This window comes from Streptomyces argenteolus, from assembly GCF_042902585.1.
Lineage (GTDB): Bacteria > Actinomycetota > Actinomycetes > Streptomycetales > Streptomycetaceae > Streptomyces > Streptomyces argenteolus.
Genome location: NZ_JBIBEG010000001.1, coordinates 1 through 184089 on the forward strand (window position 1 = coordinate 1; position 184089 = coordinate 184089).

Sequence of the window (184089 nt, forward strand, 5' to 3'; positions counted from 1 at the left end):
GTCCTGAGCCAGGATCAAACTCTCCGTGAATGTTTTCCCGTAATCGGGATCACAACACGAGAGCGGAACGACCAGGTCGGAATATGACCGGTCGTCCACAGCGTCCTCGCTGTTGTTGCCTACCCGACCCGAAGGCCGTGCAGGACTTTTCAAAGGAACCACCAACCTGCGATGCAGGCCGGGGTATCAACATATCTGGCGTTGACTTTTGGCACGCTGTTGAGTTCTCAAGGAACGGACGCTTCCTTCGGTCCCGTTTCACCGGGGCCCTCCGGGCGCTTCCCTTCGTTCTTGCGTTTCCGACTCTATCAGACTCTTTCGTGTCCGATTCCCGGTCGAAGCGGGTTACTGCTTGTTTCGCTTTCCAGTTCTTCGCTTTCGCGTTTCCCTTTCCGGCGAGTCCGACTTTACCAGACTCATTTCCGTTCCGTTTCCGGTCCGAATTCGATTCCAGCGGCCTGCGGAATGGCCTTTGCCTTTCGGCGGACTCGACTTTATCAGAGATTCTGAGTCGGATTTTCCGGCCCTCCAGAGGAGCTCCCGGCGCACACGTGCGCGGGCTGCTTCCCGTTCAGGCGGAAACGTAAACGTACTGGAGCGGGGCTCCCCGATGCAAATCGGGGAGCCCCGCTCCAGGTCGGCGGCCTCAGGCCGCCGTCGACGGACCGTCCCGTCAGACCTCGACGACCACCGGAAGGATCATCGGGCGCCGGCGGTAGGTGTCCGACACCCACTTGCCCACGGTCCTGCGGACAAGCTGCTGGAGCTGGTGCGGCTCCATCACCCCGTCCTGGGCCGACTTGTTGAGGGCCTCCTCGACCTTGGGCACCACGGCGGTGAACGCACCGTCGTCGATGCCGGAGCCCCTGGCCTGGATGTGGGGCCCGCCCACGATCTTGCCGGAGGAGCTGTCGACCACGATGAAGACCGAGATGATGCCCTCGTCCCCGAGGATCCGGCGGTCCTTGAGCGAGGTCTCGGTGACGTCGCCGACCGAGAGGCCGTCGACGTACACGTAGCCCGCCTGGACCTTGCCGACGATCTTGGCCTTGCCGTCGACGAGGTCGACGACGACGCCGTCCTCGGCGATGACGATGTGGTCCTTCGGCACGCCGGTCAGCGCGCCGAGCTCGGCGTTGGCCCGGAGATGGCGCCATTCACCGTGCACCGGCATCAGGTTCTTCGGCTTGCAGATGTTGTAGAAGTACAGCAGCTCGCCGGCCGAGGCGTGGCCCGAGACGTGGACCTTGGCGTTGCCCTTGTGGACCACGTTGGCACCCCAGCGGGTCAGGCCGTTGATCACGCGGTAGACCGCGTTCTCGTTGCCCGGGATCAGCGAGGACGCCAGGATCACCGTGTCGCCCGGGACGATCCGGATCTGGTGGTCCCGGTTGGCCATACGCGAGAGTGCCGCCATCGGCTCGCCCTGCGAGCCCGTGCACACCAGCACCACCTCGTCGTCGGGCAGGTCGTCCAGCGTCTTGACGTCGACGACCAGGCCCGCGGGGACCTTCAGATAGCCCAGGTCACGGGCGATACCCATGTTGCGGACCATGGAGCGGCCGACGAAGGCGACCCTGCGGCCGTACTCGTGGGCGGCGTCCAGGATCTGCTGGATGCGGTGGACGTGGCTGGCGAAGCTGGCCACGATGATGCGCTTCTGGGCGTTCGCGAACACTGTGCGCAGGACGTTGGAGATGTCCCGCTCCGGCGGGACGAATCCCGGGACCTCGGCGTTCGTCGAGTCGGAGAGAAGGAGGTCGATGCCCTCCTCGCTCAGCCTGGCGAAGGCGTGCAGGTCGGTGAGACGGCCGTCCAGCGGGAGCTGGTCCATCTTGAAGTCACCGGTCGCGACGGCCAGGCCCGCGGGAGTCCGGATGGCCACGGCGAGCGCGTCCGGGATGGAGTGGTTGACCGCGATGAACTCGCAGTCGAAGACGCCGATGCGCTCGCGCTGCCCCTCGGCCACCTCGAGGGTGTAGGGGCGGATCCGGTGCTCCTGGAGCTTGGCCTCGATGAGCGCGAGGGTCAGCTTGGAGCCGATCAGCGGGATGTCCGGCTTCAGGCGGAGCAGGTACGGGACGCCACCGATGTGATCCTCGTGGCCGTGCGTGAGGACGATGCCCTCGATGTCGTCCAGGCGGTCCCGGATCGTGGTGAAGTCCGGCAGGATCAGGTCGATGCCGGGCTGCTCCTCCTCGGGGAAGAGCACACCGCAGTCGACGATGAGCAGACGGCCGCCGTACTCGAAGACCGTCATGTTGCGGCCGATCTCGCCCAGGCCGCCCAGCGGGGTGACCCGCAGGCCGCCCTTCGGGAGCTTCGGCGGGGTACCGAGTTCAGGATGCGGATGACTCAAAAGACTCTCCTCACCACGCACGCCACGTACCGCTGAGGGCACGTGGCGCGCATGTCATTCGTGCACTTGCTGTTGTCAGGTGGTGTTTCCGTCGCGAGGGTTCCTCGCTTATTCAGTTGTGAAGTCCGTGGTCAGAGCTGTACCCCACCGGCGGCCAGATCCATCGTGAGCTGGGCCGTCTCCTGGGTGGTGAGTTCCACCAGAGGGAGGCGCAGCGGTCCGGCGGGCAGTCCCTGGAGGGTGAGCGCGGCCTTGGTGGTGATCACGCCCTGGGTGCGGAACATCCCGGTGAAGACGGGAAGCAGCTTCTGGTGGATCTCGGTGGCCTTCTGCACGTCCCCGTCGAGATGCGCCTCGACGAGTGCGCGCAGCTCCGGGGTCACGACGTGGCCGACGACGGAGACGAATCCCACCGCGCCGACCGAGAGCAGCGGCAGGTTGAGCATGTCGTCGCCGGAGTACCAGGCGAGTCCGGACTGGGCGATGGCCCAGCTGGAGCGGCCCAGGTCACCCTTGGCGTCCTTGTTGGCGACGATCCTCGGGTGCTCGGCGAGGCGTACGAGCGTCTCCGTGTCGATCGGCACACCGCTGCGGCCGGGGATGTCGTACAGCATCACCGGCAGGCCGGTGGAGTCGGCGATGGCCCCGAAGTGCCGGAGGAGACCCTCCTGCGGCGGCTTGTTGTAGTACGGCGTGACGGCGAGGAGGCCGTGGGCACCGGTGCGCTCGGCGGTGCGGGCCAGCTCGATGCTGTGCCGGGTGTCGTTGGTGCCGACGCCGGCGATGACGTGCGCCCGGTCTCCGACGGCTTCGAGCACGGCCCGTACGAGCTGGTCTTTCTCCGCGTCGCTGGTGGTCGGGGACTCGCCCGTGGTGCCGTTGACGACCAGGCCGTCGTTGCCTGCGTCCACCAGATGGGTGGCGAGCCGCTGGGCGCCGTCGAGGTCGAGAGCGCCGTCCGCCGTGAAGGGCGTGACCATAGCGGTGAGGACCCGCCCGAAGGGGGTCTGCGGAGTGGAGATCGGAGCCATGGGTAACACGCTACTCGTTGCTCGGAGCGCCGTGCCCCCTCGGGGGGACGAGGAAGAGGAGCCCGGCACTGCCTGCTCGGGGGTTCAAGCAGTGCCGGGTCCGTTTGATCAGCCTAGATGAACTTCACGAAACGCCGCAATACGGACACCGCCTACGGGGCGACCCGTCCGTTTTTGTTGAAGGCGGCATGAGTGAGCGGCATCAGCGTCTGCCAGTGCTGTTCCATCTGCTCGCCGACCATCTCGATCTCGCGCTGCGGGAAGGACGGGACCTTGGCCAGCTCGTGCTGGGTGCGCAGGCCGAGGAAGTGCATCAGCGAGCGGGCATTGCAGGTGGCGTACATCGTGGAGAACAGGCCGACGGGGAGCACCGCGCGGGCGACCTCGCGGGCGACCCCGGCGGCGAGCATCTCCTGGTAGGCGTCGTACGCCTGCCGGTAGGAGTCCTCCATGGCACGGCTGGTGAGCGCGTGCTGCTCCGGGGTGCCCTCGACGAACTCGTACTTGCCGGGACGGCCCTGCTGGATGAGCTTGCGGGACTCCCCCGGAACGTAGAAGACCGGCTCGAGCTCCCTGTAGCGGCCCGATTCCTCGTTGTAGGACCAGCCCACGCGGTGCCGCATGAACTCGCGGAACACGAAGATCGGGGCGCTGATGAAGAAGGTCATGGAGTTGTGCTCGAACGGGCTGCCGTGCCGGTCCCGCATCAGATAGTTGATGAGGCCCTTCGAGCGCTCGGGGTCCTTCGTGACCTCTTCCAGGGACTGCTCGCCGGCGGTGGACACACGAGCGGCGAAGAGCACGTCGGAGTCGGCGGCGGCTGATTTCACCAGGTCAACGGTGACATCGCTGCGGAAGTGGGCCTTTGTGGGCTCGGGGGTGTCGGTCACCGGCGGGGGTCCTTCCAATGGCGTCGCTCGGGCGGCGTCCACTCTACGGGCCCCGGGAGCAGCCTCCGTCAGCGGGAATTCCTGCATGTGTTCGGCGATTCGGGGCACCGATCAGGGTTCCCGTACGTCTGACTCGACAGCAGCACCCGTCACACAGTTCAAGGAGATCTTCCTCATGTTCCGCCGGCGTGAATCCGTCCCGTTCTCGTTCGTTGCCGAGGCCGACCGGTTCCGCAGTAATGTCACTCCGCCTCCCCGCCGCCGCGCCAGCCGCTCGCAGCTGGCCGCTCGCTCCCTCGTAGGGCTGACGCTGGTGGCCGGCTTCGCCGGTTCGCTGCTCCTCGGGCTGCCCGCCCTGGACGCCGACCGGACCCCGGCGCACAGCCAGACCTCCGAGGCCTCCCGGCACCGCTGACCCGTACGGGCCCCCTGGGGTGGTAGGCCGCAGGGCTGCTCGGTAGCCTCACCGGGCACAGCAATCGAGCGTGCTTGTGAGTGAGGATCAGTCGTGCCCCTGCCCTTTCTGACGGCCGACCGCGCATTCGACGCGAACGCGGAGGACAGCGCGCTGCCGTTCGACGACCACGACAGCTGGCGGCGGCCCTACCGCCCCGGCCCGTGGCGGGTCGCGGCGGCGGCCACCCTGCTGCTGCTCGCGTCGTTCGTGCTGCTCGCGGCCGTGATCATCTCGGTCGCGGGATCACTGTCCGGTGCGGGCGTGTGTTTCGCGCTCGCCGGTGCGGTGATCGTCGGCGCGCTGCGCCTGCTGCGGGTGGGCGCCTGGGTGAGCCGTCACGGTGTCCGCCGGGTGGGCTTCTTCCGTACGACCACCGTCCGGTGGCCGGACGCGGTGGCGGTCCGCACGGTGCAGCAGCCGGTGAAGTGGCTCGGGTTCCCGCGCACCGTCCAGGGTCAGGCGCTGGTCGTCGTACGCCGCGGCGGCGAGCCGCTGGCGCCGCTGGTGACGGATCACAACGCCGACTTCCTGGCCCGGTCCGAGGCCTTCGAGCGTGCCACCGACACGATCGAGGCCTGGGGGGACGAGTACCGCACCGGCTGACACCCCGGGCGGTCCAGCACCTCACAAGCCGGTACGGCGCCCGCTCAGGCGCGTACCGGCTTGTTCGCGTGCAGGGCGATGGCGCGCTGCATCGCCTTACGGGCGCGCGGGGTGTCCCTGGCGTCCTGGTAGGCGACCGCCAGCCGGAACCAGCTGCGCCAGTCGTCCGGGCTGTCCTCGGTCTCCTCCCGGCGCCGTGCGAACACGGCGTCGGCGGAGTCACGGTCGATGCGCCCGGAGGGGGTGCGCACCAGTTCGTCCACGGGCAGACCGCCCTCGGCGTCCAGTTCGGCGGCGAGTGCGTTGGCCCTGCGGACGAACTGGGTGTTCTTCCAGAGGAACCAGACGCCGATCACCGGCAGGATCAGCACCGCCACCCCGAAGGTGACCGTGAGCAGGGTGCCGTGCCGGATGAGGAGGACACCGCGGCTGCCGGCCAGGACGAAGTAGAAGACCAGGACGGCGGCGGTGACGACGTAGGTGAGCTTTGCGCGCATGGGGTGGGCCAGTCAGTTCAGGTCGAGGAAGTGTTCCAGGCCGAAGGTGAGGCCGGGAGTGGTCACCACGCGGCGGGTACCGAGCAGGATGCCCGGCATGAAGCTGCTGTGGTGGAGCGAGTCGTGGCGCAGGGTGAGGGTCTCGCCCTCGCCGCCCAGCAGGACCTCCTGGTGGGCCAGGAGGCCGCGGAGCCGGACCGAGTGGACCGGTACCCCGTCGACGTCGGCGCCGCGCGCCCCGTCGAGCGCTGTGGCCGTGGCGTCGGGCTGAGGCGCCGATCCGGCCTTCCGACGGGCCGCGGCGATCAGCTGGGCGGTGCGGGTGGCCGTTCCGGAGGGGGCGTCGGCCTTGTTCGGGTGGTGGAGCTCGATGACCTCCACCGACTCGAAGTAGCGGGCGGCCTGCTCCGCGAACCTCATCGTGAGGACGGCGCCGATGGAGAAGTTCGGCGCGATGAGCACACCGGTCTCCGGGGAGCCGGAGAGCCAGGTGTTCAGCTGCGCGAGCCGTTCGTCGGTCCAGCCGGTGGTGCCGACGACCGCGTGGATGCCGTGCCGTACGCAGAAGTCGAGGTTGCCCATCACCGACGAGGGGGTGGTCAGCTCGACGACTGCCTGGGCGCCGCTCTCCGTGAGGGTCTCCAGCTCGTCGCCACGGCCCAGTGCGGCGACCAGCTCCATGTCGTCGGCGGCCTCCACGGCTCGTACCGCTTCGGAACCGATGCGTCCGTTGGCGCCGAGAACGGCCACGCGCAGCTTGCTCATGTGCTCTTTCCTTACGGGGTGGTTAGGAGACCGCTTCCTGGAGGCGGTTCGCCTGCTTGTCCTTCAGCGGGCCGATGACCGAGAGCGAGGGCCGCTGTTCGAGGACGTCGGCCGCCACCGCGCGGACCTCGTCGGGGGTCACCGCCGCGATCTTCGCCAGCATGTCATCCACGGACATCTGTTCGCCCCAGCAGAGCTCGCTCTTGCCGATGCGGTTCATGAGCGCGCCCGTGTCCTCCAGGCCGAGGACGGTGGAGCCGGCGAGCTGGCCGACGGCGCGGCTGATCTCCTCGTCGCCGAGACCGTCGCTCGCCACGCGGTCGAGCTCGTCGCGGCAGATCTTGAGCACGTCGTGCACCTGGCTGGGCCGGCAGCCCGCGTACACGCCGAAGAGCCCGCAGTCGGCGAAGCCCGAGGTGTACGAGTACACGCTGTAGGCGAGGCCCCGCTTCTCCCGTACCTCCTGGAAGAGGCGCGAGCTCATGCCGCCGCCCAGCGCGGTGTTCAGGACGCCGAGGGCCCAGCGGCGCTCGTCGGTCCTGGCCAGGCCGGGCATGCCGAGGACGACGTGCGCCTGCTCGGTCTTGCGGTTCAGCAGCTCGACCTTGCCGGCCGTGCGCAGGGTGCGTGAGCCCTCGCGGGGCGCCGTGGGCACGGCGTCGGTGCGGCTCAGGGCGCCCGCACGCTCGAAGGCGCGGCGGACCTGGCGTACGACCGTGGCGTGGTCGACGTTGCCCGCAGCGGCGACGACCAGGCGCGTGGGGTCGTAGTGCTTCTTGTAGAAGCGGGCGATCTGGCCGCGGTCCAGCGCGTTGATCGTGTCGACGGTGCCGAGCACCGGGCGGCCCAGCGGGGTGTCACCGAGCATGGTGTGCGCGAACAGGTCGTGCACGCAGTCGCCCGGGTCGTCCTCCGTCATGGCGATCTCCTCGAGGATGACGCCGCGCTCGGCGTCCACGTCCTCGGGGGCGATCAGGGAGCCGGTCAGCATGTCGCAGACGACGTCGATGGCCAGCGGGAGGTCGGTGTCCAGGACCCGCGCGTAGTAGCAGGTGTACTCCTTCGCCGTGAAGGCGTTCATCTCGCCGCCGACCGCGTCGATCGCGGACGAGATGTCCAGGGCGCTGCGCTTGGCCGTGCCCTTGAAGAGGAGGTGTTCGAGGTAGTGCGTCGCGCCGTTCAGGGTGGGCGTCTCGTCGCGCGAGCCGACGTTGGCCCAGATCCCGAAGGTGGCGGAGCGGACGGAGGGCAGCGTCTCGGTGACGATCCGCAGGCCGCCCGGAAGGGTGGTGCGGCGGACGGTGCCGATGCCGTTGCTGCCCTTGAGAAGGGTTTGGGTACGGGCGACGGCCCGCCCCTCCGAGGAGGTGCGGGCCGCCGTCACGGAACTGCGGGACGTCACTTGTCGGTGTCGTCCTTCTTCTCGTCCTCTTCGCCCTCGATGACGGGGATGAGGGAGAGCTTGCCGCGGGAGTCGATCTCGGCGATCTCGACCTGCACCTTGGCGCCGACGCCGAGCACGTCCTCGACGTTCTCCACGCGCTTGCCACCGGCGAGCTTGCGGATCTGCGAGATGTGCAGCAGACCGTCCTTGCCGGGCATCAGGGAGACGAAGGCACCGAAGGTGGTGGTCTTGACGACCGTACCCAGGTAGCGCTCGCCGACCTCCGGCATGGTCGGGTTGGCGATGGCGTTGATCGTGGCGCGGGCGGCCTCGGCCTGCGAACCCTGCTGGGCACCGATGTAGATGGTGCCGTCGTCCTCGATCGTGATGTCGGCGCCGGTGTCCTCCTGGATCTGGTTGATCATCTTGCCCTTGGGGCCGATGACCTCACCGATCTTGTCCACCGGGATCTTGACGGTGATGATCCGCGGGGCGTTCGGGGACATCTCGTCCGGGACGTCGATGGCCTCGTTCATGACGTCCAGGATGTGCAGACGCGCGTCACGGGCCTGCTTCAGCGCGGCGGCCAGGACCGAGGCGGGGATGCCGTCGAGCTTGGTGTCGAGCTGGAGCGCGGTCACGAACTGCTTCGTGCCGGCGACCTTGAAGTCCATGTCGCCGAAGGCGTCCTCCGCACCGAGGATGTCGGTGAGGGCGACGTAGTGCGTCTTGCCGTCGATCTCCTGCGAGATCAGGCCCATGGCGATACCGGCGACGGCGGCCTTGAGGGGCACACCGGCGTTCAGCAGCGACATGGTGGAGGCGCAGACCGAGCCCATGGACGTCGAGCCGTTGGAGCCCAGCGCCTCGGAGACCTGGCGGATCGCGTAGGGGAACTCCTCGCGCGACGGCAGCACCGGCACGATGGCGCGCTCGGCGAGCGCGCCGTGGCCGATCTCGCGGCGCTTGGGCGAGCCCACGCGGCCGGTCTCACCGACGGAGTACGGCGGGAAGTTGTAGTTGTGCATGTAGCGCTTGCGGGTCACCGGGGAGAGGGTGTCCAGCTGCTGCTCCATGCGGAGCATGTTGAGGGTGGTGACGCCCAGGATCTGGGTCTCGCCACGCTCGAACAGCGCCGAGCCGTGCACACGCGGGATGGCCTCGACCTCGGCGGCGAGCGTACGGATGTCCGTGACGCCGCGGCCGTCGATGCGGACCTTGTCCTTGATGACGCGCTCGCGGACCAGCTTCTTGGTCAGCGCGCGGTAGGCACCCGAGATCTCCTTCTCGCGGCCCTCGAAGGCCGGGAGGAGCTTCTCGCCCGCGATCTCCTTGATGCGGTCCAGCTCCGCCTCGCGCTCCTGCTTGCCGGCGATGGTGAGCGCCTTGGCGAGCTCGGTGCTGACGGCCTTGGTGAGGGCCTCCAGGACGTCGTCCTGGTAGTCGAGGAAGACCGGGAACTCACCGGTGGGCTTGGCGGCCTTGGCGGCGAGGTCGGACTGGGCCTTGCAGAGCGCCTTGATGAAGGGCTTCGCGGCTTCCAGACCGGCGGCGACGACCTCTTCGGTCGGGGCCTCGGCGCCGTCCTTGACGAGCTGGATGGTCTTCTCGGTGGCCTCGGCCTCGACCATCATGATCGCGACGTCGCCGTCCTCGAGGACGCGACCGGCGACGACCATGTCGAAGACGGCGTCCTCGAGCTCGGTGTGCGTCGGGAACGCGACCCACTGGCCCTTGATCAGGGCGACACGGGTGCCGCCGATCGGGCCGGAGAAGGGCAGGCCGGCCAGCTGCGTGGAGCAGGAGGCGGCGTTGATCGCGACCACGTCGTACAGGTGGTCGGGGTTGAGCGCCATGATCGTCTCGACGATCTGGATCTCGTTGCGCAGGCCCTTCTTGAAGGAGGGGCGCAGCGGCCGGTCGATCAGGCGGCAGGTGAGGATCGCGTCCTCGGAGGGCCGGCCCTCACGGCGGAAGAAGGAGCCGGGGATCTTGCCTGCGGCGTACTGCCGCTCCTCGACGTCCACCGTGAGGGGGAAGAAGTCGAGGTTGTCCTTGGGCCGCTTGGAAGCGGTGGTGGCCGACAGCACCATGGTGTCGTCGTCCAGGTACGCGACGGCGGAGCCTGCGGCCTGCTTGGCCAGGCGGCCCGTCTCGAAGCGGATGGTGCGGGTGCCGAAGGTTCCGTTGTCGATAACGGCCTCGGCGTAGTGGGTCTCGTTCTCCACTAGTGATTTCTCCATACTCGTCGTCTTTCGTCCTGCCGCCCGTGTGGCGGAGGACGGTGCGGAGAAGCGCACCGTGTGTGCGGGCCGGTCTTCGATCGAAGCTCCCGGGCGTTGCCCCGGGGGCCACTACCGAGGACCGGCGGCGGCCGTAGGGCGCCTCTCCTCGTTCTGTTGTCGTGCGTCCAGGTTACTGAGCCGGACCCGGGTCACGCACGTACAGCAAAGGGAGCGGCCCCCTGGAACTGGGGTACCGCTCCCTCTCACAGCGTCCTTACTTGGCGCCGCCGGCCGCACCGCGGCGGATGCCGAGGCGGTCGACGAGCGCACGGAAGCGCTGGATGTCCTTCTTGGCAAGGTACTGCAGGAGGCGGCGACGCTGGCCGACCAGGATCAGCAGACCACGACGGGAGTGGTGGTCGTGCTTGTGCGTCTTGAGGTGCTCCGTCAGGTCCGAGATCCGGCGGGAGAGCATGGCGACCTGGACCTCGGGGGATCCGGTGTCACCCTCCTTCTGGGCGAACTCGGACATGATCTGCTTCTTCGTAGCGGCGTCGAGCGGCACGCGTACTCCTCTTGGTCTTCGATGCGCCCACGAGTGCCCCTGGTCTTGATCTCAGGGGAGCTTCCGTGACTCGGAGGCGAAGGTCCGATGAGCGCAGCCCCCAGGAAAACCCCGGAGGCGCGTACACAAACGGCCACCAGTCAGAGTACCAGTCGCCGGGGGCGGCTCCGACGGGCGTCAGCTGGTCATGGCCCTGGCGCGGGTGAAGACGTCGAGGACGGCGAGGCAGAGCGGGACCAGGGAGAGCAGCAGCGCGCTCTCCGTGAGGTCGAGGAGCCGGCCCCAGAAGGGGGAGAGACCCTTGCGCGGGATGACGAGGCCGATCGCGGTGAGGAGGGCGGCGCCCGCGGCGACCGCGGCGGAGAGCCAGATCGTACGGATGTCCAGGGAGCCCCGGTCCCCGTAGCGCACCAGGTCGTACAGCAGGTCGGTGGGCGGATTGAGCGAGAGGCCCAGGACCAGGAGGGCCACGGCGCCGATTCCCGCCACCAGGACGCAGGCGACCTGGGAGGTGTAACGGAAGAGGCGGGCGCGCAGCAGCATGGCCAGTCCGGCGGTCAGCGCGAGCACCTGACCCCAGATGCTGTCGGAGAAGCCGAGCACCGCGGCGGATCCGACGACGACCGCGGAGCAGCCGCCGACGAGGCCGAGGAGCATCTCGTGGCCGCGGCGGGCCTGGGCGGCGATGCGGTCGGCGTCCACCGGCTCGCCGTCGGCGGTGGGCGCGGAGCCCGGCTCGGTGAAGGAGTCGTCGTAGCCGGCGGGGGCGGTGCGCGGGGAGGCGTAGCCGATGGGCAGCCGGGCGAAGCGGGCGGAGAGGCCGGGCAGGAAGGCGACCAGGCCGAGGGCGACCGGTGCGCAGACGGCGGCGGTCTCGGTGGCGGTGGCCTCGGTGAGGATGGCGGCGAAGGTGGCGAGGGTGCCGACGGTGGCCAGGAAGGTCGCCGCGACGAAGGGGGCGTCACCGCTGGGGGTGAGGGCGACCAGGATGACGGAGGCGAGGAGGACCGCCACGCAGCCGAGCAGGAACTGGAGCCGCCCGGGGCCCTGGCCGGCGTCCGGGCCGATGATGCCGGAGCCCGCGATGAGGACGAGGGGCAGCGCGCCGAGGCCGAGGGCGACCGCCGTGGCACGGTCGGCGTAGACCCGGGCGCGCACTCCGGCGAAGGCGGTCAGGAGCAGGCCCGCGGAGCCGGCGACGATGCCGGGCAGGCTGTGCATGTCGTGGCGTACGGGGTCGGCGAACCAGAGCACGAAGCCGAGCAGGACGAGCAGCAGGACACCGCCCACCAGGCCCGCGCCGCGCAGGAGTTCGTCGCTCCACAGGTGGCGGTCGCGGGTGACGGCGGAGGCGACCGCGTCCGACACGTCGTCGAAGACGGCGGGCGGCAGCGACTGGGCGAAGGGCCGCAGGCTGAGGATTTCGCCGTCGAGCACCTGCTGGGCGGAGAGGGTGCGGGCGCCGTCCAGGACCGTGCCGTCACGGCGTACGAGGTGATAGCCGGTGGGTGCGCCGGCGGCCTGGGTCTGGCCCGTGAGACGCAGGATCTCGGGGTAGACGTCGGCGACGGCGATGTCTTCCGGGAGGGCGACGTCGATCCGGCTGTCAGGTGCCACGACGGTGACGCGGCAGAAGCCCGTCGCTGCGGTCGTACTCACGTGTCTGGTCCCCCTGATTCGCGGTTGCGCACAGTGCGGCGCCACCCTACCGGGAGGGGGGAAGGTGATCTGCACGTAGGATCACGGTCGCGCGGATCCAAGTCCGCAGCAACGCAGCCACGGGGGCGTCGGTGCGGACCGGCCGGCCTTCCGCCCGTCCGTATTGAGGGATTGATGTTCCGGTGAGCCAGATCGTCGTGAAACGACCTCCGCGGTCTCTGCCGCCGGAAGTGCCCTCTGACGAGTTGACTTTGGAGGCTCCTCCCGAACTGCCGCGCGGGCAGCAGGAGGGCATGCTGATGCAGATCCTGCCGGTGCTCGGCATGGGGTCGTCGGTGGTCTTCTTCTTCTCTCCGCAGGCGCCTCCGTTCATGCGGATCATGGGCGTCCTGATGCTGGTCTCGACGGTCGCGATGGTCGTCGCGCAGATCGTCCGGCACCGTCGCGGTACGCAAGGGCAAATGGGCGATGTCCGACGTGACTACCTGAAGTACCTCGCGCAGACCCGCCGGACGGTCCGCCGTACGGCCCGTGCCCAGCGCGACGTGCAGCTCTATCTGCACCCGGCGCCGGAGCAGTTGTGGTCGGTGGTGGCCGAGGGCAGCCGCGTCTGGGAGCGGCGCGTCGGTGACAAGGACTTCGCGCAGGTGCGGTTGGGGCTCGGGGCGCAGCAGCTGTCGACTCCGCTGATCGCGCCGGACACGGCTCCGGTGGACGAGCTGGAGCCGATGTGCGCGGGGGCGATGCAGCAGTTCCTGGCGGTGCACGGGTCGCTGGACGGGCTGCCGATGGCCGTCTCGATGCGGGCGTTCTACCACGTGACGGTCTCGGGCCGCCCGGAGTCCGCGCAGTCCACGGCGCGTTCCCTGGTGGCGCAGCTGGTGGCGCTGCACTCCCCGGAGGACCTGATGGTCGCCGTCGTGGCGGCGCCGCACGCGGTGGCGCGCTGGGACTGGACGAAGTGGCTGCCGCACACGCAGGTGCCGGGCCAGGTCGACGGTGCCGGAACGAAGCGGTTGTTCGGTGACGACCTGGGCGAGCTGGAGACGCTGCTGGCGAGCCGGCTGGAGGGCCGGCCCCGGTTCGGCCGTGAGAGCCAGCCGGTGCTGGACCAGCCGCACGTCGTCGTGGTCCTGGACGGCGGGATGGTGCCGCCGGACTCGCTGTTCGCGGCGGCCGAGGGCCTCCAGGGCGTGACGATCGTCGAGGTGGTCTCCGGCGAGCTGGACGAGCTGCGCGGCGGGCTCTCCGTGGTGGTGCGGCCGGGGCTGCTGCGGCTGGAGTCCGGTGGCGGCCTCGCGTACGAGGGTGTGCCGGACGTGATGTCGCCGGAGGCGGCCGAGGCCCTGGCCCGGCAGCTGGCGCCGCTGCGCATGGGCGGCGGGGACGACGACGAACCGCTGCTGGCCAACCTGGACTTCACGGACCTGCTCTCGCTGGGGGACGCGGCCTCGGTCGACGTGGCGCGCACCTGGCGGCCCCGGTCGGTCTCGGAGCGGCTGCGGGTGCCGATCGGTGTCGGCGAGGACGGCCAGCCGGTGATGCTGGACCTGAAGGAGGCCGCCCAGGAGGGCATGGGCCCGCACGGCCTGTGCGTGGGTGCGACGGGTTCCGGGAAGTCGGAGCTGCTGCGGACGCTGGTGCTCGGTCTCGCGGTCACGCACTCCTCGGAGACGCTGAACTTCGTGCTCGCCGACTTCAAGGGCGGTGCCACGTTCGCGGGGATGTCGCACATGCCGCACGTGGCGGCGGTCATCACCAACCTCGCCGACGACCTGACGCTGGTCGACCGCATGGGCGACGCGATCCGCGGTGAACTCCAGCGCAGGCAGGAGCTGCTGCGCTCGGCGGGCAACTACGCCAACATCCACGACTACGAGAAGGCCCGGGCGGCGGGCGCGGCGCTGGAGCCGCTGGCCTCGCTCGTGCTGGTGATCGACGAGTTCTCGGAACTCCTGACCGCCAAGCCGGACTTCATCGAGATGTTCATCCAGATCGGCCGCATCGGCCGTTCGCTGGGTGTGCACCTGCTGCTGGCGTCGCAGCGCCTGGAGGAGGGCAAGCTGCGCGGCCTGGACACGTACCTCTCGTACCGGATCGGTCTGCGGACCTTCTCGGCGGCCGAGTCGCGGACGGCGCTGGGCGTGCCGGACGCGTATCACCTGCCCTCGGTGCCGGGCTCGGGGTATCTGAAGTTCGGTACGGACGAGATGACCCGCTTCAAGGCGGCGTACGTGTCGGGGACGTACCGGACGGGCGGCCCCGACCTGCCGGTGGGGCAGCTGCCGATCGAGCGGCGGCCCGTGGTGTTCAGCGCGGCCCCGGTGCCGGTCGTGTACGCGGCGCCGGACCCGGCCCATCTGGCGGCCCGCGCCTCGGCGGAGGACGACGCGCTCGCCGACACGGTGCTCGACGTGATCGTGCGGCGCCTGGAGGGGCAGGGTGTGCCCGCCCACCAGGTGTGGCTGCCGCCGCTGGACCAGGCGCCGACGCTGGACCAGTTGCTGCCGGGGCTCGCGCCGACCGCGGACCGCGGGTTCACGGCGACGGAGTACACCAGGCCCGGTGGGCTCACGGTTCCGCTCGGCCTGATCGACAAGCCCTTCGAGCAGCGGCGCGAGGTGCTGTACCGGGACTTCTCCGGCGCGGCCGGGCACATGCTGGTCGTCGGGGGCCCGCAGTCCGGCAAGTCGACGCTGATCCGGACGCTCATCTCCTCCTTCGCCCTCACCCACACCCCGCACGAGGTGCAGTTCTACGGGCTGGACTTCGGTGGTGGCGGTCTCGTCTCGCTGGCGGACCTGCCGCACGTCGGCGGGATGGCCTCGCGCCTGGACCCCGAGCGGGTGCGCCGGACGGTCGCGGAGGTCGGTGGCGTGCTCAACCGGCGCGAGGAGTTCTTCCGCGCCCACTCCATCGACTCCATCGCCACCTACCGGCGCAAGCGCGCGCAGGGCGAGCTGCCCGGCGAGGCGTGGGGCGACGTGTTCCTGGTCGTCGACGGCTGGGGCGGCTTCCGCGGTGAGTACGAGGGGCTGGAGCAGGTCGTCACGGAGATCGCCGCGCGCGGTCTCGGCTACGGCGTGCACGTCGTGATCACCGCGGCCCGTTACATGGAGGTGCGGGCGGCCCTCAAGGACCAGATCCTCGGGCGGCTCGAACTGCGTCTCGGTGACGTCATGGACTCCGAGTTCGACCGCAAGGTCGCGGCGAACGTCCCCGCGGGGGTGCCCGGCCGCGGCCAGGTCCCGCAGAAGCTGCACTTCATGGGTGCTCTGCCGCGCATCGACTCGGTCAGCAGCGGTACGGACCTCTCCGACGGCACCGCGGCGTTCGTCGCGGCGGTGAAGTCGAACTGGGCGGGTCCGGTGGCTCCTTCCGTACGGCTGCTGCCGCGCAAGCTCCCCGCGGACCAGCTGCCCAAGGGCTTCGAGTTCCCCGAGCGCGGCATCGCGATCGGTATCGACGAGACGTCCCTGGAGCCGGTGTTCGTCGACTTCGAGACGGATCCGTTCTTCCTGGTCTTCGGTGAGAGCGAGTCCGGGAAGACCAACCTGCTGCGGCTGATCGCCAAGCAGATCGGGGAGCGCTACTCCCCCGACGAGGCGAAGATCGTCGTCGGTGACTACCGTCGCGCGCTGCTGGGCGCGCTGCCCGAGTCCCATCTGCTGGAGTACGCGCCGATGGCCAGCGCCATGCAGATGCACATGGAGGCGCTCGCCGGCGTGTTCGCGCGCCGGCAGCCGCCGACCGATGTGACGCCGCAGCAGCTACGGGACCGCAGCTGGTGGTCGGGGCCGCAGATCTTCATCATCGTGGACGACTACGACCTGGTCGCGACCAACGCGGGCAATCCGCTGGCGCCGCTCGCGGAGTACCTGCCGTTCGCCCGGGACACCGGCGTTCGGTTCATCATCGCGCGGAACTCGGCGGGCGCCTCGCGTGCGATGTACGAGGGCTTCATGCAGCGCATCAAGGAGCTGGGCGCGCAGGGTGTGGTGCTGGCGGGCGATCCGTCCGAGGGCGATCTGATCGGGTCGGTGCGGGGCCACGCGATGCCTCCGGGGCGCGGGTACTTCGCGTCGCGCCGGCGCGGGACCCCGCTGGTGCAGACGGGACGGCTGCCGGAACAGCACTGAGCGGCGCACGTCCGCCGGACCTCGCCGAAGGGCTTCCGCGCATGCCGCGCGGGGGCCCTTCTCCGCGTGAGGGCGCGCCGCCGTCCGGCTCGGGGCACGGCCTCGGCGCGGGGCGCCGTCCGGCAGGGTGCACCGCCCGCCGCACGACCGCCGCGGCCGGGGCGGGGCTGCCGGGTGGGGGCGTGCCCCGGTGCGGGATCGTTCCCTTACCACGTGGGCCGCTCCCCCGGGGCTTCCGCATCATGTTCCCGTCGCCCGGGCAGGTGATCCGGGGATAATCGGCGCGCGGATCACACATGGATCGACCGGCGAGGAACGCACTCCGCCGCGGAAGAGGGAAGGCGTCTGATGGGTACGCAGCAGGAGAAGGACGAGCTGTACGCACTCGACATCTCGGGGGTGGAGTGGCTGAGCGCCCCGGGCACCGAGGAGGCGGAGGAGCGGGTGGAGATCGCCCACCTGCCGGGCGGCGCCGTCGCGATGCGGTCCTCCCTGGACCCGGAGACGGTGCTGCGCTACACGGAGGCGGAGTGGCGGGCCTTCGTCCTGGGCGCGCGGGACGGCGAGTTCGACCTCACGTAGGCCCCGGCGCGTACGGGTGACCCCCGAGCGGGCCCAGAGCGCGGAAGAGGGGCACGGCCCGGTGGGCGTGCCCCTCTTCCGTGCGTGACGGGGCCGGTGAGGGCCCGGCGGTCAGTACGCCTCGGTGAACAGGCGCGAGGCCTTCACGTCGGTGGAACGGTAGCTGTCCTTGCCGTTCTCGATGATCTTCGCGACGTGCTCGAGCCGGTCCTTCATGTGGTCGGCCTTACCCTTGTACTGCTTCTGGAGACTGACGTACCCGGCGTGGGCGTCACCGTCCCAGGTGTCGGTGACGACCTTGAGGGCGGCATCCATCTCTTCGAGGTCCTTGATGATGTTGCGCGACACCGTGCGGATGCGGTTCGCCATCTCCTGGACGCTCTCGTACCTGACCTTGGTGTTCGGATCTGCTCCGGCCATCTGTCTGCTCCTGGTGTTCGGCGTGCGACGTGTACGGATGAGGGGGCGACGCCCGGGCTCAGAGGTTGTTGAGCCCGGAGGTGTTGCCCGAGGAGGCGGACTCCTTGACGGCGTTGAAGGCCGCGCGGACCTCGTCGTCGTTGGCGTTGCTGAGGTTCTTGGTCTGGCTCACACCGTTGAGGAGCACACCCAGCAGGCGGCGGATGTCGTCGTGGTCCTCGTTGATCACGATCTGTGCGGATGTGAATCCGCCGGCACCGACACCGGTCCATCCCGCACTGACCGTCGCCAGGATGTCGGCCAGTTCACGGGACTGCCTGGACACCGCCTGGGAGGTCTCGATGATCTTGTTCTTCGCCTGGACGATCGGATCGTCGCCAAGCCCGAAACCGGAACCGGTGTTGCTCATCCGGAGGTCCTATCTCTCAGTTCCCGGGCCTGTCCGCGGGCCGCGGACAGGCTTGTTGCTGCACGGGGTCCCGGAAGCCGCCGGCGGTGTTCGCACACCCCGGAATCGGACTTTGCCACTTCTCGTTCCCCCGTCACACACGTGAAGTCTGCTACCACCCTAGTCACTTCGTCATCTCTCCCCAACTGCGCTTCACCGGGAGAGATCCAGCTCACCGGATGGCCTCCCGGCGCACACCGCGCCGTCTCCGGACATCACGGGCGACCGTCGCCGTACCGGCCACGACGCAGACCAGGACGGCCGCCAGGGCCAGGGCGTAGGTCGCGTAGCGCTCGCTGCGCTCCTGCGCCGTCTCGGACATCGCGAGGTGGGCCGGCCGGGGCGCGGGCGCCTTGGCCGGAGCGGGGTCGGGGCGGGGGGCGGCGAGCGGGGCGTCGTCCTTGTCACCGGCCAGCGCGCGCACGGGGTCGACCACCCCCCAGCCGACGAAGTCGTCGTGGCCCCGGATGGAACGCTCGGCGGTCTGCTCGATCCGGGCGACGATCTCGGCGGGGCTCCACGTGGGGTACTTCGCCACCAGGAGGGCGGCCACGCCCGCCACGTAGGGCGCGGAGAAGCTGGTGCCGTTGTCGGTGCACTGGCCGTCGCCAGGGACCGTGGAGACGATGTCGACGCCCGGGGCGGCGACTCCGACGAAGTCACCTGCCTGCGAGAAGGGGGCGCGTTCGTTGTTCCGGTCGGACGAGGCGACGGCGAGTACGCCGGGGAAGGCGGCGGGGTACGTCTGCTTCCGCTTGCCGTCCATGCCGTCGTTGCCCGCCGAGGCGACGACGACGATGTCCTCCGCGAGCGCCCTGGCGACGGCCCTGCCCAGCGCCGAGTCTCCGGACAGCGGTTTCGTGGTGTCCTGCGAGATGTTGATGACCTTGGCGCCCTCGGCGATCGCGTGGTCGATCGCGGTGGCCATCGTGGTGTCCTTGCCGCTGTTCTTCTCGTCGTTCTGGCGGATCGGGATGATCGTCGCCTCGGGGGCGATACCCACGAACCCGGTCCCCTTGCGCGGGCGGGCGGCGATGATGCCGGCGACCTTGGTGCCGTGGCCGACCTCGTCCGTGGTGCCGTCGCGGCTGCCCCCCTCGAGGAGGTTGCGTCCGGCGGACACGTCGACGGCGTCGGCGAGCTGCGGGTTGGCGTTGTCCACGCCGGTGTCGATGACCGCGACCCGTACGCCCTTGCCCTTGGTGTCCTGCCACAGCTCGTCGAGCAGGACGCGCTGCAGCGACCAGGGCCGGCCCTCGAACTGCTCCTTCATCGGGAAGGTGCATTCGCCGCTGCCGTCCAGGACCGTCCCGGTCCCCCGCCCCGGTCCCTCGGCGGCGTACGCGGTGTGCGGCGCCACCAGTGCGGCCAGTGCGGCGGTGGCCGCCGTCAGAGCGGCCGTCTTCCGGTGCAACATCTGTTCCTCTCCCCCGGTCCCGCGTGCGTGACGATGCCGGTACGGCTACGAGCCCTGGGGCTGGCGTGCGCTGTTGGTGTCGAGCCTGGGGCCCTTGGACAGGAACTCGGACCAGGCGATGGGCACGAGCGAGGGGGTGACCTTCTCGTAGCCCAGCCGGATCTGCGCCTGACTGGCCTCGGGCCTGCCGTCCTCGGCCTGCGGGCCGCTGCCGATGTCGGAGCGCTCGGCGTCGCTGTCGCCGTTCGCCTGGACCGCGTAGCGCAGCCCGGTGTCGGTCACCAGGAAGAGTGAGCCGTCGGGCTTGGTCTGCTCACCCCTGACCTGGGTGTAGAGCAGTCCGCTGCCGGGGGTGACATAGGTGCTGGTGCCGCCGGCGTTGATGGTGGCGGGGTAGGCGGCGCCGGCCCAGGTGCTCAGCGTCGTACGTCCCTTGTCGTCGACCTTGCGCAGCACGCTGCACACGGTGTCCCGACTGGCGTCACCGCCGGCCGAGTTGACCTGTTCGGCCTTGTGCGCGGGCCAGCGGGCGGCCTGGCCCTCGAAGGTCCGGCTGTCCGGCACGAAGTCCTGGAGGCCGACGGCGCGGGCCTCGCTGTCGAGGTTCAGGGGCGCGGTCTGGGGGGAGTTGATCAGCAGCCAGGCGGTGAATTCGGAGACCGGCTGGACCTTGCCGTCGAGGACGACGTAGTGCGTCGTGCCCTCGCCGGTCCTGGTCCGCAGCACCATGCCGACCTTGTTCTCCTCGGCGGAGAGCTGGCCCTGGATGTGCGCGGGCGCCCCGACCGTGCCCGGGATCCGCGGGAAGACGAGCGGGCTGCCCTCGTGGAGGGTGTCCAGCCAGTCGTCGGTGACGGCCTGCGGCTGCCTGCTGCCGACGAGGGCGTTGGTCAGGTGGCCGTCGTCGGTCGCCTTCTCGTCGATGCGGTAGCGGGTGCCGCTCGCGTCGACCAGATAGCGTGCCTGGTCCTGGCCCTGGACGTAGAGCACCTGGCCGCCGGTGAGCCGGCCGGCGCCCTCGGTCAGCTTGTCGTCACGTCCGGCGAAGACGAAGGCGGCCTTCTGTACGGTGTTGCCCTTGCCCCCGGGCTGTTCGCAGACAGCCCAGCGCTTGGCCGTGCCCGCGTCCTTGGCCTCGGGCAGCCGGTCGGGGGCGTACGGAATGCCGAGGATCGGGCCCCGCGGGGGCTTGCCGGCGTCCAGGATGTCGTCGCCGACCTGGATGACGCCGAACTGCTGCGGGGTGAGCAGCAGCCGGGCGGACGCGAGGTTGAGCACGGGGTGGAGCAGGGACTTCTTCTGCTTGCCCTCGCCGGTCTCCAGGACGACGTAACGGGTGGTCGACTTCTTGCCGACGATGACCTTGGTACCGGGCTTGTCCCAGTCCTTGGGCGCGGTGGGCTTGAACATCCCCCAGGCGCCGAATCCCGCGACGATCAGAGCGCCGACGACGAGGCTCGGGACGACGGCGCGCAGGGGGCGTGGGGCGCCCTCCTCGGTACCGGTGGGCGAGGGTTGGAGGAATGCGGCCACCGTGCGCTTCTTCGCAAAGGTGTACGCGTTGAGCTCGTCCCGCCGTGATGCCATGAGTGTGTCTGTCTCCCGTGTCTCCCCGCGCGGCCCAGGAGCGTACGCATCCCCGTCCCCTGTGCCGGACCCGGTACCGGACCCTGGTGCCGGACCGGCCCCTACTATGCCTGCTGATCCCGTGTACCGGTGGGGCGGGTAGGGTGATCCAGCCGCCGAAGCCCCGGCGGGAGCGGGGCGGTCGGGTTGAGTTGGGCCTTATGAACGGGGGAATGCCGGAATGATGGCTTCCGCGACGCGGACACGTCCGGCCGGGAACGCACAGCCCTCCAGGAGCTCCGGAACGGGCCGCCCGGGGTCTTCCCGCCGCGGTTCCGGCAGGCCTCCGAGCGGCCCCCAGGGCCCCGGCGGCGCTGCGGCTCCTCGACTGAACGGACGTGCCGGACAGATCGGTTCGTTCCGATTGCAACAGCTCGTACTGATCGAAATCGCGGCGGCGCTGCTCGTGACGGCCTGGGTGATCGAGCCGCTGCTGCTCCTGCCCGCGGGCGTCGTCGCGGCGGTGCTGGTGCTGCTCGCCGTCGTCCGCCGCCACCGCCGCTCGCTGCCGGAGTGGCTGGCCACCGTCGTCGCGCTGCGCGCCCGTGCCCGCCGGGCGGCGACGCTGACGGTGCCGGCGGGTACGGAGCCCGGTCTGGCGCCCGCCGTGGAGTGCGAACCCGCCCTGCGTACGTACTCCTTCAGCGACCGCGACCGGCGCCCGGTCGGGATGATCGGCGACGGGACGTACCTCTCCACCGTCGTCCAGGTCGAGTCGGACGCGACGGCCCTGCGGCCGGACCGTTCGGCACGGCCGCTGCCGCTGGCCCTCGTGCGGGAGGTGCTGGAGGTCGACGGCATCCGGCTGGAGTCGGCGCAGATCGTCCAGCACACCCAGCCGGCTCCGGCTCCGCATCTGCCGAAGCAGTCGGTGGCCGCGCGCAACTACGCGCCGCTGCAGGCCCAGACGGGTTCCCCGGCGGTGCGCATCACCTGGATCGCGCTGAAGCTGGACCCGGAACTCTGCCCGGAGGCGGTGGAGGCACGCGGTGGCGGGCTCACCGGTGCGCAGAAGTGCGCGGTGCGTGCCGCCGACCAGCTGGCCAGCCGGCTGACCGGGGCAGGTTTCCGCGCGACCGTGCTGACGGAGCAGGAACTGACCTCGGCGATCGCCACGTCGGCGTGCGTCAGCCCGCTGGCCATGGCGCAGGCCAGCCGGTCGGAGACGCCGGGCCGCCGCACCGAGGAGACCTCGCGCACCTGGCGCTGCGACGACCGGTGGCACACCAGCTACTGGGTGAGCCGCTGGCCGCACCTCGGCGGCGGTGGCGCCTCGATGCCCCAGCTGGTGGCGCTGCTCACCTCCATCCCGGCGCTGGCGACGACCTTCAGCCTGACGCTGGGCCACGGCGACCGCTCCGCGGTCTCGGTCACCGGTCATGTCCGTATCACCGGGCGCAGCGACGAGGAGCTCCTCGCGGCCCGTCATGAACTCGAGCGCACCGCACGGGGCGTGAAGGCGTCGCTGGTCCGGCTGGACCGCGAACAGCTGCCCGGTGTGCTCGCCACGCTGCCGCTCGGGGGTACCCGCTGATGTCCGCCACCACGAGCGCCCGTGCCCGGCTCGGCTTCGGTCTGATCGGCCCCCGCCGCGGCCGGCACACGGTCTCCTTCGAGGAGCTGTCCACCCTTGCCGTGCCCGTCGGGGACGACGGGACCGTGATCGGCGTGGACGCCGAGGGCCGCCCCGCGGTGCTGGGTGTCAACAGGCCGACGCCGTACGAGATCACGCTGATCGGCGGGCTGTGGACCGCGCAGGTCCTGGCCCTGCGGGCGGCGGCCACGGGCGCGCGGATCGCCGTGGAGACGGGACGCGCGCAGGCCTGGACGGCGCTCGCGCAGGCCGCGGGCGGGGGGCAGCCGTGCATCTCGCTGCACGACGTGGGGCGGGTGCCGCCGCAGGGCGCGTCGGCCGGGTCCCCCGTCGTCGTGGTGCGCGACTGCGGTATGCGTCCCCCGCGCGGGCGGGTGGTGGCGGGTCCCTGGCAGTCCGTGGTCACCCTGCTGCCGTACCTGAGCCCGGTGGCGCCCCGGCTGATGGAGAAGTCGGCGCTCGTGGGCGTGCAGCGGGTCTCCCCCGACGAGGCGGCACAGATCGGCCGGATCATGAATCTGCCGGCCGCCGAGACCCACGCGCTGTCCACCCTGGCCGACGGGGTCACCCTGTGGTGTACGGGCCGGGACCGGCAGTTCGTGATGACCCAGGCGACCGACGCCGAGTCCGGACTGCTGGGCAGCGCACGGCGGATGGACTGACCGGGACCGCGGGTCCCGGTCCCCGGCCGTCGCGAACGGCCCACTCCGTGCGGGCAGATGTGCGCTTTTCGACCGCTTCGGCCCGCCCTGTCATCCACACTTGGTTCACTTGTGGCGGGACGTGACCTACTGGACAGTTCTTCCCGTGCGATACGGCCTGCCGTTGGGTGCCCCATGGCGATTAGGGTGGGTGGGGCGCGGCAGAGGAACCTGCGGGCAGGCACTGCGCGTCGCAAGGGGGAGAGCCGGGCGGATCGGACCACGGGAACGGTCGCCCCCACCCCCCACGGCACAAGGGTGCTCGACCACACCAGGAGGCAAAGTGAACGGCGATCGGGACGAGATCCGCGGGGGATGGAACACGCCCGTCGACGAGTCGTCCGACGCGGAGCCCGCCGAGATGACGGGTGAGTTCACCATCGACTACACCCCTCCCGCCTGGTACACCCAGAACGCGTCCGGGGACTCGTCGGGCGGTGCGGGCTCGCACCTGGCGCCTCCGCCGCCGCAGGGGGCGCCTCTGTCCGTACCGGGGCTTCCGGCCCCCGGCGGATTCGACGGCTGGCCGCCGGCGGTGCCGTCCGGCACGGCGAACCAGGGTGCGGCGCCCACGGGTACGGCGCCTGCGGGTGCCTCGGCCTCGGGTGCGGCTCAGGAACCGTCCGCGTCCTCGCCCGGCCCCTCCCCCACGCCTGCCTCCGACCCGGTGCCCTCGGCTTCCCCGGCCACTCCCGGCCCCGGGACGCCTGGCGCCTCCGGCCCGTTCGGTGGCGGCGACGTGGAGAGCGGGGCCACCATGCGCTTCTCCCCCGCGGCGCTGAAGCGGGAGATCGCCGAGCGCGAGGCAGCGGCCGAGGCCGAGGCCGCGGTGTCCGCCCCGGGCACCGCGGCCGGACCCGCACCCGCCGTCTCCGCCGAGGACGAGGACGAGGACGCGGCCCCGTCCGCCGCCCCCGCGGGCGAGGAGGAGTCCGGGGGTTCCGAGGAGCCCGGGGCGAGCGGCAAGGCCGGCGCCCTCGCTCCCGCGACGGACCCGGGCGAGGACACCGCCCCGGCCCAGGAGGACGGCGAACCGGCCCCCGAAGCCGAGCCCGCCGAAGCCCCCGTGGACGCCGTGCTCCAGGACGCGGTGCCCCAGGACACCCCGCCGGCCGCCGAGGGCGGGACGGCTCCCGCCGACGCGCCGCTGTCCCCCGCCGCCCCGCAGGACCCGGCGCCCGGCGCCACGCCGGCCCCGTGGTCGCCCGCACCCGCGCAGGGTGCCCTTCCGCCGCTTCCGCCCGCCTTCCAGCCGGCCGCGCCGCAGCCGGGTACGCCGCAGCCCGCGTCCCAGTGGCCCGCACAGACGTCGCAGCCCACGCCGCCGCCCCCGCCCGCGCAGACGCCGCCGGCACAGCCCGGGGCGTCCGCGCCGCAGGGCGGTCACGGCTTCCCGCAGACGCCTGCGCCCGGTGGCGACCCGCAGGGAGGGTACGGCTTCCCGCAGGCGGCCCCGGCCCCCGCTCAGGCCGCACCGCAGCCGCCCGCGCAGGCACCCCTGCCGGCGCGGCCCGACCTGCCCGCGCCGCAGGGTGGTTACGGCTTCCCCCAGCAGCCGCAGCAGCCGTTCCCCGTCCCGAACGCGCCCCAGCTGCCCGCTGCCGCGCCGCCGCAGGGGGGGTACGGCTTCCCGGCCCCGCAGGCCGCCCCGCAGCCGCAGTTCCCGGCTCAGGGCGCCCCGCTCCCGCCGCAGTTCCCGCAGCAGCAGGCCCAGCCCACACCGAACCTGCCCGCCCCGCAGCAGCCTCAGCCGCATCACCAGCAGCAGCCCGAGGCGTACCGGCCTCAGCCGGCCGCGCCCCAGGCGCCGCCCGTCGACCCGCGTACCGGCGCCGCCTGGCCCACCCCGGTCACACACGACCAGCGCGAGCGTTCCGTGCCGGGTGCGCCGCTCGGGTACACCGCCGCCGTGGAGCTCTCGTCGGACCGGCTGGTCCGGGGCAAGCAGAAGGCCAAGAGCAGCCGTGGCCCCTCCGGCGCCTCCCGCTTCAAGCTGGGCGGCAAGAAGGAGGAGATGGAGCGCCTGCGGAAGCTGGACCTGATCCGCACGCCGGTGCTCTCCTGCTACCGGATCGCCGTCATCAGCCTCAAGGGGGGCGTCGGCAAGACCACGACGACGACCGCGCTCGGCGCCACCCTCGCCACCGAGCGGCAGGACAAGATCCTCGCCATCGACGCCAACCCGGACGCCGGTACGCTCGGCCGCCGCGTGCGCCGCGAGACCGGGGCCACCATCCGCGACCTGGTGCAGGCGATCCCGTACCTCAACTCGTACATGGACATCCGCCGCTTCACCTCGCAGGCGCCCTCCGGTCTGGAGATCATCGCCAACGACGTGGACCCCGCGGTCTCCACGACCTTCAACGACGAGGACTACCGCAGGGCGATCGACGTGCTGGGCAAGCAGTACCCGATCATCCTCACCGACTCGGGTACGGGTCTGCTCTACAGCGCGATGCGCGGTGTGCTCGACCTCGCCGACCAGCTGATCATCATCTCGACGCCGTCCGTCGACGGTGCCTCCAGCGCGTCCACCACGCTGGACTGGCTGTCCGCGCACGGCTACGCCGACCTGGTGCAGCGCTCTCTGACGGTCATCTCCGGCGTCCGGGAGACCGGGAAGATGATCAAGGTCGACGACATCGTGCAGCACTTCGAGACGCGCTGCCGGGGCGTGGTCGTCGTACCGTTCGACGAGCACCTGTCGGCGGGCGCCGAGGTCGACCTCGACATGATGCGCCCGAAGACCCGCGAGGCCTACTTCAACCTCTCCGCGCTCGTCGCCGAGGACTTCCAGCGGGCCCAGCAGCAGCAGGGCCTGTGGACGTCGGACGGCAGCAGCCCTCCGCCGCAGTACGCCCCGCCGATGCCGGGCGGGCAGACGCCGGGTCAGCAGGTGCCCGGCCAGGGGCAGTACGCGCCGCATCCGCAGCCCGGTCAGCCGTACCCCGCACAGCCGCAGCAGCCGTACCCTCCGCAGCAGCCGTACGGGGGACAGCAGCCCTACCCGGGGCAGCAGCCTCCCCAGCAGCCCGCGTCACCCCAGCAGCCGTACCCGCCGCACCCCGGCCAGGGCTTGCAGCACAACGGCTGGCAGCAGACGCCGCCCGCCCAGGCGCAGCCAGGAGCGCATCCCGCCGGGCCGCCTCCCGCGCCCGCGCACCACGATGGCCAGGCACATCAGCCAGGGCAGTCCGATCTGCACGGCCCCGTTCCGCCCGCGGGGTGGCAGCAGCACCCTCCGCAGCCGCCGTCGGCGCCTCAGCAGTAAGGCAGTAGAGGTCTAAACCAATGAGGGCTCGCACCGTCCACCCGGTGCGGGCCCTCATCGCATTCCCGCAGACCACACGCGGTTTCGCCGACCGTTGACGCGACTCGACCGCCGCTGATAGACCTTCGCTTCACCAGCTGGCGAACCAGAGATCTGCCCGCCTTCACCGTGCGAGTCATGACGCGAGGTCTACGTCCATGGTCACAAGTTTCCCTCCACGCTCCTCCCGCCCACACGGCCGCCTGCGCATCCTTCTCGCCTCCGGGGCCGCCGCCTTCGCGCTGGCCGCCGGTTCGGTCGTCCCCGGAAATCCGCTCGCCCCCGCCCCGCAGGAAGCACAGGCCGACGAGGGCGGTTCGACCCTCACGGTCGCGGTCGCGCAGAGCGTCGACTCCCTGAGCCCGTTCCTCGCGCAGCGGCTCGTCTCCACGAGCATCCACCGGCTGATGTATGACTACCTCACCAACTACGACGCCAAGGACAGCCACACGATCCCGGGTCTGGCCACCGCCTGGGAGGCCTCGCCGGACAAGCTGACCTGGACGTACACCATCCGGGACGACTCGAAGTGGTCGGACGGCGAGAAGGCCACCGCCGAGGACGCGGCCTGGACGTTCAACACGATGATGACCGACGAGGGCGCCGGCACCTCCAACGGCAGCTTCGTGGCCAACTTCAAGAAGGTGACCGCTCCCAGCCCGGACAAGCTGGTCATAGAGCTGAAGCAGCCCCAGGCCACGATGACCGCGCTGGACGTGCCCATCGTCCCCAAGCACGTGTGGGAGAAGGTCGGCGACTTCTCGAAGTTCAACAACGACACGAAGTTCCCGATCGTCGGCAACGGGCCGTTCATCCTGACGGACTACAAGGTCGACAGCTATGTGAAGCTCAAGGCCAACAAGGACTTCTGGCGGGGTGCGCCCAAGTTCGACGAGCTCGTCTTCCGGTACTACAAGGACCAGGACGCAGCCGTCGCCGCCCTCCGAAAGGGTGAAGTTTCCTTCGTCGCCGGCAGCCCCAGCCTGACCCCCGCTCAGGCGGACGCGCTGAAGAGCGCCGAGAACATCAAGGTGAACGACGCCCCCGGCCGCCGCTTCTACGCACTGGCCACCAACCCGGGCGCGCAGACCAAGGACGGCAAGAAGTTCGGCGACGGCCACACGGCGCTGCTGGACCAGAAGGTCCGTCAGGCGCTCTTCATGGCCGTGGACCGCACGACCATCATCGACAAGGTCTTCCAGGGCCACGCCATAGAGGGCGAGGGCTACATCCCGCCGCGCTACGACTCCTACTTCTGGAAGCCGACGGCGGAGCAGAAGCTCGCCCACGACCCGGCGAAGGCCGGCGCCCTCCTCGACGAGGCGGGGTACAAGAAGAACAGCGCCGGCAAGCGGACGGGCAAGGACGGCAAGCCGCTCGACTTCCGCATCCTGTGCCACGCCACCGACCCGAACGACAAGGCGATCGGCAAGTACCTCCAGGAGTGGTGGGGCGACCTCGGTGTCGGTCTGAAGGTCGACTGCCGCGACAACGTCTCCGACCCCTGGTACGCCGGTGAGTACGACCTCGCCTTCGACGGGTGGTCGGTGAACCCCGACCCCGACTTCGTGATGTCGATCCACACCTGCGCCGCACTGCCGGCCAAGGCGAAGGAGACGGCGCAGACCGACAACTTCATCTGCGACAAGCAGTACGACGAGCTCTACGCGAAGCAGCTGGCGGAGTACGACCCCGCCAAACGGGCCGATCTCGTCAAGCAGATGGAGTCGCGGCTGTACGACCTGGGATACATGAACGTCATGGCGTACCCGAATGCCGTCGAGGCCTACCGCACCGACCAGATCAAGTCCATCACGACCATGCCCTCGGACGGAGGCAACATCTACGGCCAGGACGGTTACTGGAGCTGGTGGTCGGCGGTCCCCGCGGCCGGCGCGTCGGGCGACTCGTCCGACGGCGGCAGCTCGACCGGGGTCCTCGTGGGTGTCGGGATCGCCGTAGTCGTCCTCGCCGGTGGCGGGCTGCTGTTCGCCATGCGTCGTCGTTCCACCGCGGAAGACCGTGAATAGTCCATGAGCACAGAAAGCACTCCCGCGCTCCTGAAGGGCGCGGCGGGCGTGGACAGCGCAGAGACCGACGGCCCGGCTCCGGCCGGGCCGTCGGCCCGCGGTCCCCGCGCCCGCGGCACGACCGCCTACCTCCGCTACGCGGCGGGCAAGCTGGCCGGCGCGGCCGTCTCGCTGTTCGCCGTGCTCGTCACCAGCTTCTTCCTCTTCCGTCTGATCCCCGGCGACCCGGTCAAGCAGATGACCGGGGGCCGGCAGGTGTCGTCCGAACAGATCGCCGCGATGCGCAAGGAATTCGGCCTGGACCTGCCGCTCTGGCAGCAGTTCACCGAGTACTGCGGCAAGGCCCTGACCGGGGACTTCGGCACCTCGTACCAGTTCCGCGCCCCCGTCATGGACAAGATCACCGAGGCGCTGCCCGCGACCCTGCTGCTGACCGGCACCGCCTTCGTGATCTACACGGTCATCGGTATCTGGCTGGGCGCCAGGTCCGCCTGGCGCAACGGCTCGGCCGGTGACCGCTTCCACACGGCCTTCGCCCTGACCCTGTACTCGGTGCCGTCCTTCTGGCTCGGCCTGCTCCTGATCATCACCCTGTCCGTCGGCATCGGGCCGATCCCCGGCCTCTTCCCGACGGGCGGCATGGAGTCCGGCAGCGAGAGCGGCTTCGCGTACGTCGTCGACGTGGCCCATCACCTGGTGCTGCCGGTCGTCACCCTCGTCGCCGTGGAGTACGCGCGCACGCTGCTGGTGATGCGCTCCTCGCTGCTGGACGAGATGGGCAGCGACTACCTGACGACGGCCCGCGCCAAGGGCCTGCGCGACGACCTCGTGCGCCGCAGGCACGCGGTGCCCAACGCCATGCTGCCGACCGTGACCCTGCTCTTCGTCAACCTGGGCAACACGGTCGCGGGCGCCATCCTCGTGGAGACGGTCTTCTCCTGGCCCGGGCTGGGTGGCCTCTTCTACCAGGCTCTGAGCGTGCCCGACCTGCCTCTCGTGCAGGCCCTGTTCTTCATCTTCGCCGCCGCGGTGATCCTGATGAACACGCTCGCCGACGTGATCTATCCGCTCCTCGATCCCCGGGTGGGCCGATGACAGCCACGACCGACTCCGCGCGGGCCCTCAGCCCCCGCGCGCTCACCTGGACCCGCCGGCGCCAGGCGGCGGCCCGGTTCTGGCAGCAGTACCGCGCCCACCGGGCCGGGCTGGCGGGCCTCACCGTGCTCGTCCTGATCGGCCTGGTCGCACTGGCCGCCCCGGTGCTGGTGGGCGCGGACTCGCAGAGCGTCACCGAGGCACCGGGCGGCCCGCTGGAGGCGCCGAGCGCCGCGTTCCCGCTCGGCACCGACCAGTTCGGCCGCAGCCTGCTCGCCCTACTGGTGTGGGGGACGCGGGTCTCGCTGACGGTCGGCCTGCTCGCCGCGTTCCTCTCGGTGGCGATCGGGACCCTGGTGGGCATCACGGCCGGCCACTTCAAGGGCTGGTACGGCAACGTCGTCATGCGGATCACCGACTGGTTCCTGGTGATGCCGACGCTGGTGCTCGCCATCGCGCTGGCGACCGTGCTCTCGCGGTCCCTCTGGACGACGGTCCTCGCCATCGGCGTGACGACCTGGCCGACGACCGCGCGGCTGGTGCGTGCCCAGACGCTGTCCGTGGAGTCCCGTCCGTACATCGAGCGCTCCCGGGCCCTCGGCGGCGGGCACCGCCACATCATGTCCCGCCATGTGCTGCCCAACGTCATGCCGCTGGTGCTCGCCCAGACCACGCTGGTGATCTCCACCGCCATCCTCACCGAGGCGACCCTCGCCTTCCTCGGGCTCGGCGACCCCACGGTCGTCTCCTGGGGCGGGCTGCTCCAGGACGCCCGTGAGGCCGGGGCGGTCAGCTCCGGAGACTGGTGGTACCTCGCTCCGCCCGGACTCGCCATCGCGGTGGTCGCGCTCGCGTTCACGCTGTGCGGCCGGACGATCGAGACCGTGCTCAACCCCAAGCTGGGGGTGTCCCGTTGACCGCTGTGAAGACCGAGAGCGTCGAGAGGCCGGAGACCGGCCGGCCACTGCTCGACGTACGCAATCTGCATGTCACCTACGGCTCCGGGGCCTCGGCCGTGCCCGCCGTCCGCGGTGTGGACCTACGGGTCGACGCCGGCCAGAAGCTCGGCATCGCCGGGGAGTCGGGCTGCGGGAAGTCGACCCTGGCGCTCGCGCTGCTGCGGCTGCTGCCCGCGTCCGCGACGCTGAGCGGGGAGATCCTGCTGGACGGCGAGGACGTCCTCACCATGAAGTGGGGCCGGCTGCGGGCGGTGCGCTGGGCGGGGGCGTCGATCGTCTTCCAGGGCGCGATGCACTCGCTGAACGCCGTGCACCGGATCGGGGACCAGATCGCGGAACCGATCCTGCTGCACGGCAGGGCCGGCCCCGCCGCGGCGCGCACCCGCGCCGGTGAGCTGCTGGAGCAGGTGGGACTACCGGCCGCCCGCGCGGACGCCTATCCGCACGAGCTCTCCGGTGGCCAGCGGCAGCGCGTGATGATCGCCATGGCGCTGGCCTGCGACCCCCGTCTGATCATCGCCGACGAACCGACGACCGCGCTGGACGTGATGATCCAGGCGCAGATCCTGCGGCTGATCGAGAAGCTCGTGGCCGACCAGGACCTCGGCCTGATCATGATCAGTCATGACCTCGCGGTGCTCTCCGACACCTGCGACCGGCTCGCGGTGATGTACGCCGGCCGGATCGTCGAGGAGGGGCCCGCGAAACAGGTCCACGAGAGCGCCAGGCACCCGTACGGCAGCGCCCTGTCGGCCGCCTTCCCGCGCATCGGCGACCTCGCGTCGCGGCACGCGCCACGCGGCCTCCCGGGCGACCCGCCGGACCCGTCGGCGCTGCCGTCCGGCTGCGCTTTCCATCCGCGCTGTCCGGCGGCGCTGGACATCTGCGCCACCGAGGACCAGGAGCTGCGGGTCGCGGGCCCGTCCCGGCGGGCCGCTTGCGTCCTGGTGGAGCCGGGCGCCGCCACGTCGACCGGCCCGTTCGGCGGCGCCGAGGAAGCGAGGAGCACCTCATGACCACCACTCCCCCCGCGCCCCTGCTCAGCGCCCAGTCCCTGGAGGTCGCCTTCCCCGGGCGGCGCGGGGCGGCGACGGCACGGGCGGTCGACGGGGTCGACCTCGACATCCGTCCCGGCGAGATCGTCGCCCTGGTCGGCGAGTCGGGCTGCGGCAAGACGACGCTGGCCCGTTCTCTGCTGGGCCTGGTGCCGCCGACCGCGGGGCGGGTCACCTTCGGCGGTGAGCCCCTCGACTACGGGGGCCGGGCGCTCAAGGCGTACCGCAAGCGGGTGCAGCTGGTCCTCCAGGATCCGAGCGGCTCCCTCAACCCGCGCCACACGGTGTACGACGCCGTGGCCGAGGGCCTGCGCATCCACGGGTACGCGGGCGACGAGCGGGCGGCCGTGACCCAGGCGCTGTCCCGGGCCGGGCTGCGGCCTCCGGAGCGGTTTTTCCTGCGCCATCCGCACGAGCTGTCCGGTGGTCAGCGCCAGCGCGTGGTGATCGCGGGCGCGCTGGTCCTGGAACCGGAGCTCATCGTCGCGGACGAGCCCGTGGCCTCGCTGGACGCGTCCGTGCGGGGCGAGATCCTCGCGCTGCTGCTGCGGCTGCGCGACGAGCTCGGCCTGTCGGCGCTGGTGGTGACGCACGACCTGGGGCTTGCCTGGAACATCGCGGACCGGGTCGCGGTGATGTATCTCGGGCGGATCGTGGAGACGGGTGACGTCGAGCAGATCCTCACGGCTCCCCGGCACCCCTACACCCAGGCCCTGCTGTCCGTGCTGCCGGAGGCGGACGGCGAGCCGGTGATCCTGAAGGGCGAACCGCCGGACCCGTCGAAGGTGCCGTCCGGCTGCCGCTTCCACGCCCGCTGCCAGATCCTGGCGTCGGGCGAGGCGGAGCGCGCGGGCGTCGCGGACGCGTGCCGCGGCACCGACCTGCCGGTGCTGGACGGGGGCGGGCTGCCCCAGGTCGCGTGCCACTGGGCGGCGGCCACCATGCAGGCGCCCGCAGCGGGCTAGGCCTCCCGGGTGTGGTGGATCGTGCCGGTGAGTTCGGTCAGGGGCCGCCCGGTGCCGCCCCAGTGGCGCTGGACGATCTCGGCCGCGATGGAGACCGCCGTCTCCTCCGGCGTCCGGGCCCCGAGGTCGAGACCGACCGGGGAGGCGAGGCGCGCGAGGGACGCCTCGTCCACCCCGGCCTCGCGCAGCCGGGCCGTCCGGTCGGCGTGGGTGCGCCGGCTGCCCATCACCCCGATGTACGCCGCGGGGGTGCGCAGGGCCGCGACGAGCAGGGGGACGTCGAACTTCGGGTCGTGCGTCAGGACGCACACCACCGTGCGGGTGTCCACCTCGGTCGACTCCAGATAGGTGTGCGGCCAGGCGCAGACCACCTCGTCGGCCGTGGGGAAGCGCTCCCGGGTCGCGAAGGCCGGCCGGGCGTCGCAGACGGTCACCCGGTAGCCGAGGAAGGACCCGATCCTCGCGGTGGCGGCGGCGTGGTCGATCGCTCCGAAGACCAGCATGCGGGGCGCGGGGGCGTACGTCTGGACGAAGACGGTAACGTCCTGCATCCGGCGCTCGCCGTGCGGGCCGTAGCCGGCGCTCTCCGTGGCGCCCTGCGCGAGCAGCCCGCGCGCGTCGTCGGTGACGGCCGCGTCCAGGCCCCCGTCCCGCAGCGAACCGGTGGTGCGGCCGGGCAGGACCAGCAGCCGCGCCCCCTGCGGCGCCGCTCCGGAGACCACCGTGGCGAGCGCGGCGGGTCTCCCGTCGGCGATCACCCCGGCGAGCTCCCGCAGCAGATCCCGGTCGGCCGGGGCGGTGTACGGCTGCACCAGGACGTCGATGGTGCCGCCGCAGGTCAGCCCGGCGCCGAAGGCCTCGTCGTCGCTGATGCCGTACGTCCGCAGCAGCGGGCGGCCCGTGGTGAGGGTCTCGGTGGCGGCCTCGTGGACGTCGCTCTCCACGCACCCGCCGGAGACGCTGCCCGCCACCTGCCCGGTCGCGGTCACCGCCATCACCGCGCCGGGCGCGCGCGGCGCGCTGCCCCGTACCGCGACGACCGTGGCCAGGGCGAAGGGCGTACCGGTGGTGTCCCAGTCGCGCAGTTCCCTCAGCAGTTCACGCACGCGGACGTCCTTCCGGCAGCGTCGGCTCCTACCCCCGACGATGCCCCTGTGTCCGCCCGCGCACCACAGGAAGGCGTCAGCGGCGCTCGTAGGCCGCGATCAGCTCGCTGGAACGCTTCACGTCGGCGGCCATCGCCACGAGCAGGTCGTCGATCGAGGCGAACTTCAGCATGCCGCGTACGTAGGCGAGGAAGTCCACCGCCACGTGCAGCCCGTACAGGTCGAGGCCGACGCGGTCGATCGCGTACGCCTCGACGGTCCGGTCCTTGCCGTCGAACTGCGGGTTCGTCCCGACGGAGATCGCGGCGGGCATCGCCTCGCCCTCGACGGTCAGCCAGCCCGCGTAGACGCCGTCGGCGGGGATCGCGGTGTGCGGCAGTGTCTCCACGTTCGCGGTGGGGAAGCCGAGCTCACGGCCGCGCTGCGCACCGCGCACCACGACACCCTCCACGCGGTGGGGGCGGCCCAGGATCTCCGCGGCGCCCTCGACGTCGCCCTCGGCGATGAGGCGGCGGGTGAGCGTGGAGGAGAAGGGCTCGCCGCCGCCCGCGTCGCCGCTGACGAAGAGGTCGATGACCTCGACCTCGTAGTCGTACGTCGCGCCGAGTTCGGCGAGGAAGGCGACGTTGCCCGCCGCGCGGTGCCCGAAGCGGAAGTTGGGGCCCTCGATGACCAGCCGGGCGTGCAGCTTGTCGACGAGGACCTTCACGATGAAGTCGGCGGGCGAGAGCTGCGAGAACGCGGCGGTGAAGGGCAGGATCAGCACCGCGTCCACCCCCAGCTCCGCCATCAGCTCGGCGCGCCGCTGGTGCGGGGCGAGCAGCGGCGGGTGCGTGCCCGGGCGCACGACCTCGCTGGGGTGCGGGTCGAAGGTGACGACGACGGAGGGCACGCCGAGCTCGCGCGCCCGCTCCACGGCCCGGCCGATGATCAGCTGGTGCCCGCGGTGCACCCCGTCGTAGGAGCCGATGGTGACGACGCTGCGTCCCCAGCCCTCGGGGATGTCCTCCAAGCCACGCCAGCACTGCACTGTGACCGCTCCTCGCCCGAACCTGTGTACGTGTGTATGTCCATTACGCAGGTCTAAGACTGCCATGCTCACGTCCCGCGGCCTGCATCGGCACCGGCATCCCCGGCCGCGCCCCTTCCATGGCCTCCATCGTGCGCCGGGCCGCGGCCCCCACCACGGCGGCCCACTCCTGCGGGGCGTCGGACAGCCACCGGGTGACGAGGGCCGCGAATCCGGGGACCTCCCGGGCGAGTTCCACCAGGACGCGGTCGAAGCGCCCCGCCCCCTCGGGTGTGCGGACGAGCAGCATGCCGGTGCGGTGCACCAGCGCTCGCGTCCGGGCCTCCGGGCGGCGTGCCGAGCCGGCCGCCGCGGCCCGCAGGAGGGCTTCGAGGACCTCGGGATCCTTGCCGGTCTCCTGCTCGAACTCCAGCAGCACCTCCAGCAGCTCGGCCCGCAGGGGCCGGGAGGCGGCGCTCCCCTGGGCGGCGAGCACCCGGGCCAGTGCGGCGCGCACGGGCGGCGGGGCGGGGCGGTCCCGCAGCAGCCCGGTCACCAGGGGCAGCAGCAGTGCGCGGGCGGCCGGGCTGTGCTCGAGCCGGAGCTCCACGTAGGCCGCGGCCCGCGCCCCGCCGCCTCCGGGACGGCTGTCGATGTACCGGCGCACGAGACCGGGAGCGTGCAGTGCCAGGGCCGGGGTGTCCAGGGAGGCCAGCTCCCGCAGCACCTCGTCGGCGGCCTCCCCCGGCAGCGACAGACGGGCACGGAGCGCGGCGAGCACGGGTTCGGGGTGCTCGGGGAGCACGTCGGTCAGCAGAGACAGCGGCAGCTTCGGGTCCCCGGCGGCGAAGACGCGCAGGGCCTGCGGCAGATGGCGGCCCCCGGTGCCTGGATCGCGTACGAGGACGGTGAGCGCCTGGGCGTGCAGCGCGGTGTCCTCCGGGCGGCCGATGAGGGTGAGCGCCGCGTCGCGCAGCAGCGCGCGGTCGGCGTCGGCGAGGGTGAGGGCGGACACGAGAGTGGCCTGGGTGGCTGCCGCCGCACGCCGCTCCGGGCGCTCCTCGTCGCGCGCCCACCGGTCGATCGCACGGCAGAGCGCGCTCGGCTCGTCCTCCGCGAGAGCGGTGAGGAGCTCGGCGGCACGCGGATGGCCGGTGTCGGCGAGGGCCTCGACGAGGTCGTCGAGAGCGAGGTCCCGGCGGGCGTACAGGAGCGCCTGGGCCGCGGAGGCCACGATGAGCCGTATCGGCACGCCCTCCTGGGAGGGGAGAGGGCTCTCGTCGGTGAACCAGCCGCAGAGCAGCGCCTGCACGGTCCTCGGGTGGGCGGCCAGGCGCCGCGACACGGCGTCCAGGTAGCGCTCGCCGCCCTCCGCTCGCCGGGCTCCGTCGGCGGGCAGGAGCCGGCGCAGGAGGTCGATCCGGTCCTCCTCGGGCAGCTGGACGCGGCGCCAGAACCAGGGACCGAACTCGGCGTAGGGGCCGAGCGCGGCAGGCCCGTCCGGGGACAGGGACCGCCGGGCGATCCGCCCGCTGAGCACCCGCAGCACCCCGATGCACGGCCGGGCGTCGGGCACCTTGAGCAGACTCTCCCGGAGCAGGTGGGCGGCCCACCACGCGGCGTCGCGGTGCCGGGCCGAGGTGCTCGCGCCGGCCCCCAGGCGGTCCATCGCCTCGATCAGGTCCGCCATGCGGTGGGCCAGCGCGGCGGGCCCCTGCCTGCGCCCCAGCAGGAGCATGGCCTGGATCACCGGCCCGATGCGGTGACGCGGCACGGGAAGGTTGCGGGGTTCGTGGCCCGGGTCCGCCTCGGCGGGTTCCGGTGCGGCCTCGTCGGCGTGCCAGCGGTGGACCAGGGAGTGCAGCGCGGCGTCCAGGTCCAGATGGGCGCCCTGCACCCAGTCGCCCAGCTCCTCGTGGGCGAAGCGGTAGCCGCCGCCCGCCGGCACCAGCAGGCCTTCGGTGAGGACGGCGGAGGCCCAGCCCGTGCGCCACGGGAAGATCTCCTCGAACGCCTCGCGGTCCAGCTCCCCCTGGCCCGGCCCGAGGCAGCGCCTGGCCGCCTCGTGGACCTGGCCCGCCACCTTCGCCGCGAGTCTGCTGATCGCCTTGCCGCGGAGGCGGGGCTCGGCCTGGGCTCCGATCCGCACGGCGATCCGGACGCAGCTGAGGTCCAGATGCGCGGCGAAGACCTCCTCGGTCCCTGGGCGCCCGGGCACGTCCGGGGGGAGAGCCTCCCGGACCTCGGCGAGCAGACGCAGGGTGAGGGGGTGCCGGTCGTGGCCCGGAGCGAGCGTGCCGGGCGGGATGCCGTATCCCTCCATGACCCGCGCGGCCTGGTCCGCGGTGAGTTCACCGAGCCGGACGGCGGGCGGCAGCCCTCCGGCGGGCCGCTCGGGGTGGTGCAGGGCGTCCGGCGGGTAGAGCGCGCCCGCGGTCTCCCAGTGCTCGGGGCGGCAGGCCACCACCATCCGCGCCCCGTGGTCCCCGAGCCACGCGGCCGTCGCCCGCGTCCAGCCGGCGAGCCGGTGGGCCAGCAGGGGCGGCATCTCCTCCGGTCCGTCCACGACGACGAGCAGCGGGCTTCCGGACCGCGCGGCGAGACGCGCCACGCGTTCCGGAGTGGCCGCCGCCATGTCGCCCCGGGCCCCGGCGGCGTTGAGGATCCTCCCGGAGCGCTGCAGCGCCCGGGTCATCGCGTCGGCGACCGACGTGTCCTCGGCCAGCAGGTCGGCGCCGCGCAGCCAGAGGGTGAGGGCGGGGACGGGGCCGCGCGCCCGGCGGGCGGCCAGGGCGGCCAGTTCGGTGGTACGGCCGGTACCCGGGGCGCCGACCAGTCCGAGCACCGGCCCCGTACCGGCCTCGAAGGCGGTGAACTCGGCCCGCACGCGGGGCCGTTCGACGGCCTCGGCGCCACGGGGGAGACCGTCGGCCTGACCGAGCGAGGTGGCGGTCAGCTGGAGCGCTCCCGCGAGGTTGAGGTCGCAGCCGTAGCCCGGTACGCCGTTCCCGTTGCGCCGGAGCACCTCCGCCAGCGGACCGGGGGCGTCCTCGACGGCCAGTGGCACCGCGAGCCCGGCGGCCTCGTGTCCGGCGCGCAGCGCCGTGGAGAGCACCCCCAGGACCGCCCCGGTGCGCGGGTCCGTGACCGGCCCGCCGATCGCCGCCCCGCCGGACCGCAGCGCGTCCCGCCCGTCGGTTCCCAGAGCGAGTTCGAGGGCGTCGCTCACCGGGTGGTCGCGTCCCCCCTCGGTGTAGGTCGCCGGAATCGCGCCGAGCACCCGTGCCTCACGCCAGCCGTGGGCGGCGATCCGCACGTAGGTGCCCGTCTCGATCCGCTCGCGTACGGCGATGGGCAGCGGTTCCACGGCGAGGGCCCCGGGCCCGCCGGTGCGCAGCAGGGCGAGGCCGAGAGCGGGCAGAGGGGTGATGTCGCCGGGAGCGAGGGAGCAGCTGCGTCCATCGGGGGCGTGCAGCGTCAGGGGGACGGAGCGCGCCACGGCCTGGTGGGTGGTGACGACCGTGCCCCGGTCGTCCGCGACGAAGCCGGTCCCCCGTGGCCGGCCGGCCTGATCACAGATTCTCACCAGTTTCGACCGGTCCCCGCTGCCCATGGTCCGACGGTAGATCCCAGGTGATCGACACGAGAAACCGAGGGGGTGAAAGCGCCCCCCTCACACCCCTCGGTCACTCCGAGCGCCCGTCCGTTGGGGTGAATCGGCGGGTTCGTCTGGACAGAGATGTGCGCGGGGAGGGGATCGTGGAGCGGGCTCCCGGGGGGAAGGGCCCGCTCCACGGCGGGGCGAATCCCGTGGAGCGTTTCGCCGGCGGTTCAGGCGAAGACGGCGAGGCTCCTGGCCTTGCCCTTCTGCTCCTCGACGAGCACCAGGAAGGTGCCGTCCGGCCCGAAGACACCGACCGGCCCCGGCGGATAGGACGGCATGTCCACCCGTACGCCGTTGAGCAGCAGCTTGGCGCGCTTCTCGTCCACGTCCCAGCGGGGGAAGGCCGAAGCCGCCGCCTCGGCGACCGGCATCACGGTGAGCTCCTGCTGATGCTGGTCGAGGGTGCGCGCCGCGTCGAGGCCGTACGGGCCGACGCGGGTGCGCCGCAGCGCGGTCAGGTGACCGCCGACGCCGAGTCCGGCGCCGAGGTCGCGGGCCAGGGCCCGGATGTAGGTGCCCGAGGAGCACACGACCGAGACGACCAGGTCGACGACCGGGGTGCCGTCCTCCGCGACGTCCTCGCGGACGTCGTAGACGCGGAAGGACGAGATGGTCACCGGGCGGGCCGGGATCTCGAACTCCTCGCCGCCGCGCACCCGCGCGTAGGACCGCTTGCCGTCGATCTTGATCGCGCTGACCTTGGACGGCACCTGCATGATCGCGCCGGTCAGCGCGGCCACCCCCGCGTCTATGCCTTCACGGGTGACTCCCGAGGCGTCGGTGGACGAGGTGATCTCGCCCTCGGCGTCGTCGGTGACGGTGTCCTGGCCGAGCCTGATCGTCCCCAGGTACTCCTTCTCGGTGAGCGCGAGATGGCCGAGCAGCTTGGTGGCCCGCTCGACGCCGAGTACGAGCACGCCGGTCGCCATGGGGTCCAGCGTGCCGGCGTGGCCCACCCGCCGGGTGCGGGCGATGCCCCGCATCTTGGCCACGACGTCGTGCGAGGTGAAGCCGGACGGCTTGTCGACGATGACCAGGCCGTCCGGCGTCCTGTCCTGCTTGTTCTGCGTCATGCGGAAGGCGAGTCCCCGTCGTTCTCGTCGTTCTCGTCCTCCGGCTTGCGGTACGGGTCCGCGTCACCGGCGTACGTGGCACCGGAGGACGCCTCCCGGACCTTGGCGTCCGAGGCACGTGCCCGGTCGAGGAGGTCCTCGATCGCCCTGGCGTTGTCCGGCAGGGCGTCGGCCACGAAGGCCAGGGTCGGGGTGAACTTCGTCCCCGCCGCGGCACCGACCGCCGAGCGCAGGATGCCCTTGGCGCTCTCCAGGCCCGCGGCGGCGCTGGCCCGCTCCTCGTCGTCGCCGTAGACCGTGTAGAAGACCGTGGCCTCCCGCAGGTCGCCGGTGACCCGGGTGTCCGTGATGGTCACGTGCGTGCCCAGACGCGGGTCCTTGATACCGCGCTGCAGTTTCTCGGCGACCACCACCTGGATGAGGTCCGCCAGCTTCTTTGCCCGCGCGTTGTCGGCCACTGGTCCGTCTCCTTCTTAAGCCTTGCTCAATCGTCTTCGTCGCTGTGCAGCCGCCGCCGTACGGACAGCAGCTCCACCTCCGGCCGGCCCGCGATCATGCGTTCGCACCGGTCGAGTACGTCTGTGAGGTGTCCGGTGTCCCCGGAGACCACGGCAAGGCCGATCCGGGCCCTGCGGTACAGCTCCTGGTCGCCCGTCTCCGCGACGCTCACCGCGAACTTGCGGTGGAGCTCGGCGACGATCGGGCGGACGACGGAGCGTTTCTCCTTCAGCGACCGTACGTCGCCGAGGAGCAGATCGAAGGACAGAGTCCCCACATACATGTGTGTCCGGATGTCCCGCCGGTTCGGGTTCACGCCCCGCCATCGCTTGGCAGGGACACCAGAACCGTACACGGAACGGCCGGGGCCGATCGACGGAAATACGACCCGTCGACCGGCCCCGACTGTGCAGGAGAGCCCGGGGGTCTCCCCCCGGGAATCCCCGTTGATCAGCCTCGCGGCTTCTCGCGCATCTCGTACGTCGCGATGACGTCGTCGATCTTGATGTCGTTGAAGTTCCCGAGGTTGATACCACCCTCGAAGCCTTCGCGGATCTCGGTGACGTCGTCCTTGAAGCGGCGCAGACCGGAGATGTTGAGGTTCTCCGCGATGACCTTGCCATCGCGCAGCAGGCGCGCCTTGGTGTTGCGCTTGACCTCGCCGGAGCGGACCAGGACACCGGCGATGTTGCCCAGCTTGGACGAGCGGAAGATCTCGCGGATCTCCGCCGTGCCGAGCTCGACCTCTTCGTATTCCGGCTTGAGCATGCCCTTGAGGGCCGCCTCGATCTCCTCGATCGCCTGGTAGATGACCGAGTAGTACCGGACGTCCACGCCTTCGCGCTCGGCCATCTGCTCGGCACGCCCTGCGGCGCGCACGTTGAAGCCGATCACGATGGCGTCGGAGCCGGTCGCCAGGTTGATGTCCGACTCGGTGACCGCACCCACACCGCGGTGCAGGACCCGGATGTCCACCTCTTCGCCGACGTCGAGCTGGAGCAGCGAGGACTCGAGAGCCTCCACCGAACCGGACGCGTCGCCCTTGATGATGAGGTTGAGTTCCTGCACCAGACCGGCCTTGAGCGCCTCGTCCAGGTTCTCCAGGGAGAACCGGACGCCCTTGCGGGCGAAGTTGGCGTTGCGCTCACGGGCGGCACGCTTCTCGGCGATCTGACGGGCCGTACGGTCCTCGTCGACCACCAGGAAGTTGTCGCCGGCACCCGGGACGTTCGTGAGACCCAGGACCAGGACGGGGGTCGAGGGACCCGCTTCCTGGACGTTGTTGCCGTTGTCGTCGAGCATCGCCCGGACACGGCCGTACGCGTCGCCGACGACCATCGTGTCGCCGATGCGCAGCGTTCCGCGCTGGACGAGGACGGTCGAGACGGCACCGCGACCGCGGTCGAGGTGGGACTCGATCGCAATACCCTGCGCGTCCTGCTCCGGGTTGGCCCGCAGGTCGAGCGAGGCGTCGGCGGTGAGGACGACGGCCTCCAGCAGCGCCTCGATGTTGAGGCCCTGCTTGGCGGAGATGTCGACGAACATCGTGTCGCCGCCGTACTCCTCGGCCACCAGACCGAACTCGGTGAGCTGACCGCGCACCTTGGTCGGGTCGGCACCCTCGACGTCGATCTTGTTGACCGCGACCACGATCGGCACCTCGGCCGCCTTGGCGTGGTTCAGCGCCTCGATCGTCTGGGGCATCACACCGTCGTTCGCCGCCACCACGAGGATCGCGATGTCGGTGGACTTCGCACCACGTGCACGCATGGCGGTGAACGCCTCGTGACCCGGGGTGTCGATGAAGGTGATGCGGCGGTCCTCGCCGTTGACCTCGGAGGAGACCTGGTACGCACCGATGTGCTGCGTGATACCGCCGGCCTCGCCCGCGACGACGTTCGTCTTGCGGATCGCGTCCAGCAGCCGGGTCTTACCGTGGTCGACGTGACCCATGACGGTCACGACCGGCGGACGGGAGACCAGGGCCTCTTCGCCGCCCTCGTCCTCGCCGAACTCGATGTCGAAGGACTCGAGCAGCTCGCGGTCCTCCTCCTCCGGGCTGACGATCTCCAGGACGTAGTTCATCTCCTCGGCGAGGAGCTTCAGCGTCTCGTCGGAGACCGACTGCGTGGCGGTGACCATCTCGCCGAGGTTCATCATCACGGCGACGAGCGACGCCGGGTTGGCGTTGATCTTCTCCGCGAAGTCGGTCAGGGACGCACCGCGCGACAGCCGGACAGCCTGCCCGTTGCCGCGAGGCAGCATGACGCCGCCCACCGACGGGGCCTGCATGGCCTCGTACTCCTGGCGCCTCTGACGCTTCGACTTGCGACCGCGACGCGCGGGACCACCGGGACGGCCGAACGCACCCTGCGTGCCACCACGGGCACCCGGGCCGCCGGGACGTCCACCGAAGCCGGGACGACCGCCGAAGCCGCCGCCACCACCGGGACGGCCTGCGCCGCCACCGCCGCCGGGACCACCGGGACGGCCGGCGAAGCCGCCGCCGCCACCACCGGGACCGGCCGGACGGCCCGCGAAGCCACCGCCGCCGGGACGACCGCCGCCGCCGCCGGGACGACCGCCGCCGGCCGGACCACGGCCACCGCCGGGGCCACCACCGGGACGCGGACCCGCAGCGGGACGCTGCGGCATCATGCCGGGGTTCGGGCGGTTACCCGAGGGGGCACCACCCGGACGGGGAGCCTGCGGACGGGGCATGCCGCCCGGGGACGGGCGTGCGCCACCCTGGCCCTGGGGGCGCGGGGCGCCACCGGGACCACCCTGCGGGCGCGGGGCGCCGGGGCGCTCCTGACCGCCGCCGGGGCGCGGGGCACCGCCGGGACGGGGCGCCTGGGGGCGCGCCATGCCGGTGGAGCCGCCGGAGGTGAAGGGGTTGTTGCCCGGACGGGGACCGGCCGGACGTGCGCCGCCGGGGCGGGGTGCGCCCTGGCCCGCGGGACGTGCGGGACGCTCCGCGCCACGCTCGCCACCACGGCCGCCGTCGCGCTGGCCACCGTCACGGCCGCCGTCGCGCTGACCGCCGGCCGGAGCCGGACGGGCGGGACGGGGGCCCGGGGTGGCACCCGAGGGACGCGGGGCCTGCTGGGGGGCGGCCGGCTGCTGAGCCGGAGCCGGAGCGGAGAACTCCGCGGCGGGCACCGGGGTGACCGGGGCCGGCTTCGGCGCGGGCCGGGGGCCCGGACGGGGTCCGCCCGACTGTGCGGCCGGCGCGGAGGGCGCCGCGGGGGCGCTGCTCGCCGGGGCCTCGGCCGCGGCCGGCTTGGGGGCCGGTGCGCCGGGCTTCGGGGCAGCAGGACGTGCCGCGGCGGCCGGAGACGGCGCCGCGGGCTTTGCGGGGGCGGCCTTACGAGGCGCGCCAGGCTTGGCAGCGGACTTGCCGGCGTTGCCGCCGGGCCCCTGCAGTGCGTCAGTCAATTTGCGTACAACCGGCGCCTCGATCGTCGAGGACGCCGAACGGACGAATTCACCGAGTTCTTGGAGCTTGGCCATGACGACCTTGCTCTCCACGCCGAACTCCTTGGCGAGTTCGTATACCCGGACCTTAGCCACTTCGCTCCTTTTAGGTCCGGGTTACCGCCGGACCGTCGCTACTTCATGGGCGTACTCATCGCGTACTCATCGAGTGCTCATCGCAATCTCGACCTACTTCCAACTCGCGAGGTACCTGACCGCACGGGGACCCGTGCCGTTCACTTTCTTACGGTGTCACCCGTTCGACGAACCGCTGCAGTGCAGTGGGATCGAACGGCCCCTTGGCCTTGAAGGCCCGGGGGAATGCCCGGCGGCGAACCGCCAGGTCGAGACATACAGAGGCGGGGTGTACGTACGCACCCCGGCCGGGCAGCGTACCGCGTGGATCAGGGACAACCTCTCCCTCGTCCACCACGATGCGCAGCAGCTCGCTCTTGGCCGCTCGCTCCCGGCATCCCACACAGGTTCGCTCGGGGCAAGCGCGGGCGTGCGTCCGGCCAGACACGGCTAAGTCTACCTCCCCGCACCGACCTCACCCCTTTGGGGCAAAAATCGAACGGATGTTGTCGTGATCTCAGCGACATGACGCCTCGATCTATTCCCTTCGTACCCCTGCCGTGGCCGCCTGAGCGGCACCGGCAGGGGCCCCGGATCAGCCGCGCTCGGACCGCTCCCGGGCACGCTCGGCGCGCTCCCGGTCTGCGATGTCGCGCTCGGCCTCGGTCTCGGTGTCGGGACGGATGTCGATGCGCCAGCCGGTGAGCCGCGCGGCCAGACGGGCGTTCTGCCCCTCCTTGCCGATCGCCAGCGACAGCTGGTAGTCGGGCACGGTCACCCGTGCGGAGCGCGTCCCGAGGTCCACGACCTCAACCTTGCTCACCCGTGCGGGTGACAGCGCGTTGGCGACCATCTCGGCCGGGTCGTCCGACCAGTCCACGATGTCGATCTTCTCACCGTGCAGCTCGGCCATCACGTTCCGCACCCGGCTGCCCATCGGGCCGATGCAGGCGCCCTTGGGGTTGAGCCCGGCACGGGTGGAGCGCACGGCGATCTTGGTGCGGTGACCGGCCTCGCGGGCGATGGCCTCGATGACGACCGAGCCGTCGGCGATCTCCGGCACCTCGAGAGCGAAGAGCTTCTTGACGAGGTTGGGGTGGGTGCGCGAGAGCGTCACGGACGGGCCGCGCACGCCCTTGGCGACCCGCACGACGTACGTGCGCAGCCGCAGGCCGTGGGTGTACTCCTCGCCCGGCACCTGCTCCTGCACGGGCAGGATCGCTTCCAGCTTGCCGATGTCGACCAGGACGTTCTTCGGGTCCTTGCCCTGCTGCACCAGGCCGGTGACGACGTCACCCTCGTGGCCGGCGTACTCGCCGAACGTCCGGTCGTCCTCGGCGTCGCGCAGCCGCTGCAGGATGACCTGCTTGGCGGTGGTGGCGGCGATACGGCCGAAGCCGGACGGGGTGTCGTCGAACTCCTTGGGCTCCTGGCCCTCCTCGAGGTCGGCCGGGTCCTCCTTCGCCCACACCGTGACGTGGCCGTTGTCGTCCAGCTCGACGCGCGCCCGGCGGTGGCTGCCCTCGGTGCGGTGGTACGCGATGAGGAGGGCCGACTCGATCGCCCCGACGAGCACGTCGAAGGGGATCTCCTTGTCCTGCGCCAAGCCCTTCAGAAGCTTCACATCGATGTCCACGGCTACGCCTCCTCTTCCTTCTTGTCCTTGCGGTTGAATTCGATCTCCACACGAGCCTTGGCGATCTCGTTGAAGGCGACACGGCGCGCGGTGGGCTTGCGGCCCTTCACGCCCGGCACTTCGAGATCGAGCCCCTCGTCGTCCACCCCGAGGATGCGGGCCACCAGCTCGCCGCCCTCACCCAGGGTGAGTCTGGCCAGCCGGCCGGTGGCGCGTACGTAGTGGCGGTGCTCGGTCAACGGGCGGTCCGCGCCCGGAGAGCTCACTTCGAGGACGTATTCGCCCTCGCCCATGGCGTCGGTCTCGTCCAGCGTCTCGGAGATCGCGCGGCTGAGCTCCGCGCAGGTGTCGAGCTCCACGCCGTCCTCGGAATCCACGATGACTCTCAGCACCCGCCGCCGGCCCGCCCGGGACACCTCGATCTCCTCGAGATCCAGTTCCTTGGCGCTGACGAGCGGCTCCAGCAGCCCGCGCAGCCTGTCGCTCTGGGTGGTGCTCATCCGGGTGACTCCTCGGCCGCGTGTGCTGTTGTGGGGATCGTCGTGTGTCAGGTCAAAGGGTATCCGGTCCGCAGGGGTGTTGCCGTCCGCCTCCCGCCCTGCCGCGGGTACGCTCGCCTTCGGTGATCACTTCAGGTCAGAAACTGTCAAAAACCAGGCTGAAGGAGACAAGTGCGCCGCACGGGGACGACGCGCAGGAGTGCGCTCACCGCTACGGGAGCATTCGGCCTGGGCGCGGTGCTCGCGGGCTGCGGGAGCGACGGAGGGGCGACCGCACGGCGTGACGCCACGGGTCCGGGCGCCCGGACCGTCTCGCTCCGGGAGGACACGGCGCTGAAGGCGGCGCAGGCCCGCGCCGGCGCCTCGCTCCTCGCGCACTACGACCGGGTGGTGGCCGCACACCCGATGACGGAGGCCGGGCTCGCGCCGCTGCGGGCCGCCGTGCAGGAACACATGGCGGCACTCGGCGGACGGCCCGGGACGGCCGGCTCGCCCTCCCCCGCTTCCTCGGCCCCCGCCACCGACGCGCGGACCGCCCTGAAAGAGCTGGCGGCCGAGGAGCGCCGGGTGGCCGACGTCCGCGCCGCGGCCCTGCTGGAGGCGGGCCCGGAGCTGGCCAGGCTGCTGGCCTCCGTCGCCGCGGCCGGTGCGGCCCACGCGTATCTGCTCACCGAACTGGCCAAGGAGATTCCGGCATGACGGGCAGGACACGGGCGGTCCGCGGCGACGCCACCGCGGAGGCGCTCCGGGCCGCGCAGGCGGCGCTCGCCGCCGAGCACGCCGCGGTGTACGGGTACGGCACGCTGGGCGGCCGGCTGGAAGGCGGCCGCCGCCGTGACGCGACGGCCGCCGGCGACGCCCACCGGGCCAGGCGCGACGCGCTCGCCCGGACGGTGCGCGACCTGGGCGGGACGCCGGTGGCGGCCCGCGCCGCGTACGCTCTGCCCTTCGCCGTGCGGGACCCGGCGACCGCCCTGCGGCTCGCCGCCGTGCTGGAGGACCGGGTCGCGGGAGTGTACTCGGACCTCGTACGGGCCTCCTGGGGGCCGTTGCGGCAGGATGCGGCGGTCGCGCTGCGGGAGGCCGCGGTGCGGGCGGCCCGCTGGCGTGGCACCGGCGTAGCCTTTCCTGGGCTCGCCGAGAAGGCCGCCCCACCGGACAACACGGCGGAGGCCGGCGCCACGGGTGTCACGCACTGAGGAAGCTGTGAAAGGGAACAAGGCACGTATGGGTTTCGAACCGCCGCAGCGTCTGGTGCGAGCGCTCGGCGAGACGTGCGGGGAGACGGCCGCCGCCGAATGGCTCGAGCAGCTCCCCGCACGCACCGACGACGCGCTGTCCGCAGCGGGCCAGCAGGTCCTGCCCGACCGGGTGGTCGCCCCTGGTGGCCGGAGCAGTCTCGTCCTCCTGGTGCACCGCGCGGACGGCACCCCCGCGGTGCTGAAGATCGCCGCCCCGGGCTCCGCGCCCGAGCTGGAGCGGGCGGCCCTGGCGCACTGGAAGGGCTGGGGCGCGGTCGAGCTCCTGGCCACGCCGGACGCGCGGGTTCCGGCTGACGCGCTGCTCCTGGAGCGGCTGCACCACGAGGTGTCGCTGCGCTCGCTCCCGGAGGCGAAGGCCCTCCTGGAGGCGGCGGGCACGGTGCGGCGGCTGTGGGTCGAGCCCCCGCCCGGGCACGCCTTCGAGACCGTCCAGGAGCGCACCGGCCGGCAGGTGGAGCCGATGAGGGCCGCCGCCGTACGGGACCCCGCGCTCGCGCCGCTCGTCTCGGCGGCTCTCGCCGCCCGGGAGGAACTGGTCGCCGATGTGCCCGAACTCTTCCTGCTGCACGGCAACTTCCGCCAGAGCAAGGTCCTGTCGGGCGAGCGCGCCCCGTGGCTGACGGTCGGTCCGGAGCCGCTGACCGGCGAGCGCGCCTACGACCTGGCGCGGCTGGTGCGTGACCGGGTCGAGGACCTGATCGCGTCACCCGGCGGGGCCGCGACGGCCCGCCGCCGGATCAAGAAGCTCGCCGAATCGCTGGAGGTGGACCAGGCGCGGCTGCGCGGCTGGACGCTGTTCCGGGCCGTCGAGTCCGGCACGCGCGCGCTGACGGTGGGGCGCAGGCAGGACGGCGAACTGTCCCTGGAGTTCGCGGGCTGGCTGTAGCCACCACGGCACACGCAGAGGGCCCCCGCGCGGTGGCGGTTTCTAGGAGTCGTCGCAACACGTGGTCGTGTTGATCAGGCCGCGAGCAGTTTATGCAGTCGCTCGGCTGGGGTTTCCCAGCCGAGCGTTTTGCGTGGGCGGCCGTTGAGCTCGGCGGCGACAGCGGTCAGGTGCGCACAGCCGTGGGCGGACAGGTCGGTGCCCTTGGGGAAGTACTGCCGAAGCAGGCCGTTGGTGTTCTCGTTCGAGCCGCGCTGCCAGGGGCTGGCCGGGTCGCAGAAGTAGACGGGGACGTCGGTGGTGAGGGTGAAGGAGCCGTGGGCGGCCATTTCGGAGCCTTGGTCCCAGGTCAGGGACCGCATCAGGTGGGAGGGGAGCGTCTGGACGGTTTCGACCAGAGCGTCGCGGACGTGTTCGGCAGTGCGGCCTTCGGGCAGGTGCACCAGCATCACGTAGCGGGTGGCGCGCTCGACGAGGGTGCCGATGGCGGAGTTGCCGTCCTTGCCGATGATCAGGTCGCCCTCCCAGTGGCCGGGCAGGGCCCGGTCTTCGGCCTCTGCCGGACGCTCGCTGATCATCACCATCGGGGTGGCGAACCGCGGCTGACGGCAGGCAGTCTGGCGGTGAGGCTTGCGGCGCGTGCGGCCGGTGCGTAGGGCCTTGGCAAGCTCACGGCGCAACTCGCCCCGGCCCTGGACGTAGAGGGCCTGGTAGATCGTCTCGTGGGCCACGGGCATCTCCGGCCGGTCGGGAAACTGGGACCGCAGAGCCTGGCAGATCTGCTCGGGGCTCCACCGTAGGTCCAGGTGACGCTGGATGAAGTCCCTCAGCGCGGGGCTGTGGCCGATCTTCCCCGGCTTGGGGCGGGGTCGGCGGGCATCGGCGCGGGCCTGGGCGGCGTGGGGCCGGTACTGGCCGCTGACCGGGTGCCGGTTGCGGCGGATCTCGCGGCTGATGGTGGAGGGACTGCGGCCCAGCTCCGCGGCGATAGCGCGGACGCCGGCCTTCTCCCGTAGCCGGTCGGCGATGTGGATGCGGTCAGCCTCGCCCAGGTAGCGGGACGGGCCCGACGAAGGCGGCGCCTCCTGGTAGATCGGAGGCGCCGCCTTCTCGCGGCCTTTGTAAGCGTGGCGGCCGTTGCGCCATTTCTTGCCGGTCCGTACGTCGATACCGACGATCCGGCAGGCTTCCTTGCTGCTGTAGCCCTGCTGCATGAGCTGGAAGTATGCCGCCCGCTCACGGGTCAGTTTCTTCCGTCCCTGCGGCTTCCGGTCCTTCCGGATCTCGAAGTCCATCGCACCCCTTCAGCTGGGGTGTTGCGACGACCACTGGAACCCAAGGGTGCGCGGGGGCCCTCTGCGTGCGTACCGGCCGGGTCAGCCCTGGTCGGTCAGGCGGGCGATCGCCTCGTCGACGGTGAGCTCCTCGCGCTCGCCCGTACGGCGGTCCTTGAGCTCCAGGACGCCCTCGGCCGAGCGGCGGCCCGCGACGAGGATCTTCGGGACGCCGATGAGCTCGGAGTCGGTGAACTTCACGCCGGGCGAGACGCCCGCGCGGTCGTCGACCAGGACGCGCAGGCCCGCCGCACCGAGCTTCTCGGAGACGTCGAGGGCCAGTTCGGTCTGGAGCGCCTTGCCCGCCGCGACGACGTGCACATCGGCCGGGGCGATCTCGCGGGGCCAGCACAGGCCCTTGTCGTCGGCGGTCTGCTCGGCGAGGGCGGCCACCGCGCGGGAGACGCCGATGCCGTACGACCCCATCGTGACGCGGACGGGCTTGCCCTGCTGACCGAGGACGTCCAGGGAGAAGATGTCGGCGTACTTGCGGCCGAGCTGGAAGATGTGGCCGATCTCGATGGCGCGGTCCACCTGGAGGCCGGTGCCGCACTTGGGGCAGGGGTCGCCCGCCTCGACGACGACGACGTCGAGGTGCTCGTCGACCTCGAAGTCGCGGCCCACGACGACGTTCTTCGCGTGCTTGCCCTCCTTGTTGGCACCCGTGATCCAGGAGGTGCCGGCGGCGACGCGGGGGTCGGCGATGTAGCGGACCTTCTCCAGGCCCTGCGGGCCGACGTAGCCGCGTACGAGGTCGGGGCGGCCCACGAAGTCCTCCGCGGTGACGAGTTCGACGACCGCCGGGGCGAGGTGCTCCCCGAGCTTGCCGAGGTCGACCTCACGGTCGCCGGGCACGCCGACCGCCACGATCTCGCCGTCGACCTTGACCAGGAGGTTCTTCAGGGTGGCGGAGGCCGGGACGCCGAGGTGGGCGGCGAGGGACTCGATGGTGGGGGTGTCGGGGGTGTCCAGCTCCTCGACGGGGCCGGTCGCCGAGGCGTCGGCCACGGCCGTGACGGTGAAGGTGACGGCCTCGGTGTTCGCGGCGTAGTCGCAGTTCGGGCAGTCGACGAAGGTGTCCTCGCCGGCGGGCGCGGGCGCGAGGAACTCCTCGGAGGCGGAGCCGCCCATGGCACCGGAGACGGCGGAGACGATGCGGTGGTCGAGGCCGAGGCGCTCGAAGATCCGGATGTACGCGGCACGGTGCAGCTGGTAGGCCTCGGCCAGGCCCTCGTCGGTGGTGTCGAAGGAGTACGAGTCCTTCATCTGGAACTCGCGGCCGCGCAGCACACCGGCGCGGGGGCGGGCCTCGTCGCGGTACTTGGTCTGGATCTGGTAGAGGATCACGGGCAGGTCCTTGTAGGACGAGCACATGTCCTTGACGACCTGGGTGAAGATCTCCTCGTGGGTCGGGCCCAGGAGGTAGTCGCCGCCCTTGCGGTCCTTGAGCCGGAACAGCAGGTCGCCGTACTCGTCGTACCGGCCGCTCGCCTCGTACGCCTCCTTGGGCAGCAGCGCGGGGAGCAGGACCTCCTGGCCGCCGATGGCGTCCATCTCCTCGCGGACGACGCGGGTGATGTTCTCCAGGACCTTCTTGCCGAGCGGCAGCCAGGACCAGATGCCGGCCGCGGTGCGGCGTACGTATCCGGCGCGGACGAGGAGCTTGTGGTTGAGCGTCTCGGCGTCCGCCGGGTCGTCGCGCAGTGTCTTGATCATCAATCGGGACATGCGCTGGACCTGGGCCATGATGAACTCCTGCTCGCAAGGGTGGTGAGCCCGAGGTTAGCCGGGGGGCCCGCGCGGGCGGAAATCGATTGCCAGGACCGGCCGGCGCGCAGGGGGTCCGGGCGCTCTCAGCCGCGGCGCAGCGGGAGAGGCGCGCCCATGACCGCGTACGGCCTGGGAGCACTGGGGAACAGCACCTGGCGGGCCAGGTCGCGGTAGCCGAGGGCGCGGTAGAGACCCCGGGCGGGGCTCTCGGTGTCGATCGCGGAGAGGATGGAGCGCGGCTGGCCGACGGCGTCCGTGATGGTGGTGATGAGGCTGCGGCCGATGCCGCGCTGCTGGAACTCCGGGTGGACGTGGAGCTCGGTGATGACGAACGAGTCGTCGAGCCAGTCGTCGGACCCGGTGGCGCGCAGATAGGGCTCGACGACGGTGGACCACCAGTGCGTGCGGCTGTTCGGCAGCCCGTAGACGAATCCGACGAGCCGCCCGTCGGCCGTGGTGGCTCCGAGGGCGCGGGCCTGCGGATGGTCGAGGTGGCGCAGGACGATGTGGCGGCGTACGTCGATCTCGTCCTGGCTCAGGCCGAAGGCACGTGCCTGCACGGCGAGTGCCTCGTCGACGCGGGCGGCGAGGTCGAGCGGTCCGACCACGATGTCGGGGGCCCCGGAGCCCTGGGGGGACGCGGGCGTTGCGGCTGCCATGCGGGAACCCTACTGGCCGCGCCGCCGGGTCAGAACAGCACGCTCATGAACGCGCCCGTCTCACGGAAGCCGACGCTGCTGTAGGCCCTGCGCGCGGGGGTGTTGTAGTCGTTGACGTAGAGGCTGACGACGGGTGCCACGTCGTGGAGCGCGTAGCGCAGGACGGCCGCCATGCCCGCCTTGGAGAGTCCGCGGCCCCGGGCCTCGGGGGCGACCCAGACGCCCTGGATCTGGCAGGCACGGGGGGTGGCCGCGCCGATCTCTGCCTTGAAGAGGACCTTGCCGTTCTCGATGCGGGCGAAGGAGCGGCCGGTGCTGATGAGTTCGGCGACCCGCGCCTGGTAGAGCAGCCCGCCGTCACCGGCCAGCGGGGAGACGCCGACCTCCTCGGTGAACATCGACACGCAGGCGGGCATGAGGACGTCCATCTCGTCCTTGCGGACCCTGCGCACGAGCGGGTCGGGCGCCACGTCGGCGGAGGGGGCGTCGGTGACCATGAGCGGCTGGTTGGGCCTGACCTCGCGGGCGGGACCCCAGCTGGGTTCGAGCAGACGCCACAGCTGGGATGTGGGGCCCACCGGCCCGACGATCGAGGAGCAGCGCCGGCCGGCCCGCCGGGCGCGGTCGGCAAAGGCCCTGACGGCCTCGGGGGTGGCGCAGATGGGCACCAGGTTGGCGCCGGAGTAGCAGAGCGAACGCAGCCTGCCGTCGGCGTACCATCCCCACATCTCGCCGCCGAGACGCCAGGGATCGAGTCCGGCGACCTGCACGCGGGAGGTCACGAACGCGTTGTCCACGGGTTCGCTCTCGAGGATGGCGAGCGCGGCGGGGAGCTCGCCGGGGTCGAGGACCCGGGTAGTGGTCTGCGTCAACACTGGGGCCTCACCGAACGGTCTACTGGTTTCCGCACTGTAACCGAGAAGGCTGTGAGGTGCCCCCCGCGGAGGGGACGGCGTATGCGGGCGGACACGGCCGCACCCCGCAGGACGGGGCCTGCGGGGCACGGGAGCCGGAGTGCTAGCCGGCGATGGAGATCTTGGGCTCGCCCGAGGGGATGCCGTCCTTCTCCATCTGTTCCGCGATCTTCATGGCTTCCTCGATGAGGGTCTCCACGATCTTCGATTCCGGGACGGTCTTGATGACCTCGCCCTTCACGAAGATCTGGCCCTTGCCGTTGCCCGACGCCACACCCAGGTCCGCCTCACGCGCCTCACCCGGACCGTTCACCACACAACCCATCACCGCGACCCGCAGCGGGACCTCGAGCCCGTCCAGACCCGCACTCACCTGGTCCGCGAGCTTGTACACATCCACCTGCGCACGCCCGCACGACGGACACGACACGATCTCCAGACGCCGCTGCTTCAGATTCAGCGCCTCCAGGATCTGCAGCCCGACCTTGACCTCCTCCGCCGGAGGAGCCGACAGCGACACCCGGATCGTGTCCCCGATCCCCTCCGACAGCAGCGCACCGAACGCCACCGCCGACTTGATCGTCCCCTGGAACGCCGGACCCGCCTCCGTCACACCCAGATGCAGCGGATAGTCACTGCGCGCCGCCAGCAGACGATAGGCGTTCACCATCACGACCGGATCGTTGTGCTTCACCGAGATCTTGATGTCCCGGAAACCGTGCTCCTCGAACAGCGACGCCTCCCACAGCGCCGACTCCACCAGAGCCTCCGGCGTCGCCTTCCCGTACTTCCTCAGCAACCGCGCGTCCAGCGACCCCGCGTTCACACCGATCCGGATCGGCGTACCCGCGTCACCCGCCGCCTTCGCGATCTCCTTGACCTTGTCGTCGAACTGCTTGATGTTGCCCGGATTCACCCGGACCGCCGCACACCCCGCGTCGATCGCCGCGAAGACGTACTTCGGCTGGAAGTGGATGTCCGCGATCACCGGGATCTGCGACTTCCTCGCGATCGTCGCCAGCGCGTCCGCGTCGTCCTGCGTCGGGCACGCCACCCGCACGATCTGGCAACCCGACGCCGTCAGCTCCGCGATCTGCTGCAACGTCGCACCGACGTCCGACGTACGCGTCGTCGTCATCGACTGCACCGACACCGGTGCGTCCCCACCGACCGCCACCGACCCGACCTGGATCTGACGGCTGACCCGTCGGTCGGCGAGCTTGGTCGGAACGTCCGGCATTCCGAGAGAAATCGCAGTCATGCGCTGAGCATCCCCAAGGTGTGGATCAGTGGTGATCGAGGTCCCGAGACGGCGGGCTCCGGACTTCGAGGTTACGGCACCGCGGGAGGACGGGAAGCATCCCGTCGGCGAGCCCGTGCCGCGGGAGGGCCCGCCGGGGCCCGTCCGGTGTCAGGTGATCTTGACGGGGTTCACGATATCGGCGACGAGCACCAGCAGCGTGAAGCAGATGAAGATTCCTGCCACCACGTAGGCGACGGGCATGAGCTTCGCCACGTCGAACGGTCCCGGGTCGGGGCGCCTGAAGACCCGGGCCACGTTGCGGCGCAGGGATTCCCACAGCGCTCCGGCGATGTGCCCGCCGTCCAGCGGGAGCAGCGGGAGCATGTTGAAGAGGAACAGCGAGAGGTTGAATCCGGCCAGCAGGAACAGCATCATCGCGATCTGGTTCTGCGCCGGGACGTCGAGGTTCATCACCTCGCCGCCGATCCGTGCCGCGCCGACCACACCGACCGGTGAGTCGTCGGCACGCTCGCCGTCGCCGAACGCCGCGTCCCACAGGTCGGGGATCTTGGACGGCAGGGCGATGATCGAGTCCACGCCGTTCTCGATCATGTCGCCCATGCGGGCGACCGACTCGCCGAAGGAGAGCGGAAGGATCTCCGTCTTCGCCGCGAAGCCGAGGTAGCCGGCGCTGACGTACTGGTCGGGGATGATCTCGCCGTCCGCGTCCTTCTTGGCGACGGCGTTCTTCTTCAGCACGGCGTTCAGGGTCTGTTCCTGGCCGTCACGCTGCACGGTGATGGTGGCGGGGCCGATGGTCTCGCGGATCTTCTCGGAGAGCGTGGCCCAGTCGTCGATCTTCCGGCCGTTGAAGGCGACGATCGTGTCGCCCTCCTCCAGCCCCGCCGCCTTCGCGGGGGAGACCGGGTCGGAGGCCTTGCAGGTGTCGCGGTTCTCGCTCTGCGCGATGACGCACTGCTGGACGCCCGCGACCTCGGTGGTCTGCGTCTGGAAGCCGAACGACATCGCCACGCCCATGAAGATCGCGACGGCGAGGACGAGGTTCATGAACGGCCCGGCGAACATCACGATCACGCGCTTCCAGGGCTTGCGCGTGTAGAAGAGGCGTGTCTCGTCGCCCGGCTGGAGCTCCTCGAAGGCGGCCGACCTGGCGTCCTCGATCATGCCGCGCCAGGGCGAGGTGGAGCGCGCCTCGAGCCGGCCGTCGGGGCCCGGGGGGAACATCCCGATCATGCGGATGTAGCCGCCCGCGGGGATGGCCTTGATGCCGTACTCGGTGTCCCCCTTCCTGCGCGACCAGATCGTCGGGCCGAAGCCGACCATGTACTGCGGCACCCGGATGCCGAACAGCTTGGCCGTCGACAGGTGGCCCAGTTCGTGCCACGCGATCGAGAACAGCAGACCCACGGCGAAGATGGCGATCCCCAGGATCGTCATCAGGATCGTCGTCGTACTCATACGTGCGCCTCCGCTGTCGCTTCCGCCGAGAGCTCCCGGGCCCTGGACCGCGCCCAGGTCTCCGCTTCGAGGACGTCCGCGACCGTCAGTGAAGTTCCCGTGGCGGGGGTGCCGTGTTCGGCCACCACCGCTGTGACCGTATCCATGATTCCGTTGAACGGCAGGCGTCCCGCCAGGAAGGCGTCGACGCACTCCTCGTTGGCGGCGTTGAACACGGCGGGGGCCGTGCCGCCCAGGGTGCCCACGTGCCGGGCGAGCCCGACGGAGGGGAAGGCCTCGGTGTCGAGCGGGAAGAACTCCCAGCTGGAGGCCTTCGTCCAGTCGAAGGCGGGCGCGGCGTCCGGGACGCGCTCGGGCCAGCCGAGACCGATGGCGATGGGGCCCCGCATGTCCGGCGGAGTGGCCTGGGCGAGGGTCGAGCCGTCGGTGAACTCCACCATCGAGTGAACGTACGACTGGGGGTGGACCACGACCTCGATCCGGTCGAACGGGATGTCGTACAGGAGGTGCGCCTCGATGACCTCCAGGCCCTTGTTGACCAGGGTCGCGGAGTTGACCGTGATGACGGGACCCATGGCCCAGGTCGGGTGCGCGAGGGCCTGTTCACGCGTGACGCCGGCCAGCTCGCTCCGCGTCCTTCCCCGGAACGGCCCGCCGGACGCGGTCACGACGAGCTTGCGGACGTCGGCGCGCTTCCCGGCGGCCAGCGCCTGGAAGAGCGCGGCGTGCTCGGAGTCGACCGGGATGATCTGGCCGGGAGCGGCGAGCTCCTTCACCAGCGGTCCGCCGACGATCAGCGACTCCTTGTTGGCCAGCGCGAGGGTACGGCCCGCCTTGAGCGCGGCGAGCGTGGGCGCGAGGCCGATCGACCCGGTGATCCCGTTGAGCACGGTGTGGCAGTCGCTCGCGGCGAGCTCCGTGGCCGCGTCGGGCCCGGCCAGGATCTCCGGGAGGGTCTCGCCCGCCCCGTAGGCCTCCCCGAGCGCCTCGCGCAGCGCGGGGGCCTTGCCGGCGTCGGCGACCGCGACCGTACGCACCCGCAGCTGCCGCGCCTGCTGGGCGAGGAGCCCGACCCTGCCCCCGGCGGCGGAGAGGGCCGTGACCCGGAAGCGGCCGGGGTTGCGCAGGACCAGGTCGATGGCCTGGGTTCCGATGGAGCCGGTGGAGCCGAGGATCACCAGATCCCGGCGGCCGTCCGCCGCGTCGAAGACAAGGTGCGGATCGGCGAGGGGTGCGGGGCTGTCGCTCATGGCCCCCATTGTTGCCGCATCCGCTGTGTGCGCCGACAGTGCGCCCCGGTCGGCGCGTGCCTCAGGCCTGCCCGGCACGGAATTTCTTCCACTGGGCGGCCGTGACGGCCTCCGGGATCCCGCCGATGTCAGTGGTGCCGAGGATCTCGCCCCGGAAGGCGAGGGTGGTCGAGCCGGACCGTACGACGGTGAGGTACTCGTAGAGCTTCAGCTTCCCCTTCACGTCGAGGACGGTGAAGCGGTAGGCCTGCGCCTCGTCGGCCTCGCGGGCGAAGGCGGGCAGGGTGGCGGGTTCGACCTTCTCGTACGTGGCGCGCGCGATCGCCCGCTCCTCGGTCAGCCCTCCGGCGCACTCCCGGCCCGCCGCGCCGAGCGACTTCATGACCTGCGCCGCCTCGTCGTCGCCGTACGAGCGCAGGGTCACGTCGACGGTGACCCCGAGCATCTCCTCGGGCTTGTCGACCTTGCGCTGCACCTGGGCGGTGGGCTCGTGACCGCTGACGTCACCGGCGAGGCTGACGAGCGGCTGGCAGACGGCCGGGGTGGCGGTGTAGGCGTCGCCGAGCGGTCCGTCCAGGGTGTAGTCGGAGGCGGTGAACTCGCCGACGCGCTCCCCGTCGGCGAAGGCGACCGCGCTGAGCTGCGCCTCGGTGAGCCCGCCGGCCGGGGCCGGCGTGGCGGCCGGACGCGAGGCGGCGCTCCTCCCCGGCTTGCCGCCGCCGTCGGCCCGTTCCCCGCCCGACCCGCCACCGCATCCGGTGAGGACCGCGAGGGCCAGCGCCACGCACCCCGCCGCCGCGCGGCCTCGCCGACTGCCCGCCCCGTGCACCCCGAACATCCCTGCCCCTGTCTCCCGTTGACCCGCCGGGCCCGTGTCCCGCGCGCGGCCGAGGCTCGATTGTGCGGCATCCGGGATCAGGAAGACGACCAGGGCTGCGAGCCGCCGGGCACGATGTGCGGGACACGGCCCGGCCGCGGGAGCCGTTTCCGCTCCGGCAGGGCCTGCCCGCGGCCTACTGCGCTCCGGCGCTCCTCGCCACGAACTCCGCGAACTCCTCGTGGAACCGGGGGAACGTCTTGCGCACGCAGCCCGGGTCGTCGTAGCTCATGCCGGGTGCGAGCAGTCCGGCGACCGCGAACGACATCACGATGCGGTGGTCGCCGTGGGTGGCGATCTCAGTGGGACGCGGGGTGCCGGGGTGGATCTCGATCCAGTCGGGTCCGGTGTGCACGGTGATCCCCATGGCGCGGAGGTTCTGCGCGCAGGCCTCCAGCCGGTCGCACTCCTTCACCCGGGTGTTGGCGACGTCCTCGATGCGCACGGGCGAGGTGGCGTACGGCGCGATGGCGGCGAGGGTGGGCATCGTGTCGGAGATGTCCCGCATGTTGACCGTCAGCCCGGAGAGCGGGCCGCCGGCGCCCACGGTCGTGGAGTCCGCGGTCATGCGCACGTCCGCGCCCATCCGGCGCAGCACGTCGGTGAAGCGCAGGTCGCCCTGGAGGGCGCCGGTGCCGAGGCCGGGGACGGTGACCTCACGGCCGGTGAGCGCCGCCGCGGCGAAGAAGTAGCTCGCGGTGGACGCGTCGGGCTCGACGGCGTACGTGGTGGCGCGGTACCCGCCGGGCGGCACCGTGAAGGTGTTCCCCGCCCGGACGACGTCGACGCCGAAGCTGCGCATCATCGCGAGGGTGATCTCGATGTACGGCGCCGAGACGAGCTCCGTCACCTCGATCCGGAGACCCTCGGCGGTGAGCGGGCCGAGCATCAGCAGGGCGGTGAGGTACTGGGACGACTCCCCCGCGTCGAGGGTCAGTTCGCCGCCCTTGACGCCCGACGCCTCGATGGTGAGGGGGTGGTGGCCCTCGGCCCCCTCGTGGCGCAGGTCGACGCCGAGGGTGCGGAGTGCCTCGGTGAGCGGGGCGAGCGGGCGGCGGCGCATCTGCGCGGAGGCGTCGAAGCGGTAGGTGCCGGTGGCCGCGGCGGCGGCGAGCGTCGGCAGGAAGCGCGCGGTGGTGGCGCCGTCACGGCAGTGGACCTCGGCGTCCGGGACGGCGGGGCCCGAGGGGCGCCCGTCGATGTGCCAGCGGTCCGGCTCGCGCCGCACCCCGTACCCGAGGCGGGTCAGGCCCTCGGTGAACCCCTCGGTGTCGTCCGAGTGCAGGGGCCGCAGGAGGGTGGTGGTGCCGTTCGCCGCCGCGGCCAGGAACAGGGCGCGGGCGGTGACGGACTTCGAGCCGGGGACATGGGTGACGGTCACGGGCGTCCATTTTGCCCTGCGCCCGGCATGCCCGCGGGACGCGTCCAGGCAGTGGACGCGTCCCGCGGGGTGCCGGCTTCAGCGGACGGGGCGATGCACGTTCTCCCCGGTGGCCGGGCCGGGGGTGGCGTCGGCGATCCAGGGGCCGTCGCCGCTGGGGTCGATGACGCCCTCCTCCAGCCAGGTGTAGGTGCCGGCCAGGACACCGGTCACGACGCGCTTGTCGATCTCGTCGGTGTTGGACCAGAGCCGGCCGAAGAGCTCCTCGACCCGGATCCGGGACTGCCGGCAGAACACGTCGGCGAGCTGGTACGCCTCGCGGCCGTGGTCCCCGTCGACCCGCAGGTGCTCGGCCCGTACGCAGGCGGCGCTCATCGCGAAGAGTTCGGCGCCGATGTCGACGATCCGGCCGAGGAAGCCCTGCTTGGTCTCCATGCGGCCCTGCCAGCGGGACATCGCGTAGAAGGTGGAGCGGGCCAGCTTGCGGGCCGAGCGCTCGACGTACCGCAGGTGGGCAGAGAGGTCGGGGTGCCCCGGAACACGGAACTCGGCGTAGGAGTGGGGCAGCTGGCCCGGTCCGCTGACCAGCTTGGGGAGCCAGCGGGCGTAGAAGCCGGCCGCGTTGGCGCCCGCCTTCGCCTTGTCGGAGAGCGGCTTGTCGGGGTCGATGATGTCGCCGGCGACCTTGAGGTGGGCGTCGACGGCCTCGCGGGCGATCAGCAGGTGCATGATCTCCGTGGAGCCCTCGAAGATCCGGTTGATCCGCATGTCGCGGAGCATCTGCTCGGCCGGCACGGCGCGTTCGCCGCGGGCGGCGAGCGAGGCGGCCGTCTCGAAGCCGCGCCCGCCCCGGATCTGGACCAGTTCGTCGGAGATCAGCCAGCCCATCTCGGAGCCGTACAGCTTGGCGAGGGCGGCCTCGATGCGGATGTCGTTGCGGCTCTCGTCGGCCATCTGCGAGGAGAGGTCCACGACCGCTTCGAGCGCGAAGGTCGTCGCGGCGATGAAGGAGATCTTCGCGCCGACCGCCTCGTGCCGGGCGACCGCCCTGCCCCACTGCTCGCGGACCGCCGACCATTCGCGGGCGATCTTCAGCGACCACTTGCCCACGCCGACGCACATGGCGGGCAGCGAGAGCCGCCCGGTGTTGAGCGTGGTGAGGGCGATCTTGAGGCCGGCGCCCTCGGGGCCGATCCGGTTGGCCGCCGGGACGCGCACCTGGTGGAAGCGGGTCACGCCGTTCTCGATGCCGCGCAGGCCCATGAAGGCGTTGCGGTGCTCCACGGTGATGCCCGGGGAGTCCGCCTCGACGACGAAGGCGGTGATACCGCCCTTGTGGCCGTCGGACTCGGGGACCCGCGCCATCACGACGAGGAGGTCCGCGACGACACCGTTGGTCGTCCAGAGCTTCACACCGTCCAGGACGTAGTCGTCGCCGTCGGGCACGGCCGCCGTCGCGAGCCTGGCCGGGTCGGAGCCGACGTCCGGTTCGGTGAGGAGGAAGGCCGAGATGTCCGTGCGCGCCAGGCGCGGAAGGAAGGCGTCCTTCTGCTCCTGCGTGCCGAACATCTTCAGCGGCTGCGGTACGCCGATGGACTGGTGGGCGGAGAGCAGCGCGCCGATCGAGGGGCTCGCCGAACCGGCCAGCGCCAGCGCCTTGTTGTAGTACACCTGGGTCAGCCCCAGGCCGCCGTACTTGGTCTCGATCTTCATGCCGAGGGCGCCGAGCTCCTTGAGGCCGTTGACGACCTCGTCGGGAATCCTGGCCTCGCGCTCGATGAGGGCGCCGTCGACCTCGGTCTCGCAGAACTGGCGCAGCCGGGCGAGGAAGGCCTCACCGCGCCGCACGTCGTCGGGGGCCGGCTGGGGATGGGGATGGATCAGGTCCAGCCGGAAGCGGCCGAGGAAGAGTTCCTTGGCGAAGCTCGGCTTGCGCCAGTCCTGTTCACGGGCGGCCTCGGCCACCTGCCGCGCTTCGCGCTCGGTGACTTTGGGGGCCTGGGGAATGTCGGATGGGGCGGACATGAGGAGCTCACCTCGCCGCGAGTCGGGATGTTGGTGGGGCTGTACGCGTGCCGATCGGTACCTCTCGTCCGTATCTACCCGATCTGCGCAACCCCCACCACCTCTGCGACGGGCCCGGGGCGGTGCGGGGAGGCGGCCTGGAGCCCCGGGCCGTGGCCCCGCCGATCCCCCGGGGGGCGGCGGGAACCGCTGCGCCGGTCGGGCGACCTCGGGACGGGTGCCCGGCGGGTGCCCGCGGTGGGCCGGGCGCCCTCCCCCGCATGCCCGCCGGCGGCCCCCGGTGCGGCGGTCGGCCGCACCGGGGGCGTGGGCACCTGCCCGGAAGCGCCCTCAGTCGAAGACGTAGGTGGTGCCGAGCACCGCCGCGTGTTCCAGCACGTCCTCCAGGGGGTCGTCGATCTGCCCGGTCTGGATGAGACCCACACGGGGCGCGTTGTGCGAATGGGTGTGCGTCTCGTCGGCGTGGGCCGCCCCGGCGGACAGCCCGAGGGCCATCAGGGCGGTACCGCACGCGGCGGAGCCTCGGAGCAGTGACGGCGTCCGGTATGACTTCACGCTGTGACCTCGTCTTCTTCTCATCGGATGTGTCCACCCGCTGTTCGCCTCAACAGCGGAACGGGCCCCAGGTCACGCAAGATCATCCGTCGGGGGCAGGAACACCGCGCTCGCGTGCCAGCCCCCTGTCCGGCGCGGGCGGGCGCGCACGCCGCGGGTCCTCGCCGCTTCCGCGTACGGGGCGGTGCCGGGGCGGCAGGTCACAGAGCCGCGGTGTACTGGACGACGGTGTCCTCGCAGGGGCCCTCGGCGAACACCTTCAAGGCCTCCATCGCCGTGTCGTCGGCGGTGAGCTGCCAGCGGAGTTTCGTCGCCACCCACTCGGCGACATACCGGCAGTGGGCCTCCGGCGCCGGCGGGAGCCAGTCCGCCGGGCCCTGGTCCGCCCTCTGCCGGATCGTGCGAGCCGTCACCGCCGTCAGCGACGCGGCGGCCCCCTGGTCGTTCGCGTACGCCGCACGGCGGGCGGCGGTCCACGTGGACGCGCCGGAGCCCCAGGACTCCGCGAGGGGCACCGTGTGGGTCACGTCCACGGCGGCGGGGCCGGTCACCTTCTGGCCGTCGTAGTACGAGACCCACGTGCCGCCGGTCAGCGTGCATCCGGCCCCCACGGCGGGGGCTTCGGCCGCCTCGGCGAGCAGCACCTCGTTCCGGGTGTCGCAGCCGTCGCCGGGTAGCTCGCCCGACGTCCAGTGCTCGAAGGCGGACGGCGTGTAGCCGGTGCGGTTCTCGTCGACGACCTTCACCAGGCCTACGGCGTCGGCGAGTGTGGTCACGACGGCGGGCCGCGGCCCCTGCGGGGCGGGGGCGGCCTGCGCCGGGGTGCCTGCGACGAGCGGGGCCAGGGCGAGGGCGAGGGCGCAGCCGCGCGGAAGGTTCTTGATCATCCTGGCGTTCTACCGGGCCCGTGGCCCCTGAAGGGCAACCGGCCGTCGCCCCTTCACCCGCCCGGACGCGGACGTTCACCGCAGGAACGATTCGTGGGAGCGCCCGGCGGGGGCCGCGCGGGGTGCCGCGCCCCCGGCGGCTCCCCTCCGTCCGGCGGGAGAGCGGGTGCCCGCAGACCGGTGCGGGAGGGCGTTGCCCGCAGACCGGTTCGGGAGGGACGGAACGGAACCGGCCGGAGCCCCCGCACAGCGGGCTCCGGCCGGTTCCTCGCGCGCCGCGGACTACAGGGCCAGGCCCGTGAGGACCAGCACCCGCTCGTAGGTGTAGTCGTCCATGGCGTAGCGCACGCCCTCGCGGCCCACGCCGGACTGCTTGGCACCGCCGTACGGCATCTGGTCGGCGCGGTAGGAGGGCACGTCACCGATGACGACACCGCCGACCTCCAGGGCCCGGTGGGCGCGGAAGGCCGTCTGCAGGTCGTGGGTGAACACGCCTGCCTGCAGGCCGTACTTGGAGGCGTTGACGGCGGCGAAGGCCTCGGCCTCGCCCCGCGTCTTCTGGACGTACAGGACCGGGCCGAAGATCTCCTCGCAGGCGAGCGTCGTGGTGTCCGGGAGGTCGGTGAGGACCGTCGGGGCGTACGTGGCGCCGTCGCGCTTTCCGCCGGTCAGCAGCGTGGCGCCCGCGGTGACGGCCTCGTCGACCCAGGACTCGACGCGGCGGGCGGCGTCCTCGCTGACCAGCGGGCCGACGTCGGTGGCCGCGTCGGAGGGGTCACCGGTGACCAGGGCCTCGACGGCGGCGACGATCTTCGGGACGAGCCGGTCGTAGACGGAGGCGTCGGCGATGACGCGCTGCACGGAAATGCAGGACTGGCCGCCCTGGTAGTTGGAGAAGGTCGCGATGCGGGTCGCGGCCCAGTCCAGGTCCTCCTCGGACGAGTAGTCGCCGAGCACGACGGCCGCGCCGTTCCCGCCGAGTTCCAGGGTGCAGTGCTTGCGCGGCACCGACTCCATGATCGAGTAGCCGACCGGCCCGGAGCCGGTGAAGGAGATCACGGGCAGCCGCTCGTCCTTGACCAGGGCGGGCATCTTGTCGTTGGGCACGGTCAGGACGGACCAGGAGCCGGCCGGGAGGTCGGTCTCGGCCAGCAGCTCGCCCAGGATCAGGGAGGAGATCGGCGTGGCGGGGGCCGGCTTGAGGATGATCGGGGCGCCGACGGCGATGGCCGGCGCGACCTTGTGGGCGCTCAGGTTGAGCGGGAAGTTGAAGGGCGCGATGCCGAGGACGGGGCCGCGCGGGAAGCGCCGGGTCAGACCGAGGCGACCGGTGCCGCCGGCGTCGGTGTCCAGCCGCTGGGCGTCGCCGCCGTTGAAGCGGCGGGCCTCCTCGGCCGCGAAGCGGAAGACGGAGACGGCACGGCCCACCTCGCCGCGGGCCCACTTGATCGGCTTGCCGTTCTCGGCGGAGATCAGCTGGGCGATCTCCTCGGTGCGCTCGCTCAGACGCCGTACGACATGGTCGAGGGCGGCGGCCCGGACGTGCGCCGGGGTCGCCGCGAACTCCTCGCGCACGGCGTACGCCGCGGCGACGGCCTCCTCGACCTGGGCGTCGGTCGGCACCGAGACGGTGCCGACGAGCCGGCCGTCGTAGGAGTTGGTGACGTCGAAGCTGTCCTCGCCGGTGGCCTGGCGGCCGGCCAGCCAGAAGGCGTGGGTGGAGGTCATGGCGGTACCGGCCCTTCGGGGGTGGTGAACGACGATCGCCGGGAGCCACGCGGGCACCCGTCGGCCCCACCGTAGGGCGACCTGGCACGGATGAGGCTTGTCCGCCGTGGAGTGGAGGCGGGAGGCGATGCGCCGGTTTGTCGTAGCTGGGCAGGAGCGGGCGCAGGGGCCGCCATGCCACGGCCGGGGAGGGCCTGGGCGGTGAGGACGGGGCCGGGTAGAACGGCTCCGGTGAGTCCCCGTCGGTGAGGACCGGGCCCGGTGAGCGCCGGGCCGGCGTGCCCACAGCCGACGGGGCACCGGATGCCGGACGGCGACGACGCGGGCCCCGGCCACCGGGAAGGGCCCCCCGGAGCACCCGGGGGGCGCGCGGGCCCGTCCCTGACCGGGGCGCGACGCCGGGCCCGCCCCGCAGCCTGCGGCCCTACGGCGTACCCGAGGAGGCGGCCGTGGCCTTGAGGGCGAGCCACAGCTCCATCCGGACGTCCGGGTCGTCCAGCGAGCGGCCCAGGATCTCCTCCACCCGGCGCATCCGGTAGCGGAGGGTGTGGCGGTGCACGCCCAGGTCCGCCGCGGCGGCGTCCCACTGGCCGTGCCGGGAGAGCCAGGCGCGCAGGGAGGCCGCGAGGTCACCCCGTCCCTTGGCGTCGTGCTCCCGCAGGGGCCGCAGCATCCCGTCGGCGAAGGCCCGGACGGCGTCGTCGCCCAGGAGCGGCAGGACGGAGCCCGCCGCCAGTTCCTCGTGCTCCACCAGGACCCTGCCCCGGCGGCGGGCGACGGAGAGTGCCTGCTCGGCCTGTTTGTACGCCGCCGACACGGCGATCGGGCCGGCCGGGGCGGACAGGCCGACGACCACCTCACCCTCCTCGGCCGCGGGCTCCCGCACGGCACGGTCGTCCTCGGCCCGGGCCGCGTGGGCGGCGCAGGCCGCGACCGCGGCGCCGCCGTCCGCGGCCAGGACCACGAGGCGTTCGCCCTCGGGCACCATCAGCAGCGTCTCGCCGGAACGGGAGGCCGCCGCCTCCATCGCCTCCGCCAGCGGCTCGGTCCCCGTGGTGGCGGGCCCCTCGGCGATCAGGAGCCTGAAGGGGGCGTCGAGCAGGCCGCCGTAGAGGTCCCCCGCGACGGCCCGGGCGTGGTCGGGCTGCCCCGCCAGCAGCATCCGCAGGACCGCCGCGCCGAGGCGCTGCTCCGCACCCTGGAGCGCCCTGGAACGGGCGGTGGTCAGGGTGAGCAGGGCGATCGCCGAGTGCACGGCGTAGCGCTCGGCCGTGCCCAGCGCCGCCCCCGTGCCGACGGCCAGCGCGCCGCGGGCCCGGTGGCCGGTGCCGAGGGACTGGAGCTCGACCCGGTCGTCGCCGTCGCTGTCGCCGACGACGGCGCTGGCCGGCGCGGGGCGCTCCCGCAGGCGCTCCACGTCGGGCGTCAGCCGGGCCGCGCGGCGGGCCGCCCAGTCGGGGGCCGCGGCCACGACGGCCCCCGAGGCGTCGTACAGCGCCGCCCAGCCGTCGATGTGCGCGGCGAGGCGGGTGAGGAGCGCCGCGGGCCCGTCGCCGGCGACCGCGGCGCGGGTCAGTTCCCGCTGTGCCTCGAAGCCGGCCGTGACGGAGCGGTACTGCTCGGCGGCGATCGACGCCGAGACCGCCTTGCTGATCGCGAGGAAGGGGGTGCGCCGCGGCACCTCCAGCAGCGGCAGGCCCGCCTCCTCGGCGGCGTCCACCAGTGCGGGCGGGATGTCCTCGTAGGTGACGCCGACGCCGAACCCGATCCCGGCGACCCCCGCTCCGGCCAGCCGCTGCACGTAACGGCGCATCGTGGCGGGGTCCTGGGCGTCCAGGTTGGTCGCGGTGACGAGGAGCAGCTCGCCGCCGTCCATGTACGGCACCGGGTCGGCGAGCTCGCTCGCGTGGGCCCAGCGCACCGGCGTGCCGAGCCGGTCGGCCCCCGCCCGGACGGTGAGCTTGAGCGCCGGGTGCTGGACGAGCGAGGCGAGTGTGAGGGGCATGGGACCGCCGGACCTCTGGGAGTCGGTTGCGCCGCCCCGTACGAACGGCTCGAATGCGCCGCCCCTGCGGACGGCCCGTGTGCACCGCGGCGTACGGGTGACGACATTGCGCCACCCCGTACAGACGGTCGGGGCCAATTCTGCCAGGGCGGCAGGGTCCGCGTAACCTCGCCGTTCAGCCTCCCAGGTCGACCAGGAGCGGGGCCGCGTGCTCGCCGTCGACGTTCGTGAGCGACAGGACGGCGTGTCCGGCCGGCAGCTGGTACGCCAGCTCGGAGGCGGACCAGCGCTCCCGCTCGACCCGCCGCACGGTGACGGCGTCCCTGGTCACGGCCTTGCCGGTGACCAGCTTGCGCAGGCCGTGCAGGGCGCGGGTGAACGGCTGGTCGGCGAAGACCGCGTGCTGGGCGACCTCGCGGGTCTCCACCCACTCCTTGCCCCACACCTCGGCGAAGCGCTTGCCGTCCCAGGTGGTGACCCCGCTGAAGACCATGCAGCAGCCGACCGCGCCGAGCAGCGCGGTGTGCAGTCCCTCGGGGACGTCGTCGACGGTACGCAGCGCCAGGACCGCCCCCGCGTTGACCGAGCGCAGCCGCCTGATGTTCCGGACGGTCTCGGCGGTGACCGTGTGCGTGGCGTCGTCCAGGACCAGGCAGACGAAGAGCGACCGGTCGGCGCGTGCGGCGGCGATCGCCGTGAACTGGGCGAGGACCAGCCGCGCGAGCAGCCGCGACGCCTCCGCGTGCCCCCGCTCGGGAAGGTCGATCCTGACCCGCAGCGGCAGGTGCTCGAGGGAGCGCAGCGAGAAGGGCCTGGCCTCGTCGCCCGTGGCGAAGAACGGTGCGAACGCAGGCCGGTCCAGCAGCGCGATCCGGTCGGCGAGCACGGGGCCGGGGTCTCCGGCGCCTCCCTGCTGCCTGCTGCGGGCCTCCAGCTCCCGCAGCATCGTCCGGTGGCCGCCCGCCGCGAGCGCCTCCCGCAGGACGTCCGTCGCGGCCAGGTCGCCGTCCAGGAGCTCCCGGAGCGCGGGCACCCCGGGGAAGTGCCCGTGGACGGCACGGTAGGGGCCGAGGAGCTGGGCGAGCACGGTGGCCGCGCGCCTGCTGTCCATCTGCGCCACGTCGCCGACGAGCCCTTCCGCGAGCACCCCCGCGGCCTCGTCGGGGTCGGTCGTGCCTCCGTAGAGGTCGAAGTCGTGCACGGAGGCGGGGTCGCCGATCCGCACCACGACGTCGAAGGCGTCGTCCGGGCCGAGCTCGCCTCCGCCGCTGCCCACCGCGAGCACGGCGGCCCGGCCGGCGAGTGCCTGGAGGGACAGGGACTCGACGACGGGGCGGACGAGCCGGGCCGACTTGCCCGCGCCGGGGGGCCCGACCGCCAGCAGGGAGGTGCCGAGCAGCGCGGGCTCCAGGGCGATGCCCGAGCCGCGACGGGGATAGGGGTTGTGCGGGTGCTCCGCGACGCTGCCGATCCGGACCTGGCCGGTGAGCAGGTCGTGGCGGGCGGTGCGGCGCGGCAGGTCACGGGCGCCCGAGGGGTGCAGGGCGGCGGCGCCGCCGGTGCGCAGCACGGCCTCGGTGAGTGCTTCGAGGCGCTCGGGGTGCGCCCGGCCCACGCTCCAGGCATGGCGCACGCGCGCGACGTCGACGTCGTTCATCCGGCCGGTGCGCACCTCCGCGGCCAGGGTCTCGGCGGCGTCCGTCCGCCCGGCGGCGCGCAGCTCCGGCCACTCTGCCGGTGACGGGGCGTCGGGGGGTGCGGCGGGGTCACGGGGTGGCTCGGCGGTGGCCTTCCCGCCCCGCCCAACGATCAGTGCGCGCCAGCCGCCGAGGCGGGCGAAGGGCCAGAGCACGCCGACGGCGATCAGGGCGTAGATCACGTTGACCACGGTCTGGCTCTGGTAGATCTCCCCTCCGGCGACCGTGGCGACGAGGATGAGCACGGGCCGGACCAGCGGCACCGCGTCCTTCCACACGAGGAGTTCGGCGAGGCCAGCTGCGGCGGCCGTCGCCAGCGCGAGGAAGGGCTGTCCCCGGCCCGCCACATGCCGGCGGAAGATCTCGGACCAATTGCCCAGGCGCCCGCAGCCGTAGACGAGGAGCCCGAAGAGGACGGCTTCGTAGACGGTGAGCGCGTCGGCGCCCTCGATCGTCCGGGGGCCGCCGAAGGTGCCGGCGTACCACCAGTCGGCGGGGGTGAAGAGCTTCAGCGGTACGAGCCGGTAGGGGATGTATCCGTTGCGCCAGAGGGACCACAGCAGCAGACCGCTGAGTACGGAGATGAGCACACCGACCAGCAGCGAGCGGTCGGACACCCCCTCGGGCTTCTCGGGCGGGCGCGGGGTGTGCCCGAAGCGCCACACGCCCGGTTCGCGCACGGGGCGGGGGGTGCGCAGCCATTCCTCGACGCTCGCGTCGGCGGAGGGGCGCCGGGGCTGCGGCGCGTAGGAGGGAGGCGGCGGTACCGCAGGCGGTGGCCCCGCGTGGGCGGGAGCGGCCGGCCCCCCGGGCGGTGGCCCGGCGGGGCGGGGCACCCGGTCCGCGCCCGTGCCGCGTGCGTCGTACGTGCCTTCGGTGTCCATGAACCGCCGCCCCCTGACCAGCCAGGTCCCGCCGTTTGCACGGCCAATCTAGTGCCCGGGCACCGGGAGTTCAGCCATGCGGCCGGATGACCCGGCGCGGGCGGTGCCCGGGGGGTCCACCCGGGCATCTGTCCGTCGCGGACAAGGACACGTGCTCACCACTCCCGATCGGAGCATGACCGGCGCCCTCGGCCACCCCTAGCCTGCAGAAACAGAAGCGTCCGAAACACCCCCAGGAGCCCCGCATGCCCGACCTCCCGCAGGAGCGCCGCCTCCTCACCGCCATCCCCGGCCCGAAGTCGGCCGAGCTGCAGGCCCGCCGTGTCGCGGCGGTGGCCGCGGGTGTGGGTTCCACCCTGCCGGTCTTCACCGCCCGTGCCGGCGGCGGGATCATCGAGGACGTGGACGGCAACCGGCTGATCGACTTCGGTTCCGGCATCGCCGTGACGTCGGTGGGCGCCTCCGCCGAAGCGGTCGTACGCCGCACGTCGGCGCAGCTCGCCGACTTCACCCACACCTGTTTCATGGTCACGCCGTACGAGGGCTACGTGGAGGTCTGCGAGCAGCTCGCCGAGCTCACGCCGGGCGACCACGCGAAGAAGTCGGCGCTGTTCAACTCGGGCGCCGAGGCCGTCGAGAACGCCGTGAAGATCGCCCGCGCGTACACGAAGCGCACCGCGGTCGTCGTGTTCGATCACGGTTACCACGGCCGGACGAACCTGACGATGGCGCTGACGGCCAAGAACATGCCGTACAAGCAGGGCTTCGGTCCGTTCGCGCCCGAGGTCTACCGGGTGCCGGTCGCGTACGGCTACCGCTGGCCGACCGGTGCCGAGAACGCCGGGGCCGAGGCCTCCGCGCAGGCCATCGACGAGATCACCAAGCAGATCGGCGCCGACAACGTCGCCGCGATCATCATCGAGCCGGTCCTCGGCGAGGGCGGCTTCATCGAGCCGGCCAAGGGCTTCCTCCCGGCCGTGGCGCAGTTCGCGAAGGACAACGGGATCGTCTTCGTCGCGGACGAGATCCAGTCCGGTTTCTGCCGGACCGGCCAGTGGTTCGCCTGCGAGGACGAGGGCATCGTGCCCGATCTGATCACCACGGCCAAGGGCATCGCCGGCGGCCTCCCGCTCTCGGCGGTGACCGGCCGCGCGGAGATCATGGACGCCGCCCACGCCGGCGGCCTCGGCGGCACGTACGGCGGCAACCCGGTGGCCTGCGCGGGTGCGCTCGGCGCCATCGAGACGATGCGCGAGCTGGACCTGAACGGCAAGGCCAAGCGCATCGAGGAGGTCATGAAGGGCCGCCTCTCCGAGATGCGGGCGAAGCTGCCGAACGGCGACATCATCGGCGACATCCGCGGCCGGGGCGCCATGATCGCGATCGAGCTGGTGAAGTCCGGCACGAAGGACCCGGACGCCGCCGCCGCCGGCGCGCTGGCCAAGGCCTGCCACGCGGAGGGGCTGCTGGTGCTCACCTGCGGCACCTACGGCAACGTGCTGCGCTTCCTGCCGCCGCTCGTCATCGGGGAGGACCTGCTGAACGAGGGCCTGGACGTCCTCGAGCAGGCGTTCGCCCGTCTCTGATCCGTTCGTACCACCCGGGTGCCGGCGAGCCGCTTCGGGCGGCGGGGGCGGCACCCGGGTCGGAGCGTGTGAAGAAGGTGTGCGGGGGCGATGGCGGGATACCGTTGCCACTTCCGGTGCCCGCTTCCTCTGACGTACGGTTTTTCCAGATGAGAGAAACACCCCGCCCGCAGGGGACTGCGGGTGAATCCGGGCCGGGGCTCCCCCAGCGCCGTCCCGGACGTGCCATCGCGCACACCGCTGGAGCCTCGTGCTCCGGGACTCCTCACCGATCGGATGGCCGCCCGCCCCACACCCCCCGGGGCGCGCGGCAAACCGATCCGACCGGCCACCTCGGAACAATCCCCCCTGTTCCCCGGTGGCCGGTTCTTCTCGTCTCCACGGCCGTGACGCTGCTGGCCCTCTTCGCCCTGATCACCTGGCAGGTGCTGGCCGACGGCCCGCTGCTGGGCCCCGACGAGCGGCTCGGCCTGGACCTGGCGGGGCGCGGCCCCGCCCGGCTCGCGGACCTCTTCGCGGACCTCGGCAACATGCAGGTCGCGGTGCCGGTGCTGGCGTGCGCGGTCGTCCACGCCTGGTTCCGCGGCGCCCGGCGCGCGGCGCTGTACGCCGTACTGGCCATGGCGGCCGTTCCTGCGCTCGTCGTCCCGCTCAAGCTGTGGACGGACCGTCAGGGTCCGCTGACCGAGGCGACGGGCTACTTCCCTTCGGGGCACACGACGACGGCGATGGTGGCGTACGGGGCCGCGGCCCTGCTGCTGGTCCCGTACGTGCGGCGGACATGGGTGACGCTCGTCGCCGCCGTCCTGCTGACGGCGGCGACGAGCGCCGGTCTGGTGCTGCGCGGCTACCACTGGCCGCTGGACGTGGTGGCCGGCTGGTGCCTCAGCGGGGTGCTGCTGCTCGCCCTGCGCGCGGGCACGCGGAGCGGTCAGCCTCCGAAGTAGGCGTCGAAGTTCTTCGAGAACTCCCAGTTGTTGAAGCGGTCCCAGTTGATGGACCAGGTCATCAGCCCGCGGAGCCCGCTCCACGTGCCGTGCGTCCGGTAGGTGCCGCAGTCCGTCTTCTTCGTCAGGCAGTTCAGCGCCTTGGTGACCTCGGCGGGCGAGGTGTGGCCGTTGCCCGCCTGGGTGGACGCCGGGAGACCGAAGGCGACCTGCTCGGGGCGCAGGGCCGGGAAGACCTTGGTCTGGTCACCCGCGACGGGGAAGCCGGTGAGCAGCATGTCGGTCATGGCGATGTGGAAGTCGGCCCCGCCCATGGAGTGGTACTGGTTGTCCAGTCCCATGATCGAGCCCGAGTTGTAGTCCTGGACGTGCAGCAGGGTGAGGTCGTCGCGCAGGGCGTGGATGACCGGCAGGTAGGCGCCGGCGCGCGGGTCCTGGCCGCCCCAGGGGCCGGAGCCGTAGTACTGGTAGCCGAGCTGGACGAAGAAGGTCTCGGGGGCCATGGTGAGGACGAAGTCCTCGCCGTACTTGGCCTTGAGGGACTTCACCGCGGAGATCAGGTTGACGATGACGGGGGTCGTCGGGCTGCGGAAGTCGGTGTCGCCCGTGGCGAGCGAGAGCGAGTGGCCCTCGAAGTCGATGTCGAGGCCGTCCAGTCCGTAGGTGTCGATGATCTTCGACACGGACGAGACGAAGGCGTCGCGTGCCGCGGTGGAGGCGAGCTGCACCTGCCCGTTCTGGCCGCCGATGGAGATCAGCACCTTCTTCCCCGCGGCCTGCTTGGCCTTGATGGCCGCCTTGAACTCCGCCTCCGTCTCCACTCCCGGGCACTCGGCCACGGGGCAGAGCGAGAAGCGGATGTCGCCCGAGGTGACGGAGGTCGGCTCGCCGAAGGCGAGGTTGATGACGTCCCACGAGTCGGGCACGTCGGCCATGCGGGTGTAGCCGGAGCCGTTGGCGAAGCTGGAGTGGAGGTAACCGACGAGCGCGTGGGCCGGAAGGCCCGCGTCGCCCCCTCCCCCGCCGCCCGCGGTCGTGCCGGCGCTCACGGCCGGGGACTTCGGTGACTCGCCGGCCGCGTTGACCGCCGTGACCTGGAAGCTGTACGTGGAGGACGCGGCGAGTCCCGTCACGGTCGCCGAGGTGCCGGTGGTGTCGAGGACCTTGGTGCCGTCGCGGTAGACCCGGTAGCCCGTCGCTCCGGCGGACGCCGTCCAGGAGAGCGGGACGGAGGACGCGGTGGACGTGCCCGCCCGCAGCCCCGTCGGAGCGGCGGGGACGGTGACCGGGTCGCCCCCGGGCCCGGTCAGGGTGAGGTCGTCGGCGTAGTAGGCGGGGGTGCCGTACCAGCCGTGGGTGTAGACGGTCACCGAGGTGGTCGAGGGGCCGGTCCTGAACGTGGTGCCGAGCTGCTGGTACGCCCCCGCGGACTGCGTCCAGGTGGAGACGTCGGTGGTTCCGGTGCCGGACGCCCCCAGATAGACGTAACTCCCCTGCACCCAGGCGCGAAGCGTGTACGAGGAGTCGGGCTTCACCGTCACCGTCTGGGAGCAGCGCGCGTTGTCGCTGCCGGCCGGGGTCGCCTTCAGCGCGGACGTCCCGCCGTGCACGGGCGTGCTGACGGTCGCCCCGCTGCCGCCCGAGCAGGACCAGCCGTCCAGCCCGGCCTCGAAGCCACCGTTGCGCGCGAGATCGGCGTCGGCCGCACCGGCGGCCGGCGCCGAAGCGGCCAGACCGCCCGCGGCGAGCAGCACCGCCGAGAAGGCGGCCAGAAGTCCGGAGAAGCGGATGGGTGGTCCGGTGCGTTCCACAACAGCCTCCGTGCAGGGGGGAATTGAGCGGTCCGCGCACAACATGGTCCAGACCAATCCACTTGTCAAGACCTCTGGCGGTGCCTCAGTCCTCTCCGCCCCGCGCCCCACGGGCGGCGACGGCCTCGTGCAGGGCGAGTTCGAGGAGCACCGGATCGGTGAGCGTGCCCGAGCCGTCGGGCAGGATCAGCCACCGCACCCCGCCCACCGTGCTGCCGGGCCTGGGAACGACGATCCACGCCCCCTCACCGACACCGCGGATTCCTGTCCCGACCCAGCGGGCGGCCGTCCCCGGCGGCACGAAGAAGCCCATGCGGTGATCTCCGAAGTCCGCCAGGACCGGGCCCGGCCGGTCGATGAGACGGGTGAGCACGTCGAGCGTCGGATAACCCAGCTCCCCCGGGACGACGAGCACGTCCCAGCGCTTCCCGGCGGGAAGGAGCGCCATCCCCTGAGGGTCGCGCTCCCACTCCCTCCGGCAGGCACCCGGATGCGGTGCCACCGATGCGAGCCATGCGACCGCGGCTGTCGCCCCCGTGCCGGCCATGAACGTCCTCCTTCTCCCCGTGGGCACCGGCAGGGTCCTGCCGGTGCGTGCACGGGGAGAGAGAGGGCCGGGCCCGGATCATGACGCGGGTTCGGGCACCGATCCGTGGTGAGCTGGGTCACTCCCGCCGGGCCACCCAGTTCAGCTGTCGAAACCGAGCCCCAGCCGGTCCATGGTGCGCAGCCACAGGTTGCGGTGCCCGCCGTGGCTGTCGGCGCCGGCGAGGGACCGCTTGGTGAGCTCGATGCCGGCCCAGGCGAAGGGTTCGGGCGGGAAGGGCATCGGCTTCGAGCGGACCATCCGCAGCGCGGTCCGCTCCGTCTCACGGCCGGACAGGAGGTCGAGCATCACGTCCGCGCCGAAGCGCGTCGCACCGACCCCCAGTCCGGTGTATCCGGCGGCGTAGGCGACCCGCCCGCGATGGGCCGTGCCGAAGAACGCGGAGAAGCGCGAGCAGGTGTCGATGGCGCCGCCCCAGGCATGGGTGAAGCGCACCCCGGACAGCTGCGGGAAACACTCGAAGAACTGTCCGGCGAGCTTCAGGAAGGTCTCGGGCCGCTGGTCCAGGGAGGGGTCCAGCCGCCCGCCGTACGGATAGATCGCGTCGTAGCCGCCCCACAGGATCCGGTTGTCGGCGGAGAGCCGGAAGTAGTGGAACTGGTTGGCACTGTCCCCCAGCCCCTGCCGCCCGCGCCAGCCCACAGAGGCGAGCTGACCGGCGCTGAGCGGCTCCGTCATCAGGGCGTAGTCGTAGACCGGGACCGTGTACGGGCGCACCCTCCTGACCAGCGAGGGGAAGATGTTCGTGCCGAGGGCGACGTCCCGGGCGAAGACCCTGCCGTACGGGGTGCGGACCGCCATGCCGGCTCCCGACCGGGCGACTTCGAGGCCCCGGGTGTTCTCGTGGATCCGTACGCCGAGGGCGAGGCAGGCCTTCTTCAGGCCCCAGGCGAGCTTCGCCGGATGCAGCATGGCGACGCCGCGCCGGTCGAGCAGACCGCCGAGGAACGAGGGCGAGTCGACCTCCGCGCGCACCTGGTCCCGGTCCAGGAACTCCAGTCCGCCGAAGCCCAGCTCCTCGGTCCTGCGGTGCCATTCCCGCAGCTCCTCGAGCTGGTGAGGGGCCGTGGCCACGTCGATCTCGCCGGTCCGCTCGAATTCGCAGTCGAGGGCGTACCGGCCGACGGCGGCCTCGATGGCGTCGAGGTTCCGCGCGCCCAGCTCCTCCAGTTTCCCGATCTCCTCGGGCCAGCGCTCCAGGCCGTTGGCCAGGCCGTGTGTCAGGGACGCGGCGCAGAATCCGCCGTTGCGGCCCGAGGCGGCCCAGCCCACCTCGTGGCCCTCGATGAGGACGACGTCGCGTCCGGGGTCGCGTTCCTTGGCGAGCAGGGCGGTCCACAGTCCGCTGTAGCCGCCGCCGACGACCAGCAGATCGCACCGCGCGTCCCCGGTCAGTGCGGGGAGGGCCTCGGGCCTTCCCGGGTCGTCGAGCCAGTAGGACAGGGGACGTGCGTCGGAGAGTGAGTGTGCGGCAGTACGCATGGCATCCGGGGCCATGGTTTCCAACTCCTTCGGGTTCTACTTTCCCGCATGGCTCTTCCGCCGGTTCGCGATGAGCTGTCCGGCGAGGACCACCGAAACGGCGATGACGAACATGGCCGTGCCGATGACGTTGATCTGCACGGGCGTTCCGCGCTGGGCCGATCCCCAGACGTACATGGGGAAGGTCACGGTGGAGCCCGCGTTGAAGTTGGTGATGATGAAGTCGTCGAAGGAGAGCGCGAAGGCGAGCAGCGCTCCCGCGGCGATTCCGGGTGCGGCGATCGGGAGGGTCACCCGCAGGAAGGTCTGCACGGGTCCCGCGTAGAGATCGCGGGCCGCCTCCTCCAGACGCGGGTCCATCGACATCACACGCGCCTTGACGGCGGTCACCACGAAGCTGAGGCAGAACATGATGTGGGCGATCAGGACGGTCCAGAAGCCGAGTTGCGCCCCCATGTTGAGGAAGAGCGTCAGCAGCGAGGCGGCCATGACGACTTCGGGCATGGCCATCGGCAGGAAGATCAGCGAGTTGATCGCGCCACGCGCCCTGAAGCGGTAGCGGACCAGCGCGAAGGCGATCATCGTGCCGAGCACGGTGGCGCCGGCGGTCGCCCAGAAGGCGATCCGCAGGGAGAGCGAGAGAGAGCCGCAGAGGTCCGCGGCGCCGCAGGGGTCCTTCCAGGCGTCGAGGGAGAACTCCTGCCAGGCGTAGTTGAAACGCCCGTTGGGCCGGTTGAAGGAGAAGACCATGACGACGGCGTTCGGAAGGATCATGTAGGCGAGCGTCAGCAGCCCCGCGATCACGACCAGCTTCCGGCGGATGAGACGGAGTACGGGCATCAGACCAGGTCCTCCGTCCCGGAGCGGCGGATGTAGACGGTGACCACGAGCAGGACGACCGCCATGAGGATGAACGAGAGTGCGGCGGCCGTCGGGTAGTCCAGGACCCGCAGGAACTGGGTCTGGATGACGCTGCCCACCATCTTGGTGTCGGTGGAGCCGAGGAGCTCCGCGTTGACGTAGTCGCCGCTGGCCGGGATGAACGTCAGCAGGGTGCCGGAGACGACCCCGGGCATGGAGAGCGGCAGCGTCACCTTGCGGAAGGTGGTGGCGGGCGTGGCGTAGAGGTCGCCCGCGGCCTCGTGCAGCCGTCCGTCGATCCGCTCCAGCGAGGTGTAGAGCGGCAGGATCATGAAGGGCAGGAAGTTGTACGTCAGCCCGCAGACGACGGCCATCGGGGTGGCCAGCACCCGGTTGTTCTCGGTCCAGCCGAGCCAGCCGGTGACGTCCAGCACGTGCAGGCTGTTCAGCACCTCCACGACCGCGCCGCCGTCCGCGAGGATCGTCTTCCAGGCCAGCGTCCGGATGAGGAAGCTGGTGAAGAAGGGGGCGACGACCAGCACGAGCACGAGGTTGCGCCACCGCCCGGCCTTGAAGGCGATCAGGTAGGCGAGCGGGTAGCCGAGCAGCAGGCACAGGATCGTGGCGGTGCCGGCGTACAGCAGCGACCTGATGAACTGGGGGTAGTAGTCGGCGAGCGCGTCCCAGTACGTCCGGACGTGCCAGGTGACCTCGAAGCCCTTCTCCAGGGATCCGGTCTGCACGGAGGTGGAGGCCTGGTAGACCATCGGCAGCGCGAAGAAGACGAGCAGCCACAGGATGCCGGGAAGCAGCAGCCAGTAGGGGACGAGCCGTCTGCGGGTGGACGGCCGCCGGACCTCGGCCTGTGCGGGGGGCGCGGGTGGCGCCTCGGTGACACTCACGCCGCGTCCTCCAGGCTCTCCGCGCCGGCGCTGATGTCCTGGGCCGCGTCGAGACCGAAGGTGTGCTCGGGGTTCCAGTGCAGGACGACCTCGGCACCGGGGACGAGCCGGCTGTCACGTTCGACGTTCTGCTCGTAGACCTGGAGCGCCGTGCCGGCCGGGCTCTCGACGACGTACTGCGTGGAGACGCCGATGAAGCTGGAGTCGGTGATGCGGCCCGTGACGCGGTTGCGGCCGTCGGGTATCGCGGCCGCGTCCCCGGCGTGGGCGAGGGAGATCTTCTCGGGCCGTACGCCGACGAGCAGTTTTCCGCCGGCGGACGCCGGGGAGGTACACCTGCCGCCGGGCAGCCGGAGCGTGCCGCCGCCGGCCGAGACGACGACGTCGGTGCCGCTGGAGACGATCTCGCCCTCGATGAGGTTGGAGGTGCCGAGGAAGTTCGCCACGAAGGTGGTGCGCGGGTTCTCGTACAGCTCCGCGGGGGCTCCGAGCTGCTCGACCCGGCCTCCGTTCATCACCGCGACGGTGTCGGCCATGGTCATGGCCTCCTCCTGGTCGTGGGTGACGTGGATGAACGTGATGCCGACCTCGGTCTGGATGCGCTTGAGTTCGAGCTGCATCTGACGGCGCAGCTTGAGGTCGAGCGCGCCGAGGGGCTCGTCGAGGAGGAGCACCTGGGGGTGGTTGATGAGCGCGCGGGCCACGGCGACGCGCTGCTGCTGGCCGCCGGAGAGCCGGTGGGGTTTGCGGTGGGCGAAGTCACCGAGCTGGACGAGTTCCAGCATCTCCCCGACCTGCTTCTTGACGGACTTGATGCCGCGCCGGCGCAGGCCGAAGGCGATGTTCTCGGAGACGTCGAGGTGCGGGAAGAGCGCGTAGCTCTGGAAGACGGTGTTGACGGGCCGTTTGTACGGAGGCAGGTCCGTGATGTCCCGGCCGCCGAGCGAGACCGTGCCGGTGGTGGCGTCCTCCAGGCCCGCGATCATCCGGAGCGTGGTGGTCTTGCCGCATCCGGACGCGCCGAGCAGCGCGAAGAAGGAGCCCTCGGGGACGGTCAGGTCGAGGGGGTGCACGGCGGTGAAGGAGCCGTAGGTCTTGCTGATCCCGGTGAGACGGACGTCGCCGCCCTCTGTCTGCTGCTGTGTCATGGGTCGCGGTCCCGGTGGTGTCGGAGGAGATCGGGCGGGGGACGGGGCGGTCAGGCGCCGATGAGCTTGGCGAACTTCTCCTCGTACGCCGTCTCTTCCTCGGAGCTGAGGGAGCGGAAGGCCCGCGACTTCGCGGCCATCGCCTTGTCGGGGAGGATCAGCGTGTTGGAGGCCATGGACTCGTCGATCTTCGCGAGTTCGCCGGCGACCCCGTCCACCGGGCAGACGTAGTTGATGTACGCGGCGAGCTGGGCGGCGACCGGGAGCTCGTAGTAGTAGTCCATGAGCTTCTCGGCGTTGGTCTTGTGCCGTGCCTTGGCCGGGATCAGCATGTTGTCGCTGGAGGTGATGTAACCGGCGGCGGGGATGGTGAACTTGATGGCCGGGTTGTCCGCCTGCAGCTGGATGATGTCGCCCGCCCAGGCCACGCAGGCCGCGATGTCGCCCTTGCTGAGGTCCGCGGTGTAGTCGTTGCCGGTGAAGCGGCGTATCTGCTTCGTGTCCACGCCCTTCTGCATCCGGCCGATGGCCGCGTCGAAGTCGGCGTCGTCGAACGAACCGGGGTCCTTGCCCATGTCCAGGAGCGTCATGCCGACCGAGTCGCGCATCTCGGAGAGGAAGGAGACCTTGCCCTTGAGCTTGGGGTCGTCGAGCAGCTGGGTGATGGAGTCGACCTTCCGGCCGCCGGTCGCCTTCTCGTTGTAGGCGATGACGGTCGGGATGCCGGTCCAGGGATAGGAGTAGGCGCGCCCCGGGTCCCAGTCGGGCGTGCGGAACTGGGCGGAGAGATGGGCGAAGGCGTGCGGCAGGTTGGCGTGGTCGAGCTTCTGGGCCCAGCCGAGCCGGATGATGCGCGCGGCCAGCCAGTCCGTCACGATGATCAGGTCGCGGCCGGTGTCCTGGCCCGCGGCGAGCTGCGGCTTGATCTTCCCGAAGAACTCGACGTTGTCGTTGATGTCCTCGGTGTACTTGACCTTGATGCCGGTGCGTTTCGTGAACGCCTCCAGGGTCGGACGGCTCTTCTCGTCCTCACCGACGTCCATGTACTCGGTCCAGTTGGAGAAGTTGACCTGCTTCTCCGCCGCCGAGTGGTCGTCGGACTCCGCGGCGTCCCCGTCCCGTTTCGCGGGCGGGATGCCGCACGCGCTCAGCGCCCCGAGGCCGCCGAGTGTGAGGGCGCCCATGCCTGACGCACGGAGGAGGGAACGGCGGGTGAGGGCGCCCCTGCCGTTGTCGAGGCTGCGCCTCATGGCGGCCAGCTGGGGCGCGGAGAGGCGCTCGGGCTCGTACTGTTCCATACGCGTGGGCCCTTCCGGGTGGGTGGGGCCGCCGTGCGGCGGCCGCTGCTATCGGTCCCCGAAAACGGTGCGGTGCCAGTCCTTCCGGGCCACCGCGGTGTTGTCGTACATGACGTGCTTGACCTGCGTGTACTCCTCGAAGGAGTACGACGACATGTCCTTGCCGAAGCCGCTGGCCCGGTAACCGCCGTGCGGCATCTCGCTGATGATCGGGATGTGGTCGTTGATCCACACGCAGCCCGCCCTGAGCTCACGGGTCGCGCGGTTGGCCCGGTACAGGCCGGTGCTCCAGGCGGAGGCGGCCAGTCCGTACGGGGTGTCGTTGGCGAGGCGGATTCCCTCGTCGTCGGTGTCGAAGGGCAGCACGACCAGGACGGGCCCGAAGATCTCCGCGCTGACGATCTCGCTGTCCTGGGCGGCGTCCGTGATCAGGGTCGGCCGGTAGTAGGCCCCCTCGGACAGCGCGCCGCCGGGAGCCTCTCCGCCGGTGACGACGGTGGCGTGGGCGCGGGCACGTTCGACGAAGCCGGCGACGCGGTCGCGCTGCTGGTGGCTGATCAGCGGGCCCAGGTCGGTCGACGGGTCGAAGGGGTCCCCCAGCCGCACGCCCTCCATCAGGGCGGCGACCCCGCTCACGAACGCGTCGTACAGGGGGCGCTGCACATAGGCGCGGGTGGCGGCCGTGCAGTCCTGGCCCGTGTTGATGAGCGAGGCGGCGACCGCTCCCTGGACGGCGGCGTCGAGATCCGCGTCCTCGAAGACGAGGAAGGGTGCCTTGCCGCCGAGTTCCAGGTGCAGGCGCTTGACGGTGGAGGTGGCGAGCTCGGCGACGCGCCTGCCGACGGCGGTGGATCCGGTGAAGGAGACCATCACGACGTCGGGGTGGCTCACGAGGTGCTCGCCCGCGTCCCGCCCCGCGCCGGAGACGATGTTGATCACCCCGTCGGGGAGGCCGGCCTCGGTGGCCGCCTGCGCGAACATCAGGGAGGTCAGCGGCGTGATCTCGGAGGGTTTCAGCACGATGGTGTTGCCCGCGGCGACGGCCGGCAGGATCTTCCAGGCGGCCATCTGGAGCGGGTAGTTCCAGGGTGCGACGGAGCCGATGACCCCGAGGGCCTCACGGCGTACGTAGGAGGTGTGGTCGCCGCTGTACTCGGCGGCCGACTTCCCTTCGAGGTGGCGTGCGGCGCCCGCGAAGAACGAGGTGTTGTCGACCGTGCCCGGGACGTCGAACTCGGTGGAGAGCTTGAGCGGCTTGCCGCACTGCACCGACTCGGCGTACGCGAACGCGCCTGCCTGCCGGTCGAGTACGGCGGCGAAGCGGTGCAGCGCCTGCGACCGTTCGCCGGGGGTGAGCCCCGACCAGCCGGGGAACGCCTCGCGTGCGGCGGCGACGGCGGCGTCCACGTCCTCGGTGCCGGCCAGTTCGTAGCGCAGGACCGTCCCGCCCGTCGCGGGGTTCACCACCTCCTGGTGGCGCCCCGACGTGCCCGGGCGCAGCCGGCCGCCGATGTACTGCGCGCCCGCCGCGAAGCGCTCCCGTATCTCGAAGCCGTTGTCCATGACGCTCTCCTCCGCCGCCCTGTGACCAGGGGCGGCGTAGCTTCTTGTCGAATTGAGTGCCGATCCTGACAGAGGCGCCCTCTACCAACAAGTGATTCCGTTGTTTCCTTTTGGTTACGCGACGGAATCTGTCGACGATGTGTCTCGTGTACACGGAAATCCCTGTACCGGCTGTCAGTGGCGGATGCCAGACTCGGCTGCCATGGGACAGGACTCTGTGGAACGGGACTGTGGGGAACGGGACGCTCTCGTAGCGCGGGTGGCCCGCGGGGAGCGGGTGAAGTACCTGCCGTTCTGGGGCCATCGGGCCCGCGCGGACGGCGAGCTGGGGAAGAGCTGCCTCAGCCAGTGGTGGCCGTCGCCCTTCACCGTCGACGCGGTCACCTACGCGACCGCGGAGCACTGGATGATGGCCGGCAAGGCCCGCCTCTTCGGGGACCCGGAGGCGGAGGCCCGGGCGGTGGCGGCGCGCAGCCCCGCGGAGGCGAAGAAGGCCGGGCGGCTGGTCAGGGGGTTCGACGGCGCCACGTGGGAGCGCGAGCGGTTCGCCCTGGTCGTCGCGGGCAGCGTCCACAAGTTCGGCCAGGACCCGGCCCTGCGCGCCTACCTGCTGGGCACCGGGGAGCGGGTGCTCGTGGAGGCCAGCCCGCTGGACCGGATATGGGGCATCGGGCTCGCCGAGGACGATCCGCGTGCCCTGGAGCCCGCCTCCTGGCGAGGGCTGAATCTGCTGGGCTTCGCCCTCATGGAGGCGCGAGCACTGCTGCGCGAGGGGTGACACGGCCCGCGGCCGGGCCGGGGACGGGCGTCCCCGGCCCGGCCGCACCCGCCGGTCCGCCGTGCGTCAGCGGGAGGAACCGACGACCAGCGACGTGGCGTAGGGGTCGTCGTAGTCGTACTCGCTGCCGGACTCGTCGTTGGCGATGGCCCAGATCATGAACCCGAGGAAGACCGCGCTCACGACGATCGCGATCGAGCCCAGGATGATCCCGGCGAGCGCCATCCCGCCGTTGGTCGCCTCGCCCCGCTTGGCACGGCCGCGGCCGATGACGCCGAAGATCAGGGCGAGGATGCCCAGGATGATGCCGAGCCCCCACATGCAGAAGCCGGCCACGGCGATGATGCCGAGCACCAGCGCCGCGACGCCCAGCCCGTTCGAGGGCGCCGGTCCCCAGGCGGGCTGGGCCGCGTAGCCGGGGTACCCGGGGTAGCCGTACGCGGCGGACGGCGGCGCGGGAGTGGGGTAGGCGTACGCCGCGGAGGGCGGGGCCGCGGGGTCCGGGTAGCCGTACTGACCGGGCTGCCCCGGTCCGTTCGGCGCCGTCGGAGGGGCCGGCATACCGGGGTGCGGCATGCCGGGCTGCGGGGCCGGGCCGAAGTTTCCGGCCGGTCCGGGTATGTGCCCGCCCCCCGCGTCCGGGCCGGGCATGGATGTGACCGTCGGCTGGTTGTGCACGGCGGGCGGTCCGGCGTCGGCGGGCTGCTTGCCCAGCTCGACCCGGCTGTCCGGCGGTGCCCACGGATCGCGCGGCACGCCCTCGCCACCGGGCTGCGATGTGTTGTCTGACATGGGCCTCCCCCATCGTGGTCCCGCCATGCTACGGCCCGGCATCGGGCCGCAGCCCCCCGCCTACGATGATCGGTGCAGCCGGTCCGCCCGGCCCAGAACAGAGATCCGGGAGAATCCGATGAACGATCTGCACCCCTTCATCGCGGGGCTGCCCAAGGCCGAGCTCCACGTCCACCACGTGGGATCCGCCTCCCCGCGCATCGTGGCCGAACTAGCCGCCCACCACCCCGACTCCAAGGTCCCCACCGACCCCGAGGCCCTGTCGGACTTCTTCACCTTCACCGACTTCGGGCACTTCATCGACGTCTACCTCTCGGTGGTCGACCTGATCCGCACCCCCGAGGACGTGCGGCTGCTGACCTTCGAGGTCGCGCGGGACATGGCCCGGCAGAACATCCGGTACGCGGAGCTGACCGTCACCCCGTTCAGCTCGACCCGCAGGGGGATCCCGGAGCAGGGCTTCATGGAGGCCATCGAGGACGCCCGCAGGGCGGCCGAGACCGAACTCGGCGTCGTGCTGCGCTGGTGCTTCGACATCCCCGGCGAGGCGGGCCTGGAGGCCGCCGAGGAGACGACCCGGCTCGCCGTGGACCTGCGGCCCGAGGGGCTGGTCTCCTTCGGTCTCGGCGGACCCGAGGTGGGCGTGGACCGCCCGCAGTTCAAGCCGTACTTCGACCGGGCGATCGCCGAGGGCCTGCACTCCGTCCCGCACGCCGGGGAGACCACGGGGCCGCAGACCGTCTGGGACGCGCTCACCTCCCTGCGCGCCGAGCGCATCGGGCACGGCACCAGCTCCACGCAGGACCCGAAGCTGCTGGCCCATCTCACCGAGCACCGCATCGCCCTGGAGGTCTGCCCGACGTCGAACATCGCCACCCGCGCGGTCGCCGACCTGGACCGGCACCCGATCAAGGAGATGGTCGACGCGGGTGTCCTCGTCACCGTCAACAGCGACGACCCGCCGATGTTCGGCACCGACCTCAACAACGAGTACGCCGTGGCGGCCCGGCTGCTCGGCCTGGACGAGATCGGCCTCGCGGCTCTGGCGAAGAACGCGGTGGAGGCGTCGTACCTCGACCCGGCCGGAAAGAGGACGCTGGCCGGCGAGATCGACACGTACACGACGAACTGGCTGAGCGGCCCCGGCCGGTGAGCCCGCGCGGTCACAATGGCCCCATGATCACCGACGTCACCGCCGTGGCCCACCGTGGCGATCCCTACCGCGCCCGCGAGAACACGCTCCCCTCGATCAGGTCCGCCGTCGCACGGGGGGCGGACGCGGTCGAGATCGACGTCCGCGTCACCCGTGACAAGGTGCCCGTCCTGCTGCACGACCGGACCCTGGAACGCCTGTGGGGCCATGACGTGCCCGTCGACCGCCTCGGCCACCGGGAGGTCGTGGAGAGGACCGGCGGAGGGGTTCCGGCCCTGCGTGAGGCCCTGTCCGCGGCCGGCGACCGGCGGATCATGATCGATCTGCCCGGCGCCACCGAGGCGGGGGTGCGGGAGGTCGTCGCCGTGGTGCGGGAGTGCGGGGCGGCCGACCGCGTCTACTACTGCGCGAACACCGAGGCGATGCTGCGGGTGCGCGCCGCGGACCCCTCGGCGGAGATCGCGCTGACCTGGACGACGCTCGCTCCACCGCGTGCCGTCCTGCTCGACGCGGTGCGCCCCCGCTGGCTCAACTACCGCTTCGGGCTGCTGAGCCGGGAGCTGACCGCCCGCATCCACTCCGACGGGCTGCTGGTCTCCGCCTGGACGGCCGACACCCGTCGCACGATGCGCCGGCTGCTGGCGTACGGCGTCGACTCGATCACCACCAACAGGATCGAGGCACTCCGGACGGAACTCGCCAAGTCGCCCTCCTCCGGAGCTTCTTGATCGGTCCGGCATCATGGGCGGTCCGTACCGTCCGTGATCCCAGGAGCTGACGTGCCCGAGCCAGGCCCCCGCACCGCACCCGCCCGTGTCCGCGTCGACATCGCCCACAACGCCCGGGTGTGGAACTACTGGCTGGGCGGCGAGGACCACTACCCCGTGGACCGTGCGGTCGGCGACCGGGTCACCGGCATGTACCCGAGCATCGGCGAAGTGGCCCGCGCGGACCGGGCGTTCCTGGGCCGGGTCGTGCGCCATCTGGCCGGTGACGCGGGCACAGGCCAGTTCCTGGACATCGGCACCGGGCTGCCGAGCGCGGACAACACCCACGAGGTCGCCCAGCACACCGCGCCCGACGCGCGCGTCGTGTACGTCGACAACGACCCGATCGTGCTGGCGCACGCGCGCTCCCTGCTCAGCAGCTCCCCCGAGGGCGCCACCGAGTACATCGAAGCGGACGCCCGGGATCCGCAGCGGATCCTGCGGGCCGCCGAGGGCACCCTGGACCTGCGGCGGCCGGTCGCGGTGATGATGCTCGGCATCCTCAACTTCGTGCTGGACACGGACGAGGCACGGACCATCGTGCGGACACTGATGGACGCGCTGCCCTCCGGCAGCCACCTGGTGCTCACGCACCCCACGCTGGAGCTGGGCGGCGAGGGCAACGAGGCGGCGATGCGCTTCTGGAACGAGAACGCCACCCCGCCGATCACCGCGCGCACCCGGACGGAGTTCGCCTCGTTCCTGGACGGCCTGACCCTCCTGGAGCCGGGCATCGTGTCCTGCTCCCGCTGGCGGGCGGGCGCCACCGCGCGGACCCCCGAGGTCGCCCAGTTCGGCGCGGTGGGCCGGAAACCCTGAGGCGGGGAGCCCGGCCGCCGGGGACGCCGTCCCGGCCGGGGCACTCCCCGGGGCGCAGCTCGCGGGTACGGCCGGGCGGGGCCCGAGGCCGGTCGCGGCGTCCGCCCCGCACCGACGCCGGTGGAGGTGTGCACCTCACCGGGCCCGGGCGCCTCGCGCGGGCACGTACCGAAGGGCTGCGTACCCTGGTTCAGCGCGGGGCCGGGGACGACTCCACCGCGGTCGCCGCCTCCAGCCGCTTGATCATGCGGCGTACGACGAGCAGCGGGATGACGCCGAAGACCCCGAAGGACATGTCGATGACGGTCCACCAGAACGGGATGTCCCTGATCTGACCGCAGATCAGGGCGAGCGGGATGATCCCGGCGCAGGCGATCATGCCGAACTCGATCACCCAGATGTTGCGGACCGGGTCGCGGTAGGGGCCGTAGAAGGCGACGGCGATGACGAGGTGGGCGAAGGCCAGCCAGTCGGTGCCGTACAGGACGAAGGGATGGTCCGCGTCGGCCTCGTCCAGACCGGTCCGTACCCGGCCGATCCATTCGGTCAGGGCCGGGAGGTGCTCGGGGGCGGGTGAGGCCGGGGCGTTCAGCAGGTCCTCGGCCCAGCGGAGTTCGGTGACCAGGGGGAAGGCGGTGAGCCCGCTGAGCACCAGACAGACGATGAAGACGACCAACCACACGCGTATGCGCCGCAAGAGGGCTCGCTCGTTCATGGCCGCAGAGTACGCCCGGCATGAACACGTTCAAAAACTGGGTCCCCGCAGCGCGTCCGAGGGCGCCCCGGTGCGCGGATCACCTGGGAGCGAACCCGATTCCCGGGCACCGGAGGCGGGCCTAGGTACGCGAAACGGCCCCGGGCGGGCCCGGGGCCGTCGTGACGCTCTCGTGCGGATCAGTCGTCCAGGGACGTCATGACGTGCTTGATCCGGGTGTAGTCCTCGAAGCCGTACGCGGAGAGGTCCTTGCCGTAGCCGGACTTCTTGAACCCGCCGTGCGGCATCTCGGCGACGAGCGGGATGTGGGTGTTGATCCACACGCAGCCGAAGTCGAGCTTCTTGGACATCCGCATCGCGCGCGCGTGGTCCTTGGTCCATACCGAGGAGGCCAGGGCGTACTCCACGCCGTTGGCGTACTCCACGGCCTGGGCCTCGTCGCTGAAGGACTGCACGGTGATGACGGGCCCGAAGACCTCGTGCTGGATGATCTCGTCCTCCTGACGGAGGCCGGAGACGACGGTCGGGGCGTAGAAGTAGCCCTTCTCGCCGACCCGGTGGCCGCCCGCCTCGACCTTGGCGTGCGCGGGGAGCCGCTCGATGAAGCCCGAGACCTGCGCCAGCTGGTTGGCGTTGTTCAGCGGGCCGTAGAGCACGTCCTCGTCGTCCGGCAGACCGGTCTTCGTGTCGGCCGCCGCCTTGGCGAGCGCGGTGACGAACTCGTCGTGGATGGACTCGTGGACCATGACGCGGGTCGCGGCCGTACAGTCCTGGCCGGCGTTGAAGTACCCCGCTACGGAGATGCCCTCGACGGCCTTCGCGATGTCGGTGTCCTCGAACACGACGACGGGCGCCTTGCCGCCGAGCTCCAGGTGGACCCGCTTGACGTCCTTGGCCGCGGACTCGGCGACCTGCATGCCGGCCCGCACGGAGCCGGTGATGGAGGCCATCGCCGGGGTCGGGTGCTCGACCATCGCGCGGCCGGTCTCCCGGTCGCCGCAGACCACGTTGAAGACACCGGCGGGCAGGATCTGCCCGATGATCTCGGCGATCAGCACCGTCGACGCGGGGGTCGTGTCGGACGGCTTGATGACCACGGTGTTGCCCGCGGCGAGCGCCGGGGCGAACTTCCACACGGCCATCATCATCGGGTAGTTCCACGGCGCGACCTGGGCGCAGACGCCCACCGGCTCGCGGCGGACGATGGAGGTGAGGCCCTCCATGTACTCGCCGGCCGAACGGCCTTCGAGCAGCCGTGCGGCTCCGGCGAAGAAGCGGATCTGGTCCACCATCGGCGGGATCTCTTCGGTGCGGGTGAGCTCCAGCGGCTTGCCGGTGTTCTCCGACTCGGCGGCGACGAGGTCCTCCGCCCGCTCCTCGAAGGCGTCCGCGATCTTCAGCAGCGCCTTCTGGCGTTCGGCGGGCGTCACGTCGCGCCAGGCGGGAAAGGCCGCGGCGGCGGCCTGCATGGCGGCGTCGACGTCGGCCTGCCCGGAGAGCGGCGAGGTCGCGTAGACCTCTTCGGTCACCGGGTTGACCACGTCGATGGTCCGCCCGTCCGCGGCGTCCCGGAACTCTCCGTTGATGTAGTTGCGCAGACGGCGCACCTCGGTGGTCACAACCACCCCTCCTGTCGGCTGTCCGATGGGTGAGATGTCCAGCCTAGACGGTCGGGCGACGCTTTCGACATACCCAACCGCCGAGAACTTCGGATTCAGTGAGTTTGAGCGACTCAAACAACGAATTTCATCGATTCGGGCTTGCCAGACAGACGACTCGCAGTGCACAGTGGCTGCGTGGCCAGTCGCAGCGCAGACTCCAGGACCGGGAACGGATCGGCACCAGCGGTCGATGCCGTGTCCCTCGCAATCATCGAGCAGCTCCAGGAGGACGGGCGCAGGCCGTACGCCGCGATCGGCAAGGCCGTGGGCCTGTCCGAGGCGGCCGTGCGCCAGCGCGTCCAGAAGCTGCTGGACCAGGGCGTGATGCAGATCGTCGCCGTCACGGACCCGCTCACCGTGGGGCTGCGGCGTCAGGCGATGGTCGGGATCAACGTCGAGGGCGACCTCGACCCGGTGGCCGAGGCCCTGTCGGCCATGGCCGAGTGCGAGTACGTGGTGATGACCGCGGGCTCCTTCGACCTCATGGTGGAGATCGTCTGCGAGGACGACGACCACCTGCTGGAGACGATCAACAAACGCATCCGGGCCATTCCCGGCGTGCGCTCCACCGAGAGCTTCGTCTACCTCAAGCTCAAGAAGCAGACCTACATGTGGGGAACCCGATAGCCGTGAGCAAGGACCTCAGCCGAACCGCGTACGACCACCTGTGGATGCACTTCACCCGCATGTCGGACTACGAGAACGCGCCCGTTCCCACCATCGTGCGTGGCGAGGGCACCTACATCTACGACGACAAGGGCAAGCGTTACCTCGACGGCCTCTCCGGCCTGTTCGTGGTCAACGCCGGGCACGGCCGTCACGAGCTCGCCGAGACGGCGTACAAGCAGGGACAGGAGCTCGCCTTCTTCCCCGTGTGGTCCTACGCCCACCCCAAGGCCGTGGAACTGGCCGAGCGGCTCGCGGACTACGCCCCGGGCGACCTCAACAAGGTCTTCTTCACCACGGGCGGCGGTGAGGCCGTCGAGACGGCCTGGAAGCTGGCCAAGCAGTACTTCAAGCTCAAGGGCAAGCCGACCAAGTACAAGGTCATCTCGCGCGCGGTGGCCTACCACGGCACCCCCCAGGGCGCCCTGTCGATCACCGGACTGCCCGCGCTCAAGGCGCCTTTCGAGCCGCTGGTCCCCGGTGCCCACAAGGTGCCGAACACCAACATCTACCGCGCGCCCCTGTTCGGCGACGACCCCGAGGCCTTCGGCCGCTGGGCCGCCGACCAGATCGAGCAGGAGATCCTGTTCGAGGGCCCGGACACCGTCGCCGCCGTCTTCCTGGAGCCCGTGCAGAACGCCGGTGGCTGCTTCCCGCCGCCGCCCGGGTACTTCCAGCGCGTGCGCGAGATCTGCGATCAGTACGACGTGCTGCTCGTCTCCGACGAGGTCATCTGCGCCTTCGGCCGCCTCGGCACGATGTTCGCCTGCGACAAGTTCGGCTACGTGCCGGACATGATCACCTGCGCCAAGGGCATGACGTCGGGCTACTCCCCGATCGGCGCCTGCATCGTCTCGGACCGCATCGCCGAGCCGTTCTACCAGGGCGGCAACACCTTCCTGCACGGCTACACCTTCGGCGGGCACCCGGTCTCCGCCGCGGTCGGCCTCGCCAACCTCGACATCTTCGAGCGCGAGGGCCTCAACCAGCACGTGCTGGACAACGAGAACGCCTTCCTGACGACGCTCCAGAAGCTGCACGACCTGCCGATAGTCGGCGACGTCCGCGGCAACGGGTTCTTCTACGGCATCGAGCTGGTGAAGGACAAGGCCACCAAGGAGACCTTCACCGACGAGGAGACCGAGCGCGTCCTGTACGGCTTCCTCTCCAAGGCGCTGTACGAGAACGGCCTCTACTGCCGGGCCGACGACCGTGGCGACCCGGTCGTGCAGCTCGCCCCGCCGCTGATCTCCGACCAGTCGACCTTCGACGAGATCGAGGGCATCCTGCGGAGCGTGCTGACGGAGGCCTGGACCAAGCTCTGACCGGCCCACCGGCCTGCCGCCACCGATACACGCGGCAGTCATCTCATACGGACCACGCGGCCCGGATGCACCCGTTCGAGTGAGAAGGGGGGCATCCGGGCCGCGTACTGTCCCGACACCCCGGTCCGGCTGCCTAGCGTGCCGAGTGACCGATCGGCCTTTTTCTCGTTGTATTCGTTCCCCCGTACGGGGGACAGGAGATCTGATCCGAACCGAGGTGTACGCCATGGTGGCCCCGCCCGACAACGACGTGATCTGGGCACGTTCCCTGCACCACTCCCACAACGGCTCCCCGGGGCTCAACGGCGTCTCGCTCGGCGTCCGGGACGGCGAGGTCCTCGCCGTGACCGGCCCCCGGGGGAGCGGGAAGACGACGCTCCTGCACTGCCTCTCCGGCCAGCTGGTGCCCGAGCAGGGCGAGGTCTGGTTCAACAGCGTGCCCGTGCACACCATGGGCCCCCGCCTGCGCGAACAGCTGCGCCGCGACAGGTTCGGCTGGATCGCCGCCGAACCGCAGCTCGTGCCGGAGCTCAACACCTGGGAGAACGCCGCACTGCCGCTGCTGCTCCGGGGGGTCTCGCACCGGGCGGCGAAGAAGGCCGCCACCGAGTGGCTGGAGCGGCTGGACATCGGCCCGCTCGCCCGGAAGAGGCCACACGCCCTCCTCCAGTCGCAACGGCAGCGGATCTCGGTGGCCCGCGCGCTGGCCGCCTCACCGTCCGTGATCTTCGCCGACGAGCCGACCGCCTCACTGCACAGCACCGAGCGCGCCCAGCTCCTGCGCACCCTGACCACGGCCGCGCGCTCCCACGGCATCACGGTCGTGATCGCCACCCACGACCCGGAAGTCGCCTCCCTCGCGGACCGTGTGATCTCGCTCCTGGACGGCCGCCGCGTCACCACCGTCTCCCTGCCCGCCGCGTCCGATACGGAAGGCCGCTCGGCGTGCTCGCTCTCCGTCTGACCCGCGGCTCGCACCCCCTGGTCCTGGTGCGGCGGCTGCTCCTCGCCGCCGCGTCCGCGGGGGTCGGCTTCCTGCTGCTGTGCACTCTGGGGTACGCGTCGGCCCACCCGGCGCACTCCTCCGGTTCCGTGCTGAGGCTGCTCTGGTGCGTCGTTCCGCTGGCCGCGACCGTGCAGTTCGCGGTCGCGGTCGCGCGCACGGATCCGAGCACCCGCCCCCGGCCCGGCCCCTTCGCCGCCGGGCTCGGCCCTCACCGGCTCGCCGTGCTCGCGGCGATCTCGACCGCGGTGTCCACCACACTCGGCTCGGCGGTGGCGCTGCTGTTCTTCCTCCATCTGCGCGGCGATCTGACCGGGCTCCCGTTCGACGGCGGCGCGGCGGAGTTCCTCGGGGCGGGCACCCCGCTGCCCCTCGGCGCCGCACTCACCCTGCTGGCCCTGGTGCCGCTGGCCGCGTCGGCCGCCGGCGGGCTCGCGCTGCGCTCCAGGCCCGTCGCCCCGTCCGAGGCCCAGGAGGCCGAGGACGACCTCAGGCCCGCCCCGGCGCCGACGGGACTGCCCTGGGGAGTCGCGCTGGCCGCGGCCGGTCTCGCGGTCGAGGCCTACACCAGCCGCGGCTCGGGGGGCAATCCCTTCCCGCTGCCCGGGCGGCTGGACTCCACCCCGGCGGCCGTGCTCGTGGGCTGGGTCCTCACCGCGATCGGGCTGGCCATGGCGGGCCCCGGCCTCACCCATCTGTGCGGCCGGCTGCTCCAGGCGGTGCGCCCGGGAGCCGTACGGCTGCTCGCGGGCAGGGCCCTGATGGACGAGGCGTCCAGGATCGGCCGCCCGCTCGGCATCGTCTGCGCGGTGCTGTCCGGGGTGATCGCCGCGTCGGTGCTCTACACCGGCGAGCCACGCCCCTTCGGTCCGCTCACCGCGCTCGGCGCCGTGCTGGTCCTCGGCTGCACCACGGCGACGCTGCTCACCTCCGCGCTGGAGGCGAGGCAGGCACGGGTACGCACCGCCAGGACGCTGCTGCGGCTGGGCGCTCCGGCCTCCGCCCTCCGGTCGGCCGCCGCACTGCGCGCGGTGGTGCTTCTGCTCGTCTTCGCCCCGCTGACCTGGGCGATCGCCTGGCTGGCGGCGCTCCCTCTGACGGAGTGACACCTGGCGCCGGGGCCGGTCCGTAGCATGGCGGTGTGGAGAATCCGGACGAGAACACCTACGCACCCGGCGCCGAGATAGAGACCCTCGCCGCATTCGACCTGGCCGTCGCGGCGGGAAGCCTGGCCGGCCATCGTGTCCAGTCCGTCGACCTGACGGACCGGACACGGGCCCTGCTCACGACCGGGACGCGGGGCGCCGTCTTCCTCGGCTGCCGGATGGAGCCCCGCGCCGACGCGAAGATACGCGCGGACGGGGCCTTCGTCTTCCCGCCGGTGCCCGGCCTGCCCTTCGACCCGTACCGCGGGCTGCTCTACAGCCCGGACGCTCTGTACGAGGGCCTGGCGGAGGGGGGTTACGCGGCGACGCCGGACGCTCGGGCCTACGGCTGGTTCCAGCTGACCAAGGCGAACGGCGACGTCTTCGCGTCGATGCTGCGGGCGCTGCACGACGACGCGGTGTCGGACGCGCTGGACGAACACCTCACCGGGGCGCGGGTGGTGGGGGTGATGGGCGGCCACGCGATGGCCCGGGGCACCGGGGAGTACCGAGGCGCGGCCGTGCTCGGCAGGGAACTGGCCCGCAGCGGCCTGACGGTCGCCACGGGCGGCGGCCCCGGCGCGATGGAGGCCGCCAACCTGGGCGCGTACTCGGCTCCGCACTCCGACGCGATGCTGCTGAAGGCCTGCGAACTCCTCGCCACCGTGCCCTCGTTCAGCCCGTCGGTCACCGACTGGGCGACGGCCGCCTTCGACGTGCGGGAACGCTGGCCTGAGGGCGGGTCCTCGGTCGCGATCCCCACCTGGTTCTACGGTCACGAGCCGCCGAACGCCTTCGCGGACCACATCGCCAAGTACTTCGCGAACGCCGTGCGCGAGGACGGTCTGCTCGCCCGCTCGACCGCGGGCGTGATCTTCCTGCCCGGTGCTGCCGGGACCGTCCAGGAGATCTTCGACAACGCGACGCCGAACTACTACGAGTCGCGTTCCGCGCCCACCCCGATGGTGCTGGTGAACCGCGCGCACTGGACCGAGAAGCTCCCCGCCTGGCCGCTGCTGCGGGCGCTGGCGGCGGACCGGGCGATGGAGTCGCGTATCGCGCTCGTCGACACGGTGGAGGAGGCGGCGGGGGCGCTCGCCCGGCTGACGGGCTGACCGGGCGGGCGCTCAGCGCGAGGCGAGCAGGGTGTCGAGGGCGTCGAAGAACGCCTCCCAGCCGTCCTCGGCCGCCGCGTACTGCTCGGGTGTGAGATGTCCGCCGCGCTGGCGGAAGACCATCTCGGTGGACGTGCGGCTCTGCTCGGTGAGGGTGACCGTGACGGTTTCGCCCTCGATGTCCCCGGGCGCGCTTGCGTCCTTCAGCGTGAAGACGAGCCGTTCGGGGGCTGACACCTCACGGTAGACGCCGTGGAAGGGCATCTCCACGCCCGGCATCACGATGACGAGGCTCCACGCGCCGCCCGGCGTGACGTCCATGGAGACCCGGTCGAGCGGCACGTCCGCGTCGCCCCCGTACCAGGCGGCGAAGTCCGCAGGTTCCGTCCAGGCGGCGAAGACCCGGTCCCTCGGCGCCGCGACGACGCGGGTGATGTCGATGCCCTCGCGGGATGAACCAGCCATGTCCCTGTTCCTCTCCGGCGCCCCCGTCCAGAGGACCAGGCTCCGGCGAGGGCCGCCACCCGGGCCGGTTCAGGCGGGGGGCAGGACCACCGTCTCCGCCGGGTCGAAGGTCACGCCCACGACCGCGCCCTCGTCGGGGGTGTCGCGCAGGGCGCACTCCGCCTCCAGGGGCGGCCCGTCCCCGGGCCGCAGGGTGACGGCAACATGGTGGCCGCGGAAGGTGCGGACGCCCACCGTGCAGCGCAGTCCGTCCTTCGGGTCGCCGAGCCGCACACCGCCCGGCCGCACGAGCAGCTCACGCTCCCCCTGCGGAGAGCCTTCGGGGACGGGCACCTTGCCCCAGGGGGTGTCGGCGGCCGTGCCCGTGACCGTCGCCTGCACCACGTTGTCGAAGCCGAGGAAGCGGGCGACGAACGCCGACGCGGGGCGCTGCCAGACCTCCAGGGGGGTTCCCGCCTGCGCGATGCGGCCGTCTCTCATCACCACGACCCGGTCGGCGAGCGCGAAGGCCTCGCCCTGGTCGTGGGTGACGGCGAGCACCGTGGTGCCCAGCCGGCCGAACAGGGCGCGCAGTTCGACGACGAGCCGTTCCCGCAGACTCCGGTCCAGCTGGCCGAGCGGTTCGTCCAGCATCAGCAGCTTCGGGCGGGGCGCCAGCGCGCGTGCGAGGGCCACCCGCTGCTGTTCACCACCGGACAGGGCGGCGACGGCCCGCCGGCCCGCCCCGGGCAGGCCCACGAGGTCGAGGAGCTGGTCCGCCCTGCGGTCGCGCTCGGCGCGGGAGACTCCGTGCATCCGCAGGCCGAAGGCGACGTTCGCGCCGACGTCGCGGTGCGGGAACAACTGGTGGTCCTGGAACATCAGCCCGAGCCCGCGCCGGTGCACGGGCAGCGGGGCCTGGTCGGCACCGTCGAGGAGGACCCGCCCGCCGTCCAGGTGCTGGAGCCCTGCGACGGCCCGCAGCAGGGTCGACTTGCCGCTGCCGCTCGGCCCCAGGACACAGACGATCTCGTGGTCCGCGACCTCCAGGTCGACCGCGTCCAGGGCGGTCCGCCCGCCGAACCGGACCGTGGCCGACTCCACTGCCAGCATCGTCAGAACTCCCCGGATCGGTCGGTGCGGATACGTTCGAGCAGGAGCAGCGACACCGCGCAGACGAGCATCAGAATCGTGCTGAGGGCCATCGCCTGCCCGTAGTTGAGCTCTCCGGAGCGCCCGAGCAGCCTGGCGACCGCGACCGGGAGCGTCGGATTGTCGGGGCGGGCGATGAACACGGTCGCGCCGAACTCCCCGAGTGACACGGCGAAGGCGAAGCCGGCCGCCACCAGGAGCGCGCGGCGCATCAGCGGCAGGTCGACCTCCCGCCAGGCCCGCAGCGGCGACGCGCCGAGCACCGCGGCGGCCTCCCGCAGCCGCTCGTCCACCGCGCGCAGGACGGGCAGCATGGTCCGGACGACGAAGGGGACGCCCACGAGGGCCTGGGCGAGCGGGACCAGGATCCACGACGTCCGCAGGTCGAACGGCGGCTCGTCGAGCGTGATCAGGAAGCCGAAGCCGACGGTGACCGCCGAGACGCCGAGCGGGAGCATCAGCAGCGCGTCGAAGCCCCGCACGAGCCGGCCCGCGCGCCGGGTGAGGGCCGCCGCGGCGAGGCCGCCGATCAGGAGGGCGATGAGCGTCGCGACCAGGGCGTAGCGCAGGGAGTTACCGATGGCGTCGATCGGCGGCACCAGGAAGGTGGAACCGCCCGCGTCGGCGGACCCCAGTGCGCGGTAGTAGCCGAACCCGTAGCCACCGGAGGTGTCCAGGGAGCGTTCGACGAGCACGCCGAGCGGCAGCACGACCAGGAGCAGCACGGTCAGCAGCACGCCGCCCAGCAGCGCCCGCTGCCCGGCGCCCCGCGGCGGCCGGGAGGTCTGGGCGGGGTCGACGAGCCTCAGCGCCGTCTCCCTGCGCCGCACGGTCCAGGCGTGCACGGCGAGGATCGCGGCGACCGCGGCGAACTGCACCAGCGTCAGGACGGCGGCGGTCGGCAGGTCGAGCAGCTGCGCGGTCTGCCGGTAGATCTCCACCTCCAGCGTGGAGTACGCCGGACCGCCGAGGATCTGGACGACTCCGAAGGAGGTGAACGTGAACAGGAAGACCATCACCGCCGCGCCGGCCACGGCGGGGGCCAGCGCGGGCAGCGTCACCCGCCGCCAGGCGGCGAACCGCCCGGCGCCGAGCACCCGGGCCGCTTCCTCCTGCCGGGGGTCGAGCTGCGACCACAGGCCGCCGACGGTGCGTACGACGACGGCGTAGTTGAAGAACACGTGGGCGAGCAGGATCGCCCACACCGTCGTGTCGAGCCGGACGCCCCAGAGTTCGTCGAGGAACCCGCCGCGCCCCAGCAGGGCGAGGAACGCCGTGCCGACGACGACCGTCGGCAGGACGAACGGCACGGTGACCACGGCCCGCAGCAGCTGTTTTCCGGGGAAGTCGAGACGGGCGAAGACATAGGCGCCCGGCAGGGCGATCAGCAGCGTGAGCAGAGTGGAGGCGAGCGCCTGCCAGGTGGTGAACCGGAGGACGTCCAGGATGTCCGGCCGGCTCAGCACCGTGCCGATCCGGCCGAACTGCCAGACGCCGTCCGCCCTGAGCCCCCGGCCGACGATCGCGACGACCGGGTAGGCGAAGAACAGCGCGAAGAACGCGACGGGCAGGGCCATCAGCCCGAGCCGCACCGCGTTCCCCCCGCGCGGGGGCCGCGCGACTACTTCACGACGAGCGAGGACCACGACTGGACCCACTGCTCACGGTTCTTGGCGATCTTCTCGGGTGCCACGGTCGCCGGCTCGTCGACCGTCGCACCGAACTTCGTGAAGAGCTCCGGCAGCTTCGCGTCCTTCACCACCGGGTTCACGAACATGGTGAGAGGCATGTCCTCCTGGAACCGCTTGCTGATCAGGAAGTCCAGCAGCGCCTTGCCGCCCGCCTCGTTCTTCGCACCGTCCAGCAGTCCGGCGAACTCGATCTGGCGGAAGCAGGTGGCGGTGGCGACACCGGTCGGGGCCTCGGTGGGCTGCGGGTCGGCGTACAGCACCTCGACGGGCGGGCTGGAGGCGTACGAGACGACCAGGGGGCGGTCCGCCTTCGCCTTCTTGCCGCCGGCCGAGCCGGAGAACTCCTCGTTGTACGCCTGCTCCCAGCCGTCGACGACCTTGACGCCGTTGCTCTTCAGCTTCTTCCAGTAGTCCTGGTAGCCGTTCTCCCCGTAGGTGGCGACGGTGCCGAGGAGGAACCCGAGGCCGGGCGAGGAGGTCGCGGCGTTCTCGGTGACGAGAAGGTTCTTGTACTCCGGGTCGAGGAGGTCGTCGAAGGAGTTCGGCGGGTCGAGCTTCTTGTCGGCGAAGTACTTCTTGTCGTAGTTCACGCAGATGTCGCCGGTGTCGACGGGCGTGACCCGGTGCTCGTCCGCGTCGAGCTGTGCGGACTCCGCGACGCGGTCGAGGCCCTTCGCCTCGTACGGCGTGAACAGGCCGTGGTCCAGGGCGCGGGAGAGCAGCGTGTTGTCGGCACCGAAGAACACGTCGCCCCGGGGGGATCCCTTGGTCAGGATCTCCTGGTTGAGCGCGGCTCCGGCGTCACCGCTCTTGAGGACCTTGACCGTGTAGCCGGTCTCCTTCGTGAACGCCTTAAGGACGGCGTCCGAGGCGTTGAACGAGTCGTGGCTGACCAGGGTGACGGTCTTGGAGCCCTTCGACCCCGTGCCGCCGGCCTCGTCGTCGGCGCCGCAGCCCGCGAGCACGCCGACGCCGAGCGCGGCGGCCAGCGCCGTCGCGGCGTACTTCGTGGTGGTGTTCATGTGATTCCTCCTGGAAGTGACCAGGAAGAGACGCGGCCCCACCCGCTCGGTGAGCGGGCAGGGCGCAACAGCTTGAGTAAGGTCCGAACTTCCTACCCGGAATGACCCGGGCGAGGTTCAGAGGGTCTGCGGCCTGCCTGTTCTCGGTGCCGCACTCTCAGCGCTGTGGCGCTCCCCTGTCGGAATATGAAGTTGATTTCCGGACCAGGCTACACCGGCCGGATCACGCCGTACCGACCGCCCGGCGGGGGACGGTGGCCCCGCCGGGGACCGCCCTCAGCGCTCCGAGGCCGCCAGCTGGCCGCAGGCCCCGTCGATCTCCTGGCCGCGGGTGTCCCGGACGGTGACCGGGACTCCGTGGCGGGCGATGGCCTCGACGAACGCCTTCTCGTCCTCGGGACGCGAGGCGGTCCACTTGGACCCCGGGGTCGGGTTCAGCGGGATGAGGTTGACGTGCACCCGCTTGCCCTTGAGCAGCCGTCCCAGCAGGTCTCCCCGCCACGCCTGGTCGTTGATGTCGCGGATCAGCGCGTACTCGATGGAGATGCGGCGGCCCGACTTCTCCGCGTACTCCCACGCCGCGTCCAGGACCTCCCGGACCTTCCAGCGGGTGTTCACGGGGACCAGGGTGTCGCGCAGCTCGTCGTCCGGGGCGTGCAGCGAGACCGCGAGGCGGCACTTGAAGCCCTCGTCGGCGAAGCGGAGCATGGCCGGAACGAGGCCGACGGTGGAGACCGTGATCCCGCGCTGCGAGAGCCCCAGCCCGTCGGGCTCCGGGTCCGTCAGCCGGCGGATCGCCCCGACGACGCGCTTGTAGTTGGCCAGTGGCTCGCCCATGCCCATGAAGACGATGTTGGACAGCCGCGCGGGCCCGCCCGGGACCTCGCCGTCACGCAGCGCGCGCATGCCGTCCACGATCTGGTGCACGATCTCGGCGGTCGAGAGGTTGCGGTCGAGACCCGCCTGTCCGGTGGCGCAGAACGGGCAGTTCATGCCGCAGCCCGCCTGGGACGAGATGCACATGGTCACCCGGTCCGGATAGCGCATGAGCACGGACTCGACGAGCGTGCCGTCGTGCAGCTTCCAGAGCGTCTTACGGGTGGTGTCGTCGTCGCAGCTGATGTGGCGCACGACCGACATCAGGTCCGGGAACATCGCCTCGGCGAGCTTGTCCCGTGACGCGGCGGGGATGTTGGTCCACTCGGCCGGGTCATGGGCGTACCGCGTGAAGTAGTGCTGCGACAGCTGCTTGGCGCGGAAGGGCTTCTCGCCGGTCGCGGCGACTGCTTCCTTGCGCTCGTCGGGCGTGAGGTCGGCGAGGTGCCGCGGGGGCTTCTTGGCTCCGCGGGGCGCGACGAAAGTGAGTTCTCCGGGCTTAGGCATGGTTCCTCCAGTGTTACAGACACGCCGAGGTCATCGGGACCGCCGTCGGCCCGGAAGGGGGCGGAGGACCGACGTGCCCGGCCCCCACCGGACGCCGTTGCCGACGTGGGCGGCCCTTCGACGGCCGGGGCGGTCCGGGGGGTGCCGCGGGGAACAGTGACCGATCGCACGGCGGGGGTGCGCGCCCGGCCGGGCATCGGCTCAACGGCCCGGACGCCGTAGAAGCCCTCTAGAATCGAATACGTGTCCGAAAACATGTCCCGCCTGGATCGCCTGCGCATCGTGCGCGAGTGGCAGGCGTACCAGCTCGGCCGAACCGATCGGACCATCGCGGAGCTGGAGCAGCGCGAGGCCGCGGCGGCCCGGGCCGCACGCACCCTGCCACCGCCGGAGCCCTCCTGGAAGCTGTCGGTGCTGCGCGCGGGCGCCGGGGCCAGGCCCGACGCCGTGCACACGGGCGACTGCGGCATGGGTGGCGGGAGCACGCGGCCGATGACACGTGAGCAGGCCTTGCGCGCACTGACCGAGGACGGCATCCCGGCCTGCCCGTACTGCCGGCCCGACCGGGACCTCGGAGTGCTGTGACCGCGGGCGTGCGGAGGTCCTCCCCCGTCTGCGCGGGACGCCCACCGATCGCGGTGCGCGCGGAGCCGATGAGTTTCCCGGCGCACTCAGGTCATCACCTGGAGGCTACGCACGACACACCGAGAGCGTGGTGGGCCGGCCGGGCGGCGTCGGCGCACCGGAGGACGTCCCTGAACCGGCCGCGTAGGGAGCGACATGGCGGACACCGAACCGACGGTCCTGCTGGGCCCCTTTTCGTCCCCGGGCGCGCGAGCCACGCCGTGGGCGTCGGCGTCGGCCGTCCTGGCCGAGGCGGAGGTGTTCTGGCTGTCCACGGTGCGCCCGGACGGGCGACCGCATGTGACGCCGTTGCTGGCGGCCTGGAGTCTGGGCGGCATGTGCTTCACCACAGGAGCGCAGGAGCGCAAGGCGCGCAATCTTGAGCGCAATCCCCACTGTGTGCTGACGACCGGGACACATGCTCTGACCGGTACGGACGTCGTCGTCGAGGGTGCCGCCGCCACCGTGGACGGGCGCGCCGAGCGTGCGGAGGCCGCCGCTGACCTCGAGCGGAAGTACGGTGCCCGTCTGACCAGCCCCGAGGGTGCCTGGTTCGGGCTGGGCGCGGCCGTCGTCGCCGGCGACGTCCGGCTCTACCGCATCGAGCCCGCCGTCGGGTTCGCTTTCGGCAAGCTGCCGGTGGCCAGCCAGACCCGCTACACCTGGCCGGACCGGTGACGCTCATGTCCTCACTGCAGCGGAGGATCCAGGATGTGCTCGACGAGCGCGCCGAGACGGGAGCCGAGACCGGCCTGCAGGTCGCCGTCCACCACCGCGGGGCTCTCGTCGCGGACGCCGTCGCCGGTCTCGCCGACGGCCGGAGCGGACGCCGGGTGACCTCGCGCACCCTCTTCTTCAGCTTCTCCGCCGGCAAGGTCATGACGTCCCTGATCGCTCACCTGCTGGTCAGGAACGGGGCGGTCGGATACGACACACCCCTGACCGACCTGTGGCCGGAGTTCGGTGCCCATGGCAAGGAGACCGCGACTCTCCGGCACGTGCTGACCCACTCGGCCGGGATCCCGGCCATGCCACGATGCATCGGTCCCGCCGATCTCACCGAGCGGCCGCGTGTCTGCGGGGCGATCGCCGGGGCCGAGCCGCGGTGGCGGCCCGGGACGAAGACCGGATACCACGCGTTCACCTACGGTTTCCTGGTCGGCGAAGTCGCACGCCGGGCCACCGGAAAACCGATGCGCACGCTTCTGCGCGAGTGGGTCACGAACCCCCTGGGCCTGGAGGGTGATCTCTTTTTCGGCGTGCCGCCGGCCGATCTGGCCCGGTTGGCCCATCTGGAGGACGCGATGCCGCCAGCGGCCGGGGCGCCCCCGGACGATGCCGTTCTCGCGCCCTGGGAGATGCGGCCGAGCGCGGCCATGGGAAACAGCCACGCGATCCTGCTGGCGGACATCCCGTCGGTGGGCACCTTCACCGCGAGGGGAGCCGCCGCCATGAACGCGGCGGTGCTCGACGGCCGGCTCATCGGCCCGGGCCGGCTCCGGGAGCTGACGACGGTGGCTTTCGAGGGAACCGACCAGGTCTTCGGCAACCACGCGCGGCTGTCCCTGGGCTATCCACTGGGGCGCGTCGGCGCCCGGCAGGGCGAAGCGTCCGCCACGTTCGGCTGGACCGGCGGGGGCGGCAGTTACGTCTGTGCCGACCCGGCCACCGGCGTCTCCTTCGCGATGACCAAGACCCGTCTCACCCCCGGCTTCGACACCGCGCAGCGCCTCGCGGACGTCACCGCGGCCCGCTTCGCCCCGGGCGCCTGACTCCCGGCATGCGCGGCGGGCCCCCTGCCGGCCGGTGACCTACGCGCAGGCACCGGACGCGCCGCGGTCAGGGCTCCCGCACGGGCGGGGTCCGTGGCGGGCGGGTGTACGCCCCTCGCGGGACGGGGGCACGGAAAGCCCTACGGGAGCCGGACGACCGCCGTACCGCCCTCCAGGTCCACCGTGGTGCGGTGGGGAGGCGCGCCGTCCTCCTCGTCGTCCCGCATCAGCAGGGCCGACTGCCGCTCCTTGAGCTCGTTCTGCTTGCCGGGCGAGAAGCTCGCGTGCAGCTGCTCGAAGCCGGTCGCCGAGATCTGCCCCTGCCGCACGCTGTTACGCCACGGCAGGACGCCCGCGCGGCCCGCCCGCAGCAGAAGCTGATCGACGAAGGCCAGGAGCGTCAGGACGACGACCAGTCCGGGCAGGGTCATGAAGACGGCGAATCCCATGCTCCGTAGTGTGCGCCGCGGCACTCCGCCCGTGAACGCCGGTGGGGCCGTCGCTCCCGGCGACGGCCCCACACGCGATGCTCCCGGCGGTCTCAGCCGGCCCCGACGAACAGCACCAGCAGCAGCCACACCACGGGCGCGCTCGGCAACAGCGAGTCGAGCCGGTCCATGATGCCGCCGTGGCCCGGCAGCAGGGTGCCCATGTCCTTGATCCCCAGGTCCCGCTTGATCATGGACTCGCCCAGGTCACCCAGGGTCGCGCTGGCTGCGACCGCGAGACCCATCAGCAGCCCCTGCCACCAGCTGCCGCCGTCGATCAGGAACTCCATGCACAGGGCGCCGGCCACCATCGCGAAGCCGACCGCCCCGAAGAGGCCTTCCCGGGTCTTCCCCGGGCTGATGCGCGGCGCCAGCTTGTGCGTCCCGAAGCGCCAGCCGACGGCGTACGCGCCGGTGTCGCTGACCACCGTCAGCAGCAGGAAGGTCAGTACCCGCCACGGACCGTCGTCCGCGGTGAGCATCATGCTCACGAAGGTGGCCAGGAAGGGGACGTAGAAGACGGCGAAGACACCGGCCGTGACGTCCTTGAGGTAGCCCTCGGGAGGCTCCGTCATGCGCCACACGAACACGGCGAGGGCCGTGAGGGCCATGGCGACCCAGGCGCCCTCGGCCTCCCGCACGTAACCGGCGACCACCATCGCGGCGCCGCCGACGGCGAGCGGCACCAGGGGGGCGTTGATGCCCTTGCGCTCCTTGAGGCGCGAGGTGAGCTCCCAGAGCCCCACCACCACGGCCAGCGCGACCACACCGACGAAGACGGCCTTCACGACGAAGAGGGAGCCGGCGACGAGCGCACCGAGGCCCAGTCCCACCCCTATGGCCGCACGCAGGTCACGCCCCGCACGCTTCTTGGGCGGCGTGGGGGGCGGCGGCGGGGTGGACATGGGCTCCTGCGGCTTCTCGTCACGGAACAGGGGACCGCTGACGCGCGCGGCGTCCCGGTTCCGGTCGTCGCGGTCGTCAGCGTCTCTACCTGCGTCGGGAACGTCCGGCACGATGGGCATGGGCCGAGTCTGCTGGGCGCCGTGCACATCGTGAGCGGGACCCGCCGGAGCGGCCCCCATCTCGGGCGCGCCCCAGTAACCGGCTCCCTGCGGGGCGCCCCAGGTGGAGTCGTTCATCAGACTTCGAGCAGCTCGGCTTCCTTGTGCTTGAGCAGCTCGTCCACCTGCGCGACGTACTTCGCGGTGGTGTCGTCGAGCTCCTTCTCCGCGCGGCGGACCTCGTCCTCGCCGGACTCCTTGTCCTTGACGAGCTTGTCGAGCGACTCCTTGGCCTTGCGGCGGATGGAGCGGATCGAGATCTTGGAGTCCTCGGCCTTGGTCTTGGCGACCTTGATGTACTCCTTGCGGCGGTCCTGCGTGAGCTCGGGGAACGTCACACGGATGATGTTGCCGTCGTTGCTCGGGTTGACGCCGAGGTCGGAGTCACGGATCGCCTGCTCGATGTTGCGCAGCGCGGTCTTGTCGAACGGCGTCACCACGGCCATCCGCGGCTCGGGGACCGAGAACGAGGCCAGCTGGTTGATCGGGGTCAGGGCGCCGTAGTAGTCGGCGACGATCTTGTTGAACATCGCCGGGTGCGCACGGCCGGTACGGATGGCCGCGAAGTCTTCTTTCGCGACCACGACGGCCTTCTCCATCTTCTCCTCGGCCTCGAGGAGGATTTCTTCGATCACCACGTGCTCCTGCGTGTCTTGAGCGGGCCCGGCGTCGTCGGGCCCTGCGGATCCTGCGTCGCGTCCTCACCTGCACGGTGTCCGACCGGCAGGCCCTTGTCCATCTTCTGGGCTGTCAGGCCCGGGTGCTCTCGTCGCTCACCAGCGTGCCGATCTTCTCACCCTTGACCGCACGGGCGATATTGCCCTCCGTGGTCAGCTCGAAGACGAGGATGGGGAGCTGGTTGTCGCGGCACAGAGTGATGGCGGTGGCGTCGGCGACCTTGAGGTCGCGGGCGATCACCTCGCCGTACCCCAGGGCGTCGAACTTCACCGCGTCCGGGTTGGTCTTGGGGTCGGAGTCGTAGACCCCGTCCACCCCGTTCTTCCCCATCAGCAGCGCCTGCGCGTCGATCTCCAGGGCACGCTGGGCGGCGGTCGTGTCGGTGGAGAAGTACGGCATCCCCATGCCGGCGCCGAAGATCACGACGCGCCCCTTCTCCAGGTGCCGCACGGCGCGGAGCGGGATGTACGGCTCGGCGACCTGGCCCATGGTGATGGCGGTCTGGACGCGTGAGTCGATGCCTTCCTTCTCCAGGAAGTCCTGCAGCGCCAGGCAGTTCATGACCGTGCCGAGCATGCCCATGTAGTCGGACCGCGCCCGGTCCATGCCGCGCTGCTGGAGCTCGGCGCCACGGAAGAAGTTGCCGCCGCCGATGACGATCGCGATCTCCGCGCCGTCGCGCACGACCGCGGCGATCTCGCGGGCGATGGCGTGCACGACGTCGGGGTCGACACCGAGGCCTCCGCCACCGGCAAAGGCCTCGCCGGACAGCTTCAGCATGAAGCGCCCGGAAATCTTGCCGTCGTCGCGCTTGTGGTCACCGTGTGTGGCGTCCGCGCCCTTGTTCATGGAGATTCTCCTCGTGCACATACGAAGAAGGCCATTGCCGGTGGGTCTGTCGTCCCTGAGCGGCAATGGCCTCCTCGTCAGATCTGCGGTCGTCCGGCTGGGTGCGGCCGACGACTGCACCAGACCCTATCGGGGTCCACCGTTGTTCGCGGACGGACTCAGATGCCGACCTTGATACGCGTGAAGCGCTTCAGGCTGACACCGGCCTCGTCCAGGACCTTCTGAACGGACTTCTTGTTGTCCAGCGCGTACGGCTGGCCGAGGAGGGTGGCCTCCTTGAAGAAGCCGTTGACGCGACCCTCGACGATCTTCGGGAGCGCGGCCTCGGGCTTGCCCTCGGCGCGCGTGGTCTCCTCGGCGACGCGGCGCTCGGCCTCGACGACCTCGGCGGGGACGTCCTCGCGGGACAGGTACTTCGGGGCGAAGGCGGCGATGTGCTGCGCGAGGCCCTTGGCCAGCTCGGCGTCGGCCTTGTCCAGCTCGACCATGACACCGATCTGCGGCGGCAGGTCGGGCATCGTGCGGTGCATGTACACGGAGACGTAGGCACCCGTGAACTGCGCGAAGCGGTCCAGGACGATCTTCTCGCCGAGGTTGGCGTTGGCCTCGTCCACGTACGCCTGGACGGTCTTGCCGGGCTCGATCTCCGAGGCGAGCAGCGCCTCGATGTCGGCCGGGGAGGTCGCGGCGACGTGCGCGGCCAGCGCGTTGGCGACGGCCTGGAACTTGTCACCCTTGGCGACGAAGTCCGTCTCGCACTTCAGCTCGACCAGCACGCCGGACGTCTTGTCCTCGGAGACGAGGGAGACGACGGCGCCGTTCTCGGCCGAACGGCCCTCGCGCTTGGCGACGCCCTTCTGGCCCTTGATGCGGAGCGCCTCGACCGCGCCGTCGACGTTGCCGTCGGCCTCGTCGAGCGCCTTCTTGCAGTCCATCATGCCGGCGCCGGTGAGCTCGCGGAGCTTCTTGACGTCAGCGGCGGTGTAGTTCGCCATGAGTCTGTTTCTCTCTCGAAGTCTGAAAGATCTACGGGTGAACGGCGGGGGCGGTGCCTGTGCACCGGCCCCCGCCGTCATTCAGCCGTGACTGACGGGTGTCAGGCCTGCTCGTCCGTGGCCGGGGCCTCGGCGGCGGGGGTCTCGGCCTGCTCCGAAGCCTGCTCGGCAGCGGCGGCGGCCGGCTCGGCGTCGGCGGCCTTCTCGGTCTCGGCGGAGGACTGAACCTCGGCGTCGTCCTTCTTCTCGCCCGCGAGCAGGTCGCGCTCCCACTCGGCGAGGGGCTCGCCGGCGGCCTTCTCGCCCGGCTTCGAGTCACCGGTGGCGGCACCGGAGCGGGCGATGAGGCCCTCGGCGACGGCGTCGGCGATCACGCGGGTGAGCAGGGTGACGGAGCGGATCGCGTCGTCGTTGCCCGGGATCTTGTAGTCGACCTCGTCGGGGTCGCAGTTGGTGTCGAGGATCGCGACGACCGGGATGTGGAGCTTGCGCGCCTCACCGACGGCGATGTGCTCCTTCTTGGTGTCGACGATCCAGACGGCGCTCGGCACCTTCTGCATCTCGCGGATACCACCGAGGGTCTTCTCCAGCTTGGCCTTCTCGCGCGAGAGGACCAGGAGCTCCTTCTTGGTGAGGCCGGAGGCGGCCACGTCCTCGAAGTCGATGAGCTCGAGCTCCTTCAGACGCTGAAGGCGCTTGTAGACGGTGGAGAAGTTGGTGAGCATGCCACCGAGCCAGCGCTGGTTGACGTACGGCATGCCGACGCGCGTCGCCTGCTCGGCGATGGCCTCCTGGGCCTGCTTCTTCGTACCCACGAACATGATGGAGCCGCCGTGGGCGACGGTCTCCTTGACGAACTCGTAGGCGCGGTCGATGTACGACAGCGACTGGAGCAGGTCGATGATGTAGATGCCGTTGCGCTCGGTGAAGATGAAGCGCTTCATCTTCGGGTTCCAGCGACGGGTCTGGTGACCGAAGTGGACGCCGCTTTCCAGCAGCTCCCGCATCGTGACGACGGCCATGGCCGTACTCCTTGAGGTACTCGGTTGTCGCGACCGCAGGATTGCTGTCGCGCCTGACGCCCCGACGCGCCGTGCCACGAGGGACCGAGAGGCGCGGCCACCGTCCGCAGAGAGGGAGGTGGAGGGGCGTGCGAAGTCGACCCGGTGACCCGGATCGCCAGAAGAAGTGTACGGGACCCGCCGGGTGCCGGGTGACGGCGATGTCCACAAGCGGCCGGCTGTCCACAGATCCGGGCCATGATCCCCGCGGAACGGGCGGCCGGGAGATCGTGACGCCATGCCCCGCACACCTGGAACACGGCCGTCCCGGCCCCGCCTCCCCCGCGTCGCCCCGCCGCCGCCACCACCCGCGCGTGCCGTGGCCGCCGCACTGCTGACGGTGCTGCTCACCGTGGCCGCGGGGCGCTCCGCCGCCCTGACCGCGTCCCACGGTCCGGGCGCCGGGGACACCACCCAGGAGGCCACGTCGTGGAGTACCGGCCCGTGGGTCAGACCGGAACACCCCACCGGCCGCATCACGCCCCACGAGCCCAGCACCACCTCACCGGGATTAGCGGCCCGCAGCCCCGATCCGGGGGCCACGCCACCGACCACTGCCTCGGGGGGCACCGCCGGGAGCGCCGGTCCCGGGGTAACGCACCGGGATGCCGATCCGGGGCCCGCCGCCCGGGCCGAGTCCCCGGCTGCCCGGGATGGGCGCGTCTGGCCGCTCGCGGGCAGGCCCCTGGTCGTGCGGGGCTGGGAGCCGCCCGCGGGTCCGTACGGGCCGGGTCACCGCGGCGTGGACCTCGCCGCCCCGCCGGGCACCCCGGTACGCGCCGCCGCCCCGGGCCGGGTCGCCTTCGCGGGGCAGGTGGCGGGGCGCGGGGTGGTCTCCGTCGACGTGGCAGGGAGCGGGGTGCCGCCGCTGCGCTTCACGTACGAGCCGGTGCGGGCGCGGGTCGCCAGGGGCGAGGACGTGGCCGCGGGGCAGCTGGTGGGAGTGGCCGGCCCGGAGCCGTCCCACTGTGCCTCGGGCTGTCTGCACTGGGGGCTGCGCCGGGGAGGTGTCTATCTGGACCCGCTGTCGATGCTTCCGCCGTCACTGCTGCGGCGGGGCCCTTCACGGCTGCTGCCCGTCCTGGGGGTACCACTGCCGGAGGCGGGAAAGCCTCCCGCTCAGCCGCGCACGCCGCGCAGGACCATGGCCACGGCCGTGTCGGCCACGATGCCGGGCTCCTCCGCCGCGCCCAGCTCGATCCTGCGGACGGCGGCATCCACGGAGCCCTGCAGCAGCATGGCGGCGAGCCTCGGCTCGGTGTGGCCCAGGTCGGCGAGCGCCTCGACGATCATGGCGATGAGCCCGCCGTGCGCGGCGCGGATCTTCTCGCGCGCGCCCGCGTCGAGCTCGCTCGCGGAGATGGCCACGACGGCCCGGTGCCGCCGGTCCCCGACGAGGTCGAGCTGCCGGCGTACGTAGGCCTCGATCTTGGCTTCGGGGGTGGCGGCGCGCTCCATGGCGTTCTCGACCTCGGCGGCCCAGACGGGGAAGTCGACGGCGCAGAGTTCCTCGACCACGGCGGCGCGGGAGCGGAAGTACTCGTAGACGGAGGACCTGGCTAGGCCGGTGCGCTCGGCGAGGGCGGGGAAGGTCAGCGCCTCCGTACCGCCCTCGGACAGCAGGGAGCGCGCGGCGTCCAGGAGGGCGCCGCGCTGCATGGTCCGGTGCTCGGCCACGGAGGCCGCTCGAATCCTGGGCACCCCTCCACTCTACGGCGGGGTGCGTGCGCGGGAGGGTGCGCGTCCGTCACCGGATGGCCGAAGCGGCTCCGGCTCAGCGGCCGGCGTCGGCCAGCTTCGCGCGGAGCTGGAGCACCGACTTGGTGTGGATCTGGCTGACCCGGCTCTCGGTGACCCCGAGGACGTTGCCGATCTCGGCCAGCGTGAGGCCCTCGTAGTAGTACAGGGTGACCACGGTCTTCTCCCGCTCGGGGAGCGTGTTGATGGCGCGGGCCAGCAACCGTCTGAGCTCGCGGTCCTCGGCGACCTCGACCGGGTCGTCCGCAGCGGTGTCCTCCAGGGTGTCCATCAGGCTGAGCCGGTCGCCGCCCTCGCCTCCCACGTGCAGCAGCTCCTCCAAGGCCACCACATTGGCGAGCGACAACTGGCTGAAAACCGCGTGCAGTTCCTCCAGGGCGATACCCATCTCCGCCGCGACCTCGGCCTCCGAGGGGGTGCGTCGCAGCTGCGCCTCGAGCGTGGCGTAGGCACGCTCGACGTTGCGCGCCTTCTGCCGCACGGACCTGGGAATCCAGTCCAGGGCCCGGAGTTCGTCGATCATCGCGCCGCGGATCCGGGTGATCGCGTACGTCTCGAACTTGATGGCGCGTTCGATGTCGAACTTCTCGATGGCGTCGATCAGCCCGAAGACCCCGGAGGACACGAAGTCCGCCTGCTCCACATTGGACGGCAGGCCGACGCTGACCCGCCCGGCCACGTACTTCACCAGGGGCGAGTAGTGCAGGATCAGCTGCTCCCGCAGGCGCTCGTCGCCGGTGGTCTTGTACGAACGCCACAACTCGTCGAGCGAGGAGGGGGCGGGAGGGCGCACAGTGCCACGCGCAGCCGGTGGTACTGCCGCGCGGTCAGACCCGGAGGTGTGCTGGGGCATGTGGTGCCTTGAGCCGTTCTGCCGTGACGTGCTGGGGACGTGTCCGTGGGGCGGATTCCTTGTGAGCGTAGCGTGACTGAGGTGTTGCGGTGCGCGCAGGACAAGGGAACCGTGCGGTGCGATTGCGTTCCATTTCCCCCGCCGCCGGGCACAGCCCGACGGCGGGACCGTCACCGCGCGCACCGGCCCTACGGGCCTGAAGAGGTACTGCCTAGGTCAACGGCATCACCTTTTCACCCGAATGCTCCGGGTCAAGTAACGCCTCGCCGCGTGCCGCCATTGCATGTCGGTCCAGACGTCAACTTCCATCCGCCGCCATGGCGTTCGACGAACCCCAGTGAGTGAAGTTCGTACAGACGCCCGAGTGCCTCGTCCGTCGACGTCCCGGCGCTCCGGGCGATGTCGCGGCCGTCCGTGACGCCCGTGGCCGGCAGGGCGTCCAGGACCCGCGCGGCGACGGCGTCGAGGAGATCCCTGGACAGGACGGGACCCCTTCTGACCGGGGCGAGGTCACCGATCTCCCCCACCAGTTCGACGATTTCGGCGGCGTCGGTGACGAGGACGCTCTCACCGCGCAGGAGTTCATGGACCCCCGACGACAGACCGCTGGTCGCGGGGCCCGGCACGCCCATCGTGAAGCGGCCCAGGCGCTGCGCGTTCCTCGCGGTGACCAGCGAACCGCTGCGGTACTCCGCCTCGACGACCACGGTTCCCCTGGTCAGCGCGGCGATCACCCTGTTGCGGAGGATGAATCTGCTGCGGGTCGGATGGCCGGAGGGCGGCAGTTCCCCCATGATCAGGCCCTGTTCCGCGATACGCCCGATGAGCTCGGCGTGTCCGCGCGGGTAGGCCACGTCCACCCCGCAGGCCAGTACGGCCATGGTCGCCCCGCCCGCGGCGAGCGCTCCCCGGTGGGCGGCGCCGTCCACGCCGAACGCCGCACCGGAGACGACCACCCAGCCCAGCTCGGCCAGCCCCGCGCCGAGGGTCGCCGCCATGTGCGCCCCGTAGGGCGTGCAGGCCCGGGCGCCGACGACGGCCACGGAGCGCAGCGCCCACAGGCGCAGGTCGCATCCACCCCGCACCCAGAGCCCGATGGGACGCGCGTCCCCCAGGTCGTCGAGCTGGCTCGGCCACTCCCGGTCGCCCGGGCAGACGAAGCGTCCTCCGATCGCGGCCACGTCCGCGAGGTCCTTGCGGGGATCGACGTCGGACGCCCGTAAGCGGTAGCCCCCGAGCCGGGTCTCCGTCATCCCCGCGAGCGCCTGCGCCGATCCGTCCGTGGCGGTGAGGCGCCGTATCAGCTCGACGGCCCCGACCTCGCGGAGCCAGCGCCCGCCCCGCTCGTCCCCGGGCTCGAAGACCCGGGTCAGGGCGGCGCGCGCCAGCCGCTCCCGCTCGCCGGTGGCCGAAGGGCCGGTCACGACGCACCGGCCCGCATCGGCACCCCGCGCTGGATACCGGTGCGCAGTTCCAGGGCCACCGCGATGTCCGAGGCGTCCGGGCGGTCGGCGCCCCTCAGGTCGGCGACGGTCCAGGCCACCCGCAGGACGCGGTCCAGCCCACGGGCCGTGAGGATGCCGCGCTCCATGTCCCGCTCGGCGGCCATGAGCGCACCGGGCGCCGCGACCAGCCTCGTGCGCAGCTCGTGGCCCGGCACCTCGCTGTTCGTCGCCCACGGAGTGCCCGCGAGCCTCGCCCCGGCTCGCTCCCTGGCTTCCGCCACCCGGGCGGCGACGACGGCGGAGGACTCCCCCCGCCCGCCGCTCCCCATCAGGTCCGCCCTGCCGACCGGCTCGACCTCGACGCGCAGATCGACGCGGTCGAGCAGCGGGCCCGACAGCCGTGACTGGTAGCGGCGCACCAGGGACGGCGGGCACTCGCAGCCCGCGCCCGCCAGCGTGTGCCTGCCACAGGGACAGGGATTCGCGGCCAGGACCATCAGGAAGCGAGCGGGCAGCCGCACGACCCCCGCCGCGCGCGCGACCACGACGTGTCCGGATTCCAGGGGCTGACGCAGCGCGTCGAGGGCCCGCCCGGAGAACTCGGGCGCCTCGTCGAGGAAGAGCACCCCCCGGTGTGCCAGGGACACCGCGCCCGGCCTCGGCAGGCCGTTCCCCCCGCCCACGAGCGACTGCATCGTCGCCGAGTGGTGCGGTGCGCAGTACGGCGCCCTGGCGATCAGCGGCTCGCCGGGCGGGAGGATGCCCGCGACCGAGTGCACGGCGGTCACTTCGAGGGATTCCTGCCGGGTCAGCGGCGGCAGGATCGCCGTGAGCCGCTCGGCCAGCATCGTCTTCCCGGCGCCGGGCGGCCCGGACAGCAGGAGGTGGTGCCCGCCCGCCGCGGCCACCTCCAGGGCCTTGCGCGCCCGGCCCTGGCCCGCGACGTCCGCCAGATCGGGAGGATGCGACGCGCCTCCGGCCGTGTGCGGGGCCAGGCCGGTGCCGATGCCCGCTCCCGGCACCATCAGGCCGCTCAGCATCGTGTCGGGCCGGCCGCGGTCGGCGGCGGGCTCGTCGGGCACGGGTTCGTCGCCGAGCACGGCGATCAGCTGGCGCAGGCTCCGCACGCCCAGGACGGAGACGCCCGGGACCAGGGCGGCCTCCCCCGCCGTCTGCTCGGGCACGACGACCTGGCGGTACCCCGCCTCCGCCGCCGCGAGCACGGCGGGCAGCACCCCGCGCACCGGGCGCACCCGGCCGTCCAGTCCGAGCTCGCCGATCATCACCACGTCGGCGATGGCCGCGGGGTCGATCCGCTCCGCGGCACCGAGCACGGCGCACGCCACGGCGAGGTCGAAGCCCGAGCCGCCCTTGGGCACGGACGCGGGCGACAGGCCCACGGTGAGTTTCTTCTGCGGCCACTCGGCACCGGAGTTGACGACCGCCGCCCTCACCCGGTCCCGGCTCTCCACCAGGCTCTTGTCCGGGAGGCCGACGAGCGCGAACGCCGCGACGCCCGGTTCCAGATCGGCCTGGACCTCCACCACCACACCCTCGACGCCGACCAGCGCCACCGAACACGCCCGCGCGAACCCCATCAGGCCACGCCCCGCACGTGTTCGGCGACCGGAGCGCCCCGCCTCGGCAGGATCACACCCACCAGATCGATCCGGACCCCGCCCGGCGGAGGACCGCCGTGCCGGGAGAGCCAGATCTCCGCGAGCCTGCGCAGACGGTCCGCCTTGGCCGGTGTGACCGCCTCCATCGGATGCTCGAAGAAGCCCGCCCTGCGGGCCTTCACCTCACAGACGACCACCGCGTCGCCGTCCTTGGCGACAATGTCGATCTCTCCGGCGCGACAGCGCCAGTTGCGCTCCAGGACGGTCATTCCGGCCTCGGTCAGCAGCCGCGCCGCAAGATCCTCGCCGTACCGCCCGAGTGCCCCCCGTGCGTTCATGTCGGCACCACCTCCGGCGCCAACTCTGACCCCGTCCGCCGGAACGTGTGGATCTTGGTGGACAACTCCGGCGATGTGAATATCCCGGCCACTCGTACGAGTGAGAAGTCGCGGATACGAGGGAGCCGGGAGACGGGTCGTGCTCGGGGGGACCAGTGGCGCACCGGAACACGGGTGGCGCGCCCGGAAACGGATGGCGGGCCACGAGACAGGTGGCGGACCGGTAGCAGGCGACAAACCCGTAAGCGGGCGGCGAACCCGAAAGCGGGCGGTGCGCCGGAACACGGCCGGTGAACCGGAAGGCAAGGGCAGGCCGGAGCCGTACCCCACGACCGCCGGAGCCGTACCCCACGACCGGAAGACGGGTGGTGGGGCTCCACCTCATGGAGCGAGGGAGCCGGAGACAAGCAGCGACCAGGGAGACCGATGGTCGACCGGGTCGCGGCGAGCCCTCGTACGGGGCCCCTGGATCAGCCCCCGGGCAGTTCGAGGTCGCTCTTGTTGAGCTCCTCGATGTTCACGTCCTTGAATGTCAGTACGCGGACCTGCTTGACGAAGCGTGCGGGCCTGTACATGTCCCAGACCCAGGCGTCCGCCATGGAAACCTCGAAAAAGACCTCACCCTGGACCGAGTGCACCTGCATCTCGTAATCGTTGGTGAGGTAGAAGCGCCGTTCGGTCTCGATCACATATTTGAACAGACCGACGACATCGCGGTACTCCCGGTAGAGCTTCAGCTCCATCTCGGTCTCGTACTTCTCGAGGTCCTCGGCGCTCATGGCATGTTCCCCTTCAGCCGTGCGTCCCCCTATTGTGCGTCAGCCCTGCGCGACCCTGGCCGATTACACGATTTCGGGGGCGAGAACGAGCGGAACAAGCGGGGGACCCTCGTCGAGCAGCGTGCGCAGCAGCCCGGCGAGCTTGGTCGGATACACCGTCTCACGCGTGGCGAGAAGTTCGGCGGACGTCCACCACCTCAGACCGGCGACGCTGCGAAGCTCCAGCTCGGTCATGCCTTTCCGGTCCGTGGCGGTCTGCGACGTGCGCGCGAGGAAATACCACTCGTCCTGGTCCCAGCGACGGCCGTCGAAGGGGAAGGAGCAGGTCCTCGTCCACAGCAGCGGGCCGAGGGAGACGTCCCTGATTCCCGTCTCCTCCGCCAGCTCGCGCAGCGCCGCCTCTTCCCTGGTCTCGTCGCCCTCCAGACCACCGCCCGGGGTGAACCACCAGGTCTCGGCCGGATCGCCGGGCTCGAAGCCGTGCAGCAGAAGGATCCGGTCGTCGGGGTCCAGCAGCACCACGCGGGCGACCTTGCGCGTCTCAGTGAGCACCGGTGGACACCCCCTGCCGTCCGGGCCGGCGGGCGGACCGCCGGGCCGCGAGCGTGCCGTAGGCCGCTCCTCCCAGTATGAGGACCGCGCCCACCACGAGGCCGGTGAGCTGGAGCCGCAGCGGGCCGCTGGACGACACCCCGCCGGGCAGTGCGGCGAAGGCGCGGGGCCTCTCGATCATGCCGTTCAAGGGCCATGCCACCGCGTCCACCCGTGCCTGGACGGCACTGCGCGGCACCGAACCCTGCCCCGGGTCCTGCAGATGGACGCGGGAGTCCATGGAGGTGTTGCGCTCGTCCCCGAGGAGGAAGAGCTGCCCCTCGGGCACCTCGGCCGTGAAGTTCTGGGGGGAGGCGGGGGCCTTCGCGTCGGGGCCGCCAAGCGAGGAGGCGCCTTCCGCACGCAGATACGCTTCGTCGACGGGCTCGCCGTCGACGGTGAGCCGGCCGTCCTTGTCGCAGCAGGCCACCTTGTCACCGCCCACGCCGACCACGCGCTTGACCATGGGCACATCACCCCAGGTCGAGTCGGTGAAGACGACCACGTCACCCCGGCGCACCTCGTCGCCGGCTATCCGCTCGGCGAGCACCCGGTCCCCCGCGTTCACCGTCGGGCTCATCGACTCGGTCGGCACGGTGTACGGCTTGTACACCACCGCTCCCCAGGCGAAGCCGCCGAGGAAGAGCACACAGCCGACGGCCACGGCCAGGTTCGACACCACAGTGCCGAGCCGGCCGCGGCCGTCATCCGTACGTCCTGTTCCACTCATCCCAGCGCTCCCCCATCGGAGATCGACAATCGCTGATCCGAGTCGGCACCCTACCCGGCGGTACGCCCGTGGGTCAGCCTGCGGCGACGCCAGAACACGAGGGGCAGCGCCCCGGCTACACCGAGTGCTCCGGGCACTGCGGCAGCGGCGGCAGCGTTCAGGCCGGGCTGGTCGAACGTGCTCGGCACCGGCAGGGTCGCCCAGCGGTTGACGGGCCAGGCGATGACGACGGCGCGTCCGACGACCTCGTCCGTGGACACCGTGCCCTGACCGGGCAGCTCCTGGTGGTAACGCGAGTCCAGGGAGTTCTGGCGGTGGTCGCCCATCACCCAGATCCTGCCCTCGGGCACATGGATCGGCCCGAACGGCTCGTCGTCGCAGGCGCTGTTGCCCTCGAAGATGAAGGACTTGTCGTCCAGGGCCTTGCCGTTGACCGTGACCGGCCCGTTCTTCTTGCACTCGACGGTGTCACCGCCGACCGCGATGACCCGCTTGATCAGGTCCTTCTCCTCGGCCGACGGCATCAGCCCGATGAAGCTCAGGAACTTCTGCACCGCGTTCGGCTCAGGCGTCGCGGTGTCCTCCAGCCAGCCGCCCGGGTCGTGGAAGACCACGACCTCCCCGCGCTCCGGCTCCGAGCCGAACCACGGGGTGAGCTTGTCGACCAGCACCCGGTCACCACGCTGCAGTGTGTTCTGCATGGAGTCCGAGGGGATCGAGAACGCCTGCACCAGGAACGTCTTGATCAGCAACGCGAGAATGAGCGCGATACCGATGAGGAGAGGCAGTTCCTTCCAGAACGAGCGCGGCTTCTTCACCGCCGTACTTCCCCCGCCCGTGGAATCGCCGTCACTCCCCGCCTCCGCCGGGACCCCGTCACCCGTCGGCCGGTCCTCGGGTTCGTCGTGTCCGGATCGTGCGCCGACCGCCAAATCCCCCACATCCACTCCTCACTCCGTGCCACCGCCCACGCCCGATTCGGCGCAGGCCCACCACTCCCATAACGAGCGGGAGTTCCGCAGGGGTCGGGAGCAGGACCATTCCGTTGCGATCCTGGGAGGACACACTATTCGACGGGCCCGGCGCGGCTGTCGTCCCGGCGCGCCCCTCAGGGACCGACGCGTACGTCCCGGGCTCCTCCAGCCTGCGCCAGTGGGCGAAGGGCCAGGCGATCACGACGGCCCGCCCGACGACCTCGTCCTCCGAGACCGTGCCCTTACCCGGTTTGTCGAGATGGAAGCGCGAGTCCGCGGAATTCGACCGGTGGTCGCCCATGACGAAGATGCGGCCCTCGGGAACCTTTACCTCGAATTTGAGAGTGGACGGCACATCGCCGGGGTTCAGATAGGGCTCGTCGAGGGCGACGCCGTTGACCGTGAGCCTCCCGTCGGCGCCGCAGCACGTGACGGTGTCACCCCCGACGGCCACCACACGCTTGATCAGGTCCTGCTCGTCGGCCGAGGGCAGCAGCCCGATGAAGGTCAGCAGTTCCTTGACCTGTTTGACGCCTGCGGGCGGGTCCTCGGGCTCCGCGTTCTCCTGCTGGAGCCAGCCGCCCGGGTCCTTGAAGACCACCACGTCGCCGCGCTGCGGCTTCGACCCGAACCACGGGGTCAGCTTGTCCACCAGGACGCGGTCACCGATCCGGATGGTCTGTTCCATCGATCCGGAGGGGATCACGAAGGCCTGGACCAGGAAGGTCTTGAGCACCAGGGCGATGACCAGGGCCACGAGGACGAGGAGGGGTATCTCCTTGATCGCGGACCTGCGCCTGCGGCGCCTGACCTTGCGGGCCAGCTTGCGGCGCTCCGCCCGCGTGGGCAGTGAACGGCCTGTGGTGGGCCTGGACCCGGTGGGCAGGGGCGGGTCCGTGTCCGGCGCTCCCCGTCCGCGCCCCCGGTTACCCATGGTCCGGGCCCGCCGGCCGTATGCCCGCGAACGCGTCGGTCCCCTCCAGGGAACCGAGCCTGCCGAGCGGCCAGCCGAGCCAGTCCACCCGTCCTGTCACCCGGTCGACGGGGACCATGCCGCCCCCCGGCTGCCCCAGGTGGTCCCGGGAGTCCCGGGACCTGCTGCGGTGGTCCCCCATCATCCACAGCGTGCCCGGGGGTACCACGATGTCGAAGGCGACGCCGGACGGACGGTCGCCGGGGTGCAGGTACTCCTCGTCCACCGGAGCACCGTTCACCTCGAGCCTCCCCCGCTGGTCGCAGCAGACCACCCGGTCACCCCCCACGCCCACCACCCGCTTCACGAAGTCGGTCCCGGCGGGCTCGACCAGCCCGAGGGACGCGGCCGCCCCGCGCACGAACGCGCCGAGGGCGTTGCCCCCGGGCGTCTCCCGCACGAAGGAACCGGTGCCGTCGAAGACCACCACGTCGCCGCGCTGCGGCTCCGAGCCGAAACGGTACGCCAGCTTGTTGACGAGGACCCGGTCCCCGACCCTCAGCGTGGGCTCCATCGAGCCACTCGGGATGAGGAAGGGCTGCAGCACGAAGGCGCTGAAGAGCAGCAGGGCCGTCGTGCAGAGCATGCCCAGGAAGACGGTGCGTCCCCAGGACATCGACGTGACCCGGGAGTCCGTGACATGCGTGAAGCGCGACCCCTCCTCCGGCCCGTCCGTGGGGCTGGAGGAGCGATCGCGCTCCATGTGCTGTGCTTCCGTGTCCATCGGGGCCGAATCCTATCCGGCCGCGCTGTGGACGCCGGAGGGGAATCAGCGGTCGCGCTTCTCCTTGATCTTCGCGGCCTTGCCGCGCAGCTCACGGAGGAAGTACAGCTTGGCGCGACGGACGTCACCGCGGGTGACGAGCTCGATCTTCTCGAAGATCGGGCTGTGCACCGGGAAGGTGCGCTCGACGCCGACGCTGAAGGAGACCTTGCGGACCGTGAAGGTCTCGCTGACGCCCGAGCCCTGGCGGCGGATGACGATGCCCTTGAACTGCTGGATACGGGAGCGGTTGCCCTCGATCACGCGCACGTGGACGTTGACCGTGTCACCGGGGCGGAACGCCGGGAGGTCGGTACGGAGCGAGGCGGCGTTGACGCCATCGAGCAGGGAAGCCATGTTGTCTGCTTTCTTCGCCGATGCCACAGGTCATCGACGGGAGAGTGGGAAGTTCGGATGCTGATCACATCGGGCGGGCGTCTTTCCCCCTGTGGCAGGGGCGCGCGCCGGACGTACAGCGGGCCTATTCTTCCACGGCCTCGGGCCTGCGCCAAAATCGTCCGCCGGGCTCCGGGGACCAGCCGAGGATGGAGAGGATCTCGCGGTCCTTCTTGTCGAAGCCGGACGCCTCGCAACGCTCGATGAGATCGGGCCTGTTGAGCGCCGTACGGCGGAACGCCTCGTCCCTCCGCCAGCGGGCGATCCGGCCGTGGTGGCCGCTGAGCAGCACGTCGGGGATGCCCCGTCCGCGCCACTCGGGCGGCTTCGTGTAGACCGGCCCTTCGAGCAGGTCGGCCATGGCTCCCGGGGCGAAGGAGTCGTCGCGGTGCGACTCGGCGTTGCCCAGCACTCCGGGCAGCAGCCGGGCCACCGCCTCCGTGATCACGAGGACGGCCGCTTCCCCGCCGGCCAGGACGTAGTCGCCGATGGACACCTCCACGACCGGCAACCGGGTCGTGTACTCGTCCATCACCCGGCGGTCGATGCCCTCGTAACGGGCCGGGGTGAACACCAGCCACGGCCGCGCGGAGAGCTCCACGGCCAGCTCCTGGGTGAAGGGCCGGCCGCTCGGGGTGGGCACCACGAGCACCGGGGAGTGCGCTCCGGCCTCGTAACCGTCCGCGAGCACCTCGTCCAGCGCCTCGCCCCACGGCTCGGTCTTCATGACCATGCCGGGCCCGCCCCCGTAGGGGGTGTCGTCCACCGTGTTGTGCCGGTCGTGGGTCCACTGCCGCAGGTCGTGGACCCGTACGTCGAGGCTGCCACGGGCGCGCGCCTTGCCGACGAGCGAGACGTTCAGCGGTTCCAGGTACTCCGGGAAGATCGTGACGACGTCGAGCCGCATCACGCGTCGCCCTTCTGCCCGTCGCGGTCGGCGCCACCCTCGGCACCGTCCTCGTCGGCGTCCCGGGTCGACGCGATCACGGCCTCGCTCTCGTCGATCAGGCCCGGCGGGGGCGTGATGACGATGCGCTGCTCCTCCAGGTCGATCTCGCTGACGATCTCCTCGACGAAGGGGACCATCACCTCGCTGCCGTCCGGCCGTTCGACGATGAACAGGTCCTGGGAGGGCAGGTGCGAGATCTCGGTGATCCGGCCGATCTCCGTGCCGTCGGCGAGGACGACGTCGAGGTCCATGAGCTGGTGGTCGTAGAACTCGTCGGGGTCCTCGGGCAGTTCCTCGGGATCGACCTCGGCGATCAGCAGCGTGTTGCGCAGCGCCTCCGCGGCCGTGCGGTCGCGCACGCCCTCGAACCGCAGCAGCAACCTGCCGCTGTGCACCCGGCCGGTCTCGATCGTCAGCGGTCCCACCTGGGCGGGCTCCGTGGCCAGCACGGCCCCGGGCCCGAGCCGGAGCTCGGGCTCGTCGGTGCGCACCTCGACGGTGACCTCGCCCTTGATGCCGTGGGCGCGACCGATCCGCGCCACTACCAACTGCACGCTACTTCTCCCGATGATCTCTGACTGAGGAGGCGGTCATGTACGGACGACAAAGGCCGGGGACGGCTCGAAAGCCCTCCCCGGCCCCGGCCGGTGTTCAACTCTTTCAGCGAACCTGGTCCACGTCGACGAGGTCGACACGGATTCCACGTCCGCCGATGGCACCCACGACGGTACGCAGAGCGCGCGCGGTGCGGCCGTTACGGCCGATCACCTTGCCGAGGTCGTCCGGGTGGACCCGGACCTCCAGGACGCGCCCACGGCGCAGGTCACGCGAGGCGACCTGCACATCGTCGGGGTTGTCGACGATGCCCTTCACGAGGTGCTCAAGAGCCTCCTCGAGCATGCTCAGGCCTCGGTCGACTCGGTGGACGCAGCGTCAGCCGCCTCGTCCGCCTTCTTGTCCGACTTCTTGGCCTTCTGGGTGATGGCCTCACCCTTGGCCTCGTCGCCGTCCGTGGCCAGGGCCTCGAACAGGGCGCGCTTGTCAGCCTTGGGCTCCGGCTGCAGCAGCGGCGCGGGGGCCGGGAGGCCCTTGTGGGCCTGCCAGTCACCGGTGAGCTTCAGGATCGCGAGAACCGGCTCGGTCGGCTGGGCGCCGACGGACAGCCAGTACTGCGCGCGCTCCGAGTTGACCTCGATGCGGGAGGGGTTCTGCACCGGGTGGTACAGGCCGATCTCCTCGATGGCCCGGCCGTCACGGCGGGTACGGGAGTCGGCGACGACGATGCGGTAGTGAGGCGAACGGATCTTGCCCAGACGCTTCAGCTTGATCTTGACTGCCACGGAAGTGGTGTCTCCTGGTCTCTGACGTGGTTGGGCACAAAAGATGCCACGTGGGGTTGCGGTACTCGGGTGCCCGATGGACGCGTCAGCCGGAGGAGAGAGGGGTCCTGTGCGACTGTCGAGTACAGCTGACCATTGTGCCACACCGCGTCGGGTCACCCCACCGCGACCGCCGCTTCCGGGATACGGAACGGCTTTCCGCACCCGCCGCAGACGATCGGCGCCTGGGCGAGGACCGACGGGACGACGCGGACGTTGCGCCCGCAGTCACAGACGGCCTTGACCCGCACCCCTCCCCCGGACGAGCCGTGCCGCGCCGCGGGACCGCGGAACGAGCGCTTGGTGTCGGCGGCGGTGGCGACGGTGTGCGCCTTCAGCGCACGCTGCAGCCGTTCCGTCGTCGGGCGGTATCTGCGTTTGGCCTCGGGATTCAGCGTCACCAACGAGAATCCGCTGCTGGGGTGGGGCTCCTCGGCATGGTCGAGGCCCAGCTCCTCGGCGATCGCGAGGAAGCGTCGGTTGTGGTAGCGGCCGGCCCGGGAGGTGTCCCGGACACCTCGCGCGGCGGCGATGCCGTGGACTGCCTCATGGAGCAGCCGTTCGAAGGAGAGCTCGGCGCCACATGCGGACGACGACTCTCCGATCAGGGACTCTGGCGCGGCAAGATCGGGCAGCTCGGGGTGGTACCGCTGAATGTCGGCCCACGCCTGTGCCAGCTCTGCGGCAAGTACAGGTGGTGTCGTGCTCACGTCGTGACAACGAGCCTGAGTGCTCCGGTGTTCCTATTCCGGGGCATCCCAAATAATTTGCACGTACCAGCCAGTTGCCCTTGATGCGTCCGGACGAGGGCGGGTGCGCAGATCAGCGGAGAAGACTCACAGCTCGCACCAAGGTGGTACGTAGCAACGCGTACGCACGGGCACCCACAGGGCACGCGCGGGCGACATTACCCGGCACGGAGCGGCAGGCGCACGCCGGTCGCGGGGCGGGGGGAGAGCGCTCGACGTGCTGCGCCCGGCGTGTCGGGTAAGACTGTGGGGAAGCGAGCGGCAGGCGTGCCGCCGCCGGCGCCCGCCCGCCATGCACGGCGCCGGGGGCGCACGACCGGAGCACGTGAGTCACTGCCATCCCACCCCGTCCGACCCCTGGACGGGACCGCCGATGCGGAGTTCTCTGGCATACGGGGGCTGTGGGCACGCATGCACAGCACATAGACATGGGGGACCTCACTCGGGCACGACCGACCTCACGGCGGATTGGGGCGCATTCCATGACACCTACGCTCGTCCGGCACCACAGGTACGCGGATTCGTCCGCCTCGGTGGACGCCGGTACCCGCGCCCGTGACTGGGCCGAGATCCAGGAGCGCATGCTGGCACCGCTCTACGAGGCGGTGTACGAGCGCCTCGAAGTCGGGGCCGGAACACGGATGCTCTCCCTCGGCTGCGGTTCCGGGCTGGCGCTGCTGATCGCGGCCTCGCGCGGGGCGCGCGTCACCGGCGTCGACAGCGACCGTGAACGTCTGGCGCTGGCGCGCGAGCGCCTCGCGCCCGGCGAGGGGCCGGACACGGGCCTCGGCAGCCCGGCTCCGCGGGCCAGGCTCGTCGAGGGCGTGTCCGCCGCCAGGCCGGAGGGCGCGCCGTACAACCTCCTGACGGCCTTCCAGCCGATCGGCTGCGCCGCCGGTGACTCCGAGGGGCTCGCGCCCGCGCTGGCCTCCGCCGTGCCGCTGGCCGTGCGGGGTGCCACGGTGGTGCTGGCCGGCTGGGGGCCGCCTGAGCGGTGCGCCACGGCCCCCGTCCTCCAGGTGGCGGCGCGGCTGACCGGGTCGTCGCCTGCCCCGCGCCCCGTGAGCGGGTGGCGCCCGGCCCTGCGGGACGATCTGGAGGAGGTCGCGGCGCGGGCCGGGCTGAAGCCGGACGGCTCCGGCCGGGTGTCCTGCCCGTTCGGCTACGCGGATGTGGACAGCGCGGTGCGCGGACTGCTGTCGACCGGGCTGTTCGACGCGGCGATACGGGCGACCGACCGCTCCCAGGTGGAGAAGGAGGTCGCGGAGGCTCTGCATCCGCATCTGCGGCCCGACGGCACGGTGTGGATGCCGAACGTCTTCCGCTACCTGGTGTGCGTGGCGTAACCGCCGGACCGGGAACAGGAAAGGGGCGGCCCGCCGGGCGGGCCGCCCCTTCCTCCGTGTCCTGGGCGGGTCAGCCCATGAACTTCTTGAACTCGTCCGGGAGTTCGAAGTTCTTGTCCTCCTGGGCGGGCAGCCCGAACGCGCCGCCCTGCGCGGCCTGCTCGCGCCGGGCCGCCGCGGCCTGCTCCTCGGCCTTGCGCTTCATCGGGTTGCCGCTCTTGCGCTTGCCCTTGGCCTGCTTGACCTGCTTCTTCTGCCGGCCGGCGCCGCCACCCATGCCCGGCATGCCCGGCATCCCGGGCATGCCACCGCCCTGAGCCATCTTCGACATCATCTTGCGGGCCTCGAAGAACCGCTCCACCAGGTTCTTCACGGCGGAGACCTCGACACCGGAACCCTTGGCGATACGGGCCCTGCGCGAGCCGTTGATGATCGTCGGCTCGGCGCGTTCCTTCGGGGTCATCGACTTGATGATCGCGGCCGTACGGTCGACGTCGCGCTCGTCGATGTTGTTGATCTGGTCCTTGATCTGCCCCATGCCGGGCAGCATCCCGAGCAGCTTGGAGATGGAGCCCATCTTCCTGACCTGCTCCATCTGCGCCAGGAAGTCGTCGAGCGTGAAGTCCTTGCCCTTGCTCGACGCCAGCTTGGAGGCCATCTTGGCGGCCTCTTCCTGGCTGAAGGTCTTCTCCGCCTGCTCGATCAGGGTGAGGAGGTCACCCATGTCGAGGATGCGGGAGGCCATGCGGTCCGGGTGGAAGGCGTCGAAGTCCTCGAGCTTCTCGCCGTTCGACGCGAACATGATCTGCTTGCCCGTGACATGGGCGATCGACAGGGCGGCACCACCGCGGGCGTCACCGTCGAGCTTGGAGAGCACCACGCCGTCGAAGCCCACACCGTCGCGGAAGGCCTCCGCGGTGTTGACCGCGTCCTGGCCGATCATCGCGTCGACGACGAAGAGGATCTCGTCCGGGCTGACGGCGTCGCGGATGTCCGCGGCCTGGCGCATCAGCTCCTCGTCGATGCCGAGGCGGCCGGCGGTGTCGACGATGACGATGTCGTGGACCTTGGCCTTGGCGAACTCGATGGAGTCCTTGGCGACCTGGACCGGGTCGCCCACGCCGTTGCCCGGCTCCGGGGCGTAGACCGCGACGCCGGCGCGCTCGGCGACGACGCTCAGCTGGTTGACGGCGTTGGGGCGCTGGAGGTCACAGGCGACGAGCAGCGGGGAGTGGCCCTGGCTCTTGAGCCAGAGGCCGAGCTTTCCGGCCAGGGTGGTCTTACCGGCACCCTGGAGACCCGCGAGCATGATCACGGTGGGCGGGTTCTTGGCGAACCTGAGGCGCCGGGTCTCGCCGCCGAGGATGCCGACGAGCTCCTCGTTGACGATCTTGACGACCTGCTGGGCCGGGTTCAGCGCCTGGGAGACCTCGACGCCGCGCGCCCGCTCCTTGACGTTGGCGATGAACGCGCGGACGACGGGGAGGGCGACATCCGCCTCGAGCAGGGCGATACGGATCTCGCGAGCCGTGGCGTCGATGTCCGCCTCGGACAAGCGGCCCTTGCCCCTGAGGTTTTTGAAAGTCGCGCTAAGGCGGTCGGAGAGAGTATCGAACACGGCGCTCGTCGGTCCTCAGGGTCGGGGGCGGGGCAGGTCAGTCGCCCTCCAGGGTATCCGGACCCCGGGGAACGCAAAGCCCTCGCCCGTTTCTCGTGACGAACGGGGCCGGGGCCGGGGTTCAGCCCAGCTCCTTCTCCACCTCCCCGGCCACCTCCGCGGCCCGCTGCGGAGGCAGCGGTTCGCCGTCCGTACCGGTGACGTAGAAGGCGTCGACGGCGTTCGCTCCGAGCGTGGAGACGTGGGCGCTCCGTACCCGTACCGCGCTCTGTTCGAGCGCCCGGCCGATCCGGTGCAGCAGTCCGGGGGCGTCCTGGGCGCGGACCTCGATCACGGTGGCCAGGCGGGAGCCGGCCGCCGCGACGGTCACCCGGGGCGGGGGCGCCTTCATTCCGCGCCGCCGCGGATAGGCGGCCTCGCGTTCCGCGAGGCGGGCCGGGATGTCCAGGGACCCGTCCAGGGCGCGTACGAGGTCGGCGCGGAGCCTGGCGGCCTGCGGGAGCGAGCCGTACTCGGCGGCCACCCGCCAGCTGAGCACCAGCAGGTCGGCCGTCTCGCCCAGTTCGGTCGGGAGCTCGACGGCGCGCAGATCGGCGGCGCGGACGGTCAGGCGGTGCAGGGCCAGGACGCCGGCCGCCGCCGGCAGCACCCCGGGGCGGTCGGGCAGCGCGATGAGCAGTTCGACGCCGACGGGCTCCGGCTCCCCGTCCTCGGCCACCGGTTCGGGCCGGGTGTGCAGGGCCAGGACCGGCTCTCCGGTGCGCAGGGCCTCGACGGCGAGGCGTTCCTGCTCGGCGCTGGGCGCGAGAGGTTCCGGCTCGGCGGGTTCCTCCCCCGCCAGCAGGGCCGCCACGCGCTTGACCAGGTCGGCGACCAGGGACGCGCGCCAGGAACTCCAGGCGGCGGGGCCGGTGGCCAGGGCGTCGGCCTCGGTGAGGGCGTGCAGCAGCTCCAGCGTGGACGCGCTGCGCACGGCGGTGGCGACGGCGCGCACGGTCGCGGGGTCGTCGAGGTCGCGCCGGGTGGCGGTCTCGACGAGCAGCAGGTGGTGGCGTACGAGCGTGGCGACGACGGCCACGTCCTGCTTGTCGAAGCCGATCCGGGCGGCCATGTCGCGGGCGATGACCTCACCCGCCACCGAGTGGTCCCCGGGCCAGCCCTTGCCGATGTCGTGGAGCAGGGCGGCGATCAGGAGGAGGTCCGGGCGCCCCACGCGGCGGGTGAGCGAGGAGGCGCGCACGGCCGTCTCGACGAGGTGGCGGTCGACGGTCCAGGTGTGGACGGGGTTGCGCTGGGGGCGGCAGTGGACCCGCTCCCAGTCGGGCAGCAGGCGCGTGATGATGCCTTCGGCCTCCAGGGCCTCCCACACACCGACGGTGGATTCGCCGGCGCCGAGCAGGGTGACGAGCTCCTCGCGGGCCTCGGGGGGCCACGGCACGGGGAGCGGCTGGACCGCGGTCCGGAGGTGGCGTACGAGATGGCGGGAGAGCGGGAGCCCGGCCTCGGCCGCCGCCGCGGCGGCTCTGAGGGTGAGCACCGGGTCGCGTTCGGGGCGCGCGGTGCGCGCGAGGACGACCTCGCCGTCCGCCTCGACGACGCCCTCGGCCAGCGGCGTGCGGTCCGGGGCGGTCTTCGCTCCGCCGCCGAGGATCGACCGGAGCCGGGGCCGTGCGGAGCGGGCGCGCAGGACGCGGTTGACCTCGCGCCAGGTGACGTCGGTGGCGTACGAGACGGTCCGGGCGGCTTCGTAGACCTGGCGCAGCAGGGCGTCGGAGTCGAGGAGGCCGAGGGACCGGGCGACCTGGTCCTGTTCCTGGAGGGCCAGCCGGTCGGTGGCCCGGCCGGTGGTCAGGTGGAGGGCGTCACGGGCGTCGAGGAGGGTACGGCGGGCCTCGGCGAGCCCCTCGCGGGGGGCGTCGGCCACCCAGGAGGCGGCCACGGCGCGCAGGGCGGTGGCGTCGCGCAGGCCGCCGCGGGCCTCCTTGAGGTCGGGTTCCAGGAGGAACTGGAGCTCGCCCATGCGTTCGGCACGCTCGCGGCAGAGTTCGTCCAGGGCGGGGAGCCGCTTGGGCGCCTGGTTGCGCCAGTCGGCGAGGACGGCGGTGCGTAGTCCGGCGACGAGGCCGAGGTCACCGGCGACCGGGCGCGCGTCGAGCAGCCCGAGCTGGACCTTGAGGTCCTCGCCCGCGGTCTTCCGCGCTTCGGCGGGGGTGCGTACGGAGTGGTCGAGGGCGAGGCCGAGGTCCCAGACGGGGTACCAGATGCGGTCCGCGAGGGTGGCGACGGCCGCGGCGTCGGCGCTGCCGTCGTGCAGGAGCAGGAGGTCGAGGTCGCTGCGCGGGGAGAGCTCGCCGCGGCCGTAGCCGCCGACGGCGACGAGGGCGGCGCCGCGCACGCCCGCCGCCTCGGCCGCCGCGTCGAACAGCGCGGTGAGCCAGTCGTCGGTGAGCCGCGCCAGGGCGGCACGGCGCGGCGGCCCGGACCGCGCCTCCTCCTGGAGGAGGCGCAGCCGGGCCGCCGCATAGCCGCTGGGTCCGGAGTCCTCTGCTTCGGTCGTCACTTCGGTGCTCGTCACCCAGCTGCCTTTCCGTTCACAGGAACCGTCGGTCAGAGTGCGTCCGGGCCGCGCTCGCCGGTCCGTACGCGGATCGCGGTGTCGACCGGAACGCTCCAGACCTTGCCGTCACCGATCTTGCCCGTGCGGGCCGCCTTGACGACCACGTCGATGAGCTGCTCCGCGTCCTCGTCCTCGACGAGCACCTCGATGCGGATCTTCGGTACGAGGTCCACGGTGTACTCGGCACCACGGTAGACCTCGGTGTGCCCGCGCTGACGCCCGTAGCCGCTCGCTTCCGTGACCGTGAGGCCCTGGACTCCGAAGGCCTGCAGGGCCTCCTTGATCTCGTCCAGCCTGTGCGGCTTCACGACTGCGGTGATGAGCTTCATGCGTCCACCTTCTTGTTCGTCGGGGCTGCCGTGGTGCCGGGCGCCGGAGGAGTGGTGCGGGCGGTGGAGCCGCCGCCGGCGCCGCTGAAGTCGTACGCGGTCTCGGCGTGCTCGACCTGGTCGATGCCGGAGACCTCGTCGTCCTCGCTGACCCGCATCCCGATCGTCCGGTCGAGGACGAAGGCGAGGACGGCGGAGACGACCAGGGAGTAGGCGAGGACCGCGAAGACGCCGACGGCCTGCTTGCCGAGCTGGTCGAGCCCGCCGCCGTAGAAGAGGCCCTTGGCGTCGGACTGCACACCGCCGGTGGCGAAGAAGCCGACGAGGAGGGAGCCGAGGACACCGCCGACGAGGTGGACGCCCACGACGTCGAGGGAGTCGTCGTAGCCGAACTTGTACTTGAGGCCGACCGCCATGGCGCAGACCACACCGGCGATGAGACCGACCGCGATGGCGCCCAGCGGGCTGATCGCACCACCCGCGGGGGTGATGGCGACGAGGCCGGCGACGGCGCCGGACGCGGCACCCAGCGTGGTGAAGGAGCCGTGGCGGATCTTCTCGTAGGCGAGCCAGCCGAGGACCGCCGCACCCGTGGCGACCTGCGTGTTGACGAACATGACCGCGCCGACGCCGTCGTCGTTGCCGAGCCACGAGCCCGCGTTGAATCCGAACCAGCCGAACCACAGGAGGGCGGCACCGAGCATGACGAGCGGCAGGCTGTGCGGCCGCATCGGATCCTTCTTGAAGCCGACCCGCTTGCCGATGACGAGGATCACACCGAGGGCGGCGGCACCGGCGTTGATGTGGACCGCGGTACCACCGGCGAAGTCGATGACCCCGAGCTCGAAGAGCCAGCCGCCGGCACCCCAGACCCAGTGCGCGACCGGGAAGTAGACGACGGTGACCCACAGGGTGATGAACAGGGCCCAGGAGGTGAACTTGACCCGGTCGGCGAGGGCGCCGCTGATCAGGGCCGGGGTGAGGATCGCGAACATCAGCTGGAAGACGGCGAAGACGTACACCGGGATGGTGTAGCCGTCCCAGAGCTCGGTGACGCCGATACCGCTGAGGCCGACGAAGTCCGAGCTCCAGCCGATGACCGAGCCGACGTCGGCGCCGAAGGCGAGGCTGAATCCGTAGAGCACCCACAGGACCGTGACGATCCCGAGGCTGATGAAGCTCATCATCAGCATGTTCAGGGTGCTCTTGACGCGGACCATGCCTCCGTAGAAGAAGGCCAGACCCGGGGTCATGAGCATCACCAGCGCGGAGCAGATGAGCATGAACCCTGTGTTGGCGGCAGACAGCTGCGGAGTGTCTGCGGCAAGCGTCGTGATGCCTGGGGGCATCGGCGTCTCCTCGTCGTCGGTGCGGCCACGTGCGGGGGTGCGGGACCACGGTGAAAAGGTGCGGGCCGGTTATGCGCCATGAGATTCGCGCAGCGCGGTTTCCACGAATGCCGCACGATGTTTCACCGCAGTGACGAAGCCTCGCGACGTGTTACGTGCCGATGAACCCGGAGTGGCGGTGCCGTTGCGGTGCCTACCATGCTGCCTGCGCCGCATACGGCGGGGTTGACACGCCCGGGAACGTGAACCGGCCACGGCAGCGGCCCGCTGACCTGGCGATGGGGGAGCCGGTCGGATGGTGCGGTGCGGCTGTCGTGGCCGGTGGCGCGGGTGCCGGTCAGACCGCTTCGGCGGTCTCCGGGAGCTGCTCGCTGAGCAGGTCGGTGAGCCTGGCGACCTCGGGGACGTCGCCGAAGTCCCTGGCAGCGGTGTCGACGGTCTTGCGGAGCCTGGTGTTGACGCGCTCCGACCTCACCCTCTTGGCGATCTTCAGTGCCTGCGTGGCCGGCACGGTCGACTGCTCGGGCTCGCGCTGGAGGAGATGCACGGTGGCCATGCCGATCAGGTTGAGGGCGTAGGACCTCTGGTGCTCGTCGTCGTCGCCGAAGAGCTCGACGGCGCGGGCCATGACGGGCTCGGCCAGGGAGGCGTAGGTGGGGCTGCGGCCGGCGACATAGGCGAGGTCGCGGTAGGAGTGGGCGTTCTCTCCGTGCAGTTCGGCGTCGGAGAAGAAGCGGATCCAGTCGGGCTCGGGCTCGTCGTCGAGAGCCGCGTCGGCGAAGGTGTCCTCGGCCATCCGGACGGCTCGCTTGCACTTGCTCGGCTGCCCCATGTTGGCGTAGGCGCGCGCCTCCATCGCATACAGCATGGCCTGGGTCCGGGAGGTGGCGCAGTCACGGCTGCCGTACTGGGCGAGATGGATGAGTTCGAGCGCGTCGTCGGGCCGGCCGAGGTGGATCATCTGGCGGCTCATGCTGGAGAGGATGTACGACCCCAGGGGCTTGTCGCCCGCTTCCTTGGAGGCGTGCAGCGCGAGGACGAAGTACTTCTGGGCGGTGGGCTGGAGGCCCACGTCGTAGCTCATCCAGCCCGCGAGCTCGGCGAGTTCGGCCGCGCAGCGGAACAGCCGCCTGGCGGTGGCCTCCGGCTGCGGCTCCTGGAGGAGGTCGGTCACCTCGTGGAGCTGCCCGACGACGGCCTTGCGGCGCAGCCCGCCGCCGCACTGGGCGTCCCACTGGCGGAACATCGCCGTGGTGGACTCCAGGAGGTCGAGCTCGGGTCCCGAGAGCTTGGAGGGGCGGCCCTCGGACGCCGTGCGCTCCGGTTCCACCCGGCCCGGGGCCACGGGCACCAGCCAGCGCTGCATGGGCTCGATGAGGGTGGGCCCGGCGGCCAGCGCGAGGGAGCTGCCGAGGAATCCGCGCCGGGCGAGCATGAGGTCGCTGCGGGAGAACTCGCTGAGCAGCGCGACGGTCTGCGGACCGGCCCAGGGCAGGTCGACCCCCGCGACGGAGGGCGCCTGGTGCGCGGCGCGCAGTCCGAGGTCCTCCACGGCGACGACGCTGCCGAACCGCTCGGAGAAGAGCTCGGAGAGGATGCGGGGGATGGGTTCGCGCGGCTGTTCGCCGTCCAGCCAGCGGCGCACCCGGGAGGTGTCGGTGCTGATGTGGTGGGCGCCGAGCTGGCGGGCTCGCCGGTTCACCTGGCGCGCGAGTTCGCCCTTGGACCAGCCGCTGCGCACGAACCACGATCCCAATTGCCCGTTGGGGCGCTTTCCGGCATTCGTCTCGCCTGCGCCGCTGCCACTCACTGGAACGCCCCCATCCCGCTGAAATCTGTCGCGCGAACCTCTATCAGAATGCCGTGCCTCGGTGGCGGCCGTACGGGCCTTGCACACCATCGAACGGATCATCGGGTTGCCCGGGGCATACCCACGCGCACATGCAATTGCAGGTTCGAGTACCGACGGTAATCCTACGATCACCGTCACCGCGAGGGGTGTTGCGGAAACGCCACCATTCGCCACCCCTTCGGATGAACCCGTTCGACGCAGTCCGCGATTCACTTGACAGGCCGCGATCAGCTATCGGGCGGAGTGAAGCATTCAGGGGCGCGGGAGTCGCGTCGCGCACCCCGGTGACACCACCCCGTGCGCCGGTGATCGCCGGCGGCGCCGGAGGACGTCCGCGACTCCAGGTCGTAACCACCGGTGAGTCGGACCCGTTGGAGGGGGCATGGGCTTCACGATCGGCGGCATCCGTGAGATGCGGTCCGGCACGCGGCGCCGTGGCCGTGCGGCCGGGGCGACCGCGGTGGCCGAGTACGCAGGACTCTGGGGCTGGGCGGTGGCACCGGGCGCACGAGCGGCGGCCGGTACCTGCTCGTGCGGGGACTCCGCGTGTGCCGCCCCCGGCGCGCATCCGCTGGACTTCGCCCGCGAGGTACCACCGGGCGCCACGCACGGCACGGCCGCCGACACCTGGGCCGAGGTGCCGGGCGCCTCGATGCTTCTCCCGGTGGGCCGGACCTTCGACGTGCTCGACGTCCCCGAGGCCGCGGGCCGGCGCGCACTGGTGCGGATGGAACGGATGGGGCTGCCGCTGGGCCCGGTGGCGGTGACCCCGACCGGCCGTACCCAGTTCTTCGTGGCGCCCGGGGCCGCCGCGGGACTGCCGGGGCTGCTCTACCGCATGGGCTGGGACGACGCGGATCTGGATCTGCGGGCACTGGGCCGGGGCGCGTACATCACCGCTCCCCCGTCGGATCTGGGCGGTCTGGGCCCCGTCCGCTGGCTGCGCCCGCCGGACCCGGGGACCGCCGCGGCTCCCCCGCAGGCCAGGCTGCTGCTCGGCGTCCTCGCCTACATATGCCACCGCGGGTGAACGCGGAAGGGCGGTGAACCCTCACGGGTCCACCGCCCTCGGCGCTCTCCCGGGCCGTACGCCCGTCAGTCGCCGATCAGCGCGTCGACGAAGGCGCCCGGCTCGAACGGGGCCAGGTCGTCCGGCCCCTCACCGAGTCCGATGAGCTTCACGGGGACACCGAGCTCGCGCTGGACGGCGATGACGATGCCGCCCTTGGCGGTCCCGTCCAGCTTGGTGAGGACGATGCCGGTGATGTCGACGACCTCCGCGAACACCCGCGCCTGGACCAGCCCGTTCTGACCGGTCGTGGCGTCGAGGACGAGCAGGATCTCGTCGAGCGGCCCGTGCTTCTCGACGACCCGCTTGACCTTGCCGAGCTCGTCCATCAGGCCGGTCTTCGTGTGCAGGCGGCCCGCGGTGTCGATGAGCACCACGTCGGCACCCTCGGCGATGCCTTCCTTCACCGCGTCGAAGGCGATCGACGCGGGGTCACCGCCCTCGGGCCCGCGCACCGTACGGGCGCCCACGCGCTCGCCCCAGGTCTGGAGCTGGTCGGCGGCGGCGGCCCGGAAGGTGTCGGCGGCGCCCAGGACGACGCTGCGGCCGTCGGCGACGAGCACGCGGGCGAGCTTGCCCGTGGTGGTGGTCTTGCCGGTGCCGTTGACCCCGACGACCATCACGACACCCGGCGTCTCCTCGCCGCCCTCCGTCTTCACCGCACGGTCGAAGTCGGGACCGAGGAGGGTGACGAGCTCCTCCCGCAGCAGGGTCCGCAGCTCCTCGGGCGTGCGGGTTCCGAGGACACGGACCCGCTCACGGAGCCGCTCCACGAGCTCCTGGGTGGGGGCGACGCCGACGTCGGCGGTGAGGAGCGTGTCCTCGATCTCCTCCCAGGTGTCCTCGTCGAGGTTGTCGCGGGACAGGAGGGCGAGCAGCCCCTTGCCCAGGGAGTTCTGCGAACGGGCGAGCCGGGCGCGGAGCCGCACCAGACGGCCCGCGGTGGGCTCGGGGACCTCGAGCGCGGGGATCTCCGGCTCGACGACGACCGGGGTCTGCTCGACGGGAGTCCCGGTGCCGGGGAGACCGGCCTCCTCGATGGTGCGCCGCGCTTCGTCGCGCGGCGCCTCGGCTTCCTCACCGACGTGGGGTTCGGCGGGAGGAGTGATGGTCGGCGTGCTCGACGGTGCCGAGGGCGGCAGCTGCTTCTTCTTGCGGCTGCTGACCACGAGCCCGCTGATCAGGCCGACCGCGACCAGGGCGATGACTACAGCAAGGATGACGATTTCCATAACCAGTCCAGTATCGGCCACGGCCGTGCTCCGGGCGCGGTTCGGTGCGACGGCGGGTGGGCCGCCTGGGCGGTATGCCGCGTATGGGGGTAAAGGTACGCTGCTGCCCGTGGAGAACCGCGGCTTGGATCCCGTCCCCGACGCCGAGCGCACGGGCCGGGTCCGCACCCTCTTTCCCACCTGGGTGACGGCGAACATGACGGTCCTGCTGCTGACCGTGGGCGCCGGGCTCACCGTCTTCAACGGGCTGAATCTCTGGCAGGTGCTGGTCGTGGCGGTGGTCGCCCCGGTCGTCGCCTTCGGGCTGGTCGGGTTCGTGTCGATCGCCGGCAAGCGTGGCGGGGCGCCCGGCATGGCGCTCTCCCGGGCCGTCTTCGGGCAGCGCGGCAACCTGTTCCCCGGCGCCCTGCTGTGGGTGGCCCGCTGGGGGTGGGAGACCGCCAACGCGGTCACCGGTTCCTACGCACTGCTGGCCGTGCTCGACCTGCTGTTCGGCGTCCACGTCACCCACACGCTGGTGCTGGTGACCCTGACGGCCTTCGTCGCCGCGAGCTTCCTCGTGTCGGGTCTGGGCATTCGGGCGCTGACGCTCTCCTCGCGCCTCTCCGCGTGCCTCTTCGGCGCCGCGAGTCTCCTGGTCCTCGTGCACCTGGCCGGCGCCACCGCGTGGCGGGAGGTGCTCGGCCGGCCTCCGGGCCCTGCGGCACTCATGATCGCGGGGATCGGCACGCTGGCCGCCGGGGGGATCAGCTGGGTCCCCTCCGCCCCGGACTTCGCCCGCTACCTCCCGCGCGCCGCGTCCGGCCGTGCGATGGTCGCCGCGGCGGTGGGCGGGGCTCTGGTGACCGTCCTGCCGATGGTGATGATGGGCGCCGTGATGGCCGTGGACTCCCCCGACCTCGCCGTGACGGAGGACCCGGTGGCCTTCATCGGCGAACTGCTGCCGAGGTGGATCTCGGTGCCGTACCTCCTGACCGCCCTCGCCGGCATGGTGCTGATCAACGCGATGTCCATGTACTCCGCGGGCTTCACCGCACAGACGCTCGGCTTCGTGGTCCCCCGCGCCTGGGCGGTGGGCGTGAACGCGGCCATCAGCCTGCTGCTCGGAGGGGTGCTGACGATGGTGGCGACGAGTTTCATCGGCACGTTCACCTCGTTCCTGACCCTGCTCGGGGTGGCCTTCTCCGCCTGGATCGGGGTCTTCGGCGTGGATCTGCTGCGGGGCCGCGCCTACGACCCGGTGGCGCTCCTGGACACCTCGCACCGCAGCGCCTACTGGTACGCCGACGGGTTCAGCAGGCCGGCCATGGGCGCCTGGGGCACCGCGCTCGTGGTGGGGCTGCTGCTGACCGAGGTGGAGTGGTTCACCGGCCCGCTCGCCTCCACCTGGGTCGGCCGTCACGGTCTGGGCTGGGCAGCGACGATCCTCGTCGCGGCGGGGGTGTACGCGCTGCTGCCACGTCCCACGGAGCGCCTGGCCGCCGAGCCGGAGGGCTTCTGACACCTGACAGGCCGTCGGCCGGCGGCACGTACCCGCGCGGCCCGTGCGGCGGCGCGTCCCCGGCGGCGGGCGCCGGGCGGCCCCACGGCGGCGGCCCCGGGAAGAACGCTGCCCCGGGCCGGCAGGAGCCGGACCGGGGCAGCGGGGTCGAGGAGAGGGGCAGCGGGGATTAGCCCATCTCCTCCAGCGCCTTGCCCTTGGTCTCCTTCACGAACTTGAGCACGAAGGGGATGGAGAGCACGGCGAAGCAGGTGTAGATGATGTACGTGCCCGACAGGTTCCAGTCGGCCAGGCTCGGGAAGCTCGCGGTGATCGCCCAGTTGGCGATCCACTGCGCGGAGGCGGCGACGCCGAGCGCGGCGGCACGGATCCGGTTCGGGAACATCTCGCCCAGGAAGACCCAGACGACGACACCCCACGAGAGGGCGAAGAAGAGCACGAAGACGTGCGCGGCGACCAGGGCGACGACGCCCTGCGCGGTCGGCAGCTTGCCGTCGATCAGGTCCGCGGAGAAGGCCCAGGCCTCGAAGGCCAGGGCGACGGCCATACCGGTGGATCCGACGAGCGCGAGCGGCCTGCGGCCCACCCGGTCCACCAGGATCATGGCGATCACGGTGCCGAGGATGTTGATGATCGACGTGGTGAACGAGTAGAAGAACGAGTCGGTCGGGTCGATGCCGACGGACTGCCACAGCGTCGCCGAGTAGTAGAACGCCACATTGATGCCGACGAGCTGCTGGAAGATCGACAGGCCGATACCGACCCAGACGATCGGCAGGAAGCCGAAGCGGCTCCCGAGCAGGTCGCTGAACTTGGACTTGTGTTCACGGCGCATGGCCGTCTCGATCTCGTCGACCCGCGCGTCCAGGTCGACGTTCTTGCCCTCGACCTCTTCGAGGATCTTCCGGGCCCGGTCCCGCTTGCCGACCGAGATCAGGAAGCGCGGCGACTCGGGGATCGCGAAGGAGAGCAGCCCGTACAGGATGGCCGGCACGACCATCACGCCGAGCATCCACTGCCAGGCCTCGAGGCCGCCGATCTCACCGCGCTGGTCACCGTCGGCGATCTGCAGGATGCCGTAGTTGACCAGCTGCGAGATGGCGATGCCGATGACGATGGCGGCCTGCTGGAAGGAGCCGAGGCGGCCGCGGTAGGCGGGCGGTGAGACCTCGGCGATGTAGGCGGGGCCGATGACCGAGGCCATGCCGATCGCGAAGCCGCCGATGATCCGCCACATGGCGAGGTCCCAGAGGGCGAACGGCAGGGCGGAACCGACGGCGCTGATGGTGAAGAGCACCGAGGCGATCTGCATGCAGCGGATACGGCCGATCCGGTCGGCGATACGTCCCGCCGTGGCCGCACCGATGGCACAGCCGATCAGGGCGATGGCGATGACCTGCGCCAGGGTCCCCGACCCGATGTCGTACCGGTCACGGATGGCTTCGACGGCACCGTTGATGACGGAGCTGTCGTAGCCGAAGAGGAAGCCGCCCATCGCTGCGGCTGCGGTGATGAAGATGACATGGCCGAGATGGTCCGGGTGGGCCTCCCGGGCTCCGGACTCCGGGCCGCGCGCTGTGCTGGTCACATGAACTCCTGGTACCTGGCCGCAACGTCAGGTGTGGGGGGTGAGCCCTCCTAGTGGCGCACAACTTTCAGCCGACCACCACTTGAAGGTAAAAACAACATTGCTGAGGTTATGCGTTCAAGTTTCGAAGTCAACATTCGACTCTGGCCAAGGGGTCACTCACAAGTACCCAGGGATACCCAAAAGGTGCGTTCAGATGTTGAAGATTAGGTAAAAGGGATGTGACTGCCCCTCAGTCCGTCTACCCCGGAGTCCGGCGCAGACGCTGACTGATCACCTTGGAGACGCCGTCGCCCTGCATGGAGACGCCGTAGAGCGCGTCGGCGACCTCCATCGTCCGCTTCTGGTGCGTGATCACGATGAGCTGGGAGCTCTCCTGGAGCTCCTCCATGATCCGGATCAGGCGCTGCAGATTGGTGTCGTCGAGCGCGGCCTCGACCTCGTCCATGACGTAGAACGGGCTCGGCCTGGCCTTGAAGATCGAGACCAGCAGGGCAACGGCCGTAAGGGATCGCTCGCCGCCCGACAGCAGCGAGAGCCGCTTGACCTTCTTGCCCGGCGGCCTCGCCTCGACGTCGAGACCGGTCGTCAGCATGTTGTCCGGGTCGGTCAGGACGAGACGTCCCTCCCCGCCCGGGAAGAGCCGCGAGAAGACGCCTTCGAACTCGCGTGCGGTGTCCCGGAACGCCTCGGTGAAGACCTGCTCGACGCGCTCGTCGACCTCCTTGATCACCTGCATGAGGTCGGCCCTGGTCTTCTTCAGGTCCTCGAGCTGCTCGGAGAGGAACTTGTGCCGTTCCTCCAGTGCCGAGAACTCCTCGAGGGCCAGCGGATTCACCTTCCCGAGTTGCTGATACGCCCGTTCGGCCGCCTTCAGCCGCTTCTCCTGCTCGGCCCTGACGAACGGCTTCGGCTGGTTGCGCGGGTGCTCCGGATCCTCCGGGAGTTCCTCGCCCTCGGCGGCGGGCGACGGGGGCACCAGCTGCTCCGGCCCGTACTCGGCGGCCAGCCCGGCCGGCTCGACGCCGAACTCCTCCAGGGCCTTCGCCTCCACCTGCTCCATGCGCAGCCGCTTCTCGGCACCGAGCACCTCGCCCCGGTGCACCGAGTCGGTGAGCCGGTCGAGCTCGCTCTTCAGCTCGCGGCCCCGGCCGCGTTCGGCGGTGAGCTCCCGCTCCCGCTCGGCCTTGGCCGCCTCCGCCCTGGACCGTTCCTCCTCGGCCCGTACGACGGAGACCTCGACGTGGGCCAGCAGCTGCCGGGCGCCCGACGCCACTGCCGTGGCGACGGCCGCCTCGTGGCGCAGCCTGGCGCGGCGCTGCTCCGCGCGGGCCCGGGCCTCCCGCTCGGCACGGGCCCCCCGGTCCAGCGCGTCGGCCCGCCCGGCGAGCGCCTTGACCCGCTCCTCGTGGGTACGGGCCTGGAGCCGGGCCTCCATCTCGGTCTGCCGGGCGTTGGCCCCGTCGGCGGCGAGCCGGTCCCGTACGGAGGTGTCCGGCTCCTCCTCCACGGGCGTCTCCTCCGCGACCAGCAGCCGTTCCGCCAGTTCCTCGGCCTCCTCGGTGGCCCGTTCCAGCGCCTCCTGTGCCCGGGCCGCCGCCGCGGTCGTGCGCTCGGCCTCTCCCGCGGCGCCCCGGGCCTGCCCGGCCAGCCGTCCCAGCTGCTGCGCGACTCCGGACTTCTCCCGCTCGGCGGCCCGGCGCCGCTCACCGAGCTCCTCGACCAGCGCCGCCGCCTCGCCGCGCCGTGCGGCCACGAGGCGCTGGGCCGAGGCGAGCTCATCGCAGCGCACGGCGAGCTCGGCCAGTTCGGCCGCGGCCTCGTCGACGGACGCCTGCACCTCCAGCAGGCTCGGCGCCCCGGCCGATCCTCCGTGGGCGAAGTGGGTCCCGAGGACGTCGCCCTCGGCCGTGACGGCGGTCAGGTCCGGGTGCGCGGCGACCAGTTCCTCGGCGTCCTCCAGGGTGCCGACGACGACCGTGCCGCGCACCAGGCGGCGTACGGCGGTGAGCAGTTCGGCCGGGCCCCGCACCAGGCCGGCGACCGCGGGCGCGGCACAGCCGTCGGCGGCGGGGGCGGCCACGGCCGCGACCGGCTGCCCGCCGTGGAGGGCCCCGGCGGCGCCACCGGGTTCCGCCCCGGGCGGGGTCCCGTGATGCGCCCCGGGCAGGGCGCCGTGGTCCGCTCCGGACGCCTGTCCGGGGACCTGGCCGGCGGCGGCCGGCTCCGGGCGTTGTTCCGTGCCCTGGGCCGGCACCTGTCCGCCTCCCGCCCCGCCCAGCACCAGCGCCGCGCGCCCCGCGTCCTGTTTGCGCAGCAGCCGGATCGCGTCCGCCGCCGCAGCGGGATCCGACACCGCGACCGCATCGGCCGCCGCGCCCAGTGCCGCCGCCACCGCGACCTCGTGCCCCGGGGCGACCGTGAGCAGTTCCGCGAGCGGGCCGAGCAGCCCGGCGAGCCGGTCTCCCGCGCCGAGCAGGACCCCGGTGCCGTCCTTGCGCCGCAGTCCCAGCGACAGCGCGTCGTGGCGGGCCGAGAGCGCCGCCCGGCTGCGCTCCGCGTCGGTGACCGCCTCCCGGGCCGCGCCGAGCTCCGCCTCCGCCTCCGCGAGCTCCCGCTTGGCGGCCTCGTGCCGCTCCGCCAGTTCCGCGTCACCCGCGTCCAGGCCCTCGACCTCGGCCTTGAGCTGCTCGTACTCCTCCTGCGCCGCTACCGCCCGCTCCCGTGCCTCGTCGCGCGACGCGGCCAGCCGGTCGATCTCGGCCTGCGCCGAACCGGCCCGGCTCCGGGCCGCGTTGACCTGCCCGTTGAGCCGCGCGAGACCTTCGCGGCGGTCGGCGATGGCCCGGGCGGCGTCCCTGAGCCTGCGTTCCTCCACCGCGAGCTCGCGTTCCAGTTCGGCCCGGTGCGCGGTGGTGTCCTCCAGCGCGTGCTCCGCCGCTTCGAGTGCCGCTTCGAGCTCGGCCTCCTGCTCACGGATCCGGGCGGCCTCGCGTTCCATGTCCTCGGGGTCACGCCCGCGCCGCTCCTCGTCGGGCGCGGCGGTGGCGCTCTTCACCCGGGCGTCCGCGAGCGAGATCGTGCCGCGTACCCGCTCGGCCAGCTGGGAGAGCTCGTACCAGGTCTGCTGGGCCCGCTGGAGCCGTGGGGCCAGCCGCCGTACCTCGTCCTCCAGACCGGCCTCGCGTGCGAGCGCCGCCCGGAGTTCGGCCTCCGCCGCCTCCCTGCGCTGCTTCAGCGCGGCCTCGTCGGCGATCTCGCTGCGCAGCGCCTCGCGCAGCGAGACCAGGTCGTCGGCGAGGAGCCGCAGCCTGGCGTCGCGCAGGTTGGCCTGGATGACGGCGGCGCGGCGGGCCACGGCGGCCTGCCGGCCCAGCGGCTTCAGCTGGCGGCGCAGTTCGTCGGTGAGGTCCTGGACGCGGGCGAGGTTGGCGCCCATCGCCTCCAGCTTCCGCAGCGCCTTCTCCTTGCGCTTGCGGTGCTTGAGCACGCCCGCCGCCTCCTCGATGAAGGCGCGGCGGCCCGTCGGATCGGCGTGAAGGACGGAGTCCAGCCGTCCCTGACCGACGATGACGTGCATCTCCCGGCCGATACCGGAGTCGGAGAGCAGTTCCTGGATGTCGAGCAGCCGGCAGGTGTCCCCGTTGATCTGGTATTCACTTCCGCCGTTGCGGAACATGATCCGGGTGATCGTCACCTCGGCGTACTCGATCGGCAGCGCGCCGTCGGAATTGTCGATGGTCAGCGACACTTCGGCGCGGCCCAGCGGTGGCCTTCCGGTGGTCCCGGCGAAGATCACGTCTTCCATCTTGCCGCCGCGCAGGGATTTCGCTCCCTGTTCACCCATGACCCAGGAGAGCGCGTCCACCACATTCGATTTACCGGACCCGTTGGGCCCCACGACGCAGGTGATCCCGGGTTCGAACCGCAGGGTCGTGGCGGAGGCGAACGACTTGAAACCACGCAGGGTCAGGGCCTTGAGGTGCACGCCGCCGGACTCTACCTTTCACTCTCGGTTTCGCTGATGAAGGTGCAGGGCACATCAGACGGTAAGCGAAGAGCGATACGCGGGTGACGGTCCGGGGGGAAAGAAAGAAGGGACGCCGGAGCGTCCCTTGTGAAACTCGCACGGTGAGGCGTGTACTGCCCTCCGTGCACGGTCTTGCGTGACGGATCGCGAGCGGACCGGATCACGAGCAATCCTCGGTGTTCCAGGACGGCGATCCGTGACGAAAGACATTCGTTGGATGATCCCGAGCAGCTGGCGTGCGGCCCGACCGGCCCCGGCAGGGCCTGAGGGTCAGGTCAGCGCGGGCTCCGCCTGGGGTACGTCGATGTCGATGCTGTCGAGCAGCGACTCCTGGTGCTGGGCGGCGGCGTTGAGCGCGTCGTTCTCGTCCTGGATCCGCGAGAGCTCGGATTCCAGGTCCTGGACGCGCTTCTGAAGCCGTCGCATCTCGGCGAGGAGTCGCGGGTCGGATCCGCCGACGTAACCGAGAAGCGCCTTTGCCATGATGGATGGTCCTCCACACTGAGTGACCGACCGATGCGGTGTGGGTCGTGGTCGTGAGGGAATCGCACCCGCGGTGCTCGGCAGTGCTCTGTGTCGTCACTGCTGTTCTGCTGTCACCAGCCCTGCCGAACAGCTAAGGTGCGCGGGGTTTTCAGCGTCTCACCAAAAAGTTTGACGGTCAACACGATCACACGCCGGGGAGCCGGGTGTCCCGGGGGCGCGCGGCTCGGCGATCATGCGGCGCGACTCTCCTGCGGGCCCCCGAGGGGTGTGGAGATCTTCGTCAATGCCGCAGCCTGGCATGCCAGGGCGTTCTTGGCAACCATGTCCCGCCACCGAACATTCCGCAGGTCATTTCGGGTGCGGGGCCTTTGCCGGCCTTCCGGTCACCGCACGCCGCACGGTGCGTACGGAGCGGATCCGGGCGTCCTTTCCCGTGGGGCGTCAGCGGATCGCGAATCCCTCGTAACCGCCGCGTGGCGTGTCCCAGATCTCAGTGACCCCGTCCACGCGCCCGGGTGTGTCGGCGGAGCCGAGCCACTCCAGGAGACGGTGGCAATTCTCACGTGGCCCTTCGGCCACCACCTGCACCCGGCCGTCGTCGAGATTCAGGGCGAAGCCGGTGAGTTTTCCGATCTCCAAAGCATTTGCCCTGGTGAACCAGCGGAATCCCACTTGCTGTACTCGGCCGCGTACCCATACGACGAGTCGTGCGTCTTCGTTCATGCCCGAACGCTAACCGTCCAATTGCCCGAGGAGCACGTCGCCCCAATCCGTCATGGCGTAAGGTCCCCTCGCAATAGCCTCACCCGAACAGGTGAGTTTGATCAAGAATACGGTGACGTCGGCCACGGCGCCCGGAGCACAGGAAGGCACAGCGCATGGGACGGCATCGACGCGCAGGCGCGGCCCCCGCCGCTGAGCAGCACGCGGCGAACGCGGCGGACGGGCCGCGCGGTGCGCGCCGGAAGAGGCGAGCGGGCCTACCCGTGCGCGCCGGGCTTCTCGGTGTCTCCGCGGCGGTGGCCGTCGGAGCGGTGGCTGTGGCCTCCGGCCTGCTGCCCGGCGGCGGCAGCTACGACGTCAGCGGCAGCCCGTCCTCCGACCGTGTCCACGCGGGCGGCGCCCCCGACCTGCTGACCCAGGGCGACGCGTCCGACGAACCGACCGGCCGCACCTCGGCCTCGGCATCGGCCGAGGCGAGCAGGGGTGCCGACCGCTCCGCCACCCCCTCGGCCTCCGCCTCACCGACCCCGGTCAGGACGCCGTCCGAGAAGCCCTCGGCCACCGCTTCGAAGCAGGCGGCGAAGACTCCGGAGCGGACGAAGGCACCGGCCCCGAAGCCGAAGAAGAGCGTGTCCTCGGCCCCCGCCACCAAGGCGCCAGCCGCGCCGAAAACCGCTTCGGCCGCTCCCGGCAAGGAGCCCAGCGCCTCCACGAGCCCGTCCGCCACCTCGGCCCAGGCTGTCGTGCTCGCACTGGTCAACCAGGAGCGCGCCAAGGTCGGCTGCAGCCCGGTCACCACCAGCGCCTCACTGACCGCGCTCGCCCAGGACTTCAGCGAGGACATGGCCGCCCGCGCCTTCTTCGACCACACCGACCCGGACGGCGCGACCCCCTGGGACCGTGCCGCCGCAGCGGGTGTGGAGGGTCTCGGCGGGGAGAACATCGCCCGCGGGCAGGTGGACGCCCAGGCCGTGATGGACGCGTGGATGGCCAGCGACGGCCACCGCGCAAACATTCTCAACTGCGACTACAGGACGCTCGGCGTGGGAGTGCACCTCGGCGCGGGCGGCCCCTGGTGGACGCAGGACTTCGGCTTCTGAGACGTACCGGAGAGGCCCCTGCCCGTCCTGGACGGGCAGGGGCCTCACGCTGTGCCTCGGGCCTACAACCATGGCCCGCCATCAGGAGTCTTGATCTTTCGGCAGCTTCATTCAGCCATGGCTGATCAAGACCGAAGGAACGCATGAACCGACCCAGAGGCACCACGGTGGCCACCGCGAGCGCCGTGGTGCTCGCCACAGCGGGCGGCCTGCTCGCCACGGCCGCCCCCGCCTCCGCAGCCGTCACCTGCGCATCGCCCGTCTTCAAGCGGACGTTCTACGCGAACACCACGTTCTCCGGGACGCCCAAGGGCACCGACTGCGACTCCGTGATCGACCAGAACTGGGGCACGGGCGCACCCGGATACCCGGGCATGCCCTCCAACTACTTCGGAGTCCGCTGGTCCATGACCCGCGACTTCGGATCCGGCGGGCCCTTCACCTTCACCGCGTCCTCCCGGGACGGCATACGCGTGTACGTCGACGGCGTGCGCAAGGTCGACCTGTGGAAGAACGTCGCCACGACCGTCTCGAAGACGGTCAACCTGACGATCCCGTCCGGCACGCACAGCCTGCGCGTCGACTTCGTGAACTGGACCGGGTCCGCCGACGTCAAGTTCGCCTACACGCCCCGCACCTCGGCGACCGTGGACAAGGTCAAGCCGCTCGTCCCGACCGGGACCACCGTCGCCTACAGCACGGCTTCCACGTCCACGAAGGTGAGCTGGGCCGCGAACAAGGAGATGGACCTCGCCGGCTACCGGGTGTACCGGCGGCTGAAGGGCGCGGCCTATCCGGCGAAGGCGCTGGCGACCACGACGTCCACCTCGTACACCGACACGAGCGTGCCGAAGGACGGCAACGTCTACTACTACGAGGTACGCGCGTACGACAGGGCGGGCAACACCTCCTCGGGCACCGCCGACGCCGCCGTCACCACGGTCGACCGGACGGCTCCGGCCGCTCCCAAGGGCGTCGAGGACAACTGGGCCATCGGCAACCCCACCAAGATCACCCTCTACTGGGACGGCAACGCCGAGCCCGACCTCGCCGAGTACCGGGTGTACCGCTCGACCTCGCGTCCGGTCGCCCTGACCGCCGCCAACCGGCTGGCGTCCTCCGGGGGCGGCTACAGCGGCCCGCTGCCGCAGACCGGTCACACGTACTACTACGTGGTCACCGCCGTCGACACCCACGGCAACGAGTCCTCGCCCTCCGGCACCGCCGTGTACTACAGCGACGACCTCACCGGCCCGGTCGACACCGCGCTCAACGCGCGGGCCTCCGAGAGCGAGGCCGGCGTCACCGTGACCTGGGACGCCTCGGCGGTGACCAGCGAGGACTTCGCGGGCTACTCGGTCTTCCGGACCAACCGCCCCGGAACGGCCACGGCCACCCGCACGGAGGTCGGCAAGGGCATCAGGGGGACCTCCTTCACCGACGCCGCGCCGCCGGCCGGCGCGACGTACGCCTACCACGTCGTCGCCCTGGACCACGAGGGCAACGGCGGCACCCCGTCCGCCGCGCTCTCCGTGGCCGTCGTGGGGAACAGGACCGCCCCCGCGCCCGTCACCGGGGTGACCGCGGTCCCGAAGGCGAACGGCGTCACGCTCTCGTGGGAGGCCAACACCGACCTTGGTCTCGCCCACTACCGCGTGCTGCGCGGCGCGCTCGTGGACGGCCGGTGGACGTACACCCCCGTGCCCCACCCCTCGAACTTCCAGCCGTGGGAGATCGCGGAGACGACGTTCCACGACGCCGTGCCGGCCGACGGACAGCAGGTCCGCTACGCCGTCGTCGCCGTCGACCAGTACGGGAACCAGCTGACGCCGGCCGACGGCGCCACATCCCTCGACGTCACCGAGCTGGATCTGCGCCCGACCGTCCCGGCGGCGACGGGCGCCCCGCTGGCCTACCTCGGCTCCGACCAGAATGCCTGGCTCTCCTGGGCCCTCGGAAGCTCCGAGACCCTCGGTGAGGTCTCCGGCTTCGCCGTCCACCGCTGGAACCCGCAGACCGGGGCCTTCGAGCTGGTCCGCACGGAACCGAAGGGTGACAGCACCACCTGGCACTGGAAGGACCCCGCCGTCCCGGCGGAGACCACGGTCTACTACCGCGTCTCGGTCCTGTACGCCGACGGAACCACCTCGGGTGCGAGTGAGACCTCCGTCGTGACCCGCTGAATCGCCGCGTCCGCCGGCCTCGGCGCCCGTGCAGCGCTCACCGTGAGTGAGCGCTGCACGGGCGTAAGCTGGGCGTCATGGGCGAGACCGAGACGCTTTCCGTGGCTGACGACGAAGGCTCACCCTTCGACGTCTTCTCCCGGCTGTGCCCCTCACGCGGGACGCTGGAACACGTCACCGGCCGCTGGGGCAGCCTGACCCTGGGGGCGCTGTACGAGAGCGGCGCCCGCTTCAACGAACTGCGCCGGCGGGTCGACGGGGTCAGCGAGAAGATGCTCTCGCAGACGCTGCACGCGCTGGAGCGCGACGGCCTGGTCCTGCGGGAGGCGCAGTTCACCAACCCGCCGCGCGTCGACTACGAACTGACGGACCTGGGCCGCGCGGTCGCCACCCGGCTGCTGGAGCTGATCCAGCTCGTGGAGGGCCGGATGCCCGAGGTCCTCGAGGCCCGGGCCCGGTACGACGCCGCCCGCGCGGACTGAGGCCGAGACCGCACCGCCCGTTCCGCCGGCCTCCGGGCACCGGGGCCCTCTGCTCCGGCCCGCGGCCTCGTCCTCAGGAGGCGGCGGAGACGCGCGGGGGACGCTGGCAGCGCGGGCAGAAGTAGCTGGAGCGGTTCATCCAGGGCCGGCGGCGCATCGGCGTACCGCACCTACGGCAGGGTTCGTCCTCGCGTCCGTAGGCGTCGAGCGACCGGTCGAAGTAGCCCGACTCACCGTTGACGTTGACGTACAGGCTGTCGAAGCTGGTGCCGCCCTGGTCGAGGGCCTCGCGCATCACCTCGCGGACATGGCCGAGCAGCTCCGCCGTCCTCGGGCGGGTCAGGGACGCGGTCGGCCGCTCGTAGTGCAGCCTGCTGCGCCACAGCGCCTCGTCCGCGTAGATGTTCCCGACCCCGCTGATCAGGGACTGGTCGAGCAGCGCGCGCTTGACCGTCGTACGGCGCAGGCGCAGCGCCCGGTGGAACGCCTCGTCGTCGAAGGCCGGGTCCAGGGGGTCGCGCGCGATGTGCGCGATCACGTCGGGCAGTCCTTCAGGGGTGTTGTCGTGCAGCGACAGCCCGCCGAAGGTCCGCTGGTCGACGAAGCGCAGCTCCGTGCCGAGGTCGTCACCGAAGCGGATCCGGATGCGCAGGTGCTTCTCGTCCGCGGCCTCCTCGGGCTGGACGAGCAGCTGACCGCTCATGCCCAGATGGCCCAGGAGCGAGGAGTCCGCCTCGTCGAGCGGCACCCAGAGGTACTTGCCGCGGCGCATCGCCGTGCCGAAGCGCAGCCCGCGGAGCCGGGCGGCGAAATCGGCGCCGCCCGCCAGGTGCCTGCGGACCGCCCGCGGATGCAGGACCTCGACGGCCTCGACGGTGCGCCCGGCGGTCCAGCGCTCCAGCCCCCGCCGCACGACTTCGACCTCGGGCAGTTCGGGCACGACGGGCACTCCTTCGGGAAGGTGGTGACGGGACAGCGAGAACCCCCCGGTGCACCAGGGCACCGAGGGGTTCTCACGTGGTTCAGGCCGGAGCGGCGTCCGAGTGCGGCGACGGGTCGGCAGGGGTGTCGGCGACCCCTCCGTCGGCAGCGGCCTCGGCCGCCGCCTCCCGCGCTTCCGCGGCGGCGCTGATCTCGCGCCAGGCGGATTCCGCCGCCTGCTGCTCCGCTTCCTTCTTGCTACGGCCGGTGCCGGTGCCGTACGAGACACCACCGACGCGAGCGGCAGCAGTAAAGGTCTTCTCGTGATCGGGGCCGGTCTCCGTGACGAGGTACTCGGGGACTCCGAGGCTCTCGCTCGCGGTGAGCTCCTGGAGACTGGTCTTCCAGTCCAGGCCGGCTCCGAGGTTGGAGGACCTGTCGATCAGCGGGTCGAAGAGCCGGTGGACCAGCTCGGAGGCCGCGCTGAGGCCCTGGTCGAGATAGACCGCGCCGATCACCGCTTCGAGGGTGTCGGCGAGGATGGAAGCCTTGTCCCGGCCACCCGTGCCCTCTTCACCGCGGCCGAGCCGGATGAAGGAACCGAGTTCGAGGCCGCGGCCCACTTCCGCAAGCGCACGTGAGTTGACCACCGCGGCCCGCAACTTGGCCAGCTGGCCTTCGGGCAGGTCGGGGTGGGTGCGGTACAGCGTGTCCGTGACCACCAGGCCGAGCACCGAGTCCCCGAGGAACTCCAGCCGCTCGTTGGTGGGCAGACCGCCGTTCTCGTACGCGTACGAACGATGGGTCAGCGCACGCACCAGAAGGGCGGACTCGAGGTGATACCCGAGCCGCCCTTCCAGAAGCGTGTGGGACGAGGCTGTGTTGATGTTGTCTGCCTGCTTCTTGGCGCTGGACAACTCAGACATCGGGCCTCTCACCAGCCGCTCAGACCTCGAGGACCTGGCGCTTGTTGTAGGTGCCGCAGCTCGGGCACGCAATGTGCTGGAGCTTCGGCTCCTGGCAACGCTCGCACGAAACCAGGGTGGGGACCGCAGCCTTCCACTGCGACCGGCGGTGGCGCGTGTTGCTGCGCGACATCTTCCGCTTCGGAACAGCCACGGCTACTTCTCCTGCTTCTCGTCGACGCCCGGTTCGGCGCCGCCCATGTTGTCCTTCTCGCCGTCCTGAACGGTCTCGGCGAGTCCTTGCAGTGCCGCCCAACGGATGTCGACGGCATCGTGGTGGTGGTCGGGATTCTCGTCCAGCCTGATCCCGCATTCGGAACACAGACCGGCGCAGGTCTCCTTGCACACCGGCTGCAGCGGCAGTGCGAGCACCACCGCGTCACGCAGCACAGGCTCGAGGTCGAACGAGTCGTCCTCGAGAAAGAACCTGTCCTCGTCGTCCTCGGCGTCGTCGACCGGGTCCGCGGTCCTGCTGCGGTTCCGGTCATCGGCGTCAGGGTACGAGAACATCTCCTGGAAGTCCGCTTCGACCTCGAGGGTCAGCGGCTCCAGACACCTTACGCACTCCCCCTCGGCCGTCGCACGGGCGGTGCCTGTGACGAGCACCCCTTCCATGACCGATTCGAGGCGGAGGTCCAGCGCCAGGGGCGCGTTCTCCGGAACGCCGATGACCCCGTCGATGCCGAGGTCCTTCGGTGCTTCCGCCGTGCGGGTCAGCCGCTTCAGGGCACCAGGACGCCGGCCCAGCTCGCGCGTATCGAACACGAGAGGGCTGCGGTGGTCGAGGTGGCCGTTCAGGGCGTTTCCTGCTTTCGAGATCATGTGCGTGGTGCGGCTTCGGGGGGGCCGCCTCCGTCCGGACGGAAAGAGGGCAGCCGGGATCGCGGACATACGCGCGACCGAAGAGCCAGGATACTGGACGTACCGCCCAGCTCCCAATCCGGTACGGACCGCTCCGGTCAGCGGCCCTGTTCGTAGCGGCGCAGCTGCTCCAGGTCGATCATGCTGGTGTCGAAGAGGCTGGTCTCGTCGAGCGCGCTCTCGCCCTGCTGCGCGGGAGCCTGGGCCTGCTGCGGCCAGCCGTAGTCCTGCTGCTGGTTCGGGTCGTACGCCTGCTGCTGGTAGGCGCCGTAGGGGTCGGCCGGGCCGGGCTGCTGCGGATAGGCGGCGTAGGGATCGGCCTGGCCCTGCTGCTGGTCCTGGTAGCCGTACGTCTGCGCGTACGGCGACTCGGGCTGGGCCTGGGCGGGAAAGGCGCTCTGCGAGGGGTCCTGGTAGCCGGCCACCGGCGCGTAGTCCGGCTGCGCGGGCTCGGCGTAGGAGTGCGGCTGGGGGCTCCGCACCGGTTCCGGGGTGGCGAGCTCGGCCAGACCCGCCCAGTGGTCCTCGTCGCTCGTGTGCTGCAGGCCGCCCGCGGCGTCCTGTGCCGCCATGTGCGCGCCGAGGTCGTCGGTGGCCACCCGGCCGTGCAGCTTCTGCCGCCCCCGGCCGACCGCCTCCAGCGTCTTGGCGAGCACCGCCTCGAAAGCGCCGAGCTTGGTGTCCACGTAGTCGTCGGCCCGCCGGCGGAGCGTCTCGGGGTCGGCGCTGCGCTCGGGAGCCTCCGCGAAGTCGGGGTCCTCGTAGCCCTGTTCGTCGACGCCCGCCCCGCGGCCCAGAAGCTTCTCCCGGCCGCGGTCGACGGAGCCGATGGTCTTGGTGAGGACGACCTCGAAGTTGGCGAGCTTGCTGTCGACGTACTCGTCGGCCTCGGCGCGGACCTCGTCGGCCTCCCTGCGGGCCTCGGACAGGATGCGGTCGGCCTCGGCCTGGGAGCGCTGGGCGATCTCCGTGCCGGAGATCAGTGAGCCGCGCTCGGCGCGGGCGGACTCGATGATCCGTTCGGCCTCCTGCCTGGCCTGCTCCACGAGCTGCTCACTGCCGCCGATGAGCTCCTCGGCGTGGGCGAGCGAGCCGGGCAGCGCGTCGCGCACCTCCTCGAGCATCGCGAGCAGCTCGGCGCGGTTGACCACGCAGGACGCCGACATGGGCATGGAGCGGGCGTTCCCGACCGTTTCGACGATCTCGTCGAGCTTCTTCTGCACGTCCACCGTGTGCTCGCCATTCTCTGCTGCTGTTGGAGACGGACGGGACGACTGTAAGGCCAGTCGCCTCCCGTCCGACACCTGGTGACGGCCGGTCAGCCCGTCACTTCTCGCCGAGGCGCTTCACGAGGGCCTCGTGAACGGTCGGCGGGAGCAGGTGCGCCACGTCGCCGCCCCAGGTGGCGACCTCCTTGACCAGGGAGGACGACAGGAAGCTGTAGGTGGGGTTGGTCGGCACGAAGAGGGTCTCGACCCCCGAGAGGCCGTTGTTCATCTGGGCCATCTGCAGTTCGTAGTCGAAGTCGCTGACGGCCCGCAGGCCCTTCACGATCGCCGGGATGTCGCGCTGCTTGCAGAAGTCGACCAGCAGGCCGTGGAAGGACTCGACCTGCACGTTGCCGAAGTCCGCCGTGACCTCGCGGATCAAGTCGATCCGCTCGTCGACGGTGAACAGGCCCTTCTTGGACTGGTTGATCATCACGGCGACGTGCACGACGTCGTACAGCTTCGAGGCTCGTCCGATGATGTCGAGATGTCCGTTGGTGATGGGGTCGAACGACCCCGGACAGACGGCGCGGCGCAACGTGGTTCCCTCGCTCTCCGGTGCGGTCATCGTGCGTCTTCGCACGTAGAGGCGGCGCGACCGTACCAAAACGTGGCCTCGCCGTAACGGCGGGCCCGCAGTGGCTCGAATCCTTCGGGCCAGTGGAATTCCCCGCCTCTGGTGCTCCGTTCCACCGTGACGAGGGCATCGCCCGTGAGCCACCCCTGAGCACGGAGTGTGAGCAGGATCTCCCGAAGATCGTCGTCGGTGACGGCGTAGGGCGGATCGAGGAAGACCACGTCGTACGGGCCGGAGGGGGCCGGTCCCGTCACGATCTGTTCGGCTTTGCCCGCCCGGAACTCGGCGCCGGGCAGGCCGAGCGTCCGGATGTTGCCGCGGACGGTGCGCGCGGCGGTGGCGTCGGCCTCGACGAGCAGTGCGTGGGCCGCTCCTCGCGAGAGTGCCTCCAGGCCCACGGCGCCCGATCCGGCGTACAGGTCGGCGACACGGATGCCGTCGAGCGTGCCCAGCAGCGCCTGCCAGGTGGAGAACAGGGCCTCGCGCGCACGGTCGGAGGTGGGGCGGGTGCCGGTGCCGGGCGGGACGGCCAGGCGGCGTCCGCCGGCCGAGCCGGCGATCACGCGGGTCATGGGTGTCGGTCCTCGGGTCGCGGGCGGCACACAGGACGGGACGCGTGCCGTGTTCCCACGATATGGCGTCCGCGCGGATCCGCCCGGTCACCCCTTGTCGAGGTACTCCTCCCGGTCCTTGTCGAGCAGTGCGTCCAGGGCGGTGCGCAGCTCGGGCAGCCGCTCCAGGGAGGGGTCGCCCGCGACGACGCGTACGGCTTCCTCGCGGGCCGCCGCGATGACCTCCTCGTCGTCGATGACGCTGAGCACCCGCAGGGAGGAGCGGACGCCGGACTGCGCCTGGCCGAGGACGTCGCCCTCGCGCCGCTGTTCGAGGTCGATGCGGGAGAGCTCGAAGCCGTCGAGGGTCGCGGCGACCGCGGAGAGCCGGGCGCGGGCGGGGCTCGCCTCGTGGGCCTCGCTGACGAGCAGGCAGAGGCCGGGGGCGCTGCCACGACCCACGCGGCCCCTGAGCTGGTGCAGCTGGGAGACGCCGAAACGGTCCGCGTCCATGATCACCATCGCGGTGGCGTTCGGGACGTTCACGCCGACCTCGATCACGGTGGTGGCGACCAGGACGTCCACCTGCCCCGCCGCGAACCGGCGCATGACGTCGTCCTTGTCGTCGGGCTGCATCCGGCCGTGCAGGATCTCGATGCGCAGGCCGGCCAGCGGGCCCTTGGCGAGCTGCTCGGCGATCTCCGTGACGGCGAGCGGGGGCCTCTTCTCGGCGTCCTCACCGGCGGCCGGCTTCCCCTTCTTCTCCGGGGCCTCGTCGTCGTCGCCGATGCGGGGGCAGACGACGTAGGCCTGGTGGCCGTTCTCCACCTCCTCGCGGACGCGTTCCCAGGCGCGGCTGAGGAAGTGGGGCTTGTCCTTGGCGGGCACGACGTGGCTGGCGATCGGCGAGCGGCCGGCCGGGAGCTGGTCGAGCACGGAGGTCTCCAGGTCGCCGAAGACGGTCATCGCGACCGTCCGGGGAATGGGCGTGGCCGTCATGACCAGGAGGTGCGGGGGCTGCTTGCCCTTGGAGCGCAGCGCGTCCCGCTGTTCCACGCCGAAGCGGTGCTGCTCGTCGACGACGACCAGGCCGAGGTCGTGGAACTTGACCTTGTCCTCGATCAGCGCGTGGGTGCCGATGACGATCCCCGCCTCGCCGGTGACCAGGTCGAGCAGTGCCTGACGGCGGGCCGCGGTGCCCATGGACCCGGTGAGCAGGACGACCTTGGTGCCCTTGTCGGAGCCGCCGAGCATGCCGCCTTCGGCGAGCTCCCCCATCATCTCGGTGACCGACCGGTGGTGCTGCTGGGCCAGCACCTCGGTGGGCGCCAGCATCGCCGCCTGGCCTCCGGCGTCGACGACCTGGAGCATGGCCCGCAGGGCGACCAGCGTCTTGCCCGACCCGACCTCGCCCTGGAGCAGCCGGTGCATCGGGTGTTCGGTCGCCAGGTCGCCGAAGATCTCCTCGGTGACCTTGAGCTGGCCGTCGGTGAGCGTGAAGGGCAGCGTCGCGTCGAAGGCGTCGAGCATCCCGCCGGGTACGGCCGCGCGGGCCGCCGCGGGGAGCTGGGTGTCCGCGAAGCGCCGGCGGGCGAGCGCGACCTGGAGGACGAAGGCCTCGTCCCAGCGGAGCCGGTCGCGCGCGGCGGCGATGTCGGCCTTGGTCTGCGGCCGGTGGATCCTGACCAGCGCCTCCGGCAGCGGGACGAGGCCGCGGCCGTCCCGCAGCGAGGGGGGCAGCGGGTCCACCGCCTCCTGGGCGCTGGGCAGCACGGTGTCGACGGCCTTGGCGATCCGCCAGGAGTCGAGCTGCTTGCAGGCGGGGTAGATCGGCAGCAGCTGCCCCGCGAAGGCGTCGACGGCCTCCGTCGCCTCCCCCTCGTCGTGGGCGTCGAGGAGCTGGTACGTGGGGTGGGCGAGCTGCATCTTCCGGTTGAAGACGGAGACCTTGCCCGCGAACATCGCCCTGCGGCCGGGCAGGAGCTCCTTGTGGGGCTTGTGGACGCCGTGCCCGAAGAAGACCAGCTGGAGCCGGCCGCTGCCGTCGGTGAGGGTGACCTCCAGCCGCTTGCCCCGGCCGTTGTTGAACATCATGACCCGCGCGTCGGCCACCTGGGCGACGACCGTCACGTGCTCGTCGAGGGGCAGCTCGGTGAGCGCCGTGAGGCGGCCCCGCTCCTCGTAGCGCCGCGGGTAGTGGTGCAGCAGATCCCCGACCGTGTGCAGGTCGAGGTGTTCGGCCATCACCTTCGCGGTGGCTCCGCCGAGCAGCTTCTTGAGGGGTTCATCGAAAGCGGACACGCGCTCCATTGCACACCACGCCACTGACAGACGGTGGCGGGCACAGCGCGGCGCGGGGTGTCACTCGACGCCGATCAGCAGGGGTGCCGCCTGGTGTCCGCCCCGGTAGACGACCGTGTCGACGGCCAGATAGCCGTCCCGGACGTGCTCGCCGAGTTCCTCGGCCAGGGAGTCGGGCACGTCCTCGCCCAGGATCAGGGTGACGAGTTCGCCGCCGGCCGACAGCATCCGGTCCAGGACCGTACGGGCCGTGGCCTGGACGTCCTCGCCGATGACGGCGACGTCGCCGTCGATCAGGCCGAGGATGTCGCCTGCCTGGCAGATGCCCGCCATGGTCCACGACCGGTGCTCGGCGACGGCCAGTTCGGCGTACCGGGTGGCGCCGGCCGCCGCCGTCATGGCGACGACGTCCTCGTCGAAGCTGCGGCCGGGTTCGTGGACGGCGAGGGCGGCGATGCCCTGCACGGCGGCGCGGGTGGGGACCAGCGCGACGCGGACGCCTTCGGCCCTGGCCTGCTCGGCGGCAGCGGCGGCGGTGTGGCGCAGCAGCGCGTCGTTGGGCAGCAGGACGACCTCGCGGGCATGGGCCCGGCGGATCGCGTCCACCAGTTCGCCGCTGGCGGGGGGTTCGCCGGGGCGGGCCAACACGGTGGTCGCCCCGGCCTCGGCGCACAGCTCGGAGAGGCCGTCGCCGGGGACGACGGCGACGACCGCGCGCTGCACTGGGTCCCGGTCGGCCCTGATCCGGTCGGCGGCGAAGTGGGTGATCCGGATGCGGTACGGCCGGCCCGCCTCGACGCCCGCCTCCACGGCCGCCCCGGCGTCGTCGACGTGGACGTGGACGTTCCACAGGCCGTCCCCGCCGACCACGACCAGGGAGTCCCCCAGGGCGTCGAGCCTGCTCCGCAGGCGGTCGACCGCCTCGTCGGCGGCCTCCAGGAGGTAGATGACCTCGAAGGCCGGGCCTCCGTCCGGGCCCGCCTCCGCGCAGTCGCCGGTCAGCGGCAGGGCCTCGGGTGCGGGCCGGTCCGGGCGCTCCCTGCGCCGTCCGCCGGCCGCTTCCAGCAGCGCCCCGAGCACGGCCACCAGGCCCTGCCCGCCGGCGTCCACGACACCGGCCCTCCCGAGGACGGCGAGCTGGCCCGGTGTCTCGGCGAGGGCGTCCCGCGCACCTTCGTACGCCGCGTCGAGCACGTCCGTGAGGCGGGCGCCGGCGGTGGCACCGGCCGCCACCGCGGCGGCGGTGGCGACGGTCAGGACCGTGCCTTCGACGGGGTGGGCGACTGCGAGCCGGGCCGCGGCGGCGGCCTCCTCCAGGGCGGTGCGCACATGATCCGCGTCACCCGCCTCGGCCAGCACCCCCGCCATCCCGCGCAGCAGCTGGGCCAGGATGGTGCCGGAGTTCCCGCGGGCGCCGATCAGGGCCCCGTGGGCCATGGCGCGTACGGCGTCCGCGGTGCCGGGGGCGGTGGAGCCGGTCTCGTGGGCGGCGAAGACCGCTTCGACGGCCGCCGCGGCGGACTCCACGGTCAGGTACAGGTTGGTGCCGGTGTCCCCGTCGGCGACCGGGTAGACGTTGATGGCGTCGATCGCCGCCCGCTCGCGGCCGAGGGCCTCCAGGGCCAGTGAGCACCAGGTGCGCACCGCGACGGCGTCGAGAACGTCGGGGGACTGCGGCACCGTTGGTCCTCCTTGGGGCGGCCGTGGGGGGCTGGCTGCACCGCAGAGTAGCCCTCGTCCGCAGGCCGGGCGGGCACAGGTGCGGGACGGAGTGCTCGGGGAGCCGTGGTAGTTTCGTATCTCCGACGCAGCCGTTGTATGCTGCTCCGGTTGCCCGACGAGAGTCGGGCCAATCCCTCCGGTACCGCCACTTCAGTAAAATGATTCCGGCGCGCCGGAATTCACTGTAAGTGCATCTGAAGTCTTTGGAGTGACCCGTGGCTGCCAACTGCGACGTTTGCGGCAAGGGGCCGAGCTTCGGCAACAGCATTTCGCACTCGCACCGCCGTACGTCCCGTCGCTGGAATCCCAACATCCAGCGCGTGCGTGCCGTGGTCGGTCGGACGCCGAAGCGGCTCAACGTCTGCACCTCGTGCATCAAGGCCGGCAAGGTCGCGCGCTGACGTCCCCGTCGTAGCGCAGCCTTCCGGTTGCCCAAAAAGCCGGTCCACCTCGGTGGGCCGGCTTTTTGCTGTGCTCCGCGCGAGCCGTGCCCCCGAGGAGCTTCGCCTCCCCCCGCTCGGTCCTGGACGCCCTCGCCGGAGCTGGGCCCCTTGTCCTCGCACCCGGCGGGCGGCTCGTCGCCACCCGGTGCGCTCCTGGCCGCCGGCCGGGCCGCCGGGGCCCGGACCGCGACGGCGCCGCGCACCGGGTTCAGCCGGCGGGGCGGGTGAGCCAGCCGTGGTCGACGGGGCCGATGCCGCCGCCCAGCGCGAAGCCGGCCCGGATCGCGCCGGTGACGTACTCTTTCGCGCCCCGTACGGCGGCCGGGACGTCCTCGCCCCGGGCGAGTCCGCAGGCGATGGCGGAGGCGAGGGTGCAGCCCGTGCCGTGGGTGTGCCGGTTGTCCAGCCTCGGGGCGCGCAGCCAGTGCTCCTCGTCGCCGTCCGTCAGCAGGTCCACGGCGTCGCCTGGGAGGTGACCGCCCTTGATCACCACCCAGCGGGGCCCGAAGGCGAGGATCTCCGCGGCGGCCCGGCGCATCCCGGCCTCGTCGGTGACGGTGACGCCGGTGAGCTGGGCGACCTCGTCGAGGTTCGGGGTGGCGACCGTGGCGACGGGCAGCAGCCGCGTGCGGACGGAGTCGAGGGCCTCGGCGGCCAGCAGCGCGTCCCCGTGCTTGGAGACCCCGACGGGGTCGACGACGACGGGGGCGCCGGTTCCCGCGAGGAGGTCCGCGACGGTGTCGACGAGCGCGGCCGAGGACAGCATGCCGGTCTTCACCGCCTGGACGCCGATGTCGTCGACGACGCTGCGGTACTGGGCGCGTACGGCGTCCGCCGGCAGTTCCCAGGCTCCCTGGACCCCGAGCGAGTTCTGGGCCGTCACGGCGGTCAGCACGCTCATGCCGTGGGTGCCGAGGGCCAGCATCGTCTTCAGGTCGGCCTGGATGCCCGCACCGCCGCCGGAGTCTGATCCGGCGACGGTGAGGACACGGGGCGGTATCGGCGCGGGTGCGGTCATGCCCCGGAATCTACTGGGCGTCCTCGATGGATCCGAAATGGTCCCAGCCGCCCTTGCTCGTCCAGGGCGCCCCGTCGACGGTGACCTGGGGCAGCGCCGACGGGTTGAGGACCTCGCCGATGACCTTCCACCGGGCGGGGAGCTTCACGTCGGCGGGGAAGGTCGCCACGATCGCGTGGTCCTCTCCCCCGGTGAGCACCCACTGCAGCGGGTCGACCCCGACGGCCTGTCCGATGTCGGACATCTGCGAGGGGATGTCGATGAGCCCCGACCGCAGGTCGATGCGGACCTTGCTGGCCTCGGCGATGTGCCCGAGGTCGGCGACCAGTCCGTCGCTGACGTCAGTCATGGCGGTGGCGCCCAGGCCCGCCGCCGCCGGGCCCGCGTGGTACGGCGGTTCGGGGCGCCGGTGGGCCTCGACGAAGGCGCGCGGCGAGCGGAACCCCCGCGAGAGCACGGCGAATCCTGCGGCGGACCAGCCGAGCCAGCCGGTGACGGCCACGACGTCGCCGGGCCGGGCGCCGGCCCGGGTGACGGGCTCGTGGTTGCGCAGGTCGCCGAGCGCGGTGATCGAGACGGTGATGGTGTCGCCCCCGACGACGTCACCGCCGACGACGGCCGCCCCGGCGACCTGGCACTCGTCGCGCAGGCCGTCCATCAGCTCGGCGGCCCAGGTGACCGGCAGATCGGCCGGTACGACGAGGCCGAGCAGCAGCGCGGTGGGCACGGCGCCCATGGCCGCGATGTCGGCGAGGTTCTGGGCCGCCGCCTTGCGGCCGACGTCGTACGCCGTCGACCAGTCGCGGCGGAAGTGCCGCCCTTCCAGCAGGATGTCCGTACTGGCCACGACCCTGCGGTCGGGAGCGGCGACGACCGCGGCGTCGTCGCCGGGTCCCAGCCGTACCGCCGGAGTGGTGGTGAGCCGGGACGTGAGCTCTCTGATGAGCCCGAACTCCCCCAACTCGCCCACGGTTCCCTTCACCGAGTCTCACCTCTCATCTATCGCACCGGACACCTGTCCGGGCTGCTTCGGCGGCCGGAGACCCGGACCGTGGGCGAAGGGCCCACGAGGGGCCGTGGCCCCGGGACGTGCAGACATGACCGTCCCCCTTCCGCCTCGGTGGGCTTGCGGTCGCGAGCCCCAACTGCTGTCGGTACCGTCAAGAGATACGTCAACTTCCGCGGTGCACGCGCCACGCTGTGGACGTCGACCGGCCCGTAGGTCTCCCCTCGGCCCGGGGCAACGCGATAACGTGGCGTCCCTTTCCCCCACATGATCCTCGTGGCCGCCCTGGAGGTTCCGTGGTACAGGCGTACATCCTTATCCAGACCGAGGTGGGCAAGGCGTCGATCGTCGCCGAGACCATCGCCAAGCTCCCGGGAGTGATGCAGGCAGAGGACGTCACAGGCCCCTACGACGTGATCGTGCGCGCACAGGCCGACACGGTGGACGCGCTCGGCCGCATGGTGGTCGCCAAGGTCCAGCAGGTGGACGGCATCACGCGTACGCTGACCTGCCCGGTCGTCCACCTCTGACCCCTGTCTACGCTGGTCCGGTGACTCACACCCGCCGCCGGTCCCCCAGATCCCGCGTTCTCGCACCGTCCGCCGCCCTGTTCGTCCTGACGGCGGCGGGCTGTTCCTCCGGCGGACAGCCCTCGGTGACGGTTCCCACGCCGTCGTCGGAGGCCGCCGGGTACTGCGAGGCACTGCACGAGGTGCTGCCGGAGAACGTCGCCGGTCTGGAGCGGAGCGATCCCTCACCGGCTTCGGACCTGACCGCCGGCTGGGGGGACGGGGCGATCGTACTGCGCTGCGGGGTCCCCCGGCCCGCACGGATGGATGATTCCCAGGCCAAGGGTGTGGACGCGGACGGCGTCAACTGGCTGCTGGAGCAGCGCGATGACGCCGGTCCGCGGTTCACGACCACCTACCGCAAGGCGTACGTCGAGGTGACGCTCGGGGCGGAGTACGCCCATGACATCACCCCTCTGTCGGCGTTCGCCGTACCCGTGAGGAAGACGGTCCCCGACAGTCTCTGACAGCCGGCCGGTGGGGGCGGACCCGCGTCAGCGCAGGCCCGTGGAGCGGTTCAGCGCGGACGTGATCAGCCGGTCCACCAGCTCCGGGTAGTCCACCCCGCTCGCCTGCCACATGCGCGGGTACATGGAGATCGGTGTGAACCCCGGCATGGTGTTGATCTCGTTGATGACGAACGTGCCGTCCTCGGTGAGGAAGAAGTCCGCGCGCACCAGCCCCTCGCAGGAGGCGGCCTCGAAGGCGTCGACGGCCAGCCGCTGGACCTCGGCGGTCTGCTCGTCGGTGAGCGGCGCGGGCACGAGACCGGCGGCCGAGTCGATGTACTTGGCCTCGAAGTCGTAGAAGTCGTGCGCGGTCACGGGCGGGATCTCGGCGGGCACACTGGCGCGCGGACCGTCCTCGAACTCCAGGACGCCGCACTCGATCTCCCGGCCGCGCAGCAGGGACTCCACGAGGAACTTGGGGTCGTGACGCCGGGCCTCCTCGATCGCCTCGTCGAGCCCCGAGGGGTCGTCGACCTTGGTGATGCCCATGGAGGAGCCGCCGCGGGCGGGCTTCACGAAGAGCGGCCAGCCGTGCTCGGCGGCGAACTCCATGATGCGCTTGCGGGCCGCGGGGCGGTCCGACTCCCACTCGCGGGGCCGCACGACCTCGTACGGACCGACCGGCAGGCCGAAGGAGACGAACACCCGCTTCATGTACTCCTTGTCCTGGCCGACGGCCGAGGACAGGACACCGGCGCCGACGTACGGCACACCGGAGAGCTCCAGGAGCCCCTGGAGCGTGCCGTCCTCGCCGTAGGGGCCGTGGAGCATCGGGAAGACGACGTCGACCTCTCCGAGGGCCGTGGGCACCGCACCGGGTTCGCCCACGACGACGTCGCGGTTGCCCGGGTCGACGGAGAGCGTCACGGACCCGTGCGCGGACTCGGCGAGCTGCTCCACGTCCGGCACCTGCCGGTCCGTGATGGCCATGCGGGCCGGGTCGTCGGACGTGAGGGCCCAACGTCCGTCCCTGGTGATGCCGATCGGCAGGACGTCGTACTTCGTCCGGTCGATGGCGCTCATGATGGCACCGGCCGTGACGACCGAGATGCCGTGTTCGGAGCTGCGGCCACCGAACACGACGGCCACGCGCGGCTTGCGGCCCGGCGCGGAGCTCTGCTCGGAGCTCAGGGGGCTCTCAGGGCTCTGGGGGAGGTTCTGGCTGCTCATATCGCGATGAGCGTACCTGCTGGTAGGGCTCGAGTCAGCGCCGCTCGGGCTTGGCGCTGCGCGACATCAGCTCCTTGAGCGCGACCACCGGCGGCTTGCCCTCGTGGACGATGCCGACGACCGTCTCCGTGATCGGCATGTCGACGCCGTGCCTGCGTGCCAGATCGAGCACCGATTCGCAGGACTTGACGCCCTCGGCGGTCTGGCTGGTGACGGCGACCGTCTCCTGGAGCGTCATCCCCCGTCCGAGGTTGGTACCGAAGGTGTGGTTGCGCGACAGCGGCGAGGAGCACGTGGCGACCAGGTCGCCCAGTCCGGCCAGCCCGGAGAAGGTGAGCGGGTCGGCGCCCATCGCGAGTCCCAGGCGGGTGGTCTCGGCGAGCCCGCGGGTGATGAGCGAGCCCTTGGCGTTGTCGCCGAGGCCCATCCCGTCGGCGATGCCCACGGCGAGGCCGATGACGTTCTTCACGGCGCCGCCGAGTTCGCAGCCGACGACGTCCGTGTTGGTGTACGGCCGGAAGTACGGAGTGTGGCAGGCGGCCTGGAGCCGCTGGGCGACGCTCTCGTCGCAGCAGGCGACGACGGCCGCGGCGGGGCGGCGTTCGGCGATCTCCTTGGCGAGGTTGGGGCCGGTGACGACGGCGATGCGGTCCGCCGGGACCGCCGTGACGTCCTCGATCACCTCGCTCATCCGCTTGGCCGTGCCGAGTTCGACGCCCTTCATGAGGGAGACGAGGACCGTCCGGGGCTCCAGGTGCGGGGTCCAGGCGGCGAGGTTGGCGCGCAGTGTCTGGGAGGGCACCGCGAGGACCGCGAAGTCGGCGCCGCGCAGCGCCTCGGCGGCGTCGGTGGTGGCCCTGATCGAGGCGGGGAGCTCAATTCCCGGCAGGTACTGCGGGTTGGTGCGCGTCCGGTTGACGGCCTCGGCCACCTCGGCGCGGCGCCCCCAGAGGGTGACCTCGCAGCCGGCGTCGGCGAGGATCATGGCGAAGGCCGTACCCCATGAGCCGGTTCCGAAGACGGCAGCCTTGGCGGGGTGCGTCACGTGGATCCCTTTCCCTCTGCCTTGCGCCGCTGTTCAGCACGGGCCTTGCGGTGATCGTAGAGCTCGGCGGGCGCCTTCTCGCCGCGGATCTCCTCCAGCTGGGCGGTGACCGCGGCCATGATGGTCTCGGTCGCCTGGCGCAGGACGTCGGGGGTCGCCTCGAGTCCGTAGTAGCGGGAGAGGTCGACGGGCGGGCCCGCCTGGACCACCAGGGTCTTGCGGGGGAAGAGCCGGAGCTTGTTCTTCTTGGCGTACGGCGGCATCACGAGGTTGGCGCCCCACTGGGCGACGGGGATGACGGGGGCCTTGGTCATCAGCGCGACGCGGGCGGCGCCGGTCTTGCCGGCCATCGGCCACATGTCGGGGTCCCGGGTGAGCGTGCCCTCGGGGTAGAAGGCGACGCACTCGCCCCGCTCGATGGCGTCGACGGCGGCACGGAAGGCGTCCAGGGCGTTGGTCGACTCGCGGTAGACGGGGATCTGCCCGGTGCCGCGCAGGATCATCCCGACGAACGGGGTCCTGAACAGTCCCGCCTTGGCCAGCAGCCGCGGGACGCGTCCGGTGTTGTACTGGAAGTGGCCGTAGGACAGCGGGTCCAGATACGAGTTGTGATTGACCGCCGTGATGAATCCGCCCTCGGCCGGAATGTGTTCCCTTCCCCGCCAGTCGCGCTTGAACAGAACCACCAGGGGCGGTTTTGCGATGACCGCAGCCAGGCGGTACCAGAAGCCGATTCTGGGGCGGGACACTCGGACGCCTTCCTTTAGGGACTGACCTGCTGCGGGGGCGGCGGCACTGCTGCCCGTCCGGGGCCCCTGCTGTGTGGAGAACACCGTACGCCTCACCCGTGGGGGCGGGCCTCCGGGTTGTCGTACCGGCAGGCGAGAATAAGTCCTGATGCGTACGGAGGGGGAGATCGCCACGAACACCGACCCGACCGGCCCCTGGTCCCTGGTCGTCCCGCTGAAACCGCTCGCACGGGCCAAGAGCAGGCTGGGCCGGGCCGTGGGCGGAGATCTGCGTCCCCGCCTGGCCCTGGCGTTCGCCCAGGACACCGTGGCGGCGGCGTTGTCCTGCCGGGCGGTGGGGGATGTGGTGGTCGTCACGGACGACCCGGTGGCCGGTGCGGCTCTGACCGCCCTGGGCGCGCGTATGGTGCCCGACGTTCCGGCGGCCGGTCTCAACGCCGCGCTGGAGCACGGCGCGCGTGCGGTGCGGGCGCGGCACGGGGCGGCGGCGGTCGCGGCGCTCAACGCGGATCTCCCCGCTCTGCGCCCGGAGGAATTGGCGCGGGTGCTCGATTTCGCCACTGAATTTCCCCGTGCATTTGTCTGCGATGCCCAGGGAATCGGCACCACTTTCCTTTCCGCGGCGCCGGGGGTGGAATTGCGGCCGGCTTTCGGCGGGGCGTCCCGGGCGCGGCATCTGGCCTCGGGCGCGGTGGAGATCGTGCTGCCCGGACTCGATTCGGTCCGCAGGGACGTGGACACGGGCGAGGATCTGGCGGCGGCGCTCGCGCTGGGGGTGGGGCGGTTCACCGCGGGTCCCGCGGCCCCGCTGGTGGCCGCCGGGGACCGATAGGCTGCCGCTCATGCAGGCGACCTCGTTCACGTACGACCCCGAGACCCGCACCGGCAGCGTGCTTCTCGACGACGGCACCCCGGTGGACTTCGACGCGCCCGCCTTCGACGCGGGCGGGCTCCGGCTGCTGCGTCCGGGGCAGCGGGTGCGGATCGAGACCGAGGGCGAGGCACCCGCGCTGCGGATCACCCTGGTGACGCTCCAGACGCTCTGAGAGGCCCCTGAACAGCCCGCGGGCCGGGCTCCCCGAGGGGAGCCCGGCCCGGCGCGTACGAGAACGAGCGGTGCCCGGTCTCACTTCTTGCGTGCGGTGGCCTTCTTGGCCGTGGTCTTGCGCGCCGTGGTCTTCTTCGCGGGCGCCTTCTTCGCCGTGGTCTTCTTGGCGGGCGCGGTCTTCGCGGCGACGGTCTTCTTCGTGGCGGTCGTCTTCTTCGCCGGGGTCGCCTTCTTCGCCGCCGCGGTGGTGGTCTTCTTGGCCGCCGTGGTGGTCTTCTTCGCGGCGGTCGTCTTGGCCGCGGTCGTCTTCTTCGCCGCCGCGGCGGTGGTCTTGCGCGCCGTGGCCTTCTTGGCGGTGGCCTTCTTCGCGGCGGCCTTGGCCGTCGTCCGGGTGGAAGAACCGCCCGAGAGGCTGCCCTTGGGGGCCTTCTTGACGGAGACCTCGCCGCCCTTGGGGAGCTTCTTCGAGCCGCTCACCAGGTCCTTGAAGCCCTGTCCCGCACGGAAACGGGGCACGGAGGTCTTCTTGACCCGGACGCGCTCGCCGGTCTGCGGGTTGCGGGCGTACCGGGCGGGGCGGTCGACCTTCTCGAACGAGCCGAAGCCGGTGACCGAGACCCGGTCCCCCGCGACAACCGCGCGGACGATCGCGTCGAGTACCACGTCGACGGCGTCCGCGGCCTGCTGACGGCCGCCGACCTTGTCGGCAATCGCTTCTACGAGCTGCGCCTTGTTCACGTCTTCCCCTTCGGAGACATTGCCGGAACAAACTGTTCAGGCTTTTTCGCACGTTAGGCAGATATATACCGCAAATCAAACACGAAACGGGCTAATCACCCTAGTGCCGCAACGAAGTCGACCGCTGCGCCGTCCGCAGAGTCAGTCACCTTCGGGGAATCGGCCCTCGTCGAGGTCCTTCATCAAACGGTCCAGACGTCTTGCCGCGCCTGGGAGATCGTGCTTAGCCGCGGCCGTGACGGCCAACAGCTTCCGGGACAGCGCCATCCGTACGCCCTCCGGGACTTGCAGTGAGCGCACTCTTGCGTGCGCTTCTTTCAATCGGTCGGCGACGTGGCCATAGAGCTCGAGTTGGCTGTCGCGTTCCATGCACCGATTGTGCCATCTGGGGCGAGTTGTCGCCCGAGGGGGTCTCAACAAGCGACTGCGCCCCCTGCCGTCGGGCAGGGGGCGCAGTTCGGGAAAAGCGCTGCTCAGGCAACAATTGTACGCGGCTTGTGCGACGGCCTGGCCGCCTCATAAGTCGCAATGTCCGCTTCGTTCTGAAGGGTGAGGCTGATGTCGTCGAGACCGTTCAGCAGTCGCCAGCGGGCGTTCTCGTCGAGCTCGAAGTCGGCCGTGACGCCCTCCGCGAGAACCTGCCTCTTCTCCAGGTCGACCGTGATCTCGGCCGTAGGGTCGGCCTCCGTCAGGTCCCACAGCGCGTCGACGACCTTCTGGTTGAGGACGACGGTCAACAGACCGTTCTTCAGGGAGTTGCCCCGGAAGATGTCCGCGAACCGCGAGGAGATGACGGCCTTGAAACCGTAGTTCTGGAGGGCCCAGACGGCGTGCTCACGGGAGGAACCCGTGCCGAAGTCCGGACCGGCGACCAGAACCGAGGCGCCCTTGCGCTCGGGGCGGTTGAGGATGAAGTTCTCGTCCCTGCGCCAGGCCTCGAAGAGCCCGTCCTCGAAGCCGTCGCGGGTGACCTTCTTCAGCCAGTGCGCGGGGATGATCTGGTCGGTGTCGACGTTGCTGCGGCGCAGCGGGACGGCACGGCCGGTGTGTGCGGTGAATGCTTCCATGGCTCTCAGACTCCGGCGGGCGTACGGACGTCGGACAGATCGGCGGGCGAGGCCAGATGGCCCAGCACGGCGGTGGCGGCGGCGACCTGCGGGGAGACCAGGTGGGTACGGCCGCCCTTGCCCTGCCGGCCCTCGAAGTTGCGGTTCGAGGTGGAGGCGGAGCGCTCACCGGGGGCCAGCTGGTCGGGGTTCATGCCGAGGCACATCGAGCAGCCCGCGTGCCGCCATTCGGCGCCGGCGGCGGTGAAGACCTTGTCCAGGCCCTCCTCGACGGCCTGGAGCGCGACCCGGACGGAACCCGGGACGACCAGCATCCGTACGCCGTCGGCGACTTTGCGGCCGTCCAGGATCGAGGCCGCGTTGCGCAGGTCCTCGATGCGTCCGTTGGTGCAGGAACCTACGAAGACCGTGTCGACGCTGATCTCGCGCAGCGGCTGTCCCGCGGTCAACCCCATGTACTCCAGCGCCTTTTCGGCGGCGTTGCGCTCCGAGGCGTCCTCGTACGAAGCGGGGTCGGGGACGTTGGCGGACAGCGGCGCGCCCTGGCCCGGGTTGGTGCCCCAGGTGACGAACGGCGCGAGTGCGGTGCCGTCGATGACGACCTCGGCGTCGAAGACGGCGTCGTCGTCGGTGCGCAGCGTCTTCCAGTACTCCACCGCCGCGTCCCAGTCCTTGCCCTCGGGCGCGTGGTCGCGGCCCTTCAGGTAGGAGAAGGTGGTCTCGTCGGGGGCGATCATGCCCGCGCGGGCGCCGGCCTCGATCGACATGTTGCAGATGGTCATCCGGGCCTCCATCGAGAGCTTCTCGATGGCGGGGCCGCGGTATTCGAGGATGTAGCCCTGTCCGCCGCCGGTGCCGATCCGGGCGATGATGGCCAGGATCAGGTCCTTGGCGGTGACGCTGTCGGGGAGTTCGCCCTCGACGGTGATCGCCATGGTCTTCGGGCGGGCGAGCGGCAGCGTCTGGGTCGCCAGCACGTGCTCGACCTGGCTGGTGCCGATGCCGAAGGCCAGGGCGCCGAACGCGCCGTGGGTGGAGGTGTGCGAGTCGCCGCAGACCACCGTGGTGCCGGGCTGGGTCAGGCCGAGCTGCGGGCCGACCACGTGCACGACGCCCTGCTCGACGTCACCCAGCGGGTGCAGCCGCACGCCGAACTCCGCGCAGTTCTTGCGCAGGGTCTCCAGCTGGGCGCGGGAGACCGGGTCGGCGATCGGCTTGTCGATGTCGAGGGTCGGGGTGTTGTGGTCCTCGGTGGCGATGGTGAGGTCGAGTCGCCGCACCCGGCGGCCCGCCTGGCGCAGGCCGTCGAACGCCTGCGGGCTGGTCACCTCGTGCAGCAGGTGCAGATCGATGAAGAGGAGGTCGGGCTCGCCATCGGCGCGCCGGACGACGTGGTCGTCCCAGACCTTCTCCGCGAGTGTCCTACCCATCGCTTTCCCTCCGGCCGGCATCCTCGCCGGCCCAACTAGAGATTCGGGTGCCGCCGTCCGGACCCCCGAGCGGGGCGGTGGCTGTGGGCCGTTGTACGGCCGCACGTACAGGTTCGCAACTTTCGGGGAAAATTGAACTTGCGTTTCACAGAGTGAGACGCGAGTATCGTCGTATGGACAACTCTAGCGGCGTCGGCGTTCTCGACAAGGCAGCTCTGGTATTGAGCGCCCTGGAGTCCGGTCCGGCCACCCTCGCCGGGCTGGTCGCGGCGACAGGGCTCGCACGGCCGACGGCACACCGACTGGCCGTGGCACTCGAACACCACCGCATGGTGGCGAGGGACATGCAGGGCCGTTTCATTCTCGGCCCCCGGCTCGCGGAGCTCGCGGCCGCGGCCGGCGAGGACCGCCTCCTGGCGACGGCCGGACCCGTACTCACACACCTGCGCGACATCACGGGCGAGAGCGCGCAGCTCTACCGGCGGCAGGGCGACATGCGCATCTGCGTGGCGGCGGCGGAGCGCCTGTCCGGACTGCGGGACACCGTGCCGGTCGGCTCCACCCTCACCATGAAGGCGGGTTCCTCCGCCCAGATCCTGATGGCCTGGGAGGAGCCGGAGCGTCTGCACCGGGGACTGCAGGGGGCCCGCTTCACGGCGACGGCCCTCTCCGGCGTACGCCGGCGCGGCTGGGCCCAGTCGATCGGCGAGCGCGAGCCGGGCGTGGCCTCGGTCTCCGCCCCGGTCCGTGGCCCCTCGAACCGGGTGGTCGCCGCGGTGTCCGTCTCCGGCCCGATCGAGCGGCTCACCCGCCACCCGGGCCGGATGCATGCGCAGGCCGTCATCGACTCGGCCGCCCGGCTGAGCGAGGCCCTGCGCCGCACGGGCTGAACCCCCCGAGGGGCCAGGCCCCTTCGCCGTACGAGGCCGCGCGGCACCCGCGCTCCCGCCTCGGCTCGCACCCTCCCACCAGAGGCCGCCCCAGCGTCGTGGCGGCCCCCCTTCACGCCCGGCACGCGCTCCGCAACAGGCAGGGCCCGTACGGGAGTCGGCCGCACCGCCCCCCAACTCCCCTTGCTCACCCGGAACAACGCAGAAGGCCCTCCACCGGAGTGAAGGGCCTTGCCGCACTGCTCTGTTGTACCCCCGACCGGATTCGAACCGGCGCTACTGCCGTGAGAGGGCAGCGTGCTAGGCCGCTACACAACGGGGGCGTGGTTACTGCTGACTTGCGCTGGGCTACCAGGACTCGAACCTAGAATGACGGTACCAGAAACCGTAGTGTTGCCAATTACACCATAGCCCATGGTGTGACAAGTACCCCCGACCGGATTCGAACCGGCGCTACTGCCGTGAGAGGGCAGCGTGCTAGGCCGCTACACAACGGGGGCCCTAGCGATCCCATCCGGCGTCAGCCGGATGTTGTCACCGAAGAACGTGGGTGCGACCCAGATGTTCTCGCGGGATGGATCTGTACCCCCGACCGGATTCGAACCGGCGCTACTGCCGTGAGAGGGCAGCGTGCTAGGCCGCTACACAACGGGGGCTTGTTACTCGGTCTTGCGCTGGGCTACCAGGACTCGAACCTAGAATGACGGTACCAGAAACCGTAGTGTTGCCAATTACACCATAGCCCACTGAAACGCAACCCCTGAGGGTTGTGATTCTGTCTGCGCTTCCCGGCCGGATCTTTCGGCCCGCTCGGGCGGCGCAGGAAGAACATTACCTGAAGGTGTCCGGCGCTCCAAAACGGGTATCTCCTGCCAGCAGGCCGGGGAGCTCGGCGAGCCCCGTGATCCGGACGAGCTCCGGGCGCCCGCCCCGTCCGCGACGGTCCAGCCACACACCGGCGAGACCCGCGGCCACGGCCCCGGCGGCGTCGATGTCTGGCTGGTCCCCGACGTAGACGACCTCGTGCGGGTCCAGCTCCAGCGCCTCACAGGCCGTGCGGAAGGCCCGGGCGTCCGGCTTGTAGACGCCGAGCTCCTGCGCGCACAGCAGCGCCTCGAAACGGTCCCGCACGCCGAGCGCCCGTAGCTTCCGCTCCTGGTGGTCGACGGAGGAGTTCGACAGGATCGCGTGCCGGTGCGTGGCGGCCAGTGCGTCGAGGACGGGCACGGCGTCCGGGAAGAGCTCCCAGGAGCTCTCGTAGTGCCCGACGTACCGGCGGAACCACGCGTCGGCGTCCTCGTCGCTCAGCTCCGCCTCCAGGAACTCCCGCACCCGGTCCCGGCAGTGCGCGGGCCAGTCCGACTCCCCGGCGGCGACGCGCGCCCAGTGGACGGAGGCGATGCGCATCCAGCGGTCGTGGTGGTCCTCGTCACTCTCGCCCAGCCCTTCCGCCCGAAGATGCCGCAGCAGACCGGTCCGGTCCGAGCCCGCGTAGTCGAAGATCGTGTCGTCCACGTCCCAGAGGACCGCGCGAATCACCATGTCCGGGAACCTACCCGCCCGAAAACGCGGAGAAGCCGGAACCCCGGAATCCGTGGACCGCACCCCGCTGCCGGCTTCCCGGGCCGCCCCGGCGCCGTGCACGACCGGAGGCCGGGCTCCCCGTGGGGGACCCGGCCTCCGGTGTGCGCTGGGCCCGCTACGCGGCGAGCTTCGCCAGCGCGGCGTCGATGCGGGCGATCGTCTTCTCGCGGCCCAGGATCTCCAGGGACTCGAAGAGCGGCAGGCCGACCGTGCGGCCCGTGACGGCAACGCGGACCGGGGCCTGCGCCTTGCCCAGCTTCAGGCCGTGCTTCTCACCGGCGGAGAGGACCGCCGCCTTGAGCGCCTCCGCGTTCCACTCCGCGGCGGTCAGCTCGGCGCGGGCCGTGACCAGCAGGGCGTCGGAACCCTCCTTCATGGCCTTCGCCCAGGACGCCTCGTCGTGGACGGGCTCGTCCAGGAAGAGGAAGTCGACGTTGGCCGTGATGTCCGAGAGAACCGTCACACGCGTCTGGGCGTGCGGGGCGATCTCGGCGAACTGCTCCGCGTCGAAGGCCTCGGGCGCCCAGGGCGCGAAGGGGGCCTTCAGCCAGGGCCCGCACGCCTCGGTGAACGTCTTCACGTCGAGCATCCGCAGGTGCTCGGCGTTGATGTGCTCGGCCTTCTTCAGGTCGAAGCGGGCCGGGTTGGCGTTGACGTCGGCGATGTCGAACGCGGCCACCAGCTCGTCACGGCCGAAGATGTCGCGGTCCTCGGCGATGGACCAGCCGAGCAGCGAGAGGTAGTTGAGCAGCCCCTCGGGCAGGAAGCCACGCTCGCGGTAGAGGTTCAGCGAGGCCTGCGGGTCACGCTTGGAGAGCTTCTTGTTGCCCTCTCCCATGACGTACGGCAGGTGACCGAAGGCCGGGGTGCTCTTGGCGATGCCCAGCTCGGCGAGCGCCCGGTAGAGGGCGATCTGGCGGGGGGTGGAGGAGAGCAGGTCCTCGCCGCGAAGGACGTGGGTGATCTCCATCAGGGCGTCGTCGACCGGGTTGACCAGCGTGTAGAGCGGGGCACCGTTGGCACGGACGATGCCGTAGTCGGGCACGTTCTCCGGCTGGACGGTGATGTCGCCGCGGACCAGGTCGGTGAAGGTGATCGCCTCGTCGGGCATCCGGAAGCGGACGATCGAGGTGCGGCCCTCGGCCTCGTACGCCGCCTTCCGCTCGTCGCTCAGGTCACGGCAGTGGCCGTCGTAGCCCGAGGGCTTGCCGGCGGCGCGGGCGGCGTCGCGGCGGGCGTCGAGCTCCTCGGTGGTGCAGTAGCAGTGGTACGCGTGCCCGGTGTCCAGGAGCTTGGCGGCGACGTCCTTGTAGAGGTCCATCCGCTGCGACTGGCGGTACGGCTCGTGCGGGCCGCCGACCTCGGGGCCCTCGTCCCAGTCGAGGCCCAGCCAGCGCATCGAGTCGAGCAGCTGCTGGTAGGACTCCTCGGAGTCGCGGGCCGCGTCGGTGTCCTCGATACGGAAGACCAGCGTGCCCTGGTGGTGCCGGGCGAAGGCCCAGTTGAACAGGGCGGTGCGGACCAGGCCCACGTGGGGGTTGCCGGTCGGGGAGGGACAGAAACGTACGCGGACGGGTGCGTTAACCACGCTTGATCACCTTGTTGGTGAGAGTGCCGATGCCTTCGATGGTGACGGCGACCTCGTCGCCGACGTGCAGGGGTCCGACTCCTGCGGGGGTTCCCGTGAGGATCACGTCACCCGGGAGCAGCGTCATGGCTTCCGTGATGTGGACGATCAGGTCCTCGACGGAGCGGATCATGTCGCTCGTCCGGCCGAGTTGGCGCTGTTCGCCGTTGACCGTGGCCTGGATGGCCAGGTTGCCGGGGTCGACGTCGGTCTCCACCCAGGGGCCGAGCGGGCAGGAAGTGTCGAACCCCTTCGCCCGGGCCCACTGGCTCTCCCGGCGCTGGACGTCACGCGCGGTGACGTCGTTGGCGCAGGTGTAGCCGAAGATGACGTCCTTGACGCGCTCACGCGGAACCTCGCGGCACATGCGGCCGATGACCACGGCCAGCTCGGCCTCGTGGTGCAGTTCCTCGGAGAAGGAGGGGAACTCGATGGAGTCGCCCGCGCCGATCACCGACGTGGTGGGCTTGAAGAAGGCGACGGGCACATCGGGGACCTCGTTGCCCATCTCGGCGGCGTGTTCCGCGTAGTTGCGGCCGATGGCCACGACCTTGTTGGGGAGCACGGGCGGGAGCAGCCGGACCTTCTTCAGCGGGACCTTGGTCCCGGAGAGCTCGAAGTCGGCGTACGGGATGCCCTTGATGATGTCGAGGACGAGGCTGTCGGGGCTGTCGCCCTCGACCGCGCCGAAGGCGACATTGCCGTCGATGGAGAACCTGGCGATGCGCACGGGATGCTGTCGCCCCTCACTTGCTGGCTGGCTGAAGACTGACGCTCCAGGCTATCGCCTCGCCCGGCCGGGGACGGGTACGCGTGAGGGGCGGCCGTGCCCGTGACGGCCGGGAGCCCGTCCTACCGGTCGGCGGGGACCGGGGCGTCCATGAGGATGGTGCGGCGCGGGTTCGCCGTCTGGGTGGGCAGGTCGACGGCGTGCTCCCGCTGCTCCGGCGCCCGCAGCGCCTCGGCGTCCGCGAGGTGCGCCAGCGTGGTGCGCCGGGGGTTGGCAATGTTGCGGAACGTCATCGTCGTCTTCATCTGCCGTATGGACCCTTGTCGCTGGGGCGCCGCCCGGAGGCACGCCGGTTGTCGGATTCGCTATCCCTGTAAAGCGTCAGGCTAAACATCCGATTCCCCGACGTGGCCGGGATGAGACGGCGATCATCGTGTGAGTTTGCTCACGAAGTTGCCGACAAATCTCGCATTACGGGCACACGATCATGAGATGCAAACCCGACAATCCGTCATTGAATCTGGCATTCCGCTCCCGATCATCGCGTCTGGGACACCGGCATCCAGGAGGGGGATCACCCCCGATCGACCGTTTTGACCGTGTACGCGCTCCACGTCTTGTTACGCAGCCATCACACCGTGTCATCCAGGTCACAGCCCGGTACGCGGGCCTTGTTGGAGATCCTTCACTGTGCTGGAATTCCACGCACCGCCGCGGGTTTCAGGCCCAGCGCGCAGGGGCGCAACGCAGCGCCGAGTGGCGGCGGGAGGGGGAAGTACGCCGGTCACTCACGACCACCTTGGGGCGCGTCCAGCGCCCCACGACGCCGACACCGTCCTGCCGCGCCCACGCGCGAAGGGACGCCTGGTCCAGAGGTTGCGACGCTAGTGCAGGGACGTTTCAAGAGGGATGGCATGGGGTCGCCCCAGCCCCGCCAGGGCCGAGGGGAAGCTCCGGCGGATCAGGAACCGCGCGGCGGCAGCGACCGCGGTTCCGTGCCCCAGCACGCCCAGAACCCCGGCCCGGCCGGTGACGGCGGCGACCGCGCGCAGCGCTCCGGCTCGACGGGAACCGGAGGCGGAGAGGCCGCGGCGCCCCTCACGCCGGCCGGCCCGAGCAGCGCGGGCTCACGCATAGCCCTGCGCAACTGGCGCATCAGTACGCGTCTGGTCTCCCTGCTCGCCCTCCCCGTGGTCGCCGCGACCACCCTCGGTGGCCTGCGCATCAACGAGTCCATGAACGACATGGACCAGTTGGAGCACATGCAGCTGCTCACCAAGATGACCAAGCAGGCGACCGCGCTCGCGGTCGCGCTGCAGAACGAGCGCGACCAGTCGGCCGGCCCCCTGTCGAACGGCGTGAAGGTCACCGACTTCAAGGTGACCGAGCCCCGCAAGCGCACCGACCGCGCCAAGGCCGCCTTCTTCGACGCCACGGACGAGATCGGCAACTCCCCCGGCGACGCGGCGCTGGACAGCATCCACGCGAGTGTCAGCCAGATCGGCAACCAGCTGGGCAACATCACCAGCATCCGCAAGGACGCCTACGCCGCCGACAGCCCGAGCCTCAACACGATCGACCAGTACAGCCAGCTGATCACCTCTCTGCTGAGCCTGTCGCAGGACATGGCCCAGGCGACCAGCAACCCCGAGATGATCAAGCGCACCCGCGCCCTCGCGGCCTTCTCCTCCTCCAAGGAGTACGCCTCGGTCGAGCGCGCGATCATCGCGGCGGCCCTGCCGGCCGGTGACAGCGACGAGACCCACCTGAACGACAACGACCAGGCGTTCGGCCGTAACGCGCTCAACAAGGCCGGCACGACGCTCAAGACCTTCGAGACGACCTACGAGTCCATGGGCAAGAGCTCCGCCGAGCTGCTGGCCCCGCTGGACAACGGGAATCCCGAGATCACCGCCGCCGACATGTACGCGAGGAAGGTGCTCGACAGCCCCCTCGGCATGGAGGGCAGCGGCAAGACCCGTACGTACATGGACTGGTTCGACCAGAGCTCCAACAAGATCAACGCCATGGGCACCATCGAGCAGACGCTCCTCGGTGAGATGGAGAGCAAGGCCCGCGAGCTGCGCGAGGAGTCGCAGCGCGACGCGATCCTCAACGGTGCGGTCATCCTGATCGTCCTCGGTGTGTCGCTGGTCGGCGCCTTCGTCGTGGCCCGGTCCATGATCCGCTCGCTGCGCAGGCTTCAGGACACCGCGACGCGGGTCGCCCAGGACCGGCTGCCGGAGCTCGTCAAGCAGCTCTCCGAGACGGACCCGCAGGACGTCGACACCTCCGTCGAGTCGGTCGGTGTGCACTCCCGTGACGAGATCGGCCAGGTGGCCGCGGCCTTCGACGACGTGCACCGCGAGGCGGTCCGTCTGGCCGCCGAGCAGGCGCTGCTGCGAGGCAACGTCAACGCGATGTTCACCAACCTCTCGCGCCGCAGCCAGGGCCTCATCCAGCGTCAGCTCTCGCTGATCTCCGAACTGGAGTCCCGCGAGGCCGACCCGGACCAGCTGTCCTCCCTCTTCAAGCTCGACCACCTCGCGACCCGCATGCGCCGTAACGGTGAGAACCTCCTCGTCCTCGCGGGTGAGGAGCCGGGACGCCGGTGGACGCGCCCCGTGCCGCTGGTGGACGTGCTCCGCGCCGCCGCCTCCGAGGTGGAGCAGTACGAGCGCATCGAACTGGCCGCGGTGCCCGCCACCGAGGTCGCGGGCCGTGTCGTCAACGACCTCGTGCACCTCCTCGCCGAGCTGCTGGAGAACGCCACGTCGTTCTCCTCGCCGCAGACGAAGGTCCGCGTCACGGGTCACGCGCTGCCCGACGGCCGTGTGCTCGTCGAGATCCACGACACCGGCATCGGCCTCTCCCCCGAGGACCTCGCCGCGATCAACGAGCGGCTCGCCTCGCCGCCCACCGTGGACGTCTCGGTCTCCCGCCGCATGGGTCTGTTCGTGGTCGGCCGCCTGTCCCTGCGACACGGCATCCGCATCCAGCTGCGCCCCTCGGACTCCGGCGGTACGACCGCGCTGGTCATGCTGCCCATGGAGGTCGCGCACGGCGGCAAGCAGCCGCCGAAGCCCGGCCAGGGCCAGGGTCAGCAGGGCAACGGCCAGCAGGGCGGTGCCCCTGGCGGCCTCCTCGGCGGTGCTCCCGGCGCGGGCCAGCGGCCCGGACTGGGCGGTTCCGCGGGGGCTCCCGCCAAGGGACTGGGTGGCTCTGCCCCGCGCGGGCAGGTCGGTGCGGGCTCCGCCCCGCGCGCCGCGCTGCCCTCGCGCGACGGCGCCGCCGGACCGCGCCAGCCGCAGCAGGGCGCGGGCCAGCAGCCCGGCGGCCCGCAGGGCCCCGGTCTGCCGAACCAGGGCAGGCCCGAGGGACCGCGTCAGGGCGGCGGCCTCGCCGGTGCCTTCTCCGGCGGTGCCCGCCCGGGCGCCCGCCCGCAGCAGGACCCCTCGGCCGGTGCGGACTCGGGGCGGCCGAACCTCTTCGGCCACTCCGGCCAGCAGAGCGGCCCGGCCGCCCGGCAGCCTCAGCAGCCCGGTCAGGGCCAGCTGGGCCAGGGCGACCAGGGCAACCGGCAGCAGCCCGGCGGTCCGGGGCGCCAGCTCCCTCCGCCCGGCGGCCCCCGTGCCGAGCTCCCCGGTGGCACCCCGCAGTCCCAGCGTCCGCAGGCCACCAGCTGGGGCGTCGAGGAGCAGGGTGCTCCGCGGCGTACGCAGCCGGACGCTCCGCGCGGTCACGAGGAGCACGACTCCGGCCGGTTCGCCCGGCCGGGCACCGCCGCCCCGAACCAGCCGTTCACCCCGCCGAACCAGCGTCCGCCGATGAACGACCTTCAGGGCCCCGGCGCCACGGCGGAGTTCGCCCGGCCGGACTTCTCGGCACCGCAGGCACCGCAGGGACAGGACCCGGCGAGCACCGCGCAGTTCGCCCGCCCGGACTTCAGCGCCCCGAGGCCGCAGGACCAGGGCTACGGCGCCCAGGCCCCGCAGATGCCCGCGCCGCGTCAGCCCGGGAACGCCGACTTCGGCGCCCCCCGTCCGCCGGCCCCCTCCGCGGGTGAGCCGCCGCGCCGACCCGCCCTGCCGCAGCAGCCCGAGGTGCTGCCGCCGGCCGGACCGGGTGACGGGCGTACGCCGTTGTACGACACGCTCGAGACGAACTGGTTCCACGGTCCGCAGCAGGGTGGCCAGCAGCCGCCCGCCGCCGAACCGCAGGCGCCAGCCGCCTCCCAGCCCGCCGGCGGTCCGGCTCCGTCCATGCCCAGGCGTGGTGCGGCGGACACCGGTTCGTGGCGCGCCTCGCCGAACGACGAGCTCGTACGGCAGGCGGAGCGGGTCAAGAAGCCCGCCGCCGGCGGCATCACCACGTCCGGGCTGCCCCGCCGTGTCCCACGTGCCAATTTGGTTCCGGGCACCGCTCAGCAGCAGAATCATCAGTCCGGACCTCAGGTTTCGCGTGCGCCCGATGACGTACGCGGCCGTCTGACCAATCTCCGCCGGGGCATCCAGCAGGGACGGCAGGCCAACAACGGCTCGTCGACCGGCAGTTTCCAACTCGGCCCCACTCACCAGCAGGAGCGTTAGTTGAGCCCCATGAGTCAGGCCGCGCAGAATCTGAACTGGCTGATCACCAACTTCGTGGACAACACCCCTGGGGTGTCCCACACGGTGGTGGTCTCCGCGGATGGCCTGCTGCTGGCGATGTCCGAAGGCTTCCCCCGCGACCGCGCCGATCAGCTGGCGGCCGTGGCCTCCGGTCTGACGTCGCTGACGGCAGGTGCCTCCCGGATCTTCGAAGGCGGCGCCGTGAGTCAGACGGTCGTGGAGATGGAGAGGGGATTCCTCTTCCTCATGTCCATCTCCGACGGCTCGTCGCTCGCGGTCCTCGCCCACCCCGACGCGGACATCGGTCTGGTCGGGTACGAGATGGCGCTTCTCGTCGACCGGGCGGGAACGGTCCTCACCCCTGACCTCCGCGCCGAACTACAAGGAAGTCTGCTCCACTGATCGGCCATGCGGCAGACACCTGACACGATCACCCCAGGTACTACTCAAAACCCTCACCCATCCGGCCGCCACAGCCCCTCACCGGCCACCTTCAGACGGCAAGCCGACATCCTGCTGTCACGCCCGGAGGATTTATGACCCCGCCACCCGCCTCACCCGATCCGTACGGCGCACTGCACCACGCGTCGTACGACGGTGAAGGCGACCAGCCGCTGGTCCGTCCGTATGCCATGACCGGTGGCCGGACCCGGCCGCGCTACCAGCTCGCGATAGAGGCTCTGGTCAGCACCACAGCGGACCCCGCCCACCTCGGGACCCTGCTCCCCGAGCACCAGCGGATCTGCCACCTGTGCCGTGAGGTCAAGTCGGTGGCCGAGGTCTCGGCCCTGCTGTCCATGCCGCTGGGTGTGGCCCGGATCCTTGTGGCGGACCTGGCGGAAGCCGGCATGGTGGCCATCCACCAGCCGGGCAACGGAGAGGCCGGCGGCGCGCCGGATGTGACACTGCTCGAAAGGGTGCTCAGTGGACTTCGCAAGCTCTAGCGACGGTACGCCCCGCGCGACCACCTCGGCGAAGATCGTCGTGGCAGGGGGCTTCGGCGTGGGTAAGACCACGTTCGTCGGTGCCGTCTCGGAGATCAATCCGCTGCGCACCGAAGCCGTGATGACGTCCGCGTCCGCGGGCATCGACGACCTGACCCACACCGGGGACAAGACCACGACCACCGTGGCCATGGACTTCGGACGCATCACCCTGGACCAGGACCTGATCCTCTACCTGTTCGGCACCCCCGGACAGGACCGCTTCTGGTTCATGTGGGACGACCTGGTCCGCGGCGCCATCGGCGCCGTCGTCCTCGTCGACACCCGCCGCCTCGCCGACTGCTTCCCCGCCGTCGACTACTTCGAGAACAGCGGCCTCCCCTTCGTCATCGCCCTCAACGGCTTCGACGGACACCAGCCCTACACCCCCGACGAAGTACGCGAAGCACTCCAGATCGGCCCCGACGCCCCGATCATCACGACGGACGCCCGGCACCGCGCGGACGCCAAGAGCGGTCTGATCACGCTGGTCGAGCACGCGCTGATGGCCCGGCTGAAGTAGCCGCAATGCGGGAGTGATCTACGGGACTTGCTGTAGTCACGCGGGGGCGGCCTGTGTCCTTTGACACGCTCCGCCCCCGCGTTCATAACATTTCGACAGAGAATTGCGTCCCCGCCGATACCCGACGCGCACGGCCGGTACCGCTGCGCTCACCTGAGCCTCGCCTTTTGGCGGGGCTCGCTCTTTATGCCCGTTTTATCGTGAGCCCGGCCCGGTCCGAATCGCGCATTCCGACTGTTTGGAACGCGACCGCTCCGCATGCTGCAATGCCTCGAACTACCCAGTAGTACGGCCCCTGAACGATAATCCGGCACAACGTAGGTGCCGACGCCGAGAGGTTGTTGGTCGAGTGAGGCGAAGCAACGAGGGCTCCGCGGCCCAGCCGGAGCGGGGCAACTTCACCCCTCCGCCGCGCGCTGCGGTGTCGCCTGCGGACACGTCGTCCGAGGCGGAGCCTGCCAGTGGCAGCACCAGCCGGCTGTCACCGCGCAACTGGCGGGTGCCCACCCGGCTGAACGCGATTCTCCTGATCCCCGCACTGGTCGGCCTCGTCATGGGCGGCTTCCAGGTGAAGGGGTCGGTCGACACCTGGAACGAGGCGCAGGACGCCGAGAAGACCGCTCTGGTCGTCCGCGCCGCCGCGGCCTACGGACAGGCGCTGCTGAACGAGCGTGACCTCACCGCCCAGCCGCTGCTGTCCAACAAGCGCACCGCCGCCGAGGTGGAGCAGGTCCGCGCCACCACGGACGACGCCGCCGCGAAGTTCGACGCCGCCGTGCAGAAAATGCCGGACAAAGAAGGCCTGCACCGCCGCCTGAAGCTGTTCGAGGTGGAGGAGCCCCTCCTCCCGGAGCTGCGCAAGGCCGCCTACGCCGAGGCGATGGACCCGGTGAAGACCGAAGAGGGCTACACCAAGGTCCAGCACTCGCTGATGGAGTTCTCCAACGAGCTCGGCCTGGGTACGGGCAACATCACCAGCTACGGCCGCACCGTGTACGCGATCGAGCTCTCCAAGGCCGCCGCGTCCCTCCAGCGCTCGATCGGCATGCACCTGCTGGTGCGCCCGAGCCAGGAACAGCGCAAGTTCAACGGCCAGGTCACGGCGTTCAGCTCGTACAACTACCTGGAGCAGATCGCCCTCGGTGAGTTCGTCTCCGGCGGTACGGAGGCCGACTCCGCGCGGCTCAAGGAAGTCATGGCCGACAAGGCCGCCGAGGGTGCCGAGCAGTTGAAGGCCGCCAAGGAGAAGGCCACCGCCGCCGGGGAGCCCTTCGTGGAGCCGCCGAGCGTCGAGGGCTCGGTCTTCGACGGCATGGCCCAGCAGATCGGTCAGGGCAGGAGCCCGGCCCAGCTGAAGGCCAAGGGCATCACCCCCGAGACCTGGATGGCCGCGGCCACCGCGAAGTTCGACGGTTACACCACGGTCGAGAACGAGCTCGTGGACAAGGCCGTGACCGAGGCTGCGGAGATCTCGACGGACGCCCGCAACGACGCCATCCTCAACGCCGCGATCGTCATCGTCGCGCTGCTCGCCGCCTTCGTCATCGCCGGGCTCATGGCCCGCCAGATGAGCCGCTCGATGCGCCAGCTGCGTACGGCCGCCTTCGGCATCGCCGAGCAGCGCCTGCCGATGCTGGTCGACCAGCTGTCGCGGACCGAGCCGGGCCGGGTGGACACCCGGGTCCAGCCGATCCCGATCAACAGCCAGGACGAGATCGGCGAGGTCGCCCGCGCCTTCGACCAGGTGCACCGCGAGGCCGTCCGGCTCGCCGCCGAGCAGGCCATGCTGCGGGGCAACGTCAACGCGATCTTCACCAACCTCTCGCGCCGCAACCAGTCGCTCATCGAGGGTCAGCTGACCCTCATCACCGACCTGGAGAACAACGAGGCCGACCCGGACCAGCTGGAGAGCCTCTTCAAGCTGGACCACCTGGCCACGCGTATGCGCCGCAACGGCGAGAACCTCCTCGTCCTCGCCGGTGAGGAGCCGGGCCGCCGCTGGAACCAGCCGGTTCCGCTGGTCGACGTGCTGCGGGCCGCCTCCTCCGAGGTGGAGTCCTACGAGCGCATCGAGCTCACGGGTGTGCCGGAGAGCGAGATCCACGGCCAGGCCGTGACCGACCTCGTGCACCTGCTGGCCGAGCTGCTGGAGAACGCCACCACCTTCTCCTCGCCGCAGACCAAGGTCCGCGTCACCGCGACCCGGCTGCCCGACGGCCGCGTCATGGTCGAGATCCACGACAAGGGCATCGGCCTCACCGCCGAGGACTTCGCGGACATCAACCACAAGCTCGCGAACCCGCCGACCGTGGACGCCGCGGTGTCCCAGCGCATGGGTCTCTTCGTGGTCGGCCGGCTGGCCGACCGGCACGGCATCCGGGTCCAGCTGCGCCCCTCGGGCGAACAGGCGGGCACCACGTCGCTGGTCATGCTGCCGGACGCCATCACCCACGGTGGTGGCGGCGAGACGGCCCAGGAGAGCGACTTCACGGTCTCCTCGATCATCCCGGAGCAGCAGCAGCCGCAGGCCTTCGAGCCGATGTCGCAGCAGACACCGATGCGCACGGCCGCGGAGCTCGGCTTCGACGACTCCCGGTACGAGATACCGGCGGCGGACTCCCCGCAGCTCGACCCGGTCAACCGGTCGCTGATGCGTGAGGAGCGGCGCGCCGCGCTCGAGGCACAGACCGGCGGCGAGCGTCCCGCGTTCCAGGACAACGGCGCCGGGCAGCAGGAGGCCTACGCCCAGGAGCAGTTCACGCAGGAGCAGTACGGCCAGACGCAGCACGGCCAGGAGCAGTACGCCCCCGGCCAGCACGGTCAGGAACCGTACGCCCCCGCGCAGTACGGCCAGGAACAGCAGGGGTACACCCAGCCCGGTTACGACGCCGGCTACGAGCCGTACACCGCCGGGAACGGCTACCAGGAGCCGCAGCAGAACGGTTATGCGGAAGCTGAATACGGCACTCCGGAAGCTCGGCAGGAGCAGTTCGCCGACCCGTACGCACAGCAGGGCAACCAGTCCCACCAGGGCGAGTGGGCAGGTCAGGGCTCTTACCAGGGCGCCTACGAGACCCAGGCGCAGCCGGTAGCGGAATCTGTTCCGAGCGCTCCCGCCGAGACGCAGGAGCGCGTAGGCTTCGAGCGTCCGGGGCCCACCCCCAGTCCCGGTCACGACCTGACCGACGCGGGGCTGCCCCGCCGGGGTGCCGGACAGCAGCACTGGCAGCCCACCGGGCGCGGAAACGATCAGCCTGCCGCGCCGGCGCAGCGGCAGCGGCCTCAGCCGGAACAGCCGCAGGCGGATCAGCAGACGGAGCCCGCGGACGGGGAGAGCCCCGCGGACTGGCGCTCGGCGAACGACGAGCGCTGGGAGCGGGCCGAGAAGCTCAAGGACCCCAAGGCGGGTGGAATCACGCCGTCGGGGCTCCCCCGGCGCGTGCCCAAGGCCAACCTGGTCGAGGGGACGGCGGAGCAGACCCAGCAGGGCGGCCCACAGGTCTCCCGCGCTCCGGAGGACGTGCGGGGCAGGTTGAGCAACCTGCGCCGTGGTGTCCTTCGGGGACGTACCGCGGGGTCGGACACAAGTAATACCTACAACCAGGAGCGTTAGTGTGAGCCCGATGAGCCAGGCGGCGCAGAATCTGAACTGGTTGATCACCAACTTCGTGGACAACACCCCTGGGGTGTCGCACACGGTGGTGGTCTCCGCCGACGGACTCCTGCTGGCAATGTCCGAAGGTTTCCCGCGGGACCGCGCCGATCAGCTGGCGGCTGTCGCCTCCGGTCTGACGTCGCTCACCGCGGGTGCCTCCCGGATCTTCGAAGGCGGCGCCGTGAATCAGACCGTTGTGGAGATGGAGCGAGGATTCCTCTTCATCATGTCCATCTCCGACGGATCCTCACTCGCTGTCCTCGCCCACCCGGACGCCGATATCGGCCTGGTTGGGTACGAAATGGCACTTCTCGTGGACCGTGCGGGAAGTGTCCTCACGCCGGATCTCCGCGCCGAACTCCAGGGAAGTCTTCTTAACTAATAGACAGACAGTGCGTTTCTCGTCACCGCGCCATAAGGTGCGGTGGCGCGGCACCACTGGGATGGCGACCGGCAGTCGGAGGAGGAAACGTGGCAGCACCCACAGGCGGACACCCGTACGAGGGCGGTCAGCGGGTTCCGGGTGAGCAGGGTGACAACCGTTTCGACGCCCCCTCCACGCCCGGCAGACAGGGTTCGCACGAGCAGCCCTACCAGCCGTACCAGCCCTACCAGCCCCATCAGGGCCCGCAGGGCGGTGAGTGGCAGCAGCAGCCCCAGCAGCCCGGTTCCGGGTGGCCGCAGCAGCAGCCGCAGCAACAGCCGTACCAGCAGCCTCAGTACCAGCAGCCGCAGCACGAACAGCAGCCGCAGCAGCGGTACGAGGCGCCTCCGTCGCGCATCCAGCCGGTCCAGCGGCAGGCTCCGGCACCGGCGAAGCCCGCGGGGCACAATCCGCTGGTGCGCCCGTACGCCATGACCGGCGGCCGGACCCGGCCGCGCTACCAGCTCGCCATCGAGGCTCTGGTCAGCACCACGGCCGATCCGTCCAGGCTGCAAGGGCAGTTGCCCGAGCACCAGCGGATCTGCCGGCTCTGCATCGAGATCAAGTCGGTCGCCGAGGTTTCGGCCCTTCTCTCGATCCCGCTCGGCGTTGCCCGGATCCTCGTCGCCGACCTGGCCGAGGCCGGACTCGTCGCTATCCATCAGCCCGGCGGCGACGAGACCGCCGGCGGCCAGCCAGATGTGACACTGCTCGAAAGGGTGCTCAGTGGACTTCGCAAGCTCTAGCGGCGGAGCGGCCCGCTCCACTACCTCGGCGAAGATCGTGGTGGCAGGGGGCTTCGGCGTGGGTAAGACCACGTTTGTCGGTGCCGTCTCGGAGATCAATCCGCTGCGCACCGAAGCCGTGATGACGTCCGCGTCCGCGGGCATCGACGACCTGACCCACACCGGGGACAAGACCACGACCACCGTGGCCATGGACTTCGGACGCATCACCCTGGACCAGGACCTGATCCTCTACCTGTTCGGCACCCCCGGACAGGACCGCTTCTGGTTCATGTGGGACGACCTGGTCCGCGGCGCCATCGGCGCCGTCGTCCTCGTCGACACCCGCCGCCTCGCCGACTGCTTCCCCGCCGTCGACTACTTCGAGAACAGCGGCCTCCCCTTCGTCATCGCCCTCAACGGCTTCGACGGACACCAGCCCTACACCCCCGACGAAGTACGCGAAGCACTCCAGATCGGCCCGGACACCCCGATCCTCACCACGGACGCCCGGCACCGCGCGGACGCCAAGAGCGCGCTCATCACGCTGGTCGAGCACGCGCTGATGGCCCGGCTGCGCTGACCTCCGCCGCCCGTTGCACGGCGAAGGCCCCGTACTCCTGGGAGTACGGGGCCTTCGCCGTGCAACGGGGCCCGCAGGGCCGTGGAGGGGCCTCAGCGGCCCTTTTCAGCCCTGCCAGCTGTGCGGGGCACGGAAACCGGGGGTGCGCTCCAGCCGGCGCCACCCGGCGGTGCTGCGGCCTCGGCCGGCCGGGGCGTCGGGCTGGGCGGACGCGCGGGCGAGCAGGACCGCGGTGATGGCGGCGAGCTCTTCGGGGCCGGCCTGGCCCTTCTCGACGCGCAGGACCGAGTCGGCGGGGGTGACGCTCATGGATGTCTCCGTCTTCTGGGCAGAGGGGCGCGGGGCGCGGGCGGGGTCGCCGCCCGCGGACCGCGGCTACTGCGGGGGGTTGCCGTGCTTGCGGGACGGCAGGTCGGCGTGCTTGTTGCGGAGCATCGCGAGCGAGGCGATGAGTACCTCGCGCGTCTCGGCGGGGTCGATGACGTCGTCGACCAGGCCGCGCTCGGCCGCGTAGTAGGGGTGCATCAGCTCGGCCTTGTACTCCTTGACCATGCGGGCCCGCATGGCCTCGGGGTCCTCGGCGTCGGCGATCTGACGGCGGAAGATGACGTTGGCGGCGCCTTCGGCGCCCATGACCGCGATCTCGTTGGTGGGCCACGCGTAGGTCAGGTCGGCGCCGATGGACTGGCTGTCCATGACGATGTAGGCACCGCCGTAGGCCTTGCGCAGGATCAGGGAGATCCTGGGCACGGTGGCGTTGCAGTACGCGTAGAGCAGCTTCGCACCGTGCCGGATGATCCCACCGTGCTCCTGGTCGACGCCGGGCAGGAAGCCGGGTACGTCCAGGAGAGTGACGATGGGGATGTTGAACGCGTCACACATCTGGACGAACCGCGCGGCCTTCTCGGACGCCTCGATGTCCAGGACACCCGCCAGTGCCTGCGGCTGGTTGGCCACGATGCCGACGACCTGGCCGTCGAGCCGGGCCAGTGCGCAGACGATGTTGCGGGCCCAGCGCTCGTGGACCTCCAGGAAGTCGCCGTCGTCGACGAGCTCCTCGATGACCTTGTGCATGTCGTAGGGGCGGTTGCCGTCGGCCGGGACCAGGTCCAGCAGGACGTCGCCGCGCCGGTCGGCCGGGTCGTCGCTCGGCACCACGGGCGGGTTCTCGCGGTTGTTGGAGGGCAGCATCCCGATGAGGTAGCGGACCTCGGCGATGCAGGTCTCCTCGTCGTCGTACGCGAAGTGCGCCACGCCCGAGGTCTCGGCGTGCACGTCCGCGCCGCCGAGGCCGTTCTGGGTGATCTCCTCACCGGTGACCGCCTTGACGACGTCCGGCCCGGTGATGAACATCTGCGAAGTCTCACGGACCATGAACACGAAGTCCGTCAGCGCCGGGCTGTAGGCCGCGCCACCCGCGCACGGGCCGAGCATCACACTGATCTGCGGGATCACACCCGAGGCCCGGGTGTTGCGCTGGAAGATCCCGCCGTAACCGGCGAGCGCGCTGACACCCTCCTGGATACGGGCCCCGGCACCGTCGTTCAGCGACACCAGCGGGGCGCCCGCCGAGATGGCCATGTCCATGATCTTGTGGATCTTCGTGGCATGGGCCTCGCCCAGCGCCCCGCCGAAGATCCGGAAGTCGTGCGCGTAGACGAACACCGTCCGGCCCTCGACCGTGCCCCAGCCGGTGATCACCCCGTCGGTGTACGGCCTCTTCGCCTCCAGGCCGAAGCCGGTCGCCCGGTGCCGGCGCAACTGCTCGACCTCCTTGAACGACCCCTCGTCCAGCAGCAGCCCGATACGCTCGCGCGCCGTCAGCTTGCCCTTGGCGTGCTGCGCCTCGGTCGCCCGCTCGCTCGGTCCACGCCGGGCCCGCTCACGCAGAGCCAGCAGTTCGGCCACCCGCCCACGCGTGTCGCTGGGCTCGCCCGGGATTTCGTCCACAACGGTCATGCGTCGACCCTACGAACCCGACCCAGGATTTCCTGCCGTTCACTCCGGACAGTCTCCTGCCCGGTTTCCTGGTGGCACCCGACAGAACCGGGGCTCCGGGTATCCCATCTGCCAGCTCACGAGGCTTCCGGGTTGTAGATCCCCCACAAAGCACCCCATGTGGCCTCGGCCACACACCCCGTCGCGCGCCACGCCGCGGAGCCACCGGGGCGGGGTACCGGGCAGACCTCAATGGCGGGGGCGCCCGGACCTCGGCTCACGCGCCGGGCGTACGCCCTCGCCCTCACCGGCGACAGCCGAGCGCCGTCCACACTCCTCGCCCAGGAGGGTGAGCCGGTCGCCCTCCCAGCATGCACGGCCGCCCCGGGCGGACCGCAGCGGCCCCCGGGGAGCCTGCGGAGCACCCGCATCGGCGGCCCCGCTCACTCCGCGCGCACGACGGTCCACCGCACGTGGCCAAAAACCGTCCCGTGGCGTCGAGTTGTGAAGAACAGGGCGCCTTTGAGAGCGCTCTCAGTCATAACTCTTGACGGTGGCGAGAGGCATCGCGAGAGTGTTGCGCACCGCAGACGGCCCCACCGTTCCACACCCCCCGCGCCACCCCCCATGCCCCTGTCTGCGACCCCCACACTCCGGGAGTTCCTTCGTGATTTCTCGCAGAATGTTCCTGACGGGCGCCGCCGCCTCCGCGACCGCGCTCAGCTATCCCCTCTGGGGCAGCGCCCTAAGCCCGCGCACCTCCGCCGCCCCCGCCACGTGCGAACTGGCACTGGAGAACACGTCGCTGCCCGGGACCGTGCACGCGTACGTCACCGGCCACGAGCAGGGCACCGACCGCTGGGTGCTCCTGCGCGCCGACGGCAGCGTCTACCGCCCCGATTCCCCCGGCGCCCCGCAGACCCCGCTCCCGGTGGACTGCGCCATCCCGCTCAAGGGCGCGGGCGCCGGCCCCGTCGTACTGACCCTCCCGCAGATGTACGGGGCGCGGGTCTACTTCGTGCGCGACGGCAAGCTGGACTTCTACCTCAACCCGGGCCCTTCGCTGGTCGAGCCCGCCTTCGCGACCCCGGCCGACCCGAACTACGGCCGGACCTGGTCGTTCTGCGAGTTCACGTTCAACCCTCAGCAGCTGTACGCGAACATCAGCTACGTCGACCTCGTGACGGCGCTGCCGATCGGCCTGACCCTGGAGGGCGACTCCACCCACACCGTGGCCCCGCTCCCGGACGGCGCGGTCCAGCGCATCGCGGACGACCTCACGGCCCAGGCCGCGGCGGACGGGCAGCCCTGGGACAAGCTGATCACCCGCGGCCAGGACGGTCAGGTCCTGCGGGTCGTGTCGCCGCAGAACCTGATGGCGCCGTTCTTCGACCGGCCCGCGGAGATGCCGTTCAGGGACCTGTTCACCGCACAGATCGACGAGGTCTGGGAGAAGTACCGCTCCACCGACCTGCGGATCGACCTCCAGGGCGGACGGGGGACACTGGCGGGCCGGGTCAGCGGGGACACGCTGACCTTCGAGGGCGGGCACACCTTCGTCAAGCCGACGTCGAAGGACATCTTCACCTGCAACCACGGTCCCTTCACGAACAACCCGGCCGACTCCGACGACAAGAAGGCGCTGCTGGCCAGGATCGCGGCGGGCTTCAACCGCTCGATCATGCTCAGCCACCCGCAGCAGCCCAACGGCACCTCGGTGGCGGACTACTACAAGGGCGCCGTGACGAACCACTGGTCCCGTGTCGTCCACGCGAACTCCCCCATCGGTTACGCGTTCCCCTACGACGACGTACGCCCGGACGGCGAGCCGGACGTCTCGGGGGCCGCGCACGACGGCAACCCCCGCCGCTTCACGGTGAGCGTCGGCTCCTGACGCTCACCGTGACCCGCCCCTCGGCGCGGCTGCGCCGAGGGGCGGGGGCGCCCCCCCCCCCGCCCCCGGGGGGGGGCCCCCCCTTTACGCGCCCCCCCCCCCAGCCCGGTGCCGGCGCGGGAAGCGGTAAAACCACGCCCCCCCACC

The 184089-nt window shown here is 71.3% G+C and carries 161 protein-coding genes, 5 tRNA genes and 1 pseudogene; 51 read left to right on the plus strand and 116 right to left on the minus strand.

Translation table 11 applies throughout. The features are described 5' to 3' along the window. Nucleotides 1-673: 673 nt before the first annotated feature. The 3 genes from ACFY8O_RS00005 to thyX form a co-directional block, all read right to left on the minus strand. Complete coding sequence (locus ACFY8O_RS00005) at nt 674-2359, minus strand: ribonuclease J (protein ID WP_015578985.1); 1686 nt, start codon at nt 2357-2359, stop codon at nt 674-676. Between the two features lie 131 nt (nt 2360-2490). Beyond that, nucleotides 2491-3390: a 4-hydroxy-tetrahydrodipicolinate synthase gene (dapA, locus tag ACFY8O_RS00010; protein WP_145810645.1), complete on the minus strand. Its 900-nt coding sequence runs from the start codon at nt 3388-3390 to the stop codon at nt 2491-2493. 152 nt (nt 3391-3542) lie between these two features. Beyond that, entirely contained in the window at nt 3543-4280 is a 738-nt protein-coding gene (thyX, locus tag ACFY8O_RS00015; RefSeq protein WP_145810647.1) for an FAD-dependent thymidylate synthase, read from the minus strand. Nucleotides 4281-4455: 175 nt separating this feature from the next. Here thyX and ACFY8O_RS00020 point away from each other — a divergent pair, with 175 nt between their 5' ends. Next, nucleotides 4456-4695: a hypothetical protein gene (locus ACFY8O_RS00020; RefSeq protein WP_387897306.1), complete on the plus strand. Its 240-nt coding sequence runs from the start codon at nt 4456-4458 to the stop codon at nt 4693-4695. A gap of 93 nt (nt 4696-4788) precedes the next feature. Further along, nucleotides 4789-5340: a hypothetical protein gene (locus ACFY8O_RS00025; protein WP_145810651.1), complete on the plus strand. Its 552-nt coding sequence runs from the start codon at nt 4789-4791 to the stop codon at nt 5338-5340. 44 nt (nt 5341-5384) lie between these two features. On the opposite strand, the gene ACFY8O_RS00030 is transcribed toward ACFY8O_RS00025, so the two are convergent. From ACFY8O_RS00030 to eccD, 6 genes are all read right to left on the minus strand, one after another. Then, nucleotides 5385-5837 (minus strand): hypothetical protein, encoded by a 453-nt coding sequence (locus tag ACFY8O_RS00030; protein ID WP_145810653.1) that lies wholly within the window; start codon nt 5835-5837, stop codon nt 5385-5387. Nucleotides 5838-5849: 12 nt separating this feature from the next. Further along, a complete protein-coding gene (gene dapB, locus ACFY8O_RS00035) occupies nt 5850-6602 on the minus strand; it encodes a 4-hydroxy-tetrahydrodipicolinate reductase (RefSeq protein ID WP_145810656.1) in 753 nt (250 codons plus the stop codon). Between the two features lie 22 nt (nt 6603-6624). Next, nucleotides 6625-8004 (minus strand): M16 family metallopeptidase, encoded by a 1380-nt coding sequence (locus tag ACFY8O_RS00040; protein WP_387897309.1) that lies wholly within the window; start codon nt 8002-8004, stop codon nt 6625-6627. Next, the gene (locus tag ACFY8O_RS00045; RefSeq protein WP_387899484.1) at nt 8001-10214 is read right to left on the minus strand and encodes a polyribonucleotide nucleotidyltransferase; all 2214 of its coding nucleotides are present in this window, start codon (nt 10212-10214) and stop codon (nt 8001-8003) included. The genes ACFY8O_RS00040 and ACFY8O_RS00045 overlap by 4 nt, the downstream gene beginning before the upstream one ends. A 271-nt stretch (nt 10215-10485) precedes the next feature. Continuing rightward, nucleotides 10486-10776 carry a 30S ribosomal protein S15 gene (rpsO, locus tag ACFY8O_RS00050; RefSeq protein ID WP_003965855.1) on the minus strand — a complete coding sequence of 97 codons (291 nt, stop codon included), beginning with the start codon at nt 10774-10776 and terminating at the stop codon, nt 10486-10488. 177 nt (nt 10777-10953) lie between these two features. Beyond that, the gene (eccD, locus tag ACFY8O_RS00055; RefSeq protein ID WP_387897312.1) at nt 10954-12435 is read right to left on the minus strand and encodes a type VII secretion integral membrane protein EccD; all 1482 of its coding nucleotides are present in this window, start codon (nt 12433-12435) and stop codon (nt 10954-10956) included. A 182-nt stretch (nt 12436-12617) separates the two neighbouring features. On the opposite strand from eccD, the gene eccCa reads away from it, so the two are divergent. Together eccCa and ACFY8O_RS00065 are read left to right on the plus strand one after the other, a co-directional pair. Beyond that, a complete protein-coding gene (gene eccCa, locus ACFY8O_RS00060; protein ID WP_387897315.1) occupies nt 12618-16574 on the plus strand; it encodes a type VII secretion protein EccCa in 3957 nt (1318 codons plus the stop codon). Between the two features lie 348 nt (nt 16575-16922). After that, a complete protein-coding gene (locus ACFY8O_RS00065) occupies nt 16923-17156 on the plus strand; it encodes a DUF397 domain-containing protein (protein ID WP_030933207.1) in 234 nt (77 codons plus the stop codon). 111 nt (nt 17157-17267) lie between these two features. On the opposite strand, the gene ACFY8O_RS00070 is transcribed toward ACFY8O_RS00065, so the two are convergent. The 4 genes from ACFY8O_RS00070 to eccB all read right to left on the minus strand — a co-directional run bounded on the left by ACFY8O_RS00070 (nt 17268) and on the right by eccB (nt 21028). Then, complete coding sequence (locus ACFY8O_RS00070; protein ID WP_145810664.1) at nt 17268-17576, minus strand: WXG100 family type VII secretion target; 309 nt, start codon at nt 17574-17576, stop codon at nt 17268-17270. 58 nt (nt 17577-17634) lie between these two features. Next, nucleotides 17635-17985: a hypothetical protein gene (locus tag ACFY8O_RS00075; protein WP_356746163.1), complete on the minus strand. Its 351-nt coding sequence runs from the start codon at nt 17983-17985 to the stop codon at nt 17635-17637. A gap of 211 nt (nt 17986-18196) precedes the next feature. Beyond that, entirely contained in the window at nt 18197-19441 is a 1245-nt protein-coding gene (mycP, locus tag ACFY8O_RS00080; RefSeq protein WP_387897320.1) for a type VII secretion-associated serine protease mycosin, read from the minus strand. Between the two features lie 45 nt (nt 19442-19486). Continuing rightward, nucleotides 19487-21028, minus strand: a complete 1542-nt coding sequence (eccB, locus tag ACFY8O_RS00085; RefSeq protein ID WP_387897321.1) for a type VII secretion protein EccB — start codon at nt 21026-21028, stop codon at nt 19487-19489. Between the two features lie 223 nt (nt 21029-21251). Between eccB and eccE the strand changes: the two genes are divergently transcribed. The 8 genes from eccE to ACFY8O_RS00125 all read left to right on the plus strand — a co-directional run bounded on the left by eccE (nt 21252) and on the right by ACFY8O_RS00125 (nt 32776). Then, nucleotides 21252-22601 (plus strand): type VII secretion protein EccE, encoded by a 1350-nt coding sequence (gene eccE, locus ACFY8O_RS00090; protein ID WP_387897324.1) that lies wholly within the window; start codon nt 21252-21254, stop codon nt 22599-22601. Beyond that, nucleotides 22601-23323 carry a hypothetical protein gene (locus ACFY8O_RS00095; RefSeq protein ID WP_145810674.1) on the plus strand — a complete coding sequence of 241 codons (723 nt, stop codon included), beginning with the start codon at nt 22601-22603 and terminating at the stop codon, nt 23321-23323. The genes eccE and ACFY8O_RS00095 overlap by 1 nt, the downstream gene beginning before the upstream one ends. A gap of 322 nt (nt 23324-23645) precedes the next feature. Next, nucleotides 23646-26633, plus strand: a complete 2988-nt coding sequence (locus tag ACFY8O_RS00100; RefSeq protein WP_387897327.1) for an SCO5717 family growth-regulating ATPase — start codon at nt 23646-23648, stop codon at nt 26631-26633. Nucleotides 26634-26830: 197 nt separating this feature from the next. Further along, nucleotides 26831-28702 (plus strand): ABC transporter substrate-binding protein, encoded by a 1872-nt coding sequence (locus tag ACFY8O_RS00105; protein ID WP_145810678.1) that lies wholly within the window; start codon nt 26831-26833, stop codon nt 28700-28702. Between the two features lie 3 nt (nt 28703-28705). Further along, nucleotides 28706-29797, plus strand: a complete 1092-nt coding sequence (locus ACFY8O_RS00110; protein WP_145810680.1) for an ABC transporter permease — start codon at nt 28706-28708, stop codon at nt 29795-29797. Continuing rightward, a complete protein-coding gene (locus ACFY8O_RS00115) occupies nt 29794-30714 on the plus strand; it encodes an ABC transporter permease (RefSeq protein WP_145810682.1) in 921 nt (306 codons plus the stop codon). The genes ACFY8O_RS00110 and ACFY8O_RS00115 overlap by 4 nt, the downstream gene beginning before the upstream one ends. Next, nucleotides 30711-31772, plus strand: a complete 1062-nt coding sequence (locus tag ACFY8O_RS00120; RefSeq protein WP_387897331.1) for an ABC transporter ATP-binding protein — start codon at nt 30711-30713, stop codon at nt 31770-31772. The genes ACFY8O_RS00115 and ACFY8O_RS00120 overlap by 4 nt, the downstream gene beginning before the upstream one ends. Further along, nucleotides 31769-32776, plus strand: a complete 1008-nt coding sequence (locus ACFY8O_RS00125; RefSeq protein WP_145810686.1) for an oligopeptide/dipeptide ABC transporter ATP-binding protein — start codon at nt 31769-31771, stop codon at nt 32774-32776. Before ACFY8O_RS00120 ends, ACFY8O_RS00125 begins: the two co-directional genes overlap by 4 nt. Here the strand turns inward: ACFY8O_RS00125 and ACFY8O_RS00130 are convergent. From ACFY8O_RS00130 to rimP, 10 genes are all read right to left on the minus strand, one after another. Beyond that, complete coding sequence (locus ACFY8O_RS00130; RefSeq protein WP_387897336.1) at nt 32773-33882, minus strand: XdhC family protein; 1110 nt, start codon at nt 33880-33882, stop codon at nt 32773-32775. The two genes, ACFY8O_RS00125 and ACFY8O_RS00130, sit on opposite strands and share 4 nt — an antisense overlap. 76 nt (nt 33883-33958) lie before the next feature. Further along, a complete protein-coding gene (locus tag ACFY8O_RS00135) occupies nt 33959-34912 on the minus strand; it encodes a bifunctional riboflavin kinase/FAD synthetase (RefSeq protein WP_145810690.1) in 954 nt (317 codons plus the stop codon). Between the two features lie 43 nt (nt 34913-34955). Beyond that, entirely contained in the window at nt 34956-38504 is a 3549-nt protein-coding gene (locus ACFY8O_RS00140; protein ID WP_387897339.1) for a trypsin-like peptidase domain-containing protein, read from the minus strand. Between the two features lie 218 nt (nt 38505-38722). Further along, on the minus strand, nt 38723-39628 hold the full coding sequence (gene truB / locus ACFY8O_RS00145) for a tRNA pseudouridine(55) synthase TruB (protein ID WP_145810694.1): 906 nt from the start codon (nt 39626-39628) through the stop codon (nt 38723-38725). Continuing rightward, on the minus strand, nt 39625-40086 hold the full coding sequence (gene rbfA, locus ACFY8O_RS00150) for a 30S ribosome-binding factor RbfA (RefSeq protein ID WP_145810696.1): 462 nt from the start codon (nt 40084-40086) through the stop codon (nt 39625-39627). Before rbfA ends, truB begins: the two co-directional genes overlap by 4 nt. A gap of 26 nt (nt 40087-40112) precedes the next feature. Next, complete coding sequence (locus ACFY8O_RS00155) at nt 40113-40409, minus strand: DUF503 domain-containing protein (protein WP_145810699.1); 297 nt, start codon at nt 40407-40409, stop codon at nt 40113-40115. A gap of 167 nt (nt 40410-40576) precedes the next feature. After that, nucleotides 40577-43699, minus strand: a complete 3123-nt coding sequence (gene infB, locus ACFY8O_RS00160) for a translation initiation factor IF-2 (RefSeq protein ID WP_145810701.1) — start codon at nt 43697-43699, stop codon at nt 40577-40579. 148 nt (nt 43700-43847) lie between these two features. Then, nucleotides 43848-44126 carry a YlxR family protein gene (locus ACFY8O_RS00165; RefSeq protein WP_145810702.1) on the minus strand — a complete coding sequence of 93 codons (279 nt, stop codon included), beginning with the start codon at nt 44124-44126 and terminating at the stop codon, nt 43848-43850. 147 nt (nt 44127-44273) lie between these two features. Then, a complete protein-coding gene (gene nusA, locus ACFY8O_RS00170) occupies nt 44274-45314 on the minus strand; it encodes a transcription termination factor NusA (RefSeq protein WP_387897345.1) in 1041 nt (346 codons plus the stop codon). A gap of 2 nt (nt 45315-45316) precedes the next feature. After that, the gene (rimP, locus tag ACFY8O_RS00175; protein ID WP_387897348.1) at nt 45317-45814 is read right to left on the minus strand and encodes a ribosome maturation factor RimP; all 498 of its coding nucleotides are present in this window, start codon (nt 45812-45814) and stop codon (nt 45317-45319) included. Nucleotides 45815-45985: 171 nt separating this feature from the next. On the opposite strand from rimP, the gene ACFY8O_RS00180 reads away from it, so the two are divergent. Genes ACFY8O_RS00180 through ACFY8O_RS00190 form a run of 3 tightly spaced genes read left to right on the plus strand, consistent with a single transcriptional unit; the run spans nt 45986 to nt 47962 of the window. Then, complete coding sequence (locus ACFY8O_RS00180; protein WP_387897350.1) at nt 45986-46513, plus strand: hypothetical protein; 528 nt, start codon at nt 45986-45988, stop codon at nt 46511-46513. After that, nucleotides 46510-47013, plus strand: a complete 504-nt coding sequence (locus tag ACFY8O_RS00185; RefSeq protein ID WP_387897352.1) for a ferritin-like domain-containing protein — start codon at nt 46510-46512, stop codon at nt 47011-47013. The genes ACFY8O_RS00180 and ACFY8O_RS00185 overlap by 4 nt, the downstream gene beginning before the upstream one ends. 28 nt (nt 47014-47041) lie before the next feature. After that, nucleotides 47042-47962 (plus strand): aminoglycoside phosphotransferase family protein, encoded by a 921-nt coding sequence (locus tag ACFY8O_RS00190; protein ID WP_387897355.1) that lies wholly within the window; start codon nt 47042-47044, stop codon nt 47960-47962. Between the two features lie 74 nt (nt 47963-48036). On the opposite strand, the gene ACFY8O_RS00195 is transcribed toward ACFY8O_RS00190, so the two are convergent. From ACFY8O_RS00195 to ACFY8O_RS00265, 15 genes are all read right to left on the minus strand, one after another. Next, nucleotides 48037-49257, minus strand: coding sequence for an IS30 family transposase (locus tag ACFY8O_RS00195; RefSeq protein ID WP_387897358.1), 1221 nt, complete (start codon nt 49255-49257; stop codon nt 48037-48039). 81 nt (nt 49258-49338) lie between these two features. Continuing rightward, nucleotides 49339-51042, minus strand: a complete 1704-nt coding sequence (locus tag ACFY8O_RS00200; RefSeq protein WP_387897360.1) for a proline--tRNA ligase — start codon at nt 51040-51042, stop codon at nt 49339-49341. A gap of 107 nt (nt 51043-51149) precedes the next feature. After that, nucleotides 51150-51725 (minus strand): GNAT family N-acetyltransferase, encoded by a 576-nt coding sequence (locus ACFY8O_RS00205; RefSeq protein ID WP_145810717.1) that lies wholly within the window; start codon nt 51723-51725, stop codon nt 51150-51152. Nucleotides 51726-51754: 29 nt separating this feature from the next. Then, nucleotides 51755-52600: a GNAT family N-acetyltransferase gene (locus tag ACFY8O_RS00210; protein WP_145810719.1), complete on the minus strand. Its 846-nt coding sequence runs from the start codon at nt 52598-52600 to the stop codon at nt 51755-51757. A 142-nt stretch (nt 52601-52742) separates the two neighbouring features. After that, the gene (gene ispG, locus ACFY8O_RS00215; RefSeq protein WP_145810721.1) at nt 52743-53900 is read right to left on the minus strand and encodes a flavodoxin-dependent (E)-4-hydroxy-3-methylbut-2-enyl-diphosphate synthase; all 1158 of its coding nucleotides are present in this window, start codon (nt 53898-53900) and stop codon (nt 52743-52745) included. Between the two features lie 150 nt (nt 53901-54050). Continuing rightward, nucleotides 54051-55361: a M50 family metallopeptidase gene (locus ACFY8O_RS00220; RefSeq protein ID WP_387897365.1), complete on the minus strand. Its 1311-nt coding sequence runs from the start codon at nt 55359-55361 to the stop codon at nt 54051-54053. Next, nucleotides 55358-56611: a 1-deoxy-D-xylulose-5-phosphate reductoisomerase gene (dxr, locus tag ACFY8O_RS00225; RefSeq protein WP_387897367.1), complete on the minus strand. Its 1254-nt coding sequence runs from the start codon at nt 56609-56611 to the stop codon at nt 55358-55360. The genes ACFY8O_RS00220 and dxr overlap by 4 nt, the downstream gene beginning before the upstream one ends. A gap of 61 nt (nt 56612-56672) precedes the next feature. After that, on the minus strand, nt 56673-57449 hold the full coding sequence (locus ACFY8O_RS00230) for a hypothetical protein (protein ID WP_387897368.1): 777 nt from the start codon (nt 57447-57449) through the stop codon (nt 56673-56675). A gap of 175 nt (nt 57450-57624) precedes the next feature. Beyond that, nucleotides 57625-58869, minus strand: coding sequence for a 3-phosphoshikimate 1-carboxyvinyltransferase (gene aroA, locus ACFY8O_RS00235; protein WP_387897371.1), 1245 nt, complete (start codon nt 58867-58869; stop codon nt 57625-57627). Between the two features lie 78 nt (nt 58870-58947). Then, the gene (locus ACFY8O_RS00240) at nt 58948-60894 is read right to left on the minus strand and encodes an acyl-CoA dehydrogenase family protein (protein ID WP_145810731.1); all 1947 of its coding nucleotides are present in this window, start codon (nt 60892-60894) and stop codon (nt 58948-58950) included. 330 nt (nt 60895-61224) lie between these two features. Continuing rightward, nucleotides 61225-61449: a hypothetical protein gene (locus ACFY8O_RS00245; protein ID WP_145810733.1), complete on the minus strand. Its 225-nt coding sequence runs from the start codon at nt 61447-61449 to the stop codon at nt 61225-61227. Between the two features lie 200 nt (nt 61450-61649). Beyond that, entirely contained in the window at nt 61650-62336 is a 687-nt protein-coding gene (locus tag ACFY8O_RS00250) for an HNH endonuclease (protein WP_387897373.1), read from the minus strand. A 282-nt stretch (nt 62337-62618) separates the two neighbouring features. Beyond that, nucleotides 62619-64064 carry an aldehyde dehydrogenase family protein gene (locus tag ACFY8O_RS00255; protein WP_387897375.1) on the minus strand — a complete coding sequence of 482 codons (1446 nt, stop codon included), beginning with the start codon at nt 64062-64064 and terminating at the stop codon, nt 62619-62621. 424 nt (nt 64065-64488) lie between these two features. Further along, nucleotides 64489-66069, minus strand: a complete 1581-nt coding sequence (locus ACFY8O_RS00260; protein ID WP_145810738.1) for a PucR family transcriptional regulator — start codon at nt 66067-66069, stop codon at nt 64489-64491. A gap of 175 nt (nt 66070-66244) precedes the next feature. Further along, the gene (locus ACFY8O_RS00265; RefSeq protein ID WP_387897378.1) at nt 66245-68650 is read right to left on the minus strand and encodes an ATP/GTP-binding protein; all 2406 of its coding nucleotides are present in this window, start codon (nt 68648-68650) and stop codon (nt 66245-66247) included. Nucleotides 68651-68895: 245 nt separating this feature from the next. On the opposite strand from ACFY8O_RS00265, the gene gabT reads away from it, so the two are divergent. Both gabT and ACFY8O_RS00275 read left to right on the plus strand, forming a co-directional pair. Next, a complete protein-coding gene (gabT, locus tag ACFY8O_RS00270) occupies nt 68896-70236 on the plus strand; it encodes a 4-aminobutyrate--2-oxoglutarate transaminase (protein WP_387897381.1) in 1341 nt (446 codons plus the stop codon). Nucleotides 70237-70622: 386 nt separating this feature from the next. Further along, nucleotides 70623-71183 (plus strand): phosphatase PAP2 family protein, encoded by a 561-nt coding sequence (locus tag ACFY8O_RS00275; protein ID WP_387897384.1) that lies wholly within the window; start codon nt 70623-70625, stop codon nt 71181-71183. On the opposite strand, the gene ACFY8O_RS00280 is transcribed toward ACFY8O_RS00275, so the two are convergent. The 8 genes from ACFY8O_RS00280 to ACFY8O_RS00315 all read right to left on the minus strand — a co-directional run bounded on the left by ACFY8O_RS00280 (nt 71168) and on the right by ACFY8O_RS00315 (nt 80855). Next, nucleotides 71168-72994 (minus strand): chitinase, encoded by a 1827-nt coding sequence (locus ACFY8O_RS00280; protein ID WP_387897387.1) that lies wholly within the window; start codon nt 72992-72994, stop codon nt 71168-71170. The genes ACFY8O_RS00275 and ACFY8O_RS00280 overlap by 16 nt on opposite strands. An 85-nt stretch (nt 72995-73079) precedes the next feature. Then, a complete protein-coding gene (locus ACFY8O_RS00285; protein WP_145810747.1) occupies nt 73080-73541 on the minus strand; it encodes a hypothetical protein in 462 nt (153 codons plus the stop codon). A 141-nt stretch (nt 73542-73682) separates the two neighbouring features. Then, nucleotides 73683-75098 carry an NAD(P)/FAD-dependent oxidoreductase gene (locus ACFY8O_RS00290; protein WP_387897391.1) on the minus strand — a complete coding sequence of 472 codons (1416 nt, stop codon included), beginning with the start codon at nt 75096-75098 and terminating at the stop codon, nt 73683-73685. A gap of 21 nt (nt 75099-75119) precedes the next feature. Then, on the minus strand, nt 75120-75923 hold the full coding sequence (locus ACFY8O_RS00295) for an ABC transporter permease (protein ID WP_387897392.1): 804 nt from the start codon (nt 75921-75923) through the stop codon (nt 75120-75122). Then, nucleotides 75923-76846: an ABC transporter permease gene (locus tag ACFY8O_RS00300; RefSeq protein WP_145810753.1), complete on the minus strand. Its 924-nt coding sequence runs from the start codon at nt 76844-76846 to the stop codon at nt 75923-75925. The genes ACFY8O_RS00295 and ACFY8O_RS00300 overlap by 1 nt, the downstream gene beginning before the upstream one ends. Beyond that, nucleotides 76843-77994: an ABC transporter ATP-binding protein gene (locus ACFY8O_RS00305; RefSeq protein WP_145810755.1), complete on the minus strand. Its 1152-nt coding sequence runs from the start codon at nt 77992-77994 to the stop codon at nt 76843-76845. The genes ACFY8O_RS00300 and ACFY8O_RS00305 overlap by 4 nt, the downstream gene beginning before the upstream one ends. Nucleotides 77995-78044: 50 nt before the next feature. Continuing rightward, nucleotides 78045-79292, minus strand: coding sequence for a polyamine ABC transporter substrate-binding protein (locus tag ACFY8O_RS00310; RefSeq protein ID WP_387897397.1), 1248 nt, complete (start codon nt 79290-79292; stop codon nt 78045-78047). A gap of 48 nt (nt 79293-79340) precedes the next feature. Beyond that, nucleotides 79341-80855: a gamma-aminobutyraldehyde dehydrogenase gene (locus ACFY8O_RS00315; protein WP_387897398.1), complete on the minus strand. Its 1515-nt coding sequence runs from the start codon at nt 80853-80855 to the stop codon at nt 79341-79343. A 202-nt stretch (nt 80856-81057) separates the two neighbouring features. On the opposite strand from ACFY8O_RS00315, the gene ACFY8O_RS00320 reads away from it, so the two are divergent. Continuing rightward, on the plus strand, nt 81058-81633 hold the full coding sequence (locus ACFY8O_RS00320; RefSeq protein WP_145810761.1) for an NADAR family protein: 576 nt from the start codon (nt 81058-81060) through the stop codon (nt 81631-81633). A gap of 66 nt (nt 81634-81699) precedes the next feature. Here ACFY8O_RS00320 and ACFY8O_RS00325 read toward each other — a convergent pair whose 3' ends face one another. Beyond that, nucleotides 81700-82425 carry a DUF4190 domain-containing protein gene (locus ACFY8O_RS00325; protein WP_145810763.1) on the minus strand — a complete coding sequence of 242 codons (726 nt, stop codon included), beginning with the start codon at nt 82423-82425 and terminating at the stop codon, nt 81700-81702. Between the two features lie 118 nt (nt 82426-82543). Between ACFY8O_RS00325 and ACFY8O_RS00330 the strand changes: the two genes are divergently transcribed. The 3 genes from ACFY8O_RS00330 to ACFY8O_RS00340 are packed head-to-tail and all read left to right on the plus strand — an operon-like array spanning nt 82544 to nt 85164. Further along, complete coding sequence (locus ACFY8O_RS00330; RefSeq protein WP_387897402.1) at nt 82544-83578, plus strand: adenosine deaminase; 1035 nt, start codon at nt 82544-82546, stop codon at nt 83576-83578. A 23-nt stretch (nt 83579-83601) separates the two neighbouring features. Beyond that, on the plus strand, nt 83602-84306 hold the full coding sequence (locus ACFY8O_RS00335; protein ID WP_387897404.1) for a glycerophosphodiester phosphodiesterase: 705 nt from the start codon (nt 83602-83604) through the stop codon (nt 84304-84306). A gap of 51 nt (nt 84307-84357) precedes the next feature. Further along, nucleotides 84358-85164, plus strand: a complete 807-nt coding sequence (locus ACFY8O_RS00340) for an SAM-dependent methyltransferase (RefSeq protein WP_387897406.1) — start codon at nt 84358-84360, stop codon at nt 85162-85164. 190 nt (nt 85165-85354) lie between these two features. Here the strand turns inward: ACFY8O_RS00340 and ACFY8O_RS00345 are convergent, their stop codons facing one another. Together ACFY8O_RS00345 and ACFY8O_RS00350 are read right to left on the minus strand one after the other, a co-directional pair. After that, complete coding sequence (locus ACFY8O_RS00345; protein WP_387897409.1) at nt 85355-85879, minus strand: hypothetical protein; 525 nt, start codon at nt 85877-85879, stop codon at nt 85355-85357. 179 nt (nt 85880-86058) lie between these two features. Further along, entirely contained in the window at nt 86059-87498 is a 1440-nt protein-coding gene (locus ACFY8O_RS00350) for a gamma-aminobutyraldehyde dehydrogenase (protein ID WP_145810773.1), read from the minus strand. A gap of 162 nt (nt 87499-87660) precedes the next feature. Here ACFY8O_RS00350 and ACFY8O_RS00355 point away from each other — a divergent pair, with 162 nt between their 5' ends. The 5 genes from ACFY8O_RS00355 (at nt 87661) to ACFY8O_RS00375 (ending at nt 92794) form a co-directional block, all read left to right on the plus strand. Then, a complete protein-coding gene (locus ACFY8O_RS00355; protein WP_145810919.1) occupies nt 87661-88167 on the plus strand; it encodes an Lrp/AsnC family transcriptional regulator in 507 nt (168 codons plus the stop codon). Next, nucleotides 88152-89531 carry an aspartate aminotransferase family protein gene (locus tag ACFY8O_RS00360; RefSeq protein WP_145810775.1) on the plus strand — a complete coding sequence of 460 codons (1380 nt, stop codon included), beginning with the start codon at nt 88152-88154 and terminating at the stop codon, nt 89529-89531. Before ACFY8O_RS00355 ends, ACFY8O_RS00360 begins: the two co-directional genes overlap by 16 nt. A 226-nt stretch (nt 89532-89757) precedes the next feature. Beyond that, a complete protein-coding gene (locus ACFY8O_RS00365) occupies nt 89758-90495 on the plus strand; it encodes an ABC transporter ATP-binding protein (protein WP_145810777.1) in 738 nt (245 codons plus the stop codon). Next, nucleotides 90477-91640: a hypothetical protein gene (locus tag ACFY8O_RS00370; protein WP_387897413.1), complete on the plus strand. Its 1164-nt coding sequence runs from the start codon at nt 90477-90479 to the stop codon at nt 91638-91640. The genes ACFY8O_RS00365 and ACFY8O_RS00370 overlap by 19 nt, the downstream gene beginning before the upstream one ends. 35 nt (nt 91641-91675) lie before the next feature. Beyond that, nucleotides 91676-92794 carry an LOG family protein gene (locus ACFY8O_RS00375; RefSeq protein ID WP_387897416.1) on the plus strand — a complete coding sequence of 373 codons (1119 nt, stop codon included), beginning with the start codon at nt 91676-91678 and terminating at the stop codon, nt 92792-92794. Between the two features lie 12 nt (nt 92795-92806). Here the strand turns inward: ACFY8O_RS00375 and ACFY8O_RS00380 are convergent, their stop codons facing one another. The 5 genes from ACFY8O_RS00380 to rlmN all read right to left on the minus strand — a co-directional run bounded on the left by ACFY8O_RS00380 (nt 92807) and on the right by rlmN (nt 98486). Then, on the minus strand, nt 92807-93259 hold the full coding sequence (locus ACFY8O_RS00380; protein ID WP_387897417.1) for an SRPBCC family protein: 453 nt from the start codon (nt 93257-93259) through the stop codon (nt 92807-92809). Nucleotides 93260-93328: 69 nt separating this feature from the next. Next, nucleotides 93329-94351, minus strand: a complete 1023-nt coding sequence (locus ACFY8O_RS00385; RefSeq protein WP_387897420.1) for an ABC transporter ATP-binding protein — start codon at nt 94349-94351, stop codon at nt 93329-93331. A gap of 2 nt (nt 94352-94353) precedes the next feature. After that, a complete protein-coding gene (locus tag ACFY8O_RS00390; RefSeq protein WP_145810788.1) occupies nt 94354-95967 on the minus strand; it encodes an ABC transporter permease in 1614 nt (537 codons plus the stop codon). A 44-nt stretch (nt 95968-96011) separates the two neighbouring features. Then, complete coding sequence (locus ACFY8O_RS00395; RefSeq protein ID WP_387897423.1) at nt 96012-97103, minus strand: thiamine ABC transporter substrate-binding protein; 1092 nt, start codon at nt 97101-97103, stop codon at nt 96012-96014. A gap of 276 nt (nt 97104-97379) precedes the next feature. Beyond that, a complete protein-coding gene (rlmN, locus tag ACFY8O_RS00400; RefSeq protein ID WP_145810792.1) occupies nt 97380-98486 on the minus strand; it encodes a 23S rRNA (adenine(2503)-C(2))-methyltransferase RlmN in 1107 nt (368 codons plus the stop codon). Between the two features lie 243 nt (nt 98487-98729). On the opposite strand from rlmN, the gene ACFY8O_RS00405 reads away from it, so the two are divergent. The 3 genes from ACFY8O_RS00405 to ACFY8O_RS00415 all read left to right on the plus strand — a co-directional run bounded on the left by ACFY8O_RS00405 (nt 98730) and on the right by ACFY8O_RS00415 (nt 100882). Next, nucleotides 98730-99071, plus strand: a complete 342-nt coding sequence (locus ACFY8O_RS00405) for a DUF6233 domain-containing protein (RefSeq protein WP_387897427.1) — start codon at nt 98730-98732, stop codon at nt 99069-99071. Nucleotides 99072-99266: 195 nt separating this feature from the next. Then, the gene (locus ACFY8O_RS00410; RefSeq protein WP_387897430.1) at nt 99267-99788 is read left to right on the plus strand and encodes a pyridoxamine 5'-phosphate oxidase family protein; all 522 of its coding nucleotides are present in this window, start codon (nt 99267-99269) and stop codon (nt 99786-99788) included. Between the two features lie 5 nt (nt 99789-99793). Continuing rightward, nucleotides 99794-100882, plus strand: coding sequence for a serine hydrolase domain-containing protein (locus ACFY8O_RS00415; protein WP_387897433.1), 1089 nt, complete (start codon nt 99794-99796; stop codon nt 100880-100882). 140 nt (nt 100883-101022) lie between these two features. On the opposite strand, the gene ACFY8O_RS00420 is transcribed toward ACFY8O_RS00415, so the two are convergent. The 6 genes from ACFY8O_RS00420 to rpsB all read right to left on the minus strand — a co-directional run bounded on the left by ACFY8O_RS00420 (nt 101023) and on the right by rpsB (nt 105978). Next, entirely contained in the window at nt 101023-101331 is a 309-nt protein-coding gene (locus tag ACFY8O_RS00420) for a DUF6191 domain-containing protein (RefSeq protein WP_387897436.1), read from the minus strand. A gap of 92 nt (nt 101332-101423) precedes the next feature. Beyond that, on the minus strand, nt 101424-102512 hold the full coding sequence (locus ACFY8O_RS00425) for a phosphatidate cytidylyltransferase (RefSeq protein WP_145810801.1): 1089 nt from the start codon (nt 102510-102512) through the stop codon (nt 101424-101426). Then, on the minus strand, nt 102512-103069 hold the full coding sequence (gene frr / locus ACFY8O_RS00430) for a ribosome recycling factor (RefSeq protein WP_031100531.1): 558 nt from the start codon (nt 103067-103069) through the stop codon (nt 102512-102514). Before frr ends, ACFY8O_RS00425 begins: the two co-directional genes overlap by 1 nt. Nucleotides 103070-103184: 115 nt before the next feature. After that, nucleotides 103185-103961: a UMP kinase gene (gene pyrH / locus ACFY8O_RS00435; RefSeq protein ID WP_387897439.1), complete on the minus strand. Its 777-nt coding sequence runs from the start codon at nt 103959-103961 to the stop codon at nt 103185-103187. Between the two features lie 158 nt (nt 103962-104119). Further along, nucleotides 104120-104956: a translation elongation factor Ts gene (tsf, locus tag ACFY8O_RS00440; RefSeq protein ID WP_145810805.1), complete on the minus strand. Its 837-nt coding sequence runs from the start codon at nt 104954-104956 to the stop codon at nt 104120-104122. 101 nt (nt 104957-105057) lie between these two features. Next, entirely contained in the window at nt 105058-105978 is a 921-nt protein-coding gene (gene rpsB, locus ACFY8O_RS00445) for a 30S ribosomal protein S2 (RefSeq protein ID WP_267080001.1), read from the minus strand. Nucleotides 105979-106255: 277 nt separating this feature from the next. On the opposite strand from rpsB, the pseudogene ACFY8O_RS00450 reads away from it, so the two are divergent. Beyond that, nucleotides 106256-106981: pseudogene (locus ACFY8O_RS00450) on the plus strand (murein hydrolase activator EnvC family protein); the annotation flags it as partial. A gap of 155 nt (nt 106982-107136) precedes the next feature. On the opposite strand, the gene ACFY8O_RS00455 reads toward ACFY8O_RS00450, so the two are convergent. From ACFY8O_RS00455 to ACFY8O_RS00535, 17 genes are all read right to left on the minus strand, one after another. Further along, the gene (locus tag ACFY8O_RS00455) at nt 107137-107694 is read right to left on the minus strand and encodes a TetR/AcrR family transcriptional regulator (protein WP_145810923.1); all 558 of its coding nucleotides are present in this window, start codon (nt 107692-107694) and stop codon (nt 107137-107139) included. A 97-nt stretch (nt 107695-107791) separates the two neighbouring features. After that, a complete protein-coding gene (whiG, locus tag ACFY8O_RS00460; protein ID WP_145810809.1) occupies nt 107792-108628 on the minus strand; it encodes an RNA polymerase sigma factor WhiG in 837 nt (278 codons plus the stop codon). Nucleotides 108629-108879: 251 nt separating this feature from the next. Then, a complete protein-coding gene (gene dprA / locus ACFY8O_RS00465) occupies nt 108880-110052 on the minus strand; it encodes a DNA-processing protein DprA (protein WP_387897443.1) in 1173 nt (390 codons plus the stop codon). Next, nucleotides 110049-111671, minus strand: a complete 1623-nt coding sequence (locus tag ACFY8O_RS00470) for a YifB family Mg chelatase-like AAA ATPase (protein ID WP_387897446.1) — start codon at nt 111669-111671, stop codon at nt 110049-110051. The genes dprA and ACFY8O_RS00470 overlap by 4 nt, the downstream gene beginning before the upstream one ends. Beyond that, nucleotides 111671-112030 (minus strand): YraN family protein, encoded by a 360-nt coding sequence (locus ACFY8O_RS00475; RefSeq protein ID WP_145810815.1) that lies wholly within the window; start codon nt 112028-112030, stop codon nt 111671-111673. The genes ACFY8O_RS00470 and ACFY8O_RS00475 overlap by 1 nt, the downstream gene beginning before the upstream one ends. A 470-nt stretch (nt 112031-112500) precedes the next feature. After that, nucleotides 112501-112809, minus strand: coding sequence for a DUF2469 domain-containing protein (locus tag ACFY8O_RS00480; RefSeq protein ID WP_003965949.1), 309 nt, complete (start codon nt 112807-112809; stop codon nt 112501-112503). A gap of 63 nt (nt 112810-112872) precedes the next feature. After that, a complete protein-coding gene (locus ACFY8O_RS00485; protein ID WP_145810817.1) occupies nt 112873-113361 on the minus strand; it encodes an NUDIX hydrolase in 489 nt (162 codons plus the stop codon). Beyond that, nucleotides 113351-114130 (minus strand): signal peptidase I, encoded by a 780-nt coding sequence (gene lepB, locus ACFY8O_RS00490; protein WP_387897449.1) that lies wholly within the window; start codon nt 114128-114130, stop codon nt 113351-113353. The genes ACFY8O_RS00485 and lepB (ACFY8O_RS00490) overlap by 11 nt, the downstream gene beginning before the upstream one ends. A gap of 50 nt (nt 114131-114180) precedes the next feature. After that, nucleotides 114181-115062, minus strand: coding sequence for a signal peptidase I (gene lepB / locus ACFY8O_RS00495; protein ID WP_387899489.1), 882 nt, complete (start codon nt 115060-115062; stop codon nt 114181-114183). Next, a complete protein-coding gene (gene lepB / locus ACFY8O_RS00500; RefSeq protein WP_145810821.1) occupies nt 115007-116038 on the minus strand; it encodes a signal peptidase I in 1032 nt (343 codons plus the stop codon). The genes lepB (ACFY8O_RS00495) and lepB (ACFY8O_RS00500) overlap by 56 nt, the downstream gene beginning before the upstream one ends. Beyond that, a complete protein-coding gene (gene lepB / locus ACFY8O_RS00505) occupies nt 116031-116801 on the minus strand; it encodes a signal peptidase I (RefSeq protein ID WP_387897452.1) in 771 nt (256 codons plus the stop codon). Before lepB (ACFY8O_RS00505) ends, lepB (ACFY8O_RS00500) begins: the two co-directional genes overlap by 8 nt. Before the next feature lie 45 nt (nt 116802-116846). Further along, entirely contained in the window at nt 116847-117197 is a 351-nt protein-coding gene (gene rplS / locus ACFY8O_RS00510; RefSeq protein ID WP_014048592.1) for a 50S ribosomal protein L19, read from the minus strand. A gap of 124 nt (nt 117198-117321) precedes the next feature. Further along, the gene (trmD, locus tag ACFY8O_RS00515) at nt 117322-118143 is read right to left on the minus strand and encodes a tRNA (guanosine(37)-N1)-methyltransferase TrmD (protein WP_387899492.1); all 822 of its coding nucleotides are present in this window, start codon (nt 118141-118143) and stop codon (nt 117322-117324) included. After that, nucleotides 118143-118739, minus strand: a complete 597-nt coding sequence (rimM, locus tag ACFY8O_RS00520; RefSeq protein ID WP_387897457.1) for a ribosome maturation factor RimM — start codon at nt 118737-118739, stop codon at nt 118143-118145. Before rimM ends, trmD begins: the two co-directional genes overlap by 1 nt. Before the next feature lie 106 nt (nt 118740-118845). Next, nucleotides 118846-119085 (minus strand): RNA-binding protein, encoded by a 240-nt coding sequence (locus ACFY8O_RS00525; RefSeq protein WP_014153811.1) that lies wholly within the window; start codon nt 119083-119085, stop codon nt 118846-118848. 2 nt (nt 119086-119087) lie between these two features. Then, the gene (rpsP, locus tag ACFY8O_RS00530) at nt 119088-119525 is read right to left on the minus strand and encodes a 30S ribosomal protein S16 (RefSeq protein WP_145810827.1); all 438 of its coding nucleotides are present in this window, start codon (nt 119523-119525) and stop codon (nt 119088-119090) included. 155 nt (nt 119526-119680) lie between these two features. Further along, on the minus strand, nt 119681-120274 hold the full coding sequence (locus tag ACFY8O_RS00535; RefSeq protein ID WP_003965961.1) for a hypothetical protein: 594 nt from the start codon (nt 120272-120274) through the stop codon (nt 119681-119683). 521 nt (nt 120275-120795) lie between these two features. Here ACFY8O_RS00535 and ACFY8O_RS00540 point away from each other — a divergent pair. After that, entirely contained in the window at nt 120796-121659 is an 864-nt protein-coding gene (locus tag ACFY8O_RS00540) for a methyltransferase domain-containing protein (RefSeq protein WP_387897460.1), read from the plus strand. Nucleotides 121660-121729: 70 nt separating this feature from the next. Here the strand turns inward: ACFY8O_RS00540 and ffh are convergent, their stop codons facing one another. The 5 genes from ffh to nsdA all read right to left on the minus strand — a co-directional run bounded on the left by ffh (nt 121730) and on the right by nsdA (nt 129382). Beyond that, complete coding sequence (gene ffh / locus ACFY8O_RS00545; RefSeq protein WP_145810831.1) at nt 121730-123277, minus strand: signal recognition particle protein; 1548 nt, start codon at nt 123275-123277, stop codon at nt 121730-121732. Between the two features lie 121 nt (nt 123278-123398). Continuing rightward, on the minus strand, nt 123399-125852 hold the full coding sequence (locus ACFY8O_RS00550; RefSeq protein WP_387897464.1) for a [protein-PII] uridylyltransferase: 2454 nt from the start codon (nt 125850-125852) through the stop codon (nt 123399-123401). Nucleotides 125853-125884: 32 nt separating this feature from the next. Continuing rightward, on the minus strand, nt 125885-126223 hold the full coding sequence (locus ACFY8O_RS00555) for a P-II family nitrogen regulator (protein WP_033304048.1): 339 nt from the start codon (nt 126221-126223) through the stop codon (nt 125885-125887). Further along, nucleotides 126220-127572, minus strand: a complete 1353-nt coding sequence (locus ACFY8O_RS00560) for an ammonium transporter (protein WP_145810835.1) — start codon at nt 127570-127572, stop codon at nt 126220-126222. Before ACFY8O_RS00560 ends, ACFY8O_RS00555 begins: the two co-directional genes overlap by 4 nt. 337 nt (nt 127573-127909) lie before the next feature. Beyond that, nucleotides 127910-129382, minus strand: coding sequence for a transcriptional repressor NsdA (gene nsdA, locus ACFY8O_RS00565; protein WP_145810837.1), 1473 nt, complete (start codon nt 129380-129382; stop codon nt 127910-127912). Between the two features lie 424 nt (nt 129383-129806). Here nsdA and ACFY8O_RS00570 point away from each other — a divergent pair, with 424 nt between their 5' ends. After that, on the plus strand, nt 129807-130454 hold the full coding sequence (locus tag ACFY8O_RS00570; protein WP_387897469.1) for a bifunctional DNA primase/polymerase: 648 nt from the start codon (nt 129807-129809) through the stop codon (nt 130452-130454). Nucleotides 130455-130519: 65 nt separating this feature from the next. Here ACFY8O_RS00570 and ftsY read toward each other — a convergent pair whose 3' ends face one another. Beyond that, nucleotides 130520-131725, minus strand: coding sequence for a signal recognition particle-docking protein FtsY (gene ftsY / locus ACFY8O_RS00575; protein ID WP_387897472.1), 1206 nt, complete (start codon nt 131723-131725; stop codon nt 130520-130522). Between the two features lie 109 nt (nt 131726-131834). Here ftsY and ACFY8O_RS00580 point away from each other — a divergent pair, with 109 nt between their 5' ends. Next, the gene (locus ACFY8O_RS00580; RefSeq protein WP_387897474.1) at nt 131835-133226 is read left to right on the plus strand and encodes a purine-cytosine permease family protein; all 1392 of its coding nucleotides are present in this window, start codon (nt 131835-131837) and stop codon (nt 133224-133226) included. A gap of 169 nt (nt 133227-133395) precedes the next feature. Here the strand turns inward: ACFY8O_RS00580 and ACFY8O_RS00585 are convergent, their stop codons facing one another. The 4 genes from ACFY8O_RS00585 to ACFY8O_RS00600 all read right to left on the minus strand — a co-directional run bounded on the left by ACFY8O_RS00585 (nt 133396) and on the right by ACFY8O_RS00600 (nt 140053). Then, nucleotides 133396-134814 (minus strand): sugar porter family MFS transporter, encoded by a 1419-nt coding sequence (locus ACFY8O_RS00585; RefSeq protein WP_145810844.1) that lies wholly within the window; start codon nt 134812-134814, stop codon nt 133396-133398. Between the two features lie 241 nt (nt 134815-135055). Beyond that, entirely contained in the window at nt 135056-138802 is a 3747-nt protein-coding gene (locus ACFY8O_RS00590) for a chromosome segregation SMC family protein (protein ID WP_387897477.1), read from the minus strand. A gap of 312 nt (nt 138803-139114) precedes the next feature. After that, entirely contained in the window at nt 139115-139327 is a 213-nt protein-coding gene (locus ACFY8O_RS00595) for a hypothetical protein (protein ID WP_145810848.1), read from the minus strand. A 444-nt stretch (nt 139328-139771) separates the two neighbouring features. Further along, the gene (locus ACFY8O_RS00600; RefSeq protein ID WP_145810850.1) at nt 139772-140053 is read right to left on the minus strand and encodes an acylphosphatase; all 282 of its coding nucleotides are present in this window, start codon (nt 140051-140053) and stop codon (nt 139772-139774) included. Between the two features lie 155 nt (nt 140054-140208). Here ACFY8O_RS00600 and ACFY8O_RS00605 point away from each other — a divergent pair, with 155 nt between their 5' ends. The 3 genes from ACFY8O_RS00605 to ACFY8O_RS00615 all read left to right on the plus strand — a co-directional run bounded on the left by ACFY8O_RS00605 (nt 140209) and on the right by ACFY8O_RS00615 (nt 143818). After that, a complete protein-coding gene (locus ACFY8O_RS00605; protein ID WP_387897480.1) occupies nt 140209-141153 on the plus strand; it encodes a CAP domain-containing protein in 945 nt (314 codons plus the stop codon). Nucleotides 141154-141296: 143 nt separating this feature from the next. Then, nucleotides 141297-143336, plus strand: coding sequence for a fibronectin type III domain-containing protein (locus ACFY8O_RS00610; protein WP_387897483.1), 2040 nt, complete (start codon nt 141297-141299; stop codon nt 143334-143336). Nucleotides 143337-143413: 77 nt separating this feature from the next. Then, entirely contained in the window at nt 143414-143818 is a 405-nt protein-coding gene (locus ACFY8O_RS00615) for a winged helix-turn-helix transcriptional regulator (RefSeq protein WP_387897484.1), read from the plus strand. A gap of 73 nt (nt 143819-143891) precedes the next feature. Here ACFY8O_RS00615 and mutM read toward each other — a convergent pair whose 3' ends face one another. The 9 genes from mutM to ACFY8O_RS00660 all read right to left on the minus strand — a co-directional run bounded on the left by mutM (nt 143892) and on the right by ACFY8O_RS00660 (nt 152942). Then, the gene (gene mutM, locus ACFY8O_RS00620) at nt 143892-144758 is read right to left on the minus strand and encodes a bifunctional DNA-formamidopyrimidine glycosylase/DNA-(apurinic or apyrimidinic site) lyase (protein WP_387897487.1); all 867 of its coding nucleotides are present in this window, start codon (nt 144756-144758) and stop codon (nt 143892-143894) included. Between the two features lie 82 nt (nt 144759-144840). Further along, nucleotides 144841-145665: a ribonuclease III gene (gene rnc, locus ACFY8O_RS00625; protein ID WP_387897490.1), complete on the minus strand. Its 825-nt coding sequence runs from the start codon at nt 145663-145665 to the stop codon at nt 144841-144843. A 19-nt stretch (nt 145666-145684) separates the two neighbouring features. Next, complete coding sequence (gene rpmF / locus ACFY8O_RS00630; protein ID WP_003965982.1) at nt 145685-145858, minus strand: 50S ribosomal protein L32; 174 nt, start codon at nt 145856-145858, stop codon at nt 145685-145687. Between the two features lie 2 nt (nt 145859-145860). Continuing rightward, nucleotides 145861-146526 (minus strand): YceD family protein, encoded by a 666-nt coding sequence (locus ACFY8O_RS00635; protein ID WP_145810861.1) that lies wholly within the window; start codon nt 146524-146526, stop codon nt 145861-145863. 137 nt (nt 146527-146663) lie between these two features. After that, nucleotides 146664-147794, minus strand: coding sequence for an ATP synthase F0 subunit B (locus ACFY8O_RS00640; protein ID WP_387897494.1), 1131 nt, complete (start codon nt 147792-147794; stop codon nt 146664-146666). A gap of 97 nt (nt 147795-147891) precedes the next feature. Beyond that, nucleotides 147892-148371 (minus strand): pantetheine-phosphate adenylyltransferase, encoded by a 480-nt coding sequence (gene coaD, locus ACFY8O_RS00645; RefSeq protein WP_208766111.1) that lies wholly within the window; start codon nt 148369-148371, stop codon nt 147892-147894. 26 nt (nt 148372-148397) lie between these two features. Beyond that, nucleotides 148398-148982, minus strand: a complete 585-nt coding sequence (gene rsmD, locus ACFY8O_RS00650) for a 16S rRNA (guanine(966)-N(2))-methyltransferase RsmD (protein WP_145810868.1) — start codon at nt 148980-148982, stop codon at nt 148398-148400. An 87-nt stretch (nt 148983-149069) separates the two neighbouring features. Next, nucleotides 149070-151271, minus strand: a complete 2202-nt coding sequence (recG, locus tag ACFY8O_RS00655; RefSeq protein ID WP_387897497.1) for an ATP-dependent DNA helicase RecG — start codon at nt 151269-151271, stop codon at nt 149070-149072. A gap of 51 nt (nt 151272-151322) precedes the next feature. Next, nucleotides 151323-152942 carry a DAK2 domain-containing protein gene (locus tag ACFY8O_RS00660; RefSeq protein WP_387897500.1) on the minus strand — a complete coding sequence of 540 codons (1620 nt, stop codon included), beginning with the start codon at nt 152940-152942 and terminating at the stop codon, nt 151323-151325. 257 nt (nt 152943-153199) lie between these two features. Here ACFY8O_RS00660 and rpmB point away from each other — a divergent pair, with 257 nt between their 5' ends. Then, the gene (gene rpmB / locus ACFY8O_RS00665; RefSeq protein ID WP_003965989.1) at nt 153200-153385 is read left to right on the plus strand and encodes a 50S ribosomal protein L28; all 186 of its coding nucleotides are present in this window, start codon (nt 153200-153202) and stop codon (nt 153383-153385) included. Nucleotides 153386-153635: 250 nt separating this feature from the next. Here rpmB and thiD read toward each other — a convergent pair whose 3' ends face one another. Both thiD and ACFY8O_RS00675 read right to left on the minus strand, forming a co-directional pair. Continuing rightward, nucleotides 153636-154445 (minus strand): bifunctional hydroxymethylpyrimidine kinase/phosphomethylpyrimidine kinase, encoded by an 810-nt coding sequence (gene thiD / locus ACFY8O_RS00670; RefSeq protein ID WP_387897502.1) that lies wholly within the window; start codon nt 154443-154445, stop codon nt 153636-153638. Between the two features lie 10 nt (nt 154446-154455). Beyond that, complete coding sequence (locus ACFY8O_RS00675; protein ID WP_387897505.1) at nt 154456-155427, minus strand: thiamine-phosphate kinase; 972 nt, start codon at nt 155425-155427, stop codon at nt 154456-154458. Between the two features lie 320 nt (nt 155428-155747). On the opposite strand from ACFY8O_RS00675, the gene ACFY8O_RS00680 reads away from it, so the two are divergent. Together ACFY8O_RS00680 and ACFY8O_RS00685 are read left to right on the plus strand one after the other, a co-directional pair. Next, a complete protein-coding gene (locus tag ACFY8O_RS00680) occupies nt 155748-155981 on the plus strand; it encodes an Lrp/AsnC family transcriptional regulator (protein ID WP_145810877.1) in 234 nt (77 codons plus the stop codon). A gap of 20 nt (nt 155982-156001) precedes the next feature. Beyond that, nucleotides 156002-156487, plus strand: a complete 486-nt coding sequence (locus ACFY8O_RS00685) for a DUF3515 domain-containing protein (protein ID WP_145810879.1) — start codon at nt 156002-156004, stop codon at nt 156485-156487. Between the two features lie 27 nt (nt 156488-156514). Here the strand turns inward: ACFY8O_RS00685 and ACFY8O_RS00690 are convergent, their stop codons facing one another. From ACFY8O_RS00690 to ACFY8O_RS00700, 3 genes are read right to left on the minus strand one after another with little or no spacing between them, the layout of a single operon-like run. Further along, nucleotides 156515-157699, minus strand: a complete 1185-nt coding sequence (locus tag ACFY8O_RS00690) for a D-alanine--D-alanine ligase family protein (protein WP_387897508.1) — start codon at nt 157697-157699, stop codon at nt 156515-156517. A gap of 34 nt (nt 157700-157733) precedes the next feature. Beyond that, nucleotides 157734-158744 (minus strand): NAD(P)H-dependent glycerol-3-phosphate dehydrogenase, encoded by a 1011-nt coding sequence (locus tag ACFY8O_RS00695; protein ID WP_145810883.1) that lies wholly within the window; start codon nt 158742-158744, stop codon nt 157734-157736. Beyond that, nucleotides 158741-159493 (minus strand): lysophospholipid acyltransferase family protein, encoded by a 753-nt coding sequence (locus ACFY8O_RS00700; protein WP_387897511.1) that lies wholly within the window; start codon nt 159491-159493, stop codon nt 158741-158743. Before ACFY8O_RS00700 ends, ACFY8O_RS00695 begins: the two co-directional genes overlap by 4 nt. A 148-nt stretch (nt 159494-159641) precedes the next feature. On the opposite strand from ACFY8O_RS00700, the gene cofC reads away from it, so the two are divergent. Both cofC and ACFY8O_RS00710 read left to right on the plus strand, forming a co-directional pair. After that, nucleotides 159642-160325, plus strand: a complete 684-nt coding sequence (gene cofC, locus ACFY8O_RS00705) for a 2-phospho-L-lactate guanylyltransferase (RefSeq protein WP_387897514.1) — start codon at nt 159642-159644, stop codon at nt 160323-160325. 10 nt (nt 160326-160335) lie between these two features. After that, nucleotides 160336-160539 carry a hypothetical protein gene (locus tag ACFY8O_RS00710; RefSeq protein WP_145810889.1) on the plus strand — a complete coding sequence of 68 codons (204 nt, stop codon included), beginning with the start codon at nt 160336-160338 and terminating at the stop codon, nt 160537-160539. An 80-nt stretch (nt 160540-160619) separates the two neighbouring features. Here ACFY8O_RS00710 and ACFY8O_RS00715 read toward each other — a convergent pair whose 3' ends face one another. The 4 genes from ACFY8O_RS00715 to leuC form a co-directional block, all read right to left on the minus strand. Then, nucleotides 160620-161279, minus strand: a complete 660-nt coding sequence (locus ACFY8O_RS00715) for an HU family DNA-binding protein (RefSeq protein ID WP_387897517.1) — start codon at nt 161277-161279, stop codon at nt 160620-160622. Nucleotides 161280-161420: 141 nt separating this feature from the next. After that, nucleotides 161421-161648: an SCO5555 family protein gene (locus tag ACFY8O_RS00720; protein ID WP_145810893.1), complete on the minus strand. Its 228-nt coding sequence runs from the start codon at nt 161646-161648 to the stop codon at nt 161421-161423. Nucleotides 161649-161752: 104 nt separating this feature from the next. Next, the gene (leuD, locus tag ACFY8O_RS00725) at nt 161753-162346 is read right to left on the minus strand and encodes a 3-isopropylmalate dehydratase small subunit (protein ID WP_387897518.1); all 594 of its coding nucleotides are present in this window, start codon (nt 162344-162346) and stop codon (nt 161753-161755) included. 5 nt (nt 162347-162351) lie between these two features. Beyond that, the gene (leuC, locus tag ACFY8O_RS00730; RefSeq protein ID WP_145810897.1) at nt 162352-163776 is read right to left on the minus strand and encodes a 3-isopropylmalate dehydratase large subunit; all 1425 of its coding nucleotides are present in this window, start codon (nt 163774-163776) and stop codon (nt 162352-162354) included. Nucleotides 163777-163949: 173 nt separating this feature from the next. Here leuC and ndgR point away from each other — a divergent pair, with 173 nt between their 5' ends. Beyond that, nucleotides 163950-164666 (plus strand): IclR family transcriptional regulator NdgR, encoded by a 717-nt coding sequence (gene ndgR / locus ACFY8O_RS00735; protein WP_014048551.1) that lies wholly within the window; start codon nt 163950-163952, stop codon nt 164664-164666. 250 nt (nt 164667-164916) lie between these two features. Here the strand turns inward: ndgR and ACFY8O_RS00740 are convergent. From ACFY8O_RS00740 to ACFY8O_RS00780, 9 genes are all read right to left on the minus strand, one after another. Further along, nucleotides 164917-164989 (minus strand) — tRNA-Glu (locus ACFY8O_RS00740). 20 nt (nt 164990-165009) lie between these two features. After that, a tRNA-Gln gene (locus tag ACFY8O_RS00745) sits at nt 165010-165081 on the minus strand. A gap of 12 nt (nt 165082-165093) precedes the next feature. After that, nucleotides 165094-165166 (minus strand) — tRNA-Glu (locus ACFY8O_RS00750). 83 nt (nt 165167-165249) lie between these two features. Beyond that, nucleotides 165250-165322, minus strand: a tRNA-Glu gene (locus tag ACFY8O_RS00755). Nucleotides 165323-165340: 18 nt separating this feature from the next. Then, a tRNA-Gln gene (locus ACFY8O_RS00760) sits at nt 165341-165412 on the minus strand. A gap of 85 nt (nt 165413-165497) precedes the next feature. Next, on the minus strand, nt 165498-166208 hold the full coding sequence (locus ACFY8O_RS00765; protein ID WP_387897523.1) for an HAD family hydrolase: 711 nt from the start codon (nt 166206-166208) through the stop codon (nt 165498-165500). A 157-nt stretch (nt 166209-166365) separates the two neighbouring features. Further along, nucleotides 166366-167838, minus strand: a complete 1473-nt coding sequence (gene gltX, locus ACFY8O_RS00770; protein ID WP_387897526.1) for a glutamate--tRNA ligase — start codon at nt 167836-167838, stop codon at nt 166366-166368. Further along, complete coding sequence (locus ACFY8O_RS00775) at nt 167831-168607, minus strand: fumarylacetoacetate hydrolase family protein (protein ID WP_145810904.1); 777 nt, start codon at nt 168605-168607, stop codon at nt 167831-167833. The genes gltX and ACFY8O_RS00775 overlap by 8 nt, the downstream gene beginning before the upstream one ends. A 122-nt stretch (nt 168608-168729) precedes the next feature. Then, nucleotides 168730-168912, minus strand: a complete 183-nt coding sequence (locus ACFY8O_RS00780; protein WP_145810906.1) for a hypothetical protein — start codon at nt 168910-168912, stop codon at nt 168730-168732. A gap of 609 nt (nt 168913-169521) precedes the next feature. On the opposite strand from ACFY8O_RS00780, the gene ACFY8O_RS00785 reads away from it, so the two are divergent. From ACFY8O_RS00785 to ACFY8O_RS00820, 8 genes are all read left to right on the plus strand, one after another. After that, nucleotides 169522-173196 (plus strand): sensor histidine kinase, encoded by a 3675-nt coding sequence (locus tag ACFY8O_RS00785; protein WP_387897529.1) that lies wholly within the window; start codon nt 169522-169524, stop codon nt 173194-173196. 9 nt (nt 173197-173205) lie between these two features. Then, nucleotides 173206-173619 (plus strand): roadblock/LC7 domain-containing protein, encoded by a 414-nt coding sequence (locus ACFY8O_RS00790; protein ID WP_006127850.1) that lies wholly within the window; start codon nt 173206-173208, stop codon nt 173617-173619. A gap of 134 nt (nt 173620-173753) precedes the next feature. After that, nucleotides 173754-174161 carry a DUF742 domain-containing protein gene (locus ACFY8O_RS00795; RefSeq protein WP_003966010.1) on the plus strand — a complete coding sequence of 136 codons (408 nt, stop codon included), beginning with the start codon at nt 173754-173756 and terminating at the stop codon, nt 174159-174161. Continuing rightward, nucleotides 174142-174723 (plus strand): GTP-binding protein, encoded by a 582-nt coding sequence (locus ACFY8O_RS00800; protein WP_145810910.1) that lies wholly within the window; start codon nt 174142-174144, stop codon nt 174721-174723. Before ACFY8O_RS00795 ends, ACFY8O_RS00800 begins: the two co-directional genes overlap by 20 nt. 349 nt (nt 174724-175072) lie before the next feature. Beyond that, complete coding sequence (locus ACFY8O_RS00805; RefSeq protein ID WP_387897531.1) at nt 175073-178336, plus strand: sensor histidine kinase; 3264 nt, start codon at nt 175073-175075, stop codon at nt 178334-178336. Between the two features lie 10 nt (nt 178337-178346). Next, a complete protein-coding gene (locus ACFY8O_RS00810; RefSeq protein ID WP_006127847.1) occupies nt 178347-178760 on the plus strand; it encodes a roadblock/LC7 domain-containing protein in 414 nt (137 codons plus the stop codon). An 89-nt stretch (nt 178761-178849) separates the two neighbouring features. Further along, a complete protein-coding gene (locus tag ACFY8O_RS00815) occupies nt 178850-179548 on the plus strand; it encodes a DUF742 domain-containing protein (RefSeq protein WP_387897533.1) in 699 nt (232 codons plus the stop codon). Further along, nucleotides 179529-180110 carry a GTP-binding protein gene (locus ACFY8O_RS00820; RefSeq protein WP_014048542.1) on the plus strand — a complete coding sequence of 194 codons (582 nt, stop codon included), beginning with the start codon at nt 179529-179531 and terminating at the stop codon, nt 180108-180110. The genes ACFY8O_RS00815 and ACFY8O_RS00820 overlap by 20 nt, the downstream gene beginning before the upstream one ends. A 105-nt stretch (nt 180111-180215) precedes the next feature. Here ACFY8O_RS00820 and ACFY8O_RS00825 read toward each other — a convergent pair whose 3' ends face one another. Then, nucleotides 180216-180419, minus strand: coding sequence for an acyl-CoA carboxylase subunit epsilon (locus ACFY8O_RS00825; protein WP_145810916.1), 204 nt, complete (start codon nt 180417-180419; stop codon nt 180216-180218). A gap of 66 nt (nt 180420-180485) precedes the next feature. After that, nucleotides 180486-182069: an acyl-CoA carboxylase subunit beta gene (locus ACFY8O_RS00830; protein ID WP_387897536.1), complete on the minus strand. Its 1584-nt coding sequence runs from the start codon at nt 182067-182069 to the stop codon at nt 180486-180488. Between the two features lie 661 nt (nt 182070-182730). On the opposite strand from ACFY8O_RS00830, the gene ACFY8O_RS00835 reads away from it, so the two are divergent. Next, entirely contained in the window at nt 182731-183942 is a 1212-nt protein-coding gene (locus tag ACFY8O_RS00835; protein WP_387899496.1) for a glycoside hydrolase family 64 protein, read from the plus strand. Nucleotides 183943-184089: the final 147 nt, after the last annotated feature.

Bases quoted from the DNA above. Each gene is read 5' to 3' on its own strand.
- dapA (WP_145810645.1), bottom strand. From the start codon at position 3,390: ATGGCTCCGATCTCCACTCCGCAGACCCCCTTCGGGCGGGTCCTCACC.
- ACFY8O_RS00020 (WP_387897306.1), top strand. From the start codon at position 4,456: ATGTTCCGCCGGCGTGAATCCGTCCCGTTCTCGTTCGTTGCCGAGGCC.
- ACFY8O_RS00030 (WP_145810653.1), bottom strand. From the start codon at position 5,837: ATGCGCGCAAAGCTCACCTACGTCGTCACCGCCGCCGTCCTGGTCTTC.
- dapB (WP_145810656.1), bottom strand. From the start codon at position 6,602: ATGAGCAAGCTGCGCGTGGCCGTTCTCGGCGCCAACGGACGCATCGGT.
- ACFY8O_RS00065 (WP_030933207.1), top strand. From the start codon at position 16,923: ATGGGTACGCAGCAGGAGAAGGACGAGCTGTACGCACTCGACATCTCG.
- ACFY8O_RS00070 (WP_145810664.1), bottom strand. From the start codon at position 17,576: ATGGCCGGAGCAGATCCGAACACCAAGGTCAGGTACGAGAGCGTCCAG.
- ACFY8O_RS00075 (WP_356746163.1), bottom strand. From the start codon at position 17,985: ATGAGCAACACCGGTTCCGGTTTCGGGCTTGGCGACGATCCGATCGTC.
- mycP (WP_387897320.1), bottom strand. From the start codon at position 19,441: ATGTTGCACCGGAAGACGGCCGCTCTGACGGCGGCCACCGCCGCACTG.
- eccB (WP_387897321.1), bottom strand. From the start codon at position 21,028: ATGGCATCACGGCGGGACGAGCTCAACGCGTACACCTTTGCGAAGAAG.
- eccE (WP_387897324.1), top strand. From the start codon at position 21,252: ATGGCTTCCGCGACGCGGACACGTCCGGCCGGGAACGCACAGCCCTCC.
- ACFY8O_RS00095 (WP_145810674.1), top strand. From the start codon at position 22,601: ATGTCCGCCACCACGAGCGCCCGTGCCCGGCTCGGCTTCGGTCTGATC.
- ACFY8O_RS00105 (WP_145810678.1), top strand. From the start codon at position 26,831: ATGGTCACAAGTTTCCCTCCACGCTCCTCCCGCCCACACGGCCGCCTG.
- ACFY8O_RS00110 (WP_145810680.1), top strand. From the start codon at position 28,706: ATGAGCACAGAAAGCACTCCCGCGCTCCTGAAGGGCGCGGCGGGCGTG.
- ACFY8O_RS00115 (WP_145810682.1), top strand. From the start codon at position 29,794: ATGACAGCCACGACCGACTCCGCGCGGGCCCTCAGCCCCCGCGCGCTC.
- ACFY8O_RS00125 (WP_145810686.1), top strand. From the start codon at position 31,769: ATGACCACCACTCCCCCCGCGCCCCTGCTCAGCGCCCAGTCCCTGGAG.
- ACFY8O_RS00140 (WP_387897339.1), bottom strand. From the start codon at position 38,504: ATGGGCAGCGGGGACCGGTCGAAACTGGTGAGAATCTGTGATCAGGCC.
- truB (WP_145810694.1), bottom strand. From the start codon at position 39,628: ATGACGCAGAACAAGCAGGACAGGACGCCGGACGGCCTGGTCATCGTC.
- ACFY8O_RS00155 (WP_145810699.1), bottom strand. From the start codon at position 40,409: ATGTATGTGGGGACTCTGTCCTTCGATCTGCTCCTCGGCGACGTACGG.
- rimP (WP_387897348.1), bottom strand. From the start codon at position 45,814: ATGAGCACCACCCAGAGCGACAGGCTGCGCGGGCTGCTGGAGCCGCTC.
- ACFY8O_RS00185 (WP_387897352.1), top strand. From the start codon at position 46,510: ATGACGGGCAGGACACGGGCGGTCCGCGGCGACGCCACCGCGGAGGCG.
- ACFY8O_RS00190 (WP_387897355.1), top strand. From the start codon at position 47,042: ATGGGTTTCGAACCGCCGCAGCGTCTGGTGCGAGCGCTCGGCGAGACG.
- ACFY8O_RS00195 (WP_387897358.1), bottom strand. From the start codon at position 49,257: ATGGACTTCGAGATCCGGAAGGACCGGAAGCCGCAGGGACGGAAGAAA.
- ACFY8O_RS00200 (WP_387897360.1), bottom strand. From the start codon at position 51,042: ATGGCCCAGGTCCAGCGCATGTCCCGATTGATGATCAAGACACTGCGC.
- ACFY8O_RS00205 (WP_145810717.1), bottom strand. From the start codon at position 51,725: ATGGCAGCCGCAACGCCCGCGTCCCCCCAGGGCTCCGGGGCCCCCGAC.
- ispG (WP_145810721.1), bottom strand. From the start codon at position 53,900: ATGACTGCGATTTCTCTCGGAATGCCGGACGTTCCGACCAAGCTCGCC.
- ACFY8O_RS00220 (WP_387897365.1), bottom strand. From the start codon at position 55,361: ATGAGTACGACGACGATCCTGATGACGATCCTGGGGATCGCCATCTTC.
- dxr (WP_387897367.1), bottom strand. From the start codon at position 56,611: ATGAGCGACAGCCCCGCACCCCTCGCCGATCCGCACCTTGTCTTCGAC.
- ACFY8O_RS00230 (WP_387897368.1), bottom strand. From the start codon at position 57,449: ATGTTCGGGGTGCACGGGGCGGGCAGTCGGCGAGGCCGCGCGGCGGCG.
- ACFY8O_RS00240 (WP_145810731.1), bottom strand. From the start codon at position 60,894: ATGTCCGCCCCATCCGACATTCCCCAGGCCCCCAAAGTCACCGAGCGC.
- ACFY8O_RS00250 (WP_387897373.1), bottom strand. From the start codon at position 62,336: ATGATCAAGAACCTTCCGCGCGGCTGCGCCCTCGCCCTCGCCCTGGCC.
- ACFY8O_RS00255 (WP_387897375.1), bottom strand. From the start codon at position 64,064: ATGACCTCCACCCACGCCTTCTGGCTGGCCGGCCGCCAGGCCACCGGC.
- ACFY8O_RS00260 (WP_145810738.1), bottom strand. From the start codon at position 66,069: ATGCCCCTCACACTCGCCTCGCTCGTCCAGCACCCGGCGCTCAAGCTC.
- ACFY8O_RS00265 (WP_387897378.1), bottom strand. From the start codon at position 68,650: ATGGACACCGAAGGCACGTACGACGCACGCGGCACGGGCGCGGACCGG.
- gabT (WP_387897381.1), top strand. From the start codon at position 68,896: ATGCCCGACCTCCCGCAGGAGCGCCGCCTCCTCACCGCCATCCCCGGC.
- ACFY8O_RS00285 (WP_145810747.1), bottom strand. From the start codon at position 73,541: ATGGCCGGCACGGGGGCGACAGCCGCGGTCGCATGGCTCGCATCGGTG.
- ACFY8O_RS00290 (WP_387897391.1), bottom strand. From the start codon at position 75,098: ATGGCCCCGGATGCCATGCGTACTGCCGCACACTCACTCTCCGACGCA.
- ACFY8O_RS00295 (WP_387897392.1), bottom strand. From the start codon at position 75,923: ATGCCCGTACTCCGTCTCATCCGCCGGAAGCTGGTCGTGATCGCGGGG.
- ACFY8O_RS00305 (WP_145810755.1), bottom strand. From the start codon at position 77,994: ATGACACAGCAGCAGACAGAGGGCGGCGACGTCCGTCTCACCGGGATC.
- ACFY8O_RS00310 (WP_387897397.1), bottom strand. From the start codon at position 79,292: ATGGAACAGTACGAGCCCGAGCGCCTCTCCGCGCCCCAGCTGGCCGCC.
- ACFY8O_RS00315 (WP_387897398.1), bottom strand. From the start codon at position 80,855: ATGGACAACGGCTTCGAGATACGGGAGCGCTTCGCGGCGGGCGCGCAG.
- ACFY8O_RS00320 (WP_145810761.1), top strand. From the start codon at position 81,058: ATGGGACAGGACTCTGTGGAACGGGACTGTGGGGAACGGGACGCTCTC.
- ACFY8O_RS00325 (WP_145810763.1), bottom strand. From the start codon at position 82,425: ATGTCAGACAACACATCGCAGCCCGGTGGCGAGGGCGTGCCGCGCGAT.
- ACFY8O_RS00330 (WP_387897402.1), top strand. From the start codon at position 82,544: ATGAACGATCTGCACCCCTTCATCGCGGGGCTGCCCAAGGCCGAGCTC.
- ACFY8O_RS00335 (WP_387897404.1), top strand. From the start codon at position 83,602: ATGATCACCGACGTCACCGCCGTGGCCCACCGTGGCGATCCCTACCGC.
- ACFY8O_RS00345 (WP_387897409.1), bottom strand. From the start codon at position 85,879: ATGAACGAGCGAGCCCTCTTGCGGCGCATACGCGTGTGGTTGGTCGTC.
- ACFY8O_RS00365 (WP_145810777.1), top strand. From the start codon at position 89,758: ATGGTGGCCCCGCCCGACAACGACGTGATCTGGGCACGTTCCCTGCAC.
- ACFY8O_RS00380 (WP_387897417.1), bottom strand. From the start codon at position 93,259: ATGGCTGGTTCATCCCGCGAGGGCATCGACATCACCCGCGTCGTCGCG.
- ACFY8O_RS00385 (WP_387897420.1), bottom strand. From the start codon at position 94,351: ATGCTGGCAGTGGAGTCGGCCACGGTCCGGTTCGGCGGGCGGACCGCC.
- ACFY8O_RS00390 (WP_145810788.1), bottom strand. From the start codon at position 95,967: ATGGCCCTGCCCGTCGCGTTCTTCGCGCTGTTCTTCGCCTACCCGGTC.
- ACFY8O_RS00395 (WP_387897423.1), bottom strand. From the start codon at position 97,103: ATGAACACCACCACGAAGTACGCCGCGACGGCGCTGGCCGCCGCGCTC.
- rlmN (WP_145810792.1), bottom strand. From the start codon at position 98,486: ATGCCTAAGCCCGGAGAACTCACTTTCGTCGCGCCCCGCGGAGCCAAG.
- ACFY8O_RS00410 (WP_387897430.1), top strand. From the start codon at position 99,267: ATGGCGGACACCGAACCGACGGTCCTGCTGGGCCCCTTTTCGTCCCCG.
- ACFY8O_RS00415 (WP_387897433.1), top strand. From the start codon at position 99,794: ATGTCCTCACTGCAGCGGAGGATCCAGGATGTGCTCGACGAGCGCGCC.
- ACFY8O_RS00420 (WP_387897436.1), bottom strand. From the start codon at position 101,331: ATGGGATTCGCCGTCTTCATGACCCTGCCCGGACTGGTCGTCGTCCTG.
- ACFY8O_RS00425 (WP_145810801.1), bottom strand. From the start codon at position 102,512: ATGAACGACTCCACCTGGGGCGCCCCGCAGGGAGCCGGTTACTGGGGC.
- pyrH (WP_387897439.1), bottom strand. From the start codon at position 103,961: ATGAACAAGGGCGCGGACGCCACACACGGTGACCACAAGCGCGACGAC.
- tsf (WP_145810805.1), bottom strand. From the start codon at position 104,956: ATGGCGAACTACACCGCCGCTGACGTCAAGAAGCTCCGCGAGCTCACC.
- rpsB (WP_267080001.1), bottom strand. From the start codon at position 105,978: ATGGCCGTCGTCACGATGCGGGAGCTGCTGGAAAGCGGCGTCCACTTC.
- whiG (WP_145810809.1), bottom strand. From the start codon at position 108,628: ATGCCCCAGCACACCTCCGGGTCTGACCGCGCGGCAGTACCACCGGCT.
- ACFY8O_RS00470 (WP_387897446.1), bottom strand. From the start codon at position 111,671: ATGGGGTTCGCGCGGGCGTGTTCGGTGGCGCTGGTCGGCGTCGAGGGT.
- ACFY8O_RS00475 (WP_145810815.1), bottom strand. From the start codon at position 112,030: ATGAACGCACGGGGGGCACTCGGGCGGTACGGCGAGGATCTTGCGGCG.
- ACFY8O_RS00480 (WP_003965949.1), bottom strand. From the start codon at position 112,809: ATGAGCGCCGAGGACCTCGAGAAGTACGAGACCGAGATGGAGCTGAAG.
- lepB (WP_387897449.1), bottom strand. From the start codon at position 114,130: ATGAGTGGAACAGGACGTACGGATGACGGCCGCGGCCGGCTCGGCACT.
- lepB (WP_145810821.1), bottom strand. From the start codon at position 116,038: ATGGGTAACCGGGGGCGCGGACGGGGAGCGCCGGACACGGACCCGCCC.
- lepB (WP_387897452.1), bottom strand. From the start codon at position 116,801: ATGGACACGGAAGCACAGCACATGGAGCGCGATCGCTCCTCCAGCCCC.
- rplS (WP_014048592.1), bottom strand. From the start codon at position 117,197: ATGGCTTCCCTGCTCGATGGCGTCAACGCCGCCTCGCTCCGTACCGAC.
- trmD (WP_387899492.1), bottom strand. From the start codon at position 118,143: ATGCGGCTCGACGTCGTCACGATCTTCCCGGAGTACCTGGAACCGCTG.
- ACFY8O_RS00525 (WP_014153811.1), bottom strand. From the start codon at position 119,085: ATGCTCGAGGAGGCTCTTGAGCACCTCGTGAAGGGCATCGTCGACAAC.
- ACFY8O_RS00540 (WP_387897460.1), top strand. From the start codon at position 120,796: ATGACACCTACGCTCGTCCGGCACCACAGGTACGCGGATTCGTCCGCC.
- ACFY8O_RS00555 (WP_033304048.1), bottom strand. From the start codon at position 126,223: ATGAAGCTCATCACCGCAGTCGTGAAGCCGCACAGGCTGGACGAGATC.
- ACFY8O_RS00560 (WP_145810835.1), bottom strand. From the start codon at position 127,572: ATGCCCCCAGGCATCACGACGCTTGCCGCAGACACTCCGCAGCTGTCT.
- ACFY8O_RS00570 (WP_387897469.1), top strand. From the start codon at position 129,807: ATGGGCTTCACGATCGGCGGCATCCGTGAGATGCGGTCCGGCACGCGG.
- ftsY (WP_387897472.1), bottom strand. From the start codon at position 131,725: ATGGAAATCGTCATCCTTGCTGTAGTCATCGCCCTGGTCGCGGTCGGC.
- ACFY8O_RS00595 (WP_145810848.1), bottom strand. From the start codon at position 139,327: ATGGCAAAGGCGCTTCTCGGTTACGTCGGCGGATCCGACCCGCGACTC.
- ACFY8O_RS00600 (WP_145810850.1), bottom strand. From the start codon at position 140,053: ATGAACGAAGACGCACGACTCGTCGTATGGGTACGCGGCCGAGTACAG.
- ACFY8O_RS00605 (WP_387897480.1), top strand. From the start codon at position 140,209: ATGGGACGGCATCGACGCGCAGGCGCGGCCCCCGCCGCTGAGCAGCAC.
- ACFY8O_RS00610 (WP_387897483.1), top strand. From the start codon at position 141,297: ATGAACCGACCCAGAGGCACCACGGTGGCCACCGCGAGCGCCGTGGTG.
- ACFY8O_RS00615 (WP_387897484.1), top strand. From the start codon at position 143,414: ATGGGCGAGACCGAGACGCTTTCCGTGGCTGACGACGAAGGCTCACCC.
- rnc (WP_387897490.1), bottom strand. From the start codon at position 145,665: ATGTCTGAGTTGTCCAGCGCCAAGAAGCAGGCAGACAACATCAACACA.
- ACFY8O_RS00635 (WP_145810861.1), bottom strand. From the start codon at position 146,526: ATGATCTCGAAAGCAGGAAACGCCCTGAACGGCCACCTCGACCACCGC.
- rsmD (WP_145810868.1), bottom strand. From the start codon at position 148,982: ATGACCCGCGTGATCGCCGGCTCGGCCGGCGGACGCCGCCTGGCCGTC.
- recG (WP_387897497.1), bottom strand. From the start codon at position 151,271: ATGGAGCGCGTGTCCGCTTTCGATGAACCCCTCAAGAAGCTGCTCGGC.
- thiD (WP_387897502.1), bottom strand. From the start codon at position 154,445: ATGACCGCACCCGCGCCGATACCGCCCCGTGTCCTCACCGTCGCCGGA.
- ACFY8O_RS00690 (WP_387897508.1), bottom strand. From the start codon at position 157,699: ATGAGCAGCCAGAACCTCCCCCAGAGCCCTGAGAGCCCCCTGAGCTCC.
- cofC (WP_387897514.1), top strand. From the start codon at position 159,642: ATGCGTACGGAGGGGGAGATCGCCACGAACACCGACCCGACCGGCCCC.
- ACFY8O_RS00710 (WP_145810889.1), top strand. From the start codon at position 160,336: ATGCAGGCGACCTCGTTCACGTACGACCCCGAGACCCGCACCGGCAGC.
- ACFY8O_RS00720 (WP_145810893.1), bottom strand. From the start codon at position 161,648: ATGGAACGCGACAGCCAACTCGAGCTCTATGGCCACGTCGCCGACCGA.
- leuD (WP_387897518.1), bottom strand. From the start codon at position 162,346: ATGGAAGCATTCACCGCACACACCGGCCGTGCCGTCCCGCTGCGCCGC.
- leuC (WP_145810897.1), bottom strand. From the start codon at position 163,776: ATGGGTAGGACACTCGCGGAGAAGGTCTGGGACGACCACGTCGTCCGG.
- ndgR (WP_014048551.1), top strand. From the start codon at position 163,950: ATGGACAACTCTAGCGGCGTCGGCGTTCTCGACAAGGCAGCTCTGGTA.
- ACFY8O_RS00765 (WP_387897523.1), bottom strand. From the start codon at position 166,208: ATGGTGATTCGCGCGGTCCTCTGGGACGTGGACGACACGATCTTCGAC.
- ACFY8O_RS00780 (WP_145810906.1), bottom strand. From the start codon at position 168,912: ATGAAGACGACGATGACGTTCCGCAACATTGCCAACCCCCGGCGCACC.
- ACFY8O_RS00785 (WP_387897529.1), top strand. From the start codon at position 169,522: ATGGGGTCGCCCCAGCCCCGCCAGGGCCGAGGGGAAGCTCCGGCGGAT.
- ACFY8O_RS00790 (WP_006127850.1), top strand. From the start codon at position 173,206: ATGAGTCAGGCCGCGCAGAATCTGAACTGGCTGATCACCAACTTCGTG.
- ACFY8O_RS00795 (WP_003966010.1), top strand. From the start codon at position 173,754: ATGACCCCGCCACCCGCCTCACCCGATCCGTACGGCGCACTGCACCAC.
- ACFY8O_RS00810 (WP_006127847.1), top strand. From the start codon at position 178,347: ATGAGCCAGGCGGCGCAGAATCTGAACTGGTTGATCACCAACTTCGTG.
- ACFY8O_RS00825 (WP_145810916.1), bottom strand. From the start codon at position 180,419: ATGAGCGTCACCCCCGCCGACTCGGTCCTGCGCGTCGAGAAGGGCCAG.
- ACFY8O_RS00830 (WP_387897536.1), bottom strand. From the start codon at position 182,069: ATGACCGTTGTGGACGAAATCCCGGGCGAGCCCAGCGACACGCGTGGG.
- ACFY8O_RS00835 (WP_387899496.1), top strand. From the start codon at position 182,731: ATGTTCCTGACGGGCGCCGCCGCCTCCGCGACCGCGCTCAGCTATCCC.